Origin of the sequence: Mesorhizobium sp. Primo-A, assembly GCF_003997175.1 — a bacterium.
GTDB lineage: Bacteria > Pseudomonadota > Alphaproteobacteria > Rhizobiales > Rhizobiaceae > Mesorhizobium > Mesorhizobium ciceri.
Genome location: NZ_RZTG01000009.1, coordinates 123,806 through 315,801, shown reverse-complemented (window position 1 = coordinate 315,801; position 191,996 = coordinate 123,806). Strand labels below are relative to the sequence as shown.

Genomic DNA, 191,996 nt, shown 5'->3' with positions numbered 1-191,996 from the left:
GGGTGGGGAGGGCGCCTGACCGCAGCTATCGCCTTGTGGGATGAACAGGTCTATGCAGGCCCTTCACAAGGCTTAGGAGAGGCTTCGGATGAGAAACGCAATCTGCCTCGCATTGACTGCGGCAGTGGCTGGGTGCGCGACCTCCCCGGTCGACTATGAGGCGTCGCTTTCGCAGCAGGACCAGAAATGGGCCTCCCCGGCATGCCAGCAGGCCCGCAGGGCGGCTTCGGATTACGAGGCTCGCGAGAAAGAGCATCCGGGATGGGGTTTCGGCGTCCTGCTTGGTCCATACTCGATGGGGCTCGTCGCAGCCATCAAGGAGCATGAGCAGAAGCAACGAAAGCTGTTCGCCCGCGAAGTGCACCTGCAATGCTCAAGCCTGCCGCTGCCGAAGGAACTGCAGGGCGATTTGAACCCTGCCGTACCGCCGACCAAGTATCCATAGCCTGCCGCGCCTTCCGGCAGAAGGCGCCGGGGTGGCCGCCGTCATTGGCGGCACCTCGATCTTCGGCGGCCGCGGTGTCTACACCGGCACCATCCTCGGCGCCCTGATCCTGACCGTGCTGACGATCCTGCAGATGCCGGAAGGGGCAAGGCGGATCTTGTCGGGCTGATCGTGCTGTTCGTGACGGCGGTTTATTTGAGGATTGTGGAGGAGAGATAGGGGCGGGTTGAGGTGAATGGCTGCTTTTGGGCCGAATTCAGACAGGCAGCTTTGGCGCAAGGATGCGAACTACTGCCGTTCAACCAATGATAAAGGCTCAGATCGAATTTTGGTGCTTCTTCAAAATTTGCACCTATTGAGGATGCGCCACGGCCAGCCCGCGAGGACCGATCCGCTCTCAAAAAGCGTGTACAGGTTGACAACACCTTGGCCGCTGCAACATCCTGCCGGTTTTTAGACTGGGAGGTAGCATGACTATTTCGATCAACCGCCGCACCTTTTCCATAGGCGCGGGCGCTCTGGCTTTGGCTGCGGCCGGATTTTCGCCGGCACGCGCGCAGCAGGCGTTTTTCCGCATCGGCACGGGCGGAACGTCCGGTACCTACTATCCGGTGGGCGGCCTGATCGCCAACGCCATCTCGGCAACCGGGGCGGCCGGCGTCGAAGGCTTGGTCGCCACCGCCACGTCCTCCAACGGTTCGGTGGCCAACATCAGCGCCATCCAGTCGGGCGCGTCCGAATCGGGCTTCACGCAATCCGACGTCGCCTACTGGGCGCATTCGGGCACCGGCCTCTATGAGGGCAAGCCCAAGGTTGACGACCTGCGCCTCATCGCGACGCTTTATCCCGAGACGATCCATTTGGTCGCGCGTGCCGACGCCGGCATTAAGTCGGTGGCGGATCTCAAGGGCAAACGCGTCTCTCTTGACGAGCCGGGCTCCGGCACCATCGTCGATGCGCGACTTGTGCTTGGCGCTTACGGTCTGGCTGAAAAGGACGTGCAGCCCGAATATCTCAAGCCTGGCCCGGCCGGAGAGCGGCTGCAGGATGGCGCCATGGACGCTTATTTCTTCGTCGGTGGTTATCCGACCGGCGCAATCGTTGAGCTTGCCACCACCAACAACATCACGCTGGTGCCGATCACCGGCCCCGAGGCCGACAAGCTGCTGTCCGAGCAGAAGTTCTTCTCCACCGATACCGTGCCGGAAGGCACCTACAAAAATGTCGGCGAAACCAAGACCATTTCCGTCGCCGCTCAATGGGTGACCAGCGCCAAGCAGACCGACGACCTCGTCTACAAGATCGTCAAGTCGCTTTACAGCGACGAAACCCAAAAGGCCCTGCAGGCAGGCCACGCCAAGGGCAAGCTGATCACGCTCCAGAACGCGGTTACCAGCGCTGGCATTCCGTTTCATCCCGGCGCAGAGAAATTCTACAAGGAAGTCGGCACCCTGAAATAAGAGGCATTTGGACCGGCTGACAACAACGAGGCGGAAGGGATGCTTTCCGCCTCTTTTGTCTGGAAATTCAGGACACGGAACCGGCCATGAGCGATGACGACAAGATCAAGCTTTCCGCAATGGAGTTCGATGAGGAGAGCGCTCGCGAACTGGAGGAGAAATTCGACTCCGAAATCCGCTTCCGGCCACTGACCCGTGTCGCGGGCTGGCTGGTCGGCTTCCTCCTGGTGGCGCTGTCACTGTTTCACTACTACACCGCCGGTTTCGGCCTGCTGCAGGAAATGCTGCACCGGGGCATCCACCTGTCGATGGTGCTGGCGCTGATCTTCCTCGTCTTCCCGCTGGTGAAGAAAAGCTACGACCAGCCCGCGCGGTCCAGCCTCCTGCGGCCGCTCGGCATACCCCTTTTCGACTGGCTGCTGGCGATCGCTGCGGTCGTCGTCGTCATGCACGTGCCTATGATCCCGCTCGACGACCTTGCCTTCCGCGTCGGCAATCCCACGGCGCTCGACGTGGTGTTCGGCCTTATCCTCATCCTGCTTCTGCTGGAGGCGACGCGCCGCTCCGTCGGCATCCCGCTGCCCATCATCGCCGTCGTCTTCATGGCCTACGCGCTGTTGGGGCGGTACATGCCGAGCATTCTGGTGCACCCCGGCGCGTCCGTCTCCCAGCTCATCGATCACCTTTATCTGACGACGCAGGGCATCTACGGCATCGCGCTCGGCGTCGTCGCCACCTACGTCTTCCACTTCGTGTTGTTCGGCGTCTTCGCCACCCGCATTGGCCTCGGCCAGCTCTTCCTCGACTGTGCGGCGTGGGTCGCCGGCCGCTACGCCGGGGGTCCCGCCAAGGTGTCGATCTTCGGCTCGGCGCTGTTCGGCATGATTTCCGGCTCGTCGGTCGCCAACACCGTTACCGTCGGCTCGCTGACCATCCCGGCGATGATCAAGCTCGGCTACAAGAAACATTTCGCCGCAGCGGTGGAAGCGGCGTCCTCGACCGGCGGTCAGGTGACGCCGCCGATCATGGGCGCAGCGGCCTTCCTGATGATCGAATTTCTCGAACTGCCCTACACGACCATCATCCTTGCCGCCATCGTGCCCGCCTTCATGCACTTCTTTGGCGTGTTCATGCAGGTGCATTTCGAGGCCAAGCGAACCGGCCTCAGGGGGCTCAGGCCGGACGAGATGCCCGATGTCGTCGAGGCGCTGAAGCGGGACTGGCCGACGATCATCCCGCTCGTCGTTCTTATCGGCGTGCTGCTCTCGGGCTACACGCCCTACATGGCCGCCTTCTGGGGCATCACCTTGTGTATTCTCGTCGGCTTGCTCAATCCGCGCCGGCGCATGTCGGTCGCCGACATCGTGACGTGTCTGCGCGACGGCGCCAAATATGCGCTCGCAGTCGGAGCCGCTGCCGCAACCGTCGGCATCGTCGTGGGCGTCGTCACCCTGACCGGAGTGGGCTTCAAGCTGTCCTACATCGTCACATCGACGGCCGGACACCTTTCCCTTCTCTTCGGCACCTTCATCCCCGAGGCGATCTTCTCGGCCCAGGGCCTGACCCTATTGTTCACCTTGATCATGACTGGCGTCGTCTGCATCCTGATGGGCTGCGGCATCCCGACGACCGCGAACTACATCATTATGGTGACGATCGCGGCGCCGGCGCTTGTCATGCTCGGCACCGAGCCGATCGTCGCTCACTTCTTCGTGTTCTATTACGGAGTGCTGGCGGACATCACGCCACCGGTGGCGCTGGCGGCGTACGCCGCCGCTGGCATGGCGGGGGCGGACCCGTTCAAGACCGGCAACACCGCCTTCCGGCTGGGGATGGGTAAGGCACTGGTTCCTTTCGTGTTCGTCTTCTCACCGTCCCTGCTGCTGGTGACGAAGGATTTCACCTGGCCGAACTTCTTCCTCGCCTTTTTCGGCTGCGTGCTGGGCATCACCTGCCTGGGCGCCGCGCTATCGCGCTATCTTCTGGTGCGCACACGCCCATGGGAAAACGTGCTGCTCGTGTTCGCCGCCCTGCTTCTGGTGGCACCCGAACTCTATTCCTCGCTACTCGGCGTGGCGCTTTTGGTCCCGGTCCTGCTGCGCCATTGGAACGCACGCCACACTGAAGAGGCGCAACCAGTCTGATCAGCGCCGCTCCAACGCAATCCTTCCCGGGGTTTTCGACGTCGCGCATATGCGGTGGGCGGACGGAAAGATGAGAGGGCCGACCATCGAGTCCATGACATTCCGCTGCGGGTTCTCGGCGCCGAGCGAGCTTCAGCCTAGTCGCGAAGATGTCCGCTCGTGAGAAGAGGCGATGAGCCGTGGCGATGACCGGCATGGGGCGCAAATCAGACCCTCCTCCCGGTCGAATCCAACAGCGGTTTTTGGCCTTCTTAGAATTACGGGAATTACGGTGACAGTGCACCTTTTACCCTGCCATGTGTCCGCCTATCCCCCCGCCAATCGCGGCAGCAGAAAAATCTCCGCCCCCTCCGGCAGCTTCTTCGACCACGTATCGCGATAGATCGTCCCGTCGATCGCAACGGCGATGCCCTTGTCGATCAAGGGCTCGAGGCCGGGATACTGTTCAGCCAGCTTCCTGAACAGCTCCCTTATGTCCTTGGCCTCGATCTCGACCTTGCTGTTGCCTCCGGCGGTCGCGGCGAGCGAGCCCCAGAGCGTTACTTCGACCATTCCCGTTCCGCCTCGATCGCGGCAAGGATGCGCGGCGGCGACATCGGGATGTGCGTCATGCGCACGCCCGCGGCATTCGACACCGCATTGGCGATCGCCGCCAGCGGCGGCACGATCGACGTCTCGCCGACGCCGCGCACCCCGTAAGGGTGGTTGGGGTTGGGGATTTCGAGGATCTGGGTGTCGATCATCGGCAGGTCCGAGCAGACCGGGATGCGGTAATCGAGGAAGCCGGCGTTCTGCAGCCGCCCGTCCTTGCCGTAGATATACTCCTCGTTGAGCGCCCAGCCGATGCCTTGCGCGGCACCACCCTGGTATTGGCCCTCGACATAGGTCGGGTGCACCGCCTTGCCGGCATCCTGCACGACCGTGTAGCGGATGACCCTGGCGGCGCCGGTATCGGGATCGACCTCGATATCGCAGATATGGGTGGCGAAGGAGACGCCGGCGCCATCGGCGACGAGCTCGCTGTGGCCGGCGATCGGCCCGCCGGTCTTGCCCGACTCGACCGCGATCTCCTTCAGCGACAGCTTGCCGAGATTGCCGTGCTTCTCGCCCTTGGCGATCGCGTGGCCCTTCTCCCAGACCACGTCGTCGACGGCAATGTCCCACATCTGCGCGGCGCGCTCGCGCAGGATCTTGATCGCATTGCGGGCGGCCGAGATCGTTGCCATGGAAGACGAGAAGGTGCCGCGGCTGCCGTCCGTCATGTCGTTGTAGCCGAGGCTGGACGTGTCGGCGACGATCGCCTTGACCTGGGAATAGTCGATGCCGAGTTCCTCCGCCGCCACCAGCGACAGCGACGCGCGCGAACCACCGACGTCGACCGTGCCGACGGCAAGCGAGACCGAGCCGTCCATGCCGATGTTGAGGTCGGTGCAGGTCTGGCCGCCGAAGTTGAACCAGAAGCCGCAAGCCATGCCGCGGCCCTGGTTCTTGCCCAGCGGCGCCTTCATGTGCGGATGGCTCTTCACCGCCTCGAGCGTCGGGCCGATGCCGATCGGGCCGTAGACCGGACCGTAGGAGGACCGTGTGCCTTCCTGCGCGGCGTTTTTGATCCGGAAGTCGACCGGGTCCATGCCGATCTTCTTGGCCAGCTCGTCGACGGCGCTTTCCACCGCGAAGGCTGCCATGGGTGCGGAAGGCGCGCGATAGGCCGCGGTCTTCGGCCGGTTGACCAGCACTTCGTAGCCGACCGTCTTGACGTTATCGAGCTTGTAGCAGGCGAACGCGGTCATGGCGCCGATCTCGGCCCAGGAGCCGGCATACGGGCCGCAGCTGTAGCGCAGCGTCGCTTCGGCGGCGGTGATGGTGCCGTCCTTGCGGGCGCCGATCTTGACGTCGATCGAGGTGGCGCTGGTCGGGCCCGAGGCGCGGAACACCTCGTCGCGGGTCATCACCAGCTTCACCGGCCGTCCTGCCTTGCGCGACAGCGCCAGCGCCACCGGCTCGGCCCAGACATGGGTCTTGCCGCCAAAACCGCCGCCGATCTCCGAGGAGGTGACGCGCAGTTTCGAGGCTTCCATGCCAAGCAGCTGGGCGCAGTGCTGGCGGTAGACGAAATGGCCCTGCGTGCACACCCAGAGGTCGGCGGTGCCGTCGGAGCTGAAATTCGCCACGCAGGCATGCGGCTCGATATAGCCCTGGTGCGTCTGCTCGGTCTTGAAGGAGCGCTCGACGATGAAGTCGGCGTGCCCGAAACCCTGATGGACATCGCCATGGCCAAACTGGCTGCGCTTGGTGACGTTGGAGGGTTTTACCGGCTTTTCCTCAAGGCCCTCGGTGAAGATGGCATCATTGATCAAGGGCGCCGTGTGCTTCGCCGCCTCGTCGACATCGGTGACGTGCGACAAAAGCTCGTACTCGATCTCGATGAGCTTCAGCGCCTGCCTGGCGGTGCGGGCGTCGATCGCGGCGACCGCGGCCACCGCGTGGCCGTCATAGAGCGCCTTCGTGCGCGCCATGCAATTGTCGAGGACGTCGTACATGGCGGCATCGCCATCGGTGAGGTCGGGCAGGTCGGCCGCGGTGATCACCGCCTTGACGCCGGCGAGCTTTTCCGCTTTCGACGTGTCGATCTTGACGATCCTGGCGTGGGCGTGCGGGCTTCTCAGAACGCGCCCGACCAGCTGGCCGGCCATGTTGAAGTCGGCGCCGTAGCGCGCGCGGCCCGTCACCTTGTCGATGCCGTCGGGACGGATCGGACGTGTGCCGACGGAGGCGAATTTACGTCCGGAAAAACGTGGATCGAAATTCATCTCAGGCTCCCTTCATCACGATGGCCGCATCCTGGACGGCGCGCACGATCTTGTCGTAACCGGTGCAGCGGCAGAGGTTCCCGGCAAGGCCGAAGCGGATTTCCTCCTCGGTCGGGTCGGGGTTCTTGGCCAGGAGGTCCTTGGCCGCGATCAGGAAGCCCGGAGTGCAGATGCCGCATTGCAATGCGGCGTGCTCGAGGAATTTCTGCTGCAGCGGGTGCAGCGTATCGCCATGCGCCATGCCCTCGATGGTCTCGACGCGACGGCCTTCAGCCTCGGCGCCGAGCACCAGGCATGAGCACACCAACCGGTCATCGAGGATGATCGAGCAGGCGCCGCAGTCGCCGGTGCCGCAGCCTTCCTTGGCGCCCGTCAGCCCCAGCCGATCGCGCAGGACGTCGAGCAGCGTCTCGTCGGGCTGGCACAGATACTCGACAGCATCGCCGTTGATTGTCGTTGAAACTGCAATTCCAGCCATCATTTGCCTCCTGCACGTGCATAGGCTGATGTGGCGGCCCGCTGGGCCAGCACACCCGCAACTTTTCGTCTGAATTCGATAGTGCCGCGCTTGTCGTCGATGGGACGACAGGCCCCCGCGCAGACCTTGGCGAGCCGCTCCAGCGTCGCCTCTTCCAGCCTGGAGCCGACGAGCACCTCCGCGGCCTCTTCGACCAGAAGCACCGTCGCCGCCACGGCGCCCAGCGCCACGCGGGCCGATTTGACGACACCGTGCTCGTCGAGCGTCAGGTTCACCCCGGCGCTGACCACCGCGATGTCCATCTCGGTGCGTGGAATGAAACGCAGATAGGCATCGCCAGACCGCGGCTCGCGCTTGTCGAGCAGGATCGCCTCGATGATCTCGCCTTTGGCCAGCGACGTCTTGCCCGGCGCGGTCGGCACGCTCTGCACGGGGATCGTGCGCCGGCCCGCCGGCCCGACGACCACTGCCCTGGCGCCGGCGGCAACCAGCGCCGGCACGCTGTCGGCGGCCGGCGATGCGTTGCAGAGATTGCCCACGATGGTGCAGCGGCCCTGCACCTGCTTGGAGCCGATCAGCTTGGCCGCCTCGACGACACCAGGCCATGCCTTCTTGAGGGCGGTGTTCTCTCCCAGGACGGCGCAAGGGACCGCGGCGCCGATGCTGAAGCCTTCAGCCGTTTCCCGGATCTCGCTCAAGCCATCGATCGCCTTGATGTCGACGATCAACTCTGGTTCGGCAAAGCCGCCCTTCATCCTGACCAGGAGGTCGCTGCCTCCGGCGAGGATGGCGGCCGTACCAGCCGACCCGGCCAACTGGCCAACGGCATCTTCTATTGAAAGCGGACGTATGTAGCGCATCGTCTCCCCTTGGTCATCGCGATTTCAGCGACCGTTATAAACAGTCTCCTCATAATGGCTATCCGGTTCGTCGTCTGCGGCGATTGGGCCAGGCGCCGCAATATCCAGTCCAACAGGCCGAAAGTGGCGCACTGAATGGCAGCAACCGGCTTTGGAATGATTTTCGTGAAACTTCGGTCTGGATCAAGTGCGCTCATTCGGTTTTGTCCGCTTTTGGACCGGAACGGCGTTTAAGCCGGCAGAGCCGCTGCTTGGCTGCCCCACTGAAGCCCCCTGTGTTCGGCGGCCGTCCGAAACGCCTGCGGCGGCTGGCCAAGGGTACGCAGGAAGGCACGCCGCATGCGTCCGGGATCGCCAAAACCGGCGGCTTCGGCGATGCGCTCAAGCGGGAGATGGCTGGTCTCGATCGCCGTGCGGGCCGTATCGAGGCGCATGCGCTCTACCGCCTTTGCCGGCGTGACGCCGGTCTCGGACGTGAAGGCGCGGGCGAAGTTGCGGGGACTCATGGCCGCGTGATCGGCCAGGCATTCGACGGTCAGCGGTTCGGCCAGGTTTGCCCGCACCCACTCGATCAGCGCGGCGAAGCGGCCGGTTCGCCCGCCCAGTTCGACGAAGGCCGAGAATTGCGACTGGCCGCCCGGCCGGCGCTGGTGCATGACTATCTGCTGTGCGGTGCGGCGCGCCACTTCAGCGCCAAGGTCATCTTCGACGAGGGCAAGCGCCAGGTCTATTCCGGCCGAGATGCCGGCCGACGTCCAGATGTCGCCATCCCTGATGAAAATACGCTCGGCATCCAGCCTGACCTTCGGGTAGCGGCGGTGGAAGTCGTGACTGCTGGCCCAGTGCGTGGTGGCGCGGCGGCCGTCGAGCAATCCCGCCCGTGCCAGCAGGTACGCGCCGGTGCAGACGCTGGTGGTGCGCCGCGCCGGCACGCGCCTCAACCAGGCGACGATCTCGTCCATCGCCTCGATGGAACGGATGATTTCGCCGCCCGATACGATGACGGTGTCGAAAGGGCCGTCGCGCAGAGGTCTGGTGAGAAGCTTCAGGCCAGAGGAGCTTTCAACGTCGCCGCCGCCGGGCGACAGCAAAACCAACTCATAGCTGTCCGGGCGGCAGCGCTCCGCAATCTCGAAGACGGTTGTCGGCCCGGCCGCATCCAGAAGCTGGAAACCGGGGTGAACGACGACGGCAACGTGCCTGCGCATGGCAGTATTCGCCCGATTTATGTCATTTCGGACGAAACCTAACGCCGGTAGCCTCGTCGTCAAGCCATCTGGAGACCGGCAAAAGTCCTGGACGAAACGCTGCGCGCCATCGCTGCCCGCCATGGTGCCCGCACGGCAGACCTCGTCGCCATGCAACTCGAATATCCCCGGCCACGCGCATCGCCGTGACGTCGCGAAGTCGACGGGCATCTGGCCGGCTCGGGGGGACTTTTCACGGCAAGGGAGTGACTGATGAAAGCATTGATCGCCGGGGCCGGTATCGGCGGCCTCACCACTGCTCTGTTCCTGCATGAGGCAGGCATCGAGGTCGAACTTTTCGAGCGGGCCGACGACATCCGCGAACTTGGCGTCGGCATCAACATGCTGCCTCACGCTGTCAAGGCGCTGGCCGGGCTTGGGCTGATGCCGGCGCTCGACGCGGAGGGGGTGAGGACACGCGAGCTTGTCTACACCAACCGCTTCGGCCAGATCGTATGGCAGGAATTGCGGGGCATCGATGCCGGCTATGAGGTTCCGCAAATCAGCATTCATCGCGGCAGGCTGCTGGGGCTGATTCACCGGGCCGTGGTGAACAGGCTTGGCGGCGACGTCATCAGCACGGCAAGCCGTGTCGATGCCTTCGAGCAGAACGAGGGCGAGGTCGTGGCGCATTTCCGCCGGCATGACGGCTCGCGCGGCGAGGCCCATGGCGACCTGCTCATAGGCGCCGACGGGATTCATTCCGCCGTCAGGGCCGTGCTCTATCCCGAAGAAGGGCCGCCGATCTGGAACGGCACGATGCTGTGGCGCGGCGCCACGCCGTGGCCGGTCTGGCGCGACGGGCGCACCATGGCGGTTGCCGGCGGCAATTTCGCCAAGTTCGTCTATTATCCGATCGAGCCGGATCGCGAAGAGACCAGGCTGACGAACTGGGCGGTGATGGCCAATACCGGCGATAGCGGCACATCACCGCTGCGTCCCGGCGACTGGAGCCGCCCGGGCGTGATCGACGATGTGCTGCCCTTCGTGCGTGACCGGTTTCAGCTTGATTTTGTCGACCCCGCCTCGATCATCCAGGCAACGGATGGCTTCTACGAATATCCGAACTGCGACCGCGACCCGCTGCCACGATGGTCGTTCGGGCGGGTGACGCTGCTCGGCGATGCGGCGCATCCCATGTACCCGGTGGGGTCGAACGGAGCCAGCCAGGCAATACTCGACGCTGGTTGCCTTGCGATGCATCTGGCCGCAGGACCGACCGTCGAAGCCGCGCTAACACGGTATGACGGGGAGCGGCGGCCGGCCACATCGGCCATCGTGCTGGCCAATCGGCAAGGCGGGCCGGAAGCGGTCATAGACATGGTCGAGGCCCGGGCGCCGCATGGGTTTGATGACATCGACGCCGTCGCTTCGCGCGAAGAACGCAAGAGCGTGGTACGCGGCTATGCGTCCCTGGCCGGGTTTGCAAAACCGAGTTGATCGCGAGTGGCGCGTTTTGCAGCCTACAGGTTTGCCTCGGCGAAGATGCGTGAGGCCCAGTCGAGGAAGACGCGAAGGCGCGGCGAGAGCTGTCTGTTCTGCGGGTAGAGCGCCGACAGCGGCGTCGGCGATGGCGGATAATCGGCCAGCACTTCGACCAGCGTCCCTTCGGCCAGGTCTTTGTCGAAGCGATAGCGCGGCGCCTGGATGAGGCCGAGGCCAAGCCGCGCCAGGTCGGCGGCGGTATCGGAATTGTTGGCGGCGACGCGGCCGGGCAGCCGCACCTCACGGATATTGCCGGCGACAGTGAATTCGAACGGAAGGGTCTCTCCGGTGCGCGACGAGACAAAGCCCACCGCCTGGTGACCGTCGAGCGCATCGGGGGAGGCGGGCGTGCCGTGGCGCTCGAGATAGGCGGGGCTGGCGCAGGTGATCTCGCGGATCATCGCGAGCCGCCGCATGATCATGCCGCTGTCGGGCGGCTCGCCGACGCGGATCACGCAGTCCACGCCTTCACGCACGAGATCGACCAGCCGGTCGCTCTGGCCGATCTGCAGGTCGATGCGGGGATAGCGGTCGAGAAACTCCGGCAGGCGCGGCAACAGGAATGTGCGGGTGAGCAGCGTGCTGGCGTCGATGCGCAGCAGGCCGAAAGGCTCGGCGTTGCGGAAGGCGGCCTCGGCATCCTCGATCTCGGCCAGGATCGACAGGCAGCGCCGATAGTAGGCTTCACCATCCTGGGTGGCGTTCACCTGCCGCGTCGTTCGTTCCAGCAGCCGCGCGCCGAGATGCTCCTCCAGCCGCCGGATGGCTTCCGTCGCGGTTGAGCGCGGCAGGCCGAGATCGGCCGCCGCAGCGGTGAAGCTGCGCCGCTCCAGAACGCGAACAAAGAGCCGCATCGTGTCCAGCCGATCCATGCTCTTTGTTCGCAGTTTCCGAATAGTGATGTCAATGGGTGGATGATTATCCGGAATTCGGCTTGGCCTATATCCGTGTCACCAACAACGCGGAGAGACTTCGATGACAAATCAAACCAGAACCGCGATCGTGACCGGCGCCTCCAAAGGCATCGGCGCCGCCATCGCACAGCGGCTCGCCCGTGACGGCGTCGCCGTTGTCGTCAACTATGCACGGGGCCGTGCGGAGGCCGAAGAACTGGTCCGCGCGATCGAGACCGGCGGCGGCAGGGCGATCGCCGTGCAGGCCGATATCGCCAATCCGAACGGCATCGCCGTGCTGTTCGACGCCGGCGAGAAGGCGTTCGGCGGCATCGACATCCTCGTCAACAATGCCGGCATCATGAAGATTTCGCCGATCGCGCAGACCGACGATGCTTCGTTCGACACCCAGATCGCGATCAATCTCGGCGGCGTGTTTCGCGGCATGCGGGAAGGTGCGCGCCGGCTTCGCGACGGCGGCCGCATGATCAATTTTTCCAGCAGCGTCGTCGGTCTCTATCAGTCGGGCTACGGCGTTTACGCCGCCACAAAGGCGGGTGTCGAGGCGATGACCCACATCCTGGCCAAGGAGCTTGGCGCGCGCCGTGTCACCGTCAACGCGGTGGCGCCCGGACCGATCGAGACCGCGCTGTTCACGGACGGCAAGAGCGAGGCGCAGATCGAGGCCATCGGCAAGATGATCCCGCTCGGCCGGCTCGGCCAGCCCGACGACATTGCCGGGCTGGTCTCGTTCCTGGCCGGTCCGGACAGCTTCTGGGTCAACGGGCAAATCATCCGCGCCAATGGCGGCGTGGTCTGAGGCGGCAACCAGGCCGGCTTGGCTCTCCTGACTGCCTGACTTCCACACTCGAAAAGCTAAGGAAACATCATGCCATTCGCCAACATCAAGCTACCGCAAGCGGCCCTCTCCAAAGCGCAGAAGGAAGACCTCATCCATCGAACGACCGCGATGTTCGTGGACTTTTTCGGTGAGGGCGTGCGCCCCTACACGATGGTGCTGGTCGAGGAGGTCGCCGACGGAGGCTATGGCCGGGCCGACGAAGTGTTCGTCGTGCCGGAAGTTTTTCGCGCGAAGGAGTAGTGCAGGGCTAGACCTCGAAGAGGTGCCTTTCACAAATTGAACCCTTGCCGCATCAGCCATCCTTCGTCGCACCGACCCAGTCGGCGGCCACTTCGGCAAACAGCCAGTCGCGGAACGCCTTGATCTTTTTCTGGCGCAGCGCGCCGTCACGGTAGACGACGTAGTAGCGCGAGGCGGATTTCAGCGCGAGATCGAAGGGACGAACCAGCCGCCCCGCAGCGAGGTCGGCCGAGACCAGCGCGCTTCGGCCGAGCAACACGCCTTCGCCATGCACCGCGGCTTCGACGGCGAAGGTGGCGGAATCGAAGCGCACGCCGCGCTTGGGATCGATGCCGTCCACGCCGGCCTGTTGCAGCCATGTTGCCCAGTCGATGCGAAAGGCGTCGTGGATCAGCTTGTGATGCCGGAGATCCCCGGGCTGGCGCAGCGGATGTTCGCCTTGCAGCAGTTCCGGGCTGCAGACCGGGAAGACCTCTTCATCAGCGAGAAACTCCGCCGTCACCCCGGTATAGCCGCCCTTGCCGTAGCGGATGGCGATGTCGATGCCGTCGCTGACGAAATCGGAAAGCACGCCCGAGGTCGACAGCCGCACGTCGATGTCGGCGTTTGCGCGGTGGAAGCGATGCAGCCTCGGCACCAGCCAGCGGCCGGCAAAACCGTCCGATGTGCTGACATTCAGGATGCCTGCCGTGCGGTCGGGCGTGGCGGCGATGGTGGCGGCGGCGATCTGGTCCAGCGCCGTCCTGACTTCCGATGCGTAGGCCGCGCCGACCGACGTCAGGCGCACGGACCTCGTTCCCCGATCGAAAAGCTGGATGCCGAGCCTGTCCTCGATGTTGCGGATGGCGCGGCTGACCGCGCCATGGGTGACGTTGAGCTCACCCGCCGCCTTGGAGAAACTCAGATGCCTGGCGGCAGCCTCGAAGGCGGGCAAGGCAGTGAGGGGCGGTAGTCTGCGCGGCATGGTCCACCTGTGAGTGTTGCTCACAAATCCTGCACAAAGAGTCGTTTGTCGTCCAGCCCGGAAATGTCCAATCTATAGGGGTAGCAGCGGATATTGATCGGCTTTCCTATCTCGCCGCTGCGCTGAACGACCAGAAACAGTGTGAGCAATCGTCATGCTTGTCCCCTTGCGGACGGCGTCGGCACGCTTGCGCCTACTGAACCACAGGAGACGAACCATGAAACCGATTCTCGAATCCATCAGCGCCGCGACGAGCGGTCTTGCACTCAGAGCCTCTGCAGTCGTCGAGCGCCGCCGGATGCTGCGCCAAGTTTCACGCTTCTCGAACCATCGCTTGCACGACATCGGATTCGAGCGCGACTGGGACGGCTCCATCCTGCGCAACGGGAGGTCGATATGACCAGCACCCTGATCATCGGCGCGACGGGGCTGCTGGGCAGCGAGATGGCGAAGGCCAGCGCCCGCAATGGCGATCGCCTGCACGTTCTGGTTCGTGCGGCAACAGCCGGCGATGAAGAGCGGCTGCGCCCGCTGAAGGAGCTCGGTGCCAAAATCCACGTCGGCGATCTCGACGACTATGACAGCCTTGTCCGCGCCGCCAGTGCGGTGGACCGCGTCATCAGCTCGGTGCATGTGCATTCGGCCAGCGAGATGACGCTGGTGCGGGCGCTGAGGGATGCCGGCGTTTCCCGCTATGTGCCTTCCGCCGGCTTCGGCCTCGACTTCGCCGCCGCCGCCCCGGGCTCGATCCCGCCGCTCGATCTCAAGCGAGGCGTGTTCGACGCGATCAGGCAAGCCGATCTGCCCTACACGGTGATCTACACCAACGGCTTCTTTTCGACCTGGGTGGCGACGCTGGGCGATCTGATGCGCTTTGGCTCGTCGCCCTTGCCGCCCGATGAGGTGACGCTTTATGGCGGTGGCGATGTGCCGGCGACGTTTGTCAGCGAGAAGGACATCGCCGCCGTCACCTTGCGCGCGTTGAACGATCCCAAGGCCATCCGCAGCGAGATCCGCATCGCCCGAAACAAGATCACCCAGAACGAAATGATCGATCTGTGGCGCCGGGTGAGCGGCCGCTCGCCGCGCATCGTGCCTCAGAGTGCGGCGGAGCTTGAGGCGATGATCGCGTCAGCCCCCTGGCTTGGACTGCTGCGGGCATTCTGGATACGCGGCGAGACCGCGCTCGAGACGGCCACGCCGGAAGCCGGAGTGCTGTATCCGGAGCTGGCTTTCGAGACCATCGAGAGCGCCTTTGTTGCGATGGCGGACGCCGCTGGGCGGTAGGAACAGGAGCGCGGCGCTGAAGCTGACGTCGTCGGCGCGGCCGATGAATCCGGCTCGCGGCGTGAGCCGCCCGAGAAGGGCTGGTCTCACCCGTGCGGGCCTGTATCATGGTCATGTGAATTCCTGGGAGGAGGCTTGTGCATGCGGCTGAATCGGAATCTCTGCCAGTGGAGGGTTTGGGTCTTCATCGCCGCAATGGCGCTTTGGCCGCACGCGGCGCCGGCCGATAGCCTCACGCCCGAGCGCATCACTGCTGCCCTGTCGAAGCTCGAAGCGCTTGCCGAAGCCGCCGTCGCGGACGGTGCCGTGCCCGGGCTCGCCATCGGCGTCGTGCGCGATGACGAGGTGATCTTCCTCAAGGGTTTTGGGCATCGCGAGGCCGGCAAGCCTGAGATCGTCGACGCCGACACGGTGTTCCAGATCGCCTCCCTTTCCAAGCCGGTTTCCGCCACCGTCGTAGCGGCGTTGGTTAGCGACAGGATCGTGTCCTGGGATTCGAAGATCGCCGATCTCGATCCGGCCTTCAGGTTGGCCGATCCTTATCCGGCAAGCCAGCTCACCGTCCGTGACCTGTTTTCGCATCGCAGCGGGCTTCCAGGCACCGCCGGAGACGACCTCGAGGACATTGGCTACGACCGCGTCGAGATCCTGCATCGCCTGCGGTTCGTGCCGCCATCGTCGAGCTTTCGGGCCGGGTATTCTTACAGCAATTTCGGATTGACAGAGGGTGCCGTGGCAGCCGCGACACCGACGGGAAAGCCCTGGGAGCAGGTCGCCGAGGAGAAGCTCTACCGTCCGCTGGGCATGGCCTCCACGAGTTCCCGCCATTCGGACTTCGTCAAGCGAACCAACCGCGCCGCGCTTCACGTCAAGGTCGATGGCGCCTGGGCAGCGAGGATAGAGCGCGATCCGGATGCGCAGGCGCCCGCCGGCGGCGTCAGCTCTACGGCACGTGACCTCTCGCAATGGGTGCGCCTCATCCTCCACAACGGCGTTTATGCCGGCAAGACACTGATTGCCGCCGATGCGCTAAGCCAGACGCATGTTCCGCTGATATCGCGCGGCAACAACCCCGTCTCCGGCGGCGCATCGTTCTACGGCCTCGGCTGGAATGTCGAATTCGGCCGACACGGCCTGAGCTGGGGCCACGCCGGCGCTTTCAGCGTCGGCGCGCGTACCCTGGTGACAGTCTTCCCAAAGGAGAAGCTGGGCATAGTCATCGTCGCCAACGCCTTTCCGACTGGCCTGCCGGAGGGATTGTCCGACAGCTTCGCCGATCTCGTCTTCGACGGTAAGGTCGAGAAGGACTGGGTCAAGGCGTGGAATGATATCTATGCGGGCCTGTTCGGTCCGGTGGTCGCGGCGGCCAAGGCCGCCTACGCCGCGCCGCCGTCTCCGTCACGGCGAGCCGGGCCGGGCAGTGTCTATGCTGGCCGGTACGCCAACGACTTCATCGGCGACGCGATTGTGTCGAAAGCGGGAGACGACCTTGTACTCAAGGTGGGCCCGGCCGCCGGCCGGTCCTATTCATTGAGGCATTTCGACGGTGATCTTTTCCTGACCTTCCCCGACGCGGAGACGCCGGACAGCCCCTCGGGTGTAAGTTTCGTGGTCGGCGCTGACGGCAAGGCGTCGGCCATGACTGTAGGTTTTCTCGACGACAATCATCTCGGCACGCTGCAACGTGTGGGGGACTGACTTCCAAATCGACCGGTCCCGCCGGGAGTCAGGATGCCGGGCCGTATCGGAGCAGTTTGAAGCAATCGCCGTTGCCCGATTTCGTCTGTGCCAGCGAGGGCTTCGATCTGTCGATCCATTCCTGATGTGACCTCGCGTCGGCTTCGATCGCGTCGACCGGTGCAAGACTGACAAAGCTGCGTCCGTGGCTGAGAAGCCAGCACGCACGGCCGAGAAATCGCCTGCTGCGCTGGCGCAAGAGGTCGGCATCGTAGAAGATGTCGAGCACCTCGTGCTTGATCTTGCGCTCGGTTTCAGGATTGGCGATCGCAACCTCGATCGGCTCGCCGCCGATCGCATCCTGCAGGTCCTTGTAGTCGAGGGTGAGTTGGGTGATGGCATATTTGATCTCGCTCTCGTCGCGCACGATGTCGAACCATAGCGTCGGATCGAGCTGGTTGACGACGAACGACGACTCGAAATCGCGCGACAGGTTGAGGATGTCGAAGTCCCGGATGTCGACGTCGCGCTCAACCAGCAGGATTTCGCGGATCTGCTTGCCAAGCTCCGCTCCCTGCGCGCCGATGGCGGCGTTGGTTCCACCAAGTTCGGGACTAACGTAGGCCCCGCCGTCATCCAGCAGCGCGTCGAATTCGCCAAGTGACTCGACGAGGGGAGCGCCACGAGCGATGCGCGCCGCCAGCTTGGCCAGAACCTGCTGGAGATCCGTTTCGCGTCTGCGCTGGTCTTGGTAATTCTGCTGGAAAAAGAAGATGAACAGCGACACGCCGATGCCGATCAGGATCACGCCCAACTGCGAGAAGATGTTACGGTAGTATTCCAGCAGCTTTTCGCGATGACGCACGTCGTCGCGCACACTGTGGGCGACGCGCAGATTGACGATCAGCGACAGGATGAGCAGCCCAGTACCGACGAGGATGAGGCCGCCGATGAGCAGGTAACCATGGCCTGTGCTGAAGTCCATTCGTTTTCCCTGAAGCCCAGACTGCGCAGAATAGTGCCATTTTGGCTAAATACCTACGGATTTGCAGGCGGTGGATTTGATGGCGGCGACCACCCCAGAAGGTTGACCCGCCTGGCCATCCGGCCGATAGCTCCGCCAGAAACTGCCCCGAGAACCCTGATGACTTCAGACACGAACCTCCACGATGCACGCTCCGCCGATCCTGACACCGCCTGGCAGGCGGACGTCCGCGCCGGGGTGCGCCACGTCCGCGACCTTGACCGCCTCCCGCTGTCGTCAGCCGAGCGCGCAGCCGCCCAGGCCGCGGCGGCGAACCACAAGGTGCGCGCGCCCAAAGCCTATCTCGACCTGATCGACTGGAACGACCCGGCTGATCCGATCCGGGCGCAGGTCATCCCGTCTCCGCAAGAACTTGAGGAAGCGGAAGGCGAACTCGACGATCCGATCGCCGACCATGACTTCAGCCCGGTGCCGCGCTTGACGCATCGCCATGCCGACCGGGTGCTGTTGTTCCCGACCTACCAATGCGCGGTCTATTGCCGGTTCTGCTTCCGCAAGGAATCGCTGACCTCGATCGGCAGGGGTTATACGCGCGAGGCGCTGGAGCCGGCGCTGGCCTATATCGCGGATCACCCCGAAATCCGCGAGGTGATCCTGACCGGCGGCGATCCGCTGTCGCTGCCCGACAAGGCGCTGGCCGAAATCCGCGCGCGCATCGAAGCGATCGCGCATGTGCGGCTGCTGCGCATCCACACGCGCGTTCCGGTGGCGCTGCCGTCGCGCATCACGCCGGGGCTGGTTGCGGCCCTGCAGGGCCGGCTGATGGTCACCATCGTCACCCATTTCAACCACGCGCGGGAAATCACTCAGGCCACGGAAACCGCCTGTCGCACGCTGCGGCAAGCCGGCTTCGTGCTGCTCAACCAGAGCGTTCTGCTCAAAGGCGTCAACGACAGCGTCGAGGCGCTGGAGGAGCTCTGCCGCGAGCTGATGTATCGCCTCGGCGTCAAACCCTATTACCTGCACCATGGCGACCTCGCGCGCGGCATGGCGCACCGGCGCACGACGATTGCGCAGGGGCAGGCGCTGACCGAAGCGCTGCGGGCGCGACTGTCGGGCATCTGCAACCCCGTCTATGTGCTCGACCTGCCGGAAGGCGGCGGCAAGGTGCCGATCGGGCCTTGCCATGTCGAGGGACGGGAGGGCGAGAACTGGCGGCTGCGCGGGCTGGATGGCGAGGTGAGGGCGTATACGGAGATCGTTGGCGAATAGGACTGCGCGCTAACCCCTGTCTTTCTCGACAAACGCCAGCACCACCACGCGCGGGGCAACGCAGTAGGCGAGCCTGGCCTTGCGGCCTGTCTTCGTCGTCGCGTGGCCTGCGTTCAGGTCGACGGTGATGTCCTCATAGCCCAGCACCTCGCGATCGAGCGGATAGACGGCCTTGTAGACGGCTTCCTTGGCGGCAAAAAGGATGCGGCCGGCAAGATGCCGGTCGGCTGCGTCGGTGCGGTCCGCGGGTGTTGTCACGAGCGCCAAAATATCATCCGGGAGAGGCTGCGCGGGCTCGACGTCGATGCCGAGCGAGGCGATATCGCCAACCGGTGCAACCGCCGCTACCGCCATGTCGTCGTCGTGCGCGAGCGAACCCATTATTCCCTCGGGCCAGACCGGCGCGCCGGTTGGCGCGCGCAGGATGGCGACGTCGCCGACGCCAAGCTCCGCCAGCAGTCCGTGCGCGATCCAGCGCGCAGCGCCGCTGGCGCGCCGCATGGCAAGCTGGCGCGCCGCGATAGAGCGGGCTTCCATGGGCAGCAGATGGGCTTCATCGCCTTCGCGGATCAGGCGGCATCCGATCCGGACACCGCTCGGCGCGATCGCGGCCATAGCCTCCAGCAGGGTCGTTTCCGCCGATGAATTCGCAACGGGCGGCGTCAACGATCGACCATCGGCAGGACGGCGATCATTTCTCCGTCCTCGTCGATGCCTTGTTCCACGAAGCCGGCTGCGCGATAGAGGTGGCGTGCGGCCTCGTTCTCGGGCTCGTAGCAGATCGAAACCTCCCTGATATGGCCGAGATTTCCGATCTCGTCGAGCAAGGCGCGCAATGCGGCTTTGCCATAGCCTTTGCCCTGGTGGGCGCGGTCGATCATGAAGCGGTAGACCAGCGCCTCGTTGTCCGACGCATCGTACATCAGGAAACCGACGACACGGGTCCCAGCCATGATGGCGCGCGGCCGCGCGTCTTCGTCGGTTTCGGCTTCTTCGAGGGACTCCGAATTGCCGGCGACGAAATCCCTCTGCTCCGGAGCCAGTTCCAGGGCCGCCACCAGAGCGCGGTTGGCCCTGGTCACGGCAACGAGACGGATGTCCTCGGTGTTCAAGCCGATGCCTTGGCCGAGGACTCGGTGATCGGTTCGACGAAGCGATGCAGCTTGGCCGGGTTGCCGCGCCATATGGAGTTGGGCTCCAGCTCTTCGCCCTTCATGACGAAGGAGTCGACATCGACCACCGAACCTTCGCCCATGACAACGCCGTAGTGGACAAAGGCGGAGGGTCCGAGCGTGCAGCCCTTGCCGATGCGGATGAAGTCGGACTTGAAGGCGCCTTCTTCCAGCGAATGGGCCTGGATGACGCAGCCCTCGTTGAGGGTGGCGTCGTCGCCGATCTCCACCAGCGAGCGTTCTGTCAGATTGCTGCCGCCGTCATAGACACGGCTGCCGATCTTGACGCCCAGCATGCGCAGGATCATCGGCCGGAACGGCGTGCCGGCGAACAGCCGCACGATCGGCGAATCCGCCAGCTTCCAGTGGCGTTCATGACGCCAGAACGCGACGTCATAGATCGTCGTCATCTGCGGCTTCAGCCTGCCGAAACCAAGACTTGCCCGTTCCACGAAGATGTAGAACGGAATGGTGATCGCCGAGGTCAGCAGCACGGCGACGAACAGTGCGACTTCAGCCCATTCGGTGTAGTAGTTCAGCGCCCGGTCCCAGATCGCCAGCGTGGCGAACAGCATGACCCATTGCGTTGCCACGAACAGCAGGATCGTCACCAGATTGTGGCGGTTCTTCAATGGGATGCGCCGGCGCCGGTCGTCCTCGTCGATGCCGGCGATGAGTTCCTTGTCGCGGTTCACCATGCGCGGGATTTCAAAGGCAGGCGAACCCAAGAGCCCGACATTCTCGCGCAGCGGCCCGTCGATGGGGATCATCACCTTGGTGCCGAGCAGGACGTTGTCGCCGGTGCGGCCGTCCGGCGGATAGTAGATGTTGTTGCCGAGATAATTGCGCTCGCCGATCCTCGTCGGCTCGAGCCTGAAGGCGGCGGCGGATTTGTGCATGTTGATCATGAACAGCCCGTCCGACACCATGGTCTCGGTGCCGATCTCGCACAGAAGCGGGTTTTCGTGCTGCTGGTTGGAGCCGAAATTGGAGCCGGTCTGCACCACCTTGTTGAGATTCCAGCCGATCGCTCGCATGTAGTGCACGATGGCCGAGCTGTCGCCGGCCAGCAGGCCGAGCACGCGGGAATTGCTGGAGAATTCAGCGACGGTCTGCAGCCAGTAGCGGAAGCCGTACAGCGTGTAGGTGCGGCCTGGCTTCAACAGCAGGCTGACCAGGCGCGGCACCAGCGTCGCCGCCAGGAAGGATGCGGCCATGTAGCCGAACAGCGTCACCGTGGTGCCGATCGCGACGACGCCGATGGTTTCCTGGTAGTCGTCGCCGACATTTTCCCAATAGCTGTGGAACAGGAGCGGCAAGGGAGTGACGATGGCAAACAGGCCGATCAGCTGAACCGCTTCGAACAGGAAGCGCCGGATGTTGGACGGATCGACATTGCGCACCTTGCAATAGTCGGCCGTGGTCGGCACGGCCGGCGAGCCATGCCAGCGTTCGCCGTCGGGGATGCTTTGGCCGCGGTGCAGCGAGGACGAATGGCCGAGCTGGGCGCCGTCGCCGATCCTGGTGTCGATGTCGAGCGTCGAACCGACGCCGACAAAGGCATCGCGGCCGATGGTCAGCGGCCCGGTGTGGATATAGCCGGCCTGCGCCCGGAAGCCGAGGATCATCGATTCCTTGCGCAGGATGGTGTTGGCGCCGATCGAGATGAGATCCGTGCAGACGGGCACGGATTTCGATTCGATGACGGCGTTCTTGCCGAGCCTGGTGCCGAGAAGCTGCAGGTAGATGCTGTAGAGCGGGCTGCCGCGGAACAGCACGACGGGCGCGGTGCGGATCAACGTCTTGACCACCCAGAAGCGGAAGTAACGCACGCCCCAGATGGGAAACGCTTCCGCCTTCCAGCGGCCGACCAGCACCCATTTGGCGAGGACGGCAAAACCCGACATGCCGAAGAACACGGCGGCCGAAAGCGCCACGCACCTGATGTAGAGCTGCAGCGGATCGTCGAGCGCGTCGTACATCCAGTTGAGACCACCATTGATCGCCCACAGGGCGCCATAGCTGTAGAGCCCGTAGAACATCAGCTGTGCGGCGCCGCAGGTCCAATAGGCAAGATTGGAGGCCCGCCGCGTGAGGACGGGCTCGTTGGTGGCCGTCGTCATCTCGTCCGCTACGCCCAGATGCAGCGCCAGCCGCGCCACGGTCGGGTGGAGGTAGATGTCGCGCATGGACGCCGTCGCCCATTCCTTCCTGGTGCGCACACGGGCGCAGAAATGCGCCATCAGCAGCGAGTTGGCGCCGAGATCGTCGAAGAAATTGTCCTCGACGGACACTTCGTCGAACTTCAGCACCGCGGCCAGCGCGTCGGCCAGGAAACGCTCGTCGTCATTGGCGGGCGCGACCATGGCGCGATCGCCCGAAAGCCGCACGCTTGTCGGCTTCGGCAGCTGGCGCAAATCCACCTTGTTGGAAACCGTCATCGGGATCGCCGGCAGCTCCTCGAGATAGGAGGGCACCATGTAGTCCGGCAGCCGCCGCTTCATCGTCCTGGCGAGGTCCGCGCGCGAGATCGCCGTCTGGCCGGCCTTCGCTGCGAAATAGGCGACGAGTTCGACGCGGCCGGGCTCGATCTCCCAGGTGGTGACGGCGGCTTGAGCGATCTCGGGCTGGTCGAGCAGCACCGCCTCGATCTCGCCGAGCTCGATGCGGTAGCCGCGGATCTTCACCTGGGTGTCGATGCGGCCGTTATACTCGATCTCGCTTTGGTCGTTGATGCGGCCAAGGTCGCCGGTGCGGTAGATGCGCTTGGACGGGTTGTTCGGCAGGCCGACGAAATCGGCGATGAATTTCTGTTCGGTCAGGTCGGGCCGGTTGAGATAGCCGACCGCGAGCCCGATGCCGGCAATGCCGATCTCGCCCAGTTCGCCCGGCTCGGCAAGCTGCGGCAGCGAAGCGTCGAGGATGACGATCGAGTAGGTCGGCAGCGGCGCGCCGATGGTGACGGGACTGTCCGGCGTCAGCGCGCCCATGGTGGCGGTGACGGTCGCCTCGGTCGGGCCGTAGGTGTTCAGGATCTGCCGCCCCGGCTTCGACCAGCGCACCACCAGATTGTGCGGACAGGCCTCGCCGCCCACCAGCAGCGTGCGCAGGCTGGGCACATCCGATGTCATCGACGACAGCAGCGTCGGGCTGCAGGCGATGCAGGTGATGTCATGGAGCCGCAGGAAATCGGCGAGTTCCTCGCCCACCAGCGGCATCTGGCCAGGAGCGGGCACCACCGTCGCGCCGGCGACGAACGGCACCCAGATCTCTTCGGAGGAAAAGTCGAAGGCGATCGTCATGCCCTGGTAGACGCGGTCGCCCGGCCGGTAGCCGTAGGAGGCGGCGGCGACGCGGATGAAATTGACGAAACTCTGGTGCTTGATGACCACGCCCTTGGGCTTGCCGGTGGTGCCCGACGTGTAGAGGATGTAGCAGGTGTCGTCCGCTGAAGCGGCCTTCGCATGCGGCTGCAGCGGCGCGTTGGATTGTCTGGAGATTTCGGCAGCAGTGCTGTCGATCAGCAGATGCGGGACCGGCAGCTGGCCGGCGCGCGACGCATAGGCGGCGATGGTGACGATCAGGCTGACGCCGGCGTCTTCGATGATGAGCGCCATCCGCTCCTCGGGAAAGGCGGTCGCCAGCGGCACGAAGGCAGCGCCCGCCTTCATCACGGCGAGCAGCGCGACATAGGTCTCCGCCGAGCGGTCGAGGATGAGCCCGATGCGGTCGCCCGGCTTCACGCCGCGCTTGATCAGCAGGCGGGCGAACTGGTTGGCCCGCCTGTCCAGCTCCCGATAGGTCCAGACACGCCCGTCGGAGATCACCGCCGGCAGCGCTGCGAACATCTCGGCAAGCTGTTCGAAGACGGTGTCGAGCCGCTCGCCGGGCAAGCCTTGGCGGGCAAAGTCGGCGCCCGTCAGGATTTGCCCGCGCCTGGCTGTCGCGGGAGCCGTTCTTACCAGCGCATCGACACCTGCCGGGCCGCTTTCCAGCCCCGATCGTTCCGCGTCCAGTTCGGCGACATCGACACCGTGATCCATTTCCATACTTTCCCGTCCAGGCCGGGCATTGCCCGGCACGGCCATTTTTCCAGTTGTTGTGGGATGCTTATGCCATCCGATCTTTTCGGCAGTTTTTCCGAACTGTTGAATATTGTTTCTGAACTGTGTCTGGGCGGGGTTTTGAGCCTCCCTTGGCGGCTGCGCCCGGCGGCAACGCCGGCGCGCGCGCCAGCGTTTTTCTGGAACCAGCCTTGAGGCCCCGCATTCTATGAGCAGGGACTGAAGGAGCGTGTCGTGAAAGCGGTTTTGGGACTGGTCTGCGGCTTCGTGCTGACCCTTGCGGTCTTCGGCAGCGGACTGGGCTTCGCCGCCTGGCTGCTTGCCGCAAAGCCGCCGCGCCAGGCAACGGCCACCGTCAGCGTGGCGGAGCTGTGGACCAAGAAGGCGCGGCCGGTGAACAAAGCCGGGCAGGGCCTCGAACGCCTGCCGGCCGCCCAGCCGGCGCCGCCCGACATCCCCGCCAAACCGCCGGAAACGCCGCCCGACCCGACGGTCACCGGCGCCATCGCGCCCAAGGCAACCGACCTGCCGCGTCCGCATCTCGCCTGGTGCGCCAGCCGCTATCGCTCCTACCATCCGGACGACAACAGTTATCTCTCCTACAGCGGGCAGCTGCGCCCCTGCATCTCGCCCTATCTCGAAGCCGCCGGTCAGGCCGGCCAGCCGGCTGCCGGCGACGGCGGGGAAAACGGCGCTGGCCTTGGCGTCTACCTTGCCGATGATGACGGCGAAGCGCTTTCGGCCGACCATGTCGATTCCTGCTTCAGCCGCTACCGCTCCTATCGCCCGGAAGACAACAGCTACCAGCCATACTCCGGTGGCCCGAGACGGCAATGCCAGTAGCCCCCGCGCACCGCCGGCATGGCGATCCGATCGCGCGGATTTTCCGGAGCGTCCGCATTGGCGCGACGTTCAACCCTGACCCGAAGGAGGACTGACCATGAGCGACGACCGGGACGACAGAATTCGTGAGCGCGCCTACCAGATCTGGGAACGGGAAGGCCGCATGCAGGGCGACCCCGAGCGGCACTGGCACCAGGCCGAGGCCGAGATCGACCGCGAGGGAGCCCTGCCGCTGACGGCGGGCGACGCGCTGCCTGAAACCGGCGAGATCGCCAGCTCCGACGTGCTGGAGGTCGAGGCGCTGGCGGTGCGCACCGGCATCTCCGGCGACGAGGCACAGGAACTGCTCGACCGCTTGGGCAACGACCGCGCCGCGGTCGAGCAAGCCGCGCGCAGCCTCAAGGCCAAAGGGCGGCGAAACCCCGATGAGGGACTGGCGAAATAGTCGGAGGACGAAAAATGCCGGCTAGGCTGCGACGGCTGATCGGCACGAAAAGCCCGCGCCTCTGGCGGAGGACGCGGGCCGATCGGAGGGCCGATCTTCGGCAGGCGATGGAGGGCACCACCTGCCGCATCCACTAACAATTAGCTTTGGCTAATGTTCCGTCAAGTTGGATCTGAATTTACTGCGTTGGAATGTCGGCTGCCGCCGCAATTGCGCCGCTAGCCTTCGTGGCCGGGATGCATGTGTCCGGACAGGGAGCTTGTCGATGGGATAGGAATTTTTTCTTGACGGGGTGAGGGCAGCTATGCTACATTTCTGCCTATGGTGCTGATTTGCGCCAGTGACCCGCCGCCCAGGCGGGTTTTTGCGTTTTGGCCGGCGCTCGCCGAATTTCGACGTTGCCAGAAAGCGCCGACGCCAAAGCTGCCAATCTCCCCACTTGTGGGGGAGATGGCCGGCAGGCCAGAGGGGGGGCGCCGTAGAGTGCTGCCTTCGAACGGGTGGATCATTTGGATTGGAACGGCGTTGATCCCTGACACAACCGGGGAATGAGCATGGCGACAAGACGCAGGCGCTGGTCGGCAGGCCGCCGCCCGGTAAGCGGAAACCTTGATCAGGGCCAATCCTAGCCAGGGAGAGCGAGATGATCCGAAAACTCAAGGACGGCAAATACCGGCTGTATTCGCGCAAGAAGGACGACAAGACCGGCAAGCGGCGCAACCTCGGAACGTTCGATACGCGCGAGGCGGCGGAGAAGCACGAGAAGGAGGTGCAGTATTTCAAGCGGCATTGAGAGGGGGCCTCTGGCTGTCGCAATGGTGACTCACCAAACGCCAATGCGGCCGGCGCTGAATACAGCCGTCACCCGCAAGATGTCTACGCCACGCGTGGTTGAGCTGGCCTGACTACGGTAGCGAGCACGATGCCGGCGACGATGAAGGCCGCACCGACCAGGTCGTAATCGTGCAAGCCCTCGCCGAGCAGCAGATAGGCGAGCACGGCCACGAACACCGTCTGCAGGTAGAGCAGCATGCTTGCCCGGCTAGCACCCAGCGTTTGCACGCTTTTGTTGTAGAGGTAGTACATCAGGGCGCCGCCGGGACCTGCCAGATAGGCGAGCGCGAGAAGGCTGTGGACGTTCATGGCGGAGCGTTCGTCGTTGAACAATTCCCACGCATGGAAAGGCAAGGCGACCAGCGCACCGGCGCCGAGCAGCAGCACGACCATCGGCAGGAGTTCGATGCCGAATTTGGCACGGCGCAAAAGCACGGTGTAGAGGCCCCAGCAGAACGCGCTGCCGACGATCCACAGCTCGCCGGCGTTGAGCTTGAGCTGCAGCAGCGCCGTCAGGTTGCCGTGGGCAACGATGAAAATCATCCCGGCAAGCGCAACCAGCGCGCCAAGCGACTTCCACAGGCCGAGCGGCTCGCCAAGCACGAAACGGGCAAGCACCATCGTCATGACCGGCGACAGCGCCATGATGATGCCGGCCGTGGTGGCGTCGGTGTGGTTGAGGCCATGGTAGATCATACCCTGGCAGAGCGTCAGGCCGATCGCCCCCACGGCGACGACCTCCACGGCGCGCGTTCGCAAAAGCCCGATCATCGCCTCGTGATGACGGTGCACGATCGGCAGCAGGATGGCGCAGGCAAGCGTCAGCCGCCAGAAACAGAGACCCCAGGGCGGCATTTCAGGCGCCACCCATTTGGCCGCGATGTAGACACCGGCCGAAAGCAGCCAGCACAGGACGGCGGCCGGATAGCCGGCCAGGGAGGATATGGGGCGCACGGGTTGCGCGGCTTGATGCGCTATCGGCATTGCCTGCATGTCATGCCTCCCCTTCGATGACCTCGGCCAGACGGGGCAATATAGCCTGTGTCGTTGGGTCGTGCATCCGTTTTGAGAGGTCGAGGAGGAATCTGGGCAGCCGCGCGGACCTCAAGGGCAAGGGGAAACTATCAGCCAGGGAGAGCGAAATGATCCGGAAAATGAAATGCGGAAAATACCGGCTTTATTCGCGCTAGGAGGATGAGAAGACCGGGAAAAGGCGGAATCTGGGAACGTTCGAGACGCGTGAGGCGATGGAGAAGCATGAGCGCGAGGTGTAGTATTTTAAGCGGCATTGAGGGGATAGTGGGACGTTCCTTGCAGGCTGGATACCTGGGCATGGCCCGGCGGGAGTCCTCTTTCACACCAAACTTCGCCCGGCAGAACATTCCGAGAAGACAGCGATCACGGCGGGCATGTTCCTACTGGCAATTGCCGCCATCGGCGCAATATAGCTGCACCAGCAGCGGAGCAGGAGACGGGCAACGTGCTGATGGTGGCGAATGGGTGGTAGGGAAGCTTTCAGTTGAGGGGCGGGTTGCGGTGGATCACAGCTCCCTGGGCGCGTATCGCTTAGTATGGATGCGTTAGGCTCAGGTTGAGTGATGCGGTCACCCTTTCCTAAACACTACAGTGCCCTTATACCGAATCGGTCGCTTGCGGCACAGGAACAGTGAACTCCAGAGGTCATTTGCATACTCTCGAATCCTATCTCAGTGATGGAATCCAACGTGATCGGGAAGACATTGCCGCCATCGATCGAGTGCTTCTAGAAACAGGAGAAACGATTGCGGGAACGTTCAATTCGGAGAAACCCAACTGGCCCTATGAAATTCCCGATCGCCGAAAAGAAAATGACAAGCACAAGATTTCGCATAGCACGATGACAATGATGATCCGCGCAATCGATCTTCTTCGCGAGTCGCAACGAGTTGGCACATCTCGTCCAGGCTATGCATTTGAGGTTGGCGGTCAATACGCGAAAAAGCTGGATGAAGCGCGAAAGAAGGCATTTGACAGGTTGGTCGCTGAGCTTAGAGAAGCCCGTTCTGAGACCAGAGCCCAAACCATAACAACGATTTCTCCTACCTACGGGACCAATGACCCGCTAACCATGTCGTTTCTTGCCGAGGTTTTGTCGGCGACACCTGGTGGGACCGATGATCTCATGGCCGATGCCAGGATCGTCGTTCAGAAACTCGTAAAGATTGATCCGACGAACAGCTTCGTCAGTTTTTTTATTTTTAAGAACAGAGGCTTGACGGAATCAAAAGTCGTACCCAACGCATTCGTTCCTTTGTTAGTCGTGCGTGCAGCTCATACGCTGGGGCAAGAGATAGAAGGCAGAGCTGCATATCTGCGCTACTTTGAGAGTACACTTCACGATCAGCTTTCGTACTCAAATATCCCGGACAGCCGCTTCGATCCTGCCGAGTTGATCTTCTCTTTGGAGGGCGTGCTGCTCCTCTCGGAGCAGACAATAGATGTGCGTCTATTCGACCGTGTTCTTGATGTCCTCGAGCAAGCGCAGCAGACTAGTGCTCACTGGCGCCCAAGTAAGCCCTTCCTGCGCACCGTAAAGGGGTTTGTACTTTTCCCAATAAGTGTGGAGGCCGCAAATTCACTTCTGCGGTGCTGCCAGAGACTAGATAAGGACGAGCGGTTTCATGGGCGCTCGGAACGATACATAGCTCTGTTTCGCCGCTTCTGGAGTTGGCTTGCGGCGAGGCGCGTCACAATCGATGTTGAAGGAACGCCACGCCGAGTTTCAGGCTGGCACTCGGACCATGTCGCGGATCCTGACTCGATCCAACTTTGGGATACCGCGCAGGTAGTCGATTTTCTTCTGGGATACCGGCGTAGCCTCCACGGCCACATAGCTCGCACCACGCTGCGACTGTCTCGCTTCAACGTTCGAAAGCCTCAACGTGCCAAACAGTCTTGGAGTCCTGCGACCCAAGCGATGCAACTAGCTCGAAAGACGACAACGGCCGCGGCCCCGGATGACAAAGCAGATCTGAGGGAGAGCTTTGAGCCGATAACCTCACTCGGGCCATACTTCGAGACCTATCGTAAGGTAGAAGAGGAGTTCCTTTTGCCTTGGCTCGGCGGAAGTCCCCGAAATTATTCTATGTTAATTTATGGCCCGCCTGGCACCGGCAAAACCAGCGTTGCTGAAAATTTAGCGGATGCGCTCGGCTTTCCGCTCGTAACGATTACCGTCAGCGACTTTCTGGCAGGTGGCGGGGGCGAGGTGGAAGCGCGCGCTAAAATGATCTTTGAGGTGCTTGAGGCGCAGGCGGACGTCGTGGTCCTCTTCGACGAGATTGACGAACTCGTGCTGGATCGAAGCTCGAAGCGGCATGGCCAGCAAGATACCGTATTCAAGTTCATGACGCCTGGCATGCTGACCAAGTTTAATAACTTGCGCCGAGCGAAGCGCGGTATCTTCATCATGGCTACCAATTACGCATATCGCATCGATCCGGCGATCCGTAGAACGGGGCGTATCGACGAGAATTACCTACTGCTTCCGCCGGATGCTACTTCAAGGCAGAAGATGATAAAGAATTTTCTGAAAGATGCGATCGAAAAGGGAAATCTCCCGGCCGACCATGCGCTGAATCCTGACAATATCGAGAAATCCGGTAAATGGAGTATCCTGCGGAGTGCTTCATTCTTCTTGGGCTATAAGGATATCGAGGCTGCAGTGGCGCGTGTTGTTCGCCAGGTTGGTAACAGTCAAAGTGTGACGGAACTTGAGAGTGAGTTCTTGGAATGGGGACGCACAACGACTCTTCGCCTCTACAATGGCGCATTCGACGAAATAGACGATCGGGAGGCAATTGAACGCGAGTTCCTGCCCCTTATCGAGATGGCAGCGCGGGAGGGCGCAGTCCTTAAGGAAAAGAAAAATCCGGCTCTCGATTGCGCGGCTTTATTTAAGGCTGATGAAAAGAATGGCAAGCTGGCTTCGTTCGCTAGTGAACTTAAGCTCAGAGAAGAATCCTTAAGGTTCGTTAAGCGGCGCAGTCCGGAATACGTTAGGAAATGACAGCTCAATCCCCCCAGCCGCTAAGCGGCATCCGTCAAGCTTGGCGTTCTGCCTTCGGATCACGAAAGGTCGTCTATCTCAGCGGCCCGATCACGTCGGGACTGCGGTTCATAGATTGGTGGAGCAAGATCGGATATCAGCTTGAGGCCGATGCGAGCGCTTATCGTGCCGAACTTGTCGAGCAGGTGATTATTCCGAACGAGAACCAGCTCAAAGCGACAGCCGAACTGCTCCGCGCCAGGGGCTCGGAGCCGGTGGTTGAGCCAGCGAGCCTATTCATTAACGGTTGGACCCAAGAAGATTATCTAGAGTTGTGGCAGCAGTTCATCTCAGCTCACGCGAGCCGCATCCTGTTAATGGACGGATGGGAATACAGCGCGGGTAGTGCCTCTGAATTCTGCCGTGCACATCTCGAAGGCATCCCCACCGCTCGTGTTGACGGATCGCCCATCGTCGCACGAGATGGTGTCGCCGCAATCAGCCGCGCACTCGCTCGCGTTGATGCACTGGCTGTGCCGCCGCTCGCTCTCCAGAACACATTGCGTGCTGCATATAGCCAACTCGAAACAACAGTGGCGACTGTAGTCTACGTGCCGGGTGGTGGCATTCCGCGAAAAGACGCTTCGCTCGATCGGCTCGCTGAACTTATCAACGTAGCGCAATTCGTCAGCTATGAACCGCATCGTGGGAAACCAAAGCAGGCGTATTCACGCGTCCTTGGGGAAAGCCCTAACCGCATATTCTCCAACGTTACCGAAGTTGCCGAGACACTCCTTGCGCGAAGCGCTGACGGCTCCGTGAATGTGAGAAGCTTTACACCTGAAAGCCCGCTTAGCCGCGAATTCATATACGGTCTGACTCGAGTTAACGATATTGTCGATGCGATCGCACGCCTCACGCGCGAAGGTCTGCATACCATCGTAAATGAAACGGTCGATATCCACGATGGTGGCGTTTCCGGGGTGGTGCTTGGGAAGATCATCGAGTTTGCTCCCGACGATACGCCTCGCGCGGTAGAGAAGGCAGGCACAGCTTCTCTACCTCTCGGTTGGGGATTCCGACTCCTCGCTACGGTTTACGGTTTCGAACCGGATTTGGCAGTTCCCGAAAACACGCGCCTGGAATTCAGTCTGCATCCCCGGCCACGTGGCTGGCGTCGCATGCACACGTTGGGATGGGAGATTGCTGAACACAAAGGGTTAGATTTGTTTCCGGTAGCGCAGTGGCCCAACAGATTTAGTCATATGCTTGGCGATAAGGTCTTCGGGCTTCTTGTCGCACACCTCATTGGCCTGCCAGTACCGCGCACTACTGTGGTCAATCGGCGGGTGGCACCGTTTACGTTCGGCCAAGCAACGGGTTCGTCGGAGGTCTGGTGTCGCACTGCACCAATCGAGCAGACACCGGGCAAATTCACGACAACGCGCGGCTGGAGCGACCCCTTTAGGATCATGCAGGAAGAAGATCCGGACCACAAGTTAATCGCTTCGATTCTGGGACAAGCAAGTGTTGAGCCGCTCTATTCCGGTGCGTCGATAGTGCTCCAGAGCGGGGAGATCGTCACCGAGGGGCTACGCGGTGTGGGTGACAGGTTCATGTTAGGCACTGCCAAGGCAGAGATACTTCCGTCGTCAATTATCGCGGACGTTGAACGCCTGCATGCGGGTGCGGCCGAATTGGGCCCGGTGCGTTTCGAGTGGGTTCACGATGGCAAACGGGCATGGGTGGTGCAGATGCATCATGGCGCAACTAAGAGTGCTGCTGGCGTGCTTGTCCCGGGAAAAGCAGAGCATTGGATAGTCTTTGACGTCTCGCAAGGACTTGAGAAGTTACGCGACGTCATTGACAGCCTTGAGCCGCACCATGGTGTGGAATTGCAGGGCGAAGTTGGCCTAACTAGCCATATCGCGGACGTTATTCGCAGAGCAAACGTGCCAGCACGCATGAAACCGCAGGACCGTGATGCGGCCTAGTGCTGGGCAAGCAAACATCACCGTAGCCGAGTGCTCTTTCGGGTAGGGTCGCCGGGAACAGGAATTGTCGTCCTACCGCCTTCCCACCCCTGGCATTAACCATTCGTTAACCATTCCCTCGCTAGCGTTTACCTCTCAGTAAGGATTCGCCAGCCGTGACCTTTGCCGCCCCCCTCGAGGCCAAATCCATTCGCTTTCGTGCCCGCTCTTTCGTCGCTTTCACGCTGACGCCGGAGGCGCCTTTGGACGTGTGGCTGGAGGGGCTGGATCACTGGATCGGCAATTCGCCTGGCTATTTTGCCGGGCGGCCGGTGGTGCTTGATCTCAACACCTTGAAGCCCGATGTCGCCGCGATCGAATCGCTGGTCGACGTGCTTGGCCATCGCGGCATCCGCGTCTACGCCATCGAGCTCGACGGCCACGCCGCACTCGCGCCCAACCTGCCGCCGGTGCTGGTCGGCGCCAAGGAGGCGACGACGGATGGGTTGCTGCCCCGCGAGGCGCGGGCGGAGGGTTTCGACAAGGCCGAGGGCAGGGCGGCTGAACAGCATGCGGATGCGGGCAGCGCGGCCAAGGCCGGCGACGGCAAGGCTGGCGCAAGCAAGGCGGGCGATAGCGAGCCGCAGGTTGAAGCTTCGGGCACGCTGATGATCAAGGCGCCGATCCGCTCCGGCCAGGCGATCGTGCATCCGCATGGCGATGTCATCGTGCTGGGTTCTGTCGCTTCCGGGTCGGAGATCATCGCGGCGGGCTCGATCCATGTCTACGGCACGCTGCGCGGGCGCGCTTCGGCGGGTGCGCTGGGCAACAGGGGCGCGCGCATCTTCTGCCGCAAGAACGAGGCGGAGCTGCTGGCGGTCGACGGCTGGTACGTCACCGCCGAGGAGATGGAAGGCGTTTCGCGCGGCAAGCCGGTGCAGGCGTTTCTCGACGGCGACGCCTTGCGGGTTTCGACGCTGAGCTGACATTCGTTTCGATATTGGGGCGGCCGAGGGCCGCCCGACCAAGAACAACAACAACGGAGGCTTTTCAATGGGCAAGGTAGTGGTGGTCACCTCGGGCAAGGGGGGCGTCGGCAAGACGACCTCGACGGCGGCCCTCGGGGCGGCCGTGGCCAAGACCGGCAAGAAGGTGGCGCTCGTCGACTTCGACGTCGGCCTGCGCAACCTCGACCTGATCATGGGCGCCGAACGGCGCGTGGTGTTCGACCTCGTCAACGTCATCCAGGGCCAGGCGAAGCTCTCGCAGGCGCTGATCCGCGACAAGCGGGTCGAGACGCTGTTCCTGCTGCCGGCCTCGCAGACGCGCGACAAGGATGCGCTGACCGAGGAAGGCGTCGGCGAAGTCATCGACAAGCTGCGCTCGGTGTTCGACTACGTCTTCTGCGACAGCCCGGCCGGCATCGAGCGCGGCGCGCAGCTCGCCATGCGCTTTGCCGACGAGGCGGTCATCGTCACCAATCCGGAAGTGTCGTCGGTGCGCGATTCCGATCGCATCATCGGCCTGCTCGATGCCCGCACCTTGCGGGCCGAGCAGGGCGAGCAGATCGCCAAGCATGTGCTGGTGACGCGCTACGATGCGGCGCGCGCCTCGCGCGGCGAGATGCTGTCCATCGACGACGTGCTGGAAATCCTGTCGGTGCCGCTGCTCGGCATCATTCCGGAAAGCCAGGACGTGCTGCGCGCCTCCAACCTCGGTTCGCCGGTGACGCTGTCGGAGCCGCTCAATTCCGCTGCCAAGGCCTATATCGACGCCGCCAGGCGGCTGGAGGGCGAGGAATTGCCCGTCATCGTGCCCTTCGAGCGCAAGGGCTTCCTCGATCGTCTTTTGGGAAGGAGGGCGGCATGAACCTGCTCGACATCTTCAAGCGGCGCTCCAGCGCCCCGGTGGCGCGCGAGCGGCTGCAAGTGCTGCTCGCCTATGAGCGCCGCAACCGCAGCCAGCCCGACCTCGTCTCCATCCTGCGCGAGGAGATCATGGCCGTCATCGCCAAGCATGTGCAGATCGACCAGGACTATCTGCAGGTCTCGATGGACCGCGGCGAGACCATGTCGACGCTGGAAATCGACATCCAGATCCCCAACAAGAGCGCCGTGCCGCTGGCCATGGCGGGGTGAGGGCAACTTAGGGAGCCGCGATCCTTCGCGCCCCCCTCTGTCCCGCCGGCAGAACCGGCTTCGCACCCTCGCACCGCATCGCTCGCGCCGTCCAAACCCCTAAAATGTCCCAAATTTACCTTTGTGCCGACGGGGCTTCCCCTGCGCAAGCAGCGGATGTAAGGATATATTAGCAATTTGTTAAGTTCTAAGCGAGGTATGCGTAAGGGGAGTTTGGCGATGAACTTCAGAGGCCTGATCAAGCGTGCTGAAGACGTGGATAAAGCGATCCAGGACCTGCAGATCGATTTGGCGGACGCGCTGGATGCAAGTCTCGACGCCGACGACCTGGCGCCGCCAGAGAGCGACGATGTGCCGGATGCCCAGGCGGCACCCGATGACGGGCCACCCCAGGCCGATGCGGCAAATGACGACAATGCCGGGAATGCCGAGAATGCGGGCGCTGCGGACAGTTCCGAAACCGCGCCAAGACTGACCGCCCATACACAGACCCGGCTGGCTGCATTGAGCGCCTTCGAGGGACTCTTCCACGACGCCAGGGACTATCTGGAGGAGATCAACGACAAGCTGTCGGAGATCGGTACCTCACACCATCTGACGCGCGAATTCCTCAACATCCTGCACAGCGACATCCTGCGCGCCAACGAGCTGGAGGTTGCCAATGCCGCCCTGGCCGCCGAACAGAGGGCTCTGTCGGAAAAGCTGCACGACGCGACGCGAAAGCTGCGCGAGCGTGACGGCGCTTTCGAAGCGCTGCAGCAGCGCGAGACAAGTCTGGTCCAGGACCGGGAGACGCTGCGTGCGGCACTTGCCGCGGTCAGGCTGGAACTCGTCGAGACAGCCAATGCGAGCGCCAAACGCGAGGCGGAGTTCGGCGACATCGCCAAGCGGCTGACCGCCAGGACGGTCGAGGCCAACAGGCGCTTGCGCGAGAGCAAGATGCTGCGCGAAAAGCACGTCAACCTGTCGATCGAACTCGACAAGGCGCTGAAGCGGGAATCGCAAGCGCGCCACAGGCTCGACGAGCTGTCGGCGGTCCATGCCACCGAAGCAGCGCGGCTGGCGGAGCTGCTGGCGGCGCTCGGCAAGAGCGAGAAAGAGGAGATGCGGCTGCAGAAGTCGCTCGAGGCGGCACAGGCGAAACTGTCGGAAACGACCGAAGCGGCCCACATGATGGAAGGCGACAAGGAAGCCGAGCTGGCTCGCAGCCAGGCGGAAATGCGCGGGTTGAGCTCGGAGATCCAGAACCTGCAATCGCGGCTTGAGCAGGTGTCGAGCGAAAACGGCGAAGCCGCGGGCGAGATCGCCAGGCTCAAGAGCGAACTGAACGATGCTCTGGCCGAAAAGAAGATCGCCGATGAAAGATTGTCCGCGCTGAGCCAGGAGAGCGAAAGCGACAAGATGAGTCTTTCCAAGGTGAACGCCAACCTTTCTCAGCTGACGCTGCAACAGGCGTCCGAACAGATACAGTTCGACGTGCAGAGGCAGGAGTGCGAGGACCTCAAGGCCGAAATCGCCTCGCTCAATGCCCGGATCAAGGAACTGCTGCCCTATGAGCGGCTCCACAAGGCCACCAATGGCAGGCCGCGCGAGGACGGCGTGGTCGAGATGGCCGGGGCGATGGCGAAGAAAGCACGGACGACGGGCAGGCGGCGCATGCGCAGGAATGTCGGCGCCGCCACCTGAAGCGTGTCGCGCCTGAAGGATTCAGGCGACCCGCTTCAGATCCTTCTTTTGTGCATGGGAGGCCGGCACCTCACCCGGAGAGTAAGTCCAATGGGGCACCGGCCAGGCGGATCGACAGGTCCGCCGCACAGACAAGGTAGCGCGCCGCGGTCCCGCACGGCATTGGTGCGATCACGGAAGGTGCCAGCGGCAATTCCCCTGGCTTGTGATTCGAACCCTTGCGACGACCCGCCGGCCGGAGGCTGCAGACACGCCCAGGATAAGATCGCGGGCCGGCCCGGCGCCTTCTCAGTCGAGCGGTTCGTGCTGGTAAAGCTCGTCCATGCTGAGCGAGGCCAGGGCGCCGAAAGGGGCCTGCTTTTTCACGCGGCCGCCGCTCAGGATGACCACGTCGTCGCAGAACGAGATGGTGCTGTGGTGATGGCTGATGACGATGGTCGTGCGGCGGCCGGCTCTCGACTTCAGGGTCTCGACGATGGCCGCTTCCGACAGCCCGTCCACGGCATTGGTGGCCTCGTCCAGGATGAGGAGATCGGGATCGCGCACCAGGGCTCTCGCCAAGGCGATGCGCTGCCTCTGTCCCGCCGACAGATTGATGCCCCTGTAGCCAACCAGGGTCTCGTAGCCCTGAGGCAGCCTTTCGATGAATTCATGCGCTTCGGCCAGTCTTGCGGCGGCCTCGGCATCGCCGGCAGTCGCGGCATCCTGGCCGTAGGTTATGTTTTCGAAAATGCTGCCGTCGACCAGTTCCAGTTCCTGGCTGGCCAGGGCGATGTGCCGGCGCCACTGGCTGGCATCGATCCGGTCGAGCGGCGATCCATCGACGAGGATGTTGCCGGTGTCCGGTTCGACGAAGCGGCACAGGAGATTGACGATCGTCGTCTTGCCGGCGCCCGAGCGGCCGATCAGCGCCGTCGAGCGGCCACCGCGGATCTCGAATGTCGCCGCGTGCAGCACCACCTCGCGCCGGTCCGTGCCGGAGTAGGTGAATGTCACATCGTCGAACTTGATGCCCTGGCGCAGGCCGTGGAATGGCCCGTCCCCTTGCGGCGGGTGCGGCTTGCCTGTGGGATCCAGCAGCCAAGTCACCTCCTCAAGCGATCCGCTCAGGCCTTGCAGCTGGCTCCACGACCCCTGCAGGGCCCGCATATGCGGCTGCAGCCTGTAGAGCAGGATGACGAAGGCAATGATCAGCGGGAAACTCACCTGCGCCAGCCAGGCGCCGATCACCACCGCCAGGAACAGCATGGCGTGGAGAACCTCCGTCAGCGGCGGCAGCGCTCCCTGGCGCACGAGCAGCGCGAAGGAGGCGCGGCGAACCGCATCCGACGCCGTGTCGAACATCGCCTTTTCCCGGTTCTCCTGTCCGAAGATGCGGATCAGCCGTCCGGCATGCACAAGGTGAAGCATCTGCGAGGCGAGGTGGCCGTTGCGCGAGGCGACGCTGCGGCTTGGCTCCTTCAGATTGGCTGAGAGCATGGCGTGCGCGATCTGGACGAGCGCCAGTCCGAGCGTGACCAAAAGCGTCATGCGCCACGAAAGCAGCAGCAGGAAAGCCAGGAGGATGATGGCGGCCGATGCGCTGACGATGGCCGACAGCATGATCTGGATCGCATCGGAAGCCCGCCAGGATTCGTTGGAGATGATGTTGAGCAGGCGTCCGGGGCTCTGCCGCAGGAAGAACGGGTAGCCGACCCGCAACAGCTGCTCCGACAGGGCGCTGCGGATGGAATGGCTTGCCTTGCCGGAGATGAAGGTCGTCAGCAGCGTGTTGGCGAAGGCGAAGACGTTCTTCAGGATGATCGAGCCGAGGATGGCGGCCGAAATGACGATCAGCCGGTCGCGCTCGCTCAAGCCCGATCCGACGTGCTGGAGGACGGCGGAGAAGCCTGCCATTCCGGCGGCATCCCCGTGTCCCATGATGATGCCCAGCAACGGGATGATCAGGCCGATGCCGAACCCTTCGAGGACGGCGCTGACCAGGCCGAGAATCACCACCGCCGGAAGCAGGCGCAGTTGCCGCTTTCCGAACGCCCGGAACAGCATCGGCAGGTTTGGCGGCAGCATTGGCATTACAGCGTTTCACCTCGCCTGGGCATTGGCTTGTTGATCTTGCCGCACCGGTTCGGCCCGCGGCCGTCTGACCAGCAGGAGAACCGCGAACCTGGCCGCGCCGAGCAAATTCATGGCGACGATCGGCCAGTGCGGCAGGTTGAGTTCACGATCGAAGGCGGGTCCTCCCGCCAATTCCCTGAAAGCCCCTCTTGCGGCCCAGTAGAAATGGCGAAGCAGCCAGGGCGCGTGGCGAACATGCTTCAGGCAGAGCCCGCCATTGCCCAGGCTGTAGTCGCGATGCAGCTTTTCGATGGCTTTGCGATCCCGCCGGCCGTGATGGTGGAAAATCGTCATGTCAGGCACATACTCGACCGCGATGCCGAGCAGCATCGCGCGCACGAGGTAATCGGTATCCTCGGCCGACCGCAATGGTCCGCCGGCGCCGAAGCGTTCGTCGAAATAGCCGATGCGGGCCGCTACATCGCGGTGCATCGTCATGTTGCAGCCCAGCACGAAACCGCCGGGATGAACATCTGGCGTCAGCCGCTCGCGCGCCCACGACCGCTTGATGGTGAACGGCAAATCCCTGGCATCGCCAAGCTCGACACGGCCGCCCCGGATGAGCCATTGTTCCCCGGACGCATAGTGTCGCTCCAGATCGCGCAGATAGTCGCGATGGAGCGCGCAGTCGTCGTCGACGAAGACCAGCACACGGCCGCGCGCGCGCCTCAGCCCGGCGTTGCGCGCAGCCGCCAATCCGGGGCGCGGCTCGCAAACGGGCGTGAACGGAATGTCCGACGCAGCCGCGATGCTGGCCAGGCGTTCGGCCGTGCGGTCGCTCGAACCGTTGTCGACGACCACGAGTTCGGCGGCGAAGCCGGCATGTGCGCGGCATGCGGCTTGCACCGACTTGATGCAGGCATCGAGCACGGCGACGCGGTTGCGCGTGCAGATGATGAAGCTGACTTCCGGCGCCGCTCGTTCCGGGCGGGGACCGGCCGGGGCGGGGCCAAGCGCCGTCGAACGATCGCGCTGCAGGGGTTGGTTGACTTTGACGATCATGCCTCAGCCCGCCTGATAAGGTGCCAGAACCGCCGCGGCGGGCGCAGATTTGAAGAAGTATGCCATGGCATCGGCCTGCCTGGCGGCCGACAGCGAAGCGCGGCTGAGCCAGGGCGCCCAGGCGCCGGGCCGCAGCGCATATTGTTCGCGGCGCCGGATGACGTTCCATTTGGCGGTCCGCGTCAGCAATTCATGGGTGAGCGCGGGCTGGTTTTCGTCGGCGACGAGCTGGTAGAGGAAATAGAATAGGTTCAGCGCGCCGGCCTCGAAGCTCGGCCGCGTCGCCGCCGGCAGCGAGGAAATCTCCTCCTCCAGCGCGACGATGAAGTCGGCCGCACGGGCGACGGTGCCGTGGCTGACCGCATCGCCAATGTCGCGCAGGTCCCGCGTGGCCTGCGCCAGGTCCTCCCGCTCGAGGTTCTCGGCCACGATCCGCAAATGCGTCCTGCGCATCTCCTTGACGTGCCGGCTCGTCACGCTTGCCTCATGGACGCGGTAGACGACCAGGTTTTCGGGCATCATGGCTGCCGGGTAACGGCCGGCCAGCCGCCTGAAAAGATCGAAGTCCTCGGCATGCCGGTAGGCCTGGTCATAGTGCAGGACGCTGTCGTCGATGACCTTCCTGTTGTAGACGACCGTCGGGTGCATGAAGATCGTGAAGAACATCGCCAATACAGGGATGCGGCCGAACTGGAACACCGGATCGGGCCTGCCCCTGGCGATGCGGCCGCGGATCAACATGTCGACGCCGGCGCCGCAGAAGCCCAGTTCGGGCCGCCGCTCGAACAGCGCCACCTGGCGCGACAAACGCCAGGGATAGGCGACGTCGTCGGCATCCATCCGCGCGACCAGTTCGCCCCGGGCGATCGCCAGCCCTTCGTTGAGCGTCGCGACAAGGCCACGGTTTTCGCGCGAGATGATCGAAATGCGGCTGTCGGCCTTTTGGCATCGCTCGAGTATCTCGAGCGAATTATCGGTCGAACCGTCATCGATCGCGATGATCTCCAGGCGACTGTGATCCTGCCGCAGGATGCTTCCCAGCGCGGTGGCGAGATAGGGACCGGCATTGTAGACCGGCAACAGGACGGAGACGAGCGGTGCGGCGATCATCGTCTTGCATCCGTGCGCTGGAGTTCGAGCGCCGGTGTGCGGCCATCGGGCGATCCGCCAGCCGCCGTCGCGAGCCAGCCGCCATGGCTGCCCTGTGCGGAGCGGGTGCGCGCGACATAGGGGAAGTGGCGCTTCAGGCTGTTGAGCGGCCTCTCGAAAACCACCCAGGAAATCGAGGCCGCGACAATCGTGGCGGCGCTCGCAACCAGGAAACGCCCTGGCCCTTGCTCCGAGACGTTGAGCGGAATCCAGGGTTGCGCCTTGACGGCGAGCGACAGCAATATCGGATGATAGAGATAGACGCCGTAGCTGATGCGGCCGAGGCCAAGCAGCGGCGGCAGTTCGGCAAGCTTTCCCAAAGTGCCGCCAAGGCCGCGCGAACAGGCTGCGACGATGACCATCAGCGGCACCAGCGGCAGGACTTGCCGCACCAGCCAATGGGTCCATTCGAGCATCGGATCGGCGGGCGCAGGCACAAACCACTCGATGACAAGGAATGCGGCCGCGAAGGCAGGCCAGCTGAGCCGCATCCAGTGCGGCAGGGCCGCGCCCCTGGATCGCCAGCAGGCAAGCAGCGCGCCCGTCGCCAGCGCATCCATGGATGCCGGCGGCAGCAGGTCGCGCGCCAGCGTCGTGTTGGCGGTGAGCGGCCAATAAAAGCGATAGGCCAGCGACAGTGCGATGACGCCGATGCAGATCTGTTCGAAGCGGCGGCGCGGGGCCAACAGGACGACCAGCGGCCAGGCAAGATAGAACTGCTCCTCGATGCTCAGGCTCCAGAAATGGCACAGCACCCAAGGGTTCCAGTCATTGCGCAGCGCATACCAGAAATTCGACAGGTAAAGCGCATGCCAGACCAGCGATCCCCTGGATTGGTCCAGGTCGACCAGCCAGACGAAACCCAGGACGGCGAAATAGGGTGGAAATATCCGCAAGCCTCGCCTGATATAGAAGGATCGCAGCGCGGGACCGGTCTCGAATTCGGCGGCCGAACGCGCTTCCAGGAGCAGGCGCGTGATCAGGAAGCCGCTCAGCACGAAGAACAGCCGCACGCCGATATGGCCCCAGAATGAAGATCCTCCAGCGGCGAAGAAATGGGAATACAACACCATCGTCACGGCGATGGCTCTCAACGCATCCAGTTGGATGTCGCGGGCGCTTCCCATCAGCGGCATCCGCCAGCGTGATGGCCGCGACCAAGCCGCCAGCCGGCCGTTTCGAGCGGCAGGCCAAGGCGGGCGAGACCCGCCAGAGCGCAGGCATCGTCAAACCTACGCTCGAAATCGACGGACGGGTAGCTCAAGCTGGTCAACCTGGCGGGATCCTCCACGGCGCATATCCAGTCGCAAACGAGTCCCCCAGGAGATCGTTCGGCTACGGCATTGTGCGGCGCAACACAAAAAATCTACCCAGCTGAAATACTTATGTGAGCAAGTGCTAAAAAATTGAGAAAACCGAGCGTTTCTCGTCAATTCTGGCGATTTTTCTCAGAACTTAAACGCTGTGGTTTAAATTTTGCCGATGTTCCCGCCTCGGTTGATTTGCGAGCTCGTGGCTTAAGAGCCTAGTTCTTTGTTAGACCACAGGAAATTCCGTAATCTATATTTTGTCTATATGGATCCGGCCCTGGCTCCGTGAAGAAATGATTTGGAACCATTAGCTTTGCGCGGTGCAGCATCGTCTCTGTTTTTCGTCGTTGCCACGCGCAACGCCCATTACTCGGCTGACCGCCAACCCTCACACCGCGTCGAACACCACCGTCTGCTCCAGCCCGCCGCCCCGGCGGTTTTCCAGTGTTACCGTGCCTCCGTAGCGCTCGATGATTTCCTTGGCGATGGCGAGGCCAAGACCAGCTCCGGGGATCGATTGCAGGCGGCCGGGGTCGACGCGGAAAAAGGGCTCGAACGCCTTGTTCAGGAGTTCCGGGGGGATGCCCGGCCCATGGTCCGATATGGTCAGCACGGCGCGATTGTCGGTCGCGGCCAGGTCGATGCGGCACGCCTTGCCATGGGTGGCGGCGTTGACGATCAGGTTGCGCAAGGCGCGGCGCAGGCCGAGCGCGCCGGCGCGCACGCAAACCTTTTCCAGGTGCCCGATCGAGACGGCATGGCCGAGCGACACCATCTCGGCTTCGATATCGCGCACCGTCTTTGCCAGGTCCACCGCTTCGACGGCGTCCTGGTTGACCTCTTCGCGCACCAGGCGGATGGCGCTGTCGGCGATGCGATCGAGTTCGTCGAGGTCGTGAAGCCATTTGTCGCGTTCGTCGTCCAGGAATTCGGCGCGCAGCCGCATGCGCGTCATCGGCGTGCGCAGATCATGGCCGGCAGCCGCGACCAGCCGCATGCGGCTTTCCATGGCGGTCCGCAGCCGCGACGAGAGCTGGTTCAGCGCATGCGCGGTGGCCTTGACCTCGGCCGAACCCACTTCCGGCACCGCCGCCAGCACGCCGTCCGATCCGATCTTGGAGACGGCGGCCTCCAGCATTTCGAGCGGTCGGATCAGCACCGAGGTGAAATAGACCGATACCGCCGTGGCGCCGGCGACGATCAGCGAGATCCAGCCGGCCAGAACCAGCCATTCTCGCCGCGGCGGCTTGAGGTGCGGCACCTCAATGATCGCCCATCGGCTGTCGGGCAGGTGCATCGATGCGATCTGGCCGGGTTCGTCCGGCTTCTCGTTGACGACCGCGGGAAAGTCGAGGCCACGGCGGTGCAGGATGTCGTTGAGCATCGCCGTTTCCGCACGAGCCACCTTGCCGCCCGCTGGATGGTCGGCGAATTGAACCCGCAGGACGTCGGGGATCGGCCCCGGCAAGAGCCGCACCACCATTTCCATCTGTTGGGCAATCCACGGCACGGTCAGTTCCGGCGGCGGTCCGCCGCCGCGCACGCTGATGACGGCGGCCGTCGCCAGGCCGACGACGCCGACGATCGAGGCGACCAACAGCAGGATGAGACGGCGGCGCAGCGAATTCACGCGTGGCTCTCCACGGTCTCGACACGCGCCGTGAGCTGGTAGCCGCCATTGCGCACGGTCTTGAACAGCGGCCCGTCGCCGGTGTCGGAAAATTTGCGGCGCAGCCGGCTCACCAGCACATCGACCGAGCGTTCCAGCGGATCGCGTTCGCGGCCCTGCGTCAGGTCGAGAAGCTGGTCGCGCGACAAAAGCCGGCCGGGACGGTCGAGAAACACCTGCAAAAGATCGAACTCGGCGCCGGTGAGGTCGACGGCCACGCCTCGCGCATCCGTCACCTTGCGGGTCTCCGGTTCCAGCCTATAGCTGGCAAAGCGGTAGATGCGCGCGCGCGGCGGCGCGGGCGCCTCCTCGGGCGTCGAGCGCCTGAGCACCGCGCGGATGCGGGCAATGAGCTCACGCGGGTTGAACGGCTTGCCGAGATAGTCGTCGGCGCCGAGTTCCAGGCCGATGATGCGGTCGACATCTTCCTTCAGCGCGGTCAGCAGGATGATCGGGGTGTGCGGCTTGCGGTCGCGCAAACCGCGGCAGATATCGAGCCCCGAGCCGTCCGGCAGCATCACGTCGAGCACGATCAGGTCGAATTGGCCGGAGCCAAGCCGTTGCTCGCATTCGCGCCGGTCCGCCGCCGCCGTGACGCGAAAGCCCTGGCTGTCGAGGTAACGCTGGAGAAGCGTCCTGATCTCGCGGTCGTCGTCGACGACGAGGATATGGGGTTGTGACTGCATGACCGTGCCGTTGCCGATGAATATTGGGACCCGTGATTGCAGGGGCTTGCCGCGATTATAGGAGAGCCGCGCCCGAGCGGCGTGGAAAATTGCAACCGAACGTTTCCGGCGGGCCATGGGAAACATTCGGAAACAAATTGCCCTTTTGCGGAAACCTTCGGCAACACGCCGACGCGAAGCGGACAAAGACGCTTCCTATCCTCTGAACCGTCCGAAGCATGAGAGAAAGGAACATCTTTATGCCAAGCAGACTTCTTGCGCTCGGCCTGTTTTCCGTCGCCGCAATTCACCCCGCGCTGGCGGCGCAGCCCGACCCCGGCGCCGGACCCGGTGAGCCGCCCCCTGTCATGGCCATGCAGGATGGGGCAGGCCACGGCCGGAATGGACCCGGCCCGCATGGACCGATGCGACCTGGTTCGCAGGGTTTCGGCCCGCAAGGCTTTGGCCCCCGCCGCATGGGTCCGCCGCCGGAATTCATGCTGGCCGCCCGGCTCGCCGCGCTGGAGACCCGCGTCGGCATCCGCACCGAACAGCTCGACGCCTGGCGCGACTACACCAGCGCGCTGCAGGCGGTGCTTTCGCAGCCTCGGCCTGACCGCGGGCGGCCCGTTGGTGCTGAAGCGAAGGACCCCGACGCAGCAGGCCCGGGCGGCAAGCCCGATCCCTTCGCCTTCCAGGAAAAGCTGGCCGACGACGTTACCGCCCGCGCGGTTTCGGCCGGCAGACTGAAGGAGGCGATCTCTGAACTGCGCGCCAAGCTGACGCCCGAACAACTCGAACTCCTCGCTTCGGCGGAACGTGCCCATGGATCACCCCCCGGTCCCTGGGGCGGTCCGCCGAACGATGCAGCCGGCCCCAGAGGCCTGCCCAACGATGGCAGGCAGCTCCCGCCCCAGCCCGGGAACGACGAGCAACTCTGACCGACTGCACCGGCCGGCCCGGTACCCAACCCGTTCTCGGGTCGGCCGGTTCTCCGGGGATGGCGGGCGTATCTCCGCCATCCTCGTTTCAATCACGCCCAGTTCGAATCGCGCCAATTCGGAACCATGCCCAATTCGAACCCTGCAATGGAAGCACGACAATGTGGGAAGCCATGATCATGCTGCGGCTGCTCGCGTCCGCCAGCCCGAGGCTCTCGTTCGGTCCTGTCGGGCGAGGCATGCCGCTGGCCCCGCCGGCCGACACGCTGAAGGGCGCGATCCGCCTGAGTTTCGCCGGCTGGCGGTTGTCGCTCCCGCTGTCGCAGCCGCTCGACAACCATGGGCATGATGACCGCAAGATCGCGTGAATTCCGGCAAGGCGCTTGGCATGTCCTCGCTGATCGGCATAATGATGTTGGTGGGCATCGCGGCCGGCTACTCGACCTTCGAGCAGCTCCGGCCGCCGAGAAGGAGCGCGACATGAGCCGCTTCGAAGCATTGCTCGTCGCCGCCCGCAGACCGGCGCGGCCCACCATCAAGATATCGGCCGGCATGCCTCGACCAAGCGGTCGATTGCCCGCGCCCGCAACTCCAGCGAAAGATCATTCAGTCCATGTCTATCCAGCCTAGCCCGTCTTTGCAGCCGGCACGCCGTCTGGCGCCCTGGACCGCGATGTTCGCATCCGCCTTTCTGCTGGCGGCCTGCTCGCAGGAGAGCAGCGCCCCCGCAGGCATGGGCGCGCCCGGCAAACCGGAAGTCGGCGTCGTCACCCTGCATCCGCAATCGGTGGCGATCACCGCCGAACTGTCGGGACGCACGGCGGCCTCGCTGGTTGCCGAAGTGCGCCCGCAGGTGAACGGCATTATCCAGCAGCGCCTGTTCAAGGAGGGCAGCGAGGTGGCGGCTGGACAGCCGCTCTACCTCATCGATCCGGCGAGCTACAAGGCGTCCTACGATAGCGCGGTCGCCGCACAGCAGAAGGCGGAAGCGGCGGTGCCTACGGCGCAGGCCAAGTTCGACCGTTATGCCGGCCTGTTGAAGCAGAACGTTGTTTCCAAACAGGATTATGACGATGCCGCCGCCACGCTGGCGCAGGCGCAAGCCGATGTCGCCTCGGCCAAGGCCAGTGCCGAGACGGCGCGCATCAGCCTCGACCGGACCTCCATCACGGCACCGATCGCCGGGCGCATCGACAAGTCCACGCTGACGCCGGGCGCGCTGGTGACCGCGAACCAGGACACGGTGCTGACCACCATCCGTGCCCTCGATCCGATCAATGTCGACGTCACGCAGTCGAGCACCAACCTGCTCAATCTGCGCCAGGCGATCTCGGAAGGGCGGCTGAAGTTCAGCGGGCCCAATGTCAGCGTGAAGCTGAAGCTCGAGAACGGCACCATCTACACGCAGACCGGCAAGCTGGAATTCGCCGGCGCCAATGTCGACCAGACCACCGGCACCTTTGCGCTCAGGGCCGAGTTCCCCAATCCCGACCGCCTGCTTCTGCCCGGCATGTATGTGCGGGCACTGGTCGAGGAGGGCGTTGCCCAGAACAGTTTCCTGGTGCCGCAGCGTGCCGTCAGCCGCAACACCAAGGGCGAGGCCACCGCCATGGTCATCAATGCGCAGGGCAAGGTCGAGACGCGCGTGCTCGCCGTGCGCAACAGCGTCGGCAACAACTGGCTGGTGGATTCGGGTGTCGGCGACGGCGACCGCGTCATCGTCGAGGGCATGCAACTGGTGCGCCCCGGCGGCGATGCGACGGGTGTCGAAGTGACGATCGACGAGACGACCGGCGAGGTCAAGGACCGCGGGCAGAGCACGTCCGCCGCACCGGCCGCGTCCAATGCGGCGAAACCGGCGCCTGCCGCCGCGACCGGGAACTGAGCGATGTCACTATTCTTCATCAACCGGCCGATCTTCGCCTGGGTGATCGCCATCGTGATCATGCTGGGCGGCCTCCTGGCGCTCACCTCGCTGCCGATCTCGCAATATCCGCAGATTGCGCCGACGACAGTCAACATCAGCGCCACCTATCCGGGCGCCGACGCGCAGACGGTCGAGAACTCGGTGACCAAGGTCATCGAGCAAGGCATGACCGGTATCGACAATCTCGACTACATGACGGCGACGTCGACCTCGACCGGTTCGGCCTCGATCACGCTGACCTTCACCACAGCGGCCGATCCCGATACCGCCCAGGTGCAGACGCAAAACAAGCTGCAGCTGGTGCAGTCGCAGCTGCCGCAGGTGGTGCAGAGCAACGGCATCACCGTCTCCAAATCCTCGACCGGCTTCCTGATGGTCATCGGCTTCGTCTCGACCGACGCCAAGATGAACTCGACCGATCTCGCCGACTATGTCGACGCCACCGTCAACGACACGCTGAAGCGCGTCGAAGGCGTCGGCTCGACGCAGCTGTTCGGCTCCGGCTATGCCATGCGCATCTGGCTCGATCCGGACCAGCTCGCCAAATATGCCCTGATGCCGAGCGATGTGGCGACCGCCATCGAGGCACAGAACACGCAGGTTTCGGCCGGCCAGCTCGGCGGCCTGCCGGCGCGCAAGGGCCAGCAGCTCAATGCCACGGTGACGGCCAAGAGCCGGCTGCAGACCGCCGAACAGTTCCGCAACATCATCCTGAAGAGCCAGACCGATGGCTCTCTGGTCCGCCTCAACGATGTCGCCACCGTCGAGCTCGGCGCCGAAAGCTATACGACGCAGGCCAATTACAATGGCAAGCCGGCGGCCGGCGTCGCCGTCAATTTGGCGACCGGCGCCAACGCCATCAACACCGCCGAAGCGGTGCGTTCGACGATCGCCCGGCTGAGCTCGACCTTCCCGCAAGGGGTCGAGGTCGTCTATCCCTACGACACCTCGCCTTTCGTGCGGCTGTCGATCGAGGAGGTGGTCAAGACGCTGGCCGAAGCAATCGTGCTGGTGTTCCTGGTGATGTTCATCTTCCTGCAGAATTTGCGCGCCACCATCATCCCGACGATCGCCGTGCCGGTGGTGCTGCTCGGCACGTTCGGCGTGCTGTCGCTGTTCGGCTATTCCGTCAACACACTGACCATGTTCGCCATGGTGCTGGCCATCGGCCTCTTGGTCGACGACGCCATCGTCGTCGTCGAGAATGTCGAACGCGTGATGCAGGAGGAAGGCCTGTCGCCGAAGGAGGCGACGCGCAAGTCGATGCACGAAATCACCGGCGCGCTGATCGGCATCGCCACGGTGCTTTCGGCCGTGTTCGTGCCGATGGCTTTCTTCGGCGGCTCGACCGGCATCATCTACCGGCAATTCTCGGTGACCATCGTCTCGGCGATGGTGCTGTCCGTGCTGGTCGCCCTTGTGCTGACGCCCGCACTTTGCGCCACCATCCTGCGGCCGCCCAAGGACCATGCGACGCAGACCGGCCCGTTCGGCTGGTTCAACCGTGTCTTCGATCGCGGCACGCTTGCCTACCGCGACGGCTCGCACGGCATCATCAACCGATCCTGGCGCTTCCTCGTCGTGTTCCTGGCCATCGTCGTTGCCGTGGGCTGGATGTTTGCCCGGCTGCCGAGCTCGTTCCTGCCGGAAGAGGACCAGGGCATCCTGATCACCAGCGTGCAGCTGCCCGTCGGCGCGACGCAGGATCGCACGGAGCGCGTGCTGGCAGAAGTGACCGACCATTATCTCAACCAGGAGAAGGACGCCGTCGACGGGGTGTTCACCGCCTCCGGCTTCGGCTTCGGCGGCGCAGGGCAGAATGTCGGCATCGCTTTCGTGCGGCTGAAGGATTTCGACCTGCGCAAATCGCCGGCTTCCGCCGCGCAGGCCATCGCCGGCCGTGCGATGGGCGCGTTTTCGAAGATCAGGGACGCGCAGGTCTTCGCGCTCGCGCCTCCCGCCATCCAGGGCTTCGGCAACACCAACGGCTTCGACTTCTACCTGCAGGACGTCAACGGCGCCGGCCATGACGCGCTGATCCAGACGCGCAACCAGCTTCTGGCCCTGGCCGGGCAGAGCAAGGTGCTCGCCAACACAAGGCCCAACGGCCAGGAAGACCAGCCGCAATTCTCGGTCGACATCGACCAGGAGAAGGCCAGCGCGCTTGGCGTCAGCCTGGCCGACATCAACAACACGCTTTCGACCGCCTGGGGCAGCGATTACGTCAACGACTTCATCGATCGCGGGCGGGTGAAACCGGTCTATCTGCAGTCGGACCCGAACTTCCGCATGCAGCCGGAAGATTTGGACAAATGGCAGGTCCGCAACGCCAGCGGCGACATGGTGCCGTTCTCGGCCTTTGCCTCCAGCCACTGGACATTCGGCTCGCCCAGGCTGGAGCGCTACAATGGGTCGGCGGCGGTCGAGATCCAGGGCGCGGCGGCCACGGGCGTCAGCTCGGGTGCCGCCATGGACGAGATCGACAAGCTCGTCGCGCAACTGCCCGCCGGCTATTCGCACGAGTGGACCGGGCTGTCGCACCAGGAGAAGCTTTCCGGCAACCAGGCGCTGTCGCTCTATGCGATCTCGGCGCTGGTCGTGTTCCTGTGCCTGGCCGCACTTTATGAGAGCTGGTCGATCCCGTTCGCGGTCATGCTGTCGGTGCCGATCGGCATCTTCGGCGCGCTGCTGGCGGCCAGCCTGTTCGGCCAGTCCAACGACGTTTATTTCAAGGTCGGCCTTTTGACCACGATCGGTCTCGCCGCCAAGAACGCCATCCTCATCGTCGAGTTCGCCATCGAGCGGCAGGCCGCCGGGATGGGGCTGGTCGAGGCGACGCTGGAGGCGGCGCGACAACGGCTGCGGCCGATCCTGATGACGTCGCTGGCCTTTATCCTCGGTGTGTTGCCGCTGGCGATCGCCAGCGGTGCGGGCTCGGGCGCGCAGAACTCGGTCGGCATCGGCGTGATGGGGGGCATGATCGCGGCGACGGTGATCGGCGTCTTCCTGGTGCCGCTATTGTTCGTCACGGTGCGGCGCATCTTCAAGGGCAGGGCGGCCAAACCAGATACGGGCGAGACGCCGGTGACGGCCACCCAGCAATAAGGAAAACTTCACATGACAGGTTTGGAACGTGGCTCGGTGGCCGCGAGGCGGCTTCTTGCGCCTATGCTCACCGCTGTCCTGCTCGCGGGATGCGTCGTCGGTCCGGATTATCAGACACCGATACTGGCAATGCCGGCGAATTGGAGCGGCCAGAAGCCGACAAAGCCTGCCCAGCCGGCACGACTGTCAAAATGGTGGCAGCGGCTACGCGATCCCGAGCTGAACACGCTTGTCGAGGAAGCGGTTGCCGGCAATCTCGATGTCGCCACCGCCAAGGCAAAAATCCGCGAGGCGCGCGCCAGCTATCGCCAGAGTGCCGGCACATTGCTGCCTTCGGCCGACGGCTCCGGCTCGGCCTCCCGCAACAAGTCGGCCGAGACCACATCAGGCTCTGACGCCACCTACAGCGAGTACCAGGCCGGCTTCGATGCAAGCTGGGAGCTCGACCTGTTCGGCGCCAACCGGAGGGGCGTAGAGGCCGCGCACTACGGGCTGAACGCCTCGCAGGAGGAACTGCGCTCGACGCTTCTCACCCTGGTCGGCGATGTCGCTTCCTATTATACCCAGGCGCGCGGCTACCAGGCCCGCATCGCGCTCGCCCGTCGTTCGGCCGCGTCGCAAAGACAGACCGCCGAACTTACCCGCACCATGGCGCAGGCGGGCACGGCGACCGCCGCCGATGTCGCCAAGGCAATGGGTCAGGCAGCGAGCACCGAAGCCGCCGTTCCGACGCTGGAGGCAAGTTATGCGCAGGCCGTGCATCGTCTCGCGGTGTTGGCCGGCCGGCCGCCTGCCTCGCTCAACGAGCGGCTGAAGCGGGTCGCGCCCATTCCTGCACCGCGCCTGCCGATGCCCACCGGAATTCCCGCCGACCTCCTGCTATCGCGGCCCGATTTGCGCATGGCGGAGCGCCAATATGCGCAATATACCGCCAAGATCGGCCAGGCCGAAGCCGCCCGCTATCCCTCGGTCAGCCTGACGGGAGACATCAGCACGGCGGCGCTGAAGCTTGGCGATCTCGGCAAGAATTCGTCGATCGGCTGGTCGTTCGGGCCGACGCTGAGTGTGCCGCTGTTCAATGCCGGCCAATTGCAGGCGGCCGTCGAGGTCGCCAAGGCGCAACGCGATCAGTATTTCATCGCTTACCGGTCTTCGGTGCTGACGGCGCTCGAGGATGTCGAGAACGCGCTGGTGCTGTTGTCGCAGGAGCGCATCCGGATCGGCAAGCTCGCCTCGTCCGCGAAGTCCTATGGCGAGGCGGCAAGTCTCGAAGGCACGCTCTACAAGGCCGGCGAGACAAGCCTCCTCGACGTGCTCGACGCCCAGCGCTCGCTCTATTCGGCCGAGGACTCGCTGCTGCAAAGCCGCGTCCTGCTGGCGACCAACTACATCGCCCTCAACAAGGCGCTCGGCGGCGGCTGGGATGGCGCGGTCGACAGCGCCAAGCCGGAGATCGTCGACGTCAAGACCGGTCCACGGCTGGCGTCGAAGCCGGCCTCCTGAGGCACTCTCAGGCAGCGGCGTCAATTCGGCAGACACGCCGCCATCGCCGATGCGGGGCGTGAAAATGCGGACTCCATGTTTGGCGATGGCGGGGTGATCGCATCGCTGTTATTGATGGTGCCCACACAGCACAGGCGCCGCAGATGACATCCGATACACAGAAGGCCGAAGCGGTCGGGCAGCTGCTCGAAACGCCGGACCTTGCCAGCGCGCTCGAAAGCGAACAGTTCAAGAAGTTCCTCGACCAGGTGCCGATCGCCATTGCCGTCTCGGACCTGGGTTCGAAGGAGCGTGTCGTCTATGCCAATCCGGAATTCGAGAAACTGTCCGGCCTCAAGGCGGCGATGCTCGCTCGCCAACACTGGGCGGCGCTTTCCGGCACCGGCCTGCACAAGCAGAAGGACCGGCCGCTGTTCGAGGCCGTGGTCGAGGACACTGATTTCATCGGCACGTTCCGGCTGGAGCGGAAGGAAGGCCAACCGACTATCGTCGACGTCTATTCCAACGTCATCGAGGACGACAATGGCAAGGCCTGCTTCCGGCTGGTGGCGCTGGTCGACGTTTCGGCCCATGGCGAAACCGAAGATGCGCGATCGATCGACGAGCGCATCCGTGAGAAGGACACGCTGCTGCGCGAACTGCAGCACCGGGTGAAGAACAATCTGCAGATGATCACCGCGCTGATCCGGATGGAGACGCGCAACGCGGCCGAACCGGACCAGAAGCGTTTCGAGAGGCTGGCGGGGCGCGTCGATGCGCTGGCGATCCTCTACCAGACGCTGTCGGGGGACGATGGCAAGGATGAGGTCGATCTTGGTGTCTATCTCAGCCAGATCGCGTCGGCGGTCATGAACTCGCATGCGGTCGAGGGCATCCGCCTCGACATGAAGGTCGACACCTATCCGGTGTCGATCAATGTCGCCATGCCGACCGGGCTGGTGGTGAACGAACTTTTGACCAATGCGCTCAAACATGCCTTCCAGGGACGTGACGGCGGCACGATCACGCTGCACAGCATCGTTGACGGCGATGGCTGCCGCATCGTGATCGCCGATGACGGCATTGGCCTGCCGGACGGCGAGAGCTGGCCCAAGCGCGGCAAACTCGGCGCGCTGATCGCCCGCTCGCTGACCGAGAATGCCAAGGCGGAGTTCGACGTGACGTCGAGCGCCGGCGAGGGCACGCGGGTGACCATCCTGTTCAAGCGCTCGGCTGCCACCGCCCCTTAGCGCGCGGGAGCCAAGCGGCATAGGTGGCCGTCTCCGCTTGGCTGATCTTCGACCTACTCATGACGGCCTTGCCTTCCCCGCTATCTCCCTTCGCGTCAATGCCCCTACTCCAGCGGCAGGGTAGGGTGAAAGCCAGGTGCATCGATGCCAGTCGCAAGCCGCGCTTTGCCGTGCTTGACAGGCTTAATTAATTTATTAACATTAGAAAATAATAGGGAGGAAGAATGGGCGCGCACCACGGAGCGATCCTGCGAATCCTGCGCGACGACGGTCCGCAGTCGCGCGCCGAACTGGCGCGGCGCACCTCGCTGTCACCCACCGCCCTGACCCATCTGACGGCCCATCTCCTGCGGGAAGGCACCGTGGTCGAGCTCAACCAGGCCACTGCCGGCGATGCACCCGTCGGCCGGCCGGCGATCGGCGTCGCGCTGGTGCCCGACGCCCTGTCCGTGGTTGGCGTGCACATTGGCGCGGGAACGATCGACGCGACCATCACCGACCTCAGGGCCGCCTCGAAAGCCATGGCCTCGCAGCATTTCGACACCGCCACCAGCGAACCCGCCGCGGTGATCGGCATGGTGGTGCGGATCGTCGAGCAATTGATCAAGAAGACCGGCGTCGACCGTTCGCGCCTGATCGGCCTGGGGCTCGGCGTGCCGGGACCGGTGGACACCAAGCGCCGCCGCAACCTGCAGTCGGTCAATTACGACTGGAAGGACGTGCCGTTCGCCGACGAGCTCGAAACGGCGCTGCGCATGCCGGTGGTGGTCGAGCACAATGTCAGCGCGATGGCGCTGGCGGAATCGCGCTACGGCATCGGGCGCGACACGACCGCGCTGCTCTACATCTATCTGCGCACCGGCCTCGGCGCCGGCCTGGTGATCAACGGCATGCCGTTCCGTCCCGGCGGCTACGGGGCCGTCGAGCTCGGCCATGTCCAGGTGGTCGAGGATGGCGAGCGTTGCGCCTGCGGCAATGTGGGCTGCCTGGAGACATTCCTGTCCGAACGCGCGCTGGCCCGCGCCGCCCATATCGACACGCCTCATCCCAGGCGCCTGCTGGCCGCGGTGGAGAAATATCCCGACGTCTGGAACGCGGCGCTCCGGCATCTGACGACGGCCATAGCGACGGCGACCAATTTGCTCAATCCCGATCTGATCGTCTTTGGCGGTCACCTGGCCGAAGCCCCGGAAAGCTTCATCGATCATATAAGGCGGGGCGTTCCGCCACGCGTCCTGCCGCCGATGCGCGACGTGCTGCGGGTCGAGCGGTCGAGCCTCGGTCCTGGTGCCGGCGCCATCGGTGCTGCTGCGGCGGCGCTCGACCATTTTTTCTATTCGGGGGTGTCGCGATGAGCGAAGCGTCGAAGACGACACGCTCCGGCGGCGGCTCGAACGAGGATCGGGGTATCGACTATCGCGGTCTCGCGCTCAATCTCTGCGGTCTCGTCGCCGGCATCGCCATCTGGTGGGTGTTGACGGCGGGCGGCGCGGTGGGCCTGCCGCCACCGCCACAGGTTGCGTCCAGGTTTATCGATCTGATCGCAAACGGGCAGCTCGCCACCGACATCATGTCGAGCCTTGCTCGGGTGATGACCGGCTTTCTCCTCGGCGTCATCCTGGCGATCCCGGTCGGCTTCGTCATGGGCTGGTACAAGGTCGCGCGCTCGCTTATCGAGCCGTATCTGCAGTTCTTCCGCATGATCCCGCCGCTGGCCATCATTCCGCTGGCGATCGTAACGATGGGCATCGACGAGACGCCGAAGATCTTCGTCATCTTCCTGGCCTCCTTCCTGGCCGGCGTCGTCGCCACCTATCAGGGCGTCATCAGCGTCGACAAGACGATGATCAACGCCGCGCGCGTGCTCGGCGCCAAGGACATGACCATCTTCCTGCGCGTCATCATTCCCGCATCGACGCCGTTCATCCTGGTCGGCGTGCGCATCGGCCTCGGCTCGGCCTGGGCGACGCTGGTGGCCGCCGAACTGATCGCCGCGCAGACCGGCCTCGGTTTCCGCATGCAGCAGGCGCAACTCTACTACGACCTGCCGACCATCTTCGTCAGCCTGATCACCATCGGCCTTCTCGGCCTTGCCATGGATCGCATCCTTTTGGTGATCGAGCGCCGGCTGACCGTCTGGCAGGAGCGCGTGTGATGCCGCCCAAGATCGTCTTCGACAAGGTCACGCGCCGGTTCGACCTCAAGGACAATGCCTTCGTCGCGCTTGACCGGCTGTCGCTCGACATCGCCGACGGCGAATTCGTCACCGTCGTCGGTCCGTCCGGCTGCGGTAAGTCGACCGCGCTCAACATCGCGGCCGGCCTGCTGAAGCCGAGCGAGGGCACCGTGCTGGTCGATGGCAAGGCGGTCGAGGGGCCGGGTCCGGAGCGCGGCATGATCTTCCAGCAATACGCGCTGTTTCCCTGGCTCACCGTACGCCAGAACGTCGAGTTCGGGCTGCGCATCAAGGGCGAGGAAGCTTCGCGCCGCCGGCAGATCGCCGAGCGTTTCATCGATCTCGTCGGCCTTGGCGACTTCGCCGACGCGCTGCCGAAGACGCTTTCGGGCGGCATGAAGCAGCGTTGCGCGATCGCCCGGGCCTATGCGGTCGATCCCTCGATCCTTTTGATGGACGAGCCCTTCGGGGCGCTCGACGCACTGACCCGCGTGCAGCTCCAGGACCAGTTGCTCGACACCTGGAGCCGGGAGCGGCGCACCGTGATGTTCATCACCCACGATGTCGACGAGGCGGTCTACCTCGCCAACCGCGTCATCGTCATGGCGGCGCGGCCCGGCAGGCTGCAGGAGATCATCGACGTCGGCCTGCCTTACCCAAGAACCGAGGAAATCCGGCTTTCGGCGGAGTTCATGAGCATCCGCAACCGCGTCTGGCAAGCCGTTTACCACCAGTAACAGTGACAGGAGGAGAGTATGGTGACACTGACAAGACGTAACCTCATCGCATCATCGGCGGCACTTGCCGCGTTCGCTGCCTCTGGCATCCGTGCCGGAGCGGCGGGAACGGCGGCACGCATCGGCTACAACGGCGATTTCTGGGGCGCCAGCGTGGCCGGCGTCGCGGCCGACCAGGGCTTCTATGCCAAGCACGGCGTCGATGCCAATATCAAGGTCTTCACCAACGGCCCCATCCAGGTCCAGGCGCTTGGCGCCAACAGCCTGGAATTCGGCTATCTCGGACCGGGCGCGCTGTGGCTGCCGGCGAGCGGCAAGGCCAAGATCATCGCCGTCAACGATGTCGGCTTCTCGGACCGGGTGATCGCCCAAGCCGGCATCACGTCCATCGCCGGCCTCAAGGGCAAGAAGGTCGCGATCGCGGCCGGCACCTCGGGCGACATGCTGTTGCGGCTGGCGCTGCGCAAGGCCGGTATGGCGATGACCGACCTCGACATCGTGCAGATGGACCCGAGCACCATCGTGGCGGCCTTCGCCTCCAAGCAGGTCGACGCGGCCGGCATCTGGTATCCGTTCGTCGGCATCATCCAGAAGAGCGTTCCCGATCTGGTGGAGCTGGCCAAGAACGACGACTTCTATCCGCAGACCACATTTCCGAGCGTCTTCATTGCCCGCAACGATTTGGTCGAGGGCAATCCCGATCTCGTCCGCAACGTGGTGCGCGCCATCAAGGACGCGCAGGATTTTCGTGCCGCCAACCAGGACAAGGCGATCGAGATCACCTCCAAGCTGCTCGGCATTCCTGCCGACCAGCTGAAGACGGAAGCCGGTTATGGCCGTTTCATGACCTCGGCCGAACTGATCAAGCTAACCAAGGACGGCACCGTGAACGGCTGGTTCTCGACGATGAACGACCTGTTCAAGACCTTTGGCAAGCTCGAGACCTCGCTCGATCCCAAGGACTATTATCTGGGCGATCAATACATTTCGGCCTGACGGCCTTCTTGAAATCGCCCCTTGCAAACCGCAAGCCCCGGCAGCGAACCGGGGCCTGTTTCCTGACAATCACAGCAGCGACGAGCCATCCATGAACGTTCTCTATATCGACATCGACAGCCTCAGGCGCGACCACCTCGGCTGCTACGGCTATCATCGCAACACCTCTCCCGTCATCGACAGCCTTGCCGGCGAGGGCATCCGCTTCGAGAACGTCTATGTGTCCGATGTGCCTTGCCATCCGTCGCGCACGGCGCTGTGGAGCGGCCGCCACGGAATGCGGACCGGCGTGGTCGGCCATGGCGGCACCGCCTGCGAGCCGTTCCGCGAAGGCGCCGAGCGAGCCTGGGCCGGCACCTTCTACGAGGAAGGCTGGATGCGGGCGCTGCGCGATCTCGGCTACCACACCACGACCATCAGCAGTTTTGGCGAACGGCATGGCTGCTGGCATTGGTATGCCGGCTTCAACGAGATCATCAATCCCGGCAAGGCCGGCATGGAGAACGCCGACGAGGTTTCGGGCCTGGCGATCGACTGGCTGAAGCGCAATGGCTCGGCAAAAAAGTGGTTCCTGCATGTCAATGTCTGGGACCCGCACACGCCCTATCGCGCGCCGGACGCTTTCGGCGACCCCTTCGCCGACCAGCCGCTTCCCGACTGGATGACCAGGGCGGTATTCGAGAAGAGCCATGCTGGCTACGGCCCGCACAGCCCGCAGGAACCCTCGGGCTTCGACGTCGAGCCGGGCGGATCGAAATACCGGCGCATGCCGTCGCCGATCAGCGGCATGGACACCGTCAAGGCCTGGTTCGACGGCTACGACACCGGCGTGCTCTATGCCGATTATCATGTCGGTCTCATCGTCGAGGAGTTGAAGCGGCAAGGCCTGTTCGACGACACGATCATCGTCATCGGCGCCGATCATGGCGAAAACCTCGGCGAGCTCAACGTCTGGGGTGATCATCAGACGGCCGACGAATTCACCTGCAACGTGCCGCTGGTCATCCGCTGGCCCGGCGCCGAGGACATGCGCGGCGTCAATGGCGGCCTTCACTATCATTTCGACTGGGCCGCCACGCTGATCGACCGGCTCGGCGGCAACGTTCCGGCGCTTTGGGACGGGCGCTCCTTTGCACCGGCGCTTGCCGCGAAGGAGGAAGGTGGCCGCGATTTCCTGGTGCTGAGCCAGGGTGCGTGGGCGGTACAGCGCGGCGTGCGGTTCCGGCTCGGCGGGGCCGACTGGCTGATGCTGCGCACCTATCATGACGGCTACAAGGATTTCGGCCCGGTCAGCCTGTTCAATCTGAGTGAGGATCCGCATGAGCAGCATGATCTCTCAGGCTCCCGAAGCGATGTGGTCGATCATGCCAGCCGGCTGCTCGAGGACTGGCGCAGCGCCATGGCCATCCGCAGCGACAGCGATGTCGACCCGCTGGTGACGGTGATCCGGGAAGGCGGGCCGTTCCATTGCCTTGGCGAGTTGCCGGCCTATCTCGAAAGACTGCGCCGGACCGGCCGCACCGATGCGGCAGCGGCCCTCGAGCAGCGCCACCCGGCACCGCCGCCACGGCGCAAATCCCTGAACTGACCGGCCGGCGGCACTTGGCCGTGCCCTAGCAGCCAGTTGCCGCTGCCTCACGACAGGCCGGCCGGTTCGCCCTATCTCCATGCCGCCGGTCGGGTTTGGACCCGGCGATATGGAGGATGGGATCACGTGACACCGACGCCGATTGCCCGTCGCGAAGCGGCGCCCTTGCCTGTCGCAGCACTGATGGGCGCCATGGTGTCGATCCAGATCGGCGCCACCTTCGCCAAAGGCCTGTTCCCGCAGATCGGCGCGCAAGGGACGACGACGCTCAGGCTGGTCATCGGTGCGCTGATGCTGATCGCGGTGCTGCGGCCCTGGCAGATGCGGCCCTCGCGTGCCACCATGCCGTGGCTGGTCGCTTATGGAGTGACGCTCGCCGCCCTCAACCTCCTGTTCTACGCAGCGCTGGCCAGGATTCCGCTCGGCATCGCGGTGGCGCTGGAGTTTACCGGCCCGCTTCTGGTGGCGACCTTGACTTCGCGGCGCGCCAGCGACTTTGCCTGGATCGCGCTGGCGGTGGCCGGCATCCTGCTGTTGTCGCCCTTCGTTCGTTCCCTCGCGCCGCTTGATCCGATCGGGGTGATGCTGGCGCTGGCGGCCGGCGGCTTCTGGGCGCTCTACATCGTGCTGGCCCAGAAGGCCGGCGCGGAGCTTGGCACCCGCACCACCGCCTACGGCATGGCCATCGCCGCCGTGCTGGTGCTGCCCTTCGGTGTCGCCCAGGCGGGATCCGCGCTGCTGGCCCCGTCGATCCTGGTCAGCGCGCTGCTCGTCGGCCTGTTTTCCAGCGCATTGCCGTTCTTCCTGGAGATGGTGGCGCTGACCCGCATGCCGGCGCGCATCTACGGCACGCTGACCTGCCTGGAGCCTGGGCTTGGTGCACTGGCCGGCTTCCTGTTCCTGCATGAAAGCCTGACCGCGACGCAACTGGCCGGGATCGCTGCCGTTGTTGTCGCCGCCTTCGGCACGGCGCTGACATCACGGCCGCCGGTTCCATCGCCGGAGTAGGGGAACGATTCGTCGGCACTGGGTATTTTCGAGTAATCCGAAATTCAGCCAGCCAGATCCGCGAAATCAGGCCAATCCTTGTTCAGGACGGCACTGAAATTGTCGCCTGGCGCACAAGTATTTCCGGCTCTGGACAGACCGTGATCTGGTCCAATACGGTGCGTGTCGAAGTGAAGACGCGATTGTAGAAAAGGCCGGTCGTCCCTTGCAAAAGAACGTCTTCTCATCGGCGGATCTGCCGCCGCATCTGGATCATCGCGCACGCTTCGCGCTCTGGCAGGACGTCCATGTCGCCGAGATATGGTCGGTCGAATACACGATTTCGGAAAGACTGTCGTTCGAAGCCGCGATCGAAGCCACCGCTGTCGGGTCGCTGGTGCTTGGACAGATGGCCGGGACGATACGTCATGCCAGCCGCAAGGCGGGCAATATCGCCGCCGACGGTCGCGACGGCTATCTGCTGCTGGTCAACAATGGCGATACGGTGCTCAGCGGCACGCAGATTGGCCGCGATTATCACGTCGGCAAAGGCGAGGCCGCCCTGGTCTCGGCTTCGGAAGCGTTGCAGATGACCGGCGGCGACAGCAATGTCTGGGCCAATGTGGTGCTTCCCCGTGCCGTGCTGGAAAATGCCTTCGCTCATATAGAGGATCGGCTGGCGTTGACCGTCGGCGCCGACAATGAGGCGCTCGGCATGCTCAAGCGCTATTGCAGCTTCCTGGAAGCAGGCCCGGCCCTGGTCTCGCCCGACCTCATCGGCCACGCCACCGAAACCATCGTCGACCTGATCGGCCTGGCGACCGGCGCCAAGGGCGAAGCGGCCGAACTGGCGGGCCTGCGCGGTCTGCGCGCGGCAAGGCTGCAGGCCATACTGCAGAAGATGCGGGACAATTTCGCCGATCCCGCCATTTCGGCGCAGGGCGTTGCCGGGCAATTGCGGCTCTCGGTCCGCTATGTCCATGACCTGCTGCAGGAAACCGGGGTGAGCTTTGCCGAGCGCATTCTCGAACTGCGCTTGCAGAGGGCGCATCGGATGCTGTCCGACAGGCGCAACGACCGCATGCGGATCAGCGAGATCGCGCTGCTCAGCGGTTTTTCCGACGTGTCCTATTTCAACCGCTGCTTCCGCCGCCGCTTCGGCTCGACGCCGGGCAGCGCCAGATAGTTTCCGACAGCCACCGAATGCACGGCGCGCCGATCGACTGAGGCTGAAAAGCCACACCGACCGGGAAAGCGCCGTGGTGCTTTCCCCGACAATTCGGGTGCGGCCCAGCCCAAGACGCGGCCGGCGGACAATGCAACACCGGATTTCTCGACAACAGCTGGATCTCCGCAGCTCATTTGTGCGGCGGGGAAGCAACATGGGGCGGCAGACAACAATGAAAATTCTTCTTCTCGCAACGGCCTTCATTCTCGCGCCGCTCGGTGTGGCGTGTGCGGCTGATATCAATGAGGTTTCGCCTGTTGCATCCGGCTACGACTGGTCCGGACTCTATGCCGGCGTCGACATCGGCTACGCGGCCGGAAAATCCAATCTGTTCATCGCCGGCGGCGGACTGGGCGGGGCCACCGATCTCAACGTTGGCGTCGATCCGAACGGATTTATCGGCGGCGTCCATATCGGCGCGAATTACCAGATGGAGAACAGCTTCGTGATCGGCGCCGAGGCCGACATTGCGTATGGCAACATAGATGGGCTGACGGCCCTCGACGCCGGCGGCGGCGGCGTCACCACGTTGCTCAAGAGCGAACTCAAATGGTCCGGGTCGGCGCGGCTGCGGGCCGGCTATGCTTTCGATCGGACCTTGCCCTACATCACTGCAGGCGTCGCTGCGGCCAAGTATGAGCTTATTGCGGTCAGCGCCGGTGGCCCTGCCGCCGAAGTAACGCTCCACAGCGACAGCCATGTCGGCTGGACGGTTGGCGCCGGCATCGAGCACGCCTTCACCGACAGGTGGATCGCTCGAGCTGAGTATCGCTACTCGGACTTCGGCAGCCAGGACCTCTCGGTGGCCGCCGGCCTGCCCACGGAAACCCATGTCGACCTCCAGACACAGGATATCCGGGTCGGGCTCAGCTACAAGTTCTGATCCGCTGAAGCTGCTGATCTCCCCCTTGAGGGGGGGTGAGGAGTGGTCCGCGCAGCGGACGGAAAGCCAATCGCTTGGCTTTCCGAACGACGAACGCCTGGAACGGAAGCGAAGGGCCGGGTCCGGCAGGCCAGAGGGGGCGGTCCGGCTGGGCTCGGCCTGCTGTTGCGGATGACGTTGGCGCTTTACGCGCGGCGACCCCTCTGTCGTCTCCGTGGCGCTTTGTTCTTGATCTCACGGTTAGTGGCACGCGAATAGGCGTCGAGCGGAGCCGCAGGGTCAGCGCCGGGCGAGGGGGGGACGGCACAGACATCGGCGATCCTTGATGCTTGTCCATGAAATCCGCGAAGTCCAGAAGGATGCGGGCCGCGGGGCTCATGAACCGGGCAAGTTCCTTATTGTTTGTCTTGTCGTAGATAGACCCTGCCGAGGAAGGCCGGCTCGCCGGAGCGCCGGCCGCCCAATGAGCCTGCCACCAGCACGACAAGCGTCAGCAAGTACGGCAAAGTCATCATGAGATAGACAGGAACGTCGGCGCCTATGGCTTGTAGTCTAGGCACAAGCGCATCCGCGCTTCCGAAAAGAAGCGCACCCCAGAGAGCTCGAGCCGCGTTCCAGCGCGAAAAGATGACGAGCGCAACGGCAATCCAGCCGCGCGACGCGACCATTCCCTCCACCCAGACATGACTTGTGGCGACTGAGAGATAGGCTCCGGCGAGACCACAAAACAGCCCGGACGCCAGGACAGCCCCGAACTGAACCAGTTGCACGTCGATACCCGCGACATCCGCGGCGGCCGGGTTTTCCCCGACGGACCTCAACCTGAGGCCATGTCGGCTTTTGGAAAGCCACCACCAGAGCGCGCCGACCAGGATCGGCAGCGCCAGCGTAACCGGGTCCTGCACCGCGAAAATGCGGCCGAATGCCGAACCGCGGTCTATCCCGAAGAGGTCGCCAAGTGTGGAAATGCCAGAAAAGGTCTTCTGCACGTAGGGTCGCCCCACGACCCCGGTGATGCCCAGTCCGATTGCGACGACGGCTAGGCCGGCGAGCGTATGATTGGCGCGCAAGGCGACTGTCGATATTCCAAACAGCAGAGCGAGAGCCATCGCGGCCGCTGAGCCGGCGGCAAGACCAACCCAAGGATCGGCTCCGGAAAGCACCGTCATCGCGCCGGTCATGGCACTGATCGCCATGAGCCCTTCCGCTCCAAGATTGAGAACGCCGGCTCTTTCGCAGATAATGAGGCCGAGGCTCGCCAGCAGCAACGGTGCCGCATAGCTCGGAATGATGGCAATCCAGCCGATCAGAAAATCCATGCAACTGTCCCTTCCTAGTTCTTGGGCCGTTTGAGCGAATAGGAGCTGAAGAACTGCGCCATCAAAATCGACATCAGTACCGCGCCTTGCATCAGCACGATCATCGCTTCGGAGATCGAATAGAAAACCTTCAGGACATTCCCGGCGGTGAACACCGCGCCGAGCGCGAAAGAGATCACGACCACCCACAATGGCTTCGCGCGGGCCAGGTAGGCGATCACGATCGCGCTGAAGAGATAGCCGTTGCCGACGGACTGGTTGAGGCGGTGCTCCGTCCCCGCCACGATCATCATGCCGGCAACGCCTGAGAGAGCGCCGGAGAGCAGCACGAGCCCCACGGCTATGCTGAGCACCGGCAGGCCCGTGGCGAGCGCGGCCTTGGCGTTGAAACCTACAGCATCCGCGTAGAAGCCGACCCGGCTGTGTTCCATGACGAACCAGATGGACAATGCGATAACGGCGACCAGGAAGATTCCGGCATGCAACTGCCCCCATCCCAGAACGAGAAACCAGCTCGCCTCGGGAAAGGTGGCGGTCACGGGAAAGCTGTTGGAAGGGTCTCTCCAGACCCCGAACAGAAGATGCTGCACGAGCAGAAACGCGACGCTTCCCAGCAGCAGGGTCGAAATAACCTCGTTAACGCCCCACTTGAGTTTCAGAAAAAGCGGAATCGCAATCCAGGCGGCTCCCGCAAGCGCCGCCAGAACGAACATCGTCGGCAACCTCAGCACTTCAGGCCCGCTGCCGTTCAGCGCCACCCAGGTTGACGCGATCGCGCCGAGCCATAGCTGGCCCTCCACGCCGATGTTCCAAAACCGCACACGCATGGCAACGCCGGAGGCGAGGCCGACTAGCACCAACGGTAAAGCGGCCGTCGCCGTCTGGGAGAGGCCGTCCGAGGTCAGAAAAGTTGCAATCAGGAACTCATCCACAAGAGCGCTTGCCGGCACGCCCGCATGCACGAGCAGCACCGCCGAAACCGTCAGCCCGACCAACAGTCCGCCAACATAACTGAGACTGGTCAACAAGAAGCCGGGATTTTGCCTGCGAACAAGGAAAGCTGTGTCAAGCATGGCCTGCTAAAAGGCCTCCTATCCATTCAGGCGTGACGTCGCCGGTCTGACGGCAGCCGGCGATCCTTCCTCTGTTCATGACGGCCACCCGATGGGACAGGGACATGACCTCCTGGAGATCCTCGCTGATCAGAAGGCAAGCCGCGCCGGCTTCCACAGCTCTGCGGATCGCCGATCGGACGAACTCGGCCGCTTTCATGTCCAGCCCGCGAGAAGGGGAATGCGCTATGAGAACCTTCAGGCCGTGATCGAGCTCCCGCGCGAGCAACACTTTCTGCGCGTTTCCTCCCGAGAGCAAAGAGGCCGGCCGTTCCGGCGTCGCGCCGCGGATATCGAACGCATCGATGGCCTCGGCGGCCTTCTCGCGCATCGCCCGCCGGCTCAGGAGAAACGGGCCGCCGAAGCTACCGCTGGCGACGGTCGTGAGCGCGAGATTGTCGGCAATGGAAAGCTCCCGGATCAACCCGCTGTCAAAGCGGTCGGAGGGGATGACGCGCAAGCCGGCCTCGCGGCGCTGGTCTGGCTTGGCGGTGGATATGTCCTGGCCATCCAGTACGATCGCGCCGGCGCCGGCACGGTCGAGTCCGAGAAGGCAGGCAACGAGTTCCTCCTGCCCGTTCCCGCCGACGCCGGCGATGCCAAGGATTTCGCCTACATGCAGCTCGAACCCGAGATCGTTCAGGCTTTGCCCGTGAGCGGTCGCCCGTGCGGAAAGCCTTTCCACGCTCAGACACACATCACCCGGCCGAGATAACGGCCTGCCCGCAACCGTCAAGGCATCGCCGACCATCAACCGCGCCACCTCCGCTTCGGTGACGTTCGCAACCCGCGCACCCTCAAGTACGGTCTCGCCGTGCCGCATGACCGTTACCCGGTCGCAGAAAGCGGCAACCTCCCGGAACTTGTGCGTGATCAGAACCACGGCGTGACCTTGCCTCGACAATCGTTGGGCAAAAGAGAGGAGCGTGCGCGCTTCCTCGTCGGTCAGCACCGCCGTCGGTTCGTCCATGACCAGAATTCGGGCGCCCAGAAGCATGACCTTGATGATCTCGGCGCGCTGGCGTTCGGCGATCGAAAGATTCGCTACCAGCTTGTGCGGATCGACGGGCAGGCCGATCTCGCTCGACTTGGCGGAAACGATCGCCGCCGCATCGGTCAGCGTTTTCACAGCAGCCTTGCGGCCGAAGCCGAGGAGAACATTTTCGGCAACCGTAAAACTCTCGACCAGCCGGAAATGCTGATGGACCATGCCGAGACCGGCGGCGGCGGCTTCCAGCGGGCTGCGCAAACTGATCGCTTCGCCGTCGATCGATTGGTCGCCCCCGTCTGCTACATAGACGCCGGCCGCCACGTTCATCAAAGTGGACTTGCCTGCACCGTTCTCACCGACAATGGCATGCACCTCCCCCCATTCGAGACAGAAGGACGCATCGCGGAGCGCGGCTTTGCCGTCAAACGACTTGCCTATGCCGCGCATCAACAGAGCCGCCGGCGTGCCCAGCGGTCGTCGCATGTCGCCCGCTTGCTGAAGCGCCGTCGTCATTACTTCGCCGGCATGGTGCCGATGACACCGTCGACGAAATAGTCCATCGACCAGAGCGCCGCATCGTCGACCTTCCCGCCGACATCGACAACGATGGTGCCGTCTTGCTTTTTCAGAGGGCCCTGGAATGGATCAAGCTTGCCGGCGATGATCTCCTGCTTTGCTGCTTCAACCTTTGCCTTGGTCTCCTCGGAAACCGAGGGGCCAAAAGGAGCAAGATCGACCACGCCGGTTTCAAGGCCTTCGAAAGCGCCGTATTCCTCGGGTTTCCAGTTGCCGTCGATGATCTCCTTGATCGTCGGCACAAGATATTTCTCCCAGCGGAAGATGACGGAGGTCTGGATCGTCCGCGGCGCGGCATGCGACATGTCGAGCTGAAAGCCTATCGAAGGAACGCCTGCCTTTTCGGCGGCGTCGAGCGCCGAGGTCGCGCTCAGATTCGTGGCGAGCACGTCGGCCTTCTGGTCGAGAATGGCCTGGGCGATCTGCCCTTCCTTCACCGGGTCCCACCAGGAGTTGGCGAAGACCGCGACCGTTTCGATCGTAGGATCGACCGAACGGGCCCCGAGTGCAAAACTGTTGATATCCCAGTTCACCACGCCGACCGGAAAGCCGGCGAGGATGCCGATCTTCTTCGTCTTCGTCGCCTGTCCTGCCGCGATGCCTGCAAGGTACCAACCCTGGTAAGTGCGGGCATAGAAGCTTTCCATGTTGGCCCCATTCTCCGTGCCCGAAGCACTGAGAAACGCCACATTCGGATAGGCTTTGGCCGCTTCGGCCATTGGGGCGCTGTAGCCATAGGTGGTGCCGATTATGATGTTGAAGCCGCGCTTGACGTAGAGATCGATCGCCGCGCGCAGCTTAGTGGCCTCTTCCGGTATGTTCTCCGTCACCGAGACGGGCACCTGTAGCTGTTCCTCCAAGGCCTTGCGGCCGGCCTCGAGGGCTTCGTTCCATCCGCCGTCTTGCGCTGAACTTGCGTAGATGAACGCGACCTTGGGCGCCCCTTCCAGAGTAAAGGCATAAGCGCCGGACGTAGCACAGAATACGAAAACCGTGGCCGCCGCCGCGAACAGGCGAACTGAGTCGGACGGCTTCGTGTTGCGCTCTTTCATTTCGTGGTTCCCCTTGTTTTTCTTTGATTTTCTCAGCCGGAAGCACGCCGCGCCCATGCAGCTTCCCTGCACGGTGACGATTGCCGCCGGAGCGTCTTTTTTGATTTGGCAAAAGCGAATTGGCTCTTGTGCAGTGCATAACAGCCGATTACGTTCGTTCATGCAACAAAAATAATCATGCTCATTTTTTGGGCACTTTGTGCAGAAATGTGAACGATCAAATGAACACCGATGCTCTGGCATCATTTGTAAAAATCGCGGAACTGCGGTCATTGTCGGCCGCGGCGAAGTTGTACGGCCTGCCCAAATCCACGCTCAGTCTCCGGCTCAAGCAGCTTGAAGACGATCTGAAGGTCGCTCTGTTCGAGCGCTCCGGCCGTGTCCTGTTGCTCACGGAAGCAGGGCAAACCCTGCTCGGGCACGCGCGGCAGATCCTGCAAAGCTGCGATACGGCGCGGGCCGCCGTGACGGAACTGAGCGACGACGTGACCGGAACCTTGCGGATCGGCGCCACGGGGGAGTTCGGCACGGCCTACTACACGCAGATGCTCATGGCGTTCAGAAAGCTCTACCCCAAGGTGGAAATCGAACTCACCTTCTTTTCGCCGCACGTTCTCTACGCGCCAGAGAGCCTCGATATGCTCGACGCCGTGATTTCATGGGACGAAGGTATCGAAGTCGGCGAAACGCTCTCCACCGCAAAATTCGCACTCTTTGCCAGCAAGAGTTATGTCGAGCGTGCCGGGATGCCACGAAAACCCGCCGATTTGGCGGAACACCAGGGCATTGTCTATCGCACCTCGGCGGGCCTGCAGCACTGGCGGCTACAGAAAGGTACCGCGCAGGAAAGGATCTTGCCGCGCAGCAACCTGATCGCCAACGAATACTGGACTATCAAGTACTTCGCCGTTGCGGGCGAGGGCATTGCCTATCTACCGCACTTCTTCACCACGATCGAGTGTGAACGCGGCCACCTCATTCCGTTGCTCGACACATGGGAGTCCGCGGAAAAGCGGGTCAGCATCCGCATATCGCGCCCGCACGCCCCATCGCGTAAGATGACCGCGTTCATGGATGTCTGCGGCCGCTACTTCTCGCCCGGCTTCGTTTTCACGGGGCCGCGCTACTACGTCGAAACAATCTTCGATGCAAGCCAGCAAGAAAAGGGAACAGAAAAATGAAGGTCCTTGAAACCGGTAATGGCGCGCGTGCAATGAAAGGGGGAGGGCTCGACCCGCAGCGTGTCAGCTTCGACAAGATCCCGATCATCGATCTCGAGCCCATGTTCGCAGGCAACGAGGCGGCCAAGCGAAAGCTCGCCCAGGAACTGCGCAAGGCCTGCACGGAAGTCGGCTTCCTCTATATCAAGAACCATCACGTTCCGAAGGAGGTCATCGATGCCGCGTTTGGGGTGGCGGAGGTGTATTTCGCCGAATCCGACGACGTGAAGATGGAGAATCACGTTTCCAATTCAAAGAATAATCGCGGTTATGCGGCAATATTGGAAGAGAATACGGATCCGACCGCGCGCGGAGACCTGCACGAATCGTATGATATTGCGCTGGATGTGCCAGCCGACGATCCGGACGTGAAGGCCGGCAAAGTACTCTACGGTCCCAACCAGTGGCCAGCGGGCAGGCCGGAATTCCGAACGGCACTGGAAGCCTACCATGCCGAGATGCTGACGCTGAGTGGCCACCTGCTCCATGCCTTTGCTCTGGCTCTTGGGTTGGAGGAGACATATTTCGACCTGCTGGTCGGCAAGCCGCTCGCAACTTTGCGGGTGCTCCACTATCCACCGCAGTTTGGCGAGATCGATGACCGCCAGATCGGAATTGGGGCGCATTCGGACTATGAGTGCTTCACGATCCTGGCCCAGAAGGATGGTATTTCAGCCTTGCAGGTACTGAATGCAACTGGCGAGTGGATTGCGGCCGATCCCGTCCCCGGCTGCTTCGTCGTCAATGTGGGAGATCAGATGGCGCGTTGGACCAATGACCTTTTCGCCTCGACCGTCCACCGCGCGGTGAATCGTTCCGGCAAAGAACGCTATTCGATCCCGTTCTTCTTCGGTCCAAACTATGATGCCGTGATCGAGGTGCTTCCCAGTTGCATTGATGAGGATCATCCTGCGAAGTACCCTCCGATCACGTCGGGCGAATACGTCAACGGCCGCTTCAAGGCGACATTTGCGCACTATGCCGCGCAAAGCGAGGCCGGCGCCGAAACCGCGGCTTAAGCGGATAATCCTGTCATGCGCGGCCGCTCCTGTGGCCGCGCGTCGCATACCCGCCGTCCGTTGACCGAGATCAATATGATAGCACCCTCGATGGGTAGCGTCGGGTTAACTGGTTAGCCATGGCGTCACCAGAAGAACCCATTTCGGTTTGACGGTGGATGTGGCTAATTTTTCGGCTTTGAGGGCTTGGTGGAGCGCGGTCTTGCCGATTTGGGCTTTGAGCAGCAACGGAGCAGAAAACCTGCATAAGGAAGTCACGGCTCGTCGTCCGGGTCAGCGGTTTTCGGATCGCGTGGCGGGCCTCGGTTTCGGCTATGGCCGCGGCAAGGCACAGCCAGTCGGCGATGCTGAGGGGGGTAATGTTTTCAGGGGGCATTTTGCCGGTGCCAAAATGGATGTCGCTCATGGTCTTACCCCTTGATGGTTGCGCGAGTGCTGAAGGTGAAAGTGTGGAGGGAGCACCACCGCCCGAAGCTGCGGCCTGGCCTCCCCACAAGGGGACCCTCAAGGGGTAGATCGGCCACCGCCCTTAAATCAGCTTCTCCAGCGTGATCGGCAGATCCCTGATCCTCTTTCCCGTCGCATGGAATACCGCGTTGGCAATCGCCGGCGCCACGCCGACAATGGCCAGTTCGCCAACGCCCTTGCCGCCGAGCACCGAGGAATGCAGGTCGGGGATGCCGACCGAGATCACCTCGATGTCGGGGATGTCGGCATTGGTCGGCACGAGGTAGTCGGCGAGGTTGTCATTGACGATGCGGCCGTGGCGGCGGTCGACGATGCCTTCTTCCAATAGCGCCTGGCCGATGCCCATGATGATGCCGCCCTTCCATTGGCTTTCGGCAAGTTTCGGGTTGTAGAGCCGGCCCGAATCCAGCGCCGACACCACACGCGATACACGCACCGTGCCGAAATCCTCGTCGACGCGCACTTCGATGAAATGCGCGCACCAGGAGTGGCGGGAATAGTCGCCCTCGGTGTGCGGCACCGACATGGCGATGGTGGTGTAGTTCTTGTAGCGATCATCTGGCGTCGAATTGGCCGGCATGGTGTCGCCGGTGGCTTCGATGTGGTCGCGGCCGACGCACTTGAGCAGTTCGGCGACGGAGACATCGGGGCCGTCGCCGCGCGGCGAAGCGATACGGCCATTGGCGACGACCAGCGTGTTGGCCTGCAGCGCGTGGAAGGGCGAGCGTGGATCGCTGATGGCGAGGCCCACCAACTGGTCGAGGGCCGAGGTTGCCGCCTTGTAGACCGCACCCGTCATCACGCCGGCCAGCCGCGAACCGCCGGTGACGCCGGCGCGCGGAAAGCGGGAGTCACCGAGCTTCACCACCACGTCGTCAGCTCGCACGCCGAGCGTTTCGGCGGCGGTCTGCGCCAGGATGGTGTAGGTGCCCTGGCCCATGTCGATCGAGGAGCTTTCGACCTCGACCGAACCATCGGCCAGGATGCGCACGAGCGCCTCGCCATAGGCGCGTCGCACCGGATAGGTGCCGGCGGCGACGCCCCAGCCGATCAACTGGTTGCCGTCGCGCATCGAGCGCGGTTCGGGTGTGCGCCTGGACCAGCCGAAGCGTTCGGCGCCTGCAGCAAAAGCCTCGCGCAACTGCCTGGTCGACCAGGCTTTTTTGGCATGTGGATCCTGCTCGGCATAGTTTCGGAGCCGGATCTCCAGCGGATCGATGCCGACCTCGTAGGCAAGCTCGTCGATGGCGCTTTCGATGCCGAAGGCTGAGGGGTTTTCGCCCGGCGCGCGCATGGCGCCCGGCACCACCGAATTGACCCGTACGACATTCTGCTTCGAGGAGAAATTCGGCGTTGTGTACATGATCGAGGTGACCGATCCGAGCGGCTCGACCCACATGCCGTCGATGGATGTTTCATTGACGCCGCGATGCACGATCGACTGGATCTTTCCCTGCACGTCGGCGCCGATCGTCACCGTCTGGCGCGTCGCCGCGCGGCCGCCATAGCCGGTAAAAGTCTGCGGCCGGGTCATCACCAGCCGCACCGGCCGGCCGAGCATTTTGGCCGCACAGGCGGCCACCGCGCCATGGCTGAGCGCCAGCGCCTTGGAGCCGAAGCCGCCGCCAATATAGGGCGACACCAGCCGCACGTTCTCGAACGGCACACCGAACCATTCGGCATAGGTGCGCGCCATGCCGTCCAGCCATTGGCTCGGCTCCCACACGGTGAGGTGGTCGCCCTCCCAGCGGGCGATCAGGCCATGCGGCTCCATCGGCGCCTGGTACTCGCGCGGCGTGTTGTAGGCGGCGCAGATGCGGACCGGCGCCGAGGCGAACGCACCTTGCGCGTCGCCCCATTCCTTGGTCATGGCATCGATCGCGATGCCATCGCCGGCTTTGGCGTCGCTGAGGTCGACGATGGCAGGCGTTTCCTCATAGCTGACCTTGACCAGTGCCGCCGCCGCGACCGCCCGCTCGAAGGTCTCGGCGACCACGGCGGCGACATGCTGACCCGAAAAGGTGATGTCGCGCGCGAGCGGGCAATACGGCTTGTCGGGCGGCGGCGTGCCGAACCAGTCCGCCGCGGTCCTCAGGCTGATGATGGTGTCCGGCGTCAGCACCTGCAGCACGCCGGGCGCCACCTCGGCGGCAGTGGTGTCGATCGCGCGCACCTTGCCCGATGCAATCGTGCTCTCGACCAGGACGGCGTAGGCGAGGCCTTCGAGCTGCTGCTCGACGGCGTATTTCGCCGCACCGGTGATCTTGGCCGGGCCGTCGATGCGCGACAGCCGGCCGCCGACGGCTTCGGCAAAAGCGCCGTCGGACGCATCCCCATGCCTGATGTTGTGAACGGTCATGCCGTCTCTCCCAATTTGCGGATGGCGCGGGCGACGACGCGCGGCGCCAGTTCGACCTTGTAGTGGTTGGCGCCATGGTCGACAGAGCCTTCGACGGCGAGCAGGCTGGCGGCGCGCACAGTGTCCGGCTCCAGCACCTTGCCCTTCAGCGCGTTTTCCACGGCCCGCGCACGCCACGGCTTGGTCGCGACGCCGCCAAGCGCGACGCGCAAATCGCGGATCGTTCGGCCGTCAGGTTCGAACTCAATGCCGACCGCCGCGCTCGCGGCGGCAAACTCATAGGATTGCCGGTCGCGGATCTTGAGATAAGTCGAACGCCGGGCAGGGGCCGAGCCGGGGATCTCGATCGCGGTGATCATCTCGCCCGGTTCGATCGCGTGTTCCCGATCCGGCGTGGTGCCGGGCAGCAGGAAAAAGTCGTCGACCGGGATGTGGCGCTCGCCCAGATGCACGATCGCATCGAAGGCGACCAGCGCCACGGCGAGGTCGCCCGGATACATGGCGATGCACGCGTCGCTGATGCCAAGCACCGCATGGCCACGGGTAACGCCGCCGATCGCCGAACAGCCAGAGCCGGGCTCACGCTTGTTGCAGGCTGGGAAATTCGCGGGATCGCGGAAATAAGGGCAGCGCGTGCGCTGCATCAGATTGCCGCCGATGGTCGCCATGTTGCGGATCTGCGCGGAAGCCGCCTGCCACAGGGCTTCGGAAATGGCGGGGAAGCTACTCTTGATGTCGGCATGGTCGGCGACATGGCTCATCCTGGCCAGTGCGCCGATGGTGACGCCGCGCTCGTTCACCTCGATCCTGCCCAACCCCTTGAGATGGGTGATGTCGACCAGCGTCTCGGGCTCGGCGACGCCGCATTTGGCGAGGTCGATCAGCGTGGTGCCGCCGGCCAAGAGCATGGCGCCGGGCAGGGCGGCCGCCTGGCGTGCCGCATCGAGCGAATTGGCGCGCACATACGAAAAATCCCTCATGATGCGGCCTCCAATGCTGCCTGGCGGACAGCGGCGACGATGTGCGGATAGGCGCCGCAGCGGCAGAGGTTGCCGGCCATATACTCGCGGATTTCTTCGTCGGAGCCGGCATGGCCTTCGCGGATGCAGGCGACCGCCGACATGATCTGGCCCGGCGTACAATAGCCGCACTGGAAGGCGTCCTGTTCGAGGAAGGCAGCCTGCACGGGATGCATTTCGCCCTCCCGTGCAAGCCCCTCTATGGTGGTGACGGTGCGGCCCTCGACTTGTGCGGCCAGCGTCAGGCAGGCCAGCACGCGCTCGCCGTCGATATGCACGGTGCAGGCGCCGCACTGGCCGTGGTCGCAGCCCTTCTTGGTTCCGGTCAGGCCGAGGCGATCGCGCAAGGCATCGAGCAGCGTGACGCGCGGCTCGAGTTGCAGATCGTGATCACGGCCGTTGATGTCGAGATGAACTGGGATCGTTGTTTTGGTCATGGGCGTCGGGCTCCAGTTGCTTGACGCGAAGTCGTTGATTTCATCTTTGGCAGCCGGCGGGGACCTGGCGCCGGCTGTGCGGCCCTTCGCTGCCGCTCCCCGCCTTCGGGCGTTCAGCCCCTTAAAAAGGTCCACTGGACTTTTTGGTGCGCCCGAAGGCGGACCGGGCCTTCACCATTCGTCGTTCGGGAAGCCAAGCAATTGGCTTCCCATCCGCTAGGTGGACCACTCCTCACCCCAGCAGGTCCTCGATGCGGACCGGAAAGCGCCGCGGCCGCACGCCGGTCGCATGCCAGACCGCATTGGCGACGGCGCCGGCCGTGCCGGTGATGCCGATTTCGCCGACGCCCTTGATGCCGAGCGCGTTGACGTGAGGGTCGTCCTCGTGGACCAGCAACGCCTCGACCGATGGAACGTCGGCATTCACCGGGACATGATATTCGGCGAGGTTGGCATTCTGGATCCGGCCAGAGCGCCGGTCGGTGATGGCTTCCTCATGCAGCGCGAACGAGACGCCCCAGATCATGCCGCCATAATACTGGCTGCGCACCAGCCTGGGATTGATGACCCGTCCGGCGGCGAACGCACCGACCAGCCTTGTGACACGGATCTGGCCAAAATCCGGATCGACCTTCACCTCGGCAAACACGGCGCCATGCGCGTGCTTGGCATAGGCCTCCTGAGACGCCGGGTCGGGAGCGCCCTTGCCGTGGCCCTCGATCTCGGTGAGGCCCGCGCGCGTGAGGATTTCGGCGTAGCTTTCACCGCGGCTTTCATCGTCGCGCCGATAGAGGCGGCCGCCGCGCGCCAGCACGCCTTCATTGCCGGCGCCGTAGAGCGGCGAGCCCTCGTCGCCGGTGGCGAGATCGGCGAGCCTGGCGATGACGGCGGCGCCCGCATTGTGGATCGCCATGCCGGCCGTCGCCGTGTGGCCGGAGCCGCCGGCAATGCCTGCATTGGGCAGATCGGAGCTGCCGGCCCTGAAATCGACCTGGTCGATATCCAGTCCCAGTCCGTCGGCGGCGATCTGGGCGAAGGCGGTCCAGGCGCCTTGCCCCATGTCCTGAGCGCCGGTCTCCATCACGCCGCTGCCATCGGCTCTCAGCACCGCCCGCGCTTCGGCCTGGAACATGATCGCCGGGAAGGTCGCCGTGCCCATGCCCCAGCCGGTCAGGAAACCGTCGGCGTCGCGCATCAGCCGAGGCTGAAGCGGGCGGCTCGCCCAGCCGAACGTCTCGGCCGCTTGCCTGTAGCATTCGCGCAGCGCCTTGGAGGAAAACGGCTTGCCGGTCATCGGCTCGACCTCGGCATAGTTCCGCAGCCGGAATTCCAGCGGGTCCATGCCGCAGGCGTAGGCTGCCTCATCGATAGCGCTCTCCAGCGCGATCGAGCCGGTGGCTTCGCCGGGCGCCCGCATGAACAGCGGCGTACCGGTATCGAGCCGCACCGCATCGTGCGAGGTGGCGATGGCCGGGCTGGCATAGAGCGTGTGCGAGGCATCCGCCGCCGGTTCGAAGAAATCGTCGAACGTGCTCGACGCGGTCTTGGCGTGATGGTCGAGTGCCGTCAGCCGCCCTTCGCCATCCATGCCCATGCGCAGCGTCTGGCGCGTCGGCGCACGGTGGCCGACCGGCCCGTACATCTGCTCACGTCGCAGCACCAGCTTGACCGGACGGCCGACGAGACGCGCCGCCAGGATGCCGAGCACCTGCGGCCCGGAGATCATGCCTTTCGAACCGAAGCCGCCACCCAGGAACGGGCTGCGGATGTGGATGTTCTCCGGCGCGATGCCGAACAGGCCGGCGATGCGGCCCTGCGCCATGGCAAGGCCCTGGCTCGGTGTGTCGATCGACAGTGTGTCGCCTTCCCAGGCGACGACGATCGCATGCGGCTCCATGGCGTTGTGGTACTGGGCCGGCGTCTCGTAGGTGGCTTCGATCCGCGTCTTTGCGGATTTAAGGCCGACCTCGACATCGCCCTTGTGCTGCACGGCCGGACCGCCGACGCCGACAGCACGCGGCACGAAATTTTCGGCGCCGTCGAGGCCAACGCGCGCCGGCATCACTTCATAGCGCGGCGACAGCAGCGCCGCCCCCTCGGTCGCCGCCTCCAGCGTCTCGGCGATCACCACGGCGATGCTCTGATTGGGGTAGCGGACCTGGTCGTTCTGCAAGAGGTCGAGCCGGAACATGAAGGGATGGTCCTTGGCGTCCGGATCGGCAGCGAGCGCTGGCCGGTTCTTGGGCGTCATCACCTCGACCACGCCTCTGTATGCCTTGGCCGCCTCGACATCCAGCGCGGCGACGCGGCCGCGTGCGATGCTGCTGACCGCCAGCACGGCGTAGAGCATGCCGGGCGGATGGTTGTCGGCGGCATAGCGCGCGGCTCCGGTGACTTTCAGAAAGCCGTCGCGGCGGGTCAGCGGCTGGCCGATGCTAGAGCCTTGCCGGGCATGGGCGGGTTGCTGGTTGAGGCTGAGTTCAAGCGTCATGGCGCGCTCCAGGAATGTTCGAGAACGGGGAGGCAGGAAGGGCCGGCAGACGCTCGGGCGTTCCCGAAAGCGCAGAGATCAGCGCCCTGATCACGATGCGGCGGGCAAGCTCGATCTTGAAGGCATTGTCGCCGGAAGGGCTGGCATCGGCCAAGGCAGCGTCCGCGGCGCTGGCGAAGGTCGCCTCGCTGGCGTCCGCGCCAAGCAGGACGGCTTCCGCCGAGCGTGCCCGCCACGGCTTAGCCGCGACGCCGCCCAGCGCCAGCCTTGCGGCGCGGATCTTGCCGCCGTCGACGACGAGCGCTGCCGCGGCCGATACGACGGCAAAGGCATAGGAGGTGCGTTCGCGGACTTTGAGGTAACGGGCATTGGCGGAGAAGGAGGCAGCCTCCGCCGGCAGGCGCACCGCCACGATCAGGTCGCCGGGCTCCAGCGCATTCTCCCGCTGCGGCGTTTCGCCGGGAAGCCGGTGAAATTCCTCCAGCGAAACATGGCGCCGGCCCTTCTTGCCTTCGATCTCGACCACGGCGTCGAGCGCCACCAGCGGCACGCAGAAATCCGACGGGTGGGTGGCGATGCAGGCGTCGCTCCAGCCGAGCACGGCGTGCAGGCGGTTTTCGCCTTCCAGCGCGTCGCAGCCGGTGCCTGGCTGGCGCCTGTTGCAGGCGCTGGCGGTGTCGTAGAAATAGCTGCAGCGCGTGCGCTGCAACAGATTGCCGCCGACGGTGGCGGCGTTGCGAAGCTGCGCCGAAGCGCCCGACAGCAGCGCCTCGGCCACCGCCGGATAGGATTTGGCGAACGCCGGATGGTAGGCAAGGTCGGCGTTACGCACCAGCGCACCGATGCGCAGGCCACCATCGTCCAGCCGTTCGATGCGGTTGAGTTCCGGCAGCCGGGAGATGTCGACGATACGCTCGGGACTGGTGATGCCGCCTTTCATCAGGTCGAGCAGATTGGTGCCGCCGGCGAGATAGGCCGAGCCCGGCTCGGCTGCCGCGGCGATGGCGTCGGGAATGGTGGCGGGCCTGATGTAATCGAAGTCTCTCATGCCGCGGTCCTCCGGTCGGCTTTGACAAGCTGTTGCTGGGCTTCCAGGACGGCCTCGACGATGCCGCCATAGGCCGCGCAGCGGCATATGTTGCCGCTCAGCCCCTCGCGGATGCGTTCGGGATCGTCGCCGGCCTGTCCCTCGGCGATCAGGCCGAGCGTGCTCATGATCTGGCCGGGTGTGCAGAACCCGCACTGGAAGCCGTCATGGGCGATGAAGGCGGCCTGCACCGGATGCAGTTCCTCGCCGTTGGCGACGCCTTCGATGGTCAAGACCTGGGCGCCGTCATGGCTGACCGCCAGCGCCAGGCATGAGTTGATGCGCTTGCCGTCGACCAGCACCGTGCAGGCGCCGCATTGGCCGCGGTCGCAGCCCTTCTTGGTGCCGGTGAGATCGAGCCGCTCGCGCAGCAGGTCGAGCAGGGTTACGCGTGGATCGACCTCCAGTTGGTGTCGGTGGCCATTGATGGTGAGGGTAATGGGAAGGCTGGTCATGGGCGTCTGGCTCCAGTTGCTTGACGCGGATGGGATTGAACTGGTGCCTTGCCGCAGAAGGGCAAGGTAACTGTTCGGTCAGGTCTTGACGGCGAAAGCGGAGATGGCGGATCTCCCGCGAGGCAGGCGGGCAGGGGAGATGTCGGCTTGCGTGTTCGAAAGACGTGACATACCGGTTCTCCTGATTATATGATAAAGGTGCTCCACTAAAACGGAGGCGCCTCCGTTTATTACGTGGTGGCTGACCCTGCCGGATTCAAGCCCCCTGACACGATGTGGAGAAAAAATTGGCCAGCGAGCCGTCCGCCATTGCTGAACAGAAGGCCGAGGCCGTAGACGCAAAGCCGCTGCGCGCCGATGCGCGGCGCAACCGCGACCGGCTGGTCGAGGTGGCGGTGTCAGTCTTTGCCGAGCGCGGCATCGATGGCTCGCTGGAGGAGATCGCGCGCCGCGCCGGCGTCGGCATCGGCACGCTCTACCGGCATTTCCCGACGCGCGAGCATCTGGTCGAGGTGGTCTATCGTCGTGAGGTGGAGGCGCTGTGCGCGGCCGCCGGCGAGCTTGCCCAAAAACATCCGTCCGATGTCGCGCTGGAACAGTGGATGCAGCGCTTCGTCGACTACATCGCCACCAAGCGCGGCCTGGCGACCAGCCTGCGCATTGTGCTCACCACCAATTCGACGCTGTTTTCCGACACGTTCGGCCGGGTGTCGCAAGCCTTGCGACGCCTGGTCGAGGCGGCGGTGGCCGACGGCACCATCCGCGGCGACGTCGACGCTTCCGACGTGCTGCACGCGCTGGGCGGCATCTATTCAGCGCCCGACACCCCCGAATGGCGCGACCGCTCGCGCCGGCTGGTCAAGCTGTTGATGGACGGGTTGCGGTTCGGGGCTGCAAAGGCACAATGAGGCGACCAGATTCCGGCCGTGCAAAACCAGACCTATCGATGAGTTGAGGGGATACGATGTATGTAGGCCGTTCCTACAAACTGATCGATTTCGCGCTGTGGTCGCGGCGCAGCGTCATCTACATGGTGGTGGTGAGCGGTCTGGCCGTGGCGGCCTACCGTCTTCCAGGCATCGCCGGGTTTTCGGTGCCATGGTCGGTGGTGCTGGTGCTTGGCACCACCGTGTCACTCGTCGCCGGGTTCAAGAATTCGCAGGTGTTCACCCGCAGCAGCGACGCGCTGCAGGCTTTTACGCAAATTACGGCCAGCAGCCGTTTGTGGTCCAATTTCTGCAGGGATTTCCTCGACGCGCCGACGGCCAGACAGCTCATCTATCGCCACATCGCCTGGATGACGGCATTGCGCTTTTCCCTGCGCCGGCCGATGCCATGGGAGTCCATGGCGCGGGCCGCCAATATCGAATACCGGCGGCGCTACCGTATCCATGAGGATGCGAGCTCGGTCGGCGACGAATTGCGTCCGCTGCTCGCCGAACAGGCCGAGGACGTCCTGAAATCGCCCCAGCCGGCGATAGCCCTGCTCGAACTGCAATCTGTCCAGGTCAATGCGCTGTTCAAGGACACAAAGCTCCCTCCTCAGATCTATGGCGAACTGACCAAGCTGATCCGCGACTTCCATGACCAGCAGGCGCGCTGCGATCGCATCAAGAACAATCCCTATCCCCGGCAATACGCCATCGTCAGTTCGATGTTCGTCATGATCTTCTGCACACTGTTGCCGTTCGGGGTCGTTCCCGTCTTTGCCGATATGGGCAAACTGGGTGGCGCGCTCGGGTCGATAGCGATCTGGCTGACGATCCCGTTCAGCACGCTGCTCGGCTGGGCCTACATGTCTCTCGACCAGGTCGGCGAAAGCAGCGCCAACCCGTTCGAGGGCAATGCCAACGACGTTCCGATCTCGCAGATCTGCCGCGACATCGAGATCGAGTTGCGTAGCGGGCTCGGCGAGAGCGACCTTCCCAAGCCCCTGCTGCCGGTCAACGACATCGCGACCTAGGCAGGATCACGACGAGGCGCGGCCCCGGCGGTCCCCTTCATCGTGCTGCTGGCGGAGAACGCTCAAACGTCAAGGCAGACCTTGCCGAAATGCTTTCGGGATTCGTAATGAGCGAAGGCGGTGGCGATGTCCTGCAGCGGAAAGTGGCGGTCTATGACGGGCTTCAGCCTGTTGGACTCTATCGCGCGGATCATATCCTCCTGGTCGGCCCGGCTGCCGATGGAAATGCCGCTGATGCGGATCTGGTTGGAAAACAGGGCTGGGATAGACACTTCCGCCGCAAAGCCGGTCAGGACGCCGACCAGCGCGATGTGACCGCCCGTGCGGCAGGCGATAATCGACTGCGCCAGCGTGGCGGGTCCGCCGACCTCGATCACGTGATCGACGCCGCGCCCGCCCGTCAGATCCTTGGCCTTGCGGCCCCAGTCCGGGACGGACTTGTAGTTGATGACGGCGTCGGCTCCGAGGCGCTTGAGCCTTTCCAGCTTCTGCTCGTCGGATGAGGTGGCGATGACCCGGGCGCCGGCGGCCTTGGCGAATTGCAGCGCGAACAGCGATACGCTGCCCGAACCGAGGACCAGCACTGCGTCGCCCGGCTTCACCTTGCCGCACACAATCAGGCCGCGCCAGGCAGTAACGCCCGTGCAGGTGAGCGACGCCGCCTCGACATGCGTATAGCCTGCCGGTGCCCTGGTGAAAGCATGCGCCGGCATGCAGACATACTCGCTGGCGAAGCCGTCGAAACTGTCTCCCGGAATATCGCGCCGGGTGCAGGGCGTCATGTCACCGCGCAGCCACCAGGGATAGAAGACGCTGACGACGCTGTCTCCGGGCCTGAGTGCATCGACACCGTCGCCGAGGGCAATCACTTCGCCGGCGCCGTCGGAGAGCGGAACGCGGCCGTCGGCGAGAGGCATCTTGCCTTGCACGGCAAAGTCGTCGCGCATGTTCAACGCGCAGGCCCGGATCCTGACCAGCACCTCGCCCGGCCCTGGTTGGGGCGGATCTTCCTCGACCAGGTCGAGATTGCCCAAGCCGCCCGGCGCTCTCAGCCTGACCAGTCTCATTGTCTTCTCCGATGTGTGGGGTGTCTAGAATTGGAAGGGCCTAGCGGGCCTGCCGGCCGGAGATCACCCGCAGCCAGGGCGCCAGATGAAAGGCGCTCATCAGCAGATACATCGCAGCCATGCCCGTGAGGGGCGAGGCGTCGGTGCCCATGCACTGCATGGCCGCATCGCCGCTGAAGATGCAGGTGAGCAGCGCCATCACGGCGAAGGTCGGTGCCGCGGCAAGGCAAAGCCAGTCGGCCAGCCCGAGGGTGGCGGCTTCTGGGATCGTGCTGCCGGCACCTGTGTGGATATCGCTCATCGCCTTGATCCTTGATGATCATGCCAGCCACGACAGGTTCCTCTCTCCACGGAGTGGGGAGAGGAACCCAGACTGGACAACCGTTACTGCTCGCCCTTGTCGCGGAATGCGGCCTCGCCGGCAGCAGACACTTCTTCCCATTTCTTGTCGGCCCCGGCGTCGTAATTGTCGTGCCAGTTCCACCAGGAGTAGAGTGGAGTCTGCGGATAGCCTTCGGGCGAATCCTCCCAGATTTCCTGGCGGCCGAGCGGCGTCGCGTCGAGATAGCTCCAGACGGTGCCCATCGCTTCGTCGCCGCGGCTGTTAATCAAGTAGGTGCGGAAGATGCGATCGCCGTCACGGATGAAGACGTTGTGGCCGTGCCATTCGTCGACACCGAAGTCCTTGTCGAAACTGTCAGTGATTGTGTACCAGGGCATCTGCCAGCCCATCCGCTGCTTCAGCCGCGCAATGTCGGCCTGCGGGGCACGCGAAGCGTAGGCAAGCGTGGTGTTGCGGGCGTTGAGATGGGCGAGGTGGCCGACCTGGTCGGCGCCCAGCGAACAGCCGCGGCAGGCGTGATCGGGCCAGCCATGCACGCCGGGCTCGAAGAAGGCGCGATAGACGATCAGCTGGCGGCGGCCTTCGAACAGATCGAGCAGGCTCGCTCTGCCGTTCGGTCCCTCGAACACATAGGCCTTGTCGACTTCCATCCACGGCATGCGCCGGCGCTCGGCGGCCAATGCGTCCTTGGCGCGCAGTGTTGCCTTTTCCTTCACCAGCATCTGTTCGCGGGCGGCTTCCCAGTCCTGCCTCGAAACGATCGGCGGGGTCTTCATTGCGATGTGCTTGGTCATTGGTCGTCTCCTTTGCCAGTCTGTTGTCGCTTGCTGTCAGCCAGAATAGGGCGGTGAAGCGGGAGGGTGGGAGTTACAAGTGTGACGGGATTTGCAGGAGCCGGCCCGTCGCAGCAGGGGTGGCGCATCCTCACGGTGCCTTCGGCCGGGTGGAGAGGAGTGTCGGTTGGCATTGTCGGTTCTCCCTTGGCGTGCCGCGCGTTGCCGATAGTTGCCGATGCGGCTTGCCGGTTGACGGTACGGATTTAAGTTAGGGCGGCGACGCACAAGGGTGGGAGTTACAAGTGTGACGGGATTTGAATGGATTCGCTGATCACCGCGGCTGCGCTGGCACTGGCCGGAGGCGACCCGCTCGGCGCGCTGGATCGCGTCGCCTTGCGCGAAGACCCGCCGGCGCTGGCGCTGCGCGGCATTGCCATGGCGCAGCTCGGTGATCTCGATCGCGCCAAGGCGCTGCTGCGGCGTGCCGCGCGCGGCTTCGGCCCGAAAGAGGCGGTAGCGCGTGCCAGATGCGTCGTTGCCGAGGCCGAGATCGCGCTGGTCTCGCGGGATCTCGGCTGGCCGGCCAAGGCTTTGGATGCGGCGCGGGCGACGCTGGAAAAGCATGGCGACCGGCTGAACGCAGCGCATGCCGGCCACCTCAAGGTGCGGCGCCTGCTATTGATCGGCCGTCTCGACGAGGCCGAAGACGTGCTGGCGGGGCTCGACCCGGCACCGCTTCCGCCGGCCTCGCGCGCCGCCCACGAACTTGCCGTCGCCGGCATCGCGATGCGGCGCCTCAAGACGAAGCCGGCGCGCAGGGCGTTGGAGTGGGCACGCCACGCCGCCCGCCAGGCCGGCATTGCGGGGCTCATCGCTGAAGTCGACCGCGCATTCCTGGCGCTGGACACGCCGGCGGCGCGGCTGATCGCGGCTGGCGAGCAGCGCCCGTTGCTGCTTGAGGACGTCGAGGCGTTGCAGGCGTCGCCGGCGCTGCTGGTCGATAATTTCCGATATGTCGTGCGCCAACAGGAGAAAACGGTCTCGCTGGCCACGCGCCCGGTTCTGTTCGCGCTGGCCCGTACGCTCGCCGAAGCGTGGCCAGGCGATGTGTCCAGGGCGACGCTGATCGCGCAAGCCTTCGGCGGCAGGCACGCCGATGAATCGCATCGGGCGCGGCTGCGGGTCGAGATCGGCCGGCTGCGCACCGAATTGCGGGGCTTGGCCGACATCGGCGCCACCAGCCAGGGCTTCGCGCTGGCGCCGCGCCAGGCACGCGAGGTGCTGGTGCTGGCGCGGCCGATCGAGGAGCGGCACGCGGCGGTGCTGGCTTTCCTTGCCGACGGTGAATCCTGGGCGAGTTCGGCGTTGGCGCTGGCGCTTGGCACCGGGCAGCGCAGCGTGCAGCGGGCGTTGGAGCAGCTTGGCGAGGCCGGCAAGGTGCAGTTTTTCGGTCACGGCCGGGCGCGCCGCTGGATGACGCCTCCACTGGTGGGATTCACGACCACCTTGTTACTCCCGGCCCCGCTGCCGAACGGTTAGGAAGTGACATCGGATCTCAATGAGGACAAGGACATGAAACAGTCAACGGCCGAAATCCTGCGCGAATACGGACCCTTTGCCGATGTGGAGAGGGTGCATGGGGTGAGCTTTGACGGCAGCAATGTCTGGTTTGCCTCGGGCGAGAAGCTGAACGCCTTCGATCCGGAGAGCGGGCAGAACCTGCGCTCGATCGATGTCGCGGCGCATGCCGGCACCGCCTGGGACGGCCAGCATTTCTTCCAGCTTGCCAACGACCTGATACAGAAGATCGACCCTGATACCGGCCAGGTGTTGGCGACTATTCCGGCGCCCGGTGGTGGCGGCGATTCCGGGCTGACCTGGGCCGAAGGAACGCTCTGGGTGGGACAATACCGCGAACGCAAGATCCACCAGGTCGACCCGGAAACCGGTGCGATCCTGCGCACCATCGAATCCAACCGCTTCGTCACCGGGGTGACATGGGTCGAGGGCGAGCTGTGGCACGCCACCTGGGAAGGCGACCAGAGCGACCTGCGCCGCGTCGACCCGAAATCAGGCAAGGTTCTGGAGAAGCTCGACATGCCGGCCGGGATGGGCGTGTCGGGGCTGGAATCCGATGGCGGCGACCGCCTTTATTGCGGCAGCACATCCGCCGGGGTGGTGCGGGCGGTGCGCCGGCCGCGGTGAGGATGCGGCCGACGCCGAAGTCACACTTGCAGGCGCACTTCACACGGCAATTTGTCCGCTGTCGGCTGGCCGTTGCCCCTTGTCGGACCTAGATAGGCTGTGCGCCGGGCGGACGCCCGGCCCAGCTTTGCAAAGGATCCCTCATGCCTGAACAGCCCACCATGCCCGAACAGATTGCATTGAACGACGGCTCCGCCATTCCCCAACTCGGCCTCGGTGTGTGGCAGGTCGACCAGGACATCACCGCCGACGTGGTGGGTTGGGGCATCGAGGCCGGCTATCGCCTGATCGACACCGCCGAAGGCTATCAGAACGAGGAAGGGGTCGGAGAGGCGATCCGCAGTGCCGGCGTGCCGCGGGCTGAGCTGTTCATCACCTCGAAACTGCGCAACGGCGCGCACCAGCGCGATGCGGCCTTGCGCGCCTTCGACGAGACGATGGAGAAGCTCGGCGTCGAACAGATCGACCTGTTCCTGATCCACTGGCCTGTGCCCAGCCAGGACAAATATGTCGAGGCCTGGAAGACGCTGGTCGAACTCAGGCAGGCCGGCCGCATCAAATCGATCGGCGTTTCGAACTTCAACCAGGACCATCTGGAGCGGATCATCGGCGAGACCGGTGTGACGCCCGTCGTCAACCAGATCGAGCTGCATCCCCAGTTCCAGCAGCGCGGTGTCAGGGACTTTCATGCCAAGCACGACATCCGTATCGAAAGCTGGAGCCCTCTGGGCAGCGGCCGGCTGCTCGGCGATCCGACCATTGCAGGCATCGCCAAAAAACATGGCAAGTCCGTCGCACAGGCGATCATCCGCTGGCATCTCCAGGAGGGGCTGATCGTCATTCCAAAGTCGATCCGCAGGGATCGCATCGCCGCCAATTTCGATGTCTTCGATTTCGAACTGGATGCGCAGGACCTGCAGACGATCCGCGGCATGGATTCGCCCGAGGGCCGCAACGGACCCAACCCCGCCACAGCCGCGTTCCTGTTCTGAGAGGCAAGTTTTAACGAGCTGGCAACGAAACTGCTAATCTCCCCCACGAGGGGGGAGATTGGCAGCTTTGCGGCTTTCGCCAATTTCTTGCGCCCCTCAAATCCCGGACCCATCCAACTGCTGGGCGTCTTCGCCTTCCCAGGGCGCCGGCATCGACGCGCGGCTAAGGTTGGCGGTGGGCAGCGGCATCCAGCATTTCAGTTCCGGGTCGGCGTATTCGATGACGCGCCCGGGCGAAGAGTCCGACGCGCGCCAGCCTTCCGAGGCGAACTGGTCGGCACGCGACCAATAGGCAAGGTCGACTTCCGCCGGTCCCTGCTCGGACGGACGCACAGTGACCAGGATGCGGCTGCCGTCCTTCGGCGCCGTCGACATGTGGCGCCACCGTTCGGGCTCGTCCATCGCATTCCTCCTCGCACTCGTAGCGTTGGGAGGAGTGTCGCCTCGTGGTCCGAAGGGGTCAACCCAAAGTTTGCGCCAGGCATCGGCTGATGACCCCTCCAGACGGTGCCTGCACAGTTGTGCGCAACACGCCGCGGGCGGTCATGCACGCTCGACGGGCCGTGACCCAGTTGATAAGCCCGTCTGCGAAAGGAGCGCCTGAGTCGAGATGACCGTTGCGATCGAGATGGGACAGACGACCGCAGGCGCCCCGGCGAAGCTGGATCTCGAGGAACTGCTCGCGACGCGCCTTTTGGTGCAGGGCAATTCGGGCTCCGGCAAGTCGCATCTGCTGCGGCGCCTGCTGGAGCAGAGCGCGCCCTGGGTGCAGCAGACCATCATCGATCCCGAGGGCGACTTCGTTTCGCTGGGCGACCGTTACGGCCATCTGGTGATCGATGCCGAGCAGCATACCGAGCGCGGCCTGCAGGCGGCAGGCGAGCGGGCGCGCATGCATCGCGTCTCCACCGTGCTCAATCTCGAAGGGCTCGACGCCGAGAACCAGATGCGGCGTGCCGCCGCCTTCCTCGGCGGGCTGTTCGAGGTCGCCCGTGACCACTGGTACCCGATGCTGGTGGTGGTGGACGAGGCGCAGCTGTTCGCGCCGGCGGTGGCCGGCGAGGTTTCCGACGAGGCGCGAAAGCTCTCGCTCGGCGCGATGACCAATTTGATGTGCCGTGGCCGAAAGCGCGGGCTGGCCGGCATCATCGCCACCCAGCGGCTGGCAAAGCTCGCCAAGAACGTCGCCGCCGAGGCGTCCAACTTTCTCATGGGCCGCACCTTCCTCGATATCGACATGGCGCGTGCCGCCGACCTTCTGGGCATGGAGCGGCGCCAGGCGGAGGCGTTTCGCGACCTGGAACGCGGGCAGTTCATGGCGCTCGGCCCGGCGCTGTCGCGCCGTCCGCTGGGCCTGCGCATCGGCCCGACGGATACGAGCCCGCGCAACGGAACGCCGCGGCTGATGGCGATGCCGGAAGCAGCACTCGAGGATGCACGCGCGATCATCCTGGCGGCGCCGCCGCCCGAAACGGTGCGCACGCCGCGTCGCCCGGCGTCGCCGGACCTGCTCGACCAGTTGATGGCGGCGAAGTCGGCGGCCTTGGAAATCCGCCCCGAACCGGCGGAGCCGCAAGTCAGCGCCGAGGATCTGGCCGAGCGCCGCGAGCGCGTGGACCGTGTGCTGCGCGCCATCCTGGCGCAGCCCGACGCGGGTTTTCGCGTGATCGGCGTGCTCTATCAGGAGTTCGTGGTCCGCTGCCGCATCGAAGGCCTGGCCTCGGTCGTGCCCGACCTGCCGGAGTTCCGCCGCATGCTGACGCGCGCCCGGGCCGGCCTTGGGTCAGAGACGACACAGGACGACGCATGGCGGGACGTTTCCGTCCGCGCGTCGCTGCTGCCCGACGACATGCAGGGCGTGTTCATGATGATTGCCCGCGCGGCGAAGGAGGGCTGGCCTTGCCCGAGCGACGCCGCGATCGCCCGCGCCTACGGCTCGCACTCGCTGCGCCGCGCCCGGCGCCTCTTGACCTATATCGAGGAGCAGGGCCTCATCGTCTGCCAACTCGACGGGACAGGCCGGCGCACCGTGACACTGGTCGAATTGGCCTGGGCCACCGCACCGGGAGATCCGAATGCCGAGGAGGTGGAGCAGGGAAGCCTGGCGCTGTGAGGCGGCGCGGGTGCTTTGAGCGAATGATGCGATAGGCTTTTTCAGTCACCGTCATCGCGACAAATTTCTGATGGCAACCGTGAAATCGCCGACGGCGAGATGCGTCATGCAGGCGCTTGCGTTTCGATGGCGCTCACCGGTTCGCCCCAATCACCCACTGTTCCTGATCGACGAGCGTGCCGGTCATCGGCCCGGCAGCATCCGAAAGCAGGAAGACGGCGAGGTTGGCGATATCGCTGGTCGAGAACAGGCGGCCGAAGGGTTGCGAGGCGTTGGCGGCATCGAGCCAGCCCGGCCCGTTGCCCAGCGTGTCGGCTTGCATGACGCGTTCGGCCGGCGTGTCGGTCCAGCCGACATTGATGCCGTTGACGCGGATGCGATCGAAGCGATGGGCGTTGGCGGCGTTTTTGGTCAGCGTGGCCAGCGCGCCCTTGCTGGCGGAATAGACGGCGAGCTCCGGCGAGCCGCAATGGTCGTTGATCGACAGGATGTTGACGATGGCGCCGCGCTCTCCGCGCTTCTTCATGTCGGCGATGGCCGCCTGCATGAGGAAGAACGGCGCCCGCGCGTTGACCGCGAACAGCGAGGCCCAGCCGTCGAGATCGGCATCGAGGAACGAGGCCCGGTCGGTCAGCCCTGCGGCGTTGACCAGCGCATCGATGCGGCCGAAGCGCTCGATGCAGGCTTGCGCCAAAAGGGCAGGGGCTGCCGGGTCGGCGAGGTCGGCGGCGACGAAAACCGTCGGCGTGCCGAGCCGCGAAAGCTCTTCCGCAACGGCATCGCCGCGCGTCTTCTCGCGCCCGGTGACGAGCAGGCCGCCCGCGCCGCAGCGCGCCAGCGTCTCGGCGATGGCGCGGCCAATGCCTTGCGTCGAGCCGGTGACCAGCGCCACCTTGCCGTTGAGTTGGAGCTCCATTCCTCTTCCCCGCCTCGCATCTGATTTCAGGCTAGCGCGGCGCGATCGTTTTACAATACGGAAATTGGAAATCTTGGAGTGGAGGTTGTTGGCTGTCGCGCTGCGTGGGGCCGGCGAGAGCCTGCCCCAATGTCGTGATTCCCTACGTAGCGGAGGCCGTCGCAAAGACCCTAGTGGACCGTGATTATGCCCTCGACGGCCCGCCATTCCGAAGGCTGGATGAGCTGGTGATGAGCAACGCGAACCGAGTGGAGCGGACCATCGAGTTCGCGCTCCCAATATTGGAGAAAACCCTTGAGTTCGGGAAAGGCTGGAGCGAGATCATAGTCCTGCCAGACATAGAGCTGAAGCAGGCTTGGATGATCGGGCAGGTAATAGTGGATTTCGGCCGTCGTCAGGCCATAACCTTCCATTTGCAGGCGGAATTCGTTGCTGACCGTATCGGCCATGTCTTTCTCCTTCTCCGCTGAGGCATCGAGCCGGCGGCATTTGTGTCGAACCCGCCCAATGCCGGGCCGGGGCGATTGGTTCTGTCCCTCTTTAAACAACGCCGCGAGAAGCTCGCGGGTTCCGAAAATAGCCACGCCATAACAGTGTCTTGGCGCTCTTTCTTGTCGAATATAAAAATTTTTGCGCTGGTCTCTTGAAACCGAAAAAGGGCAAAACTAGCTCGATATGCGCCGCGATGCCTGACGAAGGGTCGCGGCGTTCCGCACCGGTCCGATATTGCCGGTTCGGTGCGGAGGAACCTCAAAACCTGTTTGTCCACGAGGAGAACGACATGGCGTTCCGTCCATTGCATGACCGTATTCTGGTCCGCCGCCTTGAAGCCGAGGAGAAGACCTCCGGCGGCATCATCATCCCCGATACCGCAAAGGAAAAACCGCAGGAAGGCGAAGTGCTCGCCGTCGGTCCCGGCGCGCGCGACGACAGCGGCAAGCTTGTCGAACTCGATGTCAAGGTCGGCGACCGCATCCTGTTCGGCAAATGGTCCGGCACCGAGATCAAACTCGACGGCGAGGACCTGCTCATCATGAAGGAAAGCGACGTGATGGGTATCATCGATGAGATCGCCGAAGTGAAGAAGGCCGCCTGACGGCTTCTTGTATCCAACCAGTCAACGAATGCTGCCTAGATAAAGGAGTGATCCAATGGCTGCCAAAGAAGTGAAATTCCATACCGAAGCGCGCGAGAAGATGCTGCGCGGCGTCGACATCCTTGCCAATGCGGTGAAGGTGACGCTCGGTCCCAAGGGGCGCAATGTGGTCATCGACAAGTCGTTCGGCGCGCCGCGCATCACCAAGGACGGCGTCACCGTCGCCAAGGAGATCGAACTGGAGGACAAGTTCGAGAACATGGGCGCCCAGATGGTGCGTGAGGTGGCCTCCAAGACCAACGACCTTGCCGGCGATGGCACGACGACCGCAACGGTGCTTGCACAGGCGATCGTCAGGGAAGGGGCCAAGGCGGTTGCCTCGGGTATGAACCCGATGGATCTGAAGCGCGGCATCGACAAGGCGGTCGATGCGGTGGTCGCCGAACTGAAGACCAATGCCCGCAAGGTCACTCGAAACGACGAGATCGCGCAGGTCGGCACCATCTCCGCCAATGGCGATGCCGAAATCGGCCGCTTCCTCGCTGAGGCGATGGAGAAGGTCGGCAATGAAGGCGTCATCACGGTGGAGGAGGCCAAGACCGCCGAGACCGAACTCGAAGTCGTGGAAGGCATGCAGTTCGATCGCGGCTACCTCTCGCCCTATTTCATCACCAACCAGGACAAGATGCGCGTGGAGCTCGACGAGCCCTATGTGCTGATCCACGAGAAGAAACTCTCCAATCTGCAAGCGATGCTGCCCGTGCTCGAAGCCGTGGTGCAGTCTGGCAAGCCGCTCCTGATCATCGCCGAGGATGTGGAGGGCGAGGCGCTTGCCACGCTGGTCGTCAACAAGCTGCGCGGCGGCCTCAAGGTCGCGGCCGTCAAGGCGCCGGGCTTCGGCGACCGCCGCAAGGCCATGCTGGAGGACATCGCCATTCTCACCGGCGGCACCGCGATCTCGGATGATCTCGGCATCAAACTGGAAAATGTAACGCTGCAGATGCTGGGCCGCGCCAAGAAGGTGGTGATCGAGAAGGAAAACACCACCATCGTCGATGGTGTCGGCCGCAAGGAAGAGATCCAGGGCCGTGTCGCACAGATCAAGGCGCAGATCGAGGAGACCACCTCCGACTATGACCGCGAGAAGCTGCAGGAGCGGCTGGCCAAGCTCGCAGGCGGCGTTGCGGTGATCCGGGTCGGCGGCTCGACCGAGGTCGAGGTCAAGGAGCGCAAGGACCGTGTCGACGACGCACTGCATGCAACCCGCGCGGCCGTCGAGGAGGGCGTGCTGCCCGGCGGCGGCGTCGCCTTGCTGCGGGCGGCCAAGGCGCTCGATACCGTGCAGACCGACAATTCGGACCAGAGGACAGGTGTCGACATCGTGCGCCGTGCCATCGAAACGCCGGTCCGGCAGATCGCCGAGAATGCCGGCGCCGAAGGCTCGATCATTGTCGGCAAGCTGCGCGAGAAAAGCGAATTCGGCTGGGGCTGGAACGCCCAGACCAATGAATTCGGCGATCTCTTCGGCCAGGGCGTTATCGACCCGGCCAAGGTGGTGCGCACCGCCCTCCAGGACGCGGCATCGGTCGCCGGCCTGCTGGTGACCACGGAGGCGATGGTGGCCGAGAAGCCGAAGAAGGAAGCCGCCGCCCCGGCAATGCCCGCCGGCGCCGGCATGGACTTCTGAAGTCGCGGCCCAATCCGCCCGCTCCCCTGGCGGGGAGCGGGCGTCAGTCGAAGAGAGAGTGGAGGTAAAGATGGATGCAATGGCTGGCCTCGGATCCGTACCGGCTCCTACGCATCAAGCGAAGGAATTCCTGGCCTATGAAACAGAATGCAGGAACGTGCTGAAGCCGCTGCTGGCAGGGCTGCTCGACATGGCTGAAGCCGCCGGCTGGAACCGGCGAACCGCGGCGTCGGCACTGATGTTCCTCGCAGCGCAGCAAGTGTCGGCAACATCCGAGGTATCCGCCGGCAGCGGCTGAACGGAAATCGGCCAGTCCCTTCACCTATCCGCGGCGGGCCGTGCTTCCCGGTGTTCGGCCCGCTGCAGGCCCTGAACAATCGAGAGGAGGTACAAGCCATGAATCGCGGGCAATTCGAAGAACCGGTCACACTTCTGGTCGGAATGGGCTTTCCGAGGATGATCGACAGCGTGATGGAAGCCTATGCACTGCTGCAGGACTGGCCGAGCGCCGGCCGCAACGGCGCCCATGCCATCGCACTCAACGCTTGCAAGGCGGGCATCGTCGGCGAAATCGATCCGGAGACGGTGCGGGCCACGCTGGTCAGCTTCGCGCGCCGCCACGACATACTGGTGCCTGACATGGTTACGCCGCTCGCGACGGTGGCGGGTGGTGCGCTGCGCACCAGCTGAACTACGATGACGGCGCTGCAACAGCGCCTGAACACGCTGTTCTTGCGATAGGCCAGGCGCCCACCGGACACGTTGGAATTCCGTTTCGGGCGGTAGTGTTCTCGTTGGTCAGTCGAGCGAACGCGTCAGCAAGACTGACCTGTTCTGCCCGAATAGCGCCTCTGAGCGCGCCCTTCCGGTTAAAAAAGTATCATCCATTGTCTTGAATCGTGGTGGCGCCTGTTGTCATGAGCCGGTACCGTGGCTCTTGAAATGCAGAGCCGAAACCAATTCGGCCGGTTTAGGGAATTGGGCCGAACGCGGCAAATATCCGTGCCGGCCGGGAGGAAACGGACATGGAACCGGACCTGGAAGTTGTCCAGATACGACGCGGGGAGTCCTTCAAGGCGTGGTCGCATGGCTACCCCTTCCATACGGTGCGCTGGCACTTCCATCCAGAATATGAACTGCATCAGGTAATCTTCACCAACGGCCGCTATTTCGTCGGCGACTTCATCGGCGAGTTCGAGCCGGGCAATCTGGTGCTGACGGGGCCGAACCTGCCGCACAATTGGGTCAGCGACATCCCCAAGGACAGCTCGATCCCGCTGCGCGGCCGCATCATTCAGTTTTCCGAAAGTTTCATCGGCGATGCCATGCATGTGCTGCCGGAGCTGGCGGGGCTTGCGGCTCTGCTCGAGGCGTCGCGGCGCGGCGTGCTGTTTTCCAACCGCACCAGCAAGGCGCTGGCGCCATTGATGGAAGAGATGATGCAGGCGCAGGGCGTGCGCCGCATCGAGCTGTTCATGATGATCGCCGGCCTGCTAAGCCGCGCCCAGGAATTCCAGCTGCTGGCCAGCGCCAGCTATCGGCCCGATCCGTCGGGCTACATGACCGCCGGCATGAACAAGGCGCTCGCCTATATCAGGGAGAACCTGACGCAGCTGTTCGACGAGGCGGATCTCGCCGCCATCGCCGGCCAGTCGACCGGGGCCTTCTCGCGCTCGTTTCGCCGCCACACCGGCATGTCGCTGGTGCAGTATGTCAAGCGGCTGCGCATCAATCTCGCCTGCCAGATCCTGATGAGCGACGAGCAGGCCTCGATCACCGACATCTGCTACGAGGTCGGCTTCAACAACCTGTCCAATTTCAACCGGCAGTTCCTGGCGGAGAAGGGCATGCCGCCCTCGCGCTTCAGGCGCCTGCTGGCCGACAACATCAACGCGGGAAAAGCCGCTTAACGGAGGAGCCAGGGAGGAACCAAGGGAGGATTTTTCTTTTGCATGACGGACGTGAGCCGCGTTGAGCGGTTCGTGATGGAGAACGCTTGTCTCGAATTCCTCCGTCGGCGGAGGACGTCGGCGCGGCTCGAAAGTCCAGCGCCGGACCCTGGTACCCCTTCAATTGGGGCGAGGGTGGATGGGTGTCTTCAGACCACCAAAGCAGTCACGACCTTCTTACAACATATCCAGAAACGGAGAAGACCGAATGACCAAACTTTCAATTTCATTGAAGTCCACTGGCAAGTCCGCCGGCATGGCAGCGCTTGCGCTGTCGCTGCTGGCAGGCACCGCCGCTATCGCCAAGGCAGCCGAAGTCACCGACGCCACCGTCGCCTTCCTGATGCCTGACCAGGCCTCGACCCGTTACGAACAGCATGATTATCCCGGCTTCGCCGCCGAGATGAAGAAGCTGTGCCCGGGCTGCAAGGTGCTCTACCAGAACGCCGATGCCGACGCCTCGCGCCAGCAGCAGCAGTTCAACTCGGTGATCTCGCAGGGCGCCAAGGCGATTGTGCTCGACCCCGTCGACTCGACCGCCGCCGCCTCGCTGGTCAAGCTGGCGCAGAGCCAGGGCATCAAGGTCATAGCCTATGACCGGCCAATCCCGACAGCGCCGGCCGACTTCTATGTCTCGTTCAACAATGAAGGCATCGGCAAGGCCATCGCCGATTCGCTGGTCGAGCACCTGAAGGCGCTGAAGGTCGATCCGGCCACCGGCGGCGTTTTACAGATCAACGGTTCGCCGACCGACGCGGCGGCCGGCCTGATCAAGAAGGGCATCCATGCCGGCCTCGACAACAGCGGCTACAAGATCCTGGCCGAATACGACACGCCGGAATGGGCGCCGCCGAAGGCGCAGCAATGGGCCGGCGGCCAGATCACCCGCTTCGGCCCGAAAATCCTCGGCGTGGTTGCCGCCAATGACGGCACCGGTGGCGGCGCCATCGCGGCCTTCAAGGCGGCCGGCGTCGATCCGGTGCCGCCGGTGACCGGCAATGACGCGACGATCGCGGCACTGCAACTGATCATCGCCGGCGACCAGTACAACACCATCTCCAAGCCGAGCGAGATCGTGGCGGCGGCCGCCGCCAACATCGCCATCAAGCTACTTTCTGGCGAGACGCCTAAGGCCGAGATGACGCTGTACGATACGCCCTCGCAGCTGTTCACGCCGGCTGTTGTGACGCAGGAAAACCTGAAGGCCGAGATCATCGACAAGAAGATCAACACCGCGGCCGAGCTCTGCGTCGATCGTTACGCGGAAGGCTGCAAGAAGCTGGGCATCGGGAACTGACCGCGACCCTTGCCCGCTCCGCTGCCTGGCCACCCGCGTGGTGGCCAGGCAGCGCTCATGCGAAATTTTTGAACCGGTTTTGAAAGGCTTCCTGGCATGACCGATACCTCGGACGAACCGGTTCCGGCAGGCGAGCTGGTGCTCAGCCTGCGCGGCGTTTCGAAGAATTTCGGCGCCGTTTCGGCGCTCACCGACATCGATCTCGATGTCCATGCAGGCGAAGTGGTGGCGCTGGTCGGCGACAATGGCGCCGGCAAGTCGACCCTGGTCAAGATCCTGGCCGGCGTGCATCAGCCGAGCTCAGGCACGATCAGTTTTCGCGGCAAGCAGGTGACACTTGCCGATCCGAGTGCCGCGCTGACGCTCGGCATCGCCACCGTGTTCCAGGACCTGGCGCTGTGCGAGAACCTCGACATCGTCGCCAACATCTTCCTTGGCCGCGAACTCAGCCCGCTGCGGCTGGACGAGGTGGCGATGGAAGTGCGCGCCTGGACGCTGCTCAACGAGCTTTCGGCGCGCATCCCGAGTGTCCGCGAAGTGGTCGCTTCACTGTCGGGCGGCCAGCGCCAGACGGTGGCGATCGCGCGCTCGCTGCTGCTCGAACCCAAGCTCATCCTGCTCGACGAGCCGACGGCAGCGCTTGGCGTGGCGCAGACGGCGGAAGTGCTCAATTTGATCGAGCGGGTGCGCGACCGCGGCCTCGGCGTCGTCATCATCAGCCACAACATGGAAGACGTGCGCGCCGTCGCCGACCGCATCGTCGTGCTGCGGCTTGGCCGCAACAACGGCATCTTCTCGCCCGATGCCTCGAACCAGGAACTGGTCAGCGCCATCACCGGCGCCTCGAACAATTCGGTGTCGCGGCGCGCCGAGCGCAGGCAGGCCAGGCAAGACCAGACCCAGGAGCCACGCCCATGAGCCGCGAAGCCGAACAGGCCGCCCCCGTGCCGCCGCAGCTCGACCGCGCCGATGTGCGCGTCAAGCACGAGGCGGGGATCGGCGGCGCCATCCGCCGGTTCTTCGACCGGGTCCGCTCGGGCGATCTCGGCTCGCTGCCAGTGATTGTCGGGCTGGTCATCATCTGGACGGTGTTCGCCAGCATCAACCCGATCTTCCTGTCGAGCAGCAATCTGGTCAATCTGCTGTTCGATTGCTCAACCGTCGGCGTCATCGCGCTCGGCATCGTCTGCGTTCTGATGGTCGGCGAGATCGACCTGTCGGTCGGTTCGATCAGCGGCTTTGCCTCGGCCATGGTCGGCACGCTGTGGGTCAACCAGGGCTGGCCGGTGGCGCTCGCGATTCTGGCCGCTGTTGCCGTCGGCGGCTTCATCGGCGCCCTCTATGCGCTGCTGTTCAACCGGCTCGGCATGCCGAGCTTCGTCTCGACGCTGGCCGGCTTGCTGGCGGTGCTTGGCCTGCAGCTCTACATCCTCGGCTCGACCGGCTCGATCAACCTGCCCTACGGCTCGAACCTGGTGAATTTCGGCCAGTTGCTGATGATGCCCAAACTCGTCTCGTTCGCTCTGGCGGCCGTGCCGGGCATCGTCATGCTGATCACCGGCCTGCGCACCGTCGCGCGCCGCCGCGCCGCGAACCTGTCGGCGCCGTCGACCGGCGGGCTCGTCACGCGCGCGGTGGTGATTACGGTCATTCTCGAGCTCATCGTCTTCTATCTCAATCAGGCGCGCGGCATTCCGTGGATGTTCGGCCTGTTCGTCGGCCTGGTCATATCGATGCACTACGCGCTGACGCGGACCAAATGGGGCCGCTCTATGTCGGCGGTCGGCGGCAACCGCGAGGCGGCGCGGCGCGCCGGCATCAATGTGCGGCTGATCTATTCCAGCGCCTTCGTGCTGTGCTCGATGCTGGCGGCTTTCGGCGGCGTGCTGTCGGCGGCCCGCCTGGCCTCGGCCAGCCAGCAGGCCGGCACGGGCGACGTCAACCTCAACGCCATCGCAGCGGCCGTCATAGGCGGCACCAGCCTGTTCGGCGGCAGGGGCAGCGCCTATTCGGCACTGCTCGGCATCATCGTCATCCAGTCGATCGCCAGCGGCCTGACGCTGCTCGATCTGTCCTCGTCGCTTCGGTACATGATCACCGGCGCCGTGCTTGCCATCGCGGTCATCGTCGACTCGCTGGCACGCCGCTCGCGTGTCTCGCATGGCCGGGCCTGAACCCATCAACAGGAAGCAAGACATGAGCCAAGAACTGTCCGGAAAAGTTGCCGCCGTCACCGGTGCCGCGTCAGGCATCGGCCTCGAATGCGCCAGGCATATGCTGGCGGCCGGCGCCACCGTGGTGCTGGTCGACCGCGCCGAGGCGACGCTGAACAAACTGTGCGCCGAACTCGGCCCCAAAGCGATCCCGCTGGTGATCGACCTGATGCAGCCGGCAAGCGTCGCCACCATGATGCCGCAAATCCTGGAGAAGGCCGGCCAACTCGACATCTTCCATGCCAATGCCGGCGCCTATGTCGGCGGCGAGGTGGCGACCGGCGATCCCGACGTCTGGGATCGCATGCTCAACCTCAACATCAATGCCTGCTTCCGTTCGATCCAGGCGGTGCTGCCGCACATGATCGAACGCAAGACCGGCGACATCATCGTCACCAGTTCGATCGCCGGTCTGGTCCCGGTGGTCTGGGAACCGATCTACACGGCCTCCAAGCACGCCGTGCAGGCCTTCGTCCACACGGTGCGCCGGCAAGTCGCCAAGCACGGCCTGCGCGTCGGCGCCGTGGCGCCCGGCCCGGTGGTGACGGCACTGGTCGACGACTGGCCGAAGGCCAAGCTCGAAGAGGAACTCGCCGCCGGCGGCCTGATGCAGCCACGCGAGGTGGCCGAAGCGGTGATGTTCATGCTGACCCGGCCGCGCAATGTGACGATAAGGGATTTGGTGATTTTGCCGCAGAGCAATGATCTCTAGGGGGAGTAGGGGAGTAGGGCAGTAGGGCAGTAGGGCAGTAGGGCAGTAGGGCAGTAGGGCAGTAGGATTGCTCTGCCGTTCAATGCCCGGGCCCGAGCCAAGCCACCATCTCCTATTCCCGTACTGCCTTACTGCCCTACTCCCCTACTCCCCTACTGCCTTAAACCGAAGGTTTCCCCCAATGTCCCACTTCCTCGGCATCGACGTCGGCACCGGCAGCGCGCGGGCCGGGGTGTTCGACCACACGGGAACCCTGCTTGCCTCGGCCAAACGGGACATCGAGGTCTGGCGCGAGGCCGGCGACATTGTCGAGCAGTCGAGCAACGACATCTGGCGGGCGGTTTGCGCGGCCACGCGTGAAGCGGTCGCGCAATCGGGCGTGGCGCCCGAGGCGATCGCCGGCATCGGCTTCGACGCCACCTGTTCGCTGGTGGTGCTGGGCGAGGGCGGCGTGCCGCTGCCGGTAAGCAAGTCCGCCAATCCGGAACGCAACATCATCGTCTGGATGGATCATCGCGCGGTCGAGCAGACGCGCCGCATCAATCGCAGTGGCGAGGCGGTGTTGAACTACGTCGGCGGCGTCATCTCGCCGGAGATGGAAACGCCGAAACTCCTGTGGCTGGCCGAAAACCTGCCCGCCACTTTCGACGCCGCCTGGCAGTTCATGGACCTCGCCGATTTCCTCACCTGGCGGGCGACCGGCAGCCTTGCCCGTTCGGTCTGCACGGTGACCTGCAAATGGACCTATCTGGCGCATGAGAGCCGCTGGGACGAGACGTATTTCCGCAAGATCGGCCTCGGCGCGCTGGCCGACGAGGCATTCGCGCGCATCGGCACCGAGATCGTGCCGGCCGGTGCCGCACTCGGCGGCGGATTGACCGCGCAGGCAGCAGCAGACCTTGGTCTCAACCCCGGCACCGCGGTGGCGGCCGGACTGATCGACGCGCATGCCGGGGGCGTCGGCACGGTCGGCGCGCGCGGCGATTTCGGCAGCGTGCTGTCGCGCATGGCCTATGTTTTCGGCACCTCGGCCTGCACCATGTCGTCGACCGCCGAGCCGGCCTTCGTCGACGGTGTCTGGGGTCCGTATTTCTCGGCCATGGTGCCGGGCCTGTGGCTGAACGAGGGCGGCCAGTCGGCAGCTGGTGCTGCGATTGATCATCTGGTGCGCATGCATCCTGCAGCCGGCGAAGCGACCGCCAAAGCGCAAGCCGAGGGGCTCAGTCTCAGCGCCTGGCTGTCGCTGCAGGCGCAAAGCCGCAATGGAGCCGCGGCCACGCCGGCCCTGGTCGGCGGCATCCATGTCGTGCCGGAGTTCCTCGGCAACCGCGCGCCCTTCGCCGACCCGGACGCGCGCGCGCTGATCGCCGGGCTCGATCTCGACACCAGCCTCGACAGCCTGGTCGGGCTCTATGTCGCCGGGGTCTGCGGGCTGGGCTACGGCGCGCGCCAGATCGTGCAGGCCGAACATCAGAAAGGCATTGCCGTCGACACCATCGTGGTCAGTGGCGGCGCCGGCCAAAGCCCGCTGGTGCGCCAACTGCTGGCCGACACCACAGGCATGGTGGTGGTGGCCTCGACCTCGCCGGAACCGGTGCTGCTCGGCTCGGCGATGCTGGGCGCGGTCGCCGCCGGTGCCTACAAGGATGTGGCGGCGGCGATGGCCGGCATGTCGGAACTCGGCGAGGTCTATCATCCCGACGCTACGCTGGCCGGCTGGCATGCCAAACGCTTCGCGGCGTTCGAATTGCTGCAGCAGGCGGGCAAGGCCATCCGAGGCTGAAGCGCGCGGCTTCTGTCCGGCTTTGTCAGGAGCGTAGCGAACACCGCTTGGCGGTTTAGCCGGAAGCTGGCAGCTTTGTTCTGTCGTGGACCCTCCAGCAGCACGCGACGAGGGCAGGGCGACAGGACCAGGAGGCCCTAATGGTGGACGAAGCTAAACCGCCGCTACCATTCGCATCGGATGAGGTGCCGTGGACGGAATGGTCCGATGTGCCACGCTTCGGCCTGCGCTACCGGCATTTGTCGCTGGCTGCCCTTGGCGAAAAACACCGTGTCGGCGTGGCAATCGAGGAGCTTCCGGCTGGCAAGCAGTCCTCGCCGGCGCATTACCATATTTTCGAGGAAGAGCATGTCTTCATCCTCGAAGGGGCGCTTACCGCGTATGTCGGCGACGCGGCCTATGCCATGAAGTCCGGCGACTACATCTGCTTTCCCGCCGGTGCCGCGGCGGGGCATTGCCTGATCAATACCAGCGACGCACTGTGCCGCTATGTCATCGTCGGCGAGCGCAACCCGAATGAAGTGGTCGTCTACACCGCCTCCAACAAGGTGCTGGTACGCGCCCTGGGCCGCCGCGCGATCTTCGATCTCGCAGCCATCCGAACTTACTGGGACGGCGAGAACACCGGCCTTACCGCCGGCGATCCGCTGCCGTCGGATGTGACGGCCGGTGTCACCAAACCCCCGGCCGCGCCGATCCCGCCGATCGCCAGCGATGCTGTCGAATGGAAGGTCGAAGGCGAAGGCCCGCGGTTCGGCGGCCGGTCCAGGCACCTGACTTATGCCGCGCTGGGACGCTCCGACTATCATGTCGGCATGCTGATCGAAGCGCCGGCGCCCGGCATGCGCCTGGCGCCCCGGCACTATCACATGCTGGAAGAGGAGCATGCGCTGATCCTGGAAGGGGAGGTGACGCTGCTGCTTGGCGAGGAGCGCCACGAAATGAAAGCCGGCGACTATGTCTGCTTTCCGGCCGGCCTGGCGGTCGGGCATTCCTTCCTCAACAGCGGCACGGGGCCGTGCCGCTACCTGATGATCGGCGAGAAAAATCCCAACGAGGTCTGCGTCTATCCAGATTCCAACAAGATGGCGGTCGACGCCTTGCGCCGGCGCGACGGCATTTTCGACATGGGAGCGGTGAGGCGGTACTGGGACGGCGAAGAGATGGAGTAGCCCCCGGCTTCACAGCTCCTTCTCCGCCAACTCCCTGAATTCGTCGGGAACCGAGCGCGCCGCCTCCAGCGCCACCGTGCCGTAGCCGACCGCCTGTTTGCCAAAGCGCTCGCGGATCTTGTCGATGGCGCGGTCGGCGTCGAAGCGTGCTAGGCCCTTCTTCGTGCCGGGCCGGCGCCTCTCGTCGGCGAGGCCAAGCGGCAGGTCGAGCTGTAACTCGAAGCTTTCCTCAAGATGCGAGACCGAGATCGCCAGCAGCGAGATCGTTTTCTCCTGTGGATTGTCGGCAAGCAGGCCGCGCACCAGATCGCCGGCGATCTCGGCCAGCATCGCGGTCGCCGAGATCGGCTGGTCAAGCGTGATCGAACGGGTGACGGCGCGGAGATCGGCAAAGCGCACGCGTACCGTCACCGTGCGGCCGGGCCTTGCCTTGGCGCGCAGCCGGCTGGCGACGCGGTCGGCCAGATGCAGCAGTGTCGGCACGATGACCCGTGCCATAGCCGGCTTCTGGCCAAGCGCCGATTGGGCGCCGGCCGAATGCGCGCGGCGCTTCGTCTCCAGCTTTCGCGGGTCGCGGTTCCAGGACAGGGCGGCGAGCTTTTCGCCGGCGGCGGGACCGAGCAGGCGCGTCAGCGCGCCGCCATGCGTCCTGGCCAGTTGACCGATGGTCTCGACGCCGATCTCGGCCAGCCGCGCCCTGGTCGCCGGGCCGACGCCCCACATCAGTCCGACCGGCAGATCATGCAGGAAGGCGAGTTCGGTGCCGGGTTCGACGACCACCAGCCCGTCGGGTTTGGCGACCTGCGAGGCGATCTTGGCCAGATGCTTGGTGCGCGCCACGCCGATCGAGATCGGCAGGCCGAGTTCGGCCCGTACGCGGCGGCGGATGGTTGTCGCGATCTCCTGCGGCGAGCCGAACAGATGCGTGCAGCCGGCGACGTCGGCAAACGCCTCGTCGATGGAAATGCGCTCGACCACAGGCGTAAAATCGTCGAGCACCTTGATCGCCGCATCGCCCAGCCGCTGGTAATGGCTGAAATTGCCGCCGACGAAGATCAAATGCGGGCAGAGTTCGCGCGCCTTGCGCCCCGGCATGCCGCCACGCACGCCGAAGGCGCGCGCCTCATAGGAAGCGGCGAGCACGACGCCGCCGCCCACCGCGATCGGCTTGCCGCGCAGCGGCGGATCGAGCAACTGCTCGACAGAGGCGTAGAAAGCGTCGAGATCGGCATGCAGGATGGTGGCTGTCGTTTCCATCGACCGCACATCCGCAGTTGCTGATAGAATAGAACAAATAAAGAACAAAGATGGATGGTTGTCAAGCGAAGAGCGATTGGGTGCGGCAACAGCCATGCCGGTTCGGCTTGAACGCAACCGCCTAGACACTATGCTCCGTTCGCAGCGCCGCTTTCATCTTTTCCAGCGCTGCTTCGCCGCCTGCCGCCAACTGGTTGGCAATCCTGGCCAATCTCTCGTCGGCCTTGCGGTGCCTGCTGCCCCAGGCGCCGAGCGTCGCCAGCACCGGCAATAGGTCGATGCCTGCTTCGGTCAGCCGGTAGACCGTTCTCAAGCCATGCGTCGGGTCGTCGCTTCTGGTGAGGATGCCTTCGTCCTGAAGCGTTTGCAGTCGCTCGGCCAGCGTGCGCGAGGAGATGCCTTCGTCGGATTGCAGGAATTCGCGAAAGTGCTTTTTCCCGGCGAAGACCATGTCGCGGATGATGAGCAGCGTCCAGCGGTCGCCGATGAGTTCGAGCGACAGGTTGATCGGGCAGTCGGATTTTTCGCGCGTCGCCATCTATGGTTCCATTTCTAAATCACTTTACTATTGACATCGTTTTGGCCTTGCGTCAACAGTTCCAAATGTAAACTGTTTTGCGATAGCCGTGAGGAGAATGACGGTGAAAAAGCTGGTCCTGCAGATGCAGATGTCGGTCGACGGCTTTGTCGGCGCCACCGAGGACCATTCCTGGCAGCTCTGGGAGTGGGGTGACGAGAGCGCCTGGGACGATGAGCTGAAGCAGGACTTCAACGCTGTCTTCACAGGCGTCGATACCATCCTGCTCAGCCGCAAGATGGCGCAGGAGGGCTATCTCACCCATTGGGGCAATGCCGCCAAGAAGTTTCCGCACGATCCGTTCTACGCCTTTGCGCAACGCATCGTCGACGCCCGCAAGGTGGTGCTCAGTGATAAGCTCAAGCAATCGGCCGGGGAGCCGGCCTGGGAGCGCACGAGCGTGGCCAGCGGCGACCTGCCGCGCGAAGTCAATGCGCTGAAAGCGGGCGAGGGCGGCGACATGGCCGTGTTCGGCGGCGCCGGTTTCGCGTCGGCGCTGATTGCGGCCGGGCTGGTCGACGAGTTTCAGCTTTTCATCAACCCGGCGGTGCTGGGTGCGGGCCGCCGGATTTTTGATCAGGGCGGTTTTAGAAACCTGCGGCTGCTCGGCTCGAAGACCTATGACTGTGGCATGGTGGTCAGTCGCTATGCACCGGCGGGGTGAGGGGGACCTCCATCTTCTCCCTGCTCACTTCGCATCGTGAAAAATAATCCCGACCGTGTGGCGCATGCCTGAGCGCAGCCGGCTGACGCCATGACGCAGGTTGACGCGGTAATTGCCTTTGGTGCCCTGCACCGGCCGGTTGTGGACGGCAAAGACAACGGCGTCGCCCTGGCGCAGCGGCACCACCTCGACCCGGCTCTGCATGCGCGGCCGCTGCTCGGTCAGCGCGAACTCACCGCCGGTGAAATCCTGGCCCGGCTCGGAGAGCAGGATCGCCACCTGCAGCGGAAAGGCGAGGTCGCCATAGAGATCCTGGTGCAGGCAGTTGAAGTCGCCAGGCACATATTGCAGCAGCAGCGGCGTCGGCCGCGTCTGGCCGGCGGCATGACACTGATCGAGAAACGCGGCATGCGTCGCGGGATAACGCATAGCCTGCCCCATCCGCTCGTTCCACCGATTGGCGACCTCGGCCAGCCTGGGATAGAGCGCGCTGCGCAGGCCGCCGAGCAGGTCCGGCAAGGGATAGCGGAAATAGCGGTACTCACCCTTGCCGAAGCCGTGCCTGGCCATATGGATGTGGCTGCGGAAATGCTCTTCTTTGGGATAGAGGCCGGCGATCTCCCGGCATTCTTCGGGCGAGAGCAATTTCTCGATCACCGCGCAGCCGAAACCGTCGAGTTCGGCGGCAAGGGCGGGCCAGTCGTAACCCGCGACACGCGTCCGAGCAGCTTCAACCGCCGATGCGGCAACCCTGGCATGGGCATTCATATCGTAGCCTCCTTGTCGATCAGAGCGCGCTTGCGCTCGACGCCCCAGCGGTAGCCCGACAGCGTGCCGTCGGCGCGGACAACACGGTGGCAGGGAATGCCCAGCGCAATCGCGTTGGCCGCACAGGCCGTCGCCACGGCACGGGCGCCGTCCGGCTGGCCGAGGCGCTGGGCCAGCGCGGCGTAGGTGATGGTGGCGCCGCACGGGATGCCTCGGAGCGCCTCCCACACGCGCTGCTGGAATGGCGTGCCGCGGCGCAGGTCGAGCGGCAGGTCGAGGCCGACGCCAGGCATTTCGATGAAGCGCGCGATTGCCGCGAGATCGTCGCGCAAGGTGGCCCCGTCTTCGACCAGTAGCTTGCCCGGGAAGCGATGGCCAAGATCCCGCTCCAGTGTGTCGGCGTCCGAGCCGATCAGGATGGCGCAGACGCCGATAGCGCTGCGTGCCGCCAGGATTTTACCGATCGGGGATTCGCCGATGGCGTAGGTTATGATATCGAGGGCGGCGAGCTTGGTGACCGTCGCCGGAATATTGGTTTGTACGAGGTTCATTGCCTTCACTCCTTTGTCTGTGCCTGAACCCTAGCCACGTGCTGATTGGCGCTCACTCCGATGCTTGCTTTCAAATTCGAATCTCCAAGGCAGGTGCTCTACGGCGCCGTAGAGCGCTGATTTGGATCATTGGCACTTCGCCTGAGGACGTCATGCGACACGGGTGACGGAAATTTCGCCCAGCACGAACACTTCGCCTGATGACAGGCGCAACTCAACCTCGCCGGTTGCGGTGCGGCTCCATTCGGCTTTGCCATCATCGACCATCTGGCCGATGGCGGTCATCACCCATGATTTCGCGTCAGGGGCGCGGCGGCTGCCGGCAGCTTGGGTCTGGATGTTCGCATCGGTGGTGGGAGACCTTGCCATCGCGCGCATTGCCGGTCCTCGTCAGGCCCGTACCGACCGGTTGGCATTGTCGGACGCTGCCTCGCGGTCGAGCAGCGCGCGCTTGCGCTCCGCGCCCCAGGCGTAGCCGGAAAGTGCGCCGTCCTTGCGGATGACGCGGTGGCAGGGAATGGCGACGGCAAGATTGTTGGCGGCGCAGGCGGCGGCGATGGCGCGGGCCGCCTTAGGTGCGCCTATGCGATGCGCGATCTCGGCATAGGAAACCGTTTGGCCGGCGGGGATGGCGCGCAAGGCCTGCCAGACGCGCTGCTGGAACGCCGTGCCGCGGACGTCGAGCGGCAGGTCGAGGCCGAGCGCCGGAGCCTCGACGAAACCGACGACGCGGGCGACCAGCGCCTCGTAGTCGCGGTCGCCACCGATCAGCCGTGCCCTGGGGAAACGGTCCTGCAGGTCGCGCACCAGCGCGTCGGGATCGTCGCCGAGCAGGATCGAGGCGACGCCCTTTTGGCTGGACGCGACCAGGATGGTGCCGAGCGAGGTCTCGCCAACGGCGAAGCGGATCTCTTCATGGGAGCCGCCGGCGCGATAGCGCGTCGGCGTCATGCCGAGCATACCAATGGATTTCTCATAGAAACGCCCGCTCGAATTGAAACCGGCATCGTAGATCGCAGCCGTCACGCTGGTGCCGTCTTCCAGGCCCTGGCGGACCCTGGCGGCGCGGTGTGCGGCGGCATAGTCCTTCGGCGTCAATCCGGTGACCGCCTTGAAGATGCGGTGGAAATAACCGGCGCTGCGGCCGGCGGCATCAGCCAATTCAGCGAGCGAGGGTTCTTCCTCGCTCTGCTCGATCCTGCGGCAGGCAGCGGCGACCATCGCCGCGTTGCCGGCCTCGAGCGACGGGCCATGTGGATCGCAGCGCCGGCACGGGCGAAAACCGGTCGCCCTGGCCTGGTCCAGCGTGTCGTGCAACTGCACATTTTTCGGATTGGCGCGCCGAGACGGACAGGAAGGCCGGCAATAGACGCCCGTCGTCGCCACCGAATACCAGAATGCGCCGTCAGCGGATTTGTCGCGCGCGACGATGCGCGCCCAGCGCGGATCGTCGGTGATTTGCAGCGGCGCGGACTTCAGATTCTTGGCCAGGGTGATGAACATGACCGCATTGAAGCCACCACAAGCCGGCCCCGCCACCCGTTTCCTGACAAGTGCCTGGAGAACCTCACTTGCCTTTCCCAATTTGGGAAAATCCTCTTGTTCCCAATTTGGGAATTTGCTATATCAGGTCATGCAGATAATTGCCAAGAAGGCGCTGAAGGATTTTTGGGCAAAACACAATCAGGCCGAAGCTCCTTTGACGGCTTGGTATGTGGCTGTCGGGAATGCTGATTGGAAGACCCCGGCTGACGTCAAGTATGCGTTTGGAGCGACAGTTGATTTCGTAGGTGACAATCGCATCATTTTCGACATTAGCGGCAACAAGTATCGTTTGATTGTCCACGTCGCCTACAAGTTTCACCGCGTTCTGATCAAATTCGTCGGCACGCACAAAGAGTATGACAAGATTGATCCGGAGAAGGTGTGATGGAAAACATTCGACCCATTAAGACCGAAGCCGATTACGATTGGGCGATCGCCGAAATCACTAAATATTTCGAAAATGAGCCGGAGGTCGGCTCTCTCGATGGTGACCGGTTCGACGTTCTCGCAACCCTGATCGAGGCTTATGAGGATAAGCACTACCCGATTGAAGCACCGGATCCCGTTGAAGCCATTCATTCGCACATGGAACTGTTCAACCTGTCGCGGAAGGCGCTGGCCGAGGTGATCGGATCATCACCCCGGGCGACCGAGGTGTTGAACAAAAAGCGCGCACTCACCCTGGATATGGTCTTCAAACTGAACAAGGAATGGAAAATTCCCGCCGAAGTCCTCGTGCAACCCTATCACCTTGCAAATGACAGGGGCCGCAGGCGCGCCTAACATGCACCGATTCTCCTAAGCCGCGCGTTTGGGCTCCACCGCGAACGGGCTGAGGCCGAGCCAGGTCTGCATCTTCCTGCCGATGGCCTGGTCGCCGGTCAGGGCAACCCTGGCGCCGGCCTTCTCGACGGTCAGCACTCCCATCCAGATCGCCGTCATCGTGTGCAGGTCGGTCGAGACGTAGAGATCGACATCGAAGCCCGGATCGTACCAGCACAGATCGACCTCACCGTGCTTCTCGACGATCAGCCACCACGACCGTTTGGACGCCGGGAGATCCTGATACAGGAATTGTATCACCGTGCGCCCTTCAGGCAGCGGCGAGGGGTTTAGATTGCGCCGCATGTCCCACATCAGCAACGACGGATCGAGGTTCTTCAGCGACAGCCGGGATTCGACCCATTTCTGCCCCCAGAAGCCCATTGCCTCGACGACAGGACGCAAATCCCGGCCGGCTTCCGTCAGCCGATATTCGAAGATGCCTTTTTCGCCCGGCACTTCCTTGCGCTCGACGATCCCGGCGATCTCAAGTTCCTTCAGCCGTTGCGACAGAAGGGTCGGCGACATTTTGGGGACGCCGCGGCGAAGATCATTGAAGCGGGTCGAGCCGGCCACCAGTTCACGCATCAGCACCATGGTCCAGCGGGTGCACAGCACCTCAGCGGCCATCGATAGCGGACAGAATTGTTTGTATCCGTGCTGGCTCATGATTGGTGCCTCTCCCTCAAACCTGACCGAATATTAGGCCTTCATGAATGAAGCGGCCAGTACGGAAACTGTACTGCCCCGGTACAGATCGCGGACTGGTTGGCGAGGGTCCTGCCATGCGAGCCTTTTGGCCGGTTGCACGGGATACGCCTGTGCACCGCAACCAGGAGACCACCATGACCGCCTACGTTATCGCAGACATCAAGATAAACGACCCGCAGTGGGTGCCGGCTTACGCCGCCTCGGTGCACGATCTCGTCCACAAGCATGGCGGCAGATATCTGTCGCGCAGCGGCAATGTGAAAACGCTTGAAGGCAAGCCGCTCGATACCACGCTGATCGCGCTGATGGCGTTCCCGTCGGAAGCGGCGGCGCGCGCCTTCACCACCGATCCTGCCTACGCGCCCTTCGTCTCGGCCCGTCAGGACGGCAGCGACAGCCGTTTCCAGATGATCGACAACACCGATCTGGCCGGAACGATCCCGTATCTGCCGAAGGGATGATCCTTTTCGGTAGCCGTTACATCAATTTCGGGATCTCCAAGCAACAACAGCCACAGCGCTTGCCTGCCGGGCCTCCGTATTTTCGGCGGCCGGCCAGCTGTGCTTTTTCAAGAAGAATGGAATGAAGATGATATCAAACTTTCGCAGCGGACTTCTTATGGCGGGGACCATGCTGGCAATCTGCACCACCCTCGCGCAGGCGCATCAGGAGCCGGCTGAAGCTGCCTCCGGCCCGCTGGCCGACAAGGTGCGGGCTGTCAACAGCCGGTTTGTCGACGTCAAGGCAGCGGTATCAGAGGGCTATGCGCCTATTCCTTGTGCCAGCGGCATCACCGGCGGCGCCATGGGCATCCACTATGTCAACGGCCAGTATCTGAAGGACGACAAGATCGACATCGCCCGTCCCGAAGCTGTGATGTACGAGCCGATGGCCGATGGCACGCTGAAGCTGGTGGCGGTCGAGTACATCACTTCGAAAGGACCGGCATCGTTGGACGGCCAGCTGTTCAATTTCAACAGCGCCCCCAACCGCTATGGCCTGGGTGAATTCTACGAGCTGCATGTCTGGGCCTGGAAAGGGAACCCGACAGGCACGTTCGCCGACATGAATCCGAAAGTGTCATGCGAGCACGCAATGGCGCCGAGCCAATAAGCAATGAGGCCAGGCGGCATTGACGCCGCCTGGCCCGAACGATCGTTTTGCCTGATCGCCTCAGGCGGTCTTGATCAGACCGAGCTGGGTGAGGGCGGTGACGCCGTCATCGAGGCCGATTTCCTCGACGATCCTGCCGTCAACCACCTTCAGCACCGTGGTGCCGGTGAAGCGCATGGTGCGGCCGGTGGCGGCCGGCAGCGAACCGACGAGGAAGTCGCCGAAGGCTGGGCCGGTATGCGTGCCGCCGCCCTCCCACTGGCCGACGACATAGTCGCCCTCGGCAATCAGGTCGGCGGTGGCCCAGAAGTTGAGGTCCGGGAAGGCGGCGCGGAAGTCGGCCATGAAGGCCTTGATGTCGTCGCGGCCGCGGCGCGGCTCGTGCAGCGAATATTTCAGCAGCATGTCGGGTGCCGCGATCTCGTCGACGACCGACAGATCGCAACGTTCACCCCAGAAGTGGGTGAACCATCTGACGACGACGGCCTTGTTGTCTTCTTGCTTGGTCATTGGAAGGTCCTTGTTGTTGTCGTGCATGGGATCATCGGCGCCGCCGATGATCCAGGGGTCACCGGCTTGCGCCGCTGACCTGGGCAGCAGTAGGACGATCCGCCAGACACAAAACTCCGGTTCCTGCCGGCCAATCGAAAAGGCGGGTTCGGCGCCGGGCAGGGCCGCCTGGGCCGGAACCCGTTCCGCTGAGCCCAAGCATGGCTGCCCCGCCTCAGCTAGACCCTGGAAATCGGATGGCCACGGGAGAAGGCGATGGCAATGAAGAAGACCTATGAAAAGCCGAGGCTCGAGAAGCGCGAAAGACTGTCCGGCGTGACGGCGGGCAATGTCGTGTCGTCGACCTGGGGAAATTGACGGCTGCCTGGAGTAGTTCGGTACGGCCTTGATGAACAGGGGCTCCCAATCAGACGTCGACACTCCGCCCGCGCGGTAACTGTTTCTTCTCTGGTTTTGCCGCAGATTGCGCCGCGGTGGAGCAGGCGAAGCAGACGATGGCGCGTCAGGGTAAGAAAAGTCGCAATGGAACGTTCTGGGCAAAAGCCCTGGAGCGCGCGCATCTTGGCGTCTGGGACTGGGATCTTGTGACCGGCGACTGCTTTTATTCCGCGACCTGGGCGCGGATGCTAGGCTACGATGAGAGCGAATTGGCCAACACCAGCGACCTTTGGCTGCAACTGACCCATCCCGACGACCGCGAGCGGGCGCTGGCCAGCGGCGACCGCCACATTGCCGGCCTGACCGACGCCATCGAGACCGAATTGCGGCTGAAGCACAAGCAGGGACATTGGGTATGGGTGCTCGATCGCGGCGGCGTCGTCGAGCGCGACGCGATGGGAAAGCCGCTCAGGCTGATGGGTGTGCAGACCGACATCTCCAAGCAGAAGGCCGCCGAGGCCGAACTCGAGCAGGTCAATGTGCGGTTTCGCCTGGCGCTCGCCGCCAGCGGCACCGGCATCTGGCACCACGACCTCGCGGGCGGCAAAAGTTATTGGGACCAACGCACCAGGGAGATTTTCGGGCTCGTCTCCGACACCGCCGAAGTCGAGCGCGACCACTGGTTCGGCTATCTGCATCCGGACGACAAGGAGGCCGCGTCGCGCGCGCATCTGGTGCCGCTCGAAACGGACAAGGTCACCGCCGTGCAATACCGCATCGTGCGGCGCGACGGAGAGGTCCGGCACATAGAATCCCTGCTGCGTTTCATCGCCGACCCGCAAATCCGGGACCGCCGGCTGGCGGGGCAGATCCTGGGCACGGTGCGCGATATCACCGAAGACAAGCAGCGCGAGCAGGAGCTTGCCTATGCGGCCCGCCATGACGCGCTCACCGGTCTCTTGAACCGCGCCGCGTTCGACCGGCTGCTGGCCGATCATATCGCGGCCGCGCAGTTGCTGCCGCTTTCCGTGTTCTATGTCGATCTCGACTACTTCAAGGCGCTCAACGATTTTGCCGGCCACGCGGCCGGCGACCTGGCACTGAAAAGCGTTGCGCAAGGCATTCTGGGCTGCCTTCCCGCGACGGCGCATGCCGCGCGCCTGGGCGGTGACGAGTTCGCGCTGCTGATGCCCAATTGCGATGCGGCGCAGGCCGGGCGGCTGGCCGACGCGGTACTTGCCGCGGTTCGCGATGCCGAACTTGGATCGACGGCCACGTCGCGCAAGCTGGCGGCCTCGATCGGTATCGCTTTCGTCGATGACGCCGACACGACGGTGGCCGACGCGCTGGCCTGTGCCGACGACGCCTGCTATGCGGCCAAGGCCGCCGGGCGAAACCGATTTGCCGTCTTCTCCACCGATACGGCATCGGGTTCGGGTGGCCTCAACGCGGCGCGCATCGTCGCCGATACCGTCGATGCCATGGAAGACGGCAGGCTGAAGCTGTTTGGCCAGGAAATCCATCTTCTGGGCCGTCCCTGGCAGGAAAGCCGTCATGTCGAAGTCTTGGCCAGGCTCGCCGCACGCAACGGCCGGCTGGTGCCACCCGGCGAGTTCATTCCGGTGGCCGAGCGGTTCGGCATCGCGTCGCGGCTCGACCGCTGGATCATCCGCACCGCGCTGTCGCGGCATGGTGCCGCCTTGCGTTCGGGGGCGCTGACGCTTGGCTTCAATCTGTCGGCGCAGACGCTGAGCGATCCGCAGCTTTGGGACTTCGTCGACAGCGTCATAGAAGAAACCGGGGCGCCGCATTCGGGCATCGGCTTCGAGATCACCGAAACCGCCGCCGTCACCAATTTCGATGCCGCCGAACAGTTCGTGCGCAAGGCGCGCGAGCGGCGTTGCCGGGTCGGCCTCGATGATTTCGGAGCCGGCATGAGCTCGTTCGAATATCTCCGGCGGTTCCCCGTCGACACGATCAAGATCGACGGTTCCTTCATCGAGCACATCACGCAAAGCCGCTTCGACCGCGAGATCGTGCTGGCCATCACCAGCATTGCCCGTAGCCTCGGCTGCGACGTGGTCGGTGAGAAGATCGAACGGCAGGACACGCTGGCCATGTTGAGCGACATGGGGGTCGCCTTCGGCCAGGGATTTTTGCTGCACCGGCCGGAGCCGCTCGAGCGAATTGTCGCGCGCGCAACCAAGGGAGCGACGGCCCGCAAGGCATCGTGATCCGGGTGCGGCGAGTTTCAGGCCAGGCCGGACTGGCCTGAAACTCGACACTTTCTATCCGGTTCGCCGCGCCGTCGATTGCGGGAACTCCAGCACTCCAGCCTCGGGTCGCCTGTGCTGCGCCTCCGTCACCGCTTCGATCAACAGATCGAGCGCGTCACAGGCGGCACGGCTCGTCTCGTCATTGCCCTGCAGATAATGATAGGCGCGTTCGAGGTGGATGCGGGCGGCTGAAAAATCGCTGGTCAATGGTCCCTCCATGATCCCGCCCTAAAAAGAGCTTGCCGGAGACGAGGGAACGCCGGGTAAATATCCACAAGCGGCTTTTATTCAAATGCCGCCGAATGTTGTGAGCAGACGCGCGGCGTTGAAGCTGCCGATCTCCCCTACGAGGGGGAGATTGGCAGTTTCAACGCCGCACAGCTACACTGCGGCCCCTTGCGCAAGGTGACATCGATGATCGTCCAGGCCTGCATCAACGGCGCGCGTCCGCGCGATTTCCACCCGAAGCTGCCGCTGACTGCCGAGGCAATGGCCAGCGATGCGGCAGCCTGCGTCGCCGCTGGAGCGGCCGAACTGCATATCCATCCGCGCGGCACCGACGGACGCGAAAGCCTGGCAGCCGTCGACGCCACGGTGCTGGCGGTGCGCCGGACCTGCCCGGGAACACTGGTTGGCGTGTCGACCGGCGCCTGGACCGAGAACGACGTCGAGCGGACCCGAGCGGCGATCGCCGGCTGGCGAGACCTGCCTGACTATGCTTCGGTCAACCTGTCCGAACCGGATGCGCCCGCCGTGATGGAGTTGCTGCGCCAGCGTGGTGTAGGCATCGAGGCGGGGCTAGCCGTCGTCGCCGATGCCGAGCGCTTCGTAGCGCTTCCTGGCCACAACCAGGTGCTGCGCATTCTGATCGAGATCGATATCCCCGACCTGTCCGCTGCACTCGATGAAGCGCATGGCATCGCCGCCGTACTCGAGCGCGCCGGGGTAGGGCGGCCGATCCTGCTGCATGGCGTCGACACGACTGTCTGGCCCCTCGTCGAGCTTGCGCATCGCCAGCGCTGGTCGACACGGGTCGGTCTGGAAGACGGCAAGACGCTCGCCGATGGCAAGACAGCCAAGGACAATGCGGAAATCGTCGCTGCCGCCGTGGCGATCTTTCGCGGTGCGCCCGTCGTTGCCTCATAGGCAAGCGGCTTGACGTCTCCGTGCGTGCGAAGGTCTCACGACAAAGGTCGTCGCTCTCCGGCATCCAGCAACCATTGCCGCACGGCTTGCGTCGGCTCGGGGTGGCGCTGTTTTCTCGGCATCACGACATAAAAATCCTGCGTGCCGCGCATTTCGCCGCTGACGGGCTGAACCAGACGGCCGGCGGCGAGGTCGGCGGCGACGAGAAAGCGGCTGGCCAGCGCAATGCCCTGGCCGGCCACCGCCGCGTCGATGGCGAGGCCGGTCTGGTTGAAGCGCATGCGTTTGAGTTCGGTCGTCATCTTCAGGCCGACGGCCTTTTCCATGAATTCCGGCCACAGATTGTGGGCATCGTGCAGCAGTACGTGGTGCTGGATTTCGGAGGCCGCGATCTCGATCGCGCCGGCCGGCAGCAGGGCCGGGCTGCACACGGCGACGATCTGCTGGGGAAACAGCAGGTCGACGACCAGCCCGGCGCCGAAGGGTGGGCGGCCCTGCCTGACCGCGATGTCGACGCCATCGGCCTGGAAGCTCGACAGGCTTTCGCTGGCCAGTACGCGCAGGTCGACCAGCGGGTGGTGCGCGACGAAGTCGTGCAGTCTCGGGATAAGCCATTTGGTGGCGAAGCTCGGCGTCACGCTGATCGTCAGCCGCGCCGGCTCGGGACGAAGCAGCAGCGTCGCCTCCGAGATCAGGTCGAAGGCGCGGCGGATGTTGGGGACATAGGCGCGGCCCTCATCGGTCAGCGCCAGGCCGCGCGGCAGCCGCTCGAACAGCTTCGTGCCGAGATCGGCCTCCAGCCCGCGAATGTGCTGGGCGACCGCCCCTTGCGTGACGTTGAGCTCTTCGGCCGCGATGCGGAAGTTGAGATGACGCGCCGAGGCTTCGAAGGCGCGCAGCGCATTCAACGGCGGCAAGCTGAGGAAGGTTTCGGGCATGCAGTAGTTTTTCTACAGGTTGATTTCAGGCATTCTGGTTCGAACCGACGGGGAAAACCAGCTATATCGACGCTCAACTCCCGAAAACACCGCTTGCGGTGCCCGCAAACCCTGAGAGGAAAATCCGATGAGTGTAGAAAAAGTAGCTGTGGTGGTGGCCGGCGGCAGCGGCATGGGGGCGGCGGCGGCCAAGCGGCTGGCGGCGGACGGCTTCAAGATTGCCATTCTTTCCTCTTCGGGCAAGGGCGAGGCGCTGGCCAAGGAGCTTGGCGGGCTCGGCGTCACCGGCTCCAACCAGTCGAACGACGATCTGCAGCGCCTCGTCGACCTGACGCTGGAGCGCTATGGCCGCATCGACGTGCTGGTCAACAGCGGCGGCCACGGGCCGCGTGCGCCGATCCTCGAGATCACCGACGAGCAATGGCACACCGGCATGGACGTCTACCTCCTCAACGTCATCCGGCCGGTGCGCATCGTGGCGCCGCAGATGGTCAAGCAGAAGGGTGGGGCCATCATCAACATCTCGACGGCCTGGGTGGTCGAGCCGAGCCCGATGTTCCCGACGTCCGCCGTGTTCCGCGCCGGCGTTGCCGCCTACACCAAGATCTTCGCCAACACCTATGCCGCCGACAATGTGCGCATGAACAATGTGCTGCCCGGCTGGATCGACAGCCTGCCGGCCACCGAAGAACGCCGCGACAGCGTGCCGATGCAGCGCTACGGCACTTCGGAAGAGGTCGCCGCGACCATCGCCTTCCTGGCGTCGGAGGGCGCCGGCTACATCACCGGCCAGAACATCCGGGTCGACGGCGGCATTATACGCGCTATTTGAGGGCGTCGGCCGGGAGGGGATTCCGGCATCTCACCCCAAGGAGCAAATAATGCGGCTTTTGATACTCGGCACCGGCTGGATGGCGCAGGAACATGCCCGGCGCTTCAGCGCCATCGAGGGCGTCGACATTGTCGGCGCAGTCGATGTCGATCCGGCGCGGGTTGGCGAGTTCGCCGACAGCTTTGACATTCCCAACCGCTTTACCGGGCTGGAGGAGGCGCTGGCATGGGGCGAGTTCGACGCGGTGGCCAATGTCACGCCCGACCGCATCCACCACCCGACCACCATGGCGCTGATCGCCGCCGGCAAGCCGGTGCTGTGCGAAAAGCCGCTGGCCGAAAACTTCGGCAAGGCGACCGAGATGGCCGATGCCGCCGAGGCCGCCGGCATCGTCAACATGGTGAACCTCACCTATCGCAATGTGGCCGCGCTGCAGAAAGCGCGCCAGATGGTGCAAGCGGGCGAGATCGGCACGGTCAGGCATGTCGAGGCGTCCTACCTGCAAAGCTGGCTGGTGTCGAAATTCTGGGGCGACTGGCGCACCGATCCGAAATGGCTGTGGCGGCTGTCGCGCGGCCACGGTTCCAATGGCGTGCTCGGCGATGTCGGCATCCACATCCTCGATTTCGCCAGCTATGGCGCAGCCGTCGACATCGACCATGTCTTCTGCCGGCTGCGCGCCTTCGACAAGGCGCCCGGCAACCGCATCGGCGACTACGGACTCGACGCCAATGACAGCTTCGCCATGACGCTGGATTTTTCCAACGGCGCCTTCGGCGTGGTGCATGCCAGCCGCTGGGCAACAGGCCATCTCAACGAACTGCGTCTGCGCATCTATGGCGAGAAGGGCGGCATCGAAGTGGTGCACAATCTCGACGGTTCGACGCTCAAGGCATGCGTGGGGGAGAATGTCGAGAACGCCATATGGGAAGAGCTCGACCCCGGCACGGTGGAGACCAACTACCAGCGTTTCACTGACGCGGTGCGCACGGGCGTGCAGGCCGAACCGTCCTTCCGCCATGCGGCCGAATTGCAGAAGGTGCTGGATCTGGCCGTGGTGTCGGACGAGAAGCGGGCCGAGCTGAGAGCGAACGCGGAAACGCGGTGAGGGCTCGCACCTCGCGCCCATACCGCAGTAGCTGGAAGGGGCCGAGTTCTGTCAGACTCCCCTCTGGCCTGCCGGCCATCTCCCTCGCAAGGGGGGAGATCGGCAGCTTCAATTGCTGCGCCTGGTAAGTCATCAGTGCCCGCCTCCTGATCCGTGTCAGGTGGCTTCAGGGGCCGGTCACGAGCGAAAAAACCAGTTTCTGCAAATTGCCGCCATTGCCGAATTCTATACGGTCGAAGTCGCGGCTTGCCTGCACCCGCGCCTTCGAGATCGCGTCGAGCCGCTTGACCACCTCGGCCCTGGTCTTGCTGCATTTGGGATCGTCGGCGACGGTCAGGCCGTCCGTCGCGGCTTGGATGTCGTGGACCATCTGGACCATGCTGGCGCCATGCACCTTCTCATGGGCGGCGACGCCGGCGATGAAGGTGTCCCAGTTCTTCTGGACGGCGGGCGGGAGGGAGCGGGAGGGTTTCGGCAAAGTGTAGGTGACGATCAGCTTCGGCCGCCCGGCCGTCAGCACGCAGTCCTTGCCGCTGGGCTTGTAATCCCTTAGCCCCCAGGTCAGCTTGAAATTGGTGTAGGCGATGGCGCGGGCAATGCCGAGCTTTGGCCCTTTCTCGCCGATCGAGCGGTAGAGTTCGGCGCCGGACTGGCCCGAGATCGCGTAGGGCTCGATCTTCTCGACCGGCTTCCACTCGGCATGAGCGGTGAGCGGCAAGGCCAGCAGGGCGGCAAAGGACAGACACAGGCGAATGCAGGCTCTCAATCCAACTCTCCGCGAAACAGGACCGGCTGCCGCAAGGGGCAATGCCATCGGATCGCTTTTTCCTATATGCTTGCGACGGGCGCTGCAAATGCCCTGAAGGCAGTTGGGGGAGCCATGAGAGTTGCACATCTCGTCGTCGCCGGTGCGGTAGCGGTCCTGCAGGCCGCGCAACCGGCGTTTGCCGCGTCGTGCGGCGGCTGGAGCGCCAGGATGGAGGAAGACGAGGGCGGCAGCGTGCTGACGGCCTCGGTCTGCGGCGGGCCGAAAGGCGATGCGTATCTGATGCTGACCTGTTTCGACACGCCGGTGCTGAGCTACGATCTCGGCGCCAACGGCCGGCAATTGGAGCCTGGCATCAGCGGTTCGTTCGCGTTCAAGGCCGACGGCAAGACGGTAACTAAGGCGCTGCAGCTGGAGGCCATGTACAACTACTTCGTGGTCAACCTGGCGAAAGCCGATCCGCTGCTCGACCTGTTGCGCGGCAAGGGCGATGTGTCGGTCAGTTCAGCCAAATATGGCGAGATCAGCTTTCCGCTGAAGGGTTCAAGCGCGGCCATCGGCAAGGTGCTGGCGCAGTGCGGCAAGGCCCAGCCCGCCGATGGGGATTGAGGACTTCGTCATCCGAAGGCCTCCGAGACGGAGCTGCGCTCCTGCTTCGCCCTAGGATTGTTTGAGCAGGATCAGGTAGTTTGGCGGCCGGGACTGCGGCCCATCACCCCACCCAGTCGTACCGTCGCGGCCATCAGTTCCTCGTCCGAAAACCCGGAAAAACCCAGCACCAGGCCTTGCCGGGACGCCCCGCCGATGAACATCGAGGACAAGGCCCTGGCGCCGACACCTGCCGCCTTCGCCGCCTCGACGATCGCCGTGTCCGGCCCGGCGTGCTTCAGCGTCGCCATCAAGTGCAGCCCCTGTTCGGGCACGGTTACCTCGAGGGCATCGCCGCAATGCGTCTCGAGGCCGGCGACCAGCACGTCGCGCGCGGCTTGCACCCGGCGGCGCACGCGCCTGAGATGCGCGGCGAAATGGCCCTCGTTCAACAGGTCGGTCAGCGCGCCTTCGGCCAGCGTCGAGGGGAAGCGGTCGGAGCGCGCCCTGACCGCCATCACGGCATCGAGCAGCGCTTCGGGCACCACGACATAGCCGATGCGCAGGCCGGGGAAGAGGATTTTCGAGAAGGTGCCGAGATAGGCGACACGGCCCGAGCCGTCCATGCCCTGCAGCGAGGTCAGCGGCGGGCCGGCATAGCGGAACTCGCTGTCGTAATCGTCCTCGATGATCCAGGCATCGTTGCGCCGCGCCCAGTCGAGCAAAGCGAGACGGCGGCGCATCGTCATCGTCACGCCGAGCGGATATTGATGCGAGGGCGTGACATAGGCCGCGCGCGCCTTGGAGCACAGGCTTTCGCCGATCTCGGGATCGAGCCCTTCCGCGTCGACGGGTACGCCAAAAACCGTGGCCCCGCTGCCGGCCAGCACGGCGTGCGCCATGGGATAGCAGGGGTTTTCGATCCAGACGGCATCGCCGGGACGAAGTGCTGCACGCACCAGGAGATCGAGCCCCTGCTGCGTGCCCGACGTCAGCACGATCTGGCCGGCGTCGCAGCGCACGCCGCGTGCGGTCCTGAGATAGGTGGCAATTGCCGTGCGCAGCGGCAGGCCGCCGCGCGGGTCGCCATAGCGGAAATGCTCCGGTCCGGGGCGGGTGAGGTGGCGCGACAGAAGGATGCGAAACATATCAAGCGTGCGCGGATCGGAGACCGCAACGCCAAGGCCGCAAGGTAGCGACGCCGCGACGTCGATCTCCGCTGGACGCGGCTTGATCAGCGTCAGCGGCAGATGCGGCACATCAGGCGCGACGAAGGTGCCGGCGCCGACCTTGGCGACCGCAAACCCCTCCGAGATCAGCATTTCGAAACAGGCAACCGCCGCCGAACGCGACAGGCCGAAGCGCTGTGCGAGATCCCGGGTGGTCGGGAGTTTCGCCCCGGTGGCCAGCGCGCCGGTCTCGATCAGCCGCCTGAGCGCCGCATAAAGCTCGCGGCTGCGCGGGCCGTCGCCCGGCAGGACCGGGATCAGCGCCGACCAATCCGGAAAATTGGTCCGGTTTTTCTTCATGGGATTGGTTCTTTTATCGACCAATGTCATGGCGCATGGTTGGCAGACGACAACCAAGGATGCAAGCCGTGAACGACACGCCAGCCAGTTTTCCGACCACCAGCCGCAACCGCGTCAAGCGCCTGCACGAGCGCGGCAGCTACGACCATGCGGCAGTCTTCGCGGTGCTGGATGCCGGGCTGCTGTGCCATGTCGCCTATACGTTCGATGGCCAGCCCTATTGCACGCCGACCATCCACTGGCGCGAGGACGACATGCTGTACTGGCACGGCTCGTCGGCCAGCCGCATGCTGCGCAATCTGCGCGGCGGCACGCCGGCCTGTCTCACGGTGTCGCATCTCGACGGGCTGGTGCTGGCGCGCTCGGGCTTCAACCATTCGGCCAACTACCGCTCGGCGATGTGTTTCGGCACGGCGCGAATCGTCGACGAGCCGCAGGAGAAACTGAAGGCGCTGGCCGGCGTCGTCGACCGTTTCTATCCCGGCCGGAGCGAGACCCTGAGGCCGATCTCGGCGCAGGAGGCCAAGGCGACGACGGTGATCGGCATGCGTATTGAAGAGGCATCGGCGAAGGTACGCGCCAAGGGCGTCGGCGACGACGAGGAGGATTACGGGCATCCGGTTTGGGCCGGCGTCATCCCGGTGCGGATGGTGGTCGGCGCCGCCGAGCCGTGTCCGAGGCTGATGCCTGACATGGAGCGGCCGCGGAACCTGGCTGGATATGCCGAGGGCGCGCGGCTCGATGAGGCGCTGACGCAGGCGCAGCGGGTTTATGAGGGCGAAGTTTAGCCCGCGCCTAGTGGGAACGTATTCAAATCTTGCCGCTGCCGCCGCCTCGCGATATCTCGACACCATGATCACCTTCCGCCGTGCGCAGGCCTCCGACCTGCCTGATATCGTGGCCATGCTGGCCGACGATCCGCTTGGCGCCGGCCGCGAGGACGCTTCCTTGCCGCTGGCGCAAGGTTATGTCGACGCTTTCAACGCCATCGACGCCGATCCCAATCAGCTGCTGGCGGTGGCCGTGGATGGCGGCGAGGTGGTCGGCACCTTGCAGGTAACTTTCCTTGCCGGGCTCTCGCGCAAGGGCGCGTGGCGCGGCCAGATCGAGGCGGTTCGGGTCGCCGGCCACAGGCGCTCGGACGGCATCGGCAGGCAGATGATCGAATGGGCGATCGACGCGTGCCGCGCGCGCGGCTGCGGCCTCGTTCAACTGACCACCGACAAAGGGCGGGCGGACGCGCATCGTTTTTACGAAAGCCTCGGCTTCACCGGCAGCCATCTCGGCTACAAGAAGAGCCTTTAGGCGGTCGGAAAACGCTGCAACACTTTTGTGGAACTGCTCGCGGCGTTCGAGCAGTGCGCCAGTGCTGGCGCATTCGGGAAACCGTTCAGGCACACTTCAATTCGCGGCCAAGAGGGGATATAGGTCAGTCAAGTTGACCTATATTGCAGCGTCGGGGAGGCGTGCCGTGACCCTTATGAACCTGTTGGCTTCGCGCTCGTCGCGCATGAAAGCGTCCGAAATCCGCGAGCTGCTGAAGCTGCTCGACCAGCCGGACATCATCTCGTTTGCCGGCGGTATTCCCGATCCGGCGCTGTTCCCGGCCGAGGCGATCCGCGACGCCTATGCCGATGTGCTGGGTGGCGCCGAGGCGGGCGCGGCGCTGCAGTACCAGGTCTCGGAAGGCTATCTGCCTTTGCGGCGCTGGCTCGCCGGGCAGATGGGCAAGCTCGGCGTCGCCTGCGACGAGGCCAACATCTTCATCACCTCCGGCTCGCAGCAGGCGCTGGATTATCTCGGCAAGCTGTTCCTGTCGCCGGGCGACACCGCGCTGGTGACGTGGCCGACCTATCTCGGCGCGCTGCAGGCTTTCAACGCCTATGAGCCGCGCTACGACCGGCTGACCCCGGCCGGCGGCAACATGACGCCCGATGCCTATCGCGCGGCGGCGGCCGCCAATGGCGGCAAGGCCAAATTCGCCTATCTGGTGCCGGATTTCGCCAACCCGACCGGCAACACGCTGAACCGTGAGCAGCGCGAGGCGGTGCTCGACCTTGCCGGCGAACTCGACATCGCCGTCATCGAGGATGCCGCTTACCGCGCGCTGCGCTATGACGGCGAGGGCGAGCCGCCGATCCTGGCGCTCGATTGTGCCCGGTCCGGCGGCATCGACAAGGCGCGCACGCTCTATTGCGGCTCGTTCTCGAAGATCCTGTCGCCGGGCATGCGGGTCGGCTGGGTGTGCGCGCCGCGCCACATTGTCGAGAAGCTGGTGCTGATGAAGCAGGCTTCGGACCTGCACAGCCCGTCGATCAACCAGGTGGTGATGCATCGCGTCGCCGAAGCCGTGTTCGAAGGCCAGGTGGAAAAACTCATCGACGCCTATCGCGAGCGCCGCGACGGGCTGCTCTCGGCACTGGAAGCCCACATGCCCGAAGGCGTGACCTGGAGCCGCCCGGAAGGCGGCATGTTCGTCTGGGTGACACTGCCGGAAGGGGCCGACGCCACCGAGCTTCTGGCTCGGTCGGTGAAGGAAGCGCGGGTCGCCTTCGTGCCGGGCAACGCCTTTTATGCCGATGGCACCGGGCGCAACACACTGCGGCTGTCCTTCACGCTCGCCGACCGGCGCGCGGTGAGCGAAGGCATTCCAAGGCTAGCCGCCATCCTGAAGGGATAGGCCGGCGCTGGAAGCCGGCTTTTCCTCCGCCGTTACAGTCACCAGCCGCTCAAGCTTTGAAAGCCTGGTGCGAGCGAGCTTGCGGACCGGCCTTTCGAAACCTTCTTCGCCGTTTTCGACGACGAAGACCAAGGTCATGAAATCGAGCATGAATTCGTCGATGGCTGCCGCGACCTCGCGCGACCTGCCCTTGAACCGGCGCAGCAGAGCGGTTGCTTCCTCGATATCGTCGACACCGGCGCTGTCGACCAGCGCTTCGAGCCTCTGAAAACAATCCAATCGCAATTCCTCCCACCGCGCCACCAAACCCGGTTGCGAGCGGAAGGTTCCAAACTGTGAGTGGTCTCGCGAAGAAATCGCCTCCACTGCTTGAATTCCGCGGACGGGCCATCGGCAATTTTTTTGTTCGGGTGGAACCTCCGCGGCCAACAAAGGTTCTTACCAGGTCTGATCCCCCCTCAGACCCCTGAAGGCTAGACATGCTTTCCAAAGGCCCGCCGGATCCCCTCCCGGTGGGCCCTTTGTCTGCTGGGAAGTATCCGCATTGACGACGCCCTATCCCAACCTAAATTCGAACCCACACGAGGAGGCGTTTTCATGGAAACCCAGGAATTGCATCGCGGCCGGCTCATCGACCACATCCAACTGGTGGTCAGAAACCTCGCGGCCAGCCGGCGTTTCTACGAGGCGGTCCTGCAGGCGCTCGATGTCCCGATCGGCGGTAGCGGCGCCGACTTTTTCTGGGCCGACGAGCTGTTTGTCTCCACTGCCGACAGCCGGGCCGCACAGGGAAAACTCACCGGCCGCCATCACCTGGCTTTCCAGGCAAGGGACCACGCCATGGTCGACGGCTTCTACAAGGCCGGGCTGGCGGCCGGCGGCACGGACAATGGCGCGCCGGGCGAACGGCCCTATCACCCCGGCTATTACGCCGCCTTCCTGCTCGATCCGGACGGCAACAACATCGAGGCCGTCCATCACGGCCCGCATCGTCGCAGCGCCGCTTCGGTGAAGATCACCTTCTAAGCTGCCGATATTCAGCCGGCCGGGATCGCGGACGCATGGGCGATGCTGGAGAGAGGCTGCCTTGCGTTGCCAGATCGGTGGCCCCGATGCTAACCGTGCAAATGGCGGGCGGGAATCGGTCCCGAAGCAACGTCCGCCACAAATTTTCAATAAAACTCCCCTTACCCCCGTGGAGATATTTTTTTTATGCAAAACCCAGCAAGGGCGATCTGTGCCGCCACGCTTCTATTTGCAATCGGGGCCGTTGGCCTCACAAGTATATCATCTTTTGCTTATATTTCATCGGCGCAGGCCCAGGAGGAATATCTTCCGACCGAGAAGGATTTTGTCGGCAAATGGAAACTCAACGGCGGAGCCATCCGGCCGCCGCGCGATATGAAGGATGCGCCGACACCGGAACAGGAAGCGGCCGCCAGTGAGTTCCAGCAGACGGTGACCGCGTTTTACGGGGCGTTCGATTATCTGGAGATCACGGCGGACGGCCGCTACAATTTTCACCAGCCCGGGGATCCGACGTCGGGGCCTTGCGTCTGGTGCGGAACCTGGTCGTTCAGCAAGAGTTCGGCGTGGCTCGAGCTGGATACGGCGCCCCGGCTGGATATCTACGCCAAGGACGGCGACATGCAGATGACCTACACTGTCGAACCCTACGAAAAATCGAAATATGCGTGGCTGGTTTTCGGCTGGGCGAAGGCCGAGTAGGCGGCGCGCAGCATTCACCACGTTCGTCATCCTCGGGTCTCCGCGACGGAGCTTCGCTCCTGCTCCGCCTGTGGATGACGAAGGCGGGAGAGGCTTCCGCTAACCCCGGAGTCAGCGATGGTTGACCGAAACGGAAGATGACATCTTCTGGGTCGCGCCACTGAATGTCACGGCTTTTCATCCATCTCGTATCCTCGTATACGAGATGGAACCAGCCGACCGAGGAGACCGCATGAGCCCGCCGCCTGAAACCGTGCCGTTTTTCAGCCAGTGGGAAACGCCTGACATGACGCTGGACGTGCTCGCCGACGGCGCGGATGTTGCGCTCAGGCGCGATCCGCTGTGGAGGCGATCCGGGGCGGAGACCCTCGACGAATACGCAATCTGGGCCGCCAACATCTGCGGCATGGCCTGCCTCAAGATGATCCTGGCCAGCCGCGGCGAGATCGTGCCGACGATCGAACTTGCCAGGCGCTGCACCTTATATGGCGGCTATGTCGTCAATGAGGGATCGATCAAGGGGCTGATCTACGCGCCCTTCGTCAGCTTCGTGAAGGAAGCCTTCGGCCTGCGCGCCGAGGTGATGACCAATGTCGCCACATCAGACATTCCGGCGATCATGCAGCGGACGCGCTTCTTCATCGCGTCGGTCAGCAGCTCGATCCGCTGGCCCGAGCGAGAGCCGCCCTCGAAGGGCGGCCATCTGGTGCTGATCACCGCGGCATCCGACGAAGGTTTCCGCTTTCACAACCCGTCCGGCCATGAGCCCGCCACACAGGCAGACGCAGTGTTGTCACCGGCCGATTTCGACCGCTTCTTTGCCAATCGCGGCATTGCCGTCGCCATTTGATTTTTTGACAGTCGAGGGATTTCGATGACCGACAAGACAAGAGTGGCCATCCTCTATGGCGGGCGTTCGGCCGAGCACGACGTGTCGCGCCTTTCGGCCGCCAATGTGCTGAAGGCGATCGACCGCACGCGCTACGATATCGTGCCGATCGCCATTTCGCGAGGCGGCAGGTGGCTGCTGCAACAACTCGATCGCGCCGCGGCGATCGGCGATGAGGCGGCAGGGGCGCCGGCCTCCGAAGACGGCCCGGAGGTTGCTTTGTTGCCCGGAGGCAAGGGCCGGCTGGTTGCGGTGTCGCGGGATGGTACGCAGCCTGAGCTGCCCCCCATCGACGTCGTGTTCCCGGTGCTGCACGGGCCGTTCGGCGAGGACGGCTCGGTGCAGGGCTATGCCGAGGTCGCCGATGTCGCCTATGTCGGCTGCGGCATTCTCGCCTCGGCCGCCGCCATGGACAAGGACGTCGCCAAGCGGCTGATGCGCGAGGCGGGACTGGCGGTTGCCCGCTCCGTCACCGTGCATCGAAACGGCAAGCATTCCTTCCAGGAGATTGCCGGGACGCTCGGCCTGCCTTTCTTCGCCAAGCCGGCGCGCCAGGGCTCGTCCTTCGGGGTCAGCAAGGTGAATGACAGGGACGGCTTCGAGCAGGCCATCGACACGGCTTTCCGCTACGACGGCAAAGTGTTGATCGAGGAATTCGTCGAGGGCCGCGAGATCGAGTTCTCGGTGCTGGAGCGCGCCGACGGGTCGCTGACGGTGTCGCTGCCCGGCGAGATCATTCCGGCCGGCAAGCACGGCTTCTACACCTATGAGGCCAAATATCTCGATGCCGACGGCGCGCTGGTCAAGGTGCCCGCCGATGTCCCGGCCGATGTGGCCGAAAAGGCCAGGGATATGGCGCGGCAGGCGTTCCAGGCGCTTGGCTGCGAAGCCATGGCGCGCGTCGATTTCTTCCTGCGCGCCGACGGCAGCCTGCTTGTCAACGAGGTCAACACCATTCCCGGCTTCACCGACATCTCGATGTATGCCAAGGCGCTTGCCGCCTCAGGCATCGGCTACAGCCAGACCATCGACGTGCTGATCGAGCACGCGCTGGCCAGGCATGCGGCGCGCTGATCCGATCGGGCGAGCCTGACTTCCATTTAGCCCTTCGGGAGCGGCCGGTGCGGGCCGGATCATTGCCTGTGAGCGAGGCGTATTTCATCGTTGGCTAAAGTTGCACGTCCGCTCTATATGCCCGATCATGGCATTTGGCAGGGAGGCATCACGTGGCCAATCGTCGAAACGGCACGGCGTCTCCGGCTGATGGGCTGGGGGACGCCCTTTCAGCGGCCGCGCCCCATCCGCGAACCTCTTTGCCCAATGTGGCGGCCATCGTCACGACAGTGGCGGCACTGTATTTCGGGCGCGAGGTTTTCCTGCCGATCGCCATCGCGCTGCTGCTGACCTTCGCACTGGCGCCGCTTGTCGCAGCGCTAAAAAAGGTCGGCATTCCCCGGATTGCCGCCGTCATCGCCAGCGTGCTCGGCGCCTTCGCGGCGCTTGGCCTGTTCTCCTTCATCGTCGCCACGCAGGTCAGCGAACTGGCGCAGAACATCCCGGTCTACCAGACCAACATCCTGACCAAGATCCGCTCGCTCAAGGAGACCGGGGGCGGGATCCTTGCCAGACTGAGCAAGGTGGTCGAGCGGGTCGGCCAGGAGATCGACAGGCAAGACCCCTCGCTGCCGGCCGCCGCCCCGGAAAAGCCGCCGCGCGAGCCGGTGCCGGTCGAGATCGTCGCGCACGAAAGGCCGCTTCAGGTCCTGCAGAATGTCGTCGGGCCGCTGATCAGCCCGCTTGGGTCGGCCGGGCTGATCATCGTCGTCGTCATCTTCATGCTGCTCGAGCGGGAGGATCTGCGCGACCGCTTCATCCGGCTTGTCGGCTACGGCGACCTCCACCGCACCACCGAGGCGCTTCAGGATGCCGCCAAACGGGTGGGCCGCTATCTCCTGATGCAATTGGTCGTCAACATCGTCTACGCCATACCGATCGCGATCGGGCTCTGGGCCCTCGGTATTCCCAATGCGCTGCTGTGGGGGCTGCTGGCACTGGCGCTGCGTTTCGTTCCCTATATCGGCCCGATCATAGGTATGCTTTTGCCGCTGTTCCTGGCGCTGGCCGTGGCACCGGGCTGGTCGCTCGTGCTGTGGACAGCCGCCCTGTTCGTGGTGATGGAACTGATCACCGGCAATGTCATCGAACCCTGGCTCTACGGTTCGCGGACGGGACTGTCGCCGCTGGCGATCATTGTCGCGGCGATTTTCTGGACGTGGCTCTGGGGGCCGCTCGGGCTGATCCTGTCGACGCCGCTCACTGTCTGCCTGGTGGTGCTGGGCAGGCACGTGCCGCAGTTTGAATTCCTGGACGTGCTGTTCGGCAACGAGCCCGTGCTCGAACCCCATGCGCGCCTGTACCAGCGGCTGCTGGCCGGCGATCCGGAAGAAGCCACCGATCATGCCGAGGAGATGCTGGAGGAGAAATATCTGGTCGAATTCTATGACAAGGTTGCCATTCCGGCGCTTCTGCTGGGCGAACAGGACCGTGTGCGCGGCGTCATGGGCGATTTGCAAAGGCGGCAGGTGGCGGCCAGTGCCCTGATGCTGGTCGCCAATCTCGACGACAGCGCGCAGGAGGAGGCAGGCGAGGAGGAGGGGCCGTCCGTGGCCGCAGAGGCGAGCGACGATGACGATCCCGGCGGGGAGGACGAGACCGAACTGCCCGATGGCACGGATATGTCCGTGCTTTGCGCCGGGGGGCGTGGCGAGCTCGACGACGCCGCTGCCGCGATGCTGGCGCAGGTGCTGGAGGTCCAGGGCGCGACGGTGTCGAAAGCCAGCTTTGCCGATATGGAACCCGCCGGCATTCGCCGCCTTGAGCTCGAAACCGTCGACACCGTCGTGGTCGGATTCCTGAACCGGGATTCCATCAAGCACGCCCGCTTTCTGGTCCGCCGGCTGAAGCGTGCGAAGGCCGCACTTCGGGTGGGAATCGTGTTCTGGTCGGAGGCCGACAGCGAGGACAAGGAGACGGCGGGCAAACTGGCGCGTGACATGAACGCGGATTTCGTGGCGCATGGCATGGTCGACGCCGTGCTGGGCGCGCTGTCAAACGAGCCGCCGGTCGCGCTCAAGCTTGTCGCCAAACGGCGCATGCGGCGACAGCGGGCCGCGTCCAAGAAGGTTACCGCGGCAGCGGCGGGTTGACCGAAATCGGCGGAAGGCCCATGGAACCAGGCGGCCCTCCGCGCGGCCTTACGGATTAGCTACCCGTCGGCGGTGAGAAATGCTCGAAATTCGCCCAGCCCAGGAAGCCGACCGGTCGGCGATCGTGCAACTGTGGCATCAGGGCTGGCATGATGCCCATGCGCATCTGGTTCCAGCCGAAATCCTGGCGTACCGAACGCCGGCGCATTTTGCGCTGTGGCTGGAGCAATCCACCGATGCCTTCCATGTGGCGGCTGCCGATGGATTGCTTGGCTTCGTCTCGATAAACGGGGCGGAGCTGGTCAAACTCTATGTAAGCCCGCAGGCACGGGGAAGCGGAACCGCCCGCGATCTGCTGTCTTATGCCGAGCATCTCTTGTGCGAACAGGGCGTGGCGGAGGCCGAGCTTTTCTGCACGGCGGGAAATGTCCGCGCGCAGAGATTTTATGCCCGCGAAGGATGGCGCTTGAACCGCAGCTTCGAAGACGCACTTTGGCTGCCGGATGATGTCGCCGGCAGGTTCACCGTGGAAACCCACTGCTATCGGAAGCATCTGGGCTTTCGTTAGCATCACTATTCGGAACGAGCTTGGCGAGATTGTCGCGGACGCTGGAGCAGGCGCCCCCTACCGGTCGACCATCGCCATGCCCCGCTCGGTATAGCGCGGGCCGGAGATTTTTCCCGGCGCGAGCGCTTCGTTGAGCGCGGCCATCTCGGCGGCATCGAGTTTGATAGCGGCGCCGGCGACGTTCTCTTCCAGGTATTTTCTGCGCTTGGTGCCGGGGATCGGCACGATGTCGATGCCAAAGCCGTCGCCCTTCGCCAGCAGCCAGGCCAGCGCGACCTGGCCGGGCTTGACGCCGCGGGCAGCGGCGATGTCGCTCACCTTGGCGGCCGCCTCGACATTGGCGTCGTAGTTTTCGCCCTGGTAGCGCGGGTCGTTGCGGCGATAATCGCCGTCGGGATAGTCTTCCGCACGCTTGACCTGGCCGGTGAGAAACCCTCGGCCGAGCGGCGAGAACGGCACCAGGCCGATGCCGAGTTCGCCAAGCAGCGGGATGATCTCCGGCTCCAGATTGCGCTCCCACAGCGAATACTCACTCTGCAACGCCGACACCGGATGCACGGCATGCGCCCGGCGGATGTTGGCTGCACCCGCTTCCGACAGGCCGAAGAAGCGCACCTTGCCTTGCGCGACGAGTTCGCCGACGGCGCCCGCGACATCCTCCATCGGCACCGCCGGGTCGACGCGGTGCTGGTAGAGCAGGTCGATACGGTCGGTTCCGAGGCGGCCGAGCGAGGCTTCCACCGCCTCTCGAATGTGCTCGGGCCGGCTGTCGGTTCCGGTCTGCTTGCCGTTTTCGATGCGGAAGCCAAATTTCGTGGCGATCGTCACCAGGTCGCGCTTGCCCTTCAATGCCCGGCCGAGCAGGGCTTCGTTGTCGTAAGGGCCATAGACTTCGGCGGTGTCGAGGAAGGTGCAGCCGAGGTCGATGGCACGGTGCAGCGTGGCGATGGATTCGGCCTCGTCGGCCGGGCCATAGGACTGGCTCATGCCCATGCAGCCGAGGCCGATAGCCGAGACCTGCAGCCCCTGGCTGCCGAGCTTGCGTGTTTTCAGGGTCATGGCAGGCGTTCTCCGGAGGGGGCGCAGCGATTATAGCGTCAGCAGGTTCAATCGATACGCCTATTAGATCACGATGTGGCTATTCGATCAGGATGTGGGCTTCGCGCGCTGCTTCGACGAGCGCCGCCCTGGCGACGTCGGGGGCAACATCGCCGCTCGTCGCCCGCTGGCAGGCGCGCAGTGCGGACCGATGCTTCGGGCTGCCTGCGTCACGCCAATGTGTGGTGAGCAAATCAATGGCCTGCTGTGTGTTGGACAGATGATGGATGGAACCGGTGACGCCGACCGAAACCGCCACAGGTTTGGAGAACCATGCCGTTTGCATTGGAACCACCTCAATTGGGCTGAAGCAATAAACGCTTATGGCCGCTCAAGGTTTCGTCGCTACCAATCAATCTGGCGTGATAGATTGCCGATACCCCCAGCGGCATTGGGCCCCACATTGTCCGCGGGGCTCACATGTTCGAGGCGACATCGCGGGTGGGCGGTGTTTTGGGTTTGTGGGCGGCGCGTTGCCGCGTCGCCTGGTGGGCAGGGCGGGGTTTGACCGTGTTCACGGTCGTGGGCGCCTGCGCCTTGCGGCGCTTGAGCCAGTTGGCTGACAGTTCGGCAAGGAGACTGCGCAAGTCTTTCACGACGTCCTCCTCTTGTAGGGCGACAAGGTAATTGCCGTCGCCCCAACTTGTTCCACCGCAAACTCCTTCCGCCAAAAATAAAAGTTCTTGCCGGCGAAAGCGGTCGGGCATCACCTGCCGATATAGGCGGCCAGTTCGTCCGGCGTCCCGTTCGGGAAGGCCTGTTTCAGAAAATCCAGGAACGCCGACACGCGCGGGCTGAGCAGCCGCCGGGAGGGGTAGAGCGTCCAAAGAGCGATCTCAGGGGCGTCGATGTCCCCCCAATTCACCAACGTGCCGTCAGCCAAATCGTGGGCCACCAACGAAATGGGAAGACGTGCCGCACCGACCCCCGCCCGCACCGCATCGCGCACCATAATGAGCGTTCCCAAAGCGAGGACCGGCTCGATTTTGATCGTCGACCGGCCACCCTCGGTCTTCACGTGCCATGTTTGCCGTTCGCCTTTCCCGCGCGCAACGGCAGGGGCCGGTCCACCGGTGCGAGGAAGGTGAGGGCTCGCCACGACGACCAGCCGGTCGCGGAGAAACGCCCGTCCGACCAAGCTTTCGTCGGGATCCGGGTTGACCCGGATCACCAGGTCGTAGCCTTCCTCGATCATGTCCACAGCCCGGTCCTCCGTCGTGACCTCCAGCCTCACCTCCGGAAATTTGAGGGCAAATCCCGCGGCGATCCTCCCCATCGCGGTCTGAGAAAAAAGCAGGGGCGCGCTGATCCGCAGTCTCCCCTTGGGTCTTTGACCGCCCGAGGCGATCGCCGCGGCCGTCTCGTCCAGTTCGGCAAGCAACGCCCCCGTCCGCTCGAAAAGCGCCCGTCCTTCCTCGGTCAGCTTCAGGTTACGCGCACCCCGTTCAAACAGGCGCAGGTCAAGGCTGCTCTCCAAGTCTCCAACGCGCCGCGACAGGGTTGCCTTGGGCCGGCCGGTGGCCCGTGCCGCCTTGCCGAAACCGCCATGGCGGGCAACGAGGTTGAAATCGGTGAGGGCCAGAATATCCATAGGTGTTCCACCAGTGAGACGGTGCGTCTAAAATTTCGGTCTGTTTGAGTGTTTGTGAGCCACACATATTGGGCCTGTCAAGCAACCCAACAGGAGAAATTCCATGACCATCCTCGTTACCGGCGCCACAGGCAATGTTGGCCGCCAAGTCGTCGAGCACCTCGTCAAGCGCGGCGCCGACGTCCGTGCTCTCGTCCGCGATCCGTCGAAAGCCAGCTTCCCGGCGGGCGTATCGGTCGCGCAAGGCGACTTTCTCGATGTCGATTCACTGCGCAAAGCCATGTCCGGCGTTTCCACCCTGTTCCTCTTGAACGCCGTGGTGCCGGACGAATTCACCCAGGCTTTGGTCGCGCTGAACGTCGCCCGATCGGCGGGCATCGAGCGGATCGTCTATCTCTCGGTGATCCATGCCGACGTGTATGTGAACGTGCCGCATTTCGCCGGCAAGTTCGGCGTCGAGCGAATGATCGAGCAGATGGGCTTCCAGGCTACGATCCTGCGCCCGGCCTATTTCATCCAGAACGACCTGATGATCGAAGACGTCATCACCGGCTATGGCACCTACACAATGCCGATCGGCGCCAAAGGTCTCGCCATGGTCGACGTGCGTGATATCGCCGAGATCGCCGCTCTCGAGCTGCTGCGCCGCGAACGGTCCGCGGAGCCGCTTGCGCTCGAGCGGATCAACCTCGTCGGTCCGCAGACACTGACCGGGACGGATATCGCGGCCATCTGGTCCGACGTGCTCGCCCGGCCGATCAGCTACGGCGGCGACAACACCGAAGGTTTCGAGCAGAATCTCAAGCAGTTCCTGCCTGCCTGGATGGCCTACGACATGCGCTTGATGGGCGAACGGTTCCTGACCGACGGCATGCTGCCCGAGGCCGGCGACGTGGAGCGCCTGACCGCGCTTCTGGGCCGCCCTCTGCGTCCCTATCGCGACTTCGCCTCACAAATCGCCGGCTCCGCCTGACGGAACGGCTCCGGTCATCATCCGGTTCAGAAACAGCAGGGCGGCCTTTTGAGAAGGCCCCCTGTTCAGCCGGTACCGTCTTACTGCAGGGTGGCCGGACCAGGCCCGTCGCGTTGGGCGATCATCCGCCCGCCATCGTCGCCACCGAGACCATCCACGAACAGGCCAGCCACGCCGTCGAAATTGGTGAGCCCGTCGAATTCAATTGCGGCGCCAATCAGCTGGGCTGCCTGGAAGACAATGTATTCGACGTCCTCGAGGGCGATGTTTTCGGCCAGGTTCCTGACCCTTACATGTTCCGCCACCGCCGTGATACTGACGATGCCGGTCTTCCTGAAGGCGATCTGGACCGCTGAACGGACGTCATCGCGCAGTCGCGCCGAGTAATCATACCGCATCGAAACCTCCCAAAGGGAACGGTTTTCTGTTCAGGTTGCACAATGCGGCAGGGGCTTCATCTTGGCAAGTCACGAATTAAATAATATCTAAACAAATCAGCTAGTTAGCATAGTTATGCAAGTATGCGCCTTACGCCGAATACCATCAGGCTCATCATGCGCATGAGAAGCAGTTCACTCATCCCGAGGTCTTGACGCGCTAGGAGCGCTTTCCTAACTATTAGGTAAGCGAGTTGAATACTCATTCGAGGTATCGGGATCCTGAGCGAGGGAGCGCGATGACTGAACTGGAACGCCCGGAACGGTTGCAGATCATGCTGACGTCAGACGAGCTGGCTGCGCTGGAAAACTGGCGCTTCGACAAGCGTATGCCGAGCCGTTCGGCCGCGGTCAGGGAATTGCTGCGGCGCGGTCTTGCCTCAGACGGCTTCCTGACGGCGGAGCAAGGGGCGAAGTCGCAAGACTTCGGTATCCTGCCAACCGCCGGCGGCAACGGCATTTCCGAAAGCGGCAAGGAGTAGCGGTTCACCGCGCGTGAGCCGCTCCAGTCCTTTCAGGCTGCCGGTCGCCGCAACGCGGTGCCGGCCGGCCCAGCGGACCATAACTCTCGATTCAGAGGATGTTGGTCGTCACTTCGACGACGATCGCGGCACCTTCCAGGCTGCCATTGGTGACGTGCACGACACGCGATACCCGCAGATCCTGCGTGGTTCCATCGATCGACAGCGCAACGCTTTCGCCGATCCGCGGAACCGCCTGAAAAACCGCGTCCGTGGCCTCCGGCCGGTTGTCGATCGATATGCGGCAGTTGACGGTCATGAGATGTCTCCTGTGTCGGCCCGGTGGTCAACGCGGGGTCCGCGAAATGGTTTCAGGAGCCGGATGCAACTTAACGGCGCCCAGATCCGTAAAACACTAATTGCTCCATTGTTCATCGTAACGGAGCAACAGGGCTCGCTGGGGGCGTTGGGGCTGCCCCGGCGAGCTTGATCCGCCTTGCCGGGGGCGTGGCGTCACCGGGGTATGGAGACGAGTTTCGGCGCCCGCAATTCCCCGGCCATCCTTGCCGCCTGGAAAATTGTCATCAAAACCAGGATGGGCTCACCCTCGGTCGGGTTGATGGTCAGCACGACGCGGCCAAGCTCGTCGCTCATGCCGCAAGACCAGTCCTTGACGGCTATCACCTTTCTCGCGGCCATATGCCGTTCTCCTGCACGGGAGGTTCTCTGCCGGCTACGCCGTCTGGAGTTGGTCGACAGAACCTTCGCCTGACATTGCAAGCAGCCGAAATGCGGCAAATGCGGCCAATATCATGAAAACCGCCGTGACGTTCAGGGACATCGTCGACGCAAGCACGCCCCCGTCAAAGCAACTCAGTTCCATGCGCTCTACCCCTTCAAGCCACTGACGGCCTGGATGATGATCCTGCTTCGAGTGAAATACAAGCGCGCGCTAATGTGCTGAAGCCGGCTGGCCAGTCTGCGCGCGGCTTCGAACCAGCCAAGCGCTTGGTTGCTGGTTCCCGCTCAAGGGCTCGAACCTCGATTCACGCCTTCAAAGGGCGCTGTCCTACCATTAGACGAAGCGGGAAAATGCACGTTGCGCCCCACCCCTAGCCGGTTCGCGCGCCGGGATCAACGCACTGCGGCGGCAAAGCCGATTGGAAGCGCGGTGTCAGTCCGGAAAGTTGGTGACAGGTTCCTCGCAGCGGTAGACCGGGCAGCTGCCGTCACGGGTCGGGACATAGGCCGACATCGGCACCTCCGGCCAGTCGCATTCGTTGCCGAACTGCCTGACATAGCGATCATAGGTGTTGGGGCCTGTGGTCAGCACCACGGCATGGCGGCTTTGGAGCAGTTGCCGGAGCTGGTCGCAACTCATCGTGCGGGTGTCGGGCCTGGCTTCGGCGAGGCCGGTCGCGGCCAGCAGGATCGCTGCCGTCAAGGCAATTCGGCGCATTGGCATGGCTGTTCCTCGAATGGACATATCGGCCGAAACTCGCATCCCGCCGGGTGGTTCCGCAACCGCCGGCTCGCCGTCTGTGGCAGCGCAACCAAATGGTCCGTCGTGCATTGCTGGGGATGGATGGCAGGAAGCCCTACAAAACTCCGCAATGGCGGCCCGGAAGCGGGGATCGCGAGGCCATGTGCTGTTCCTTCTGCGGCGGGCGCGACCACAGCTATGAGGACTGTCCGCAAAGGAATCCCGACGCCGATGCAGTGCCCGTTGCGCCGCCCAACGACGCCGGCTCCGAAAAAGCAGGCCGATGAGACGGACAGGGCGAAGCGGTCATCGGGCTTACAGCAGCTCGACTGGATCGGCATTTACGGCCGCAGAGGCATTGCCGAGATGGAGGGCCGGGCATTATCGTGACATGCGTGTCCGCGACCGCAAATGCGGAATGCTGCGCACCGACTGCAACCAAAATGCCCGGTCAGGCATTTCTAGCAGGAGGGGAATCCTCACGCAGACGCTGGCGGGAGGCGGCAAGGTGGGGCCACGACGGGGCAATGACAGAATTGGCAAGCGTCGATAGCCTGCTCGAAATCACTGCCCACGCTCGGCTGGCGGCGATTGTCGATTCGTCCTTCGACGCCATCGTCAGCAAGGACCTGAACAGCATCATCACCAGTTGGAACGCGGCGGCGCAACGCATGTTCGGCTACACCGCCGAAGAGGCCGTCGGCCGCTCCGTACTCATGCTCATCCCCGATCATCTCAAGGATGAAGAGACCGACATCATCAGCCGGGTTCGCAGGGGCGAGCTCCTGGCCAGCTATGAGACGATCCGCCGGCGCAAGGATGGCGGCCTCATCGCCGTGTCGCTGACCATTTCGCCGATCAGGAACGCGTCCGGCGAGATCATCGGCGCATCGAAGATCGCCCGCGACATCACCGCCAGCAAGGAGAGCGAGCGCCGGATCAGGCTTTTGCTCCGCGAGGTGAACCATCGCGTCAAGAACCAGTTCGCGGTGATCCTCTCGATGATCCGGGAGACCAGCAAACGCTCGACCGATCCGCGCGAGTTCGAGGAGATGATCCGTTCCCGCATCATGGCGCTGTCGCGGTCGCACGATCTGCTGGTGAACTCGGAATGGGCCGGCGCCAGCCTCTTCGACCTTGCCCAGGAGCAGCTCAAGCCGTTCGGCCACGAGGCGCGGGTATCGCTTTCCGGACCGCTTTTGACCCTGCAGCCGAATGCCGTGCAAAATCTCGGCATGGCGTTTCATGAACTCGGCACCAACTCTTCCAAATATGGCGCGCTGGCGAGCGAGGCCGGGCGGCTGGAGATCACCTGGCGGATCGTCGAAGGCGCTTCGGACAAGCTGGAAATCCATCTGCTCTGGGACGAGACGATGCCGGTGCGTGAGGGAGAGCGGCCCGGGGGGCGGCAAGACGAAAGCACGCGCAAGGGTTTCGGCACCGTCGTCCTGCAACGGGTCGCGCCGCAATCGCTGAACGGCTTGGCGGTGCTGGATCGCAGCCCGGGCCATCTCAGCTGGTCGCTGACGGCGCCGCTGGATTCGATCATCGTTCCGCAGTTGGGCGCCGACCTGCCTGAAACCGAAACGTCCTGAGCCCATCAAGGGGAGGGCGAAGGTAACTCCGATCGCACGGAGATGCCGTGACTGGTTTCGCCGAAGAAGCCGGCCAGCAGATCGGCCGTCCGCGCCGGGTCCTCCTCGGGGAAGAAGTGTCCACCCGGCATCGCCTGTCCGCGCACGTCGTCGGCCCAGCCGCGCCACAGCGCCAGTGGTCCGCCTTCGCCGGCATACCAATCCGCCAACGCGCCCTGACCGCTCCATAGCGCCAGCAGCGGGCAGCGGATGCGCCGGCCGGCTGCCTTGTCGGCATGGTCATGCTCGCGGTCGAGCGTGGCTGCCGCCCGATATTCCTCGCAGATGGCATGGGCGTGGGCAGGCGTACGCAGGGCCTCCACATAGGCCTGACGCACTTCGGCTGGAAACGCCGATGGCTGTGAGCCCCAGCCGTTGAGCGCATTGTCGACGATCGCCTCGGCGGCGCCGGACAGGATCTTTTCCGGCAATGGCTCGGGCTGCGCCAGCAGCGACCATGGCCAATAGCCCAGCGCCAGCCTGGCGTCGGCGCGGTCCCAGGCATCGGCGGTCGGCACGATGTCGAGGACGGCGAGCCTGTCGATGCTGCCCGGATGGTCGAGCGCCATGCGGTAGGCGACACGCCCGCCGCGATCATGGCCGGCGACCATGAAGCTGCTGAAACCCAGCTTCTCCATCAGCCTCACCAAATCGTCCGCCATGGCGCGCTTGGCATAGGGTGCGTGGTCCGGAGTGGACGCCGGACAGGAGCTGCCGCCATAGCCGCGCAAATCGGCGCAGACGACGCTGAACCGGCTGGCCAGAGCGGGCGCGATGTCGCGCCACATCAGATGCGTCTGCGGAAAGCCGTGCAGCAACAGCAATGGCGGCCCGGTCCCGGCACGCAGGCAGAATATGCCGGCATCGCCGGTGTCGATTTCCGCGCCTTGAAAACCTTCGAACATGACCGCCTCCGGCACGCGCAACGGCCGGCGAACGGGTTTGGTTGCAATGCCGCCCGGCGACGCGGCCAACCTTTTTCGTCGACAGGCGTTGTCCCTGTGAAGGGAAGGTCGCCGCAGGCGACCGTGAAAGAAAGAAGGAGGTAGGGATGAGAACTCTCGCCATCATGCCATTCGGCCTTATGCTGGCGCTGGCAGTGCCGGCCGCAGCCCAGCAGCAGAACGACAGCCAGGCGCCGCAGGCCGACAAATGCAGGGCTCAGACCGGGCAAGAGGCAAAACAGCAGCCTGAAAAGCAAGCCGATGACGGCAATTTGACCGCGAAGCTCAACGACTGCGGCGGCGTGCTGAAACCGCCCCCGACGGGAGACCAGGGCATGGCGGCGCCGGCCCCCGACGAAGGCAAGACGCCGGTGATCAAGCCGGGTGAAGTTCCACCCCAGCCGCCGAAGCAATAAACGCCGGCTCCCTGGTATTATCGCACAAGCTAATGGAACCTCGTTTTCTCGGGAGCGTTTTTCTCACGACTTGGAATTTGGAGAGATTATCGTGAGAGATATTGCAGCCACAGCCACGTTGCTTGCATCGATCGCCATCGTGATTGCATTGATTCTTCTGGTGCCGAAGAGCTTTGGATTCGAAACCTCTCAGCCGATTGTCCAGGGCGAGCTTCCAACGAAATGACAAAGCAGGCGAGGCACGACGTCTGCTTCCTTTGACACCTACCGCACCAAGACGCCGGCGTGGCTGCAGAGCGCTGCGAACGCTTCCTGCGCCTCGGCGGCGCCTGTCTGGGTTTCCAATGCGGCTTCGACCTTCTCGCGCGCCGCCTGGTAGAACGGGCCGCGCTTGGCCTGCGGCCAATCGATCAGGATTTCGCTGGCATCCCTGAGCGTGGCGACGTCGCGGATCGTGTCCGAGCCATGCGGCTTGATCCGCATCGGTGTGGGCAAAATGAGCTCGGACATGTCCTGTTTTCCAACTACTGCAGGAGTTTTGCTTCGCGCGCGGCGTCGATCACCGCCCGCATCGCTTTTTCCGGCGGCGTCCAGCCATCCAGCGCATCGCGGCAGCTGCGCAACGCCGCCCGGTAGCGCCGTCCCTGGCCAGCCGGCCAGTCGCCGAGGCATTCCAGGCCTTCCCAGGCGCTGCGGACGATGCGCTCGCGCTCAGGCGCGAATTTCAGCCTGATGGGGCGGGGAAACATCTTGTCGTTCAACGGTCGTCTCCATGATTGCCGCAAGTCGCCGGGCGACATGCGTGAGAGGCGTCCGGTAACGTCGGCGGCAGGGCAGGGTTCCCTTGCCCGGAGATCAAATCTCTGCGTCGATGTCCGACAGCGATCTCGGCGTCGGCGCTTCGGCGTTGTACGCCGCTGGGCGGTCATGCTCGAACTGTTCGGCGCCGGGCAAAGCGTGCAGCCAGGTCTCGCGCCTGGAGGTCCACAATTCATATTCGGGCACGAGATCGGTCGGCGCGATGTCGAGGCTGCCGATTGCCACCTCGGCCTCGTTGTCGTCGACCCAGGCGACGCGGCCGCCGCATGTCGGGCAAAAGCTGCGCGTGCCATAGGAGCTGACGAGGCCGGTGGTCTCGAAGGCCTCGCGCGGCCAGATGGCAAAGGCCGAATAGACCGAACCGCCGGCCTTGCGGCAATCCTTGCAATGGCACAGGCCGACGCGCAGCGGCGCGCCGTGAACCTCGAACTGCACGCCGCCGCACAGGCAGCTGCCGGTCCTGCGTATGGTGTCGGACATGACAACCTCCCTCAATGCGTGGCGCTGCGGGCCGGGTGGGACAGATGCTCGTCTGCCGTTTCGTTGGCCAGGATGAGAAACCGGGAAAAAGACATCCTGTTCACCGTACCACCAGGCCCGGTTGACGCGGCCCGCAGCGTCTTCAACGCCGCCCAGGCGAAATGGTTTCGGCTAGCCGCGGGCCGCCATATGGGCGTCGAGCTTCTTGCGCGAGGGTCCGTAGCGCTTGATGATGGTCTGTGCCTCGCTTGGCGGAATGCCGTATTTGCGGGCAAAGGCGGCAACCTCGTAGGGCTCTTCGCCCGAGACCTGCTTGCGGTCCTGTTTCGTCTTCGACTTGTCGTCAGCCATCTCAGGCCTCGCTTTCTGTTGTCGGGGAAACGCGCAACCTTCGGCGCCCGCGATCAACACGACATAACACAGATCGGCGCCGCCGGTTCCACCAGGCGACACGGCCAGGCTGCAACCGGCCTGTATCAGGCCGATGGCCGCATCGGGTCGGCGTCGGCAGCGTGGTCGCCGTCACATTCGGAGCATGCCGCGCTGAGGCCGGGGCAGCCGCGCCGGTGGGTGCCGGCAGGGCAACAATGGCCGTTGGAACTCGTCCAGCGCGGACATTGGAAGACCTGGCCAGCGCCGCCGCAGCCGCTGCATTCCAGCGTCGCCGACCCCACGCCACGAGGTATCGCCCCAAACCTGACGCTTGTTCGCAAATTTCAGCCCACCCAAAATTGCTGCACCGGCACACCGCTGCATTAGCCCCGGCTAACAATATCACATTCGTGATTACCAACAAGTTTCAATCGCGATGCGCCGGAGAGCCGTTCGGGCCGGCGTGTCGTCAGGCCGGCTTCAGCCGCATCGCGGCGAGATACATGAGCGCCGAGGCGGCCTGCCCGCGGTCCCAGCCGGCAGCCTCGACCTTGCGGAGCAGGGCGTCGAGATGCGGAGCCAGCATATCCCTGCATTCCTGTTCGTAGGCGGTGCTCATCGCCGGATGCCGCGGTGCGCCGATGGTCAATGCCTTGGCCATGTCCGTTTCCCCCTTTGAGGGAGCAACGCTATACCGTCGGCCGGCAAACCGAAAATCGCTCCTTGCCGTCGGTGTGAGGCTTCGAAGCCTGCTTCGACCCGCGGCAAGCGCCCTGTCGAGAAAAATTGGCCTGGTGTGTCGGATCTGGCGTCCGTCGCGCGTCCTAGGAGCGAGCAACCTGCAAAGCTGGAGAACGAGCATGTCGTCGCAAATCACTCAATCGCCGTGGCAGACCGCGGCCCTTCTCATCGCCCGGCTGATCTTCGCCGGCGTCTTCCTGATGGCGGTGACGTTCAAATTCATGGGCATGGCGGCCACCGCCGGCTATATCGCCGCCGCCGGCTTTCCGTTTCCGCTGTTCCTGGCCTGGTGCGCGGCGATCCTGGAAGTCGCGCTGGTGCTGTGCTTCCTGACCGGCGCCTTCTTCACGCAGGCGGCCCTTGTCGCCGCCGCCTATGTGCTGTTCCTGGCCCTTGCCTTCCACGGACCCAGCCACTGGGCCGGCAACCAGGCCGAGTTCGGCTTCTTCATCGACCATTTTTCGTTCCTGGCCGGACTGCTGTTTGCGGCGGTGCATGGACCGGGCAAGGTGCTTTCGCTCAATTTGGGATGGCCGGGCAGGGCTTGAGGCGAGGGCAGTGGGCCACCGCGGACGCATGCCGGCCCGCCGGCACCGTTCACAGCTGGTCGTTGTAGGGTTCCTTTATCTTGCCGACCATGCGGGCCAGCTTTGAGAAGGACGGCAGCTCCGCCTCCGGCTGGCACTGGTTGGCGAGTTCCAGCAGCCGGATCGGAAAGTTGACGGCGTCGCGGCTGGATGCGGACATGCCTTCGGATCGTTCCTCGTTGGTTTCGCCGGCCTCGGTCTTGCGCAGGGCCAGGTCGATTTCCTCCGCCGTCAGCACCCCCTTTTGAACCAGGAGACGATTGATCGAGGCGACGGCCATCAACAGGCCTTCGAGTTGCAGGTTGGCGACATTCATGGCGATTGCTCCCGTGGCTGGGGTTGAAACGCACGAGCGGCATTTCCGCTCCAGAAAGGCTGCGGGCGAACGCCTATTCCTGCGTCAGCCGTTCGCCATATTCGCGCCACAGCGCCTTGACCTCCAGGTTGCCGAGGCTGCCGATCGAAACATCCCCACAGCTGATGGCGACGGCGCCGACGTCGTATTGGGGGTAGGCGTTGGCGACGAAACGGATGGCTTCGCCCAGCGAACGCACGCGGATGACTGGATCGGCCTGACCCTGGCCGGTGCTGCACACGCCGGAAACCGTGGCTGGTGCATGCCGCATCCTGAACACGGATGCCATGGCTGGTCTGTCCATCGTCCTCTCCCACAAGGCCGTGCGACGGGAATCATTCCATGAGCTTCGACGAATGATTTCACACCTGCCGGCTTATGACCAGCCGCCGGCAAAAGCAGGGTTTTACGCGCTTTGCCAGCGTCGCTCAGCGCGGGAGTTTCGACCAGACTAGGAATTTTTTCTCAGAAAGTGGTTGACGGGGTGAGTGCAGCTTCGCCTTCCAGACGCTGAACCCTGTGATCGGCACCGACGACATTGTGCTGTCGTTCTACCAGTCCGACGACACAGTCGGGGATATCCAGGCAGCCGCGCAAGGCATCATCGACCAGGCCCAGGCCGCTGCGGACGTAGCGACGGGCGCCATGACAACCGTGCTCGATCCGCAATTCGCGACCAAGGCGACGGCGGAGGCATTTTCCCCACCGATAGCACCCACATACATCCGCACCGCCTTCTACGACAGCTCTCAGGTGGCAGGCAGTGGCGCTGTGTACCGCAAGAATGGAACGAATGTCGGGGATTTGGTGATCATGCTGAGCGATGGCATGACGAAGACAGGCTATACGCTCGCCTCGACCCCGGTGACGGCATCAATGCTCGGGGCGCGTGGTAACGGTACAAATGCCACGGCTGCTATCAGTGCACTGCTCGCGGGCAGCTATCCGCATGTGCTGATTGACGGCTCCTACCAGACCGACGGCAACCATACGATCTCGACAGCGAAGAAGCGCGTCGAATGCCTGGGCGGCTCTGCCCTGATCCTGCGCGCGCCAGTCGGTGCCGTTACCGGCCACCATCCCGTCATCGATATCGCTGCCGATGACGTCCTGATAGACGGGGACCTCACGATTGATGGTGGATCACATGCCGGCTACCAGGCTTCTATCGGTATTCGCGTCGGCCTCTCCACTGGTGCACGCCGGAAGCGGCCGACAATCCGCGGCGTGAAAGTCCGCAATCTCGGCCTTGCCGGTGTGATGGCGCTCTGTGTCGACAGCCCGACGATTGAGGACATTGACGGCTATAACATCGTCACGCCAACCGGCGGCGAGTTTGGCGACACGGTTTACGTGGCCGGCGTCCGCAAGCCGATCGTGCGCAACATCCGGTCGGCGAAGTGCAAACGCGACGGTGTCGTGTTGACCTATACGGGGAATCTAAACACCACCGACGTGTTGGTCGACGGGGTTTTCGCCGATGCACATCTCGACAGCCCCTCCGCCGGTGTCTGGGTGGAGATGACCGGTGCGCGAGATCCGCGAGGGATCATAACTAACGTGGTGGCGAATGACTGTCTGATTGGCGTAGCTGCGACTGACGCCAACAGCGAGATCGTCATTTCGAATGTCAAGGCAATCGGCAACCGGCTCTCCGGTAGTTCTGCCGGTAACGTCTTCGGCGTTCAGATTCAGTCGGGCCGGCTCGATAACTGGTACATCGATCGCTACAACACAGCCCTGCAATTGGAACCAAACGGCGAATATCAGTTCGCCCTCAGCTCGCAAGTTGGATCGTTTGCGATTAGCGAAACGGTCAGCGGCGGCACCTCTGGCTCGACCGGAACCCTGCGGTTCCAACATTTTGAAATCGTCATTACCGGTTCAACCCTCGACTATGAACTCGGTGAGACGGTGACAGGCGGTTCATCCGGCGCGACGGGCATCTTGGTCGACTTCTTTGCCAACGTGCTGAGGGTCTTGCCGATAAGCGGAACGTTTCAGGCCGCTGAAACAATCACTGGAGGCACCTCTGCGATTGCCAAAACGGCAAACAGCGCGACCCAGCGCATCTATGTGCGCGGTTCGGCCGGCATCTTTCGGGCTGGCGAGACTATCACGGGCGGAACGTCAGGTGCCACAGCCGTAATCGCCGCGCCCTACCAGACGCCACTTGCGATCGGCCCGGGCACGTTGATGAACTGCTCGACCGACGCCATTGTCGTTGCGAACGTAGTGACACCGGCGAGCCTTAGCCTTTCTGGCATCAGGGGAAACACCCAGTCGCATGGCGTCCGGTTCAATCTTTCGGTGGGCCAACGGCTGCGCAAAGCCAGTCTCAGGGACATCGCCCTGAAGAACCCGACCTCCATTGGCGTTGCCTTTCGGGTAACCACCGGCGGCGCGATAGACGAAATGCTGGTCGATGGCTTTGACATGACGGAATGGGTTGGCGATGGCACCGGCAGTTCCATCACGGCCGGCACCGTGACCAGGTTTATTGGCGGCAACAATCCCGGCCTGCAGGGGACGTCGAGTGTGCCGATCAATCTGAGCGTTAACACAACGCTGTCCGGGCTTCACAACCGGGCACTCTGCCACAACAACAGCGCCGGCGCGACGTGCACACATACGCTGCCGCCTGCCGTGCCTGGCCTTCGGATCGGCTTTGCCGGGGTACACGCAACCCATGTCATGAACATCGAGCCCAACGGGACGGACACGATCAAGGGCGGCGGTGCAGGCAAATATCTCATTCTCGATCCCGGCGAGCGTGTAACCCTGGAGGCATACGCAACGGGCTCATGGGTGGTCAGCGCGACAGTCGGTTGGGCGGGCGATTTCGAGTTGTGACTTTGTCGTTGTGAATGACCGAATCGCCTAGGTTGCTTTTTTGATCCAAATAGTCGAACGAAAGATATGGTCCTCGCTCTGTGGTCAATGGTGGCCGTGACCACCTTTATACTTGTGGCCCGCCACAATCGGGTTTCTGTTGTAGCGATTGGCTATATCGGCCTTCTTGCTTATTCGGTGCCCGCGCTGATTGGCTTCACGCGGCCTGTGAGCGCGAAAGGATTGGTGCCATATCTTGAGCCGGCGTCGTCGGAAGCAATTCTGGTGATGGTCGCTGCTTGGCTAGGGTTCGGGTTGGCGCTGCTGCTGATGCCTTCGTCTGTGGGCGGCAGGCGTCCCCCTTGTTACCAACTGCACCCGATGCGGGTCATCTGGTTCATTCGGTGCGCGCTGATCATTTCTTTAGCCTGCTATGCATGGATGGCAAACAGGGCTGGACTTGAGTGGTACGCGATGGAGCGTGCCGACATCTATGACGCCGTCGGTGGGCTCATTTCCATCGTGTGGCGTTGGGTCAGCGGCATCGGTCTTCTGGCATCAATCTATTTCGATAGGCCATGGGGTCGCGGCGCTCGTATTTATCAAGCCATCTTTGCGTTAATGGTCGCACTTAATGCGATCGCGGGTGATCGGACGGTCCCGGTGATCTTGGCAATGGCGTTTGCCATCGTGTTATTGTGGGAGTGGCCGATAACGAAGGCGGCCCTGCATTGGAAGGCATGGGCGATCGGGCTGGCGACGCTTGCGATCATCTTCTTTATGAAGCCCTTCTATCTGGCCTACAAACGCGACCTGCCGTTTGGCAGGATGCTGACAGGCGGTTCTGATCCGATGGCTATGGTGGCCTCCTGGGAAGCCTTCGGCACTCATGAAAACATCGAAGGGCTGATTAGGAGTAGCACGACCTATCCATGGTGGAACACGGTTCGCGATACCTTGGCGCAACTGCTAATTCAGCCGTCGGCCTTCGGCTTCGACAGCACTGGGTTCAACACGGTGCTCCAGACCCAGATATTTTCACAGGCGTTGTACGGCTTGGCTGGTACATTCTGGGGGCAGGCGTGGGCGATTGGCGGTATTCCCGTTGTGATCGTATTTGGGTTGATCTATGGCGGAGCGTTGGTGGCGTTGCATCATGCTTCGCTCAAAAGTAAGGGTATGTGGTTCTTCTTCTGGATCATCCTCGGCAGCGTGATTGGGGTCTATGCGCACCGGAATGCCTTGGAGAATGTTCTTGCGCAGGCACGGCAGCCATTCGTCGGTTTCGTGACGATTCAGGTCTTGGTGTGGGTACTGCTCTTCGGGCGCTTCCATACCAGCATTCCGGCTGTTCCGATTGTGGGTCGAGACTACGGCAAATGAACTGACGTTGAGCGGCGCCTTGGGGGAGGCAAATGAATGGTGGAGCAGGTATATCTCGATCGGCAGCATGATCGTCTTGTATTCATCGACCAACCAGCCGACGAAGGATTCTGGGACGATCGTTGGGCGCAATCCCTAACAGCAACGGACATTCGGAAAAAGAGCGTCTTTGTCCAGCATGTTACCCGAAAGTATTTAAGCCCGCCTGATCGAGTGATTGATGCAGGCTGCGGTGTGGCAAACACAGTCTTTGGGCTCCATCACGCCGGGTTCGAGGCATACGGACTAGACTTTGCCCCCGTAACCATCGCTAGAATCAAGAAGCACGCCCCCGAACTTAATATCGTTCTCGGCGACGTGCGAGAAATGCCATTCGAGGATGCCTTTTTCGAAGGGGTGTGGTCCTTAGGGGTGATCGAACATTTCAAGGATGGTTACGCATCGATCATCGAGGAGGTACGCCGAGTGCTGAAACCTGGCGGACTCCTTTTCCTAACTGTCCCCAGCGTGTCGCCATTGAGGCGTCTAAAGATGCGGCTCGGTCGATACGAAGATGTGAGTGCCGCGGACATGGCTCGATTTTACCAATTTGCCTTCACCCCGAACGACACAATTAGAACGATCAGCGGGATGGGGTTCCGGCTTTTGGAAAGTCGGTCCAGGGGCGGATATCTGGGGTTGATGCGGGAAAGCAATTTGTTCAAGCGCCTGCTTGAACCATTGTATGAGAGCCGGTCGCGACCGATGGTGACCTTACGACGCGCGATCGACTTAGTGATCAGTCCAGTATCGTTTCACACAAAGCTGTTCGTCTTCAAAAAGAACTAGCTGAAACTGAATTTTCGAACTCCGACCTCAGTTACTTGTATCCAGCACGAGTTGTCGCGGCGCTTCGACTGAAGTCCTGTTGATCATTTCCGCAGCGTCAACGCGCCGAAGACTCATTCATTGATCTTTATCCTGACGGAGCTTCTCATCGATGTCTCTCAGGCTTTTGTTGTACGCTCGCGTCTCTCGCCGCACCCCTATCGTGGCAATAACTACCCACGCGATAGAGAAGGCGCCGATGAGGACTCCTAAAACTAAATGTCTTATGTCAGGCATATGTGCTTTTGCGCGTCCTAGGTGCGTCAATGACTTACCGAGCGCACGATTCTCTTGCCGATACTCAGAATTTTAAGTCTGTATCTGCCAACTTGGCGAATGATATCCAGAATCATAATCGCCCGCGCCAAGCCTAACCTCCACCCGGCGAACATACCAAAAATCAAAAACTGAACAACTGCCCGGAAGGGCGGAAAGGAAACACCATGGACCGCAACTTCGCGCGGGCGCTTGCGCTTGTTCTCAAATCGGAAGGCGGGTGGTCGGACCATCTGGCCGATCCTGGCGGCGCCACCATGAAGGGCGTGACGCTTGCCAGCTTCCGCCGCTATGTGAAGGCGGGCGCGACAAAGGCGGATCTGCGCGCGATCAGCGACGCGCAGGTCGCCACCGTCTATCGCCGCTTCTACTGGGACGCTGTGCTCGGCGCCGAGTTGCCCGATGGCGTCGATCACGCGGTATTCGATTTCGCCGTCAACAGCGGGCCTGGCCGGGCGGCCAAATATCTGCAGGCGGCCGTCGGCGTTGCGCAGGACGGCCGGATCGGACCGGTCACCGTCGCGGCGGCCAAGGCAAAGCCGGCCGGTGTGACCATCGATGCACTTTGCGATGCGCGGCTGGCGTTCCTGAAGCGGTTGCCGACATGGGCAACATTCGGGCGCGGCTGGTCGGATCGGGTCAGGTCGGTGCGGGTTCAGGCCCTGCTGATGTCGGCGCAGCGCCCCGCCGCACCGGTGACCGCGGCGGCGCCGCCCAGGGTCGAAACATCGGCCAATGGGGCGCCGTCGGTTCGTCTCGAGCAGCCGACGCCCGGCGGCAAGACGGCTGCCGTGGCCGGCCTCCTCGTTCTCATGGCCGGAGCGCTCGCGGCCGTCCGGCATCAGATCGCCGATTTTTTCGGAAGCCTGTTTCGATGACATGGTTCAACACCAATGCGCTGCACAATCTCCTCAACACGCTGATCGCCATCATCTGCGGCGGCGCGCTCGCCGGCTTTGACTGGACGCTGCTCGGCGTGAGCGACCGCACCGCCCTTCAGATCAGCGGCGCCATTGCCCTTGCCAAGATCATCATCAACGCGGTGCGTGACGGGCCGCGCGGCATGGTCGCGCCGGCCAAGGAGACATGAGATGGGAACACTCGCTTTCGCGCTGCTTGGCCAGGCCTGGCCGTATCTTCTGGCAATGGGCGCCGCGCTCGCCGGTGTCTGGACGGCCTACGCCAAGGGCAAGGCCAACCAGAAGGCCAGGCAGGATGCCGCCGACGCCGCGGCGCGCACCGAAGCCCAGGAGATCGACGATGCCGTCGCCGGCCGGGCGCCGGACGACAACAGAGGGAGGCTGGCCAGATGGTCAAAATCATAGCGCTCTCGCTCCTGCTGGCCGGCTGCACCACATCAGGCGGATCGTTCTGCGCGGCCGGGCATCCCATCCGGCCGACAAGGGCAGAGGCGGCGGCCCTTTCCGACGCGTCGGTGGCGGCGATCCTGGCTCACAACGAAAAGGGTCAGAAATTTTGCGGCTGGAGGCCATGATGAACGATCTTTTCGACCTGCTCGGCATCAAGGGACCGGTCGTGGCGGCGGGTCTCGCCGGCGGCGTTCTGCGCGCGCTGTCGCGGCATCGCTACAAGCTGCGCGAAATGGTGGCCTCGCCGATCTGCGGCGCGCTTGCGGCGGCTTATCTGACGCTGCCGGCGGTCTCCTACGCCAGGATCGCCGGCCTGCCGATGCCCGATCCCGCCGACGACACCACCACGCTGGCGGCCGCCTTCCTGATCGGCGTCTGTGCGATGTGGATTTCGGACGTGCTGTTCGAGTTTGTGGTGCGGAGATTCAAGCCGGGGGTGGAGGAGTAGCTGTTGGCACCGCGTCGTCTGTTGGCTGCTGCCTGACGGAATTACCGAGACAGGTGGACCTGGCGCGGCGTGGCTCTCATTTCCAGGACCGACCGCTGCCCGCTTCGGCTCACGCCGGGGCGGGCTTTTTTGCATTTCCGATCGGCCATTGCTGAGCGGCATTCGAGTTGACCGGTCTCGTCGTCGTCCGTTGTGATAAGCAAGTTAATCATGTCGGTTATGCATAATGATTATTGTTAATTTTTGATTGAAGCACCGAAACTAGATAAAGACTTGAGCGGATGAATTGTTCATATATTGTTAAGCAAGAGGTAGACCACAGAAGACGGAAGCCATCTCCATCATCAAACGGGAGTAGCTTTCATGAACAAGTTCACTGTTATTTTCGCCGCTGTTGCAGTTGCATCGTCCGTTGGAGCCGCCGAGGCAGGTTGTGGGTGCGGAGGTTCGGGCGGCTGGGGAGGCAATTCGAGCAGCCTGATCAATGTTTCGCCGTCCATCGACCTTGGCAAGATCACCGCGCTGAACGACGTGCTCAGCGGCAACAACATCCTGAGCGGCAATGTCGTCTCAGGCATTCTGAACGGCAACAAGACCGGCATCGTCGGTGGCGTTCTGAGCGGGCTCGGCGTGAACCTGCTGGGCGGCAACAGCTACAGGCTGGGCAAGCGCCACTAGGCCGGCGCTGCATTTCAACTGTCGAAGGCAACCCAAAATAGCCCGTTCCGGTGCGCCGGGCGGGCTATTTCGCGTGTCGGGCCGATCAAGCGAGGATGTTGACCGCGCGTGCCGCGACCAGCGCGATGGTCAGCAGCGAGATCATGGCCTCGGCCATCATCAGCAGCTTGGCGCGCTGGGAAAGGGGCAAGGTATCGGTGGGCGAAAACGCTGTCGCATTGGTGAAGGCGAGGAAGAAATAATCGACGAAACCGGGCAGCCAATCTCGGAGGTCACGGTCGTTCAACGTCATCTGCGCGAACAGGAAATCGGCCTGCGCAAGCTTGACGAGGCCGCAGGTCGGCGGGCCGCCGCGGTCGGTGCTCCAGAACCACAAGGCAAAGACGATGACGTTGGTGACCCAGATGTTGAGTGCGTCGATCAGCAGCGTCGTGCCGCTGTTGCCGGCATGGCCCTCCAGCAAGGCACGCACCAGCAGGACCAGCGAACCGCAGTTCATGATGCTGATGATGGCGGTCATGGTCAGGGCTGTTCTGCGGATCATGACCCGAAACTGGCCGATCGCATGCCACTCGTGGTCCTCGACCGCCTTGCGGGTGGCGGCCTGTGTCCAGGCGGTGGCCACCGACAAGGGCAGCAGCAGAGCGGCCTCCAGCGCGGGCGCTAGCCAGCGCGGTCCGAATGAGAGATTGTTGATGACCAGAAGCTGCAGGCAGATGATGACGAGAACGGCCGCACGGGCCATCCAGAAATCGAGCGCACGGTAGTGGATGATGGCATGGTGGTGGCGCATTTATCAAATCCTGGATGCTTTTTGGGGGACGGGAACCGGTCAGGCGTAGGCGACGCCTGCCGCGATCACGCCCGATGCGCCGTGCCCGGCATGTTCAGGGCGCTCCGGGACGGCGTGTTCCATTGTTGTCCTGCTGGCATGTGATGATGAGAGAGGCGGCATGGTGGCGCGAAACTCTGCCTCAATCTTGGTTTTGCCATGGTCACCCAAGTTTACATTTTCGTAAGCTTCGAGTTCTGGGCTGTTCCAAAAACCGTCCGGTGTGATTTATCCACCGCATGACGCGAATCGACGAACCCATGAACGGTTGGCTGCCGGTCGGCAGTTCTGTTCCAGGCGACTGGCGGCAGTCGTCGATCTGGCAGGGGCTGACGCGCTATCCAGAAGCCGGCCTGGCGCTTTTATGCCTGACACAGATCCTGTGCTGGACCGTGGCGCCCGCGCTTGTCGACGTGTCACCGCCCAACGATGTCGTCGAAGGCTTCATGTGGGGCCGCGAATGGGTGCTGTTGACCTACAAGCATCCACAGCTTCCCGGCTGGCTGCTCGAGATCAGCCATCTTCTGACCGGATCGTTCCGCTGGCCGCAATATCTCGTGGCTCAGCTAACGATCTCGGCCACTTTCGTGCTAGTCTATCTGCTGGCCCGCGACATGCTCGGGCGAACCCGCGCGCTGGCCGCCGTGCTTCTGATGCCGTCGCTCTATTTCTTCGGCTGGCCGACCCCACAGTTCAATCATGACTACGCGCAGATGCCCTTCTGGGCCGCTATCTGCTGGCTGTTGTGGCGTGCGGGCCGTGGTGGTGGGCCGGGCTGGTGGCTGGCGCTCGGGCTGGTGTCGGGCGTCGGGCTCTATGCCAAGCTTTCCACCGGCCTATTATTGCTTTTCGGGGCGATCTGGCTGCTGTCGGACACACGCGCACGCAGTCGGCTCGCCACGCCCTGGCCATGGCTCGGGCTCGCGGTTTTCGGCGCTGTCGCCGCTCCACTGGCCGCCGAACTCTGCCGCGTCGATTTCCTGCCGCTGACCTATGCCGCCTGGCGCGATCAGTGGGTGGTGGCTCATCGCTCCCGCTTTTATTATATCGGCGTCCAGATGGCTGGGCTCTGCGGCTTTCTTCTGGTGCTGGCGATATCAGGGCTGCTGCGGCGCTCGCCCGCGCCGCAAAAGCCCGTCGGGCGCGGCACGCTGGTCTATCTCTTGTGGATGGGGGTTGGCCCGGCGATCCTCGTCATGGTGGCGTCCCTGTTCACCGGCGCCGGCGAGGCCTGGGGCGCGCCGATGTACAATCTTGCTGGCGTTGTGGCGCTCGCCTTGCTGGGCCATCGCCTCGGCGCCATCGAGATGCGAAAGCTGGCGATCTGCGCGCTCATCTCCATTGTCGGCATATCCGGTGCCTATGCGGGCATCCGCTGGACGAAATGCAATCTGCGTGGGCGCATGGACGCCGTCTGCTGGCCGGCGCAAAAGATCTCGGATGAGGCAGAGGCTGTCTGGCACGCTGCGACGCCCGATCGGCTCGACATCGTCGGCGGCCATGCCCTTATTGCGCCGCTGGCGGGCCTCAATGCCTATGACAAGCCGTCGATCTTCACCGAACTGAACATGCAGTACGCCCCCTGGATCACCAAGGAGCGGCTGCGCGAGCATGGCATATTGCTGGTCTGGCCCGGGCGCGATGTGCCATCTTATCTGCAGGCGTGGGTGGGCGACATCCCGATCAAAACCGTTCTTTTCGACTGGTCGCTCAAGGCGCCGCCGGTGGCGATCAGCTTCGCAGCCATTCCGCCTGGCGCGCGGCAGTTGCCGGGTGCTATCGACGGCCTCGCCCGACCGAGCAACTGAAGCAGATCCGCCGGTCCGCTGGACGAAGCAGGTGACAATGCCCATCTATGTCCAGACAAACTTGCCTTTGAGGAGACGTGATATGGCGACTTCGACCGAACGCGCAGTCCTTGCCGGTGGCTGCTTCTGGGGTATGCAGGATTTGATACGGCGCTATCCCGGCGTCATTTCCACCCGTGTTGGCTACAGCGGCGGCGACGTGCCCAACGCCACCTACCGCAACCACGGCAGCCATGCCGAAGCCATCGAGATCAATTTCGATCCGGCCATCATAAGCTATCGCACGCTGCTGGAACGCTTTTTCCAGATCCACGATCCGACGACCCGCAACCGCCAGGGCAACGATGTCGGGACGAGTTATCGCTCGGCGATCTATTACACCAGCGACGAACAGAAGCGCATCGCCGAGGACACGATCGCCGATGTCGATGCCTCGGGCCTGTGGCCGGGCAAGGTCGTCACCGAAGTCGCACCCGTTGGCCCCTTCTGGGAAGCCGAGCCCGAGCATCAGGACTATCTGGAGAAATACCCCAACGGATACACCTGCCACTTCGTCAGGCCGGGGTGGAAGCTGCCGGTTCGGGAAAAAGCGGTGCCGTAGATACACTGATACGACAGGATTTGAGAAGCCGCGGAGCGCTCGCTCCGCGGCTTCTTTTCATTGCAATTCCTACTTGCCGCAATGGTTGTCATTAACTGTCGGCGCGGTGGTGCCCGGCGACGTTCCACTGGCATCGGGCTGTGCGCCCTGCGGATGGGCAGGGCAATTTTCATCCGCGTTTGAATTCGTGGCGCCCGGTGCTACCGTCGTACTGTTGGTCGTGCCGGGGTCTACCGTGTTCGGCGAAGCCGGCGTATTTGGGTCGACGGTGACCGACTTGCCGCTGCCGCCGGATCCGTCGGTGCCGCTTGTGCCATTGCTCTGCGCCATGGCCGATGTCGCCAGGCCAATGGTGAGCGCCGAAGCTGCGAGGATTTTCATGAACATGGTTTGTCTCCATTGTCTGTGAACTCGTCGCGTAGCGACTGGTGGGACAACCTCGCGGCCTGGTGAAGGTTCCCGATAAATTCTCGCGCCGGCAGAGCCAACCGCTCCCGCCCTGGCGCAATGCTTTTGGCGCAGTGCGATAAAAAAAACGGCTTTTCCTTCAACTCGAATGATGCTTTAAGGCGCACATCCACAGGGGTGCTCCGTACGGTCGGGGCTGAGACGGGGGCGGCAAGCCCACAGACCCTAGAAGCTGATCTGGGTAATACCAGCGGAGCGAGGCGGGCGATGTTTTCAGGCGCACAGATTTCCCTATATCCCATGACCGACGATTTCGTCGGTGTCATCCTTGGCGCGCTCGGTGCGCTCGATCCCTGGCGCGACAAACTCAGGATCGAGACCGACGACATCTCGACCTTGCTGATCGGGCCGCCCGAAGTGCTGTTTCCTGCCATGCGCGACCTCTTCGTGGCGGCGGCACGCAGCGGCAAACATTGCGTGTTGTCGGCCACCATCTCGCGCGGCTGCCCTGGCGAGCCGGACGATCCGATCTGCCGCTCCGATGCGTTTGGCGGGCCCGTCGGTCCACTCGGCCCCCGCAAGGACGCGGCCATCGCGGCGGTGCGCAATGCTGCTGCCACCGGCCAGCCGGCGGCGGCGCAGTTCTCGCTCTATGTGATGGGCACAGACGACCACATGGACGAGATCTACGGCTGCATAGACTTTCTCAAGCAGTCCGGCGTCTATGAGCGCTCCAAACATTTCTGCACGAAACTGCGCGGTGATGCCGGTGCGATCTTTTCGGCGCTGGACGAGGCTTTCTGCCGTTTCGGACCAGGCGCTGGCCACGTAACCCTCGACGTCACGGTCTCGGCCAACAGCCCGTCGGCCGTCTGAAGCCGCGCCGCTCTCGCGGCCGTCAAAGGTTATCTCCCGTGGTCTCATCATCAGTCGCTTCGCGCCCGATCGCGAGCTTTCTCGTCAAGGCAATGCCGGCCATGATCTCGGCCGGTTTGCTCCTGCTGGCGTGGGAGCTTTATGCCACCTATTCCGGCATCAGGGCCACGATACTGCCGGCGCCGTCACGCGTCTTCGAGCAAGCGATGCTCAATCGCGAGGCGCTGGCCGACAATGCCGTTCCGACCATCCGTGCCACGCTTCTTGGCTTTGCCTGTTCGCTCAGCGCCGCCTTCGTGCTGTCGATGCTGGTCGACTTCTTCCAGCCGCTGCGGCGTGCGTTGTTTCCCGTCTTCATCGTCAGCCAGACCTTGCCGCTGGTGGCGGTCGCGCCGCTGGTGGTGCTGTGGTTCGGCTTCGGGCTGGCGCCCAAGATCATGCTGGTGGCGCTGGTCACCTTTTTTCCGATGCTGGTTGCATTGGTCGAAGGCTATGAGGCGACCGAGGCCGAGATCGGGCAAATGCTGCGCGCCATGGGGGCAGGGCGCTGGCGCATCTTCCTGCTGGCGCGGCTGCCTTCGGCGCTGCCTTACTTCTTTGCCGGGTTGAGGATCTCCATCACCTATGCGGTGGTCGGCGCCATCTTCGCTGAATATGCCGGTGCCGCGAAGGGTCTGGGCATCTACATGCTCAACGCCAAAAACAATTTCCGTCCTGATCTGGTTCTTGCCGCCGTCGGTGTCAGCGCGGCGCTGACCCTTGTCCTGTTCGGGTTGACCGTGTTGCTGCAGCGCCTTGCCATGCCCTGGGAGCGAGCCGACAGGGAAACTGCCGGGAAGGGGGCCTGGCGATGAGCCGGCTCGAACTGCGGCATGTGCACAAGGCGTTCGGTGGGCTCGACGTGCTGGCCGATATTTCGCTCAGCGTCGGCGCTGGTGAGTTCGTCTCGATCCTTGGACCCTCGGGTGCCGGCAAGTCGACGCTGTTCCAGCTTCTGACCGGCGCCGAGCATGGCGAGGGCGAGATGTTGTTCGACGGCGCGCGGCTCGACGACCACGGCAGGCACTTCGCCTTCATGCCGCAGCGCGACGCGCTGATGCCATGGCGGCGCATCCTCGACAACACGACGCTCGGGCTCGAAGTGCAAGGTATGAGGAGACAGGCGGCGCGGGCGCGCGTTGCGCCGTTGTTTGCCGAATTCGGGCTTGCCGGCTTCGAGCGGCATTTTCCCGCGCAGCTGTCCGGCGGCATGCGCCAGCGCGCGGCCTTGCTGCGCACCGTGGTGCAGGAGCGCGACATGCTCCTGCTCGACGAGCCGTTCGGCGCGCTCGATGCGCTGACCCGCACCGCCATGCAGCGCTGGCTCGAACAGATGTGGCGGCATCATCGCTGGACGGCGCTCTTGATCACCCATGACGTGCGCGAAGCCGTGTTCCTGTCCGACCGCATCTATGTGCTGTCGGCGCGCCCGGCCCGCATCGTGCGTGAAATCAGGGTGCCGTTGCCGCGCCCGCGCAGCCTTGGCGGCGATGCCGCGCGCCAGGCAAGCGCGCTCGAGGCCGAAATCCTCGACATCATCCTCAACCCCAATCCATCCAAAGGACACGATCATGACTGACTTGACGCGCCGGCAGGCCTTGTTGCTGACCCTTGCCACCGGCCTTCCCTTGATTGCCGGGACGGGTCGGGCTCGAGCACAATCGGCGGCACAAAAGGTCACCGTCGCCCTCGACTGGACGGTCAATACCAACCACATCGGACTGTTCGTCGCCCGCGACAAAGGGTTTTATCGCGAAGCCGGGCTCGAGGTCGACATCCTGCCCTACAGCGATACCGGTGCGGGCACGCTGGTCGCAAACCGCGTCGCCGATTTCGGCATCAACGGCACCATCAGCCTGTTCACCCAGAGAACCGCCGGGGCGGATCTGAAGGGCGTCTATGCGGTGGTGCAATCCGAAACAGGCCGCGTGGTCTTCAATGCGGCACGCAACGAGATCAAAAGCCCAAGAAGCCTCGACGGCTTGATCTATGGCGGCTTCGGCAGTGCCTGGGAAAACGCGCTGATATCGACCATCATTCGCCACGACGGCGGCAAGGGCAATTTCGAGACGGTGACGCTCGGCACCTCAGCCTATGAGGCGCTGGCCAATGGGTCGGTCGATTTCACGCTCGAAGTCTCGACCTGGGAGGGTGTCGAAGCCGAACTCAGGGGCGTCAAGCAGCGCAGCTTCGTCTATGCCGATTATGGCGTGCCTGATGAGCACACGACGCTGATCTCTTCGAGCGAAGCCTATCTCCAGGCCAATCCCAAGCCTGCGGCCGACTTCGTTCAGGCGACGCGACGCGGCTACCAGTTCGCTGTCGACCACCCCGACGATGCGGCAACCCTGCTGATCGCTGCAAACAAGGATGCCTTGACCAATCCGGCGCTGATCCACGCCTCGCTGAAGGCATTGATCGACGGCCATTATCTACGCAGCCAAAGCGGGGCCATCGGGACGATGGATCCGGCCAAGATGGAAGCGATTGGCGACTATCTCTTCGCCTCCGGCATTTTGCGCGATTCCGACGGCAAGCTGGTTGCTCGACGTCCGGATTTCGGGAGCTATTTCCGCAACGACTATCTGAGCTAGTCTGGCAAAACCAAATGACATGGGTCGCCAGTCTTTCTTGGCGACCGCGTGGAGCAGGTCGTCTGGAAGTGGCGCCCTGGCTCCCCGACAGCCAGTTTAATACCGATCTGATCTTGTTGATTAACTGCCCGGCAATGGTTGCGTGCAAAGGTCGCCCTGAGGGATCATTGGGGTGTCTGCATTGCTCATATCAAAAAGCGAGGCGCTTTCGCACGTCAGTGACGGCAGGATTCTGTCCGCAGCCCGAAAGCGTGAGATCCTGGTGGATTTGCGGGAAGGTTTCTTTCGGATCTGCGCGCTGGCCTTCGCGGGCATGTTCGTCTACCGCGGCGTGTATCACCTGATGCTCGACCCGACGCGCATCAATGTGGCGCTGGTGGCAATTTCCGAGATCCTGACCTTTACCTGGCTGCTTCTGTCGCGTCGGCCGAAGGTTCGCGACTGGAACCCGCTCACGGTGGTTGTCTCCGTGATCGCCAGCTTCGGTGTCGGTTTCATCGACCTGGAGCCGGGCGTGGCCATCATCCCGGTCCATGTTGCGGCGCCGCTGCAGGCCCTGGCGTTGGGGTTCGTAATCTGGGGAAAGATATCGCTGGGGCGTTCTTTCGCCATTCTGCCGGGCAATCGCGGCGTGATGACAGGCGGTGCCTACCGTCTGGTGCGGCATCCGATCTATGCCGGCTATCTTGCCGGCCATCTCTTGTTCCTGCTGTCGGCCTTTTCCTTCTACAATCTAGCCGTCTACGCGGTGATCACCTTCTTCCAGGTGCACCGCATCCTGCGTGAAGAGGCGCTGCTGGCCGTCACGCCGGAGTATCGGGACTATATGAAGCGCGTCCACTACAGGCTGTTCTACGGCGTCGTTTGACAGGCGCCCCGGCGCGCAGAATCGTTCGGTCTGCAACCACACTGGCAACGTTCGATCGTCAATAGACCTGCGCATTGTTTGTGCAAGCTAATATTGCGACTTTTACTGGCGTTTATTTCAGAAATTTTGAGATATATATACCACACTTCAATTTCAGTATTCTCTCTCTGTGAAGCTGAAACTCACTACCTCGCGTAATTGCTTCTGCAATCGGCTTCTCGCCATCTCCGGCCGATCGGAAAGCCCGCCACGCTGGTGGGCTTTCTGCGGTCCACAGGCGTGCCGGAATTAAATTCTGGTTGCCGTCACCAGGATGGCCGTTTCTGTTGCTGGCGTGACTTCTTCCGCGCGATGCCCGCCACAATCGCGGAACGGTAGGCCTTTGGAGCGCTCGTCTTTTGAACATCGCAGCTGCGAGGTTCAATCCTACGGCGCCGGCTCCTATGGCGGCGGCGGCCTTGGGCTCGTGCTGCTCATCGTCATCGTGCTTGTCGTACTCGGGTGCATCTAGCCGGGTTATCGCCAACTGATCGCAATCTCGTGAGCGCCCCAATGTCGGCGTGCACCGGATTGTGATGCAGGCAAGCCGGCTTGTGATCCTGCACTCTGCAAAACTTTCGTATGGTCATTGCGGTCCACACCCCCCCGTGGAAACAAGAGGAGAGGGTCCCACCCCTTGTCCTCCTCCAAGGCCCGCTCCGGTTCACCGTAGCGGGCTTTTGCTTGCTGGCGAGGCAAAACCGGCTCGCATCAAACCCTATGGGCGAGGCGTTCAGATGCTGGCGCCAGTCGACTACTCCATGTCAGGCACGTCACCGCTGACGAAGAGCGTGTTCGGCGGACCATATTCGCCCAGCGTCGGATCGGCCTCACGGCTCCAGGCGATGACGCCGGAATGCTTTGCCGTCAGAGCCCTGGCGGTGCGTATGGCGCGATCCTCGCTCTGCTGGTCGGCGGGTCCAAAGGCTGGGAACAACTCGCCATCCTCACCGCGATCGAACGCGACCACGACGATCAGCCTGGGATTTTTCTGGCCACTGGAATCGGACATCTTGCACCTTTGGCGCAGAACCTATCACATTGCTCGGGGTTGAAGGCCGCGAATCGATGAATGCCGACTTTGGGGAGTGGCATCGTGCAAGATCAGCGTTTCGATGAGCCGGTCAGGATTGCGCTCGGCCGATCGCGAAACTCGATCTTCAACGTGGAGCGGGTCGCTCAGGCTGCCGACATCCTGCTGAACCGCTGGCCGGTTGCGACCGGGCAAAAGCATATGGTTGCCCGCAAGGCCTGTCTGGCCGTGCTCGAGGGAAAGAAAGAAGTCTCGGCGGCAAGAGCGGCGTTCATCAACGCCGCTATCGAGGCGGACATCCTCGTCGAACCGCGTGAGGTGTCGATCCCGTAGCCTGTCCCTGGTGAAATTGAATCAGGATCTGGCTCCATCCCCTTGATGTATGCCCCTTTTTGGCGATCGCCGACCGGCTTTTCAGGGCTATTGACCTGCCTCTCGGCACGCCCTGCACGGTTATCCCGCACATTTCGCTGCCTGTTGGTCAGTCTTCGGCATCTGTTGACATAGCATCCGGGCCTCGGTATTGAACAGGATTATACAGGTTCATTGAACAGGTACCCTTATGAAGCGGCGCGCGGTTCAACTGTCTCCCGGCACGGGCAAGCCCGAGCAGATCGCCACCGTCCTCGAACATGAGATCCGTTCCGGCGTCCTCGGTTTCGGCGACCGCCTTCAAAGCGAGAACGAACTCGTCCAGCGCTTCTCCGTTAGCCGCAATACGGTCCGCAAAGGCCTCGAGGAACTGTCCAGCCGCGGGCTGATCACGACCAAGGTTGGTATCGGCTCGTTCGTCACCTTCGACGGCAAGCCGGTCGACGACTCGATCGGCTGGTCGCGCGCGCTGGCCGATGCCGGCGCCAATGCCGAGACGCGGACGCTGCGGCTGGAGGTCATCGAAGACCCCGATCTGGCTGCGCTGCTTGGCATCGAAAGCCCGTTCTTCATCGCCGTCGACCGGGTGCGCACCAACGCCAGCGACGGCCATGCGATCTCCATCGAGCGCAGCCGGTTGCCATTGTCCTCCGAGCTCGAGGACGTACCGTTGCGCGGATTGCGCGAGGGCTCGCTGCACCAGACGCTGCGCGTCGCCGGCCTCATTCCCGACCATGGCGAGGAATGGGTCGAGATCGAGATGCTCAATGCCGAGGATGCGGCCATCCTCGGCTGCCCGCAAGGCACGCCTTTCCTGCGTGGCCGCCGGCTGACGCGCGCCGCCGACGACCGGCCGATCGAGTACGTCACCAGCCTGCTCAATCCGGCGCATTTTGCGCTGCATATGAGGTTCTGAGCGATGTCGGATGCGACCAGCAAGGCTATTGACCGCGCCATGGGGGCGCTTGTCGGCGGAGCGCTGGGCGATGCGCTCGGCATGCCGACGCAGCTTTTGTCGCCGGTTCGCATTGCCGAACTCTACGGCCATGTTGAGGATTTCATCGAGCCTTTCCCGGATCATCCGGTGTCGAAGGGATTGGCCGCCGGCACCATCACCGACGATACCGAGCAGGCGTTGCTGCTCGGCCGCATCCTGGTCGAATCCGGCGACCGTTTCGACCACGCGCGCTGGGTCAATGCGCTGCTCGACTGGGAACGCGAGGTTAAGGCGCGTGGCAGCTATGACCTTTTGGGGCCATCGACCAAACGCGCCATCGACGCCATCAACAATGGTATGCCGGCTGAGGAAGCGGGGCGCAGCGGCGACACCAATGGTGCGGCGATGCGTATCGCGCCGGTCGGCATCATGATGCCGCTCGAACCGTTGGAAGGATTCGTCGGCAAGGTGGCTGAGACCTGCCGGGCCACGCACAACACCTCGATTGCCATCGCCTCCGCCGCTGCCGTTGCGGCAGCCGTCAGCCGCGGCGTCGCCGGCGGTGGCTGGCGCGACGCTTCCGCCAGCGCGGTCGCGGCGGCGAGGCGAGGGGCGACACTCGGACATTGGGTGACCGGCGGCGACATCGCCGCGCGCATCGTCTGGGCGCAAGACATCGTACACGGCAAGGCGATCAGGGATGCGATCCGGCTGATCACCGATCTGGTTGGCACCGGCGTCGCCAGCCAGGAATCCGTTCCGGCGGCCTTCGCCGTGCTGGAAGTCGCGCGTGGCGACCCATGGCAAGCAGCCGTCATCAGCGCCAATCTCGGCGGCGACACCGATACGATCGGCGCCATCGCTGCCGGCATGGCCGGCGCCTGCAGCGGTTTTTCCCGATTGCCGCAACAGCATATCGCCCGGCTTGTCGGCCTCGACATGTCGGAGGTTCGCGCGCTCGCCGCCGATCTCGTGGCAGCAAGGATGGCGAAAATCGGTTCCGGCAAGGACGCGGCGGAATGAGCGGCCGTCTCGTCCATGTCGGCAGTGCCGTGGTCGACTATGTCTACCGCATCGACGCCCTGCCGGCGCCCGGCATGGAAAAGACGGCATCGAGCTTTGCCCAGGTCGCCGGCGGTGGCTTCAACATGATGGTGGCGGCCAGCCGCACCGGCAGGCAGGTGGTGTTCGGCGGCCAACTCGGCAGCGGGCCCAATGGCGATTTCCTGCGCGCTGCTTTCATAGCCGAGGGTATCGAGACACTGACGCCGCCATCGCCCGTGATGGACAGCGGCAACTGCGTCGCCATGATCTCGAGCGACGCCGAACGCACCTTCGTGTCGTGGCCTGGTGCGGAGAGCGTTCTCAGCCTCGACATGATGGCGCCGGTCGCGGTGGCGCCGGGAGACTGGGTGTTCACCTCCGGCTACACGCTGAGCTACCCTAAGAGTCGCGATGCGCTCACTGATTGGATCGAGGCGCTGCCGGCAGGTATTCCCTTCGTCTTCGACCCGACGCCGGTCATCACGGACATTCCGCGTCCCATCCTGTCGCGGGTGCTTGCCCGCACCACATGGCTGAGCTGCAACACGACGGAAGCCGCCGAGATTGCCGGCCCAGGCGATGTCGAGGGCCTCGCGGTACGGCTGCTGGGCGACCACTGCCCGAAAGCAGCGGGCGTGGTCATCCGCTCCGGGGCAAAGGGTTGCCATATCAGGTTGGCCGACGGCACGGCGCAGACCGTTGCCGGCTTCAAAGTCACCGCCATCGACACCAATGGCGCCGGCGACACCCATATCGGTGCTTTCGTCAGCGCGCTGGCGCACGGCATCCCGCCCTTCGAGGCAGCGCGCTATGCCAATGCGGCAGCGGCCATATCGGTCACCCGCCATGGCGGCTCGTCGGCGCCGACCGACCACCAAATCCAGACATTCCTGAGCCATGCCGCCGACCCGTCGGGAGCAGGCCGGACACAGAAGGCCAATGCATAACAGCTGGAAAGCCTGACAAGCCCGGGAACCGGGCAAACCCACAGAGAGGAACCAACCATGCGCATGCCTGACTTGACTGCTCTGCTGACGGCGACCGCCGTCTTTACCTCCGCACTCGCGTTCGCTGCCAAGGCTGACGAAGTGCATGTGCTCAACTGGAAGGGATACGGCGCCGACGAACCATGGGCGGTGGAGGCTTTCGAAAAAGCGACCGGCAACAAGGTCGTCAACGACTTCTTCAATTCCGAACAGGAAATGCTGACCAAGATCCGGACCAATCCCGGCCTCTACGACGTGGTCATGATCAATGCCGCCTTCAACGACCAGGCGATGGACGGCAAACTGATCCAGCCGATCGACGTCTCCAAATTGCCGAACTACGCCGACATCAGCAAGGACAAGGCGGGATCGCCGATGCTCGTCCATGACGGCAAGGTCTATGGCGTGCCGTGGGTGTGGGGCCTCACCGCGCTCGCCATTAACGACAAATCCTTCGACAAGCCGCCGACGAGCATCGCCGAGATGTGGGATGCCGCCCATAAGGGCCGCGTCGTCATTCGCGACGATGCCGTCGAAGCGGTGCAGTTCGGCGCCATCGCAACGGGCCAGAACATCAACGACATCAAGGATATGGATGCGGTCAAGGCGAAGCTCACCTCGTTGATGCCGCAGATCAAGACCTTCTGGAGTTCGGAGAACGACTGGAACCAGATGGTCGCCTCCAACCAGATCGACATCGGCACCTACTGGAGCGGCTCGGCCGATCGCGCCAAGACGCATTTCAAATTGCCGGTCTCTCTGGTCGTGCCGCAGGAGGGTGCCGTCGCCTGGCTCGACGCGTTTTCCATTCCGGTCGGCGCCAAGAACGTCGCCGGCGCCGAGGCTTTCATCAACTACATGATCGACCCGAAATTCTACGTCGAATGGGTCACCAAGGTCGGTGCTCCTGTCTCCGCCAACACCAAGGCGGTGGAAGCGCTGCCCGAGGATGCCTTCAACCGCAAGGTCATGGGCGACCCCGAGGTGGCCAAACGCATCCAGTTCCAGGCGCCGATCACCGATGCCCAGCGCGAAGCCTATCTGGCGCTGTGGCAGCAGTTGAAGGTCGACGTGAAATAGAGCCAACATCCCGGCCAGCCGGCGGTTCGCGCCGGCTGGCGTTTCAATCCTGGGGGAGGGTATCATGGCAGCTGCGACAGCGTCGCGAAGCGGGCTGAGATCGGCATTGCCGCTGCTGGCGCCAGCCTATCTCTGGCTGACGGTGGCGATCTTCCTGCCGCTCTCGGCCATGGTCTTTTTCTCGTTCATGACCGAGCTGCCGCTGTCGGGAAAGCCGTGGACATTCACCCTTGGCAACTATGCCACCTTCTTCTCGCAAAGCCTCTATCTGACACTGCTGCTGGCCTCACTGCGGCTTGGCCTCGAAGTGACGCTGTGGTGCGTCGTCATCGGCTATCCCGCCGCTTACGTGCTCGCCAAAGTGCTGAAGGGGCGCAGCCGCGAGGCGATCTTCCTGCTCGTCATCTTGCCGTTCTGGTCGAACGGGCTGGTGCGCATCTTTTCCTGGGCGATGGTTTTGCGCGAGGGCGGCATTCTCGACACCGCGCTCAACGCCGTGCTGCCGTTCAAGATCAACATCGACCTGATGTATTCCTATCCAGCCGTCATCATCGGGCTGGTGCATTCCTACGTGCCTTACATGGTGCTGACCTGCTATCTCACGCTGCAGGCGATCGATGACTCCCTGATTGAGGCCGGGCGTTCGCTTGGCGCTTCACGGCTACAGGTGCTGAAGCGGGTGATCATCCCGCTGTCGATGCCCGGATTGGTCGCGGGTGCGGCCCTGATCTTCGTCCCCGTCGTCGGCTCGTTCATGGAGCCGCGCATCCTCGGCGGTCGCACCGGCACCTTCTACGGCACGGTCATCGAGGACCAGTTCGTCGCCGTGTTCAACTGGCCGCTCGGTGCCGCGCTTTCCTTCATCCTGCTGGCCGTGGTGCTGGTCATCCTGGCGGTGGCGTCGCCGGTGCTGCGGAGGGCCGCGTGATGGCGACGACCCGCGTCCTCGAATGGCTTGGCCGCTTCTACATCGGTCTGCTGCTCGCCCTCCTCTATCTGCCGATCATCATCATGGCGCTGATGTCGTTCAACGTCTCGCCCTTCTACCAATTGCCGTTCGAATGGACGACCGAATGGTACGCTTCGCTGTGGCAGAACGACCAGCTGATCGCCGCCACCTGGAACAGCGTCGAGATCGCCGTCATCACCACCGTCATCTGTGTCGTGCTCGGCTCGGCGGCATCGCTGGCGCTCTATCGCTATGAGTTTCGCGGCAAGAAATTCCTGCAGGCGCTGTTGTTTCCGCCGATCGCCATTCCGTGGCTGATCACCGGCACGGCGATGCTGATCTTCTTTTTCGGCGTCGGCATCGGTCGCGGGCTGCATGCGATCCTGCTTGGCCATGTCGCACTGGCGCTGCCCTATGTCATCGTCGTCGTCTCGGCCCGGCTGCAGACCTTCGCGCCGGAGCTGGAAGAGGCGGCACGCTCGCTCGGCGCCAACCAGTGGCAGGTAACGAGGCGCGTCACGCTGCCTTGGATCATGCCAGGCGTTATTGCCGGAGGGCTGTTTGCGTTTGCAGTGTCGTTCGACCAGTTCGTGGTGTCCTATTTCCTGGCGACGCCTGGGCAGACGACGCTGCCGGTGGAAATCTACGCCGCGATCCGCAAAGGATTCACGCCCGAGATCAATGCGGTCTCGACGATCATCATTGTCGTGTCGATGGCGCTGATGCTGCTCACGGCGCGGTTCTTCAAATTCGGCGGAGAGAAATAATGGCCGGCGTGCAGGTATCTGATGTCTCGCGCAGTTTCGGCGCACACAAGGCGCTGGACAATGTCTCCATCGATTTCGCCGATGGCGGGTTCTATGCGCTGCTGGGGCCGTCGGGCAGCGGCAAGACCACGCTGCTGCGCCAGATTGCCGGTTTCGATTTTCCCGATTCGGGCCGCATCACCATCGGCGGCGAGAGCGTCGAGCGGGTGCCGGTCGAAAAGCGGCGCATCGGCATGGTGTTCCAGAACTATGCGCTGTTTCCCAATATGAGCGTCGCCGACAATGTCGCCTTCGGCCTGTCGGTGCGCGGCGAGGCCAAGGCGGTGATTGCAACGGAGGTGCAGCGCGCGCTCGATCTGGTGCAGCTCGGCAAGCTTGGTGGCCGCCGGCCGCACCAACTCTCCGGCGGGCAGCGGCAGCGTGTGGCTCTCGCCCGCGCTATCGTCACCAAGCCGCGCGTGCTTTTGCTCGACGAGCCGCTCGGCGCGCTCGACAAGGCGCTGCGCGTCGATATGCAGATCGAGCTCAAGCGCATCCAGCGCGAGATCGGCATCACCACCATCTTCGTCACGCACGACCAGGAAGAAGCGCTGACGATGAGCGACCGCATCGGCATATTGCGCGACGGCAGGCTGGTGCAGGAGGGGCCGCCGGAGGAGATCTATAACAGGCCGAAGAGCGAGTTCGCCGCCACCTTCCTCGGCGACGCCAACATTTTTCGCGGCGACAGCACGGGCGATGGCATCCGGCTGGCGGACGGAACGGCGATTGCCGCTGGTGTGGGTGCCAAGCTTGCCGCCGGCGCCAAGGCGAGCTGTGCCGTGCGGCCCGAACGCATCCGCATCGCCAGGGATGCCGGAGCACCGGATGGCAACGCCAACATGCTCAAGGGACAGGTTTCCAAGCGCATCTTCGCCGGCAGCAACAGCACCTATTTCGTCGAGCGTGCTGGTCAGACGTTGAAAGTGATTGTGCAGAATACCGGCATGGAACGGCTGGCAGAAGGTCAGGATGTCGTGCTGCGCTGGTCGCCTGAAAGCACGGTGTTGATCGCGGCGAACTGATCCTCACCGGGTCTTGCCAGACCGTCCGCAATCAGGGACAGCATAGACGGGCACGACCCGGAGCATACCGATGACCCTGGAACTGACTGCACGCGACCGATCCATGCTCGACGGCGAGCATGGCCTGTCAGCGGCTGCTGCCATGAAAATCCTGGTCGCCTTTTCCAATGCGATCGGGGCAGGTCGTCTGCTCGACATTGCCGGCGCGCATATCGATGGTTGTCTCTACCATGGCAAGGCCGGTCTCGATTTCGTCGAGCGGCTGGTCGAAGGTGGCGGCCGCGTGCAGGTGCCGACGACGCTGAATGTCGGGTCGTTCGATCTCATCCATCCCGGCATGGTGAAATTGCCGGCGGCCGAAGAGGTGCCGGCGCGACGGTTGATGAAGGCGCATATGGAGCTCGGCTGCCAGGCGACATTCACCTGCGCGCCCTACCAGACGCGCTTCCGGCCGAGCTTTGGGCAGCAGATCGCCTGGGGTGAGTCCAACGCCATCGTCTTTGCCAATTCGGTGATTGGCGCGCGCACCAACCGCTATGGCGATTTCATCGATCTGTGCTGCGCCATGACCGGGCGCGCGCCGGCCTGGGGTCTGCATCTGAGCGAGAACCGGCGCGGCCGGATCTTGTTCGAACTGGCCTTTGCCGACCCCGAGCCGAGCGACAGCCTGTTCGTCGGCATCGGACTTGTCATCGGGCAGGCGAGCGGCGACCGCATTCCGGTGATTGCCGGCCTGCCGCAACCGCGCGACGAGGACCAGCTGAAGGCGTTGGGCGCGGCGGCGGCAACGACGGGTGCTGTGGCGCTGTTCCATGCGGTCGGCATCACGCCGGAAGCGATGACGCTCGACGAGGCGTTCCAGGGTCATGCGCCTGACGAGACGATCCGCATCAGCCGCGCCGACATCGATCATGCGCTGGCCAGGCTATCGACCGTGCCCGATGGCGCGCCGCTGGCGGCCGTGTCGCTCGGCACGCCGCATTTTTCGCATGAGGAATGGATGCGACTGTTGCCGTTGCTGCGCGAGGCAGCACCGGGTAGGCGCATTCCGATCTATGTCAACACCGGCCGCGCGACGCTGACGCGATTGCAGGAGGAGGGCGCGCTGGCCGGTATGGAGGCGTTCGGCCTGATCCCGGTCGCCGATACCTGCACCTATGTCACATCGATCCTGGAACGCCTCGATGGCGTGGTGATGACCAATTCCGGCAAATGGGCGCACTACGCACCCGGCAATATCGGTGTGTCCGTCGCCTTCGCCGAGATGCGGGATTGCATCCGCTCTGCTGCGGCCGGGCATGTTGTGCGGAGCGCGTCATGACGCGACCGGTGGAACGAACCGGCACTTTCCAGCTGGCCGGTGACGCTGAGGGTCAGGCGCTGGTGTTTTCGCAACCGCTCAGCTTCTGGGGCGGTATCGATGCCGAGACCGGCGAGATAACAGACCATTCGCACCCCGGCCTCGGCCGAAATGTCGCTGGCAGGATTTTGGTCATGCCGAGCGGGCGCGGCTCGTCGTCTTCATCCTCGGTCCTGGCCGAGGCGATCCGCAGGGGCACGGCGCCGGCCGGTATTCTTCTGGAGCGGCCGGACCCGATCCTGGCGGTCGGTGCCATCGTTGCCGAATTTCTTTATGACATCCGCATGCCGCTGGTGGTGTGCGATATTTCGAACCTTGTCTCCGGTGATCAAATTGATATCGGCATCGGCAAAGACCGCGGGCCGATCATCAGAGTTCACCCCGCCATCAATCCGGCAGAGCCACGCCGCCAATAGGCCGCCGCCAGCGTTTGATCGCGACCAAGCCCCAGCGTGTCGCGCCAACATTCGCGCACGATCTTGGCGGCAGCGGCTTCCGCCGCGAACCAGCCGAAGGCCGAACCGTCCTGCGGCCACGCCACCGAGCGGACAGCCTCGGCCAGCAGTCTGTCCTCGCCCGCCGCCACGCCATCCCGTGTCAGCCAATGAACCTCGATGCCCGTGCCATTGTTGATCGCTTGTCTTTCACCATCATTGGCGATCTCGACGAAGGCGACGCCTTTTGTCCCGGCCGGTAGCGTCTCCAGCAGCCGAGCCAGCGCCGGCAAGCCGGTTTCGTCGGCGCCCATGACGTACCATTCTGCCTGCCGCACCGGACGGCCGACCGGGCCCATGATGCCAACCTTCATGCTGGGCGCGGCCTGCATGGCCCAGGCGGAGCCGACGCTCTCGCCGGGATGGATCAGGAAGTCGACATCGATGATGCCCTTTTCCACGTCGAGCGCGCGGATGGTGTAGACGCGCGCCACTGGGCGCCGGTCGTCGGTGGGCCAGACCGGTAAGCCATTGCCGCCCAGCACCGGCCACAGCGGATCGGGGACGTCCCTGGTCGGAAACAGCATGCGGATATGCATGCCGCCGAACTTGGCGAAGCGCGAGAGGTTCTCGCCGGTCAGACGAATGCGGCGCATATTCGGAGTGAGGTCGCGAACATCGGTCACCACCATCTCGCGGAACTGGGCGAGGCTGGTTTCGCCTGAGAGATCGCCGGTCCAGACGATCTCGGGGTTTTCCTCCTTGGCGTAGACCTGTACGGCTGTGGCGAGCAGGTCCTTGATACGGGCGAGCCCGTCGCGGTCGGCAGCATTGGCCCGCATCACCAGCCGCTCCATGTCGAACGAGGCGCCGCCGAAGGCAAAGCGGAAATCGATGCGCTGTCCCTGATGCGAAGCATCGGCCTCGAAGCTCCGCAGCCTGTCGGAGATGCTGTCCATGTAGTCCGGCAGACGCCGCAGGTTGAGCCGTGCCTCGCAGGCCAGTTCACGCACCGATGCTTCGTTCATTGTCAGCCTCCGATCCTGCCGGTGAGGCCCACCTTGAAGGTGCGGCCCTTGCCCTGTTCTGTTGCCGCCGAGGTCGACCATGCGCTTTGCGGATCGGTGTAGGCGGTGTTGAAGATGTTATCGACGCCGAAATCGAGCTTGAGGTTGTCGTTGACGCGCCAGTTGGCGAAGACATTGACCAGATCGAAACCGTCATCGACGACCGGCACGGCGTTGGGATTGGTGCGGCTGGTGCGGGTGATCTTGCCGACGCTGAGATATTGCGCGCCGACGGTGAGCTGGTCCTCCAGCATGCGGAAGCCGATCGTGGCCGAGAAGCGGTCGAGCGGCGTGTTGTTCAACGCCTGGCCGGAATAGACGCCGCTGACGACCTTGGCGTCGATCAGCGCGCCGGAGAGGTTCACGAAACCCCAGCCATAATCATAAACCATCTCGGCCTCTACGCCCTTCAGGCGTGCGTCGCCGATGTTGATTGCCGTGCGCGGCAGCACGGTGAGGTCGACGTCGATGTAATCCTCGACGTCAGTGTGGAAAACGTTGACCTTGGCGCGCAGCCGATCACCCGCCGTCAGCACATCGTCATATTTCACGTTGACGCCGGCCTCCCAGTTCTTTGCCGTCTCGGGCTGCAGCAGAAGATTGGGCCGATATGTATCACCGCCGCCATGCGCGCCGCCGCCACGGAAGACATCCTGCAGACCCGGCGCCCGGTAGCCTTCGGAATAGGTGCCATAGAGCTGGAAGCCATCGAATGGCGTGACGCCGACGGTGAGGCGCGGCGACCAACGATCGCCGGAGATCGAGGCTTCCTGCGGTGACGGGATGCGCGTCTCGCCATCGAGCTGGTAGCCGTCATAGCGCATCGCCGCGATGACCTGCAGCCAATCCCCGTAATCGCCCTGCCACTGCAGGAAGCCGCCATAACCCTGCTGTTGGCCAGCGCCGAAATGCGCCGCTTCCGAGGAGGCCTCGAGATAGTAGTAGTCGAGTCCGTAGGTCAGCGTATGTGCTAGTCCCCAGACGTCGAAACGCGAGGAGTTCTTCACATTGAAACCTGTCGTGGCCACGTCGTAGAAGCGGAAATTGCCGATCGCCGAGGTCGGCCAGACCTGCGTCTGCTCGGCGCGGGTGCGGTTGTGATAGGCATTGGCGCTGAAGTCGATCAGCGCGTTGTCGTCGGGCTTCCAGGTGTAAGCGGCGGTGTAGGTCTGGTTGGTGGTGTCGGTGTCATAGCGGCTCAGGGTCGGCGAGGTCGAGCCGCTCGATCCGGTGATCTGGTCGTTGTAGCGCTGCAGGATGGCGCCGAGCTTCAGCTCATGGCCATCGGCCGGCCGCAACGTCGCCTTCAGATAGCCGCTGGTCACCCGCTCGCCGGTCCATGGCACGGTGTCGCCATTGCCATCGGTGTAGCTGTCGCGGTCGCGGTAGATGAGGTTGCCGATGATATCGGCATCGTCGCTGAAGCGGTAGGCACCGGTGGTGCTGGTGGTGAAGCCGTCGCCATTGTCCTCGTAGCCGAGCTTCTCGCTCAGCGCCCAGCGCTCATCCTTCTTGAGGAAATCGCCGGCATCCTTGGTCTCGAAGGAGACGACGCCGCCGATGCCGCCGGAACCATAGGCATTCGAGACCGGACCGCGAATGACGGTGGCTTCCTTGATCAGGTCGGGTTCGACATAGAACGAGCCAGAGCCATGACCGACGCGCCAGTAGTCCTGGCGGGCGCCGTCGAGGGTGACGACGACGCGGCCATATTGCTCCAGGCCGCGGATGTTGATGGCGGTTGCGGGATCGTCGCCATTCATCGAGGCAGCGACGCCCGGTGTGGTGCGGAAGATGTCGGCGGCTGTGTCGGGCTGGATGCGGTCGAGTTCGTCCTGATCGACGGCGCTGATGGCGGCCATCGATTCGATCACCGCCGTTTTGATCATCGTTGCCGAGATGGTGATCACGTCGAGCATCGTCGCCGGCTGGTTCTGCGCGACACTGGCCGGCGCCAGGCGGCCGGTCTTGGCGGCGGCCTTTTTCTCCCGGTCCTGTTCCTGCGCGCTGGCAAGAGGCACGGCGCAGAGGCCGAGCACGAAGGCGAGCGCCGTGCTCGCCATCGATGTCGTGTTTGTTGTCGTTGTCATGCAGCCCCCAAGCAAAAGCAAAACTGCTGGCGGTGGCTGAGCGGCCTTGGCTGGCATTATTGAAAATCCCTCAACCAGTCAGGTCAGGGCATGGGTCACATATTTAAACATGATGACATAAGTCAACTTTAAATTTATAGCCGACCATCCTCGAGAAGCATCTGGCACGGGAACAGCGGCATGGTTGGCAGTTTAGGCGAAGGCAAGACGACCCACTGGTCGCAACCGGGCAGGATCGCGGCGGTGCTGCTTCTGGCACTGGCGGTGCTGGCGCCTTCCTGCGGCTTCAAGGCGCTGGCCGCCGAGACCGTTGTCGATGCGCTGGGACGAACCGTCGTGCCGGGCGCGGCGACCCGGATCGTGACGCTCGGTTCCGACGTCACCGAGATCGTCCACGCGCTGGGCGCCGGCGGGCGAATCGTCGCTATTGATCGCGGCAGCAAATATCCGCCTGAAGTCGCGCAAAAACCCAATGTCGGCTACCGCCGCCAGCTTTCGGTCGAGGGGCTGGCCAGCCTGCGACCCGACCTGATCCTGGCCGCAGAAGACAGCGGGCCTCCTGAAGCGGTCGAGGTGCTGAAGTCGCTGGCAATTCCGATCGTCTTGGTCCCGCAGGACAACAGCCCGCAAGGCATCGAGCACAAGATCACGTTGATCGCCGCCAGCCTTGGGCTCGAGGACAAGGGCAAGGCGGTTTCCGCCGAGGTGCTCACCGCCTTTCAGGCTGCCGCGGATCTGGCGTCGCAAATTCCGCCGGAGCGGCGCAAGAAGGTGGTGTTCTTCCATGGCCTGGTACGTCTGAGCGCTGCCGGCGCGGGTACTTCTGCCGACGCCATCATCCGCTATGCCGGCGGCCTCAACCCTATGGACATCGTACAGGGCTACAAGGCGGCGTCGGAGGAAAAACTGATCGAGATGGCGCCTGACGTCATCCTGATGATGGGCGACGGCAAGGGCGGGCCGTCGGCCGAGCTGGTGTTCGGCAACCGCGCGCTGGCGGCAACGCCGGCGGCAGCCAAGAAGGCGCTGGTCGTGCTCGACGGCGCCTACATGATCGGCTTCGGCCCGCGCACATCGGATGCGATCCGCGACCTGGCGAAAGCGCTCTATCCGGAAGGGGAATGACGTCGCGAAAATCGCAAGACGGTTCGGCTGGGCAGTACAATTTCGTCGCCGAACCCCGTTGCGCTTCATAAATGCTGTCCGTCCGGATTTCTCCGGATCGGCTTCCGCCCGAACAAACTTGGCGGCTCGGCCTGAAACATTGGCACGATATTCTAAGCCGCGCGGTTGACCGTGAATGCGCTCTCCAGCCTATAATTATACTAAATTCATAGACTAACTGCGAGCGCTCGGAGCGCTCGCATCTTGGCCTGTGAAAATGGTTGCACAAGGGAGCGCATCGATGCCGAAAACAGAGTCCAATCCGGTCGACCTCGGCACCAGGGCCGCCGACTTCCTGCTGCCCGACGCGCAAGGTGTGCTGCACCGCCTTGCCGATTTCGACGCCAAGCCGGCCTTGCTCGTCGCTTTCATCTCCAACCGCTGCCCGTTCGTCGTGCTGATCCGCGAGCAGCTTGCCGCTTTCGCCAGGGATTACGCCGGCAAGGGGCTGCAGGTGGTGGCGATCAACGCCAACGACCACGAGGCGCATCCGGAGGAGACGCTCGCCCGCATCGGCGAGGAGGCCGGAAAATTCGGCTATTCCTTCCCCTATCTCAAGGATGCGTCGCAGCAGACGGCGAAAGCCTATGGCGCGGCTTGCACGCCCGACTTCTTCCTGTTCGGCACTGACCGGCGGCTCGCCTATCACGGCCAGTTCGACGATGCGCGGCCGGGCAACGGCAAGCCGGTGACGGGTGCCGATCTGCGCGCGGCGGTCGATACGGTGCTGGAGGGCGGCAGGCCCACTGCCAGCCAGGCGCCGTCGATCGGCTGCAACATCAAGTGGAGCGCGGGCAACGAGCCGGTGTGGTCTTCCAGCGCGGCCCGCGCGGCCTAGCGCCTGCTTCGACTTTATTCGCCAGGTCTCCATGCCCAAGCCGCAAAAATCCGCTTCCGACAGCTTGCTGCTCCAGGCCGACGTGCTGGTGCTGGGCGGCGGTCCGTCGGCAGCTTGGGCAGCAGTCGCCGCGGCCGAGGCCGGCGCCAAGGTGGTGCTGGCCGACAAGGGCTATCTCGGCACCAGCGGCGCCACCGCGCCGTCCAACACCGGCACCTGGTGCGTGCCGCCGGGCGACAACAGGCATGCCGTGGTCGAGCGACGCTGGCAGCGCACCGGCGAACTCGCCGACCCGCGCTGGATGCTGCGCTGCGTTGACACCGCCTACCGCAACCTGCTCAGGCTCTCCGAATGGGGCTATCCCTTCCCGAGCGAGGATGACGGCCGGCTCTACATCGCCAATCTGCGCGGCCCGGACTACATGCGCTTCATGCGCCGCCGCGTGCTTTTGGCCGGCGTCACCGTCCTCGACCATCATCCCGCGCTCGAACTTTTGTCGGACGGCGATGCCATCGTCGGCGCCGCCGGTGTCGCCAGGCAGATCGGCCAGGATTGGCGCGTCGACGCCAACGCGGTGGTGCTGGCGACCGGTGGCTGCGCTTTCCGCGAGCGCATCCTCGGCGCGACCGGGCTGACCGGCGACGGCTATCTGATGGCGGCGGAGGCCGGCGCCAGCCTGTCGGGCATGGAGTTCACCGGCAAATACACGCTGGCGCCCTACGGCTCCTCGTTGAACAAGGGGCTGCCGTTCCGCTGGGCGTCGTTCCATCGCGAAGATGGCTCACCGATCGTCGGGCCGACCGGCGAGCCGTTGCGCAACGGCATCGGCGACCGCGAGGAGGAAGTGGCGCGCGCGCTGATCGACGGCCCGGTCTACGCGCGGCTCGATCAGGCCGAACCAGCGCTGCAGGGCTGGCTGCGCCAGGGCCAGCCGAATTGCTTCGTGCCCTATGACCGCGCCGGCATCGACCCTTTCAGCGAGCTGTTCCGCATCACCCTGCGCGCCGAAGGCACGGTGCGCGGCACGGGCGGCATAGACATCGTCTCCGACGATTGCGCCACCGGCGTACCCGGCCTCTATGTCGCCGGCGACGCGGCCAGCCGCGAGATCATGACCGGTGCGGTGTCGGGCGGCGGCGCCGTCAATTCGTCCTGGGCGCTGGCCAGCGGCTGGTGGGCGGGCAAGGGCGCTTCGACCCATGCCAAGCGCCGGACCGGCAAGGCATTCCGCACTGAGGTGCAGTCGCTTGGCCAGGCTGGATTACGTCCTGCATCATCGCCGCGCGTCGACATCTCGGCAGGCGAAGTCATCGAGGCGGTGCGCAGTGAGGTGACGCCGCTCGACAAGAATTTCTTCCGCACCGGCGAAGGCCTGGAGAAAAGCGGCGAGCGGTTGGAGAGTGTCTGGCGCGACGTGCGCGACCATCTGCAAGGCGACGGGCTGGATAGGGTCCGTACCCGAGAGGCAGCTTCGATCGCCGCCGCCGGGCGCTGGTCCGTGGCCGCAGCGCTGCACCGCACCGAGAGCCGCGGTATGCATCGCCGCACCGATTTGCCGGGCAAGAGCCCGGCCTTCGCGCACCGGCTGGTCATCACCGGTGTGGATGCGTTCCGCATCGCAGGCGCGCCTGAGCGGCTGGCGGAGCTGGCGTCATGATCGAGATCGTCTCGGCCACGCGCTGTGTCGAATGCGACATCTGCGTCAAGGTGTGCCCGGCCAACGTCTTCGACGCGACCGAGAGCGGCGTGCCAGTGATCGCCCGCCAGGAGGACTGCCAGACCTGCTTCCTGTGCGAAATCTACTGCCCGACCGACGCGCTCTATGTGGCCGAGTTCGCCGAAGGGCCGACCGGCATCACGGAAGCTCAGGCCGACGCCCGACAGCTGTTTGGCTCCTATGCCCGCGCGCTCGGCTGGAAGCGCGGCAAGGCCGGCGGCTCGGAATTCGACCCGACGCACCGCATCCGCGTGGCGCAGTGAACCGATCGGAGACAGATATGGACCGTATCGTCGTCAGCGACATCAGCAAGACCTTCCAGCTCAAGCCGGGGCAGTTCGTCACCGTCGATGGCGAGGCGACCGACCGCGTCACCGTGCTCGATGGCGTTGACCTCTCGATCCGCAAGGGCGAGTTCATCACGCTGGTCGGCCCCAGCGGCTCGGGCAAGTCGGTGCTGCTCGACATCATTGGCGGGCTGACGCAGGCGACCGGCGGCGACGTCAAGCTCGATGGCCGGCGCATCACCAGGCCCGACCCGAAGACCGGCTATGTCTTCCAGCAATATGCGCTGTTTCCCTGGCGCACGGCGCTCGCCAACATCGAATATGCGCTGGAAGTGCGCGGCGTGGCCAAGGCTGAGCGCACGGCGACGGCCCGCCATCTGTTGTCGCTGTTCGGCCTTGCCGGCTTCGAGGACCGTTTTCCCAACCAGCTGTCCGGCGGCATGCAGCAGCGTGTGGCGATCGCGCGTGCGCTGGCCAGCAACCCGGAAGTGTTGCTGATGGATGAGCCGTTCGCGGCGCTTGACCAGCAGACGCGCGAGCTTCTGCAAGGCGAGCTGCTGCGGATCTGGGGCAAGATCAACACGACGGTCATTTTCGTCACCCACTCGATCGACGAGGCGATCTTCCTCGCCGACCGGGTGGTGGTGATGACGGCGCGGCCGGGCGCGGTGAAGGAGATCATCGATATCGACCTGCCACGGCCGCGCGACGGCGACATCCGCGCCAGCGCCGAATTCAATCTATATCGCGCTCGCGTCTGGGACGTGCTGCGCGACGAGGTCAACAAGGCGCAGAAGGACTGGACTCTGTCGCCAGCCTTCAGTCACTGAGGAACTGGACCCATGGCCTATCTGACCGAGAAGTTTGGCTCCGCTGGAGCGCTCCACCTGTTTGCCGGCGCTGGCGAAACGGTAGCCGCCGCCAGGGTCCCCGCCATCAAGGCCAACGCCAAGATCCGGAGCAAGAAAGCGAGCCGCGGCACATTCCTCTATGGCTTGCCGCTGCTCGGCCTGTTCTTCCTGCTGTGGGAGATCGCGCCCCGGCTCGGCTGGCTGAACCGGATCTTCTTTCCGCCGCTGAGCGAGGTGCTGGTCGCCGGGTGGGCGCTGCTCGCCTCGGGCGTGCTGATCGAGCATATCGGCATAAGCCTGCAGCGCGCTGCGATCGGCTTCGCACTCGGCGTGGTGGTCGCCATCCCGCTCGGTCTGTTGATGGGGCGCTATTCGCTGTTCGAGAAGGTTTCCGACCTTTTGGTGCAGACGCTGCGCAACACCTCGCAATTCGCGCTTCTGCCGGTGTTCATCCTGCTGCTCGGCATCGGCGAGGAATCGAAGGTCGCGATCACCTTCTACTCCTCGGTGTTTTTTCTCCTCGTCAACACGATCAGCGGCGTCAAGTCGGTCGATCCGCTGCTCATCAAGGCGGCGCGCTCGATGGGCACGTCCGACTTCGACCTGTTCCGGAAAGTCATCCTGCCGGCCAGCATTCCCTCGATCGTCGCCGGCGCTCGGCTGGCGGTGAAATCCTCGCTGTTCGCGGTCATCGGCGCCGAGATGCTGGCGGCCAAATCCGGCCTCGGTTTCCTCATCCAGAATTCGCAGCTGATGATGGAAACGGCCGACATGTACGCCGGCATCCTGACGCTGACCGTCATCGGCCTGACCGTCAATTACCTGCTCGTCTGGTTCGAGCGCTGGGCAACAGCCTGGAAGGGCCAGTCCGAGACCTCGCTCATTTAAGCGGCCCCATTCATTCCAAACAGGAAGGATTTTCCCATGCCCAACATCCCATTCGACGCAATTCGCCGGCTGCTTCTGAAGGGCGCCATTGCCGTCGTAATCGGCCTTGGCGGCATGCCTGCCTTCGCACAGGACAAGCCTGACATCATCCGCATCGGCAGCACGGCGCCGGGGCACCTCAAATTCATCCTCGCCAAGAAGGACGGCTGGTGGGACAAGGAATTCGCCAAGGACGGCATCAAGGTCGAACTGGTGACCTTCAACGGCGGCTCGGAAGCCACGACGGCATTGGCGACCGGCGCCATCGAGTTCACCTATACCGGCAACAATCCGGCGCTGCGCGTTGCTGCGTCCGGCGCCGACGTCAAGCTGATCGGCCTGTCGAGCTATGTGAAGGCCGGCGGTTCCTACATCGTCGTCAAAACCGACTCGCCGTTGAAGACGCTGCAGGATCTCAGGGGCAAGAAGGTCGCCTATCTCACCGGAACGGTGCGGCATTCGAACTTCAGCAAGGCACTGAACAGCGTCGGCCTGACCACCAATGACGTCGAAGGTCTGAACCTGCCTTTCGAGGCATCCGGCCCGGCGCTGCTGCGCGGCGATATCGACGCCATTGTCGAGACGGATTCGACGGCGGCCAAGCTGGGCGACACCGGCGAGGCGCGGGTGCTGTTCGACACCAGCACCCATCCGGAATGGAACGTGCCGAACGTCATCTCGGTCAACGGCGCCTTCGCGGCGAAATATCCCGATCTGGTCAAGCGGCTGCTGAAGGTCGACATCGAGATTTCGCGTTGGGCCGACGCTCATCCGGACGAGACGATCAAGACGTTTGTGGAGGCGACCAAGTCGTCGGAGAAATCCGTCCGCAAGACCTATGCCGACGGGGTGTTCCACCAGGATCCGAAACTCACCGACGACGCGATCGCCGCCTTGCAGGGCGAGGAGAAATTCATGGCCAGCGCCGGGCTCCTGAAGGGCTCGATCGACTACGGAAAATGGGTCGACAAGAGCTTTGTCGATGGCGCCGCGGCTGAAGTCGCTGCCGTCCAATAGACTGGAAGCATCGAGCGGGGCGGGCGCTTTACCGCGCTGCCCCGTTCGTCTGGTCCGTCAAATCTCTGGGATGTTCTCCTTGAAGATCACCTGCAGCCTTGGCTGGTGCAGTTCATAGGGCAATCCCCGGACCGCATGGGTCAAAGTGTTGAGCGCTTCGCGGGCTTCGACGCGCGGGTTCTGGTCGATGACCGCGTCGAGCGTGCCGTCGAGCAGAAGGTCCTTGGTGCCGTCCGTCACCTCGTGGCCGAGGAAGACCATGGACTGGGCGCGGCCGTGCTCCTTGAGCGCGCGGGCGATGCCGGTGTTGCCGGCGCCGACATTGTAGATCGCGGCAAGGTCGGGGTGCCGCTCCAGCAGGGCCGATGCCTCCGAATAGGCCTTCTCGCGGTCGTCGAGCATTTCGCGCATCTCGACGATCTGCAGGTTGGGTGATTCCTCGGTCAGGACGTGGCGGAACCCCATCTCGCGTTCTTCGTGGCCGCGATAGGACAGCGAGCCGGCGAACAGCGCCACCTTGCCCGGATGCCCCGATCCCATGAAGCGGTTGAGCAGATAGCCGGCCAGCCGCCCGGCGGCGCGGTTGTCGATGCCGATATAGGCGACCCTGGGCACATGCAGGATGTCGGAGGCGATGGTCACCACCTTGATATCGTTGGCCGACAGGGATCGGATCGCTTCGCGCACCGTCGGATGGTCGAGCGCTATAACGCCGACGCCTTGCGTCTGTCCGCGCAGGTCCTGCAGCAGGCGGGCGAGCCGGTCAGGATTGAAGCCCTCGATGGTGGCGATATGGACATCGAGGTCGGGCCGCGCCAGAGCCTGTGCCTCGATGTGCCGGTGCAGCATCTTGATGAAGGAATTGGTGCCGGCCGGCAGCGCGAAGTCGAGTCGGATGACCTCGCCAGGCGAGGGCCGTGGCGGCGCGCCGTTCGGGCCTTCGGCGATGTAGCCGAGGCGCTGCGCCATTTCGAGCACGATTTCGCGCGTGCGCGCCCGCACGCCGGGTCGGTTGTTGAGCACGCGGTCGACGGTGGCGGCCGAGACGCCGGCTTCCCGGGCTATGTCAGTCAGGGTGGAACGCACCGTCTTTCATCTCCTGCATGCGTCAGATCGGCTGGTGACGGCTTCCCCGCCATCGGCGATTCTGATGGGAAATGATGTATCCGCCCTTAGCCCATGCGCAAGCCGCCGCGCTAAATCAAATGGTCCGGCAGGGCTGCGCAGGGCCGGGAAGGGTCGTGTGCCCTCAAATTGAAGCACCCGGCATGATGCATGGATCCCGTTTTTGTGCATTTCCTTGCCCTATTGCGATGTTGTGAGGTGTTTTGATTATTTATGATGTTGACAGCCTTGCCATGCTGCCGTCAATATCCCTCATAAGGGCCGTGGAGGAAACGTGGCCCTGAGGGAGGAGTTTCAATGTCTGACTTGATCCGCATCTCGCGGCGCCGGCTGCTGGCATCCGGAGGAAAGGCGGCTGTGATCATGGCCGCCGCTGGTATCGCACCCCAATTCATTCGTCCCGGCCGCGCCTATGCGGCCGACGCGCTGGCGCCAGGCATGATCGGCGGCCCGACGGGCTTCGATGGAGCCGAGCGCTACCAGTATGGCGCCGACACGCCGGAAGGCCGCGCCATCGAGGCGGCCAAGGCGCTGAAGGGCGCCGGCAAGGCGCCCGCCAAGATCGTGCTCGGCCTGTCCGACGGCTCGATCGGCCAGCTCACGCAGCCGTTCCCGGCCGGTGCGCCGTCGATCAAGGAGCTGTGGGAAAAGGAAACCGGCATCGCGATCGAAATCGTCGGTTTGCCGAACGGCCAGGAATTCACCAAGACGATGCAGGACATCTCCACCAAGGGTGGGGCCTACGACATCTATTCGACCGAATGGAACCGCCTCGGCGACCTCGCCGAAACCGGCGGCATCGCCAAGCTCGATGACTTTGTCGCGCAGCACAAGCCCGAATGGGACGATCCCGTCAGCGGTTATGTCAACGGCGCCAAGGGCGTGTCGCTGCTCAACAAATACCGCGGCTCCAACTATGGCGTATCGCTGGATGGCGACTTCCAGACCTGGGTCTACCGCACCGATTTGTTCGGCGACGAAGCCGAGAAGAAGGCCTTCAAGGACAAATACGGCTACGATCTGGCGCCGCCGAAGACCTGGAAGCAGCATGGCGACATCGCCGCCTTCTTCCAGCGACCGGACAAGGGCCTGTTCGGCTCGACCGACCTGCGCAACCAGGGTTGGGGCTATACCAATTGGTACCAGCGCTATGTCTCGATGGCTTCGCCCAACCAATTCCTGTTTGGCGATGACGGCAAGCCGATGATCAATTCCGAGCAAGGCATCGCCGCCACCAACGAATATGTCGCTTCGCTCGCACATCATTCGCCGGATGCGATCTCCTGGGGCTGGCCGGAGCAATACGGCAACTTCGCCAAGGGTGGTGCGGCGATGACCTGCGCCTTCTCCAACCTGCCGAAATTCCTCGACAATGCCGGCAACAAGGATTCGGCCGTCACCGGCAAGATCGGCTCGATGCTGCCGCCAGGCCGCGAGATCGACGGCAAGCTGATCAGCCGTTCCGTGCTGTGGTTCTCGCTGACCGGCATGGTTTCGTCGCAGTCGAAGAACCAGGAGGTTGCCTATCTCCTGCTGCAATGGCTGGGCTCGGCCCGTATCTACGCCTGGATGAGTGCCAATCCCGGCGGTTATCTGGACCCGTTCCGGCTTTCGGACTTCTCCGATCCGCTGGTGCGCCAGACCTATCATGCCTACCACATGGACGTCGTGCGCGAGACGGTGGCGCGCACCGTGCCGACCATCAACTATCCCGGCGCGACAGCCTTCCACAATGCGCTCGACGAGAACCTCATGGCGGCGCTGACCAAGGCCAAGACATCCGAGCAGGCGATGGCCGATACCGAGGCGGAGTGGAAGAAGATCGTGCGGCGCACCGGCGAGGACAAACTGCTCGAAGCCATCAAGACCAACAAGGAGGCCTGGCCGACAGTTCTCGACCCGATCGTCTGATCCATCTCCCTGGATCACATCGAAGGAGGGGAGGAGCCTGCTTTTCCCCTCCGCCCACAGCGCCACCAGCAAAGCCGCCAGATGAAGCGTTCCGTTCCTTTCCTGATATTCCGCTATGCCGCGATCTTCGCGGCCATGGCGGTGACGCTGGTGCCGATCCTGTGGATGGTATCGATGGCGTTCAAGCCGATCGCCGAATGGTCGGCGACCGGCGCCGACCTGACCTGGTGGCCGAAGAACCCGACGCTCAGCAATTTTCGTTTCGTCTTCGGCGAGTCGACCAACAATTTGATCGTCGCGCTCGACCGTACCGCGCTGAAGCCGATCCTCGCATCGCTGCTGTCGGCGGTTTTCGGCACGGTGATCGCCATGTCGGCGGGCACTGCCGCGGCTTATGGGCTGTCGCGTTTCGGCTCCGGCCAGAACCTGCCGCTGGCGCTGATCCAACTCAGGATCTTTCCGCCGATGGCGGTCATGATCCCGGTGATGATCATGTGGGCTTTCCTCAACTTCACCGATAGCTGGTGGGGGTTGGCGCTGATCTACGGCATCGTCACCTTGCCGTTCGCCTTCTGGCTGATGAAGACCTTCTTCGACGACATGCCGCGCGAGATCGAGGAGGCGGCGCTTGTCGAAGGCTGTTCGCGGCTGCGCGTCTTCACGCGCATCACGCTGCCGATGATGCGCGCGCCGCTGGCCAGTGCCGCGCTCTTCGTCTTCATCCTCAACTGGTCGGACTATCTGATCGCGCTGCTTCTGACGACGCGCGAATGGGTGACCATCCCGGTCTACATGGCCTCTCTTTCTTCCTCGATGACCGGGCAGCTCTATGGCGCCAAGGCAGCGCTTGGCCTGATCGCGGCCGTGCCGCCGGTCATCATGGGCATCGCCATCCAACGCCATCTGGTGCGCGGGTTGACATTCGGGGCGCTCAAGCAATGAGCGCGGTGACTGTCATGACTTCCAAGGATGAGGTGAAAGCCGTCGGAGCAAAGCCGGTTTCGCGCGATGAGGGCGCAAGGCTGGGTTTCCGGCTGACATTACCTGCGCAGATCCTGGTGCTGTTCATCTCGGCCTTCCCGCTGTTGATGCAGCTCTACATCAGCGTCACCGACTGGTCGCCCCTGTCGGGCACCGGCTGGTGGAACGCCTGGTCGATGTGGAACAGCTTTGCCAACTACACCGATCTCGCCGCCGACGCGCGCTTCTGGAGCGCGCTGAAGCGTACGGCCATCGTCATGATCGTCTGCGTGCCGGCGGAATTCCTGCTCGGGCTGGCGCTGGCGACACTGTTTGCCGACGATTTCCCGGGCAAGCGCGTCTTCTATTCGATCCTGCTGATGCCGATGATGGTGGTGCCTGCCGTGGCCGGCTACATGTTCTTCATGCTGTTCCAGTCGGGCGGCCCGGTGAACGACATCTTGTCGGCGCTCACCGGATCTCTCGTCACCATCGCCTGGCTGTCGGATCCGACTCTGGCGCTGATTGCGGTGATGGTCGCCGACATCTGGCAATGGACGCCGCTGATGTTCCTTATCCTGCTTGCCGGCCTGGTCGGCGTGCCGGAGGACCAGATCAAGGCGGCGACGCTGCTCGGCGCCAATCCGTGGCAGCGCTTCGTCACCATCGTGCTGCCGAAGATGAAGACGATCATCATCATCGCGTTGGCGATCCGGGTGATCGAGAACTTCAAGATCTTCGACACGCTCTACATCATGACCGGCGGCGGTCCAGGCGTCGCTACCGAAACCATCTCGGTCTACATCTACAAGCTCACCACGCAGGACCTGATCTGGGGCTATGTGGCGGCGATCGCGCTGGCCATTTTGGTCGTGCTGTCGATCGTCGCAGTGTTTGCCATGAAGCGCATGGCGCGTGCACGCGAGGTACCGGCATGAGCGCCATCCACCTGCAAAACCTGGTCAAGAAATTCGGCGACTTCACCGCGCTGAAGACCATGGACCTGGCAATATCAGATGGCGAGTTCATGGCGCTGCTCGGCCCGTCGGGCTGCGGCAAGTCGACGACGATGAACATGATCGCCGGCATGGAAGAACCGACCGGCGGCAAGATCCTGTTTGGCGAGCGCGACATGGCCGGCGTGCCGATGGGCCGGCGTGGCGTCGGCTTCGTGTTCCAGAACTACGCCATCTTCACGCATATGACGGTGCGCCAGAACCTTGCCTATGGACCAAAAATGCGAGGGGCTGCCAAAGCCGAGATCGATCGCCGTGTCGGCGCCATCGCCGAGATGCTGCAGCTTTCGCCGCTGCTCGACCGCAAGGCCGACAGGCTGTCGGTCAATATATTGCAACGGGTGGCGATCGGCCGCTCGGCGATCATGGAGCCGGCGATCTTCCTGCTCGACGAGCCGCTCTCCAATGTCGACGCCGCTTTCCGGGCCGTCATGCGCACCGAACTGAAGCAGCTGCAGCGGCAGTTCCGCCAGACCATGGTGTATGTCACCCACGATCAGCTCGAGGCGATGACCATGGCCGACCGCATCGCGGTCATGGATCATGGGGTTTTGCAGCAGGTCGGCACGCCGCTCGAGGTCTACAACGATCCAGCCAATGTCTTCGTCGCCCGCTTTATCGGTGCGCCGGGCATGAATCTGCTCAAGGGCAGGCCGGCGGAGAGCGACCGCGGACTGGTCGTCGATCTCGGACCGTTGGGCGTCACGCCGCCGCTGCCGGGCGAACTCGCAGCGGCCATGCGTGGTGCACGCGGCGAGGTGCTTTACGGATTCCGGCCTGAACAGGCGACGTTGGTGCAGAATGGGCAGGGCCTCGCAATGCCGGTGACCTTTGTCGAACGGATCGGTGCGCGCACCATCGTTCATCTCGGCCAGGGCGAGGCGGCTGTGAAAACGGTGTTCGACAATGATGTCGGGCTGGCTATCGGCGACACCGCTGTCATCGCTCCCACTACGTCGTCGGTGCGCGTCTTCGACGCCGCTACCGGCCTTGCGATGAAGGCAGGTTGAGATGGCCGATATCGTCTTCCGTAATGTGACCAAACGCTACGGCAATACACTCGCCGTCGACGACGCCTCGTTCACCGTCAACGACAATGAGTTCTTCTGCTTCTTCGGTCCGCCGCTGTCGGGCAAGTCGACCATCCTGCGCCTGGTGCTCGGGTTGGAGACACCTGACACCGGCGAAATCCTGATCGGAGGCAGGCCGGTCAACGCGATGTCGCCGGCCGAGCGCAACGTGGCTATGGTGTTCCAGAACCTGGCGCTGTTCCCGCATATGAGCGGGCTCGAAAATGTCCGCTTTCCCCTGGTCGAACGCCGGGTCGCCGAGGCCGAGATCAAGCGGCGGGTCACCGACGTCGCGGCGAAGCTACATATCGGCCATATCCTGCACAAGCCGCCGGGACAGCTTTCGGGCGGGGAGCGGCAGCGCGTGGCGATCGCCCGGGCTCTGGTGCGCGATCCCAATGCCTATCTGATGGACGATCCGATCTCGGCGCTCGACGCCAGGCTGCGCGAAGAAACGCGCGTCGAGCTGAAGCGCATCCAGCGCGAACTCGGCAAGACGCTGATCTACGTCACGCATGACCAGGAAGAAGCGATGTCGGTCGCCGATCGCATCGCCATCCTGGAGGACGGCAAGATCAGGCAGATCGGTACGCCGGCAGAGATTTACGACCGCCCGGCCAGCACCTATGTGGCAAGGCTACTTGGCTCGCCGATGATGAACATCCTCAGATCGGCGCGTGGCGAGGGCGGTGTCGAAGCGGCTGAAGGCACGATCCGCATCGACGACAAGACAGCGCCCGCCGATGCCGTGGAGATCGGGCTGAGGCCGGAGGACATCAAGGTCAGACCGTGGGCGGACGGGGGCCCGGGCCGCCCGGCGCGAGTGTTCGAGGTCGAGCCGCTTGGCGGCTACACCGTGGTGACGCTCGCTGCCGGGCAGGCGCGGCTGAAGGCGTTGCTGCGCGGCCAGCCCGACATCCGGCCGGATGCCATGGTGGCGATATCCTGCGAGCCGGCCAGAGTGCATTATTTCGAACAGAGCGGCGGGGCGTTGGCACGATGACGGCCGCCGCAAGGAAAGAGTTTCGGGAGGAAGAGATGGCAAGCAAAGGCTTCGAGCCGGACGTGAAGGTCCGCACGAAGGAATACAAGATCGGCTGTGTCGGCGCAGGCATGATCATGGCCGAGTGCCATCTCGCCGCCTACAAGGAAGCCGGGTTCCCGGTGGTGGCAATCGCCTCGCGCACCAGGGCCAGCGCCGATAAGGTGGCGACGCGCTGGGGCATTCCGACCGTCCACGACACACCGGAAAAACTGATCGAGGACGAAAATGTCGAGATCATCGACCTTGCTTTCCCGCCCGACCTGCAGCCGGCGCTGATCCGTCACGCGCTGAGGCAGAAGCATATCAAGGCGATCCTGGCGCAGAAGCCGCTGGCGCTGTCAGTCGAGGAAGCGGTCAAGCTGCGCGATGAGGCGGCCAAGGCCGGCAAGATCCTCTCGATCAATCAGAACATGCGCTACGACCAATCGATGCGCGTCTTGAAGCAGATCATCGACAGCGGCGCGCTGGGCGACATCGTCTTCGCGCAGATCGACATGCACGCCATCCCGCATTGGCAGAGCTTTCTCGAGGATTATGACCGGCTGACGCTCGCCAATATGAGCGTGCATCATCTCGACGTGCTGCGCTTCCTGTTCGGCGATCCCGACGAGATCACCACGCTGACACGCAAAGACCCGCGCACGACATTCGACCACTCCGACGGCATCACCGTGTCGACGCTGCGCTTCCCGTCCGGCGTGCTTGCCGTGTCGCTGGAGGATGTCTGGTCGGGTCCGCGCCAGGATGGCTACAAGGACGACCAGCACATCAACTGGCGCGTCGACGGCAGCAAGGGGGTCGCGAAGGGCACCATCGGCTGGCCGACGGGCGCTGCCTCGACGCTGACTTACGCTTCGACCGAGACGACCGGCGGCGAATGGGTCAGCCCGAGCTGGGACACGATGTGGTTCCCGCATGCCTTTATCGGTGTGATGGAGCAGCTCCAGCACGCGGTGAAGACCGGCACGCCGCCGGCGCTGTCGGTCGCCGACAACGTCAAGACCATGGCGCTGGTCGAGGCGGGCTACCGCTCGATCGACGAGGCCCGCACGGTCAAGCTTTCCGAAATCGCTACCTGATCACCGCAGCTGAAACACCAAACAACTGAATCGCTTACAGGGAGGAATTCACACCATGATGCAGGCAGGTATTTTCACGGGCTATTTCCCGTACGGCCTCGAAGAGACGGCGAAGAAGATCCGCGGGCTCGATTTCAACACGGTGCAACTCGACCTCCACTTCAAGGATGTCGACCTGTCGGCCGGGCAGATCACCAAGGACAAGGCCAAGAAGGTGCGCGACGTCTTCCGCGATCATCACCTGCCGGTGTGCTGCATTTCCGGCTACACAAATATCATCCACCCGGACAAGGCCGAGCGCGACAAGCGCGTCGGCTACCTCAAAGAGATCATCCGCAACGCCCGCCATTTCGGCAGCCCGTATGTGATCTCGGAAACCGGCACCTACAACACCGAATCCGACTGGGTGCATCACCCCAAGAACAAGACCGAGGAAGGGTTCGAGGAATGCCGCAAGGTGGTCGCCGACCTTGCCCAGACGGCCTATGACCACGGCGCGGTCTTCCTGCTCGAAACCTATGTCAACAACGTCGTCGGCTCGGTCGAGGAGACGGTCAAGATGTTCGCGCAGGTCGATCACCCCGGCCTCGGTCTGCTGATGGACCCGACCAATTATTTCGAGACGCATAACATCGACAGGATGGACCAGATCCTGAACCAGGTGTTCGACACGCTGACCGACAAGATCAGAATAGCTCACGCCAAGGACGTCAAGCGTTCGGGCGGCGACAAGTCCGAGAAGCACGCCGATATCGGCGACGAGGACGCGCTGGAGAGCCATACATTCCGTGGCGTCGGTGAGATCGAGTTGCCGGCACCGGGCCTCGGTTCGCTGAACTACGACCTCTATCTCCAGCGGCTGGCGGAAAAGCATCCGAACATCCCGGTGATCATCGAGCATCTCTCGGAAGACGACGTGCCGAGGGCCAAGAAATTCCTCGACGGGAAGTTCCGCGCCAACGGTCTGTGACGGCCTTCTCGCGCCGCTGGTTCGCGGCGGCGCGGTTCGGTTCCAAAGTAAGGGAGGAGAAAAAATGTTGAAATTCGCATTGAAACTGGCGGCTGCCGTAACGCTGCTCGCCGGCGTCTCGTTGAGCGCGCCGGCAATGGCGCAGGATGGCCAGAAGACGTTCTACTTGCTGTCGCATGGCGGTCCGTCGGATGCGTTCTGGCTGGACTGGAATGCCGGCGCGACCAAAGCCTGCGACCAGCTCAAGGTGACCTGCAAGATCTCATTCAGCGGCGGCGACATGGCGGCGCAGAAGGAGGCCTTCAATTCCGCGCTTGCGGCCAAGCCCGACGGCATCGCCACCACGTCGGCCCAGCCGGGCTTGTGGACGGAAGAGGTGAAGGCGGCCAAGGCAGCCGGCATCCCGATCGTGTTCTTCAACACAGACGATCCGGCGACCGGACGGCAGGCCTATGTCGGCGCCGATCTCAAGGAGGCGGGGGTCATCTGGGCCAAGTATCTTGTCGACCACAAGATGGTGAAGCAGGGCGACAAGGTGTTCCTGCCGGTGGAAGTGCCCGGCGCCAGCTATCAGCAGCTGGAGACCGAAGGCATCGCCAGCGTCTTCGATCCGTTGGGGATCAAATATGATGTGGTCGATTGCGGCACCGACCCGGCCGGCATCATTGCCAAGATGACCGACTACATGGTGGCCAACAATCCGCCGGCGATCATCGCGCTTGGCGATTCCGTCGCGGCCAGCGTCAAGCGGGTGTTCGACGGCGCCGGCGTGCCGGCCGGCAAGATCCCGGTCGTCGGCTGGGGCAATTCCAAGGAAACCGCGGAAGCCGTCAAATCCGGTTTCGTCAACGCGGCCGCCTGGCAGTTCCCGTCTGCGCAGGGCTTCATGCCGGTGGCGCTGCTCGGGCTCGCCGCTTCGGGTGAGCCGATCGGCTACGACATCCATACGTTCAGCCTCTACGACGCCTCGAGCGTCGAACCGATCCTGAAACTCTACGACACGAAGTGAAAACGGTGCCCGCGGCGTAAGCTGCGGGCGTCTCTTCAAAGCATGGTTCAAGCAGTCATGATGATCGCCGCAGAAGACGAAATGCCTGTCGGGAAACGCAGATCGAGCCTTATGCGCTCGCCGCAATTCTCCTCGCTCGTCATCCTCATTGTCCTGCTCGCGGTGTTCGCCGTTGCCGATGCCAATTTCCTGTCGCCGCTCAACATCTCCAACATGATGGCGTTCCTGCCCGAGCTCGGCATCATCGCGCTCGGCATGACGCTGCTGTTGACGGCGGGCGAGTTCGACCTGTCGGTCGGCGCCGTGTTCGGGCTGGCGCCGGTCATCGTCATGCTCCTGGTGCAGAACGGCGGCGTGGATATAGGTGTCGCCCTTCTGGCCGGGCTTCTGCTGTGCATCGCCATCGGCGCCATCAACGGGCTGATCGTCACCAAGATCGGCATTTCGTCCTTCCTGGTCACGCTGTCGATGCTGCTCGTGGTGCGTGGGGCAGCGCTCTACATCACGCAGGGCTTTCCGCTGAAATCCTGGGACCAGCCGGGTTTTTTCGTGACGCTGCTGGCCGGCAGCTTCAATGTCGGCTCGTTCCGGTTCTACACCTCGCTGTGGTGGTTCATCGGTCTCTCGCTGCTGGCAATCTACGTGCTGCGCTATGCCAAGCTCGGCAACTGGATCAGCGCCATCGGCTCGAACCGCAACGCGGCGGTGGCGCGTGGCGTGCCGGCGGACGCCGTCAAGGTGTGGCTGTTCATCCTGACTTCGGTTCTGGCGGGGCTGGCCGGCATGATCAGCGCCTTCCGCATTTCGGCCGCTTCACCGGTGGCCGGCACCGGCTACGAGCTCGAAGTGATCGCCATGGTGGTGGTCGGCGGCACGGCGCTGACCGGCGGACGCGGCACGATCCTCGGCACCATCGTCGGTGCGCTGATGCTGCGCGCGATCCGCAACGGCATTGTGCTGATCGGCGTGCCGGGCCTCGCCTACAACATCTTCGTCGGCCTGATCATCCTCGCCATGCTCATCCTGCACGCTTTGCTGCAGAAGAACGCCGCAAGGGGCTGACGATGGAAGTTCTCCGGCTGCAGAATCTGCAAAAATCCTTCGGCAGCGTCCGCGCACTGAAGAATGCGTCCTTTGCCCTCAAGGAAGGCGAGGTGGTGGCCCTGCTCGGCGACAACGGCGCCGGCAAATCGACGCTGATCAAGGCGATTTCCGGTGTGTTTCCGATCGACCGTGGCGACATCTATGTGCGCGGTGAAAAGGTTTCGATCCGTTCGACACGCGACGCGATGGACCTCGGCATCGAGACCATCCACCAGGATACGTCTCTTGCGCCGGATCTCAGCATCGCGCGCAATCTTTTCCTTGGGCGCGAGCCGGTCAAGCTGAAATGGCTGGGCGTGTTCGCGCCGCTCGATTTCGCCAAATTGCGAGACGCGGCGTCGGCGCTGTTGAAGCGCGTCGGCATCTCGAAAAAACTCGACGCCGATGCGCTGGTCTCGACGCTATCGGGTGGCGAGCGGCAGTCGATCGCGATTTCTCGCGCCATGCAGTTCGCCGCCAAGGTCATCATCCTCGACGAACCGACCAACAATCTCGGTGTCGAGGAAACCCATGGCGTGCTGCGCTTCGTCAAGGAGGTGCGTGACGCCGGTCATTCCGTGCTCTTGATCACCCACAACATCCATCACGTGTTCCAGGTCGCCGACCGCATCATCGTCATGCGCCGCGGCGAGATCGTCGCCGAGCAGACGGTTGCCGATACCGATCTTCTGACCGTGGAAAGCATCATCACCGGCGCCGATATGTCGGCCCTGCTGAAAGAGACGAGAGCGAAGTGAAGAAGTTGGCCGTCACATGGTAGAACTCTACGGCAAGACGCTTTCGCGCCGGCAGGTGTCGGAACGTTCGGGCATGCTGTCGCAATTTGCCGGCGTGCGGCTGATGACGCTTGGCGACGGCGTGGAACGCGGCATCCGCATGCTGGAGTTCCGCACCGGCACGGGGCTGCGTTTCACGGCGCTGGTCGACCGGGCGCTCGACATCGCCGATTGCGACTTCAAGGGCCAGGCGATCGGCTGGCATTCGCCGAGCGGCTTTCGCAACCCCGGTCTGCACGATTATGAGGGGGAAGGGGGGCTCGCCTGGGCGCGTTCGTTTTCAGGGCTGCTTGTCACCTGCGGCCTCGACCACATATTGGGCCGGGAAGAAGTGCCGGCCGATAGCTACAACTACCCGGGCAGGAAGACCGTGATCCATTCGCTGCATGGCCGCGTCGGCACCATTCCGGCGCGGCTGACCGGTTATGGCGAGACCTGGGACGGCGACCGCTGCGTGCTGTGGGCCGAAGGCACCGTGCAGCAATCGGCAGTGTTCGGCGAGGATCTGCATCTGATCCGGCGTATCGAGGCCGATGTCGGCGGCAACGAGATCCGGCTGTCGGATCGCGTCGTCAACCACGGTTTCAACCGCACGCCGCACATGTATTTTTACCACGTCAATGTCAGCCATCCCTTGCTCGACGAGGGTTCGCGCTATCTGGCGCCGATCCGCGACGTCGTCTGGGCTGGCCATGCCGGCGAGCGCTACCAGGCGCAGAAGGTGGGTTACCGCACGATGCCGGCGCCGCAATCGGGTTTCAGCGAGCAGGTCTGGCAGCACGAGATGGCGGCGGACGCCAATGGCGAGGTGCCGGTGGCAGTGGTCAACGATCAGCTCGGGCTCGGCTTCGAAGTGGTGACGCGCAAGGACCAGCTGCCTTGCGCATATCAATGGCAGAATTTTCAGGCGGGGCAGTATGCGCTGGGCATCGAACCCTCGACGCATCATGTGCTCGGCAATCTCGCGGCGCGCGAGCGGGGCGAGATGATCTGGCTGGAGCATAGTGAAAGCCGTTCTTACGACGCAGTGTTCCGGGTGCTCGACGGCGCCGGCGCGATCGCCGAGGCCGAAGCAAAGATCGCGTCGATCGCCAGGCAGCCGCAACAGGATTATCCTGTACCGTCGGGTAATTTTCCGGGATTGGCGGACAGGGCATGAGGCGAAACGAATGCTCCGGCTGGCGGGCCGGAAATCGGAGGTCGATGTGATGGAGAAAAAGCGCGACTACAGCCTGGTCGGGGAAAGCACGCGCATCGCGATCGAGACCGGGCTGGCCTCGGCCGAGTGGTATCACACCGATGTGCCGCGCAAGGCGATGAAAGAGCTGATGCAGCGCTCGGACGGCCCGGCGATCCGCGACACGATCATCTGGATCGTTGCCATATTGGGTTCCGCCGCCGGGATCGCCTGGTTCTGGGGCACGTGGTGGGTGGTGCCGTTCCTGCTCGTCTATGGCGTGCTCTACGGCTCGTCCAGCGACTCGCGCTGGCACGAGTGCGGCCACGGCACCGCCTTCCGCACACGCTGGATGAACGATGCCGTCTACCAGATCGCCAGCTTCATGCTGATGCGCAATCCGGTGACCTGGCGCTGGAGCCATGCCCGCCACCACACCGACACGATCATCGTCGGCCGCGACGCCGAGATCGCGGTGATGCGTCCGCCGGACCTGCTGCGCGCCGCACTCGCCTTCACCGGTGTTCTCGATTTCCGCTATTCGCTGCCGACGCTGGTGCGCAATGCGTTCGGCAGCATCTCGCCGGACGAGAAAAGCTTTATTCCCGAGATGGAGCTTCACAAGGTGGTCACAGCCGCGCGCTGGCATGTCGCCATCTATGTCGGGGCGATCGGGCTAGCGCTTCATCTGTGGTCGTTCCTGCCGCTGGTGCTGATCGGCCTGCCGCGCCTCTACGGCAGCTGGCACATGGTGCTGACCGGCCTGCTGCAGCATATCGGGCTGGCCGACAATGTCACCGACCACCGGCTGAACACGCGCACCGTCTACATGAACCCGATCAGCCGCTTCATCTATTGGAACATGAACTATCATGTCGAACATCACATGTTCCCGATGGTGCCCTATCACGCGCTGCCGAGGCTGCACGAATTGATCAAGCACGATCTGCCCGAGCCGAACCCTTCGATGTGGCATGCCTATCGCGAGGTCTGGCCGGTGCTGCTGAAGCAGCTTCAGTACGAGGATTATTTCCTCAAACGTGAATTGCCGCCGACGGCGCGGCCGTACCGGGACGAATTCCATGCACTGACCGTTCCGGCGGCGGCGGAATAGGGGAGAAGCAGATGGCCGACTGGGTTGAAGCGTGTGGCGTCGACGATGTCGAGGAAGAGGATGTCATCCGCTTCGATCATGGCGGCCGTACCTTCGCCATCTATCGCAGTCCCGATGACGAGTACTTCGCAACCGACGGATACTGCACGCATGAGAAGGCGCATCTGGCCGATGGGCTGGTGATGGACGACATCATCGAATGCCCCAAGCACAATGGCCGCTTCAACTACAAGACGGGCGTGGCTCGAGGCGCACCGGTATGCGTCAATCTCGCCACCTATCCAGTGAAGGTCGAGGCTGGCAAAGTGATGATCCAGATCGGCTGACCTGCCGCCGAATGCAACTGAGGGAACCCTTTTGATGAGCCGAAAAAGACCGACGGTGGCGGATTTGCGCGCCATGAAGGGCAAGCGACAGCTGACCATGCTGCGTGTGCTGACGATGGACGAGGCCGAGGCCGCGGAGCGCGCAGGGGTCGACATCGTCTCGGTGCCGCCCGAATTGGTGCTCAACCCTGAGTACCGCGACGCGGCGCCCAGCCTGTTCACCATGCCGGGCGACAATTTCTACGAGATCGGCACGGCGGACGATTTCGTGCGCTGGGCCTTCCGGCTCTACAAGGCCGGCGCCGACGCGGTCTATTGCAGCGCCGGCTACGCCACGATCAAGCGGATGGCCGATGACAATATCCCGGTGATCGGCCATGTCGGGCTGATCCCGTCACGGGCGACCTGGACTGGCGGCTTCAAGGCGGTCGGCAAGACCGCCGACACCGCCATGGATATCTTCGCGGCGGTGAAGCAACTGGAGGCCGCCGGCGCCATCGGCGCCGAGATCGAGGTGGTGCCGGTCGAGGTGGCCAAGGCGATCTCGGAGCGGACGTCGCTGATCATGCTGTCGATGGGAGCGGGTACCGGTTGCGATGCGCAATATCTGTTCGCCGACGACATTCTCGGCCAGAACCGTGGCCACATGCCCCGTCATTCCAAGGTCTATCGCAATTTCGCCGCCGAATATGATCGTTTGCAGGCCGAGCGTATCGCCGCGTTTTCGGAATATGTTGCCGACGTGAACAGTCTCGCCTATCCCGAAGACAAGCATGTGGTGCATATGGATCCGGCTGAACTCAGCCTGTTCATGAAGAGGGTCGACGGGGCGTGAAATCTCAAGGCAATGATGCGACGGGCGAGGCCGCGCCGGTTCATATTCTCACGCTTTCCTGCGAGGATCGGCCGGGGATCGTCGCCGCCGTCACGGCGGAGCTTGCCGCGAACGGCGCCAACATCGCCGAAAGCAGCCAGTTCTGGGACCGGCAGACCAATCGCTTTTTCATGCGGATCGCCTTCATCAGCCCGTTAGGCTCGACCGGGGACAGTCTGGAGCGGGCCCTGGAATCGAGCGTCGACCGCTTCGGCATGAAGACCGCGCTGGTCGATCAGGGACGCCGCCCGAAGATCATCGTCATGGTCTCCAAGTTCGACCACGCGCTTCTCCATCTGCTGTACCAGATCAGGGTCGGCTGGCTGAACGCGGAGGTTGCAGCCGTCGTCTCCAACCACGAGGATGCCCGCCGCTTCGCCGAGCTGGAGGGCATTCCCTACCACCATTGGCCGACCACCAAGGAGAACAAGGCCGAACAGGAACAGAAACTGCTGGACCTGGTGCAGCGGACAGGGGCCGAACTGGTCATCCTGGCGCGCTACATGCAGGTCTTTTCAAAAGGTCTGTCGGACCGGCTGTTCGGACGGGCGATCAACATCCACCATTCGTTCCTGCCGAGCTTCAAGGGCGCCAAGCCGTACCACCAGGCTTTCGACCGCGGCGTCAAGCTGATCGGTGCGACGGCGCATTACGTCACCTCCGACCTCGACGAGGGCCCGATCATCGATCAGGAGACCGAACGCGTCACCCATGCGATGAGCGCCGAGGATTTCGTCGCCGTCGGGCGCGACATCGAAAGCCGGGTACTGGCGCGCGCCGTCAAGCTGCATCTCGAAGCCCGCGTCATGCTCAACGGCCACAAGACCGTCGTCTTCTGAGAAGCCGCGTCAGGCCGGCCAATTTCCGCCGGCGAGCGCGGCGTAAAGCGCTTCGGCGTCGATGCCGAGCGGCCGGTCCTCTTTCAGCATGGGGACGAGCGAGCGTATCGCCGCGTGAAGTGCGGCCGTGCGCGGCGCCAGTGTGAAGCCGTCGCGCAGGTCGACGGCCTGTGCCGCGGCCATCAATTCGAAGGCGATCAGCCGCCGCCACAGCGCGATCATCCCTGCGCATTTCGCAACCGCCAGAGGTGTCTGCGTGGCGTGATCCTCGACGCCCTCCGACACGGCCAGAAAGTCGAGCATCACCGGATTGGCCTTGTGGCGGATGGCGGCCAGGATCGAGGTCACTGTCTTCTGTAGCGGCACGAAGCCGGCCGAGGCGCCGCCGACCGGCGACAGATATTTCGGCAGGCCATTGCGGCCCGAACCGGTGAGCTGAATGAAGCGCGCGGCACTGGCCGCGGCACATTGGGCGATCGCCAGGCCGAGCGTCTCAAAGGCGAGCGCCAGTGCGGCGGTGTGGAAATTGCCGGTCGACAGTACCAGTTCATCATCGCCCAGCACCAGCGGGTTGTCGGCGGCGGCGTTGAGCTCGATCTCGACAGCCTGTCTCGCCTGGCCGATCGCCTCGATCAGTGCGCCATGGACCGATGGCATGCAGCGGATCGACAGCGGGTCCTGCAAGGTGGTCGGTGCCGGCGCGTCGTCTCGGACGAGCAGATTGTGCAGCACCTTGGCTGCTTCCTGCTGGCCGGCCGCCGGGCGCG

General features: G+C 63.7%; 198 protein-coding genes, 1 tRNA gene, 2 pseudogenes and 1 riboswitch (1 of these 202 cut by a window edge). Of the genes and pseudogenes, 129 read left to right on the top strand and 72 right to left on the bottom strand.

What is annotated here, in order from left to right:
* Positions 1 to 88 precede the first annotated feature (88 nt).
* The 4 genes and pseudogenes from EOC83_RS18885 to EOC83_RS18870 all read left to right on the top strand — a co-directional run bounded on the left by EOC83_RS18885 (position 89) and on the right by EOC83_RS18870 (position 4,049).
* Positions 89 to 445 carry a hypothetical protein gene (locus tag EOC83_RS18885; RefSeq protein ID WP_024501714.1) on the top strand — a complete coding sequence of 119 codons (357 nt, stop codon included), beginning with the start codon at positions 89 to 91 and terminating at the stop codon, positions 443 to 445.
* A gap of 34 nt (positions 446 to 479) precedes the next feature.
* Positions 480 to 664 (top strand): annotated as a pseudogene (locus EOC83_RS18880) (ABC transporter permease); the annotation flags it as partial.
* A 251-nt stretch (positions 665 to 915) separates the two neighbouring features.
* On the top strand, positions 916 to 1,905 hold the full coding sequence (locus tag EOC83_RS18875; RefSeq protein ID WP_024501713.1) for a TAXI family TRAP transporter solute-binding subunit: 990 nt from the start codon (positions 916 to 918) through the stop codon (positions 1,903 to 1,905).
* Between the two features lie 86 nt (positions 1,906 to 1,991).
* Complete coding sequence (locus EOC83_RS18870; protein ID WP_063168621.1) at positions 1,992 to 4,049, top strand: TRAP transporter permease; 2,058 nt, start codon at positions 1,992 to 1,994, stop codon at positions 4,047 to 4,049.
* Positions 4,050 to 4,355: 306 nt separating this feature from the next.
* On the opposite strand, the gene EOC83_RS18865 is transcribed toward EOC83_RS18870, so the two are convergent.
* From EOC83_RS18865 to EOC83_RS18845, 5 genes are all read right to left on the bottom strand, one after another.
* Entirely contained in the window at positions 4,356 to 4,601 is a 246-nt protein-coding gene (locus tag EOC83_RS18865) for a MoaD/ThiS family protein (RefSeq protein ID WP_024501711.1), read from the bottom strand.
* On the bottom strand, positions 4,589 to 6,859 hold the full coding sequence (locus tag EOC83_RS18860) for a xanthine dehydrogenase family protein molybdopterin-binding subunit (RefSeq protein ID WP_063168620.1): 2,271 nt from the start codon (positions 6,857 to 6,859) through the stop codon (positions 4,589 to 4,591). Before EOC83_RS18860 ends, EOC83_RS18865 begins: the two co-directional genes overlap by 13 nt.
* Position 6,860: 1 nt before the next feature.
* A complete protein-coding gene (locus EOC83_RS18855) occupies positions 6,861 to 7,337 on the bottom strand; it encodes a (2Fe-2S)-binding protein (RefSeq protein WP_013530647.1) in 477 nt (158 codons plus the stop codon).
* Positions 7,337 to 8,197 (bottom strand): xanthine dehydrogenase family protein subunit M, encoded by an 861-nt coding sequence (locus tag EOC83_RS18850; protein WP_063168619.1) that lies wholly within the window; start codon positions 8,195 to 8,197, stop codon positions 7,337 to 7,339. The genes EOC83_RS18855 and EOC83_RS18850 overlap by 1 nt, the downstream gene beginning before the upstream one ends.
* A gap of 230 nt (positions 8,198 to 8,427) precedes the next feature.
* Positions 8,428 to 9,405, bottom strand: a complete 978-nt coding sequence (locus tag EOC83_RS18845) for a GlxA family transcriptional regulator (RefSeq protein WP_063168618.1) — start codon at positions 9,403 to 9,405, stop codon at positions 8,428 to 8,430.
* Between the two features lie 72 nt (positions 9,406 to 9,477).
* Between EOC83_RS18845 and EOC83_RS33255 the strand changes: the two are divergent.
* A pseudogene (locus EOC83_RS33255) lies at positions 9,478 to 9,594 on the top strand (transcriptional regulator); the annotation flags it as partial.
* 63 nt (positions 9,595 to 9,657) lie between these two features.
* A complete protein-coding gene (locus EOC83_RS18840; protein WP_063168617.1) occupies positions 9,658 to 10,884 on the top strand; it encodes a flavin-dependent oxidoreductase in 1,227 nt (408 codons plus the stop codon).
* 23 nt (positions 10,885 to 10,907) lie between these two features.
* Here EOC83_RS18840 and EOC83_RS18835 read toward each other — a convergent pair whose 3' ends face one another.
* A complete protein-coding gene (locus EOC83_RS18835) occupies positions 10,908 to 11,801 on the bottom strand; it encodes a LysR family transcriptional regulator (protein ID WP_063168616.1) in 894 nt (297 codons plus the stop codon).
* A gap of 103 nt (positions 11,802 to 11,904) precedes the next feature.
* On the opposite strand from EOC83_RS18835, the gene EOC83_RS18830 reads away from it, so the two are divergent.
* The gene (locus EOC83_RS18830; RefSeq protein WP_024501705.1) at positions 11,905 to 12,642 is read left to right on the top strand and encodes an SDR family oxidoreductase; all 738 of its coding nucleotides are present in this window, start codon (positions 11,905 to 11,907) and stop codon (positions 12,640 to 12,642) included.
* Positions 12,643 to 12,711: 69 nt separating this feature from the next.
* The gene (locus tag EOC83_RS18825) at positions 12,712 to 12,924 is read left to right on the top strand and encodes a 4-oxalocrotonate tautomerase family protein (protein WP_013530653.1); all 213 of its coding nucleotides are present in this window, start codon (positions 12,712 to 12,714) and stop codon (positions 12,922 to 12,924) included.
* Between the two features lie 52 nt (positions 12,925 to 12,976).
* Here EOC83_RS18825 and EOC83_RS18820 read toward each other — a convergent pair whose 3' ends face one another.
* Positions 12,977 to 13,888 (bottom strand): transcriptional regulator GcvA, encoded by a 912-nt coding sequence (locus EOC83_RS18820; protein WP_013530654.1) that lies wholly within the window; start codon positions 13,886 to 13,888, stop codon positions 12,977 to 12,979.
* A 217-nt stretch (positions 13,889 to 14,105) separates the two neighbouring features.
* On the opposite strand from EOC83_RS18820, the gene EOC83_RS18815 reads away from it, so the two are divergent.
* The 3 genes from EOC83_RS18815 (at position 14,106) to EOC83_RS18805 (ending at position 16,873) form a co-directional block, all read left to right on the top strand.
* Positions 14,106 to 14,288 carry a DUF1127 domain-containing protein gene (locus EOC83_RS18815; RefSeq protein ID WP_013530655.1) on the top strand — a complete coding sequence of 61 codons (183 nt, stop codon included), beginning with the start codon at positions 14,106 to 14,108 and terminating at the stop codon, positions 14,286 to 14,288.
* Positions 14,285 to 15,175: an NmrA family NAD(P)-binding protein gene (locus tag EOC83_RS18810; RefSeq protein WP_063168615.1), complete on the top strand. Its 891-nt coding sequence runs from the start codon at positions 14,285 to 14,287 to the stop codon at positions 15,173 to 15,175. Before EOC83_RS18815 ends, EOC83_RS18810 begins: the two co-directional genes overlap by 4 nt.
* Positions 15,176 to 15,316: 141 nt before the next feature.
* Entirely contained in the window at positions 15,317 to 16,873 is a 1,557-nt protein-coding gene (locus tag EOC83_RS18805; protein WP_063168614.1) for a serine hydrolase, read from the top strand.
* A gap of 28 nt (positions 16,874 to 16,901) precedes the next feature.
* On the opposite strand, the gene EOC83_RS18800 is transcribed toward EOC83_RS18805, so the two are convergent.
* Complete coding sequence (locus EOC83_RS18800; RefSeq protein ID WP_013530658.1) at positions 16,902 to 17,837, bottom strand: hypothetical protein; 936 nt, start codon at positions 17,835 to 17,837, stop codon at positions 16,902 to 16,904.
* Between the two features lie 159 nt (positions 17,838 to 17,996).
* On the opposite strand from EOC83_RS18800, the gene EOC83_RS18795 reads away from it, so the two are divergent.
* Positions 17,997 to 19,109 carry a KamA family radical SAM protein gene (locus EOC83_RS18795; RefSeq protein WP_063168613.1) on the top strand — a complete coding sequence of 371 codons (1,113 nt, stop codon included), beginning with the start codon at positions 17,997 to 17,999 and terminating at the stop codon, positions 19,107 to 19,109.
* Between the two features lie 9 nt (positions 19,110 to 19,118).
* Here EOC83_RS18795 and EOC83_RS18790 read toward each other — a convergent pair whose 3' ends face one another.
* From EOC83_RS18790 to EOC83_RS18780, 3 genes are read right to left on the bottom strand one after another with little or no spacing between them, the layout of a single operon-like run.
* Positions 19,119 to 19,724, bottom strand: a complete 606-nt coding sequence (locus EOC83_RS18790) for a 4'-phosphopantetheinyl transferase superfamily protein (protein WP_063170289.1) — start codon at positions 19,722 to 19,724, stop codon at positions 19,119 to 19,121.
* A 47-nt stretch (positions 19,725 to 19,771) separates the two neighbouring features.
* The gene (locus tag EOC83_RS18785) at positions 19,772 to 20,221 is read right to left on the bottom strand and encodes a GNAT family N-acetyltransferase (protein ID WP_244514318.1); all 450 of its coding nucleotides are present in this window, start codon (positions 20,219 to 20,221) and stop codon (positions 19,772 to 19,774) included.
* Positions 20,218 to 24,330: a Pls/PosA family non-ribosomal peptide synthetase gene (locus tag EOC83_RS18780; RefSeq protein WP_063168612.1), complete on the bottom strand. Its 4,113-nt coding sequence runs from the start codon at positions 24,328 to 24,330 to the stop codon at positions 20,218 to 20,220. The genes EOC83_RS18785 and EOC83_RS18780 overlap by 4 nt, the downstream gene beginning before the upstream one ends.
* A gap of 249 nt (positions 24,331 to 24,579) precedes the next feature.
* Between EOC83_RS18780 and EOC83_RS18775 the strand changes: the two genes are divergently transcribed.
* The 3 genes from EOC83_RS18775 to EOC83_RS18765 all read left to right on the top strand — a co-directional run bounded on the left by EOC83_RS18775 (position 24,580) and on the right by EOC83_RS18765 (position 26,426).
* On the top strand, positions 24,580 to 25,188 hold the full coding sequence (locus EOC83_RS18775; RefSeq protein ID WP_063168611.1) for a BA14K family protein: 609 nt from the start codon (positions 24,580 to 24,582) through the stop codon (positions 25,186 to 25,188).
* Between the two features lie 97 nt (positions 25,189 to 25,285).
* On the top strand, positions 25,286 to 25,633 hold the full coding sequence (locus EOC83_RS18770) for a DUF2934 domain-containing protein (protein ID WP_027160800.1): 348 nt from the start codon (positions 25,286 to 25,288) through the stop codon (positions 25,631 to 25,633).
* Between the two features lie 643 nt (positions 25,634 to 26,276).
* Positions 26,277 to 26,426, top strand: a complete 150-nt coding sequence (locus EOC83_RS18765; RefSeq protein ID WP_086081318.1) for a hypothetical protein — start codon at positions 26,277 to 26,279, stop codon at positions 26,424 to 26,426.
* A gap of 83 nt (positions 26,427 to 26,509) precedes the next feature.
* On the opposite strand, the gene EOC83_RS18760 is transcribed toward EOC83_RS18765, so the two are convergent.
* Positions 26,510 to 27,460: an EamA family transporter gene (locus EOC83_RS18760; protein WP_063168610.1), complete on the bottom strand. Its 951-nt coding sequence runs from the start codon at positions 27,458 to 27,460 to the stop codon at positions 26,510 to 26,512.
* Between the two features lie 691 nt (positions 27,461 to 28,151).
* Here EOC83_RS18760 and EOC83_RS18750 point away from each other — a divergent pair.
* From EOC83_RS18750 to EOC83_RS18725, 6 genes are all read left to right on the top strand, one after another.
* Positions 28,152 to 30,515 carry an ATP-binding protein gene (locus EOC83_RS18750; RefSeq protein ID WP_063168609.1) on the top strand — a complete coding sequence of 788 codons (2,364 nt, stop codon included), beginning with the start codon at positions 28,152 to 28,154 and terminating at the stop codon, positions 30,513 to 30,515.
* The gene (locus tag EOC83_RS18745) at positions 30,512 to 32,488 is read left to right on the top strand and encodes a DUF4406 domain-containing protein (protein ID WP_082826503.1); all 1,977 of its coding nucleotides are present in this window, start codon (positions 30,512 to 30,514) and stop codon (positions 32,486 to 32,488) included. Before EOC83_RS18750 ends, EOC83_RS18745 begins: the two co-directional genes overlap by 4 nt.
* Before the next feature lie 155 nt (positions 32,489 to 32,643).
* Entirely contained in the window at positions 32,644 to 33,453 is an 810-nt protein-coding gene (gene minC / locus EOC83_RS18740; protein ID WP_063168608.1) for a septum site-determining protein MinC, read from the top strand.
* A 67-nt stretch (positions 33,454 to 33,520) separates the two neighbouring features.
* Positions 33,521 to 34,336, top strand: coding sequence for a septum site-determining protein MinD (minD, locus tag EOC83_RS18735; protein ID WP_013530671.1), 816 nt, complete (start codon positions 33,521 to 33,523; stop codon positions 34,334 to 34,336).
* The gene (gene minE, locus EOC83_RS18730) at positions 34,333 to 34,605 is read left to right on the top strand and encodes a cell division topological specificity factor MinE (protein ID WP_024501686.1); all 273 of its coding nucleotides are present in this window, start codon (positions 34,333 to 34,335) and stop codon (positions 34,603 to 34,605) included. The genes minD and minE overlap by 4 nt, the downstream gene beginning before the upstream one ends.
* A gap of 219 nt (positions 34,606 to 34,824) precedes the next feature.
* On the top strand, positions 34,825 to 36,291 hold the full coding sequence (locus EOC83_RS18725) for a hypothetical protein (RefSeq protein WP_063168607.1): 1,467 nt from the start codon (positions 34,825 to 34,827) through the stop codon (positions 36,289 to 36,291).
* Positions 36,292 to 36,579: 288 nt separating this feature from the next.
* Here EOC83_RS18725 and EOC83_RS18720 read toward each other — a convergent pair whose 3' ends face one another.
* The 6 genes from EOC83_RS18720 to EOC83_RS18695 all read right to left on the bottom strand — a co-directional run bounded on the left by EOC83_RS18720 (position 36,580) and on the right by EOC83_RS18695 (position 44,222).
* Positions 36,580 to 38,364: an ABC transporter ATP-binding protein gene (locus EOC83_RS18720; RefSeq protein ID WP_127325968.1), complete on the bottom strand. Its 1,785-nt coding sequence runs from the start codon at positions 38,362 to 38,364 to the stop codon at positions 36,580 to 36,582.
* A 9-nt stretch (positions 38,365 to 38,373) separates the two neighbouring features.
* The gene (locus tag EOC83_RS18715; protein WP_063168605.1) at positions 38,374 to 39,408 is read right to left on the bottom strand and encodes a glycosyltransferase; all 1,035 of its coding nucleotides are present in this window, start codon (positions 39,406 to 39,408) and stop codon (positions 38,374 to 38,376) included.
* Between the two features lie 3 nt (positions 39,409 to 39,411).
* Complete coding sequence (locus EOC83_RS18710) at positions 39,412 to 40,518, bottom strand: glycosyltransferase family A protein (protein ID WP_063168604.1); 1,107 nt, start codon at positions 40,516 to 40,518, stop codon at positions 39,412 to 39,414.
* Positions 40,515 to 41,684 carry an acyltransferase gene (locus tag EOC83_RS18705; RefSeq protein WP_024501681.1) on the bottom strand — a complete coding sequence of 390 codons (1,170 nt, stop codon included), beginning with the start codon at positions 41,682 to 41,684 and terminating at the stop codon, positions 40,515 to 40,517. The genes EOC83_RS18710 and EOC83_RS18705 overlap by 4 nt, the downstream gene beginning before the upstream one ends.
* A 571-nt stretch (positions 41,685 to 42,255) precedes the next feature.
* Entirely contained in the window at positions 42,256 to 43,497 is a 1,242-nt protein-coding gene (locus EOC83_RS18700; protein WP_063168603.1) for an ATP-binding protein, read from the bottom strand.
* Positions 43,494 to 44,222, bottom strand: a complete 729-nt coding sequence (locus tag EOC83_RS18695) for a response regulator (RefSeq protein ID WP_013530679.1) — start codon at positions 44,220 to 44,222, stop codon at positions 43,494 to 43,496. The genes EOC83_RS18700 and EOC83_RS18695 overlap by 4 nt, the downstream gene beginning before the upstream one ends.
* A gap of 239 nt (positions 44,223 to 44,461) precedes the next feature.
* On the opposite strand from EOC83_RS18695, the gene EOC83_RS18690 reads away from it, so the two are divergent.
* The 14 genes from EOC83_RS18690 (at position 44,462) to EOC83_RS18625 (ending at position 61,501) form a co-directional block, all read left to right on the top strand.
* Positions 44,462 to 45,142 carry a hypothetical protein gene (locus EOC83_RS18690; protein WP_063168602.1) on the top strand — a complete coding sequence of 227 codons (681 nt, stop codon included), beginning with the start codon at positions 44,462 to 44,464 and terminating at the stop codon, positions 45,140 to 45,142.
* 161 nt (positions 45,143 to 45,303) lie between these two features.
* Positions 45,304 to 45,510 carry a hypothetical protein gene (locus tag EOC83_RS18685; RefSeq protein WP_013530681.1) on the top strand — a complete coding sequence of 69 codons (207 nt, stop codon included), beginning with the start codon at positions 45,304 to 45,306 and terminating at the stop codon, positions 45,508 to 45,510.
* A 245-nt stretch (positions 45,511 to 45,755) separates the two neighbouring features.
* Positions 45,756 to 47,027 carry an efflux RND transporter periplasmic adaptor subunit gene (locus EOC83_RS18680; protein WP_063168601.1) on the top strand — a complete coding sequence of 424 codons (1,272 nt, stop codon included), beginning with the start codon at positions 45,756 to 45,758 and terminating at the stop codon, positions 47,025 to 47,027.
* A gap of 3 nt (positions 47,028 to 47,030) precedes the next feature.
* Positions 47,031 to 50,174: an efflux RND transporter permease subunit gene (locus EOC83_RS18675; protein ID WP_063168600.1), complete on the top strand. Its 3,144-nt coding sequence runs from the start codon at positions 47,031 to 47,033 to the stop codon at positions 50,172 to 50,174.
* 12 nt (positions 50,175 to 50,186) lie between these two features.
* The gene (locus EOC83_RS18670; protein ID WP_063168599.1) at positions 50,187 to 51,677 is read left to right on the top strand and encodes an efflux transporter outer membrane subunit; all 1,491 of its coding nucleotides are present in this window, start codon (positions 50,187 to 50,189) and stop codon (positions 51,675 to 51,677) included.
* Between the two features lie 143 nt (positions 51,678 to 51,820).
* Complete coding sequence (locus EOC83_RS18665; protein ID WP_063168598.1) at positions 51,821 to 52,906, top strand: histidine kinase dimerization/phosphoacceptor domain -containing protein; 1,086 nt, start codon at positions 51,821 to 51,823, stop codon at positions 52,904 to 52,906.
* A gap of 224 nt (positions 52,907 to 53,130) precedes the next feature.
* Positions 53,131 to 54,261, top strand: a complete 1,131-nt coding sequence (locus tag EOC83_RS18660; RefSeq protein ID WP_027160785.1) for an ROK family transcriptional regulator — start codon at positions 53,131 to 53,133, stop codon at positions 54,259 to 54,261.
* Positions 54,258 to 55,061, top strand: coding sequence for an ABC transporter permease (locus EOC83_RS18655; protein WP_082826501.1), 804 nt, complete (start codon positions 54,258 to 54,260; stop codon positions 55,059 to 55,061). The genes EOC83_RS18660 and EOC83_RS18655 overlap by 4 nt, the downstream gene beginning before the upstream one ends.
* Positions 55,061 to 55,819: an ABC transporter ATP-binding protein gene (locus tag EOC83_RS18650; RefSeq protein WP_063168597.1), complete on the top strand. Its 759-nt coding sequence runs from the start codon at positions 55,061 to 55,063 to the stop codon at positions 55,817 to 55,819. Before EOC83_RS18655 ends, EOC83_RS18650 begins: the two co-directional genes overlap by 1 nt.
* A gap of 18 nt (positions 55,820 to 55,837) precedes the next feature.
* A complete protein-coding gene (locus tag EOC83_RS18645) occupies positions 55,838 to 56,815 on the top strand; it encodes an aliphatic sulfonate ABC transporter substrate-binding protein (RefSeq protein WP_063168596.1) in 978 nt (325 codons plus the stop codon).
* Positions 56,816 to 56,906: 91 nt separating this feature from the next.
* Positions 56,907 to 58,403, top strand: a complete 1,497-nt coding sequence (locus EOC83_RS18640; protein WP_063168595.1) for a sulfatase — start codon at positions 56,907 to 56,909, stop codon at positions 58,401 to 58,403.
* Positions 58,404 to 58,529: 126 nt separating this feature from the next.
* The gene (locus EOC83_RS18635; RefSeq protein ID WP_063168594.1) at positions 58,530 to 59,411 is read left to right on the top strand and encodes a DMT family transporter; all 882 of its coding nucleotides are present in this window, start codon (positions 58,530 to 58,532) and stop codon (positions 59,409 to 59,411) included.
* 205 nt (positions 59,412 to 59,616) lie between these two features.
* A complete protein-coding gene (locus EOC83_RS18630; protein WP_063168593.1) occupies positions 59,617 to 60,576 on the top strand; it encodes an AraC family transcriptional regulator in 960 nt (319 codons plus the stop codon).
* Positions 60,577 to 60,790: 214 nt separating this feature from the next.
* Positions 60,791 to 61,501, top strand: a complete 711-nt coding sequence (locus EOC83_RS18625; RefSeq protein ID WP_063168592.1) for an outer membrane protein — start codon at positions 60,791 to 60,793, stop codon at positions 61,499 to 61,501.
* A 395-nt stretch (positions 61,502 to 61,896) separates the two neighbouring features.
* Here EOC83_RS18625 and EOC83_RS18620 read toward each other — a convergent pair whose 3' ends face one another.
* Genes EOC83_RS18620 through EOC83_RS18605 form a run of 4 tightly spaced genes read right to left on the bottom strand, consistent with a single transcriptional unit; the run spans position 61,897 to position 66,797 of the window.
* A complete protein-coding gene (locus tag EOC83_RS18620; protein ID WP_063168591.1) occupies positions 61,897 to 62,820 on the bottom strand; it encodes an ABC transporter permease in 924 nt (307 codons plus the stop codon).
* Between the two features lie 14 nt (positions 62,821 to 62,834).
* The gene (locus tag EOC83_RS18615) at positions 62,835 to 63,893 is read right to left on the bottom strand and encodes an ABC transporter permease (RefSeq protein WP_013530695.1); all 1,059 of its coding nucleotides are present in this window, start codon (positions 63,891 to 63,893) and stop codon (positions 62,835 to 62,837) included.
* Positions 63,886 to 65,436 carry an ABC transporter ATP-binding protein gene (locus tag EOC83_RS18610; protein ID WP_082826499.1) on the bottom strand — a complete coding sequence of 517 codons (1,551 nt, stop codon included), beginning with the start codon at positions 65,434 to 65,436 and terminating at the stop codon, positions 63,886 to 63,888. The genes EOC83_RS18615 and EOC83_RS18610 overlap by 8 nt, the downstream gene beginning before the upstream one ends.
* Positions 65,436 to 66,797 carry a BMP family ABC transporter substrate-binding protein gene (locus tag EOC83_RS18605; RefSeq protein ID WP_164745855.1) on the bottom strand — a complete coding sequence of 454 codons (1,362 nt, stop codon included), beginning with the start codon at positions 66,795 to 66,797 and terminating at the stop codon, positions 65,436 to 65,438. The genes EOC83_RS18610 and EOC83_RS18605 overlap by 1 nt, the downstream gene beginning before the upstream one ends.
* Here EOC83_RS18605 and EOC83_RS18600 point away from each other — a divergent pair.
* The gene (locus tag EOC83_RS18600; RefSeq protein WP_127325966.1) at positions 66,773 to 67,732 is read left to right on the top strand and encodes a LysR family transcriptional regulator; all 960 of its coding nucleotides are present in this window, start codon (positions 66,773 to 66,775) and stop codon (positions 67,730 to 67,732) included. The two genes, EOC83_RS18605 and EOC83_RS18600, sit on opposite strands and share 25 nt — an antisense overlap.
* The gene (locus EOC83_RS18595; protein ID WP_063168589.1) at positions 67,729 to 68,790 is read left to right on the top strand and encodes a 2-oxoglutarate and iron-dependent oxygenase domain-containing protein; all 1,062 of its coding nucleotides are present in this window, start codon (positions 67,729 to 67,731) and stop codon (positions 68,788 to 68,790) included. The genes EOC83_RS18600 and EOC83_RS18595 overlap by 4 nt, the downstream gene beginning before the upstream one ends.
* 70 nt (positions 68,791 to 68,860) lie before the next feature.
* Here EOC83_RS18595 and EOC83_RS18590 read toward each other — a convergent pair whose 3' ends face one another.
* The 7 genes from EOC83_RS18590 to EOC83_RS18560 form a co-directional block, all read right to left on the bottom strand.
* A complete protein-coding gene (locus EOC83_RS18590; RefSeq protein ID WP_127224178.1) occupies positions 68,861 to 69,196 on the bottom strand; it encodes a hypothetical protein in 336 nt (111 codons plus the stop codon).
* Between the two features lie 123 nt (positions 69,197 to 69,319).
* Positions 69,320 to 71,617, bottom strand: a complete 2,298-nt coding sequence (locus EOC83_RS18585; RefSeq protein WP_063168588.1) for a xanthine dehydrogenase family protein molybdopterin-binding subunit — start codon at positions 71,615 to 71,617, stop codon at positions 69,320 to 69,322.
* Complete coding sequence (locus tag EOC83_RS18580; RefSeq protein WP_063168587.1) at positions 71,614 to 72,597, bottom strand: xanthine dehydrogenase family protein subunit M; 984 nt, start codon at positions 72,595 to 72,597, stop codon at positions 71,614 to 71,616. The genes EOC83_RS18585 and EOC83_RS18580 overlap by 4 nt, the downstream gene beginning before the upstream one ends.
* Entirely contained in the window at positions 72,594 to 73,073 is a 480-nt protein-coding gene (locus tag EOC83_RS18575) for a (2Fe-2S)-binding protein (RefSeq protein ID WP_013530702.1), read from the bottom strand. Before EOC83_RS18575 ends, EOC83_RS18580 begins: the two co-directional genes overlap by 4 nt.
* A 232-nt stretch (positions 73,074 to 73,305) precedes the next feature.
* Positions 73,306 to 75,564, bottom strand: a complete 2,259-nt coding sequence (locus tag EOC83_RS18570; protein WP_063168586.1) for a xanthine dehydrogenase family protein molybdopterin-binding subunit — start codon at positions 75,562 to 75,564, stop codon at positions 73,306 to 73,308.
* Positions 75,554 to 76,612, bottom strand: coding sequence for a xanthine dehydrogenase family protein subunit M (locus EOC83_RS18565; RefSeq protein WP_063168585.1), 1,059 nt, complete (start codon positions 76,610 to 76,612; stop codon positions 75,554 to 75,556). Before EOC83_RS18565 ends, EOC83_RS18570 begins: the two co-directional genes overlap by 11 nt.
* Positions 76,609 to 77,106 carry a (2Fe-2S)-binding protein gene (locus EOC83_RS18560; RefSeq protein ID WP_013530705.1) on the bottom strand — a complete coding sequence of 166 codons (498 nt, stop codon included), beginning with the start codon at positions 77,104 to 77,106 and terminating at the stop codon, positions 76,609 to 76,611. The genes EOC83_RS18565 and EOC83_RS18560 overlap by 4 nt, the downstream gene beginning before the upstream one ends.
* A 287-nt stretch (positions 77,107 to 77,393) precedes the next feature.
* On the opposite strand from EOC83_RS18560, the gene EOC83_RS18555 reads away from it, so the two are divergent.
* Both EOC83_RS18555 and EOC83_RS18550 read left to right on the top strand, forming a co-directional pair.
* On the top strand, positions 77,394 to 78,014 hold the full coding sequence (locus EOC83_RS18555) for a TetR/AcrR family transcriptional regulator (protein WP_024501664.1): 621 nt from the start codon (positions 77,394 to 77,396) through the stop codon (positions 78,012 to 78,014).
* 56 nt (positions 78,015 to 78,070) lie between these two features.
* The gene (locus EOC83_RS18550; protein ID WP_063168584.1) at positions 78,071 to 79,069 is read left to right on the top strand and encodes a bestrophin family ion channel; all 999 of its coding nucleotides are present in this window, start codon (positions 78,071 to 78,073) and stop codon (positions 79,067 to 79,069) included.
* Between the two features lie 62 nt (positions 79,070 to 79,131).
* On the opposite strand, the gene EOC83_RS18545 is transcribed toward EOC83_RS18550, so the two are convergent.
* From EOC83_RS18545 to EOC83_RS18535, 3 genes are all read right to left on the bottom strand, one after another.
* Positions 79,132 to 80,136, bottom strand: a complete 1,005-nt coding sequence (locus EOC83_RS18545; RefSeq protein ID WP_063168583.1) for an NAD(P)-dependent alcohol dehydrogenase — start codon at positions 80,134 to 80,136, stop codon at positions 79,132 to 79,134.
* Between the two features lie 40 nt (positions 80,137 to 80,176).
* Entirely contained in the window at positions 80,177 to 80,437 is a 261-nt protein-coding gene (locus EOC83_RS18540) for a hypothetical protein (protein WP_024501661.1), read from the bottom strand.
* 83 nt (positions 80,438 to 80,520) lie between these two features.
* Positions 80,521 to 81,273, bottom strand: coding sequence for a thioredoxin family protein (locus EOC83_RS18535; RefSeq protein WP_013530710.1), 753 nt, complete (start codon positions 81,271 to 81,273; stop codon positions 80,521 to 80,523).
* Between the two features lie 300 nt (positions 81,274 to 81,573).
* On the opposite strand from EOC83_RS18535, the gene EOC83_RS18530 reads away from it, so the two are divergent.
* The 3 genes from EOC83_RS18530 (at position 81,574) to EOC83_RS18520 (ending at position 84,452) form a co-directional block, all read left to right on the top strand.
* Positions 81,574 to 82,794 (top strand): hypothetical protein, encoded by a 1,221-nt coding sequence (locus EOC83_RS18530; RefSeq protein ID WP_063168582.1) that lies wholly within the window; start codon positions 81,574 to 81,576, stop codon positions 82,792 to 82,794.
* Positions 82,795 to 82,827: 33 nt separating this feature from the next.
* The gene (locus EOC83_RS18525; protein WP_013530712.1) at positions 82,828 to 83,460 is read left to right on the top strand and encodes a PQQ-binding-like beta-propeller repeat protein; all 633 of its coding nucleotides are present in this window, start codon (positions 82,828 to 82,830) and stop codon (positions 83,458 to 83,460) included.
* Positions 83,461 to 83,621: 161 nt separating this feature from the next.
* Positions 83,622 to 84,452, top strand: a complete 831-nt coding sequence (locus tag EOC83_RS18520; protein WP_174299083.1) for an aldo/keto reductase — start codon at positions 83,622 to 83,624, stop codon at positions 84,450 to 84,452.
* A 96-nt stretch (positions 84,453 to 84,548) separates the two neighbouring features.
* Here EOC83_RS18520 and EOC83_RS18515 read toward each other — a convergent pair whose 3' ends face one another.
* Complete coding sequence (locus EOC83_RS18515; protein ID WP_013530714.1) at positions 84,549 to 84,854, bottom strand: hypothetical protein; 306 nt, start codon at positions 84,852 to 84,854, stop codon at positions 84,549 to 84,551.
* A 208-nt stretch (positions 84,855 to 85,062) separates the two neighbouring features.
* On the opposite strand from EOC83_RS18515, the gene EOC83_RS18510 reads away from it, so the two are divergent.
* Positions 85,063 to 86,565: an ATP-binding protein gene (locus EOC83_RS18510; RefSeq protein WP_013530715.1), complete on the top strand. Its 1,503-nt coding sequence runs from the start codon at positions 85,063 to 85,065 to the stop codon at positions 86,563 to 86,565.
* A 133-nt stretch (positions 86,566 to 86,698) separates the two neighbouring features.
* Here the strand turns inward: EOC83_RS18510 and EOC83_RS18505 are convergent, their stop codons facing one another.
* The gene (locus tag EOC83_RS18505) at positions 86,699 to 87,481 is read right to left on the bottom strand and encodes an SDR family oxidoreductase (RefSeq protein WP_024501658.1); all 783 of its coding nucleotides are present in this window, start codon (positions 87,479 to 87,481) and stop codon (positions 86,699 to 86,701) included.
* Between the two features lie 170 nt (positions 87,482 to 87,651).
* On the bottom strand, positions 87,652 to 87,930 hold the full coding sequence (locus EOC83_RS18500; protein WP_024501657.1) for an usg protein: 279 nt from the start codon (positions 87,928 to 87,930) through the stop codon (positions 87,652 to 87,654).
* A 332-nt stretch (positions 87,931 to 88,262) separates the two neighbouring features.
* Here EOC83_RS18500 and groES point away from each other — a divergent pair, with 332 nt between their 5' ends.
* The 11 genes from groES (at position 88,263) to EOC83_RS18445 (ending at position 99,390) form a co-directional block, all read left to right on the top strand.
* Positions 88,263 to 88,577 carry a co-chaperone GroES gene (groES, locus tag EOC83_RS18495; protein WP_013530718.1) on the top strand — a complete coding sequence of 105 codons (315 nt, stop codon included), beginning with the start codon at positions 88,263 to 88,265 and terminating at the stop codon, positions 88,575 to 88,577.
* A gap of 55 nt (positions 88,578 to 88,632) precedes the next feature.
* A complete protein-coding gene (gene groL, locus EOC83_RS18490) occupies positions 88,633 to 90,264 on the top strand; it encodes a chaperonin GroEL (RefSeq protein ID WP_027160770.1) in 1,632 nt (543 codons plus the stop codon).
* A 70-nt stretch (positions 90,265 to 90,334) separates the two neighbouring features.
* On the top strand, positions 90,335 to 90,562 hold the full coding sequence (locus EOC83_RS18485; protein ID WP_013530720.1) for a hypothetical protein: 228 nt from the start codon (positions 90,335 to 90,337) through the stop codon (positions 90,560 to 90,562).
* A 98-nt stretch (positions 90,563 to 90,660) separates the two neighbouring features.
* Positions 90,661 to 90,954 carry a DUF982 domain-containing protein gene (locus tag EOC83_RS18480; protein WP_027160769.1) on the top strand — a complete coding sequence of 98 codons (294 nt, stop codon included), beginning with the start codon at positions 90,661 to 90,663 and terminating at the stop codon, positions 90,952 to 90,954.
* A 335-nt stretch (positions 90,955 to 91,289) separates the two neighbouring features.
* Positions 91,290 to 92,174 (top strand): AraC family transcriptional regulator, encoded by an 885-nt coding sequence (locus EOC83_RS18475; RefSeq protein WP_013530722.1) that lies wholly within the window; start codon positions 91,290 to 91,292, stop codon positions 92,172 to 92,174.
* A 247-nt stretch (positions 92,175 to 92,421) separates the two neighbouring features.
* Complete coding sequence (locus EOC83_RS18470; RefSeq protein ID WP_013530723.1) at positions 92,422 to 93,510, top strand: sugar ABC transporter substrate-binding protein; 1,089 nt, start codon at positions 92,422 to 92,424, stop codon at positions 93,508 to 93,510.
* Between the two features lie 96 nt (positions 93,511 to 93,606).
* Complete coding sequence (locus EOC83_RS18465; protein WP_024501653.1) at positions 93,607 to 94,428, top strand: ATP-binding cassette domain-containing protein; 822 nt, start codon at positions 93,607 to 93,609, stop codon at positions 94,426 to 94,428.
* Positions 94,425 to 95,684, top strand: coding sequence for an ABC transporter permease (locus EOC83_RS18460; RefSeq protein WP_024501652.1), 1,260 nt, complete (start codon positions 94,425 to 94,427; stop codon positions 95,682 to 95,684). Before EOC83_RS18465 ends, EOC83_RS18460 begins: the two co-directional genes overlap by 4 nt.
* Before the next feature lie 22 nt (positions 95,685 to 95,706).
* Positions 95,707 to 96,435, top strand: coding sequence for an SDR family oxidoreductase (locus EOC83_RS18455; protein ID WP_024501651.1), 729 nt, complete (start codon positions 95,707 to 95,709; stop codon positions 96,433 to 96,435).
* Positions 96,436 to 96,616: 181 nt separating this feature from the next.
* Positions 96,617 to 98,218: an FGGY-family carbohydrate kinase gene (locus tag EOC83_RS18450; RefSeq protein WP_063168581.1), complete on the top strand. Its 1,602-nt coding sequence runs from the start codon at positions 96,617 to 96,619 to the stop codon at positions 98,216 to 98,218.
* Between the two features lie 140 nt (positions 98,219 to 98,358).
* The gene (locus EOC83_RS18445; RefSeq protein ID WP_063168580.1) at positions 98,359 to 99,390 is read left to right on the top strand and encodes a cupin domain-containing protein; all 1,032 of its coding nucleotides are present in this window, start codon (positions 98,359 to 98,361) and stop codon (positions 99,388 to 99,390) included.
* A 9-nt stretch (positions 99,391 to 99,399) separates the two neighbouring features.
* On the opposite strand, the gene dinB is transcribed toward EOC83_RS18445, so the two are convergent.
* Both dinB and EOC83_RS18435 read right to left on the bottom strand, forming a co-directional pair.
* Positions 99,400 to 100,647 carry a DNA polymerase IV gene (dinB, locus tag EOC83_RS18440; RefSeq protein ID WP_063168579.1) on the bottom strand — a complete coding sequence of 416 codons (1,248 nt, stop codon included), beginning with the start codon at positions 100,645 to 100,647 and terminating at the stop codon, positions 99,400 to 99,402.
* A 121-nt stretch (positions 100,648 to 100,768) separates the two neighbouring features.
* Positions 100,769 to 101,185: a helix-turn-helix domain-containing protein gene (locus EOC83_RS18435; RefSeq protein WP_024501648.1), complete on the bottom strand. Its 417-nt coding sequence runs from the start codon at positions 101,183 to 101,185 to the stop codon at positions 100,769 to 100,771.
* 103 nt (positions 101,186 to 101,288) lie between these two features.
* Here EOC83_RS18435 and EOC83_RS18430 point away from each other — a divergent pair, with 103 nt between their 5' ends.
* On the top strand, positions 101,289 to 101,888 hold the full coding sequence (locus tag EOC83_RS18430; protein ID WP_013530731.1) for a dihydrofolate reductase family protein: 600 nt from the start codon (positions 101,289 to 101,291) through the stop codon (positions 101,886 to 101,888).
* Between the two features lie 24 nt (positions 101,889 to 101,912).
* On the opposite strand, the gene EOC83_RS18425 is transcribed toward EOC83_RS18430, so the two are convergent.
* The 4 genes from EOC83_RS18425 to ada form a co-directional block, all read right to left on the bottom strand.
* Positions 101,913 to 102,656, bottom strand: coding sequence for a 2OG-Fe(II) oxygenase (locus EOC83_RS18425; protein ID WP_063168578.1), 744 nt, complete (start codon positions 102,654 to 102,656; stop codon positions 101,913 to 101,915).
* Positions 102,653 to 103,207 (bottom strand): methylated-DNA--[protein]-cysteine S-methyltransferase, encoded by a 555-nt coding sequence (locus tag EOC83_RS18420; protein WP_063168577.1) that lies wholly within the window; start codon positions 103,205 to 103,207, stop codon positions 102,653 to 102,655. Before EOC83_RS18420 ends, EOC83_RS18425 begins: the two co-directional genes overlap by 4 nt.
* Before the next feature lie 150 nt (positions 103,208 to 103,357).
* Positions 103,358 to 103,585: a hypothetical protein gene (locus EOC83_RS18415; RefSeq protein ID WP_013530734.1), complete on the bottom strand. Its 228-nt coding sequence runs from the start codon at positions 103,583 to 103,585 to the stop codon at positions 103,358 to 103,360.
* 12 nt (positions 103,586 to 103,597) lie between these two features.
* Positions 103,598 to 104,710 carry a bifunctional DNA-binding transcriptional regulator/O6-methylguanine-DNA methyltransferase Ada gene (ada, locus tag EOC83_RS18410; RefSeq protein ID WP_063170284.1) on the bottom strand — a complete coding sequence of 371 codons (1,113 nt, stop codon included), beginning with the start codon at positions 104,708 to 104,710 and terminating at the stop codon, positions 103,598 to 103,600.
* 130 nt (positions 104,711 to 104,840) lie between these two features.
* Here ada and EOC83_RS18405 point away from each other — a divergent pair, with 130 nt between their 5' ends.
* Complete coding sequence (locus EOC83_RS18405; RefSeq protein ID WP_063170283.1) at positions 104,841 to 105,137, top strand: type II toxin-antitoxin system HigB family toxin; 297 nt, start codon at positions 104,841 to 104,843, stop codon at positions 105,135 to 105,137.
* Positions 105,137 to 105,535, top strand: a complete 399-nt coding sequence (locus EOC83_RS18400; protein WP_024501642.1) for a type II toxin-antitoxin system HigA family antitoxin — start codon at positions 105,137 to 105,139, stop codon at positions 105,533 to 105,535. Before EOC83_RS18405 ends, EOC83_RS18400 begins: the two co-directional genes overlap by 1 nt.
* 15 nt (positions 105,536 to 105,550) lie before the next feature.
* On the opposite strand, the gene EOC83_RS18395 is transcribed toward EOC83_RS18400, so the two are convergent.
* A complete protein-coding gene (locus EOC83_RS18395; protein ID WP_024501641.1) occupies positions 105,551 to 106,243 on the bottom strand; it encodes a helix-turn-helix domain-containing protein in 693 nt (230 codons plus the stop codon).
* Positions 106,244 to 106,419: 176 nt separating this feature from the next.
* On the opposite strand from EOC83_RS18395, the gene EOC83_RS18390 reads away from it, so the two are divergent.
* Together EOC83_RS18390 and EOC83_RS18385 are read left to right on the top strand one after the other, a co-directional pair.
* A complete protein-coding gene (locus EOC83_RS18390; RefSeq protein ID WP_013530739.1) occupies positions 106,420 to 106,746 on the top strand; it encodes a DUF1330 domain-containing protein in 327 nt (108 codons plus the stop codon).
* Positions 106,747 to 106,867: 121 nt separating this feature from the next.
* Complete coding sequence (locus EOC83_RS18385; RefSeq protein ID WP_181172688.1) at positions 106,868 to 107,398, top strand: hypothetical protein; 531 nt, start codon at positions 106,868 to 106,870, stop codon at positions 107,396 to 107,398.
* Positions 107,399 to 107,458: 60 nt separating this feature from the next.
* On the opposite strand, the gene EOC83_RS18380 is transcribed toward EOC83_RS18385, so the two are convergent.
* Positions 107,459 to 107,908 (bottom strand): ester cyclase, encoded by a 450-nt coding sequence (locus EOC83_RS18380; RefSeq protein ID WP_063170282.1) that lies wholly within the window; start codon positions 107,906 to 107,908, stop codon positions 107,459 to 107,461.
* Between the two features lie 255 nt (positions 107,909 to 108,163).
* On the opposite strand from EOC83_RS18380, the gene EOC83_RS18375 reads away from it, so the two are divergent.
* The gene (locus EOC83_RS18375) at positions 108,164 to 108,265 is read left to right on the top strand and encodes a hypothetical protein (RefSeq protein ID WP_013530742.1); all 102 of its coding nucleotides are present in this window, start codon (positions 108,164 to 108,166) and stop codon (positions 108,263 to 108,265) included.
* Positions 108,266 to 108,402: 137 nt separating this feature from the next.
* Complete coding sequence (locus EOC83_RS18370) at positions 108,403 to 110,520, top strand: EAL domain-containing protein (RefSeq protein WP_063168575.1); 2,118 nt, start codon at positions 108,403 to 108,405, stop codon at positions 110,518 to 110,520.
* Positions 110,521 to 110,574: 54 nt separating this feature from the next.
* On the opposite strand, the gene EOC83_RS18365 is transcribed toward EOC83_RS18370, so the two are convergent.
* Positions 110,575 to 110,769, bottom strand: a complete 195-nt coding sequence (locus EOC83_RS18365; RefSeq protein ID WP_024501638.1) for a hypothetical protein — start codon at positions 110,767 to 110,769, stop codon at positions 110,575 to 110,577.
* A gap of 207 nt (positions 110,770 to 110,976) precedes the next feature.
* Between EOC83_RS18365 and EOC83_RS18360 the strand changes: the two genes are divergently transcribed.
* Entirely contained in the window at positions 110,977 to 111,708 is a 732-nt protein-coding gene (locus tag EOC83_RS18360; RefSeq protein WP_063170281.1) for a 3-keto-5-aminohexanoate cleavage protein, read from the top strand.
* Between the two features lie 35 nt (positions 111,709 to 111,743).
* Here EOC83_RS18360 and gcvA read toward each other — a convergent pair whose 3' ends face one another.
* Positions 111,744 to 112,646, bottom strand: a complete 903-nt coding sequence (gene gcvA, locus EOC83_RS18355) for a transcriptional regulator GcvA (RefSeq protein ID WP_063168574.1) — start codon at positions 112,644 to 112,646, stop codon at positions 111,744 to 111,746.
* Between the two features lie 127 nt (positions 112,647 to 112,773).
* Here gcvA and EOC83_RS18350 point away from each other — a divergent pair, with 127 nt between their 5' ends.
* Positions 112,774 to 113,478 (top strand): SDR family oxidoreductase, encoded by a 705-nt coding sequence (locus EOC83_RS18350; RefSeq protein ID WP_024501629.1) that lies wholly within the window; start codon positions 112,774 to 112,776, stop codon positions 113,476 to 113,478.
* 49 nt (positions 113,479 to 113,527) lie between these two features.
* Positions 113,528 to 114,586 (top strand): Gfo/Idh/MocA family oxidoreductase, encoded by a 1,059-nt coding sequence (locus EOC83_RS18345; RefSeq protein WP_063168573.1) that lies wholly within the window; start codon positions 113,528 to 113,530, stop codon positions 114,584 to 114,586.
* A 166-nt stretch (positions 114,587 to 114,752) separates the two neighbouring features.
* On the opposite strand, the gene EOC83_RS18340 is transcribed toward EOC83_RS18345, so the two are convergent.
* A complete protein-coding gene (locus EOC83_RS18340; protein WP_063168572.1) occupies positions 114,753 to 115,352 on the bottom strand; it encodes a DUF922 domain-containing protein in 600 nt (199 codons plus the stop codon).
* 114 nt (positions 115,353 to 115,466) lie between these two features.
* Here EOC83_RS18340 and EOC83_RS18335 point away from each other — a divergent pair, with 114 nt between their 5' ends.
* A complete protein-coding gene (locus tag EOC83_RS18335; RefSeq protein WP_224621167.1) occupies positions 115,467 to 115,961 on the top strand; it encodes a hypothetical protein in 495 nt (164 codons plus the stop codon).
* Between the two features lie 71 nt (positions 115,962 to 116,032).
* On the opposite strand, the gene EOC83_RS18330 is transcribed toward EOC83_RS18335, so the two are convergent.
* Positions 116,033 to 117,469, bottom strand: a complete 1,437-nt coding sequence (locus EOC83_RS18330) for a PLP-dependent aminotransferase family protein (protein ID WP_082826687.1) — start codon at positions 117,467 to 117,469, stop codon at positions 116,033 to 116,035.
* Positions 117,470 to 117,504: 35 nt separating this feature from the next.
* Between EOC83_RS18330 and EOC83_RS18325 the strand changes: the two genes are divergently transcribed.
* The 3 genes from EOC83_RS18325 (at position 117,505) to EOC83_RS18315 (ending at position 120,149) form a co-directional block, all read left to right on the top strand.
* Positions 117,505 to 118,257 (top strand): pyridoxamine 5'-phosphate oxidase family protein, encoded by a 753-nt coding sequence (locus tag EOC83_RS18325; RefSeq protein ID WP_063168570.1) that lies wholly within the window; start codon positions 117,505 to 117,507, stop codon positions 118,255 to 118,257.
* A 64-nt stretch (positions 118,258 to 118,321) separates the two neighbouring features.
* Complete coding sequence (locus EOC83_RS18320) at positions 118,322 to 118,774, top strand: GNAT family N-acetyltransferase (RefSeq protein WP_063170279.1); 453 nt, start codon at positions 118,322 to 118,324, stop codon at positions 118,772 to 118,774.
* 175 nt (positions 118,775 to 118,949) lie between these two features.
* The gene (locus EOC83_RS18315; protein WP_032807972.1) at positions 118,950 to 120,149 is read left to right on the top strand and encodes a PLP-dependent aminotransferase family protein; all 1,200 of its coding nucleotides are present in this window, start codon (positions 118,950 to 118,952) and stop codon (positions 120,147 to 120,149) included.
* Here the strand turns inward: EOC83_RS18315 and EOC83_RS18310 are convergent.
* Complete coding sequence (locus EOC83_RS18310) at positions 120,126 to 120,428, bottom strand: hypothetical protein (RefSeq protein ID WP_224621166.1); 303 nt, start codon at positions 120,426 to 120,428, stop codon at positions 120,126 to 120,128. The genes EOC83_RS18315 and EOC83_RS18310 overlap by 24 nt on opposite strands.
* Positions 120,429 to 120,746: 318 nt before the next feature.
* Here EOC83_RS18310 and EOC83_RS18305 point away from each other — a divergent pair, with 318 nt between their 5' ends.
* From EOC83_RS18305 to EOC83_RS18280, 6 genes are all read left to right on the top strand, one after another.
* A complete protein-coding gene (locus tag EOC83_RS18305) occupies positions 120,747 to 121,175 on the top strand; it encodes a VOC family protein (protein WP_013530756.1) in 429 nt (142 codons plus the stop codon).
* 186 nt (positions 121,176 to 121,361) lie between these two features.
* On the top strand, positions 121,362 to 121,877 hold the full coding sequence (locus tag EOC83_RS18300; protein ID WP_013530757.1) for a hypothetical protein: 516 nt from the start codon (positions 121,362 to 121,364) through the stop codon (positions 121,875 to 121,877).
* A gap of 232 nt (positions 121,878 to 122,109) precedes the next feature.
* Positions 122,110 to 122,727, top strand: coding sequence for a C39 family peptidase (locus EOC83_RS18295; RefSeq protein WP_024501618.1), 618 nt, complete (start codon positions 122,110 to 122,112; stop codon positions 122,725 to 122,727).
* A 24-nt stretch (positions 122,728 to 122,751) separates the two neighbouring features.
* Positions 122,752 to 123,840 carry a D-alanine--D-alanine ligase family protein gene (locus EOC83_RS18290; RefSeq protein ID WP_063168569.1) on the top strand — a complete coding sequence of 363 codons (1,089 nt, stop codon included), beginning with the start codon at positions 122,752 to 122,754 and terminating at the stop codon, positions 123,838 to 123,840.
* Positions 123,841 to 123,992: 152 nt separating this feature from the next.
* Complete coding sequence (locus EOC83_RS18285; protein ID WP_063168568.1) at positions 123,993 to 125,972, top strand: AI-2E family transporter; 1,980 nt, start codon at positions 123,993 to 123,995, stop codon at positions 125,970 to 125,972.
* Between the two features lie 79 nt (positions 125,973 to 126,051).
* Positions 126,052 to 126,540: a GNAT family N-acetyltransferase gene (locus tag EOC83_RS18280; RefSeq protein WP_027160744.1), complete on the top strand. Its 489-nt coding sequence runs from the start codon at positions 126,052 to 126,054 to the stop codon at positions 126,538 to 126,540.
* A 57-nt stretch (positions 126,541 to 126,597) separates the two neighbouring features.
* Here EOC83_RS18280 and EOC83_RS18275 read toward each other — a convergent pair whose 3' ends face one another.
* The 4 genes from EOC83_RS18275 to EOC83_RS18260 form a co-directional block, all read right to left on the bottom strand.
* Positions 126,598 to 127,599, bottom strand: coding sequence for an aldo/keto reductase (locus tag EOC83_RS18275; RefSeq protein WP_063168567.1), 1,002 nt, complete (start codon positions 127,597 to 127,599; stop codon positions 126,598 to 126,600).
* A gap of 79 nt (positions 127,600 to 127,678) precedes the next feature.
* Positions 127,679 to 127,924, bottom strand: a complete 246-nt coding sequence (locus tag EOC83_RS18270; RefSeq protein ID WP_013530762.1) for a DUF982 domain-containing protein — start codon at positions 127,922 to 127,924, stop codon at positions 127,679 to 127,681.
* Between the two features lie 130 nt (positions 127,925 to 128,054).
* Positions 128,055 to 128,234, bottom strand: a complete 180-nt coding sequence (locus tag EOC83_RS32840) for a hypothetical protein (RefSeq protein WP_024501614.1) — start codon at positions 128,232 to 128,234, stop codon at positions 128,055 to 128,057.
* A gap of 110 nt (positions 128,235 to 128,344) precedes the next feature.
* The gene (locus tag EOC83_RS18260) at positions 128,345 to 129,229 is read right to left on the bottom strand and encodes a LysR family transcriptional regulator (RefSeq protein WP_013530764.1); all 885 of its coding nucleotides are present in this window, start codon (positions 129,227 to 129,229) and stop codon (positions 128,345 to 128,347) included.
* Between the two features lie 103 nt (positions 129,230 to 129,332).
* Here EOC83_RS18260 and EOC83_RS18255 point away from each other — a divergent pair, with 103 nt between their 5' ends.
* Positions 129,333 to 130,202 carry an NmrA/HSCARG family protein gene (locus tag EOC83_RS18255; protein WP_013530765.1) on the top strand — a complete coding sequence of 290 codons (870 nt, stop codon included), beginning with the start codon at positions 129,333 to 129,335 and terminating at the stop codon, positions 130,200 to 130,202.
* Positions 130,203 to 130,282: 80 nt separating this feature from the next.
* Here the strand turns inward: EOC83_RS18255 and EOC83_RS18250 are convergent, their stop codons facing one another.
* Positions 130,283 to 130,600 (bottom strand): hypothetical protein, encoded by a 318-nt coding sequence (locus EOC83_RS18250; RefSeq protein WP_063168566.1) that lies wholly within the window; start codon positions 130,598 to 130,600, stop codon positions 130,283 to 130,285.
* Positions 130,601 to 130,878: 278 nt separating this feature from the next.
* Between EOC83_RS18250 and EOC83_RS18245 the strand changes: the two genes are divergently transcribed.
* Entirely contained in the window at positions 130,879 to 131,121 is a 243-nt protein-coding gene (locus EOC83_RS18245) for a hypothetical protein (RefSeq protein ID WP_013530767.1), read from the top strand.
* 91 nt (positions 131,122 to 131,212) lie between these two features.
* Here the strand turns inward: EOC83_RS18245 and EOC83_RS18240 are convergent, their stop codons facing one another.
* The 4 genes from EOC83_RS18240 to EOC83_RS18225 all read right to left on the bottom strand — a co-directional run bounded on the left by EOC83_RS18240 (position 131,213) and on the right by EOC83_RS18225 (position 132,565).
* The gene (locus EOC83_RS18240) at positions 131,213 to 131,419 is read right to left on the bottom strand and encodes a hypothetical protein (protein ID WP_013530768.1); all 207 of its coding nucleotides are present in this window, start codon (positions 131,417 to 131,419) and stop codon (positions 131,213 to 131,215) included.
* A gap of 194 nt (positions 131,420 to 131,613) precedes the next feature.
* Complete coding sequence (locus EOC83_RS18235) at positions 131,614 to 131,799, bottom strand: hypothetical protein (RefSeq protein ID WP_013530769.1); 186 nt, start codon at positions 131,797 to 131,799, stop codon at positions 131,614 to 131,616.
* A 317-nt stretch (positions 131,800 to 132,116) separates the two neighbouring features.
* Positions 132,117 to 132,190: transfer RNA gene (locus EOC83_RS18230), tRNA-Gln, on the bottom strand.
* 84 nt (positions 132,191 to 132,274) lie between these two features.
* A complete protein-coding gene (locus EOC83_RS18225; protein WP_013530770.1) occupies positions 132,275 to 132,565 on the bottom strand; it encodes a hypothetical protein in 291 nt (96 codons plus the stop codon).
* A 545-nt stretch (positions 132,566 to 133,110) separates the two neighbouring features.
* Between EOC83_RS18225 and EOC83_RS18215 the strand changes: the two genes are divergently transcribed.
* Complete coding sequence (locus EOC83_RS18215) at positions 133,111 to 134,178, top strand: PAS domain S-box protein (RefSeq protein WP_063168565.1); 1,068 nt, start codon at positions 133,111 to 133,113, stop codon at positions 134,176 to 134,178.
* A gap of 5 nt (positions 134,179 to 134,183) precedes the next feature.
* On the opposite strand, the gene EOC83_RS18210 is transcribed toward EOC83_RS18215, so the two are convergent.
* The gene (locus tag EOC83_RS18210; RefSeq protein WP_063170278.1) at positions 134,184 to 135,122 is read right to left on the bottom strand and encodes an alpha/beta hydrolase; all 939 of its coding nucleotides are present in this window, start codon (positions 135,120 to 135,122) and stop codon (positions 134,184 to 134,186) included.
* A gap of 146 nt (positions 135,123 to 135,268) precedes the next feature.
* Here EOC83_RS18210 and EOC83_RS18205 point away from each other — a divergent pair, with 146 nt between their 5' ends.
* Positions 135,269 to 135,577: a hypothetical protein gene (locus tag EOC83_RS18205; protein ID WP_013530773.1), complete on the top strand. Its 309-nt coding sequence runs from the start codon at positions 135,269 to 135,271 to the stop codon at positions 135,575 to 135,577.
* A 91-nt stretch (positions 135,578 to 135,668) separates the two neighbouring features.
* On the top strand, positions 135,669 to 135,803 hold the full coding sequence (locus EOC83_RS33590; protein WP_263484935.1) for a hypothetical protein: 135 nt from the start codon (positions 135,669 to 135,671) through the stop codon (positions 135,801 to 135,803).
* 38 nt (positions 135,804 to 135,841) lie between these two features.
* Here EOC83_RS33590 and EOC83_RS18200 read toward each other — a convergent pair whose 3' ends face one another.
* The 5 genes from EOC83_RS18200 to EOC83_RS18180 form a co-directional block, all read right to left on the bottom strand.
* Positions 135,842 to 136,087, bottom strand: a complete 246-nt coding sequence (locus tag EOC83_RS18200) for a DUF982 domain-containing protein (RefSeq protein ID WP_027160738.1) — start codon at positions 136,085 to 136,087, stop codon at positions 135,842 to 135,844.
* 14 nt (positions 136,088 to 136,101) lie between these two features.
* Entirely contained in the window at positions 136,102 to 136,338 is a 237-nt protein-coding gene (locus EOC83_RS18195; RefSeq protein ID WP_013530775.1) for a DUF982 domain-containing protein, read from the bottom strand.
* Positions 136,339 to 136,432: 94 nt separating this feature from the next.
* Positions 136,433 to 136,876 (bottom strand): GFA family protein, encoded by a 444-nt coding sequence (locus EOC83_RS18190; RefSeq protein ID WP_013530776.1) that lies wholly within the window; start codon positions 136,874 to 136,876, stop codon positions 136,433 to 136,435.
* Positions 136,877 to 137,047: 171 nt separating this feature from the next.
* Entirely contained in the window at positions 137,048 to 137,227 is a 180-nt protein-coding gene (locus EOC83_RS18185) for a DUF3606 domain-containing protein (protein ID WP_013530777.1), read from the bottom strand.
* 490 nt (positions 137,228 to 137,717) lie between these two features.
* Complete coding sequence (locus tag EOC83_RS18180) at positions 137,718 to 137,909, bottom strand: hypothetical protein (protein WP_013530778.1); 192 nt, start codon at positions 137,907 to 137,909, stop codon at positions 137,718 to 137,720.
* Between the two features lie 199 nt (positions 137,910 to 138,108).
* Here EOC83_RS18180 and EOC83_RS18175 point away from each other — a divergent pair, with 199 nt between their 5' ends.
* Entirely contained in the window at positions 138,109 to 138,537 is a 429-nt protein-coding gene (locus tag EOC83_RS18175) for a DoxX family protein (protein WP_063168563.1), read from the top strand.
* Positions 138,538 to 138,586: 49 nt separating this feature from the next.
* Here EOC83_RS18175 and EOC83_RS18170 read toward each other — a convergent pair whose 3' ends face one another.
* Positions 138,587 to 138,892, bottom strand: a complete 306-nt coding sequence (locus tag EOC83_RS18170) for a hypothetical protein (protein ID WP_013530780.1) — start codon at positions 138,890 to 138,892, stop codon at positions 138,587 to 138,589.
* A 73-nt stretch (positions 138,893 to 138,965) separates the two neighbouring features.
* On the bottom strand, positions 138,966 to 139,235 hold the full coding sequence (locus EOC83_RS18165; protein ID WP_063168562.1) for a hypothetical protein: 270 nt from the start codon (positions 139,233 to 139,235) through the stop codon (positions 138,966 to 138,968).
* Between the two features lie 215 nt (positions 139,236 to 139,450).
* Between EOC83_RS18165 and EOC83_RS18160 the strand changes: the two genes are divergently transcribed.
* The 9 genes from EOC83_RS18160 to EOC83_RS18120 all read left to right on the top strand — a co-directional run bounded on the left by EOC83_RS18160 (position 139,451) and on the right by EOC83_RS18120 (position 146,785).
* On the top strand, positions 139,451 to 141,784 hold the full coding sequence (locus tag EOC83_RS18160) for a hypothetical protein (protein WP_063168561.1): 2,334 nt from the start codon (positions 139,451 to 139,453) through the stop codon (positions 141,782 to 141,784).
* A 66-nt stretch (positions 141,785 to 141,850) separates the two neighbouring features.
* Positions 141,851 to 143,146: a hypothetical protein gene (locus tag EOC83_RS18155; RefSeq protein WP_063168560.1), complete on the top strand. Its 1,296-nt coding sequence runs from the start codon at positions 141,851 to 141,853 to the stop codon at positions 143,144 to 143,146.
* Positions 143,147 to 143,182: 36 nt separating this feature from the next.
* Positions 143,183 to 143,974 (top strand): class I SAM-dependent methyltransferase, encoded by a 792-nt coding sequence (locus tag EOC83_RS18150; RefSeq protein WP_063168559.1) that lies wholly within the window; start codon positions 143,183 to 143,185, stop codon positions 143,972 to 143,974.
* Between the two features lie 482 nt (positions 143,975 to 144,456).
* Positions 144,457 to 145,167, top strand: coding sequence for a glycosyl hydrolase 108 family protein (locus EOC83_RS18145; protein ID WP_063168558.1), 711 nt, complete (start codon positions 144,457 to 144,459; stop codon positions 145,165 to 145,167).
* Positions 145,164 to 145,379: a hypothetical protein gene (locus EOC83_RS18140; RefSeq protein ID WP_063168557.1), complete on the top strand. Its 216-nt coding sequence runs from the start codon at positions 145,164 to 145,166 to the stop codon at positions 145,377 to 145,379. Before EOC83_RS18145 ends, EOC83_RS18140 begins: the two co-directional genes overlap by 4 nt.
* 1 nt (position 145,380) lies before the next feature.
* Positions 145,381 to 145,614, top strand: coding sequence for a phage-related exported protein (locus EOC83_RS18135; protein WP_013530787.1), 234 nt, complete (start codon positions 145,381 to 145,383; stop codon positions 145,612 to 145,614).
* Entirely contained in the window at positions 145,599 to 145,784 is a 186-nt protein-coding gene (locus EOC83_RS18130) for a hypothetical protein (protein ID WP_063168556.1), read from the top strand. Before EOC83_RS18135 ends, EOC83_RS18130 begins: the two co-directional genes overlap by 16 nt.
* A complete protein-coding gene (locus EOC83_RS18125; protein ID WP_013530789.1) occupies positions 145,784 to 146,107 on the top strand; it encodes a hypothetical protein in 324 nt (107 codons plus the stop codon). The genes EOC83_RS18130 and EOC83_RS18125 overlap by 1 nt, the downstream gene beginning before the upstream one ends.
* Before the next feature lie 363 nt (positions 146,108 to 146,470).
* Complete coding sequence (locus EOC83_RS18120; protein WP_013530790.1) at positions 146,471 to 146,785, top strand: hypothetical protein; 315 nt, start codon at positions 146,471 to 146,473, stop codon at positions 146,783 to 146,785.
* A gap of 85 nt (positions 146,786 to 146,870) precedes the next feature.
* Here EOC83_RS18120 and EOC83_RS18115 read toward each other — a convergent pair whose 3' ends face one another.
* Complete coding sequence (locus EOC83_RS18115) at positions 146,871 to 147,578, bottom strand: hypothetical protein (protein WP_013530791.1); 708 nt, start codon at positions 147,576 to 147,578, stop codon at positions 146,871 to 146,873.
* Positions 147,579 to 147,877: 299 nt separating this feature from the next.
* On the opposite strand from EOC83_RS18115, the gene EOC83_RS18110 reads away from it, so the two are divergent.
* Both EOC83_RS18110 and msrA read left to right on the top strand, forming a co-directional pair.
* On the top strand, positions 147,878 to 149,425 hold the full coding sequence (locus EOC83_RS18110) for a glycosyltransferase family 39 protein (protein WP_063170277.1): 1,548 nt from the start codon (positions 147,878 to 147,880) through the stop codon (positions 149,423 to 149,425).
* Between the two features lie 82 nt (positions 149,426 to 149,507).
* Positions 149,508 to 150,026, top strand: a complete 519-nt coding sequence (msrA, locus tag EOC83_RS18105; RefSeq protein WP_013530793.1) for a peptide-methionine (S)-S-oxide reductase MsrA — start codon at positions 149,508 to 149,510, stop codon at positions 150,024 to 150,026.
* 69 nt (positions 150,027 to 150,095) lie between these two features.
* On the opposite strand, the gene EOC83_RS18100 is transcribed toward msrA, so the two are convergent.
* Positions 150,096 to 150,413, bottom strand: a complete 318-nt coding sequence (locus EOC83_RS18100) for a hypothetical protein (protein WP_013530794.1) — start codon at positions 150,411 to 150,413, stop codon at positions 150,096 to 150,098.
* Between the two features lie 184 nt (positions 150,414 to 150,597).
* Positions 150,598 to 150,711, top strand: a riboswitch (TPP riboswitch).
* On the opposite strand from EOC83_RS18100, the gene EOC83_RS18095 reads away from it, so the two are divergent.
* The 6 genes from EOC83_RS18095 (at position 150,702) to EOC83_RS18070 (ending at position 155,322) form a co-directional block, all read left to right on the top strand.
* A complete protein-coding gene (locus EOC83_RS18095) occupies positions 150,702 to 151,310 on the top strand; it encodes a YkoF family thiamine/hydroxymethylpyrimidine-binding protein (protein ID WP_063170276.1) in 609 nt (202 codons plus the stop codon). Its footprint overlaps the riboswitch before it by 10 nt.
* Positions 151,311 to 151,402: 92 nt before the next feature.
* Positions 151,403 to 152,164 carry an ABC transporter permease gene (locus tag EOC83_RS18090; protein ID WP_244514357.1) on the top strand — a complete coding sequence of 254 codons (762 nt, stop codon included), beginning with the start codon at positions 151,403 to 151,405 and terminating at the stop codon, positions 152,162 to 152,164.
* Positions 152,161 to 152,928 (top strand): ABC transporter ATP-binding protein, encoded by a 768-nt coding sequence (locus tag EOC83_RS18085; protein ID WP_063168554.1) that lies wholly within the window; start codon positions 152,161 to 152,163, stop codon positions 152,926 to 152,928. Before EOC83_RS18090 ends, EOC83_RS18085 begins: the two co-directional genes overlap by 4 nt.
* Positions 152,921 to 153,943, top strand: a complete 1,023-nt coding sequence (locus EOC83_RS18080; RefSeq protein ID WP_063168553.1) for an ABC transporter substrate-binding protein — start codon at positions 152,921 to 152,923, stop codon at positions 153,941 to 153,943. Before EOC83_RS18085 ends, EOC83_RS18080 begins: the two co-directional genes overlap by 8 nt.
* A gap of 172 nt (positions 153,944 to 154,115) precedes the next feature.
* A complete protein-coding gene (locus tag EOC83_RS18075; protein ID WP_024501580.1) occupies positions 154,116 to 154,811 on the top strand; it encodes an isoprenylcysteine carboxylmethyltransferase family protein in 696 nt (231 codons plus the stop codon).
* 313 nt (positions 154,812 to 155,124) lie between these two features.
* Positions 155,125 to 155,322, top strand: a complete 198-nt coding sequence (locus EOC83_RS18070; protein WP_082826496.1) for a DUF3309 family protein — start codon at positions 155,125 to 155,127, stop codon at positions 155,320 to 155,322.
* 282 nt (positions 155,323 to 155,604) lie between these two features.
* On the opposite strand, the gene EOC83_RS18065 is transcribed toward EOC83_RS18070, so the two are convergent.
* Complete coding sequence (locus EOC83_RS18065; protein WP_013530800.1) at positions 155,605 to 155,862, bottom strand: hypothetical protein; 258 nt, start codon at positions 155,860 to 155,862, stop codon at positions 155,605 to 155,607.
* Positions 155,863 to 155,946: 84 nt separating this feature from the next.
* Between EOC83_RS18065 and EOC83_RS18060 the strand changes: the two genes are divergently transcribed.
* The 10 genes from EOC83_RS18060 to EOC83_RS18015 all read left to right on the top strand — a co-directional run bounded on the left by EOC83_RS18060 (position 155,947) and on the right by EOC83_RS18015 (position 164,858).
* Positions 155,947 to 156,216, top strand: coding sequence for a DUF982 domain-containing protein (locus tag EOC83_RS18060; RefSeq protein WP_013530801.1), 270 nt, complete (start codon positions 155,947 to 155,949; stop codon positions 156,214 to 156,216).
* Between the two features lie 229 nt (positions 156,217 to 156,445).
* Positions 156,446 to 157,171, top strand: coding sequence for a GntR family transcriptional regulator (locus EOC83_RS18055; RefSeq protein ID WP_013530802.1), 726 nt, complete (start codon positions 156,446 to 156,448; stop codon positions 157,169 to 157,171).
* Between the two features lie 3 nt (positions 157,172 to 157,174).
* Positions 157,175 to 158,215 (top strand): ADP-ribosylglycohydrolase family protein, encoded by a 1,041-nt coding sequence (locus tag EOC83_RS18050; RefSeq protein ID WP_063168552.1) that lies wholly within the window; start codon positions 157,175 to 157,177, stop codon positions 158,213 to 158,215.
* Entirely contained in the window at positions 158,212 to 159,183 is a 972-nt protein-coding gene (locus EOC83_RS18045; RefSeq protein WP_063168551.1) for a PfkB family carbohydrate kinase, read from the top strand. The genes EOC83_RS18050 and EOC83_RS18045 overlap by 4 nt, the downstream gene beginning before the upstream one ends.
* 57 nt (positions 159,184 to 159,240) lie before the next feature.
* Positions 159,241 to 160,302, top strand: coding sequence for an ABC transporter substrate-binding protein (locus EOC83_RS18040; RefSeq protein WP_013530805.1), 1,062 nt, complete (start codon positions 159,241 to 159,243; stop codon positions 160,300 to 160,302).
* Between the two features lie 64 nt (positions 160,303 to 160,366).
* Positions 160,367 to 161,230: an ABC transporter permease gene (locus EOC83_RS18035; RefSeq protein ID WP_013530806.1), complete on the top strand. Its 864-nt coding sequence runs from the start codon at positions 160,367 to 160,369 to the stop codon at positions 161,228 to 161,230.
* A complete protein-coding gene (locus EOC83_RS18030; protein WP_063168550.1) occupies positions 161,230 to 162,018 on the top strand; it encodes an ABC transporter permease in 789 nt (262 codons plus the stop codon). Before EOC83_RS18035 ends, EOC83_RS18030 begins: the two co-directional genes overlap by 1 nt.
* Positions 162,018 to 163,082: an ABC transporter ATP-binding protein gene (locus EOC83_RS18025; RefSeq protein ID WP_063168549.1), complete on the top strand. Its 1,065-nt coding sequence runs from the start codon at positions 162,018 to 162,020 to the stop codon at positions 163,080 to 163,082. The genes EOC83_RS18030 and EOC83_RS18025 overlap by 1 nt, the downstream gene beginning before the upstream one ends.
* A gap of 70 nt (positions 163,083 to 163,152) precedes the next feature.
* Positions 163,153 to 164,403, top strand: a complete 1,251-nt coding sequence (locus tag EOC83_RS18020; RefSeq protein ID WP_063168548.1) for an aconitase X — start codon at positions 163,153 to 163,155, stop codon at positions 164,401 to 164,403.
* The gene (locus EOC83_RS18015; protein ID WP_013530810.1) at positions 164,400 to 164,858 is read left to right on the top strand and encodes a DUF126 domain-containing protein; all 459 of its coding nucleotides are present in this window, start codon (positions 164,400 to 164,402) and stop codon (positions 164,856 to 164,858) included. The genes EOC83_RS18020 and EOC83_RS18015 overlap by 4 nt, the downstream gene beginning before the upstream one ends.
* Here the strand turns inward: EOC83_RS18015 and EOC83_RS18010 are convergent.
* The gene (locus EOC83_RS18010) at positions 164,819 to 165,904 is read right to left on the bottom strand and encodes a siderophore-interacting protein (protein ID WP_063168547.1); all 1,086 of its coding nucleotides are present in this window, start codon (positions 165,902 to 165,904) and stop codon (positions 164,819 to 164,821) included. The genes EOC83_RS18015 and EOC83_RS18010 overlap by 40 nt on opposite strands.
* 2 nt (positions 165,905 to 165,906) lie before the next feature.
* Positions 165,907 to 168,033, bottom strand: coding sequence for a TonB-dependent hemoglobin/transferrin/lactoferrin family receptor (locus tag EOC83_RS18005; protein ID WP_063168546.1), 2,127 nt, complete (start codon positions 168,031 to 168,033; stop codon positions 165,907 to 165,909).
* A gap of 180 nt (positions 168,034 to 168,213) precedes the next feature.
* On the opposite strand from EOC83_RS18005, the gene EOC83_RS18000 reads away from it, so the two are divergent.
* The 7 genes from EOC83_RS18000 to EOC83_RS17970 all read left to right on the top strand — a co-directional run bounded on the left by EOC83_RS18000 (position 168,214) and on the right by EOC83_RS17970 (position 174,834).
* On the top strand, positions 168,214 to 169,158 hold the full coding sequence (locus EOC83_RS18000; RefSeq protein WP_063168545.1) for an ABC transporter substrate-binding protein: 945 nt from the start codon (positions 168,214 to 168,216) through the stop codon (positions 169,156 to 169,158).
* Between the two features lie 280 nt (positions 169,159 to 169,438).
* Entirely contained in the window at positions 169,439 to 170,035 is a 597-nt protein-coding gene (locus tag EOC83_RS17995; RefSeq protein WP_063168544.1) for a thioredoxin family protein, read from the top strand.
* 31 nt (positions 170,036 to 170,066) lie between these two features.
* Entirely contained in the window at positions 170,067 to 171,692 is a 1,626-nt protein-coding gene (locus EOC83_RS17990; protein WP_024501571.1) for an FAD-binding protein, read from the top strand.
* Positions 171,689 to 172,015: a ferredoxin family protein gene (locus EOC83_RS17985; RefSeq protein ID WP_013530816.1), complete on the top strand. Its 327-nt coding sequence runs from the start codon at positions 171,689 to 171,691 to the stop codon at positions 172,013 to 172,015. Before EOC83_RS17990 ends, EOC83_RS17985 begins: the two co-directional genes overlap by 4 nt.
* A 17-nt stretch (positions 172,016 to 172,032) precedes the next feature.
* On the top strand, positions 172,033 to 172,869 hold the full coding sequence (locus EOC83_RS17980) for an ABC transporter ATP-binding protein (protein ID WP_013530817.1): 837 nt from the start codon (positions 172,033 to 172,035) through the stop codon (positions 172,867 to 172,869).
* A 12-nt stretch (positions 172,870 to 172,881) separates the two neighbouring features.
* Positions 172,882 to 173,778, top strand: coding sequence for an ABC transporter permease (locus tag EOC83_RS17975; RefSeq protein ID WP_127224208.1), 897 nt, complete (start codon positions 172,882 to 172,884; stop codon positions 173,776 to 173,778).
* Positions 173,779 to 173,814: 36 nt separating this feature from the next.
* Entirely contained in the window at positions 173,815 to 174,834 is a 1,020-nt protein-coding gene (locus tag EOC83_RS17970; protein WP_063168543.1) for an aliphatic sulfonate ABC transporter substrate-binding protein, read from the top strand.
* Between the two features lie 57 nt (positions 174,835 to 174,891).
* On the opposite strand, the gene EOC83_RS17965 is transcribed toward EOC83_RS17970, so the two are convergent.
* Positions 174,892 to 175,920: a LacI family DNA-binding transcriptional regulator gene (locus EOC83_RS17965; protein ID WP_024501567.1), complete on the bottom strand. Its 1,029-nt coding sequence runs from the start codon at positions 175,918 to 175,920 to the stop codon at positions 174,892 to 174,894.
* 336 nt (positions 175,921 to 176,256) lie between these two features.
* Between EOC83_RS17965 and EOC83_RS17960 the strand changes: the two genes are divergently transcribed.
* From EOC83_RS17960 to purU, 15 genes are all read left to right on the top strand, one after another.
* Positions 176,257 to 177,870 (top strand): extracellular solute-binding protein, encoded by a 1,614-nt coding sequence (locus EOC83_RS17960; protein ID WP_063168542.1) that lies wholly within the window; start codon positions 176,257 to 176,259, stop codon positions 177,868 to 177,870.
* Between the two features lie 81 nt (positions 177,871 to 177,951).
* The gene (locus EOC83_RS17955; RefSeq protein WP_024501565.1) at positions 177,952 to 178,812 is read left to right on the top strand and encodes a carbohydrate ABC transporter permease; all 861 of its coding nucleotides are present in this window, start codon (positions 177,952 to 177,954) and stop codon (positions 178,810 to 178,812) included.
* Positions 178,809 to 179,768, top strand: coding sequence for a sugar ABC transporter permease (locus tag EOC83_RS17950; protein ID WP_063168541.1), 960 nt, complete (start codon positions 178,809 to 178,811; stop codon positions 179,766 to 179,768). The genes EOC83_RS17955 and EOC83_RS17950 overlap by 4 nt, the downstream gene beginning before the upstream one ends.
* The gene (locus EOC83_RS17945; RefSeq protein WP_063168540.1) at positions 179,765 to 180,856 is read left to right on the top strand and encodes an ABC transporter ATP-binding protein; all 1,092 of its coding nucleotides are present in this window, start codon (positions 179,765 to 179,767) and stop codon (positions 180,854 to 180,856) included. Before EOC83_RS17950 ends, EOC83_RS17945 begins: the two co-directional genes overlap by 4 nt.
* 1 nt (position 180,857) lies before the next feature.
* The gene (locus EOC83_RS17940; protein WP_063168539.1) at positions 180,858 to 181,919 is read left to right on the top strand and encodes an ABC transporter ATP-binding protein; all 1,062 of its coding nucleotides are present in this window, start codon (positions 180,858 to 180,860) and stop codon (positions 181,917 to 181,919) included.
* A gap of 35 nt (positions 181,920 to 181,954) precedes the next feature.
* Complete coding sequence (locus EOC83_RS17935; RefSeq protein ID WP_063168538.1) at positions 181,955 to 183,040, top strand: Gfo/Idh/MocA family oxidoreductase; 1,086 nt, start codon at positions 181,955 to 181,957, stop codon at positions 183,038 to 183,040.
* Between the two features lie 55 nt (positions 183,041 to 183,095).
* The gene (locus EOC83_RS17930) at positions 183,096 to 184,010 is read left to right on the top strand and encodes a sugar phosphate isomerase/epimerase (RefSeq protein WP_013530826.1); all 915 of its coding nucleotides are present in this window, start codon (positions 183,096 to 183,098) and stop codon (positions 184,008 to 184,010) included.
* Positions 184,011 to 184,074: 64 nt separating this feature from the next.
* Positions 184,075 to 185,019, top strand: a complete 945-nt coding sequence (locus EOC83_RS17925; RefSeq protein ID WP_024501562.1) for a substrate-binding domain-containing protein — start codon at positions 184,075 to 184,077, stop codon at positions 185,017 to 185,019.
* Between the two features lie 81 nt (positions 185,020 to 185,100).
* Positions 185,101 to 186,081: an ABC transporter permease gene (locus tag EOC83_RS17920; protein ID WP_032898639.1), complete on the top strand. Its 981-nt coding sequence runs from the start codon at positions 185,101 to 185,103 to the stop codon at positions 186,079 to 186,081.
* Complete coding sequence (locus EOC83_RS17915) at positions 186,078 to 186,860, top strand: ATP-binding cassette domain-containing protein (protein ID WP_024501560.1); 783 nt, start codon at positions 186,078 to 186,080, stop codon at positions 186,858 to 186,860. The genes EOC83_RS17920 and EOC83_RS17915 overlap by 4 nt, the downstream gene beginning before the upstream one ends.
* Positions 186,861 to 186,876: 16 nt before the next feature.
* A complete protein-coding gene (locus EOC83_RS17910) occupies positions 186,877 to 188,058 on the top strand; it encodes an aldose 1-epimerase family protein (protein WP_063168537.1) in 1,182 nt (393 codons plus the stop codon).
* Positions 188,059 to 188,068: 10 nt separating this feature from the next.
* Positions 188,069 to 189,190, top strand: coding sequence for a fatty acid desaturase family protein (locus EOC83_RS17905; RefSeq protein ID WP_082826495.1), 1,122 nt, complete (start codon positions 188,069 to 188,071; stop codon positions 189,188 to 189,190).
* 11 nt (positions 189,191 to 189,201) lie between these two features.
* Positions 189,202 to 189,516, top strand: a complete 315-nt coding sequence (locus EOC83_RS17900; protein WP_013530832.1) for a MocE family 2Fe-2S type ferredoxin — start codon at positions 189,202 to 189,204, stop codon at positions 189,514 to 189,516.
* 34 nt (positions 189,517 to 189,550) lie between these two features.
* Entirely contained in the window at positions 189,551 to 190,351 is an 801-nt protein-coding gene (locus EOC83_RS17895; RefSeq protein ID WP_063168536.1) for a 3-methyl-2-oxobutanoate hydroxymethyltransferase, read from the top strand.
* Positions 190,348 to 191,229 (top strand): formyltetrahydrofolate deformylase, encoded by an 882-nt coding sequence (purU, locus tag EOC83_RS17890; protein WP_063168535.1) that lies wholly within the window; start codon positions 190,348 to 190,350, stop codon positions 191,227 to 191,229. Before EOC83_RS17895 ends, purU begins: the two co-directional genes overlap by 4 nt.
* Positions 191,230 to 191,238: 9 nt before the next feature.
* On the opposite strand, the gene hutH is transcribed toward purU, so the two are convergent.
* Positions 191,239 to 191,996: the 3' portion of a histidine ammonia-lyase gene (gene hutH, locus EOC83_RS17885; RefSeq protein ID WP_063168534.1), read on the bottom strand. 724 nt of this gene lie beyond the right edge of the window; the window shows 758 of its 1,482 coding nt (coding positions 725-1,482); the start codon falls outside the window, past its right edge — the gene reads right to left on this strand; it ends in the stop codon at positions 191,239 to 191,241.

What these genes read in the sequence shown, in the direction of transcription:
- EOC83_RS18885 (WP_024501714.1), top strand. Translation starts at nt 89, where the DNA reads ATGAGAAACGCAATCTGCCTCGCATTGACTGCGGCAGTGGCTGGGTGC.
- EOC83_RS18875 (WP_024501713.1), top strand. Translation starts at nt 916, where the DNA reads ATGACTATTTCGATCAACCGCCGCACCTTTTCCATAGGCGCGGGCGCT.
- EOC83_RS18870 (WP_063168621.1), top strand. Translation starts at nt 1,992, where the DNA reads ATGAGCGATGACGACAAGATCAAGCTTTCCGCAATGGAGTTCGATGAG.
- EOC83_RS18865 (WP_024501711.1), bottom strand. Translation starts at nt 4,601, where the DNA reads ATGGTCGAAGTAACGCTCTGGGGCTCGCTCGCCGCGACCGCCGGAGGC.
- EOC83_RS18860 (WP_063168620.1), bottom strand. Translation starts at nt 6,859, where the DNA reads ATGAATTTCGATCCACGTTTTTCCGGACGTAAATTCGCCTCCGTCGGC.
- EOC83_RS18855 (WP_013530647.1), bottom strand. Translation starts at nt 7,337, where the DNA reads ATGGCTGGAATTGCAGTTTCAACGACAATCAACGGCGATGCTGTCGAG.
- EOC83_RS18850 (WP_063168619.1), bottom strand. Translation starts at nt 8,197, where the DNA reads ATGCGCTACATACGTCCGCTTTCAATAGAAGATGCCGTTGGCCAGTTG.
- EOC83_RS18845 (WP_063168618.1), bottom strand. Translation starts at nt 9,405, where the DNA reads ATGCGCAGGCACGTTGCCGTCGTCGTTCACCCCGGTTTCCAGCTTCTG.
- EOC83_RS18840 (WP_063168617.1), top strand. Translation starts at nt 9,658, where the DNA reads ATGAAAGCATTGATCGCCGGGGCCGGTATCGGCGGCCTCACCACTGCT.
- EOC83_RS18835 (WP_063168616.1), bottom strand. Translation starts at nt 11,801, where the DNA reads ATGGATCGGCTGGACACGATGCGGCTCTTTGTTCGCGTTCTGGAGCGG.
- EOC83_RS18830 (WP_024501705.1), top strand. Translation starts at nt 11,905, where the DNA reads ATGACAAATCAAACCAGAACCGCGATCGTGACCGGCGCCTCCAAAGGC.
- EOC83_RS18825 (WP_013530653.1), top strand. Translation starts at nt 12,712, where the DNA reads ATGCCATTCGCCAACATCAAGCTACCGCAAGCGGCCCTCTCCAAAGCG.
- EOC83_RS18820 (WP_013530654.1), bottom strand. Translation starts at nt 13,888, where the DNA reads ATGCCGCGCAGACTACCGCCCCTCACTGCCTTGCCCGCCTTCGAGGCT.
- EOC83_RS18815 (WP_013530655.1), top strand. Translation starts at nt 14,106, where the DNA reads ATGAAACCGATTCTCGAATCCATCAGCGCCGCGACGAGCGGTCTTGCA.
- EOC83_RS18810 (WP_063168615.1), top strand. Translation starts at nt 14,285, where the DNA reads ATGACCAGCACCCTGATCATCGGCGCGACGGGGCTGCTGGGCAGCGAG.
- EOC83_RS18805 (WP_063168614.1), top strand. Translation starts at nt 15,317, where the DNA reads ATGCGGCTGAATCGGAATCTCTGCCAGTGGAGGGTTTGGGTCTTCATC.
- EOC83_RS18800 (WP_013530658.1), bottom strand. Translation starts at nt 17,837, where the DNA reads ATGGACTTCAGCACAGGCCATGGTTACCTGCTCATCGGCGGCCTCATC.
- EOC83_RS18795 (WP_063168613.1), top strand. Translation starts at nt 17,997, where the DNA reads ATGACTTCAGACACGAACCTCCACGATGCACGCTCCGCCGATCCTGAC.
- EOC83_RS18790 (WP_063170289.1), bottom strand. Translation starts at nt 19,724, where the DNA reads ATGGCCGCGATCGCGCCGAGCGGTGTCCGGATCGGATGCCGCCTGATC.
- EOC83_RS18780 (WP_063168612.1), bottom strand. Translation starts at nt 24,330, where the DNA reads ATGGAAATGGATCACGGTGTCGATGTCGCCGAACTGGACGCGGAACGA.
- EOC83_RS18770 (WP_027160800.1), top strand. Translation starts at nt 25,286, where the DNA reads ATGAGCGACGACCGGGACGACAGAATTCGTGAGCGCGCCTACCAGATC.
- EOC83_RS18765 (WP_086081318.1), top strand. Translation starts at nt 26,277, where the DNA reads ATGATCCGAAAACTCAAGGACGGCAAATACCGGCTGTATTCGCGCAAG.
- EOC83_RS18760 (WP_063168610.1), bottom strand. Translation starts at nt 27,460, where the DNA reads ATGCAGGCAATGCCGATAGCGCATCAAGCCGCGCAACCCGTGCGCCCC.
- EOC83_RS18745 (WP_082826503.1), top strand. Translation starts at nt 30,512, where the DNA reads ATGACAGCTCAATCCCCCCAGCCGCTAAGCGGCATCCGTCAAGCTTGG.
- minD (WP_013530671.1), top strand. Translation starts at nt 33,521, where the DNA reads ATGGGCAAGGTAGTGGTGGTCACCTCGGGCAAGGGGGGCGTCGGCAAG.
- minE (WP_024501686.1), top strand. Translation starts at nt 34,333, where the DNA reads ATGAACCTGCTCGACATCTTCAAGCGGCGCTCCAGCGCCCCGGTGGCG.
- EOC83_RS18725 (WP_063168607.1), top strand. Translation starts at nt 34,825, where the DNA reads ATGAACTTCAGAGGCCTGATCAAGCGTGCTGAAGACGTGGATAAAGCG.
- EOC83_RS18720 (WP_127325968.1), bottom strand. Translation starts at nt 38,364, where the DNA reads ATGCCAATGCTGCCGCCAAACCTGCCGATGCTGTTCCGGGCGTTCGGA.
- EOC83_RS18715 (WP_063168605.1), bottom strand. Translation starts at nt 39,408, where the DNA reads ATGATCGTCAAAGTCAACCAACCCCTGCAGCGCGATCGTTCGACGGCG.
- EOC83_RS18710 (WP_063168604.1), bottom strand. Translation starts at nt 40,518, where the DNA reads ATGATCGCCGCACCGCTCGTCTCCGTCCTGTTGCCGGTCTACAATGCC.
- EOC83_RS18705 (WP_024501681.1), bottom strand. Translation starts at nt 41,684, where the DNA reads ATGGGAAGCGCCCGCGACATCCAACTGGATGCGTTGAGAGCCATCGCC.
- EOC83_RS18695 (WP_013530679.1), bottom strand. Translation starts at nt 44,222, where the DNA reads ATGCAGTCACAACCCCATATCCTCGTCGTCGACGACGACCGCGAGATC.
- EOC83_RS18690 (WP_063168602.1), top strand. Translation starts at nt 44,462, where the DNA reads ATGCCAAGCAGACTTCTTGCGCTCGGCCTGTTTTCCGTCGCCGCAATT.
- EOC83_RS18685 (WP_013530681.1), top strand. Translation starts at nt 45,304, where the DNA reads ATGTGGGAAGCCATGATCATGCTGCGGCTGCTCGCGTCCGCCAGCCCG.
- EOC83_RS18680 (WP_063168601.1), top strand. Translation starts at nt 45,756, where the DNA reads ATGTCTATCCAGCCTAGCCCGTCTTTGCAGCCGGCACGCCGTCTGGCG.
- EOC83_RS18675 (WP_063168600.1), top strand. Translation starts at nt 47,031, where the DNA reads ATGTCACTATTCTTCATCAACCGGCCGATCTTCGCCTGGGTGATCGCC.
- EOC83_RS18670 (WP_063168599.1), top strand. Translation starts at nt 50,187, where the DNA reads ATGACAGGTTTGGAACGTGGCTCGGTGGCCGCGAGGCGGCTTCTTGCG.
- EOC83_RS18665 (WP_063168598.1), top strand. Translation starts at nt 51,821, where the DNA reads ATGACATCCGATACACAGAAGGCCGAAGCGGTCGGGCAGCTGCTCGAA.
- EOC83_RS18660 (WP_027160785.1), top strand. Translation starts at nt 53,131, where the DNA reads ATGGGCGCGCACCACGGAGCGATCCTGCGAATCCTGCGCGACGACGGT.
- EOC83_RS18655 (WP_082826501.1), top strand. Translation starts at nt 54,258, where the DNA reads ATGAGCGAAGCGTCGAAGACGACACGCTCCGGCGGCGGCTCGAACGAG.
- EOC83_RS18650 (WP_063168597.1), top strand. Translation starts at nt 55,061, where the DNA reads ATGCCGCCCAAGATCGTCTTCGACAAGGTCACGCGCCGGTTCGACCTC.
- EOC83_RS18645 (WP_063168596.1), top strand. Translation starts at nt 55,838, where the DNA reads ATGGTGACACTGACAAGACGTAACCTCATCGCATCATCGGCGGCACTT.
- EOC83_RS18640 (WP_063168595.1), top strand. Translation starts at nt 56,907, where the DNA reads ATGAACGTTCTCTATATCGACATCGACAGCCTCAGGCGCGACCACCTC.
- EOC83_RS18625 (WP_063168592.1), top strand. Translation starts at nt 60,791, where the DNA reads ATGAAAATTCTTCTTCTCGCAACGGCCTTCATTCTCGCGCCGCTCGGT.
- EOC83_RS18620 (WP_063168591.1), bottom strand. Translation starts at nt 62,820, where the DNA reads ATGGATTTTCTGATCGGCTGGATTGCCATCATTCCGAGCTATGCGGCA.
- EOC83_RS18615 (WP_013530695.1), bottom strand. Translation starts at nt 63,893, where the DNA reads ATGCTTGACACAGCTTTCCTTGTTCGCAGGCAAAATCCCGGCTTCTTG.
- EOC83_RS18610 (WP_082826499.1), bottom strand. Translation starts at nt 65,436, where the DNA reads ATGACGACGGCGCTTCAGCAAGCGGGCGACATGCGACGACCGCTGGGC.
- EOC83_RS18600 (WP_127325966.1), top strand. Translation starts at nt 66,773, where the DNA reads ATGAACACCGATGCTCTGGCATCATTTGTAAAAATCGCGGAACTGCGG.
- EOC83_RS18605 (WP_164745855.1), bottom strand. Translation starts at nt 66,797, where the DNA reads ATGATGCCAGAGCATCGGTGTTCATTTGATCGTTCACATTTCTGCACA.
- EOC83_RS18595 (WP_063168589.1), top strand. Translation starts at nt 67,729, where the DNA reads ATGAAGGTCCTTGAAACCGGTAATGGCGCGCGTGCAATGAAAGGGGGA.
- EOC83_RS18590 (WP_127224178.1), bottom strand. Translation starts at nt 69,196, where the DNA reads ATGAGCGACATCCATTTTGGCACCGGCAAAATGCCCCCTGAAAACATT.
- EOC83_RS18585 (WP_063168588.1), bottom strand. Translation starts at nt 71,617, where the DNA reads ATGACCGTTCACAACATCAGGCATGGGGATGCGTCCGACGGCGCTTTT.
- EOC83_RS18580 (WP_063168587.1), bottom strand. Translation starts at nt 72,597, where the DNA reads ATGAGGGATTTTTCGTATGTGCGCGCCAATTCGCTCGATGCGGCACGC.
- EOC83_RS18575 (WP_013530702.1), bottom strand. Translation starts at nt 73,073, where the DNA reads ATGACCAAAACAACGATCCCAGTTCATCTCGACATCAACGGCCGTGAT.
- EOC83_RS18570 (WP_063168586.1), bottom strand. Translation starts at nt 75,564, where the DNA reads ATGACGCTTGAACTCAGCCTCAACCAGCAACCCGCCCATGCCCGGCAA.
- EOC83_RS18565 (WP_063168585.1), bottom strand. Translation starts at nt 76,612, where the DNA reads ATGAGAGACTTCGATTACATCAGGCCCGCCACCATTCCCGACGCCATC.
- EOC83_RS18560 (WP_013530705.1), bottom strand. Translation starts at nt 77,106, where the DNA reads ATGACCAGCCTTCCCATTACCCTCACCATCAATGGCCACCGACACCAA.
- EOC83_RS18550 (WP_063168584.1), top strand. Translation starts at nt 78,071, where the DNA reads ATGTATGTAGGCCGTTCCTACAAACTGATCGATTTCGCGCTGTGGTCG.
- EOC83_RS18545 (WP_063168583.1), bottom strand. Translation starts at nt 80,136, where the DNA reads ATGAGACTGGTCAGGCTGAGAGCGCCGGGCGGCTTGGGCAATCTCGAC.
- EOC83_RS18540 (WP_024501661.1), bottom strand. Translation starts at nt 80,437, where the DNA reads ATGAGCGATATCCACACAGGTGCCGGCAGCACGATCCCAGAAGCCGCC.
- EOC83_RS18535 (WP_013530710.1), bottom strand. Translation starts at nt 81,273, where the DNA reads ATGACCAAGCACATCGCAATGAAGACCCCGCCGATCGTTTCGAGGCAG.
- EOC83_RS18530 (WP_063168582.1), top strand. Translation starts at nt 81,574, where the DNA reads ATGGATTCGCTGATCACCGCGGCTGCGCTGGCACTGGCCGGAGGCGAC.
- EOC83_RS18525 (WP_013530712.1), top strand. Translation starts at nt 82,828, where the DNA reads ATGAAACAGTCAACGGCCGAAATCCTGCGCGAATACGGACCCTTTGCC.
- EOC83_RS18520 (WP_174299083.1), top strand. Translation starts at nt 83,622, where the DNA reads ATGCCCGAACAGATTGCATTGAACGACGGCTCCGCCATTCCCCAACTC.
- EOC83_RS18515 (WP_013530714.1), bottom strand. Translation starts at nt 84,854, where the DNA reads ATGGACGAGCCCGAACGGTGGCGCCACATGTCGACGGCGCCGAAGGAC.
- EOC83_RS18510 (WP_013530715.1), top strand. Translation starts at nt 85,063, where the DNA reads ATGACCGTTGCGATCGAGATGGGACAGACGACCGCAGGCGCCCCGGCG.
- EOC83_RS18505 (WP_024501658.1), bottom strand. Translation starts at nt 87,481, where the DNA reads ATGGAGCTCCAACTCAACGGCAAGGTGGCGCTGGTCACCGGCTCGACG.
- EOC83_RS18500 (WP_024501657.1), bottom strand. Translation starts at nt 87,930, where the DNA reads ATGGCCGATACGGTCAGCAACGAATTCCGCCTGCAAATGGAAGGTTAT.
- groES (WP_013530718.1), top strand. Translation starts at nt 88,263, where the DNA reads ATGGCGTTCCGTCCATTGCATGACCGTATTCTGGTCCGCCGCCTTGAA.
- groL (WP_027160770.1), top strand. Translation starts at nt 88,633, where the DNA reads ATGGCTGCCAAAGAAGTGAAATTCCATACCGAAGCGCGCGAGAAGATG.
- EOC83_RS18485 (WP_013530720.1), top strand. Translation starts at nt 90,335, where the DNA reads ATGGATGCAATGGCTGGCCTCGGATCCGTACCGGCTCCTACGCATCAA.
- EOC83_RS18480 (WP_027160769.1), top strand. Translation starts at nt 90,661, where the DNA reads ATGAATCGCGGGCAATTCGAAGAACCGGTCACACTTCTGGTCGGAATG.
- EOC83_RS18475 (WP_013530722.1), top strand. Translation starts at nt 91,290, where the DNA reads ATGGAACCGGACCTGGAAGTTGTCCAGATACGACGCGGGGAGTCCTTC.
- EOC83_RS18470 (WP_013530723.1), top strand. Translation starts at nt 92,422, where the DNA reads ATGACCAAACTTTCAATTTCATTGAAGTCCACTGGCAAGTCCGCCGGC.
- EOC83_RS18465 (WP_024501653.1), top strand. Translation starts at nt 93,607, where the DNA reads ATGACCGATACCTCGGACGAACCGGTTCCGGCAGGCGAGCTGGTGCTC.
- EOC83_RS18460 (WP_024501652.1), top strand. Translation starts at nt 94,425, where the DNA reads ATGAGCCGCGAAGCCGAACAGGCCGCCCCCGTGCCGCCGCAGCTCGAC.
- EOC83_RS18455 (WP_024501651.1), top strand. Translation starts at nt 95,707, where the DNA reads ATGAGCCAAGAACTGTCCGGAAAAGTTGCCGCCGTCACCGGTGCCGCG.
- EOC83_RS18450 (WP_063168581.1), top strand. Translation starts at nt 96,617, where the DNA reads ATGTCCCACTTCCTCGGCATCGACGTCGGCACCGGCAGCGCGCGGGCC.
- EOC83_RS18445 (WP_063168580.1), top strand. Translation starts at nt 98,359, where the DNA reads ATGGTGGACGAAGCTAAACCGCCGCTACCATTCGCATCGGATGAGGTG.
- dinB (WP_063168579.1), bottom strand. Translation starts at nt 100,647, where the DNA reads ATGGAAACGACAGCCACCATCCTGCATGCCGATCTCGACGCTTTCTAC.
- EOC83_RS18435 (WP_024501648.1), bottom strand. Translation starts at nt 101,185, where the DNA reads ATGGCGACGCGCGAAAAATCCGACTGCCCGATCAACCTGTCGCTCGAA.
- EOC83_RS18425 (WP_063168578.1), bottom strand. Translation starts at nt 102,656, where the DNA reads ATGAATGCCCATGCCAGGGTTGCCGCATCGGCGGTTGAAGCTGCTCGG.
- EOC83_RS18420 (WP_063168577.1), bottom strand. Translation starts at nt 103,207, where the DNA reads ATGAACCTCGTACAAACCAATATTCCGGCGACGGTCACCAAGCTCGCC.
- EOC83_RS18415 (WP_013530734.1), bottom strand. Translation starts at nt 103,585, where the DNA reads ATGCGCGCGATGGCAAGGTCTCCCACCACCGATGCGAACATCCAGACC.
- ada (WP_063170284.1), bottom strand. Translation starts at nt 104,710, where the DNA reads ATGTTCATCACCCTGGCCAAGAATCTGAAGTCCGCGCCGCTGCAAATC.
- EOC83_RS18405 (WP_063170283.1), top strand. Translation starts at nt 104,841, where the DNA reads ATGCAGATAATTGCCAAGAAGGCGCTGAAGGATTTTTGGGCAAAACAC.
- EOC83_RS18400 (WP_024501642.1), top strand. Translation starts at nt 105,137, where the DNA reads ATGGAAAACATTCGACCCATTAAGACCGAAGCCGATTACGATTGGGCG.
- EOC83_RS18395 (WP_024501641.1), bottom strand. Translation starts at nt 106,243, where the DNA reads ATGAGCCAGCACGGATACAAACAATTCTGTCCGCTATCGATGGCCGCT.
- EOC83_RS18390 (WP_013530739.1), top strand. Translation starts at nt 106,420, where the DNA reads ATGACCGCCTACGTTATCGCAGACATCAAGATAAACGACCCGCAGTGG.
- EOC83_RS18385 (WP_181172688.1), top strand. Translation starts at nt 106,868, where the DNA reads ATGAAGATGATATCAAACTTTCGCAGCGGACTTCTTATGGCGGGGACC.
- EOC83_RS18380 (WP_063170282.1), bottom strand. Translation starts at nt 107,908, where the DNA reads ATGACCAAGCAAGAAGACAACAAGGCCGTCGTCGTCAGATGGTTCACC.
- EOC83_RS18375 (WP_013530742.1), top strand. Translation starts at nt 108,164, where the DNA reads ATGGCAATGAAGAAGACCTATGAAAAGCCGAGGCTCGAGAAGCGCGAA.
- EOC83_RS18370 (WP_063168575.1), top strand. Translation starts at nt 108,403, where the DNA reads ATGGCGCGTCAGGGTAAGAAAAGTCGCAATGGAACGTTCTGGGCAAAA.
- EOC83_RS18360 (WP_063170281.1), top strand. Translation starts at nt 110,977, where the DNA reads ATGATCGTCCAGGCCTGCATCAACGGCGCGCGTCCGCGCGATTTCCAC.
- gcvA (WP_063168574.1), bottom strand. Translation starts at nt 112,646, where the DNA reads ATGCCCGAAACCTTCCTCAGCTTGCCGCCGTTGAATGCGCTGCGCGCC.
- EOC83_RS18350 (WP_024501629.1), top strand. Translation starts at nt 112,774, where the DNA reads ATGAGTGTAGAAAAAGTAGCTGTGGTGGTGGCCGGCGGCAGCGGCATG.
- EOC83_RS18345 (WP_063168573.1), top strand. Translation starts at nt 113,528, where the DNA reads ATGCGGCTTTTGATACTCGGCACCGGCTGGATGGCGCAGGAACATGCC.
- EOC83_RS18335 (WP_224621167.1), top strand. Translation starts at nt 115,467, where the DNA reads ATGAGAGTTGCACATCTCGTCGTCGCCGGTGCGGTAGCGGTCCTGCAG.
- EOC83_RS18330 (WP_082826687.1), bottom strand. Translation starts at nt 117,469, where the DNA reads ATGAAGAAAAACCGGACCAATTTTCCGGATTGGTCGGCGCTGATCCCG.
- EOC83_RS18325 (WP_063168570.1), top strand. Translation starts at nt 117,505, where the DNA reads ATGGTTGGCAGACGACAACCAAGGATGCAAGCCGTGAACGACACGCCA.
- EOC83_RS18320 (WP_063170279.1), top strand. Translation starts at nt 118,322, where the DNA reads ATGATCACCTTCCGCCGTGCGCAGGCCTCCGACCTGCCTGATATCGTG.
- EOC83_RS18315 (WP_032807972.1), top strand. Translation starts at nt 118,950, where the DNA reads ATGAACCTGTTGGCTTCGCGCTCGTCGCGCATGAAAGCGTCCGAAATC.
- EOC83_RS18305 (WP_013530756.1), top strand. Translation starts at nt 120,747, where the DNA reads ATGGAAACCCAGGAATTGCATCGCGGCCGGCTCATCGACCACATCCAA.
- EOC83_RS18300 (WP_013530757.1), top strand. Translation starts at nt 121,362, where the DNA reads ATGCAAAACCCAGCAAGGGCGATCTGTGCCGCCACGCTTCTATTTGCA.
- EOC83_RS18295 (WP_024501618.1), top strand. Translation starts at nt 122,110, where the DNA reads ATGAGCCCGCCGCCTGAAACCGTGCCGTTTTTCAGCCAGTGGGAAACG.
- EOC83_RS18290 (WP_063168569.1), top strand. Translation starts at nt 122,752, where the DNA reads ATGACCGACAAGACAAGAGTGGCCATCCTCTATGGCGGGCGTTCGGCC.
- EOC83_RS18280 (WP_027160744.1), top strand. Translation starts at nt 126,052, where the DNA reads ATGCTCGAAATTCGCCCAGCCCAGGAAGCCGACCGGTCGGCGATCGTG.
- EOC83_RS18275 (WP_063168567.1), bottom strand. Translation starts at nt 127,599, where the DNA reads ATGACCCTGAAAACACGCAAGCTCGGCAGCCAGGGGCTGCAGGTCTCG.
- EOC83_RS18270 (WP_013530762.1), bottom strand. Translation starts at nt 127,924, where the DNA reads ATGCAAACGGCATGGTTCTCCAAACCTGTGGCGGTTTCGGTCGGCGTC.
- EOC83_RS18260 (WP_013530764.1), bottom strand. Translation starts at nt 129,229, where the DNA reads ATGGATATTCTGGCCCTCACCGATTTCAACCTCGTTGCCCGCCATGGC.
- EOC83_RS18255 (WP_013530765.1), top strand. Translation starts at nt 129,333, where the DNA reads ATGACCATCCTCGTTACCGGCGCCACAGGCAATGTTGGCCGCCAAGTC.
- EOC83_RS18250 (WP_063168566.1), bottom strand. Translation starts at nt 130,600, where the DNA reads ATGCGGTATGATTACTCGGCGCGACTGCGCGATGACGTCCGTTCAGCG.
- EOC83_RS18245 (WP_013530767.1), top strand. Translation starts at nt 130,879, where the DNA reads ATGACTGAACTGGAACGCCCGGAACGGTTGCAGATCATGCTGACGTCA.
- EOC83_RS18240 (WP_013530768.1), bottom strand. Translation starts at nt 131,419, where the DNA reads ATGACCGTCAACTGCCGCATATCGATCGACAACCGGCCGGAGGCCACG.
- EOC83_RS18235 (WP_013530769.1), bottom strand. Translation starts at nt 131,799, where the DNA reads ATGGCCGCGAGAAAGGTGATAGCCGTCAAGGACTGGTCTTGCGGCATG.
- EOC83_RS18225 (WP_013530770.1), bottom strand. Translation starts at nt 132,565, where the DNA reads ATGCCAATGCGCCGAATTGCCTTGACGGCAGCGATCCTGCTGGCCGCG.
- EOC83_RS18215 (WP_063168565.1), top strand. Translation starts at nt 133,111, where the DNA reads ATGACAGAATTGGCAAGCGTCGATAGCCTGCTCGAAATCACTGCCCAC.
- EOC83_RS18210 (WP_063170278.1), bottom strand. Translation starts at nt 135,122, where the DNA reads ATGTTCGAAGGTTTTCAAGGCGCGGAAATCGACACCGGCGATGCCGGC.
- EOC83_RS18205 (WP_013530773.1), top strand. Translation starts at nt 135,269, where the DNA reads ATGAGAACTCTCGCCATCATGCCATTCGGCCTTATGCTGGCGCTGGCA.
- EOC83_RS18200 (WP_027160738.1), bottom strand. Translation starts at nt 136,087, where the DNA reads ATGTCCGAGCTCATTTTGCCCACACCGATGCGGATCAAGCCGCATGGC.
- EOC83_RS18190 (WP_013530776.1), bottom strand. Translation starts at nt 136,876, where the DNA reads ATGTCCGACACCATACGCAGGACCGGCAGCTGCCTGTGCGGCGGCGTG.
- EOC83_RS18185 (WP_013530777.1), bottom strand. Translation starts at nt 137,227, where the DNA reads ATGGCTGACGACAAGTCGAAGACGAAACAGGACCGCAAGCAGGTCTCG.
- EOC83_RS18180 (WP_013530778.1), bottom strand. Translation starts at nt 137,909, where the DNA reads ATGGCCAAGGCATTGACCATCGGCGCACCGCGGCATCCGGCGATGAGC.
- EOC83_RS18175 (WP_063168563.1), top strand. Translation starts at nt 138,109, where the DNA reads ATGTCGTCGCAAATCACTCAATCGCCGTGGCAGACCGCGGCCCTTCTC.
- EOC83_RS18170 (WP_013530780.1), bottom strand. Translation starts at nt 138,892, where the DNA reads ATGAATGTCGCCAACCTGCAACTCGAAGGCCTGTTGATGGCCGTCGCC.
- EOC83_RS18165 (WP_063168562.1), bottom strand. Translation starts at nt 139,235, where the DNA reads ATGGACAGACCAGCCATGGCATCCGTGTTCAGGATGCGGCATGCACCA.
- EOC83_RS18155 (WP_063168560.1), top strand. Translation starts at nt 141,851, where the DNA reads ATGGTCCTCGCTCTGTGGTCAATGGTGGCCGTGACCACCTTTATACTT.
- EOC83_RS18150 (WP_063168559.1), top strand. Translation starts at nt 143,183, where the DNA reads ATGGTGGAGCAGGTATATCTCGATCGGCAGCATGATCGTCTTGTATTC.
- EOC83_RS18145 (WP_063168558.1), top strand. Translation starts at nt 144,457, where the DNA reads ATGGACCGCAACTTCGCGCGGGCGCTTGCGCTTGTTCTCAAATCGGAA.
- EOC83_RS18140 (WP_063168557.1), top strand. Translation starts at nt 145,164, where the DNA reads ATGACATGGTTCAACACCAATGCGCTGCACAATCTCCTCAACACGCTG.
- EOC83_RS18135 (WP_013530787.1), top strand. Translation starts at nt 145,381, where the DNA reads ATGGGAACACTCGCTTTCGCGCTGCTTGGCCAGGCCTGGCCGTATCTT.
- EOC83_RS18130 (WP_063168556.1), top strand. Translation starts at nt 145,599, where the DNA reads ATGGTCAAAATCATAGCGCTCTCGCTCCTGCTGGCCGGCTGCACCACA.
- EOC83_RS18125 (WP_013530789.1), top strand. Translation starts at nt 145,784, where the DNA reads ATGAACGATCTTTTCGACCTGCTCGGCATCAAGGGACCGGTCGTGGCG.
- EOC83_RS18120 (WP_013530790.1), top strand. Translation starts at nt 146,471, where the DNA reads ATGAACAAGTTCACTGTTATTTTCGCCGCTGTTGCAGTTGCATCGTCC.
- EOC83_RS18115 (WP_013530791.1), bottom strand. Translation starts at nt 147,578, where the DNA reads ATGCGCCACCACCATGCCATCATCCACTACCGTGCGCTCGATTTCTGG.
- EOC83_RS18110 (WP_063170277.1), top strand. Translation starts at nt 147,878, where the DNA reads ATGAACGGTTGGCTGCCGGTCGGCAGTTCTGTTCCAGGCGACTGGCGG.
- msrA (WP_013530793.1), top strand. Translation starts at nt 149,508, where the DNA reads ATGGCGACTTCGACCGAACGCGCAGTCCTTGCCGGTGGCTGCTTCTGG.
- EOC83_RS18100 (WP_013530794.1), bottom strand. Translation starts at nt 150,413, where the DNA reads ATGTTCATGAAAATCCTCGCAGCTTCGGCGCTCACCATTGGCCTGGCG.
- EOC83_RS18095 (WP_063170276.1), top strand. Translation starts at nt 150,702, where the DNA reads ATGTTTTCAGGCGCACAGATTTCCCTATATCCCATGACCGACGATTTC.
- EOC83_RS18090 (WP_244514357.1), top strand. Translation starts at nt 151,403, where the DNA reads ATGCCGGCCATGATCTCGGCCGGTTTGCTCCTGCTGGCGTGGGAGCTT.
- EOC83_RS18085 (WP_063168554.1), top strand. Translation starts at nt 152,161, where the DNA reads ATGAGCCGGCTCGAACTGCGGCATGTGCACAAGGCGTTCGGTGGGCTC.
- EOC83_RS18080 (WP_063168553.1), top strand. Translation starts at nt 152,921, where the DNA reads ATGACTGACTTGACGCGCCGGCAGGCCTTGTTGCTGACCCTTGCCACC.
- EOC83_RS18070 (WP_082826496.1), top strand. Translation starts at nt 155,125, where the DNA reads ATGGCCGTTTCTGTTGCTGGCGTGACTTCTTCCGCGCGATGCCCGCCA.
- EOC83_RS18065 (WP_013530800.1), bottom strand. Translation starts at nt 155,862, where the DNA reads ATGTCCGATTCCAGTGGCCAGAAAAATCCCAGGCTGATCGTCGTGGTC.
- EOC83_RS18055 (WP_013530802.1), top strand. Translation starts at nt 156,446, where the DNA reads ATGAAGCGGCGCGCGGTTCAACTGTCTCCCGGCACGGGCAAGCCCGAG.
- EOC83_RS18050 (WP_063168552.1), top strand. Translation starts at nt 157,175, where the DNA reads ATGTCGGATGCGACCAGCAAGGCTATTGACCGCGCCATGGGGGCGCTT.
- EOC83_RS18045 (WP_063168551.1), top strand. Translation starts at nt 158,212, where the DNA reads ATGAGCGGCCGTCTCGTCCATGTCGGCAGTGCCGTGGTCGACTATGTC.
- EOC83_RS18040 (WP_013530805.1), top strand. Translation starts at nt 159,241, where the DNA reads ATGCGCATGCCTGACTTGACTGCTCTGCTGACGGCGACCGCCGTCTTT.
- EOC83_RS18035 (WP_013530806.1), top strand. Translation starts at nt 160,367, where the DNA reads ATGGCAGCTGCGACAGCGTCGCGAAGCGGGCTGAGATCGGCATTGCCG.
- EOC83_RS18030 (WP_063168550.1), top strand. Translation starts at nt 161,230, where the DNA reads ATGGCGACGACCCGCGTCCTCGAATGGCTTGGCCGCTTCTACATCGGT.
- EOC83_RS18025 (WP_063168549.1), top strand. Translation starts at nt 162,018, where the DNA reads ATGGCCGGCGTGCAGGTATCTGATGTCTCGCGCAGTTTCGGCGCACAC.
- EOC83_RS18020 (WP_063168548.1), top strand. Translation starts at nt 163,153, where the DNA reads ATGACCCTGGAACTGACTGCACGCGACCGATCCATGCTCGACGGCGAG.
- EOC83_RS18015 (WP_013530810.1), top strand. Translation starts at nt 164,400, where the DNA reads ATGACGCGACCGGTGGAACGAACCGGCACTTTCCAGCTGGCCGGTGAC.
- EOC83_RS18010 (WP_063168547.1), bottom strand. Translation starts at nt 165,904, where the DNA reads ATGAACGAAGCATCGGTGCGTGAACTGGCCTGCGAGGCACGGCTCAAC.
- EOC83_RS18005 (WP_063168546.1), bottom strand. Translation starts at nt 168,033, where the DNA reads ATGACAACGACAACAAACACGACATCGATGGCGAGCACGGCGCTCGCC.
- EOC83_RS18000 (WP_063168545.1), top strand. Translation starts at nt 168,214, where the DNA reads ATGGTTGGCAGTTTAGGCGAAGGCAAGACGACCCACTGGTCGCAACCG.
- EOC83_RS17995 (WP_063168544.1), top strand. Translation starts at nt 169,439, where the DNA reads ATGCCGAAAACAGAGTCCAATCCGGTCGACCTCGGCACCAGGGCCGCC.
- EOC83_RS17990 (WP_024501571.1), top strand. Translation starts at nt 170,067, where the DNA reads ATGCCCAAGCCGCAAAAATCCGCTTCCGACAGCTTGCTGCTCCAGGCC.
- EOC83_RS17985 (WP_013530816.1), top strand. Translation starts at nt 171,689, where the DNA reads ATGATCGAGATCGTCTCGGCCACGCGCTGTGTCGAATGCGACATCTGC.
- EOC83_RS17980 (WP_013530817.1), top strand. Translation starts at nt 172,033, where the DNA reads ATGGACCGTATCGTCGTCAGCGACATCAGCAAGACCTTCCAGCTCAAG.
- EOC83_RS17975 (WP_127224208.1), top strand. Translation starts at nt 172,882, where the DNA reads ATGGCCTATCTGACCGAGAAGTTTGGCTCCGCTGGAGCGCTCCACCTG.
- EOC83_RS17970 (WP_063168543.1), top strand. Translation starts at nt 173,815, where the DNA reads ATGCCCAACATCCCATTCGACGCAATTCGCCGGCTGCTTCTGAAGGGC.
- EOC83_RS17960 (WP_063168542.1), top strand. Translation starts at nt 176,257, where the DNA reads ATGTCTGACTTGATCCGCATCTCGCGGCGCCGGCTGCTGGCATCCGGA.
- EOC83_RS17955 (WP_024501565.1), top strand. Translation starts at nt 177,952, where the DNA reads ATGAAGCGTTCCGTTCCTTTCCTGATATTCCGCTATGCCGCGATCTTC.
- EOC83_RS17950 (WP_063168541.1), top strand. Translation starts at nt 178,809, where the DNA reads ATGAGCGCGGTGACTGTCATGACTTCCAAGGATGAGGTGAAAGCCGTC.
- EOC83_RS17945 (WP_063168540.1), top strand. Translation starts at nt 179,765, where the DNA reads ATGAGCGCCATCCACCTGCAAAACCTGGTCAAGAAATTCGGCGACTTC.
- EOC83_RS17940 (WP_063168539.1), top strand. Translation starts at nt 180,858, where the DNA reads ATGGCCGATATCGTCTTCCGTAATGTGACCAAACGCTACGGCAATACA.
- EOC83_RS17935 (WP_063168538.1), top strand. Translation starts at nt 181,955, where the DNA reads ATGGCAAGCAAAGGCTTCGAGCCGGACGTGAAGGTCCGCACGAAGGAA.
- EOC83_RS17930 (WP_013530826.1), top strand. Translation starts at nt 183,096, where the DNA reads ATGATGCAGGCAGGTATTTTCACGGGCTATTTCCCGTACGGCCTCGAA.
- EOC83_RS17925 (WP_024501562.1), top strand. Translation starts at nt 184,075, where the DNA reads ATGTTGAAATTCGCATTGAAACTGGCGGCTGCCGTAACGCTGCTCGCC.
- EOC83_RS17920 (WP_032898639.1), top strand. Translation starts at nt 185,101, where the DNA reads ATGCCTGTCGGGAAACGCAGATCGAGCCTTATGCGCTCGCCGCAATTC.
- EOC83_RS17910 (WP_063168537.1), top strand. Translation starts at nt 186,877, where the DNA reads ATGGTAGAACTCTACGGCAAGACGCTTTCGCGCCGGCAGGTGTCGGAA.
- EOC83_RS17905 (WP_082826495.1), top strand. Translation starts at nt 188,069, where the DNA reads ATGCTCCGGCTGGCGGGCCGGAAATCGGAGGTCGATGTGATGGAGAAA.
- EOC83_RS17900 (WP_013530832.1), top strand. Translation starts at nt 189,202, where the DNA reads ATGGCCGACTGGGTTGAAGCGTGTGGCGTCGACGATGTCGAGGAAGAG.
- EOC83_RS17895 (WP_063168536.1), top strand. Translation starts at nt 189,551, where the DNA reads ATGAGCCGAAAAAGACCGACGGTGGCGGATTTGCGCGCCATGAAGGGC.